This window comes from Mycobacterium sp. NGS35, assembly GCF_059812855.1.
Map to the genome: position 1 here is coordinate 620,938 of NZ_JCALDL010000001.1, position 226,859 is coordinate 847,796.

Genomic DNA, 226,859 nt, shown 5'->3' on the forward strand with positions numbered 1-226,859 from the left:
GACTGCTGGCCGCGGTGGTTGGCGAAGACGAGAGGACGCTGCAGGAGGCGGTGCTGACCGGCCCCCCGCCGCTCGGCCCCGGCGCGGAGCCGGCGCAGCGGTTGGCTGCGTTCATCGACGCGCTCGTGGCGCTTACCGAACGCAACCTCGGCGCGCTGCTGGTGACCGACGCGACCCCGCCCGGGCGGCTGAAGATCGGCGCTTATCAGGGCTGGCGTCTACATCTCGTAGCGCTTTTGCGCCGGGCGCGAGATGACTTCGACGCCAAGGACGCCGGCTGGCACGCCGACGTCCTGCTCGCGACGGTCGATCCGCAGCTGTACGCCTACCAGCGGCGAGAACTTCGGCTGAGCAAGCGGCGTATCGCCGAGAACGCCAAGGCGCTCGCCGCTGCGATCGCGGGCGACTAAGTCCAAAGACTCAACGCTCACGACGCGGCAAACGTGCGCAAAGAAAAAGCCCTGAACCCCAAACGCAGGTTCAGAGCTATTCCTATGTCCTGACACATCACTCGGTGGCAGGTGCAGGATTCGAACCTGCGTAGGCGTAAGCCGACGGATTTACAGTCCGCTCCCATTGGCCGCTCGGGCAACCTGCCGTGGTGCGAATAGCAGGGTACAACGAGCGCCCTCGAGACTGAAAAACCATGCACCTGCCTTGGGCTTCCGGATCGCGTGCGACGAAGATGAACACCACGCACACACCGGCATAACTCCAGGAGGACCGGATCCCATGGCGGATTCATCGTTCGACGTCGTCAGCAAGGTGGACCGGCAAGAAGTCGACAACGCGCTGAACCAAGCCGCGAAGGAGCTGGCCACCCGCTTCGACTTCCGCGGCACCGACACCAAGATCGCGTGGAAGGGCGACGACGTCATCGAAATCACCTCGTCCACCGAGGAGCGTGTCAAGGCCGCCGTCGACGTCTTCAAGGAAAAGCTCGTCCGCCGCGACATTTCGATGAAGGCCTTCGACGTCGGCGAGCCACAAGCCTCGGGCAAGACGTACAAAGTCAGCGGCACCATCAAGCAGGGCATCTCGAGCGAGCACGCCAAAAAGATCACCAAACTGATCCGGGACGAGGGCCCGAGAAACGTCAAGACGCAAATTCAGGGCGACGAAATCCGCGTCAGCAGTAAGAAGAGAGACGACCTGCAGGCGGTCATTTCCCTTCTCAAAGGAGCCGACCTGGACGTCGCCCTGCAGTTCGTCAATTACCGCTGACGCGGAAATAGCTGCTAACGACGTGCCGCCGATTGCTGCGGCGTGTCGTTCTGGTATGTGCCGTACGGCGTTTGACCTGGCACAGCCCAGGAGCCGTGCGCGTTCGCACCCCGCGGGTCAGGCCCGAAGTCCCCTGGTCCCGACGGGCCCGCCATGGCTGGAGCGGCCAGCGCCATGAACAATGCGGACAACGCGGCGCCGGTAAGGGCAGCCATTCTTGTTCGCCTCATTTCGGTCCTCCTGATTGCGTTCATAACACCAGGTTAGAAGCGCTTTGACGCACCGGGAAGAAACTCATGTGAAATACAAAGAATGGCGCCGGATGCTATTTACGTGATTCCGACGGCTGCCTGGGCAGAATCCACCGCGACATTGTCGACCAGCGGAAGCCGCACCCGAAACACGGTTCGGCCGTCCGCCGATTCCGCGGTCACCGAGCCCTCGTGAGCCTCGACGATCGACGCGACGATCGCCAGCCCCAAACCCGTGCTGCCGGAGTGGTGCGACCTCGCCTTGTCGGCCCGCACGAACCGCTCGAACAAGTGCGGCAACAACTCCGGATCGATGTCGGGCCCGTCGTCGGTAACGGTCAGCTCCGCGTAGTCGCCGTCGCGCGCGATCGCCGTCGTGACCGTCACCCCGGCAGGCGTGTGCACCCGCGCGTTGGTCAGCAGATTGCTCACCAACTGATGCAGCCGCGCCCGATCACCACGAACCCACACCGGGTCGTCGGGCAGATCGGTGAGCCAGCGGTGGCCCGGACCCGAGACCGCGGCGTCGTTGACCGCATCGATGGTGAGATCGACCAAATCGACGATGTCGGTCTCCAGGTCATGTCCTTCGTCCAGGCGTGACAGCAGCAGCAACTCCCCGACCAGCGACGCCATCCGCCTGGCTTCGGCCTCGATGCGCGCCAGTGCGTACTCGGTGGTGGGCGGAAGCTCGGCGCTGTCCTGGCGGGTCAGCTCGGCGTAACCCTGGATCGCCGCCAGCGGCGTACGCAGCTCGTGGCTCGCGTCGGCGAGGAACTGCCGCATCCGCCGGTCCGATTCCGCGCGCTGCGCCAGCGCCGAGTCGACGTTGGCGAGCAGCCGGTTCAACGTCTCGCCCACCATGCCGACTTCGTTGTCCGGGTCGGTGTCGCGCTCGCGTACCCGCGCGGTGATGCGGTGATCGTCCAGCGGCGCCTTCGCCGCCTTCGCGGCAGTGGCTGCGACGCGGCGCAGCGGGCGCAACGCATACCGCACGACCAGGAACGTGGCACCCGCCGTGACCAGCAATGCGACGACGATCAGCGCGCCGGTGACCACCATCTTTTGCCTGACCGCATCGTTGGCCTCCTCCAACGACACCCCCGACACGATCACGCTGCCGTCGCCGATACCGCGGCTTTGCATCCGATACGAGCCCAAACCGGCCAACTCGACGGTTCGCGGCGGACCGTCCGACCACGACTGCGCCTTGATCTCGGAAACCACGTCGGACGACGCGGGCACCGGTTCACCGTTGGAAAAGACCGCGGCCTCGACGACGTCGCCGTTGCGCAGGACCGCGATCACGTTGCCTTCGGCATGTCCGACGAACGCCGCCAGTGGTTCCTCGGTGTTGGTGATCTTGATGCGCTCGGCGGTCACTTTGTCGAACGACTCGCACACCGCGGCCAGCGACCGCGACACCTCCGAGTCCACCATGCCGGTCACATAGCTGCGCAGCACGAGCACCGACACCGCTCCGACCGCCAGCAGCACCACCGACACGACCGCGGTCACGCCGATGATCAGCTGTCGCCGCAGCGACCGCGGCCACCACCTGCGGACGGCACTCATCGGGGCGGGCGCAGCATGTACCCCACACCGCGCACGGTGTGGATCATCGGCTCACGGCCGGCGTCGATCTTCTTGCGCAGGTACGAGACGTAGAGGTCGACGATGCTCGCGCGGCCCCCGAAGCCGTAGTTCCACACGCGATCGAGGATCTGAGCACGGCTCAACGCCCGCTTCGGATTGCGCATCAGGTACCGCAGCAATTCGAACTCTGTGGCGGTCAATGCGATCGGCTCGCCCCCGCGGGTGACCTCCCGGCTCGCGCCGTCGAGCACCAGATCACCGACCTTGAGCACCTCGTCCTCGGGAGCCGCCGTGACGTTGGACCGCCGAAGCAGCCCGCGAAGCCGCGCGACGAGCTCTTCGAGGCTGAACGGCTTGGTCATGTAGTCGTCGGCGCCCGCGGTGAGCCCGGTGACCCGGTCCGTCACGGAGTCGCGTGCCGTCAGGAACAGGATCGGCGTGTAGGTCTCCGCCTCGCGGACCCGGTGCAGGATCTGCATGCCGTCCATGTCGGGCAGCATGATGTCGAGAACGAGGATGTCCGGCTCCATCTCGTCGAACTTTCGCACCGCCTCCTGCCCGTCATGTGCGACGTCGACGGTCCAGCCCTCGTAGTGCAACGCCATCTTGACCAGGTTGGTGAGCGCCGGTTCGTCGTCGACAAGAAGCACCCGGATCGGTGAGCCGTCGGCGCGATGCATCTTGGGCAGCTGCCCCAGGATCGCTTGGCGAGGGCGTTGGTTTCGCGCGGGCACAGACAGCGTCGTCATGATTCCATAGTCCAGATCGCATATGTGACTGTCACGTCCTTCATAGAGTTTTCCTATCTGCGCTGCTCACACCTGGACTCATGTACGGTCTTGTGGCGCGGGCCACATGAATCGCTTTCTGCTTCAAAGGGATTCGGATGGTCACGAACATATGACTTTCAAAGATTTGCATCTTCTATGCATTCGGTCTGATCGCTTGATCCGCCTGAACCGCGCAAATACGTTGCGTAGCAAGTCTTTAACGACCCTTCCCTGCTACGAGCGGAGCAAACCATTCACACCGTGAAAGTGACGGAGCCGCAAGCCGCCGTCACCAACAAAGAACCGACGCGACTCGACCGGCTTCGGCCGATCCTGCGCTACGACGTGCCGGCGTCGCTGGTGGTGTTCCTCGTCGCCCTGCCACTTTCGCTCGGCATCGCCGTCGCATCAGATGCCCCGGTGTTGGCCGGGATCATCGCAGCCATCGTCGGCGGCATCGTCGTCGGCGTTCTGGGCGGCTCGCCGCTGCAGGTCAGCGGCCCGGCCGCGGGATTGACCGTCGTCGTCGCGGGCCTGGTCGCCGAATTCGGCTGGGCCGTCACCTGCGCCATCACGGTGGCCGCCGGCGTGTGCCAAGTTCTGCTGGGCCTGAGCCGAGTGGCCCGCGCAGCGCTCGCGATCTCCCCCGTGGTGGTCCACGCGATGTTGGCCGGCATCGGGATCACGATCGCGCTTCAGCAGGTGCATGTGCTGCTGGGCGGCAGCTCGCAGTCGTCGGCCTGGACCAACGTGGTCGAGCTACCGGGCCAGCTGCTCAACGTCAACCCAGCCGAGGTGTTCATCGGTCTGCTGGTGATCGGGACGCTGGTGGCGTGGCGATGGGTGCCGGGGTGGCTGGGCAAGGTGCCGGGGCCGCTGGTGGCGGTCGTGGGCGCGACTGTCATTTCGGTGGTGTTCGCGTTCGACGTCGAGCGGATCAAGCTCGACGGTTCGCTCGTCGATGCGCTGTCGCTGCCGAGTCTGCCGGACGGCCAGTGGGGCGCGTTCGCGGTCGGTGTGCTGACGATGACGCTGATCGCGTCTGTCGAGAGCCTGTTGTGCGCGGTGGCCGTGGACCGCATCGGCGGCACCAGCACAAACTTCAACCGGGAGATGATCGGTCAGGGTGCGGCCAACATCGCCTCCGGCACGCTGGGCGGTTTGCCGGTCACCGGGGTGATCGTGCGCAGCTCGACGAACGTCGCCGCAGGCGCTCGCACCCGGGCCTCGGCGATCCTGCACGGGGTGTGGGTGCTGCTGTTCGCGCTGCCATTCGTGGGCCTGGCCGAGCAGATCCCGCTGTCGGCGCTGGCAGGACTCCTGGTGGTCATCGGCATTCAGCTGGTCAAGTGGGCGCACATTGAAACAGCCTTGCGCACAGGCGATCTCGCTGTCTACGTCGTGACGATCCTCGGTGTCATCTTCCTCAACTTGCTGGAGGGCGTGCTGATCGGGCTCGCGCTGACGATCGTGCTCACGGTGTGGCGGGTGGTGCGGGCGCAGATCCACGCCGAGCAGATCGGCGACAACGAGTGGCGGGTGTCCATCGACGGCTCGTGCAGTTTCCTGTCGCTACCGCGCCTGACCGCAGTGCTGGCCTCGATTCCACGAGGCACTGCGGTCGACGTCGAGCTGTCGGTGGACTTCATCGACCGCGCGGTCTACGAGACGATCGAGGAGTGGCAGAAGCGCCACTGCGAGGCCGGCGGCACCGTGCGCGTGCACGACGTCGGCGCCGTCGACGTCTCCGACGCGGTGGCCGGGCCGCCGGCTCGCGGGTTCACGCCCATCGACAAGAGATCCGGTGTGGCGCCGTGGAGTTCATGGCAGCCGTCCAGTTCCAACGGCAACCGTAACGGTGCTCGTCCGGTGTTGCACGGGCTGGCCGTGTACCACCGCCGCACCGCGCCGTACCTTCGCCCGCACATGCGCGAGCTCGCCCACGCGCAACGGCCCGAGACGTTGTTCATCACGTGCACCGACTCGCGGATCGTGCCGAACGTCATCACCAGCAGCGGCCCAGGTGACTTGTTCACCGTCCGCAACGTCGGCAACCTCGTGCCCGCCGGGCGCCTGGACCCCTCGATCGAAGCGGCGATCGCGTTCGCGGTGGACAAGCTGCACGTGTCGTCGATCGTGGTCTGCGGTCACTCGAGTTGCGGCGCGATGAATGCGCTTCTGCCGCACGATATTTCGGAATCGCACCCGGACGACGAACCACTGCGCGCGTGGCTGCAGCACGGCCAACCCACGCTGGCCGCGTTCGCCGACGGCCGTCATCCCGTCGCACAGTCTGCGGCCGCCGCCGGCTTCGACACCGTCGACCAGCTCAGCATGGTCAACGTCGCGGTACAGGTGCAAACGCTGTCGGAGCATCCGGTGGTCAGCCGCGCGCGAGAAGAGCGCAATGTCAACGTGATCGGGCTGTTCTACGACATCCCCAGTGCCGGTGTGCTGAGGGTGACGCCGACGGGTGTGGAGGCGCTCGCCGACGCGGGCGTCAACGGCCACTGAGCCGCTCGCTGACGTCGACCCCGACCGTCTTGCCGTCGTGTCGGTGGTCGGTCATGTTGCGGCACTCGCCGGACACCTGCACCGAACCGCGCGCGATGTTGCCGGAGGCATGGCAGATGACCGCCATCACCGCCGGGGTGTGGACGGACTCCCCGAACGGGCACTTGCCCGGTGGCGGCCCCTCCGTCCAGCCGTTCTCTACCAGCGCCCGCGCGATCCGGCGGAAGTAGCCGGCAGGGTCGGCTCCCGCTGGTATCGCGAAGCTCATCTCGACATGGCCGCGATACGGTGGGCGGCCCTGGTCGTTGCACGACTCGAACGTGAACGCACCGGTGACGTCAGTCAGGCTGGCCACCCGCACGATCTCGCGGGCGGCGTTGAGCACCTGGGTCATCGCCTGCTCGTCGCTCAGCGGTTCTGTCATGACGCGTCCTCCCTGCCCCGCCCGGCTTCCGGATCGATGTAGGCCGGCACGCCCGGGATGCGAGTGTCGATGTGTGGCAACCGAATCGGGCCGATCCACGGCAGCGTGATCTGACTCGGCGTGCTGATATGCGGCTGGCGTCGTCCTTTCGCCAGCAGATTGTCGCGTGCCAGCGCATCGGGGTGGCCGGTCACGATGTGCACCATGCTGCGCAGCGCCTCGCCGCCCAAGTCGTAATAGTGCGAATGGTTGCGAAAGCTCAGCCCGTCACCGCCGGGCACCTCGGCGTGGAACCGGATCGCACCGAATCCGTCGCCCGCGGGATCGGTACCCAGGCCCGCATATCTGCCGAACGGATAGCCGAGCGCCTCGTTCAACTCGTTGGGGACACCGCCCGCCTCACCGAGCCAGCTGATCGGATCCGATGACGCCGAGCCGACGTATACGCGACCATTGATGTGAAAGTCGCTGGCGCTGTGCGCCAAGTCCGTTCCGGGACAACCGAGCAGGATCACGTCGTCGGCATGAGCACCGCTGCCGGCAAATGCGTCGGCGACAGTCGTCGCCCCGTACGAGTGACCCAGCACAGTCACATGAGCCGGGGCGCCCACGTGGGTAGCAGCCAGTCCGTTGACGTCTTGCGCCAGGCGCGCACCCCCTTGACGAGCCAGCCACGGTGACGCCACGCGGGCGTCGTCGTAGCCGTCGGGGGTGTCGTAACCCATCCAGGCGATCACCGACAGGTCGTCGTCAGGGTGGGCGGCCTTCGACTGGTCGTAGAGGTTGATCGCGTCGTTGTGGCCGCCGTGCAGCCAGCCGCTGGCGACGCTGCTGCCCGCACCCGGCACGATCACCGCGATGTCCTCGGCGCGATCCGGATCGCCGATCGCGATCGCCGCGCGGCCCTGCCCGCCGAACGCCAAGGGCTCGTACGCCCACAGCAGCACCGGGCGCGGATTGCCAGGGTCCGCTCCCCTGTCATGGTCGAGGCCCATGGTGACCTGTTCGGCGTTGCGGTGCCGGGCGTCGTCGTCGGGCCGATTGAGGTCGTCGGCCAGGACCGCGCGGTTGATCTGGTCGCGAACCTGTGCGGGAACGCCGTTGAGATTGCCCAACTCTGGTGGATGCGCAGCGATCAGTTGATCCTGCTGGTCGCGACTCAGCGAGTTCCACCAAGCGGACACCTCGTCGGCGTTGGCGCCGGGCGGCGGCTGGGTCATCGCCGACGCAGCACCATCACGTTATCGGTGAGCACGGCGGGTTCGCCGTCGGGACTGACAGTTTGGCGTTCGACGGCTTCGACCCTGACCCGGTCCCAGTGCTTTTCGTCGAGTTCCAGAGACTCGACCACCTCGTCGGCGGTCGGGAACTGGTGGTCGTGCATCTTCGACGCCCACGGCGGGGCGGCGGCATGATCCACAATGAGCAAGGTGCCGCCGGGCTTGACCGCCTGAGCCGCGCGGCGCAACAACGACACCCGGTCCATCGGAGTCCGAGAATGCAAGAACTGGGCCGACACCAAGTCGAACTCGCCATCCGGGAAACTCTCGGTGAGGTCGCGTCGCTGAAAGTCAATGCGGGTCTTGATATTTCGTGCTTCAGCATCAGCCATGGCCCGATCCAGCGCTGTGGTCGAAATGTCCACCGCCGTTACCTGCCAACCCTGTTCGGCCAACCAAATCGCGTCGGCGCCCTCTCCGCAACCCAGGTCGAGTGCACGTCCGGGCGTCATGACCTCGGCCACCTCGGCCAGCCGGACGTTGACCCGACCGCTCCACACTCGGTCGCGTTCGCCGTAGAGCTCCTCCCACGCGCGCTCTGCTTCACTTATCGCCATACCGACCACCTTGCCACGCTGCGTAGCCCGCTGGCCCGCACAAGTGAGGCCTGCGTCACACTTGTCGGGTGACCGTCAGTGAGTACGCCGACGTGGTGATCGTCGGCGCCGGCATTTCCGGCATCGGCGCCGCCTACCGGATTCAGCAGCGAAACCCCGAGATCCGCTACGTGATCTTGGAGCGGCGCGCGAACATCGGCGGGACCTGGGACCTGTTCCGCTACCCCGGTATCCGCTCTGACAGCAGCATTTTCACGCTCAGCTTCCCGTGGGAGCCGTGGCCGCGGCGCGAGGGCATCGCCGACGGCGACCACATCCGCCAATACCTGATCGACAGCGCCCGAAAGCACGGCATCTACGAGCACATCCGGTTCAACAGCTACGTGCGTAGCGCCGACTGGGACTCCGCGACGCACACGTGGACGGTGTGCCTCGACGACGGGACGACGTACCGGTCGCGGTTCGTGTTCTTCGCCACCGGCTACTACAAGTACGACGAGGGCTACATCCCCGACTTTCCTGGAATGGCGCAGTTCACCGGCGACATCGTGCATCCACAGCACTGGCCACAAAACCTCGACTACACCGACAAGACGCTGGTGGTGATCGGCAGCGGCGCGACCGCCGTGTCGATGATTCCCGCGTTGGCCGAACGTGCCCGTCGGGTCGTGATGCTGCAGCGCACACCGAGCTACATCGGGACGTTTCCGCGGATCGATTCGTTGACCGAGGTTATGCGAAAGATTCTTCCTCCCAAAGCTTTTCACACTGTGGTCCGGTTCCGGATGGCGGTGCAGGAGGCCATCGGCTGGTTCCTGGCGCGCAAGACGCCCGAGTTCATGAAGTTCCTGTTCCGGCGCATGCAGAGCAAGCGGCTGCCCGCCGGCTACGACATCGGCACCCATTTCACGCCGCCGTATCAGCCGTGGGATCAGCGGATCTGCCTCGCCGCCGACGGCGATCTCTTCGAGGCGATCAACGCCGGGCGGGTGGAGGTGGTGACCGACCAGGTCGACCACTTCGACACCAACGGCATCACGCTGAGGTCGGGACGCCACCTCGACGCAGACGTGGTGGTGACGGCGACCGGCATGGATCTGCAGGCGCTGGGCGGGGTGGCGCTGAGCATCGACGGCACCGAGATCAAGCCGCAAGACCGCTTCGTCTACAAGGCGCACATGCTGCAAGACGTCCCGAACCTGTTCTGGTGCATCGGCTATGTGAACGCGTCGTGGACCCTACGGGCGGACATGACCGCACGCGCGACGGCCAAGCTGATCGCGTACATGCGCGACCACGGCTATACGTCGGCCTACCCGCATCTGCAGCGGGAGCCGATGACCGAGAAGCTGACGTGGGACATCGCCGCCGGCTACGTCCTTCGCAACCTGCACGCGCTGCCGAAATCGGGTACCAAGCGGCCGTGGAACGTGCGGCAGAACTACTTCGTCGACGCAATCGACCACCGGTTCGACAGGATCACGGAGTCGATGGTGTTCGACAGCGCCTAGCCCACGGAGTTGACGACGAAATCAGCCTTGTGCCTTGTGTTTTCGATGCGCCGGGCGTTCGCTTCGTCGACCTCTCTCACCCATCTCTCGGCCTGCTCGGGTGACTTGCCGAACGCGATGTGCCGATCGACGAGGCGGCGGTGGCGCTCGTCGTACCGCAGGTCGAGGTACCACACCTCGGTGAGGCGGGCTCGGATCGACGGCCATGGTGGTGCGTCGTCAAGCAGGTAATTGCCTTCGGTGACGACCAGCCGCGCGGAGGGCGGTACCGGGATGCTGGCCGCGACGGGTTGTTCGATCTGGCGGTCGAACGCCGGCGCGTAGACCACGTGCGGCGGCTCGGCTGCGATCCGTTCCAACAGCGCAAGGTAGCCGTGCGCGTCGAAGGTGTCGACGGCTCCCTTGCGCTCGAGGCGTCGCAGGCGGGCCAGCTCGACGTCGGCGAGGTGGAACCCGTCCATGGGCACCTGCACTGCGTCGGCGAAGTGCGCGACGAGTTCGGCGGCCAAGGTCGACTTGCCGGCCCCGGGCGGGCCGGTGATGCCGAGGATCACGCGACGGCCGCGGCCGAGCAACACGTCGACTCGCCCAGCGAGTTCGCGCGACAGCACACGGCAAGTGTGCCGTCCTGAATAAGGTGACATCCATGACACCTGCTCGCCGCGAACCCCGCGTCGTCGTGCTCGGTGGCGGATCGTGGGGCACCACCGTCGCGTCCATCGCCTCCCGTCGGGCCGAGACGCTGCAGTGGGTGCGTTCACCCGAGACCGCCGAGGACATCAACGAACGCCACCGCAATCTGCGCTATCTGGGCGACGAAGTGGAACTGAGCCCAACCCTGAAGGCCACCACTGACTTCGAGAAAGCCGCAGACTCTGCCGACGTCGTGGTGATGGCCGTGCCGTCGCACAGCTTCCGCGACGTGCTGAAAGAGCTGCAGGCGTACCTGCGGCCGTGGGTGCCCATCGTGTCGCTGGTCAAGGGGCTCGAGCAGGGCACCAGTCTGCGGATGTCGCAGATCGTCGCCGAGGTGATGCCCGGGCATCCCGCTGGGATTCTGGCCGGGCCGAACATCGCCCGCGAGGTGGCGCAAGGCTATGCGGCGGCTGCGGTGATGGCGATGCCCGATCAGCAGTTGTCCACGCGGCTGGCCCAGATGTTCCGCACTCAGCGGTTCCGCGTGTACACCACCGACGACGTGCTGGGCGTCGAGATGTGTGGCGCGTTGAAGAACGTGTATGCGATTGCGACGGGCATGGGATATTCGCTGGGCATCGGGGAGAACACCCGCGCGCTGGTGATCGCGCGGGCGCTGCGGGAGATGACCAAGCTGGGTGTCGCGATGGGCGGGCAGCCGGAGACGTTCCCGGGGCTGGCGGGTCTGGGCGATCTGATCGTGACGTGCACGAGCCCGCGTAGCCGCAACCGCCACGTCGGCGAGCAGATCGGGGCGGGCAAGCCGATCGACGAGATCCTGGCGTCGATGGATCAAGTCGCCGAGGGCGTCAAGGCCGCCAGCGTGATCATGGAGCTGGCCGAGCGGTACGGCGTGCACATGCCGATCGCGCGCGAAGTCGACGGCGTGATCAACCACGGCCGCACGGTGGAGGACGCGTATCGCGGGCTGGCCGCGGAGACGCCGGGACACGAGATCCACGGCGCGGGGTTTTGAGGTCTTGGCCCTACCGGGCGAAGCTGCCTGACGGACTCAGCACGAACCCGTGCTGCACGGCGTTGTTCACGCATACCGTGGCACCCGCTGCGTCGATCGCACAGCTGACATCGCGGTAGCTGATCCGGGTCTGCGGGGGCAGCGGCTTGGGCGCGCCCGCCGCCGCAAACAGTGGTGCCGCACTGTTGGCGAACGTGGGTTCTTCTGCGCCGACGCCGCTCACCAAGTTTGCCCCGTTCGGTGCAGCCGGGATCGGTCCGCTGCAGCCGTACGCGTTGCGCGTCTTGTCGAGCACGCACGTCAGACCGTTCGGTGTGCCGAATGCGTACCAGGCGCCGTCCAACACCGAAAACTCCGCCGGAGAAATCGGCGGATAGACGTTGATGTTCGGCAGCGTCCCCTCGTCGGCTCCCGCGACGGCCGTCGTCACCACCACCACTGCTGCGACGGCACCGGCGAGACCGCTCAGCATCTTGCTCAGCACGGAATCACCCCTAAGCGCTCGTGCCGCCCGCCGCGGGCGCACGCACCACGACCGGTACCGCCGGGAAATAGCCGGCCATCTCGGTGCGCGCCTTGCGCAGCGCCGCTGTGCCGTAGCCCTTCTTGCGGTGCTCAGGATGAATCCACACGCGCACGTTCACTTCGTGGTTGGCGAGTTCGCCGAACACCATGCCGACCTTCTCGGTTCCCGCGACCGCCACCAACCACACGGCGTCCTCGCTGTCGATGCGTCCCAGCCCCGAGGTGATCTCGTCGTCAAGAGAGCCGGCCGGGCCGCCGGAGCCATCCCCGGCCACATGCATGTCGTCGGTGCGCGCCGAGAAGATGTCGCGGTCTGCCTCGCCGAGGAACGGCCGCAAGGTCAACCCCTCACCGGTGCTGGCCGGGCGGTCTCCGAGCGTGAACGTCAACTGCTTGTTCAGATCCTCGAGCTCGGCGGCGATGCGCCGGCGCGAATCCTTGGTGAACTTGTCGAACGACATCCCGATGACCGCTTCGGCGCCAAGCCGTGACGTGCCCAGCAGCTTGGCGATGACCTCGACGGCGTCGTCGCGATTCTCGGCGTCCACGATCGCATCGGCCACCTCGTGGCGGCGCTCGAGCGCGTTGACCAGGGCATCGGCGATTTCACGTCGGGCAGCGGCGCGGTCATGGTCAGTCATGCCATGAGCGTAGTTCAGTACATCCCTCGAGCCATGTCCTCCAGCCGCGCAATCCGCTCCGCGATCGGCGGGTGCGTCGAGAACAAGCCCACGAACCGCTCACCGGCCCGGAACGGGCTGGCGATCATCAGGTGTGCCTCGCTGGCGAGCTTCGGCTCCGGCGGCAGCGGCGCCTGCTGCACCCCGGCCGAAATCTTGCGCAACGCCGACGCCAGTGCCAGCGGATCGCCCGTCAGTTCCGCACCCGACTGGTCGGCCTGATACTCCCGCGACCTAGACACCGCCATCTGCACGACCGTCGCCGCAATCGGACCCAGCAGCGAAACCAGAAGCAGCGCAAAGGGATTGGCGTTGCCGTCCCGCCCGCCGAACCAGCTCATCAACACCGCCAGGTTCGCCAGCCCGGTGATCACCGCCGCGAGCGCACCGGCCACACATGAGATCAGGATGTCCCGGTTGTAGACGTGCGACAGTTCGTGGCCGAGCACCGCACGCAGCTCACGTTCGTTGAGGATCGCCAGGATGCCGGTGGTGCAACACACCGCCGCGTTGCGCGGATTGCGGCCTGTGGCAAAGGCATTCGGGTTGGCGGTGTCGCTGATGTACAACCGCGGCATCGGCTGGTGCGCCACCGTCGCCAACTCGCGGACGATCTTGTACATCGTCGGCTCTTGCAGCTCGGTGACCGGCTGCGCATGCATCGCCCGTAGCGCCAGCTTGTCGCTGTTGAAATACACCCACACGTTCATGCCGACCGCGAACAGGACCGCCAACAACATGATCCCGCGGCCGAACAGCGACCCGACGAACACGATCAGCGCCGACATCAGCCCGAGAAGCAGCACCGTCTTGATGCTGTTGCCCCACCGGTGCCCGACCATCACTCACTCCTCCTGGACGCAAACGGATCGTTAGGAGAACGCTGAGCGATGAGGCTGGGTTCCGTCAACCGTGACGCGAGATCGTGTACTCGACGAGGGTCGCCAAGGCATCGCGCCCCGCGCCCGGCGGCAGCCCGGCCAACTCGTCGCGGGCTTGGGCCGCATACCGGGCGACCGTGGCCTTTGCTTTCGCCATGCCCGACGACGCCCGCAGCAACGCCAACGCCTCCGCGACGTGCGCGTCGTCCATGGGTCCCGCCAGCAACTCGCGCAGCCGCTGCGCGTCCGGTCCGCTTTCCTGCAGCGCGTAGAGCACCGGCAGCGTGTGCACGCCCTCCCGCAGGTCGGTGCCGGGCGTCTTCCCGGACTCGTCGGAGTCGCTGGCGATGTCGATGATGTCGTCGGAGATCTGAAACGCGGTGCCGACGATCCCGCCCAGCCGGCTCAGCCGCTGCACATTGTCGTCGGACGCGCCCGAGAACGTCGCACCGAGCTGCCCGGACGCCGCGATCAACGACCCCGTCTTCTCGTGCACCACACGTAGGTAGTGTTCGACGGAATCGACGTGCTGCGCGGCCCCGCGGGTCTCTCGCATTTGGCCCGTGACCAGCTCGGCGAATGTCTCGGCGATCACCCGCACCGCGTCGGGGCCCAGTCGGCTGACCAGCCGCGAGGCGGTCGCGAACAAGTAATCGCCGGCCAGGATCGCGATGTTGTTGCTCCAGCGAGCGTTAGCGCTCGGGGCACCGCGGCGCACCTGCGCCTCGTCCATGACGTCGTCGTGGTACAGCGTCGCCAGATGCACCAACTCGATCACCGAACCGGCGACGGTCACCTGCCACGCGTCCGGGTTGGGGCCCAGTTGCGCGGCGAGCACCGTGAACAGCGGGCGGAAGCGCTTGCCGCCGGCCTCGAAAAGATGCAGCACCGCGTCGCGGATAATTTCGTCGCCCTTGCCGAGTTCCTCGCTGATCAGCGTTTCGATGCGGGCCACACCGTCACGGACACTGGCGGCAAAAGCCGGGTCTCCGAATTCGACGCCCGCCACCACGGTCGCTGGTGTCCTCACCCGTCCAACATACTGGTGAACATGCACGACCGCGGACGCGAGGAGCGCAATGGCGCGAGCGCGGACGTGGTCGTCGTCGGCGCCGGTCCGGCCGGCTCCGCCGCGGCGGCGTGGGCCGCGCGAGCCGGTCGCGATGTACTGGTAATCGACGCCGTCGAGTTCCCCCGCGACAAGCCGTGCGGCGACGGCCTGACACCGCGCGCCGTCGCCGAGTTGCGTCGTTTGGGCCTGGGCGACTGGCTCGACACCCGCATCAAACACCGTGGGCTGCGGCTGGCCGGGTTCGGCGGCGAGGTGGAGATCGACTGGCCAGGTCCGTCGTTTCCGGCGTACGGGTCTGCGGTGCCGCGGACCGAGCTCGACGAGCGGGTGCGCCAGGTGGCCGTCGACGCCGGATGCCGGATGTTGTTGGGCTCCAAAATCGTTGCAGCAGAACGAGATTCGCGAGGCCGCGTGGTGTCGTTGACGACGCGCTCGGGGTCGTCGGTGGCGTGCCGGCAACTGATCGTCGCCGACGGTGCACGGTCGCCGCTGGGGCGGGCGCTGGGTCGTGAGTGGCATCAGCAAACCGTCTACGGGGTGGCGGTGCGGGGATACCTGTCCACACCGCGCGCCGACGACCCCTGGCTCTCCTCGAATCTCGAGCTGCGGTCGCGTTCCGGCGAGCTGCTGCCGGGCTACGGCTGGATCTTCCCGCTGGGCAACGGCGAAGTGAACATCGGCGTCGGCGCGCTGGCGACCGCCAAGCGGCCGGCCGATGTGGCGCTGCGGACGCTGATCGGCCACTACGCCGACCAGCGTCGCGACGACTGGGAGTTCGACGGGCCGCCGCGCGCGGTGTCGTCGGCCCTGCTGCCGATGGGAGGCGCGGTCAGTGGAGTGGCCGGGCCGAATTGGATGCTGATCGGCGATGCCGCCGCCGGGGTCAACCCGCTCAACGGCGAGGGCATCGACTACGGGCTGGAGATGGGCAGATTCGCCGCGGACATGCTCGGCAGCGGCGACTTGTCGCTGGCATGGCCTGCGCTGCTGCAAGCGCACTATGCCAAGGCGTTCTCGATTGCGCGGCGGTTGGCGTGGTTGCTGACGGTGCCGTGGCTGTTACCCAGCGTCGGGCCGTTCGCGATGCGGTCGGTGACGTTCATGCAGATGGTGGTCCGTGTGATGGGCAACCTGGTGACCGACGACGACGTCGACCGAGTCGCACGGTTGTGGCGGCGGCTGGGCAGCGGCTCACGCTGGGTGGACCGCCGCCCGCCGTTCTCGTAAGCCGATGCGCGTACCGCGTTTTCTCCCCGCGAGCGTGCACTGCGGTACAGACCGGACCGGCGTGTCGGGGTACAGACACGCACGCTCGCGCAGAATCAAAAAGTGGGCTTGATCGCCGCGTGCAGGGCCACAATGCCGCCCGTGAGATTGCGCCACCGCACCTGCGACCACCCATTGCGCTCGATGCGGCGGGCCAGCTCGGCCTGGTCGGGCCAAGCCCGGATCGACTCCGCGAGGTAGACGTACGCATCCGGGTTCGACGACACCGCGCGCGCCACCCGGGGCAGCGCCTGCATCAGGTATTCCTTGTAGACCGTGCCGAACAGGCGGTTCGTCGGCGTCGAGAACTCACACACCACCAGCCGTCCGCCGGGCTTGGTCACCCGCGCCATTTCGCGCAGCGCTGCCTCGTGGTCGACGACGTTGCGCAGCCCGAAACTGATGGTCACCGCGTCGAACGCCTGGTCTGCGAACGGCAGCCGCGTCGCGTCGCCGGCCACTTTCGGCACCGGCCGCGCCCGGCCCGCCGACAGCATGCCCACCGAGAAGTCCGCGGCGACGCACCACGCTCCCGAGCGCGCCAGCTCGCAGGTGGACACCGCGGTGCCGGCCGCAAGATCGAGGACGTCGTCACCATTTCCGACACTCAGCGCCTGCCGCGTCGCGCGGCGCCAGAAGCGGTCACGACCCAGCGACAGCACGGTGTTGGTGAGGTCGTAGCGACGCGCGACCGCATCGAACATCGACGCGACCTCGTGCGGATCCTTGTCCAGCGTCGCGCGTCCCACCCGGCCGAAGCTATCAGGCGGCGGCGGCCCGGCCGATCCCTCGGACGGCCTGATAGTGGGCCAGCAACTGGTCGCAAATCACCGGCCAGGTGCGCTGCAGCACGCTGCGCCGGGCCGCCGGTGCGTAGAGCGACCGCGCTTGCACCACATGAGCCACCGCCCCGGGCAGGTGCTGCTCGAACTCCGCGACCTCCAGCAGCAGCCCTGTGCGGCCCGGGCTGACCAGATCTCGCGGACCCCCGGAGTTCGGCGCCACCACCGGCACGCCCGAAGCCAGCGCCTCCTGCACCGCTTGACAAAACGTCTCGTGCTCTCCGGGGTGCACGAACACGTCCATGCTGGCGTACGCGCGCGCGAGCTCGGCACCGTACAGGGCGCCGGTGAAAACTGCTGTGGGAAGCATTTTTTCGAGCCTGGCGCGGTCGACTCCGGCGCCGACGATCACCACCTGCACATCGTCGTTGTGCGCCAGCACGCGCAGACGTTCGACGTGCTTCTCCGGCGCCAGCCTGCCGACGAACCCGACGATCGGCTTGCCGGCCGGCGACCACATGCGCCGTAAGTGCTCGTCGCGCGCGGACGGCGCGAAGCCGGCGATGTCCACTCCCCGTGCCCACAGATGAAGACGCGGAATACGCTGTGCAGCAAGCATTTCCATCGTCGCTGACGACGGCGCCAACGTGCGGTCAGCGTGCCGGTGAAGATGGCGAAACCAGGCCCACGCCGCCCGGTGCGCCACCCCGATGCCGTAGCTCTTCGCGAAACCCGGGACGTCGGTCTGGAAGACCGCGATCGTCGGTACCTTCAGCATGCGCGCGGCCTGCAGGCCGCCGTATCCGAGCAGTGCCGGAGAGGCGAGGTGGACCACGTCGGGCGCGAAGTCGCGCAATATGCCGAGCATTCGTGGCATGGGAACACCTAAGGGAAGCGAGGTGATCCGGGGAAACATGCGCGACGGCATCCGATGGACCGGCACACCGTCGTGCTCTACCGCAGCAGGCTGTTCGCCTAACGGATTGTCCGGCGCGATGACGATCGCGTCATGACCGGTGCGGTTCAGATGCTCCAAGACCCGCAGCACCGAGTTGGAGACGCCGTTGACGTTGGGCAGGAAGGATTCCGCGACAATGGCCACTCTCACGCCGAGAGCGTGTCACCGGCGCCTTTCCCGGCGGTTGCGGACAGGAATACGACACACGAAATTCAGGCGCCCCGACGAATTCTTAACATTTAGTTATCCAGTTGGCCGCAAATTCAGGTACCGTCAGCCGGAATGCTGAAAGCTGACGCGCCCGGGGGGCGGATGGTAAACGGGTGGGATGATCCGGATTGCGCTGCTCGCCTCCGGGGAAAATTGACCAATGCTGTCGCGAGCATGCTCCGGTTGGGCATCAACCACAGTGACGCGGCTCGTATGCAGTGGCAGGGCGTCGCGCAAAAGTATCGGGACCGGTGGGCTCAGGGCGACGTCGACGGAATCATGCCGGTGCTGTCGGATCTGTTGATCTGGGTACGGCAGTCCAATATTGACGTGTCGAGAAATTCTGATGTGGTCGCGCTGTTCAACGATCCGGGATTTCGCAGCCTGCGCACGCGTATTCCGGCGATCAACAAAGATCCGAAGATGCTCGACATGTTCCGCCGGCTCGCCGGCGCGGGAGCTGTCGACTAGCCGAGTTCGGCTTTCAGCAGTTGCCCGAGTTGGACAGCTACGGTCGGATATGCGCTGGCTCAAGCTGGCCGCGGTCGTCGGTGTCCTGCTCGTGACTGCGGGCTGCGCCCGGGCGATCGACGGCTCGCCACTGGCGCCAGCCGGCACGCACCCCGCGGCCACCGTGCTGATCACCGGTGACGGGTACGGCATCCAACTCGGCAGGCCGGTGGCACGGGTGTCGTTGGAGATCTTCCTCGAACCGCAGTGCGCGCTGTGCGCGCGCATGCAGATGTTCCAGGGCGGTGAGATCGCCGACCACATCGACAGCGGCGACCTCTTGGTGACGTACCGGCCGGTGACGATCTTCGACACCACGCCAGCGGGCTATTCGCACCGCGTGAGCAACGCGCTGTTCATCGCTGCGGACGCCGATCTGGCAGCGGCAGCGTTCCAGGGCTTCGTCCAGCAGCTGTATTGGGACGCCGACCCGTCAGGCGACAACCGCTATCTGGCCGGCGTGGCCGAACGGGCACGGTTGCCGCAGAGCACGATCGACCACATCGCCGCGGGCGATCCCGCCGTCGACACTATTGCGATGGACGCCGCGAACCAGAAGCTGCTCAAGGAGATTCGCCACGCCGTGGTGATCCCGACGGTCTATGACTCCAACACTCACAAGGTCGTCGACACCGCCGACAACGACTGGCTGAAGCGGCTGGTGGGCAACCGCTAGCGGTGGGACCTGCCGGCTAGCGAACGTATCGGCGTTCCACGACTGTCGCCGCCACCAACAGCGCAGCCGCCACCAGCCAGCCCACCACCGCGATCGACCCGGCCGGGATGATCGCGAGCGCGGCGTTGCGATGTTGCACGCGAACGAGATTGGGGTTGTTGCGGTCGTATTCGACGTAGATGCGCATGCCGTCCGCGAGCTCCGACGGATACAGCACGCCGAGCTCCGGGCGGTAGGTGACGCGGTCGGGGGTGACGAACTCGATCGTCGAACGGCGCGGCCCAGCGCTGAGCACCTCGGCCTGCGCCACACCCATGTTCCGTTCGATCTGCCGGTCGTTGCGCCATGCGCCGGCCACCAGCAGCACCGATTGCAACGTCACCAGACACGCCGCAACGACGATGCCGATCTTGATGCGGCGCATGACCTTTCGGCCGGTGCTGTCGGGTTCGTCGGGGTCCCTGTCGTTTCGCAAGCGATTACCTACGCTGGCGAACCGTCTCATATCGCCGCCTTGATCGACGCGTGCAACTGCCGCAGCGTCGAGCGATCCGCTTTGACTTCGAGCACTCGCATCCCGGCAGACGAAGTGTTGATCGCCTCGACGAGGTCGTCGACCTCGACCTGCTGTGACTCGATGTGATAGGCGCGGCACAATGCGCCGACGTCGACGTCATGGGGCGTGCCGAAGATGCGCGACGACACATCGGAGAACCGCGGGTCGCCCTGCTCGAGAAGCTCGAAGATGCCGCCGCCGTTGTCGTTGGACACCACGATCGTCAGGTCCGTCGGCACGGGCTCCGTCGGCCCGATCAGCAAGCCGGAGGCGTCGTGCACGAAGGTCAGGTCTCCGATCAACGCGACTGTGCGGCCTCCCGAAAGATGCTCGTGCGCCAGCGCGGCACCGATCGCGGTGGACACCGTGCCGTCGATCCCCGCCACTCCCCGATTCGACCGCACCACAACACCTTTGGTGTGGGTCCCCACCAATGCCGCGTCTCGCACCGGATTCGACGCCCCGAGCACCAACTGGTCGCCGGGCCGCAGCGCGTCGGCGACGGCGGCAGCGACGTGCAGGCCGGTGGTCAGCGGGTGGGCCTTCAGTTGGCGGCGCACCGCGTCGACCGCGCGGCGGTTGACCTCGGCGCAGCGCCGCAGCCAGCCCTCGCTCGGCGTGCCGGTGGTGATCGCGCGGGTGCCGGTGGCCTGGGAATTGCCCGAGACGTCAGGCCAGCGCGGCCCGGTGGTCAGCGCGTACACCGGCACGGCGGGGTCGGCCAGGAGCGACGACACCGTCCGGTGCAGCGTCGGCCGGCCCAGCATGATCACCTGCTGCGGATGCAGCAGCGGCAGAGCGAGCGGGTGCAGAGGGTTCTCGGCGGGTGGCGCGGTGGGCTCGGCGACGGTCGGCAGCGCGGCGAGGTTCGGGTGCACGCCGGCGCCGTGGCCGCTGATCACCACGGTGTCGTGGGACAGGTCGATCTCGAGCGGTTGGTCGAACGTCACGGGCGGTGTGTAAGTCCACGGTCGGCCGCCGGGGCGGCCCGGCGGGACGGCGGCCAGGTCCGGTTCGGGGCCGGGTACCAGCGGCTCGCGCAGCGGGATGTCGAACTGCACCGGCCCGGCGTTGGCGGTCCGCGCGCCCGTCGCCGCGACGAGGACGCGGCACACCGCCGAGCGCCAGCGGGCGTTCTGTTCGGCCATCTTCTCGGTGCCCTCTTCGGCCAGGCCCAGGCTGATGGAGGCGCGCACCTGCGTGTCGAAGTAGCCGAGCTGCTCCATGGTCTGGTTGGCGCCGGTGCCCAGTAACTCGTACGGCCGGTTGGCCGACAGCACGATCAGCGGCACTCGGGCGTAGTTGGCTTCCGCGACGGCCGGGCCGAGGTTGGCGACCGCGGTGCCCGACGTCATGACGATGGGCACCGGCGCCTGTCTGCCGACCGCCAGGCCGATGGCGAGGTAGCCGGCGGTGCGCTCGTCGATGCGGACATGCAGGCGGACCCGGCCGGCGGCGTCGGCGTCACGCAGCGCGAAGGCCAGCGGCGCGTTGCGCGAGCCGGGACACAGCACGACGTCGCGTACGCCGCCGCGAATCAGCTCGTCGACGACCACGCGCGCTTGCGCCGTGGAGGGGTTCACGTCTCCAGGGTGTCACAGGGAGTCGCCGGGCCGGCGACGTCAGGGGCCGGAGCCGCTGGGCGGCGACATCAGGCGCCGGCGAGGAACTTCAGCATCGCGGCGTTGACCACGTCGGGGCGTTCCATGAAGCCGAGGTGCCCGGCGTCGGGGATTTCCAGGTAGCGGCCGTTGGGCAACGCATCGGCGACCTCCTTGCCCAGATACGCCGGCACTGCGAGATCGTCGGCGAACCCGATCACCAGCGTGGGCGTGGTGATCGCGCGGTACGCCGGCAGTCGATTGGTGTCCGGTGCGACTTCGCTTTGCGCCCGCACCCCTGGTGTCGACTTGGCGGGCCACAGCGTGAACATGTCGATCCAGTCCCGCACGGCGTCGTCATTGTTGAGCGTCTTCGGCGAAAAGCTTTCCAGCAGACGGATTTTCGCGCTGTAGGCGGCGGGCAGCTCGATGCCGGCGTCGGCCAGTTCCATTTCGGCACTGCGGAAGAACTTGCGGGTCAGGTCCTCCCGGCCGCGGGTGCACAACAGCACCGCGCGCTTGACCAGTTCCGGCCGGGAGAGCATCAGCTCTTGGGCAATGAAAGAACCCATCGACGCTGCCACGATGTGGGTCGGCGCGAGGTCGAGCTTCTCGATGAGCGCGGCCGTGTCGGCGACCATGGTTTCGGTGGTGAATCCGTCAGCGTCTTTGGTGGCGCCGACTCCCCTGTTGTCGAAGGTCACGACGCGATAGCCGGCACCCAGGAACGCCGGCACCTGAAACGGCGCCCAGGTGCGGCCCACGCCACCATGTCCGGCGATGAACAACACCGGCTGACCGCTGCCGGAATCGTCGTAGGCGAGGTTGACCATGCGGCGAGGTTACCGTGGCGCCGAAATCGGGTTTTCCGACACGCTCTGCACGCGTTTGCATGCGACGGGTCCTATATCGCGGGTTGTCAGATACGCTCGCGGCGCCCGAAACGGGCCCGGCCGCGCCGTGAGCGGGCAGCCTTGATCGCGCGGTCCCACACCAATTGCGAGATCGGCTTGCGCTGGCCCCGGGTGACCAGATCCTTGGACATCAGCGCGGCCGCGGCGGCCTTGGTGCTGACCGACGCTTTGGACATGTGGCCCGAGTCGAAGGGCGGCTGCGGGTCGTATTCCAGGGATAGCTGGATGACCTTGGCGCGGCTCTCGCCGCCGATCCGTGCGGCCAGCCACAGGCCGAGGTCGATGCCTGCCGAGACACCCGCACACGTGACGACGTCGCCTTCGTGCACAATGCGCTCGTCCCCGACAGGCTTGGCGCCCAATGCTTTCAGCGCACTCAAGGCCGCCCAGTGGGAGGCCGCGCGTTTGCCGTCCAGCAGTCCGGCTGCGGCGAGGATGACCGAACCTGAGCACACCGACGTCGTCCACGTCGCCGTCTGGTGAGCCTGGCGCAACCAGTCGAGTACCTTCTCGTCGCGCGCGTGTTCCATCGAGGAGAACCCTCCGGGCACCAAAATGACGTCGGGAGAGGGTGTTTCGGCGAACGAATGTGTTGCCGCGATCACCAGCACGCCGGAGTCCGCGGTGACGGGTCCGGGTTCATGCCAGACGAACCGCACTTCGGCGTCCGGCAGCCAGCGCAGCACTTCGTATGGCCCGATGAAATCGAGTGCGGTGAAGCCGGGATAGAGCACAATGGCGACGCTGACGACCCGTCGCGTGGTGCCGGCGATGGTGCGCAGCCAACTCATCAACCGGGCGTCGGCGCGCGCGTCGTCGACTCCAATGCCGCCAGGCAGCAGCATGCATCCCACACATCAGGACAGCGACGTCGGCGCGCTGGGCGTCGCCTGAGCGTCGCAAAGCCCGTCAGCCCAGCAGCTCGTAGCACTCGATGATGCGCCGGATCCACCAGTCCCGCCGGTCTGCCGGCGCCTTGAGGGCCGCCAGCCGCGCGGGTTCGGGCACGGCTGCGGCCACCGGCAGGTAGCCGTCGACCGGTGCGACGGGCTCGGCGACGTCGTGTTCGAACAGTCGTCCGGTCGCAAGCCCGCAGGCATGCCTCAGCGTCGGCAGTGCCCCGGCGGCCTGCAGTCCCGTGCCGATGCCCACCGCCGAGTCGAGCGCACTGGAGACAACAACCGGAATGCCAAGCAGCTCAGCGGTTTTCAGCAACGCTGACCGGCCACCGAGCGGCGCGACCTTCACCACCGCGACGTCGGCGGCATCCGCGCGGACCACACGCAGCGGGTCCTGCGCCTTACGGATGCTCTCGTCGGCAGCGACCGGGGTGTCGATGCGCCGCCGGACCTCGGCGAGTTCGTCGACGGTCTGACACGGCTGCTCTATGTACTCCAGCGGGCCGAGTGCCGCCGCCGCCGTGACTGCTTCGTCGACCGTCCACCCGCCGTTGGCGTCGACCCGGACGGTGGAAACCAGCCCGCGCACGGCCTCGACCCGCGCTACGTCGTCGCGCAGCGTCTGTCCGGGTTCGGCGACCTTGACCTTGGCTGTGCGGGCGCCCGGGAAGCGGCTCAACACCTGCGCCACCTGGGCCGCCGGCACCGCGGGAACGGTGGCGTTGACCGGAATGCGATCCCGGCGCAGCTCCGGCGGCATCAGGTAGGCCGCCTCGATCGCCGAAGCCAGCCAGTGCGCGGCTTCGGGGGGCTCGTATTCGACGAACGCGCCGAACTCGCCCCAGCCGACGGGTCCCTCGATGAGCGCCACCTCGCGAATGGTGATGCCGCGGAAGCGAATTCGCATCGGCAGCGCGACCACGTGGACGCGTTCCAGCAAGTCGGCGAGGTCGGGTCTCAACTGCTGAAGACCTGCTTGCCCGCCAGATACGTGGACCGCACCTCCAGGTCGGCGACCTCCGCGGCGGGAACAATCCGCGGATCTTGCGACAGGACGACGAAGTCGGCGTACTTGCCCACCTCCAACGAGCCGACGATGTCGTCGGCGAACAGCTGCCACGCCGCGTCGATGGTCTGTGCGCGGATCGCCTGCTCGACGGTCAGCCGCTCCTCAGGGGCCAACACCCGCCCGCTGGGGGCCGTCCGGGTAGCCGCGACGCTGATGTTGCGCAGCGGCTCCTCGGGCGTCACCGGTGGGTCGTTGTGCAACGAAATCCGCATGCCGGTAGCGACCGCCGAACCGCACGGCATCCATCGCGATCCGTGCTCCGGGCCGAACAACCCGTCGACCAGCACGTCGCCCCAGTAATGAATCTGATCGACGAACACGCTACACGTAATCCCAAGTGCCGCAGCGCGTTTGAGTTGCTCGTTGGTGATCGCGCCGACGTGCTCGAGTCGCAGCCGGTGATCCTCGCGGGGCCAGCGGTGCAGCGCTTCTTCGTACACGTCGAGGATCGTGTCGACGCCCGCGTCGCCCTGCACGTGGCAGGCCATCTGCCAACCCTGCGGGAAATACGCGCCGACGATCTCGGCGAGCTGGTCGCGGCTGTAGTTGGCGTGTCCGCACGAGCCGGGTACGACGCCGATGGTGCGGGTGGCATCGGTGTCGAGGTACGGAAACGACAGGTCGACGTTACCGATCCACGGCGAGCCGTCCACCCAGATCTTGATGCCGACCTGTTTGACCATCTCGTCGCCGTTGTCGGGGAGGGCATCGCTGGCCAATCTGGCGGTCGAGATCTCGTAGGTCCGCAGCCGCACCGTGAGGTCGTCGTGCAGCTGCCCGAGCAACGGCCGAAACACCGGGTCGAACGCCATCTCCGAGCAGGTGGTCAACCCGGCGCGGTTCAGGCGAGCGCACTCCGCGCGCAGCATCGCCGGATAGTCGGCGGGCTCGACAACGCCTGCGAGTAGCGAGAAAACCGCAGCGGTTTCCACAGCGGTTCCGTCGAGGTTGCCGCCGCTGTCGCGGCCGTAGCGGGCGCCTTTGGGGTCCGGGGTGTCGCGGGTCAGCCCGGCACGGCGCGCGGCCGCCGAATTGAAGAACGCCTTATGGCCGGAGTTGTGGATGACGACCAGCGGCGTGTCGGGCGCGATGCCGTCGAGCCATGCCAGCGTGGGCTCCGGCAGGCCCGACTGCAGCAGCGGATCCCAGCCGACGAGATAGGCGCCCTCAGTCCCCCGAGCCGCCACTTCCCGCTTCACCGCGTCGACGACGGCGGTGGCGTCGCGGATCGTGACCGGGCGGATGTCGGCCATCCGGTCGGACAACACGATCGCTTCCATCAGCGGATGTCCATGCGCCTCAACGAGTCCCGGTAGCACACAGCCGTCGATGTCGACTACGTCCGTGGCCTCACCGATCCACGGCTCGACGTCGTCACGACTGCCGACCGCCACGATGCGCCCGTCTGTCACGGCCAGCGCCTCTGCGGTGGAATTGGCGTCGTCGACCGTGAGCACGGTGCCCCGAATGACGAGTTCTGCTACTGGCATGGGTCATATCTTGCGCCGCGGGGCGGTGTTTGGGTCGGATGCCCGCGGATGTGCCCGTCGGCGGTTGCGGCTCGAATCACCCACCAACTGCGCGCCTCGCCCTACACTTCACCGAAAAGTCAGGACGGGTGAGGCGACGTGGGGCGAGTGCTGGCCATCGCAGCGGCGACGTCGATGGCGGCCGCCTTGACCGCCGGGTGCGCGAACACCGTGGCCGGTACCCCCAGGCCTCAGATCTTTGCGCTTCCGAACTCCACCGCCGCAGCCGCGCCCGCGGCCGGTGGTGTGCAGGAGAAGGATCTCGAGGGGCTGTTGCTGGGGCTCGATGACGTGCGCACCATCATGGACGCCCCAGATCTCGCCGTACAGCAGAGCTATGCGCAGATGCCGCCCAGCACGGCCGGCTATGTGCCGGAGGACTGCGTTCGGGCCGCCTACAACACGGTCGAGGCCGGCTACCGCGACACCTCGTTCGTCGCGGTGCGCGGCTCGGTGATGCAGGAACCCGACGACAGCCCGCAACTGCTGCACATCGTCGACCAGGGCGTCGTGACGTTCCCGGACGAGGGCGCGGCCCGCACCTACGTGACCCGGACGCTGGAGACGTGGCGCCGCTGCGCCGGGACGCCCTTCACCGCGCTGCGGCCGGAGGCGACTGAGCACTGGACCTTCGGCCAGGTCACCGAGGCCGACGGGATCAGTGCGTTACCGAAGACGGCCGACGGCTCGCAGTGGTCCTGCTCGCACGCGATCACGTCGCGGTCCAACGCCGTCGTCGACGTGTCCGCATGCGGGTTCTGGATCACCGATCAGGCGACCACCATCGCGTCCCGGATCCGCGACAAGTTCCCGGCGTAGGACATTTCTATAACACGTTCTAGTCTTGACCCCATGAGTCAGGAGCAGCTTCGCCATCCCATCCATTCCGGTCACCTCCTCGTGGGCGCGCTCAAGCGCCACAAAGACAAGCCGCTGCTGTATCTCGGCGACACCACGCTGACCGGCGGTCAGCTCGCCGACCGCATTACGCAGTACGTTCAGGCCTTCGAAGCGCTGGGCGCCGGCACCGGCGCCGCGGTCGGCCTGCTGTCGTTGAACCGGCCGGAGGTGCTGATGATCGTCGGCGCCGGGCAGACCCAGGGCTACCGCCGCACCGCACTACACCCTCTCGGCTCGCTGGACGACCACGCCTACGTGCTGACGGATGCGGGCGTCACATCGCTGATCATCGACCCCAATCCGATGTTCACCGAGCGCGCGCTGCGCCTGCTGGAACGGGTCGATTCTCTGAAGCAGATTCTGACGATCGGGCCGGTGCCCGACGCGCTGGCCGACGTTGCGGTGGACCTCAACGCCGAGGCCGACAAGTACCAGCCCCGCCCCCTGACGGCCGCGGAGTTGGCGCCCGACCACATCGTGGGCCTGACGTACACCGGCGGCACCACTGGCAAGCCGAAGGGCGTCATCATGACCTCGCAGACCACCACCACGATGACGTCGATCCAGCTGGCGGAGTGGGAATGGCCGGAGAATCCGCGGTTCCTCATGATCACCCCGCTGTCGCATGCCGGGGCAGCGTTTTTCTTGCCGACGGCGATCAAGGGCGGCGAGATGATCGTGCTGTCGAAGTTCGACCCCGCCGAGGTGCTTCGGGTCATCGAGGAGCAGCGCATCACCGCGACCATGGTGGTGCCGTCGATGCTGTATGCGCTTTTGGATCACCCGGATTCGCGCACCCGCGACCTGTCGTCGCTGGAAACCGTGTACTACGGCGCCTCGGCGATCAACCCGGTGCGGCTCAAGGAGGCGATCGACCGATTCGGACCGATTTTCGCGCAGTACTACGGCCAGTCCGAGGCGCCGATGGTGATCACCTACCTGCCCAAGGCCGACCACGACGAGAAGCGGCTCACCTCGTGTGGACGGCCGACGCTGTTCGCCCGCACTGCGCTCTTGGGCGAGGACGGCAAGCCGGTGCCGCAGGGCGAGGTCGGCGAAATCTGTGTCAGCGGACCGCTTTTGGCGGGCGGCTACTGGCAGCTTCCGGAGGCGACGGCTGAGACGTTCCGCGAGGGCTGGTTGCACACCGGTGATCTGGCGCGGGAGGACGAGGACGGTTTCTGGTACATCGTCGACCGGGTCAAGGACATGATCGTCACAGGCGGGTTCAACGTGTACCCGCGCGAAGTCGAGGACGTCGTTGCCGAGCATGAGGCGGTGGCGCAGGTGTGCGTGATCGGCACGCCTGACGACAAATGGGGCGAGGCCGTCACCGCGGTCGTCGTGCTGCGCGACGACGCGCCGCGCGACCAGGAGTCGATCACCCGGATGACCGCCGAGATCCAGGCTGCAGTCAAGGAGCGCAAGGGATCGGTGCAGTCGCCCAAGCAGGTCGTGGTGGTGGACGCGCTGCCGCTGACCGGGCTCGGCAAGCCGGACAAGAAGACCGTGCGCGCCAAGTTCTGGGAGGGCGCGTCGCGCGCGGTCGGCTGAGCGTCGTGCACCGCGAATGTGGCGTCACGCCAGTCACTTTCGTAACTCGGCCGGGGCAATAGTCGTCGTGCCCGGCTCTTAGCGACAATCCCGGCGGGTAGCCGCCAGGCAAGGCCGATTGTCGCTAAGAGGCGGCCACATCGATCATCGCCCGCCTCAGCGACGGGTTCGACAGCACGACCGGTAGCGTGCCGAATATGACCCAAGAGCGAATTCGGCCGCCGTGGTGGCTGAAGCCGATGAACAAGGTCTTCATCGCCATGTCGAAGCTGGGCTTGAGCTTCGGCGGGGAAAGCCCAGTGGTGTTGACGGTGCCGGGCCGCAAGACCGGTAAGCCCCGATCCACACCCGTGACGCCGATGAACATCGACGGGAAACGCTATGTGGTGGGCGGCTTTCCGGGCGCCGACTGGGTGGAAAACGCGCGCGTGGCGGGCGAGGGCACGCTACAGCGCGGCCGTCGCACCGAGCGGGTTCGGCTGGTGGAGATGTCACCGGAAGAAGCGCGACCACTGCTGCGGGCGTTCCCGACCGAAGTCCCGACCGGAGTGAACTTCATGAAGAACGCCGGCCTGGTGAAAGACGGCCGTCCAGAGGAATTCGAAGCGCTTGCCGGCCGATGCGCGGTGTTCCGCTTCGACCCCGTCGGGTAGGAGCGAATTGCCTTGAGTCAGAATCCCTTTGACGCATCGCTGTGGCGGACGGTGCCGGGTTTCGACGACCTGACCGACATCACCTATCACCGGCACGTCGACGACGGCACGGTTCGGGTGGCGTTCAACAGGCCGGAGGTGCGCAACGCGTTCCGGCCGCACACCGTCGACGAGCTCTACAGGGCGTTGGACCACGCCCGCATGTCGCCGGACGTCGGCGTGGTGCTGCTCACCGGCAACGGGCCCTCCCCCAAGGACGGGGGGTGGGCGTTCTGCTCCGGCGGCGATCAGCGCATCCGCGGCCGCACCGGCTATCAGTACGCCTCCGGTGAGACCGCCGACACCGTCGATCCGGCACGCGCCGGCCGGCTGCACATCCTCGAGGTGCAGCGCCTGATCCGGTTCATGCCGAAGGTGGTGATCTGCCTGGTGAGCGGCTGGGCGGCCGGCGGCGGGCACAGCTTGCACGTGGTGTGCGACCTGACGCTGGCCAGCCGCGAGCACGCCCGGTTCAAGCAGACCGACGCCGACGTGGGCAGCTTCGACGGCGGCTACGGGTCGGCTTATCTGGCCCGGCAGGTCGGGCAAAAGTTCGCCCGCGAGATCTTCTTCTTGGGCCGGCCCTACACCGCCGAGCAAATGCACCGGATGGGTGCGGTCAACGAGGTGGTCGACCATGCGGACCTGGAAACCGTCGGGCTGCAGTGGGCGAAGACGATCAACGCGAAATCGCCTCAGGCGCAACGGATGTTGAAGTTCGCGTTCAATCTGCTCGACGACGGCCTGGTGGGTCAGCAGCTGTTCGCCGGCGAGGCGACGCGGCTGGCGTACATGACCGACGAGGCCGTCGAGGGCCGAGACGCGTTCCTGGAGAAGCGAGACCCCGACTGGAGCCGCTTCCCACGCTACTTCTGACGCGATTTCGGTGCGATTCCAGGCGCTGAGCGCACGTTTGCGCACCGAAATCGCGGGGGCCGTAGGCTGCGGAGCGTGAATCCGATCCGGCGGTTCTCCCGGGCGATGGTGATGGCCGGCATGCGGCCGCCTATCGCCGAACAACTGCTCCTGCACCTGCCATCCGCCGAAACCGTGCATCTGGGCGGCAAACGCGTGCTGATCACCGGTGCGTCCTCCGGTATCGGTGAGGCGGCCGCGGAGTTGTTCGCCCAAGCCGGCGCGAGCCTTGTGGTGGTCGCCCGCCGCGAAGATCTGCTGGCTGCGGTGGCGCAGCGGATCGTCGACGGCGGCGGCCAGGCGATCGCCTTGCCCTGTGACCTGTCCGACCTCGACGCGATCGACGAGCTGGTGTCCGCCGTGCAGGACCGCCTCGGCGGCGTCGACATCCTGGTCAACAACGCCGGACGCTCGATCCGCCGCCCGCTCGCCGAGTCGCTGGACCGCTGGCATGACGTGGAGCGCACCATGACGCTGAATTACTATGCGCCGCTTCGGCTTATCCGTGGGCTGGGACCGGGCATGCTGGCTCGCGGCGACGGCCACATCATCAACGTCGCGACGTGGGGTGTGTTCAGCGAGGCGTCACCGCTGTTCGGGGTGTACAACGCGTCCAAGGCTGCGTTGTCGTCGGTGAGCCGGGTGATCGAGACCGAGTGGTCGGGCCGAGGGGTGGCGTCGACAACGCTGTACTACCCGCTCGTCGCGACCCCGATGATCGCGCCGACCAAGGAGTATCAGGGGCTGCCTGCATTGACGGCTCACGAGGCCGCGCAGTGGATGATCACCGCCGCGCGTCGCCGGCCGGTGCGTATTGCGCCGCGGATGTCGCTGTTCAGCCGGGCACTCGACCTCATGAGCCCCGAGCTGGTCACCGCGATGATGAAGCGGCAGCGTGTTCAGCCGAACCCAGTGGCGTGATAGACACGACAACCATGGAGATTCTGGCCAGCCGGATGCTCATCCGTCCCGCCGACTACCAGCGGTCACTCGAGTTCTACCGCGACGCAATCGGGTTGGCTATTTGGCGTGAATACGGCGCCGGCACAGTGTTTTTCGCCGGTCAATCTCTGATCGAGCTGGCCGGCCACGGCCGCGACGACGGCGCCGGCACGTTTCCGGGTGCGCTTTGGCTGCAAGTTCGCGACGTTTACGCCACCCAGAGTGAACTGCAAGGGCGCGGCGTCCCCATCGCCCGCGAGGCGCGTCAGGAGCCGTGGGGACTGCACGAGATGCATGTCGTCGATCCCGACGGCATCACACTGATCTTCGTGCAGGTGCCGCCCGAGCATCCGCTGCGCCGCGACGTCCGCGGCTGACTATCGCCGCGACTATCGGATGCTCGGGCTTGCTTGCGTCGGCGCGACGATACCGTGGTCGTAGGCGAAGACGATCGCCGCGGCCCGGTCACGCAGTCCCAGTTTGACGAAGATCCGGCCGATGTGAGTCTTGACGGTGACGCCGGAAATGAACAGCTGATCGGCAATCTCGGCGTTCGAACGGCCTCGCGCGATGAGGCGCAACACTTCCAGTTCCCGCGCGGTCAGTTCGGTGATCTCTGCCGACGTGTGCTGCGCGGGGCCGTCGCGGTAGGTGCTCAAGACTCGTCCGGTGACTGCCGGGTCGAGATAGGCGTCGCCGCGGGCCACGGCCCGCACAGCGCGGATCAGCTCTTCGGCGGACGAGTCCTTCAGGACGAATCCCGCTGCGCCGGCATGAAGCACACCCGACAGCAACTCGTCGTCGCTGAAGGTGGTGAGCGCGAGAACCGGCGGGCCGCCACCGGACACCAGTAGGCGGGTCGCCTCGATCCCGTCGACCCGCTTCATCCGCAGGTCCATCACCACAACGTCAGGCTGGTACTGGGCGACCGCGTCCAGGACCTCGTCACCGTCGGAGCATTCGCCGACGACACTGATGCCGTCCTTGCGCCGCAGAATTCGCCGTAGCCCGGATCGCACCAGCTCCTGGTCGTCGACAAGAAGCGCACTGATTTCCACCTGGCCGGTCATCACCCGCATAACCTGCCGTTGTGCTGAATTTCGTTGCCTTCCAGTGGAATTCGCACCAGCACCGACCAGCCGCCGTGAGATGGGCCCGCAGCCAGCGTTCCACCGACAAGATCAGCCCGTTGCCGCATCCCGCGCACACCGCGGCCCTCCGCCGACGAACCTCCTGCGGGCACCGCCGCCGGCAGCTCGTTGAAGACGTTGAGCACTGCGGCGGTGTCGGTGATAGCGAGCGTCATGGTGGAAGCCGAGCGCGGCGCATGCTTGGCGATGTTGGACAGCGACTCCTGCGCGATGCGGTACAACGCCAGCCCGACGGCCGCGGAGACACGATCCAGCTCCCCCGTGACGCGCAGCGTGATCTCGAGTCCTGCGCTGACGAATCCTGCGACCAGAGCAGAGATGTCGGCCACCCCGGGTTCCGGTGCCAGCTTGCTTTCGGCGGTGTCGAGCAGACCCACGGTGCAGCGAATGTCCGACATCGCCTGGCGCCCCAGTCTTTCGGCCTGCTCGAGGGCGTCGACGGCCTCGTCGACGTCGCGGTCTTGCTGCAGCGCGCGGCGCGCCCCGGTGACATGCAACAGGGTGATGCTCAAAGAATGCGCGATCACGTCATGTATTTCTCGTGCGATGCGACGCCGTTCGTCGGCGGCTGCATGGTGTGCCAATTGGTCTTGTGCTTCGCCCTGTGCGATCAGCAGTTGCTGTTGGATGCGCATGAGATAGCCGACCATCCAACCGATCCCGACGAACGCCAGATACAGCGGCCAGCTGTCGAGGCGGTCCAGCGCGGCGGCCGCACACAACAGGCCGGCCGCCGAGGCCGCGGCCAGGAATCCGCCACGCATCGACGTCAGCGAACCGACCACCCCGACAGTCAGACCCAGTAACAGCGGCGCGAAATCTGCCCTGATCGGCGTCGAGGTGGCGAACAGCAAGATCGCCGTTGCGGTCATCCATGCGGCCCACAGCCCGACGGCTTCGTACTTCACGAAACCCAAGAGGAAGAAGAACACGTACGGCGCGCCGGCTACCAGCAGTGCGAGAGTGGCGGCGAGCCAGTCAGAGGCGGGACGCTGCAACACCGCGATCACCGCAAGCACGGCCAACGTAGCGTCCACGGTGCCGACGAACGTCCAGCTGAAGCCGCCGGGAAGAATGTCCCCCCTCCGGCGCACCCTCAGGCGCAGGTTCTGCACCGCAGACATCACCGGGCAATCCTAGGAGCTACCGCGCGCGACGGCATCGTCCCGTGGTACGACATCGCGCTCCGACCCTGGTTGCAGATCAAGGTCGGACCCTCGCACGACGCGCAGCGACCTCCGCGGCCCGTAGCGTCGGAATCATCACACACCGAAACGATGGCATCGACGAAAGCCGTTGTGGGTGTTTCTGATTCATCGCAGCACGAGCGCGTCCAACAACACGAGAGGATCCGCACGCCATGGCCACCATCCACATCCCGTTCTGGCCTGCCGCCGAACCGCTTGGCGACTTCGCCAAGACGACTGCAGTGCCGCTGCGGCGGCCCGACGTTGGCGGTGCCCAAATTCGGCGCCGCTGGCGGCTGCTGACCGCATGGCTATCCAAAGCCACCCGACCGGAGCCACGGGTGAAGCGCAGTTATCCGCCGCCTCGCAGCTCGTTTCTGGAGTCGGCAGCCATGCGCCGGGAGATGTACCGGCTCTGAGGTCCTCACGCACTATGTCCGGTGATCGTCCGGTGATCCGCTCGACCGGTGGACTCGAGCGGCTGGAGTGTATGACCCAGGAAGGACAAGATGGCCTGCGTCGTCTCCTCCTGGGCGTCGAGGAATCCCGAATAGTGTCCACCGCGAAGGCGGGCGAGCCGGCCGCGTGGCGCCTGCCGTGCGGCACGGATTGCCGGCCCGGGCGGGGCGACACCGTCGGCGTCGTAGGCGACGACGAGCAGCGGACATTGAATTCGCTTGGCGTACCGAGCCGGACGGTAGAAGCCGATGCGTACCGCAGACCGAGCCGCGACGGCTTGCTGCCAGTGTGGGTAGCGGTTCGAAGGATTGAGCGCCCTCGAGTAATTGCGCGAGTCGGGTGTGGTGAGCGCCGCGACGGTGCCGCGTTCACCGGCCAGCGGCACCAGCAGCGGATCGCGACCGAACAGTCCCCCGATCGCATCGGCCGCGGCACGAGCGATCAACCGGACGAACGCCAGTAAAGTCATGTGCCGCAGGGCGTTGCGCATGGCGTCGAGTCCGTCGGCGGCCGGTGCGTGCGCGATCGCCGCAGCCAGCCCGGGGTTACGCGCGGCGAGCAGAAACACATGGCCGCCTGACGCCGAGAACCCCCAGATGGCGAGCCGGGCGGGATCTACGCCGGGCAGCGTCGCGGCGAAGTCGATGGCGGCTTGGTAGTCGGCGAGCTGATCGCGGAAGCGCACCAATTGTCTTGGAGTGCCGCCACTTTCACCCAGATAGCGGTAGTCGAAGGCCAGGACGCTGTAGCCCGCGTCGTGGAGCTCCGATGCGAGTGGATCGGTGCCCGCTTCCTTGATCACCGCGAGTCCGGCGGCCATGACCACGCATGCACCGTTGGTTCCAGGGTAGTGCCACGCCGTGCAGTAGCTGTCACCGCTGGGAAACCACACCTTCTCGCGGGTCGTCGACATCGTGGTCTTCTTTCCGCTGGAGTCGGGCGACGCAGCGCCGCGGCAACAGCTATGATTCAGCGACCTACATACAGTATGTAGGAGGATACATACAGTATGTATGAGGAGCAACACGTTGGACGATGTTCGCCGCAGCCAAGCGCAGCGGGCCGCAGAAACCCGCGAAGCGCTGATTTCAGCGGCCCGGCAGCTCTTCGCCGCCCGCGGCTTCGGTGAGGCAGCACTGGAGACCATCGTTCGAGCGGCCGGCCTGACCCGAGGGGCGCTGTATCACCACTTCGCCGACAAGACCGAGCTTTTCGCCGCGGTTTTCGAGCAAGTGGAAGCCGAAGTCGCAACCCGGATGGCCGAGGCCATCGCGCAGGCCGACGAGAGCGATCCGGTGCAGATCATGCGCCTGGGAGCGAACTTCTGGCTGGACGCCTGCTCGGATCCGGAGATTCAGCGCATCGTCCTGGTGGATGCTCCTGCGGTGCTCGGCTGGACCCGATGGACCGAGATCGGTAACCGCTACAACATCGGGCTCGTCAGAGCGCTGTTGACCAATGCGGTCGAGACGGGCCGCATCCCGCCTCAGCCGATCGAGCCGACGGCCCTGACGATGCTGGCCGCCATCCGCGAAGCCACCCTGTACGTCGCACGCGCCGAAGACCACGAGCAAGCACGCCAGGACGCCGGCGCAGTCATCGAACGGCTCATCCGCGCCATCGAGTGAACGCCAAGCATCATCCGAAACAACCGTTCGTGAAAGGAGTTCCGATGGCCATCGGTAAGACGGAGCCGAGCCACCGCGCCGACCGGGATCGGGTGCGGGCCCGCTCCGCGATAGGGCATTACGCCGCACTGTTGCGCCCCGATGCCCTCGCCGCCGCGCGTCTGCCGCTGCACCGCGACATCCGGATGCGGATGAAGCAACTCGGCAGCCGTGCCAAGCCGCGCCGCGAGCGGATGCGCGGACTGATCGCATCGCCGGGCGGACGGCTGCGCTGGCGATCGGTTCCGCGACCCGGTCGGCCTGCACCGTATGGTGCTCTGGTGCGGCCGGTAGCTGTCGCCACCTGTGACGTCGACCGGGCAATGATGTTGGGCCGCACGCCTTTTCCATTGCCGCTGCACCTGGGCCACGAATGCGTGGCAGAGGTGACCGAGGTCGGCGACCAGGTGAACGACGTTCGCGTCGGCGACCGGGTGGTGGTGCCGTTTCAGATCAGTTGCGGACAATGCGCCGCATGCCGGCGCGGGCTCACCGGCAGTTGCCTGGCGGTCCCGCCGGCATCGATGTACGGATTCGGCATCTCGGGTGGCCTGTGGGGCGGCGCACTTGCTGATCTGATGGCGGTTCCGTACGCCGACGCGATGCTGGTGACATTGCCCGACGGTGTCGATCCCGCTGCCGCCGCCGGCGTCGGTGACAACATCTGTGACGCCTACCGTCAGGTCGCACCGCATCTGCCCGCCCTGCTGGCCGCAGATCGCGACACCGAAGTGCTGATCGTCGGGCGACTGGGCAACCGGGAGCCGATGACGTCGAGCGCTATCTTGTGCACCGCGCTGATCTCCCAGGCGCTCGGTGCCCGCCGAATCTATGTGGTCGACGGCCGCGCGTCCGTTCGCGATCGGGCGGAGCGGCTCGGGTTCCGCGCCTTAGAGCCACGACAGCGCCGCGAGTGGCCGACCGCTGCACTCACCGTCGATGCGACCGGCACCCCGACCGGACTTCGTCACGTGCTTCGCCATACCGCACCCGACGGAGTCTGCACCTGCGTGTGGTCGCTTCACCGCAGTGCACGCATTCCGTTGGCGGCCTGTTATGTGCGCAATGTGACCCTTCACATCGGCCGCAGCCATGTCCGCGCCGTCATGCCAGAAGTATTGCAACTCATGGCATCACGACGGCTGCAGCCGGAGTTGGTGACCACACTCACCGCTTCCTTCGACGACGCGCCCGCCGCCCTTCGCGAGCATTGCCACGGCGACGCGATCAAGACGATCCTGACCGCCTGAACGGCCTTGCGTCCTCGCGTTATCGTCCTTTCGGTGTTCGATCGGCCACCTGAGACATGACAACAGCCACTGGTAAGGACTTCAAGCAGCATTTGCACCGTTACCTGCACGATTCCCGGGTCGCAATGCTCTGGAAGCTTGACGGCTTGTCCGAGTACCAACTGCGACGCCCGATGACACCGCACGGCACGAACCTGCTGGGCTTGGTGAAACATCTGGCCGGCTGCGAAATCGGTTACTTCGGTGACGTTTTCGGCCGGCCGTTTCCCGAGCGGCCGCTGTGGCTGGCGGAGCCGACGGAGCCGACGGCGGACATGTGGGCAACCGCTGACGAGACTCGGCACGACATCGTGAATCTGTACCAGCGGGCCTGTGCCCACTCCGACGCCACCATCGAAGACTTCGATCTCGATCACCCGGGCACCGTCCCAAGCTGGCCTCCGGGGCGCCGCACGGTGACGCTGCACCAAATCCTGGTTCACATGCTCGCCGAGACAGCGCGCCACGTCGGACACGCCGACATCATCCGCGAACTGACAGACAACGCAGCCGGGTTAGCACCGGACCGCTCAGGCCTTTTCGACGGTGACGCCGCCTATTGGCACAGCCTGCACCGCCGAATCGAGCTAGCAGCGCGCCAAGCGTCTGAAGCACCGAATGCGTCATTGCCTCCGAAGATCCAGCATGAGTGACACCGCATCCACGACAGCAACGTTCCTCGCTGAGCGCGACGCGATGTCGCGGTCAGCCGGCTGTCGTCGCCAACGGCCAGCCGACCGATGCCAGCCGCGACGCCACCTGATGGATTTCTTCCGGATTCGGTTCCTGCTCAGTGATTCGGCGGATCGCCTCATGAATCTGATCGGTGGTAACAGGCGTGTCGGAATCGCCCTCTCGCAGGATGGACAACGCCGCCTGCACCACTTCGCTTTCGGTGAGCGACCGTTTCAACAAGGCGAGCAACGGAAAATAGTCTTTGGGCGGAACACCATTCGGGTATCCCTGGTGGATCCACTTCAGCGCGCACTCGAAAAAACTGCGGTTCTCAGCCATCGATGTCAGCTCATTTCCTCGGAAGGAACGGGAACAGATCTATCCCGAAGTGATGGATGATGGTTCCTCGGGTGATCCACAGGATTCCGATGACAATCACTGCGGCGACGACTAGGAACAGCACTACCCCGAGGCACTTCAACGCCGTATTAGGTTGCTGCACAACGCTGTTGGCGTCGACGCCGCCGGCCCCGCCCGAATAGGCCACCAACCCCAGAGCGAAGATTGCCGGCAGGCCGGCGCCGAGCAGCAGCCCCACGAGGAGCACACGCAGGATGCTCTCCAGATAGTGCATCAGTCGTTCCTCATCTCAAGACCTCAAGCGATCGGTTCTTTGGGCGTCGCGACGTCGGTCGGCCGAGTCCCGGGAGGTACCACCGAGTTGGTCGTGGTGTCCCACTCGGCGTTGACGTTGGTGTGGTCGACCTTCTGCTGCTGAGCGCGCCGCCAGATGTAGAACGACGCACCTACGAGGATCAGGAAGATGACGATGTCACCCCACAGCGGCGAGCTGAACCCGGTGATCCCGTGCGAAATCCAAAACGTCAGTGCGCCAACCACTCCCGCCGCTGGCAGCGTCAGCAGCCAAGCTACGGCCATCCGTCCGGCGACAGCCCACCGCACCTGAGCTCCCGGCTTTCCGACGCCGCTGCCCAGAATCGAGCCCGTCGCCACATGGGTGGTCGACAAGGCCATTCCGGCGGCGCTGGAACTGAGGATGATCGCCGCTGACGACGCCTCGGCGGCAAGGCCTTGCGGGGACTCGAGTTCCACCAGACCCTTGCCCAAGGTCCGGATCACCCGCCATCCGCCGATGTAGGTGCCCAGTCCGATCGCCACGGCACAGCTCGCGACAATCCAGAACGGCAGTCCGTCCTTCTTGACGTCGCCGGTCAGGTGCCCGGTGGTGATCAACGCCAGGGCAATCACACCCATCGTCTTCTGCGCGTCGTTCGTGCCGTGCGACAGAGCCACCAGCGAGGCCGTCGCGATCTGGCCCCACCGGAACCCTTCTTCGCGTCGGCTCTTCAGGACCTGGCGTGTGATCCGGTACACCAGCCACGTCGCGGCGGCCGCCACAATTCCCGCTATGACGGGCGCGGCGACGGCCGGGATCAAGACCTTCTGCGTGATGCCGCTCCAGTTGACGCCGCCGACGCCGATCGCCGCGAGGCCCGCTCCGATCAGCCCGCCGAACAGTGCGTGCGAGGAACTCGACGGAATGCCGAACAACCACGTGAACAGGTTCCACAGGATTCCGCCGATCAGCCCGGCGAAGATGATGGTCAGCCCCGTCGACGGGTCGATTCCAGCCAGTAGGTGGCCGGTCTTGGCGTCCTGGATCTTCAGCACCTGGGTGGTGACGGTGGCCGCCACCTCGACTGACAAGAATGCGCCCACGAGGTTGAGCACCCCGGCGAGCAGAACTGCCACCTTGGGTTTCAGAGCGCCGGTGGCAATCGACGTCGCCATCGCGTTGCCGGTGTCGTGGAATCCGTTGGTGAAGTCGAACACGAGTGCCGTCGCGACGAGCAACCCCAAGATCAGCAACTCCGCGCTCATGGCGCCCATTCTGCTGGCACGGAGGCTGATTCACACAAACTCCGTGGATAGCGCAACTCGTGTCGAGCAGGGAGTTTGCTCTGACCTGCGAGGAGTTCACCGATTATTCACCTGGCGGATGCGGTGTGTTGGGGCGTGCAGCCGATCCGGGGCTGGTCGCGTTCTCCGCTCTACGATCGAATCAACCAAACCGTGCGGGCGGACGTCGAGGAGAGGTGGCGCAGTGAACCGATTCCTCAGCGCGATCGCGTCGTGGCTGCGCGCGGGATATCCCGAGGGCATGCCCGCCACCGACTACATGCCGGTGCTCGCCCTGCTGTCGCGTCGCCTCACCACCGACGAGGTGAAAGCTGTCGCCGCCGACTTGATGAAGCGCGGTGATTTCGACCACATCGACATCGGCGTGGCCATCACCGGCATCACCGACGAACTGCCGTCGCCCGACGACGTGGAGCGCGTGCGTCAGCGCCTCGCCGTCGGTGGCTGGCCGCTGGACGATCCGAGAGACAGCGAGGACACCGGATAGCCACCCTGCACACGCTCGAGATTCCCGCCGGCGCCGAGGTTTCGCGTGTGCTGCCCGCGGTGGAGCAGATGCTGACCGGCCGCACCCAGGCACTGCTGCCCGTGCCGACCTGGAGCCCACGTGAATCTTCCTTGCTGACAACGTCTTTGCGGGCCGGCGAACCGATCGACGACGACGTGGCGCTGGTGGTTGCGACGTCAGGCACGACGGGTGTCCCGAAGGGCGCGATGCTGACCGCAGCGGCACTGCGCGCCAGCGCGTCTGCTGCACACGCGCGCCTGGGCGGTACCGGTCGTTGGCTATTGGCATTGCCGGCGCACCACATCGCCGGCATGCAGGTTTTGATCCGCAGCGCGCTCGCCGGCACCACGCCGGTGGTGCTCGACGTCTCCGGCGGTTTCGACGTCTCACTGCTGCCCGCCGCGGTGCAGGCGTTGGGTAGCGGTCGACGCTACGCGTCGTTGGTGGCAACCCAATTGGCAAAGGTGCTCGACGACCCGGCGGCGACCGGCGCACTGGCTGAGTTCGACGCGGTGCTGATCGGCGGCGGGCCGCTCCCTCCTGCGCTGGCGGAAAAAGCTCGTGGCGCAGGCATTCACGTGGTGCGCACCTACGGAATGAGCGAGACCGCCGGCGGCTGCGTCTATGACGGGGTGCCGCTGAACGGGGTGCGGATGCGGATCGACGATGCGCGAGTGGTGCTCGGTGGCGCCACGTTGGCCAAGGGGTACCGCAATCCGCCCTCGGGTGCTGACCCGTTCGCCGAACCGGGCTGGTTCCGCACCGACGACGCGGGCAGCATCGACGCCGACGGTGTGCTCACCGTGTACGGCCGGCTCGACGAGGGCATCAGCACGGGCGGGCTGACCGTGCAGCCACAGGTGGTCGAGGCCGTGATGTCAAGCCATCCGGCGGTGGCGCAGTGCGCGGTGTTCGGCGTACCCGACCCTCGCCTGGGCGAGCGGGTGGTCGCCGCGGTGGTGCCTGCGGCAAACCGTCAGCCGCCGACGCTGCAGGAGCTGCGGGAGTTCGTCGGCGCCTCATTGGACAGCACTGCCGCGCCGCGTGAGCTGCATGTCGTCGACGAGCTGCCGCTGCGCGGAATCGGCAAGGTGGACAGGCGGGCGCTGGCCGGACGGTTCTCCCGGTGATCTGCCCATAGGGTGGCGTCGTGAAAGTGCGCAGCGAGGCGGTCGCGGTACCGCTGGCCGTCGCGCTGGTGACAGCCGCGTTCGTCGTGCCGCACCTGCATCTCGGCGTCGTCACGCCGCTGATCCGCTCGTCACCCGAACGAATCCACCAATTCGCCGATACCGCACCGATATTCGGATGGTGGAACACCCACGTGGGATGGGGCACACCGGTCGCGGTGCTGATCGGCGTGCTTGCCGTCGCGTGCGGACCCACTGTCGCCCAACGCCTGCCGTGGCGGGCGCTGCCGGTTGTCGCGTGGGCGACGTCAGCGGCGTGGGCTTTCGCGCTGGCCATGGTCGACGGCTGGAAGCGCGGCTTTGCCGGCCGGTTGACCGCCCAGCACGAATACCTGCGTCAAGTGCCGTCGGTAACCGACATCCCGGCGGCACTGCGCAGTTTCGCCCGTCGCATCCCCGACTTCCAGCCCGACTCCTGGATCACCCACGTCTCCGGCCATCCGCCGGGTGCGCTGCTGACGTTCGTCTGGCTGGACCGCATCGGGCTGGGCGGCGGCGGCTGGGCCGGCACCTTGTGCCTGCTCACCGGATCCAGCGCGGCCGCGGCGATCGTCGTGACGCTGCGGGCCATCGACGGCGAAGCCACCGCCCGGCTCGCCGCGCCGTTCGTGGCGGTCGCACCGACCGCCATCTGGGTTGCCGTGTCAGCCGACGGCTATTTCGCGGGAGTTGCCGCATGGGGCCTTGCGCTGCTGGCGCTGGCCGTCAGCCGAAGCGTCCGGCTGCCCGCCGTGGCCGCCGCCGGTGCCGGTCTGCTGCTGGGCTGGGCGGTCTTCTTGAACTACGGCCTGGCACTGATCGCAGTCCTGGCGGTGGCTGTGCTCTTCACCGCCGATCGACGTCGCGACGCGTTCACAGCGCTGGCCGTCGCGATACCCGCTGCGCTGATGGTCGTCGGTGTCTTCGCGTGGGCAGGCTTTTGGTGGTTCGACGGCTACACCCTTGTGCAGCAACGTTATTGGCAAGGCATTGCGAATGACCGACCGTTTCAGTACTGGAGCTGGGCCAATCTGGCGTCGGTGGTGTGCGCGATCGGTCTGGGCAGTGTCGCGGGAGTCGGCAAGGTCTTCGATCTCGCGGCGATCCGCCGCCGCCGCGGTATTCACCTTCTGGTGTTGGCCTCACTCACCGCGATTGCGTGCGCGGACTTGTCGATGCTGAGCAAGGCTGAAACCGAACGCATCTGGCTGCCGTTCACGATGTGGCTGACAGCGGCGCCGGCACTGCTGCCGCAGCGGTCACATCGCTGGTGGCTGGCCGCCAACGTCGTCGGTGCGTTGGTGCTCAACCACGTCATCTACACGAACTGGTAAGAAATTCGTCTCCGGAAAAACGGTGCCGCTGCCCGCAGACCGGAGTAGACGAGAGACATGGCCGACGACAGTCCGCCGACAGGACGCCGGTGGCGCAGTCCCCTTCGCGGCCCTTGGCTGACCTCGGTCTTGGGCCTGGTGCTGTTGGTCGCCCTGCCGGTCGTCATCCTCACCGGTTTGTTGTCCTACATCGCGTACGGCCCGCAGTACGGACAGGCCATCCCCGCCGACGTGGGATGGCTGAAACTGCCGACGTTCGACTGGCCCACTCAACCGGCATGGCTGTACCGGCTCACCCAGGGAGTGCACGTCGGGCTTGGACTCGTGCTCATCCCCGTGGTGCTGGCCAAACTGTGGTCGGTGATCCCGAAGCTGTTCGTCTGGCCACCGAGTCGGTCGATAGCCCAAATGCTGGAACGGGTTTCGCTGCTCATGCTCGTCGGCGGCGTCTTGTTCGAGCTTGCCACCGGTGTGCTGAACATCCAATACGACTACATCTTCGGCTTCAGCTTCTACACCGCGCACTACTTCGGCGCATGGGTGTTCATCGTCGGCTTCCTGATGCACATCACATTGAAGGTTCCGCGCATGCTCAGCGGTGTGCGTGCCATCCCGGTGCGAGAAGTGTTGCGCACCAAACGCTCTGACACACAGCCAGAGCCGCCCGATCCCGACGGACTGGTGGCCGCCGATCCGGCACCGGCGACGGTGAGCCGCCGCGGTGCGTTGGCACTGGTGGGTGGCGGGGCGCTGGCCATGGCCGCGATCACCGCCGGGCAGACCGTCGGCGGCTGGACCCGCCATTCGGCGTTGCTGCTCCCACGCGGGCGCGACCACGGATCGGGGCCCAACGACTTTCAAGTCAACCGGACCGCATTCGCGGCAGCGATCAGCCCCGAGAGCACCGGCGAGCGGTGGCGACTCAGGCTGACTGGTGGAACCGCTCCGGTGACGCTGGACCGCGATGCACTGGCCGCCATGGCGCAACACACCGCACGGCTGCCGATCGCGTGCGTCGAAGGCTGGTCGACCACCGAAACATGGAGCGGCGTGCGGCTGCGTGACCTGGCCGCGCTCGCCGGCGTGCCGACGCCGCGGCTGGCGCGGGTGACGTCGTTGGAACGCTTCGGCGCATTCAATCGCGCTGTGCTGCAGCGCAATCAGGTGCTCGACCCCGATTCGCTACTGACGCTGCGGGTCAACGGTGCGGAGTTGTCGGCGGACCACGGATATCCGGCGCGGATCATCGTTCCCGCACTGCCCGGCGTCCACAACACCAAGTGGGTGGCGTCTATCGAGTTCGAGCCCGAACCGTGACCACCGCCCGCGGCCTGCTGGCCCGCTACCGCACGTTCTACGGGTCGCATCCGTTGCACCTGCTGACCATGCTGGCCGGGTTCGCCGCGCTGGCTTACGTCATCGCCGTGATGAAACCGCAGACACTGTGGAACCCGCACGTGTGGTGGCAGTCGATCGCGGTGTGGTTCGCAGCCGCCGTCGTCGGACACGACCTGGTGTTGTTTCCGCTGTACTCGTTGGCCGACCGACTCTTGACGTTGCCCGATCGGCGGCTGCCGAAATCTCCTGTGCCCGTGGTGAACCACCTTCGCGTGCCCCTGCTCGGCGCGGCGCTGACCCTGCTGGTGTTCCTGCCCGGAATCATCGAGCAGGGTGCCGCCACGTACCAGGCTGCCACCGGTCAGACGCAGCAGCCGTTTCTGGGCAGGTGGCTGTTGTTGTGTGCGGCAATGTTCGCTAGTAGCGCGGGCTGCTACGCGATCCGGCTGGTGCGGGTCCGACGGCGAGGCTCGCCACCACCCGTCGATCCACCCGATGAATTTCGATGACCGACATCCCGACGAGCTCGGCCAGGCGGGCGGCGCTGTCGACGCCGACGGACGCCCAGCGAAACCACGGCCCGACCGCCCGCGCGGACTCCAGCCGCACCCAGCCGCGGTGCACGCCCGTTGCGGCGCTGTCGAATTCGACCAGGCACCGCCCACCCTCCCGCAGCAGCTGACGGGCCCGCGCAAGGATCCGCCCCGGGTCGCCGTCCAGGCCGATGTTGCCGTCGGCGAGCAGCACGGTGTGCCAGCGGCCGGTGGCCGGCAATGGCGCGAACATGTCGCGGCGTAGTGCCGGCGCGCCTCGGCGCCGCGCTAGCCGCACTGCGGTGGCCGACTGGTCCACACCGAGCGCTGGGATGCCGCGGCGCATCAGCTGGGCCACCAATCGCCCTGGGCCGCAGCCTAAATCGAGGGTAGGGCCGTCACACAGGCCGACTACCGCGCGGTCGAAGGCATCGTCGGCCCCGCGCCCGCCCAGCCAGCTGCGCACCGGAAGCAGGTGCACGCGACCGTCGTCGTGGCGAACCCAGCACCGTTCACCGCTCAGCGCCAGTTCGTAGAGGTTGCCCAGCACGTCACAGCCCTTGGGTGATCTTGGCAAACCGCGATTCGGATGCGCACTGCTCTCGCACCGCGGCCACGTCGTCGATGGTGTCGACGTCGCGCAGTTGGTCCACAAGCACCACGTTGATTCCGGTGTCGCGCAAGGCGCGAAGCGTGATCGCACCCGTGTCGGGTTGCGACATCGGCACCGCGCGCAGCACGTCCGCCTCGATGGGCGAGTGCACCCCGAGCACCCACCAGCCGCCGTCGATCGCCATTCCGAGCACGGCAGGCGCGGCCAGCAGCGCGTCAGCGCAGCGGGAAAGCAACCCGGCCGTGACTTGCGGGGTGTCCATGCCGATCTGCAGCACGGGCCGGGGTCCAGCCGCGGTGGCGGCATCGGCGTGGGCGTTGGCCAGCCGGTCGCCGAAATCCGTACCGCGTTGCGGAACGACGATGAAAGAGCTCAGCGCCGAACGTATCTCGTCGGCCATCACCGCGGTGTCGAGATCACCCGTCAACGCGACCACACGACTGGCCACCGGCGCTGCCGCGACGGCGTCGAGCGTGTCCAGCAACGCGGCCGCAGCGATCTGTGCTGCCGCCTGTGCACCCACCGCCTCGGCCAGTCGGGTCTTGGCCTGCCCGGGTGTGGGCGCCTTCGCGACGACCAGCACCGTCACCGGAAGCGTCATGAGATCGCCCGCCAGAAGTCGACGGCCGCCACGAGGCTGCCACGCGCGGACCCGCTGACTTTCGACTTCCCGCCGGTACGGGGGCCGTAGCCGACGTCGCGCTCCACCACGCGCCAGCCGGCCTGTGCTGCCCGCACCAGTAGCTCCACCGGATATCCCGACCGGCGGTCCTCGACGCCGAGTCGCAGCAGCGCGTCGCGGCGGGCCACTCGCATCGGCGCGATGTCGTGTATCGGCAGCCCATAGCGGGTCCGCAGCCGCCAGCTCACCGCGGCGGTGCCCAGCCTCGCATGCCAGGGCCAGCGCAACCCGCGCACCGGGCGCCGACGTCCGATCACCATGTCGGCGCCCCGCTCGAGTTCGGCGACCATCAGCGGCAGCTCCGCCGGATCCAGCGAGCCGTCGGCGTCCAGCACCGCCACGATCGGCGTCGTCGCCGCGACGACGCCCGCGTGCACTGCCGAGCCGTACCCCGGCCGTGGTTCCGTGACCACCCGAGCGCCGTGGCTGCGCGCCACATCGGCGGTCTCGTCAGTGCTGTTGTTGTCGACCACCAGAGCCTGATAACCCGGCGGAATTCTCGCCAACACGCCCGGCAGGGACGCCGCTTCGTTCAAGCACGGCAGCACCACCGTCACCGAACAGTCGGGCATGTGTGCCGAGGTTAGTCACGCCGGTGTCCGCCGCTGCGCGGGCAGGGGTGACGAATCAATGACATCGCCGCAGGTCGTTCCCGTTTCCGACTAACCTCGGGGCTGTGGCCGCCCGGGTACTGATCGCCGACGACGACACCGTCGTCCGTGACGTAGTGCGGCGCTATCTCGAGCGCGACGGCCTGGACGTCACCGTCGCCGGGGACGGGACCGAGGCGCTGCGGGTGCTGGGCACCCAGCGGATCGACGTCGCGGTGCTCGACGTGATGATGCCCGGCCCAAACGGGATGGCGCTGTGCCGCACCTTGCGCAGCGGCGGGGGCTACCCGATCCCGGTGATTCTGCTGACCGCGCTGGGTGAGGAAGACGACCGCATCGCGGGCCTGGAGGCAGGCGCCGACGATTACGTCACCAAACCGTTCAGCCCTCGAGAACTGGCGCTGCGGGTGCGCTCCGTGCTGCGCCGGGCCCCGGCTCCCGGCTCTGCGGTGCCGATGGAGATCACCGCCGACGGGCTCAAGGTGGTTACTGCCGCGCGGTCGGTGTACGTCGACGGGCGCAAGGTGAACCTGACCAACCGTGAGTTCGACCTGCTGCTGTTCCTGCTGACCCACCCGGACACCGTGTTCACCCGCGAGGAACTGCTCAAGCGGGTGTGGCGCTGGGAGTTCGGCGACCTGTCGACCGTGACCGTGCACGTGAAGAGGCTGCGTACGAAACTTGGTGCGCGACATCGTGTTCAGACCGTGTGGGGGCGCGGGTACATGTGGGGCGAACCGCATGCCGACACATGATCTGGTACAGATCGCCGGCTGGGCGCTGGGCTGCACGGTGCCCGTCGTGGTGGCCGGTTGGCTGGTGATCCGGCTGGCGCGGTCGTGGTCGCTGGCCGTCAGCATGGTGGTGCTGGTGCTCATCCCGACGCTCGCGACGTTGGCAGGCGTATTGGGCGCCTCGGGCTTCATGATCACGCAGACGTTCCGGCAGATAGCCGTGGTGCTGCTGATCGTCGCGGTGGTCACCATCCCGGCGGCGGTGATGCTGGCCCGGTTCCAGGCCCGAAGAACGGTGTGGGAGAGACAGATTCGCGACTCCGAGCGGTCCTCGGAGGAGTCGCGGCGGCAGCTGGTGGCGTTCGTCAGCCACGACCTGCGCACGCCGCTAGCCGGCATCCGCGCGGTCGCCGAGGCGCTGGCTGACGGCGTGGTGCCGCCGCGAGAAATCCGCGAGCACGCCAGACACATTGAGCAAGAGTCGATTCGGCTGTCGGAGATGGTCGACGACCTGTTCGAGATGTCGAAGATCAACGCCGGCGCCGTGCAGCTGACGCAGGAGCGGGTGGCACTCGACGAGGTGGTCGACGACGTGCTGGCCGCGCACAAGATCGCCGCGGAACGGGCCGGCGTGGCGTTGCAGGCGACGCTGCCCGCCGAACCGGTCCGGGTGATCGGCAGCGACCGCGCGTTGGTGCGCGTGCTGTCGAATCTGGTAGCGAACGCAATCGCGCACACGCCGGCGGGCGGCACCGTGAAGCTGGCGCTCGGCGCCGACGAGAACGGTGCGTTCGCCCGCGTCGACGACACCGGCGTGGGCATCGACGAGGCCGACCTTCCGCGGGTGTTCGACGTGGCGTACCGGGGCTCCAACGGACGGGTGCCGCGCAGCGACCCGTCGCTGCCGAGCGGTTCTGGTTTGGGGTTGGCGATCGCGGCCGGGTTGGTGCAGGCGCATCACGGCACGCTCTCGGCGCACAATCTCGGCACGGGCGCACGATTCGAGGTCAGGTTGCCGCTCGCGGCAGATCGCTGAGCCAGCCGGTTGTCAGGCGCGCAGCGGCGCCGTTGCAAAGGCACGAATGCCGTCCGCTGGGCGGACGCGGGCAGTGAACCCGAGCAGGTCGCGCGCCCGGGTGGGGTCGGCGACGATGTGGCGGACGTCCCCGCTGCGGTACTGGCCCGTGACCACGGGCGCCGGCCCGCCGCTTGCACTGCACAGCAGTTCGGCCACCTGCAGAATCGAGATGGGTTGTCCTGAGCAGACATTCGCGGCGGTGAACCACTGCGCGCCCACCCGGCGGACGGCCGCCGCATTGGCTGCTGCGACGTCGTCGACGTGGACGAAGTCGCGCATCTGGGCACCGTCTTCGAAAACCTTTGGAGCATCTCCTTTTTCGAGTGCCGACCGGAAGATCGCCGCGACCCCCGAATACGGCGTGTCTCGTGGCATGCCCGGGCCGTACACATTGTGGTAGCGCAGCGCGATCACCGATCCGCCGGTCGCCTCGCTCCAGGCCAGTGCGTAATGCTCCTGCGCGGTCTTGCTGGCGGCATAAAGACTGCGCGGCCGCAGCGGCGCGTCCTCGTCCACCAGTCGCCACTGCAGATCCTCGCCGCCGAGTGGGCAGCGGTGCTCGAACATGCCGGCGTCCATATCTTCGCGGCGCCGCGGCGGCGGCTCGACCGGCCCGTGGACCGGGCAGTCGTAGCGGCCCTGCCCGTAGACCACCATCGACGAGGCAAGCACCAGCCGCGAACACCCCGCGGCGTACATCTGGGCCAGCAGCACGGTGGTGGCGTAGTCATTGTGGCTGCCGTACGCCGGGGCGTCGGCGGCGTTCACGCCGGCGCCCACCATGGCGGCCTGATGGCACACCACGTCGACACCTACCAGCAAGCTGGCCAGCGCGTCGGCGTCGCGGACGTCCACGCGATGACAGCCGGGCGGCGGCTGACTGCCCGGCGCGTGGGCGGCCGGAAGCATCACGTCCACACCCACGACCTCGTGGCCGTCGGCGCTGAGCGCATCGGCCACCCGCGTCCCGATGAACCCGGCCGCGCCGGTCACGAGCACCTTCATGGCAGCTCGAAGGGCAGCGACACGCCCTCATGCGGCAAGCAATGGGTACAGGTGCGCTCGCTGTGCACCGCACTGATGGCGTCGAGCACCACTTGCTTGAACGGCCCCAGGTTTCGCTGGAACTCGGCGAACACGTCGACCGCGCGCACCCCGGATCCGACGTCGATACCGGCGTCCAGATCGGTGACCAAAGCGATTGCCGCGTAACATATTTCGAGTTCACGGGCCAACACCGCCTCCGGATACCCGGTCATGTTCACCAGCTCGAAGCCCTGGCTCGCGAACCACCGGCTCTCGGCACGGGTGGAAAACCGAGGACCCTGGACCACCACCATCGTCGCGCCGTCGGTGATCCCGGGCGCCAACGCCGCCTGCCGCAGCGTCGGGCAGTACGGGTCGGCGAAGGTGACGTGAATGCCGCCGGAATCGAAGTAGGTGTCGGCGCGGCCGGACGTGCGGTCGACGAGCTGATCGGGCACCACCATCGCACCCGGGCCGAGCTCACGGCTCAGGCTGCCGACCGCGCACGGCCCGAAGACCCGCCGCACACCCAGCGCGCGCAACGCCCACATGTTGGCGCGGTACGGCACCGCATGCGGCGAGAACTCGTGGCGCACGCCGTGGCGCGGCAGAAACGCCACCTCATGGTGAGCGACCTCGCCGATGGTGATCGGCGCGCTGGGCGGCCCGTATGGGGTGTCCATCTCGACGCTGCGGGCGTCGTCGTCGAAGAACGTGTAGAAGCCGCTGCCTCCGATCACGCCGATCATTGGCCCATTCAAACAGCATGCGACTATCGACGCTGTGGCCAGCGTCGCGCAGTGGATCGAGGGAGCGCGTCCCCGTACGTTGCCCAACGCCGTCGCGCCGGTGATCGCCGGGACCGGGGCGGCCGCGTGGCTGCACGCCGCGGTGTGGTGGAAGGCGCTGCTGGCGCTGCTGGTGGCGGTCGCGATGACCGTCGGGGTCAACTTCGCCAACGACTATTCCGACGGCATCCGCGGCACCGACGACGAGCGCGCGGGACCGCTGCGACTGGTCGGATCACGGCTTGCGACACCGAGATCGGTGCGGGCGGCCGCCGCGGTGAGCCTGACCGTCGCCGCAGCCGCAGGTCTGGCACTGGCCCTCACCAGCGCGCCGTGGCTGATCGCGGTCGGCGCGCTGTGCGTCGCGGGTGCCTGGCTGTATACGGGCGGCTCAAAGCCGTACGGATACCGCGGCTTCGGCGAGCTGGCGGTGTTCGTGTTCTTCGGGTTGGTCGCGGTATTGGGCACGCAGTACGTGCAGGCGCTTCGCGTGGACTGGGTGGGCGTGGTGCTGGCGATGGCGACGGGCTCGCTGTCGTCGGCAGTGCTCGTCGCCAACAACCTGCGCGACATCCCCACTGACGCGCGCACCGGAAAGGTCACGCTGGCGGTGCGGCTCGGCGATGCCCGCACCCGGGTGTTCTATCAAGTGCTGCTCGGTGCCGCGGCTGTCGCAACGTTGGGCCTGACGGCCGCAACCCCGTGGGCTGCGGGTGGTTTCATCGCTGCGCCGCTGGCGTGGCGGGCCGCGGCCCCGGTGCGGCGCGGCCGCGGTGGACGCCAATTGATTCCGGTGCTGCGCGACACCGGGCTCACGATGCTGGTGTGGTCGGCGGCCGTCGCACTGGCGCTGACACTGGCGGCGCCGCCGACGTGATCAGGCGGCCGACGTCCCCGTCCAGTATTCGACGAAGCGCCCGTCGGCGATCCGCAAGATGTCGTTGCCGGTGAACGCGACGCTTCCGTCGCCGCCACGACCGACCCATCGCGCAGCCAGCAGCTCACCGTCGACCAGCGGACCCACCTCGATGTCGAACGTCAAGTCCGGCATCATTTCTCGCGTCTCGTCCACGATCGCCTGCAGCTCCGATGGCCCGTGGATGTCACGCCCCGGCCAGTGGCCCACGAAGTCGTCGGACACCAACTCGGCGGCGACCGGCTTCCCCGACCACAATTCCTCGATCCACCTCTGGTACAACGATTGTGCGCTCATACACCCGATCTTAAAGAGCCGCGTCGGTTCGGCGCGTCGGCGTCGTCGGGTCAGGATGGGCCGCGGCGATCAGCCGAATTGCAGCCACCAGTCGTGTAGCGCAGCCATGTCGGGTCCCTGACCACTGCCCAGCATCAGGTCCTCGTTGCGGGTCCAGATGACATCCGAGTCGCCCTTGTATCTGCCGCACGCCACCTGGCCCTCGACCTTGTCCGGCGTGGACGTGTAGTGCCACGTGGTGGGCGAGGGCGTGTCGCTGCCGGGGCACGTCAGCAGCTCTTCGTCTTCTTTCATCGCGCTCTCGAAATGCCGGTCAAGGCTTGCCTGGTCACCGAACAACGAATAGCGGGCGACGGCGGGCCCGCCCGGCTTGGAGTTCTGTTCACAGTCGACCGTGGCCAAGGCATCCGCGACGGGAGTGACCGGCTTGCAGGTTCCCGGGTCGTAGCCCGGCGGCAGAAGCGTCATCAGCTTGGCGATCGGCCCGCCCTGACCGGTGGTCGACGGTGCGGTCCGGCTGGTGGTCCGCGTCTTCGTACTGGTCGTAGTGGTCGGCGACGTCGTAGTGGTCGTCGAGGTGTCGTCGTTGCTCTTGAGCAACTTCGGGATCAGCAGGATGGCCACCACGGCGACGATCACCACGACGACGAGCGCGACGATGCCGAGGATGATCGGTGTCCAGTTGCGTTGGGGCGGCTGGGCCGACGGCATCGGTCCCGACGGCGGCGGCTGCCACGGCGGTCCCCCCGGCGGGCCGCCGGGACCCATGGGACCGGTGGGTCCCCAGCCGCCAGGTCCCCAGCCGCCCGGTCCCGACGGTGGAGGAGGCTGGTACGGCGGCTGAGACGATGCGGCCGCAAACGGCGGCGGCGTCGGCGGCGGAGTCTGCGAGCCCTGCGGCGGCACCGCAGGCGGCGGCGTCGAGAAGCTGGGCGGCGGCGTCGCAAAGCCGGCCGGAGTTGTCGGCGGGACTGCGGCCGGTATGGTGGCCGCCCCGCTTCGCGCCAGGATGGTCTCGGCTTGGTCCTTGTCACGGCTGGCGAGCGCTTCGTGCGCCGCCATCGCGAGGTCGCCCGCGGTGGCATACCGATCTTTCGGGTCTTTCGCCATGCCGCGGGCGATCACGTCGTCGAACGCCGCGGGTATGCCGGGGCGCACCACGCTGGGCCGGGGAATCGGATGCATCAGGTGTGCGGTGATGACCACGCTGACGCTGTCGGCCGGATACGGCTGCGCCCCCGTCAGGCACTCGTGCAACACGCATGCCAGCGCGTAGATGTCGGCGCGGTAGGTCACCTCCGAGTTGGTGAACCGCTCAGGCGCCATGTATGCGTACGTCCCCACCGCGGTGCCCAGTTCGGTGAGCTTCTCGTCGGTCGTGGCGTTGGCGATGCCGAAATCCACCAGATACGCGAAGTCGTCCCGAGTGATCAGAATGTTTTCCGGCTTGACGTCGCGGTGCATGATGCCACTCTCGTGGGCGGCGTCGAGCGCGGACGCGACCTGACGAATGATGGCCACCGCACGCGCCGGCGTCAGGGGCCCGTAGCGGACCAGCATCTTGCGCAGGTCCGTGCCGTCGATGTAGCGCATGTCGACGTAGAGCACCCCGTCGATTTCGCCGTAGTCGTGAATCGGAACCACATGCGGTTCCTGCAACCGGCCCGCCGAATGCGCTTCGCGCTGAAGGCGTTTGCGGAACACCGGGTCGTGAGTCATGGCTGACGGCAGCAACTTCAGCGCCACGGTCCGGTCCTTACGAGTGTCTTCGGCCTCGTACACCTCGCCCATGCCGCCACGCCCGAGCAACCGTCTCAAGTGATAGTGACCGAAGTCGGTTCCCACCCGCGAGTCGGTGTCACTCATTGGTCTTCCTCACCCTCCCGCGGGCCGCATCACGGGGCCGCTCAGGGCAACACGCTAATGCCTGCGGACGCGGCTCACAGGGGAAACCGGGCTACTGAGCGTGCTCGTCAGGGGAACGGATCTCGAATGTGAAGCGGTGATCGCAAATCCGGATCCGGTCACCGTCGTTCAGCGACGTACTGCCCCGCACCCGTTGCCCTTCCACGTAGACCCCGTTGGCCGATCGAAGGTCGGTGATCACGAAGCTGGTGCCGGTGTCGATGATCACGGCGTGGTGGCGGCTGACGCTGGCGTCGTCGAGCACTAGGTCGTTGTCGGCGAGCCGACCGATCCGGGTGGCGGCCGCGAGAAGCGGATGACTGCGCCCTGACTGCTCGCGCAGGCATGCCAGCGCATGCTCGCCGCTGACCGCCGTGCGCTGGTCGATGCTGACCACGGTCTCCGCCGCGGTGGCCCTGGCGGTTCGCTTGATGTCCAGCGGCTCCTGCCGCAGAATCCGCCCGTAGAGCGCCTGCACCGTCGGGCCCGGATCGATCCCGAGGTCTTCTGCGAGCGTGTCTTTGAGCCGCCGGTAGGCGTCCAGCGCATCGGACTGCCGTTCGGCCAGATAGTAGGCGGTGATCAATTGCGCCCACAGCGGCTCGCGGTAAGGGTGCTCGGCCGTCAGGCTTTCGAGCTCACCGATCACCGCATAGCCACGGCCGCAGGCGATTTCGGCTTCGGCCCATGCGGTGTGGACGAGCAGCTTGTCCTCGGTAAGCGCGGCGGCGAACGCGTCGACGAACTGGAAGTCGCGCAGATCGTCGAGCACGGGGCCGCGCCACTGGACGAGCGCAGCCGTCAGATGCCTGCTGGCAGTATCGAATTCACCAGCGGCGGCCGCCTGCACCCCCTTGTTCTTCTCGGCGATGAATCTGCCGATGTCACAGGCTGTTTCGGCGATGTTGAGGCGATAGCCAGGCGGCGCGCTGACCAACGCGGCGCGCGGGTCGACGCCCGCTTTGGCCAGCAGCCGACGCAGATTCGACACGTACGAATGCAGGCTTGCCCGCGCCTCGGCCGGCGGCCACTGCTCCCATGCCGCCGTGACCAACGATCCGATGCTGACGGCACGGTTGCGGTTGATCACCAACATGGCCAGCACGGCCCGTTGCTTCGGCGTGCCCAGCGGCACCGCCGACCCGTCGACCGTCATCTCCAACGGACCCAAGACGCCGAAGCCCAGCCCGGTCTGCGTCATGGGCTCATAGTTTGCGCTACCCCGGCGGGTTTTCGCCACGAAGCCGAGCTCTCAACTGCTCTCGGTCCCGGCGGCGTCGTTCGTCGAAAGCGGCGATACTGGCGGTGGCCCGGCGCCGCAACGGTGTGAACAACCAGATGCCCAATGGCAGCGCGATCACGATCGCGAACGCCAACGCGATATAGAGCGGGAAGTCGTGCACGCCGGCCACGCGGGCGACGCCGTAGATCAGCGCGGTCAGGCCGGCGACCAGAAGAAGCCGGGCCAGCGCGTAAAGCACCACGTCACGTACCAGCCGAGGCCCCGGCCTCCCGTCGGACCCCTCATCGTTGCCTTCTGCTCTTCGCGCAAGCGGCTCATCGCTGCCTTCTGCTCTTCGCGCAAGCGGCTCATCGCTGCCTTCTGCTCTTCGCGCAAGCGGCTCATCGCTGCCTTCTGCTCTTCGCGCAAGCGGCTCATCGTTGTCCACCGCCCGAGCCTATCCACGCGCGTATATTCGACCCAAGGAGGTGTTCACGCTGGTATACCTGCTCATCATCTTGCTGATCCTGGCCAGCCTCATCTACGTCGGTTGGCGGATGGCGCAGGCTGCGCGCGCGCCTCGGCACCGAACCCGCGTCATCGGCCCGGACGACGATCCCGAATTCCTGTGGCGGCTCGGCCGGGGCAACGACGACACGACCAAGCGTTAAGCGAAGCCCTCCGGCCGGCCGCTCGGAAAGCCGTCGGCCACAACCGCGGCCAGTTCGATCAGTGCCCGCTGGGTCGCCGGCTTCAACCGATCCAAACTGATCTCGGCACCCGCTTCGAGATGAGGGTCGAACGGCACCAACCGCACCGCGCGGCACCGCCGCGAGAAATGGTCGATCACCTTCTGCAGATCCACTTTGCCCGAGCGGGGCCGCACCGCGTTGATCACCGCGACCGAGTTGCGCACCATCTCCTGATGTCCATGCGCGTCGAGCCAGTCCAGCGTCGCTGACGCGCTGCGGGCACCGTCGACGGAACCCGAACTGATCACGATCAAAACGTCGGCTTTCGACAGCACTGCCGACATCGCCGAATGCATCAGCCCAGTACCGCAATCGGTGAGCACCAGGCTGTAGAAGCGTTCGAGAATGTCGAGCGTGCGGGCGTAGTCCTCTGAGCTGAACGCCTCCGAGACGGCCGGATCGCTCTCGGAGGCCAACACTTCCAGGCGGCTCGGCCCTTGCGACGTGTAGCGGCGGACGTCGCTGTAGCGCTGAATGCCTTCGGCGTCACGCAGCAGGTGGCGCACGGTCGCGGGCGTCTCCAGCGGCACCTTCTGGCTGAGCGTTCCCCGGTCGGGGTTGGCGTCGACGGCGACGACCCGATCCCCACGAATCGTCGCAAATGTGCCACCTAGCGCCGCGGTGATCGTGGTCTTGCCGACGCCGCCTTTCAACGACAGCAGGGCAATTCGATAGCAGCCCTGCAGCGGCCGATTGACTTGCGCGAGCAGATTGTTGCGGTGCGCGTCCTTCGGGCTCTCGCCCAGGTTCACCGCCTTGAAGGTGGCGAGATACAACCATTTTCGCCAGCCGCTCGACGGCGGCGGCTTCGTCGGGCGCAACAACTCCGTGGTGGTCAGGTCCTCGGAGGTGGGCGGTGGGGGTGGCGGTTGATACGGGGGTGGCGCCGGCTGCGGGAAGCCGGTGGGCGGAGTCGCGGTGGCCCAGTGCGGCGGCGGCTGACTGTGACGGCCGTTGCTGCCCCGCACCGGCCCCGTGGTGGGCTCGTCGAAGCGCTGCTGTGCGCGAAAGCCGCCGGTGTCGAAGCCGTCAGGCACGCCCTGTCCCCCTAGCTCGTCTTTCCTTCGCGCACGACACTAGCGCAGCGATCAGCCGACTCCCGCGTACGAATGCAGGCCGACCGTCACCAAATTGATGAAAAACAGGTTGAACACCATCGCGACGAAGCCGACGACGTTGATCCACGCCGCCTTCTTGTCGCGCCAGCCCGCGGTGGACCGCGCGTGCAGGTACGCCGCATACACCACCCACGCAATGAACGACACCGTCTCCTTGGGGTCCCAGCCCCAGTAGCGACCCCATGCCTCCTCCGCCCAGATCGCTCCGAAGATCACCCCGAAGCCGAACACCGGAAACGCGAAAATCGTTGTGCGGTAAGCGATCCGATCAAGGATTTGAGCATCGGGCAGCTTCTGCACGACACGCGCCAACAGGCCCTCCGTATCGGGCTGGCTGAATCTGCTCATCCGCAACAGGAACAGGATGCTCGCGACGCCGGCGACCAGGAACACCCCCGAACCGAGGCTGACCACCGACACGTGAATCGGCAGCCAATACGACTGCAGCGCAGGCATCACCGGCGCGGCGGTGGCGTAGAGCCAGCGGCCCGAAATCGTCAGCAAGATCAACACCGGCAACAGCACGAACACCCACAGCGGGCGGTACTGCCGACGTCGCAACACAACCGCGGCGGCCACCAACCCGGACAGGCATGTCAGGTTGATGAACTCGTACATGTTGCCCCACGGCGCACGCATGGTGGCGAACCCGCGCAGCGCCACGCAGGCGAACAGCAAGCCGATTCCGACGTACACCAGCGCCAGGCCGGCGCCGCCGACGCGCTCGTCGAATGGTCGCGCCGGATCGTCGGCCACGCCGGGTGCGGAACCGTCGCCGCCGACGCCGGCCGCGACCAACTCCCGCGCCTCGGCCTTGCGGCTGCGGCTGTAGGCCAACTCGAACGCCAACAGCAGCAGCGCCCCGACCAGCACGACGGTGGACGACGTGAAGGCCCAGTCCGAATAGGTCGCCAGCGTCACGTCGACGTGCTCGGTATTCATGCGCGATCCGCCTTCGCTTCTCGCTCGGTATTCATGCGCGATCCGCCTTCGCTTCTCGTTGGCTCGGGCGCCGCCCGGTCCGGCAGCAGGCGCGTGACCAGCCGTTCGAACTCGTCACCCCAGCCGGAGTTGTCGGTGCGGGCCAAGCCGCCCAGCTCGACGTTCACGGTACCGACGATGTCTGACGGAACGATCCGGACCCAGATCCGTCGCCGCCTGACCACCAGCGACACCAACAAACCGGCCATCATCGTCAACGCGAACACGAGCACCCAGATCTGGCCCGGATCATGGGAGACCTGGAGGTTGACGAACGGCACGGCGCCGTCGAATCGCACCACGGTCCCGTCGTCGAGCCGCACCTGCTCGCCGGCCCGCAGATTGACGCGCGCCACTTTGGCGAGCCGGCCCTGATGCATCAGCGCCGGGTCGAGCGAGAACAGCGACTGCGGCTTGCCGGTGTCCAAACCGGCGTCACCGCGGTAGACGTCGACGGCCACGGCCGGGGCGTTGAGCGTCGGGAAGCTCGACGACAGCAGCGTGCCGTCCAGCTGCTCGGTGGGCGCGAACAACCCCTGGATCGCGATCTGGTGCTTGCGACGTTCATTGGGATCGGGATAGGTGCCGCCCGGCGGGTCGAACCGCATCGCGCCCGACGAGAGCAGCGTCCGCGGGTCATCAGGGCGCCACTGCACGGTCTGGGTGCGGGTCTGCCCGTCGCGGAACGTCACCGTGAACGTCGGCGCGTAGCCGTGGCCTTGCAGGTAGATCCGGTCGCCCTCGACGCGCAGCGGGTGGTTGACCTCCAGCCGGTACGGCCGCCACCTGCCGGCGGTCACGTCGTCGCCGGCTTGATAGTCGATGTTCGCGGCGAACGACGTCGCCTGCCCCGATGGCAGATAATGTGCTTGAAAATCGTTGACTCGCAGACAAATCGGGTTCAGCGATGTGCCGTCGACGGTGTTGCCGGCACGAAACGAGTCGAACGCCGCGGGTGATGCGGAGCAGAATCCGGGACCGCCGTCGGCGATCACCACGACATTGCCCTCGTAACCGAAGAGCTTCCCGACCGCCACCGCCACCAGCAAGCCCAGCAGCGAGAAGTGGAACACCAGGTTGCCGAACTCGCGCAGATAACCTTTCTCCGCTGAGATTTCGACGACGTCGTCGCTGCGGCGGATGACACGGCGCCACCCGCCGAGGCGGTCGTCGATCTCGGCGGCAAGCGCTTCCGGTTCCGCCTCGAGCCGGCGCTCGGCATGCTTGGGCAGCCGAGAAAGGTTGCGCGGCGCGGCAACCGGAGTGGCGCGCAAGCTCTTGACGTGGTCGACCATCCGCGGTGCCAGGCACCCGACCAGCGACACGAACAACAGGACGTAGATGGCGGTGAACCAGAAGCTCGAGAACACGTCGAATGCCTGCAGCCGGTCAAGCCACGGTCCGATCGTCGGATGCTCGTCGATGTACTGGATAACCTTGGTCTGATTGAGGTTTCGTTGCGGCAGCAGAGCACCGGGCACGGCGCCCAGAGCAAGCAGGAACAAGAGCACAAGCGCGGTGCCCATCGACGTCAGCGCCCGCCAGGTGTTGCGGGCCCATGCGATAGCGCGCCTCATATCGGCAGCCTCACGTCTGTGACGAACGCGTCGCGCACCCAGGCAATGAAGTCGTTCCAGACTCCGGTGACCAGTGCCAGGCCCACCGCGATCAGCAGTGCTCCGCCGAAGATCTGGATCGCGCGGGTGTGCCGGCGCAGCCAGCCGAGCCCGCGCACAGCCCACGCCGACCCGAATGCCAATACCACGAACGGAATTCCGAGACCCAGACAGTACGCCACCACCAGCAGCACGCCCCGCGTGACGCTGGCCCCGTCGGTGGCCGACGCGACCGCGACCACCCCGGTCAGCGTCGGACCCAGACACGGCGTCCAGCCCAGCGCGAACACCGCACCGAGCAACGGGGCACCCGCCACAGTCGACAGGCGGCGCGGCGTGAACCTGGCTTGGCGCTGCAACGCGGGAATGAACCCGATGAACACCAGCCCCATCACGATCGTCAGGACGCCGCCGATGCGTTGCAGCAGAAGCTGATTGGTGATCAGTGTCGTGGTCATCCCGAGCACCGCGACCGTGCCCAGCACAAACACCGTGGTGAAGCCGGCCACGAACAAGACCGCCGAGCCGGCCACTCGCCAGCGGGCGGTCCTGACGGCGACGTTTCCGTGCGCCTGCTCTTCGCCGACGACCGCGGCGAGATACGACAGATAGCCCGGCACCAGCGGCACCACACACGGCGACGCGAACGACACCAGACCCGCCAGCGCGGCTACCCCGACCGCGACGAGCAGTGGCCCGGCGGCGGCGAGATGAGCGAAACCCGTCACTGCACTCCCGGTTTCGGTTGCTCAGCCGCCAGCCGCTGCACCACCGGCAGCAAGTCCTCGGCAAGCAACTCACGCAGGAACACCGCTGCGACTCGGTGCTGGCGGTCCAGCACCAGGGTGGACGGGATCACGGTGGTGGGGAACTTGCCACCGAACGCGATCATCGTGCGCATCGCCGGGTCGTAGATGGACGGATAGCCGATCTTGCGGTCGACGACGAAATCCTTTGCGGCGTCACGGTTGCTGTCGCGCACGTCGATACCCAGAAACGCCACGCCGTCACGCCGGGTGGCGTCGTAGACCTTCTGCAGTTCCGCAGTTTCGGCGCGGCAGGGGCCGCACCACTGTCCCCAGATGTTGACGACGACCACCTGACCGCCGAAGTCGTTGAGCCCGACCGTCTTTGCGGGGTCCATCAAGCTTGGCCCAGCTAGGTCGCCCGGGCGACGGCGGGTGTCGGGCGGGTCGTAGAAGATATCGGTTTGGCCACCCGGCGCGACGAACTGGAACGTGCCGCCCTGGGCGACGGCGTCGTCACCGGTGGAGCAGGCGGTCGACAGTGCCGCCACAGCCGCCAGCGAAGCAATCAGCCGACGCCCAGTCATTCCGCGGCCGGTTCCCAGTAGTTCGCGCGAATGAAATTCTCGCCGTCGAACACCAATGACGTCAACGACGCCAGATCACACTGGCGCTTGCGCGGGTCATGCCACAGCCGCCTGTTTTCCAGATGCCGCCGCAGCGTCCACACCGGCAGTTGATGGCTGACCACTACGGCCTCGTGCCCGGCTGCTTTCGCGCGCGCCTTCTCGATCGCGGTGCGCATGCGCGCGGCGATCTCCTTGTACGGCTCTCCCCACGACGGCCGGAACGGGTTGACCAGATAACGCCAATTGCGCGGATCCCGCAGCGCGCCGTCGCCAGGTGAAACACGTTGTCCCTCGAACACGTTCACTGACTCGATCAAGTCTGGGTCAGTCACCACGTCCAACCCGTGGCGGGCAGCGATCGGCTCGGCCGTCTCCTGCGCCCGCTGCAGCGGCGAGGCCACTACCAAGACGATGTCGTTGTCGGCCAGCGCGTCGGCCACCGCCTGGGCCTGCGCGCGACCCCGTTCGGAAAGTCTGTAGCCGTCCAGCCGGCCGTACAGGATCTTGTCGGGATTGTGCACTTCGCCATGTCGCATCACGTGCACGGTCGTGGTCTCTGCCATCACGCCTCCGGTCGTGGGGCTCTCGCCGCGGCCCGGGCGGCCGCGGGCAGCGCAGCCTCGATGCGGTAGAACGCCTCTTCGTCGAGAACCGCTGAGACGAACCAGGTTTCGAATGGGCTCGGGGGCGCGTAGACGCCGCCGTCGAGCAGCGCATGAAAGAACGCCGGATATCGCCACGTCTGACTGGCCTTGGCCGAGGCGAAGTCGTTGACCGGACGGTCACCGAAGAACACCGACAGGAAGTTCCCGGCACGCGGAATGGCGTGCGGCACACCGGCTTCCGCGAGGGAATCATGCAGTAGCTCCGCCAGTCGCTCGGCGTTGTAGTCCAGATTGCGGTACACGGATTCGTCGGCGGCGCGCAGCGTCGCCAGCCCGGCTGCCACCGCGACCGGGTTTCCGGACAAGGTGCCGGCTTGGTACACCGGGCCCAGCGGCGCCAACCGCTCCATCACCTCGGCGCGCCCCCCGAACGCCGCGGCCGGCAGCCCACCGCTCATCACCTTGCCGAAGGTGTACAGATCTGCCTGCACCGGCTCCAGCCCGTACCAGCCCGACGGGCTCACCCGGAAGCCGGTCATCACCTCGTCGCTGATCAGCAGCGCCCCGGCCTGTCGGGTGATGCGGCGCAACGCCTCGTTGTAGCCCGGCTCCGGCGCGACCGTGCCCATGTTGCCGGGGCAGGCTTCGGTGATGATGGCCGCGATCTCGGTGCCGAACCGGTCGAAGGCCTGCTCCACCGCGGCCACGTCGTTGTACGGCAGCACGATCGTGTCCGCGGCCGTCGCACCGGTGACCCCTGGCGTCGACGGCAGGCCCAGCGTCGCCACCCCGGAACCGGCGTCGGCAAGAAGCGCGTCGACGTGGCCGTGGTAGCAGCCGGCGAATTTGACGATCTTGGGCCGGCCGGTGAACCCGCGGGCCAGCCGCACCGCGCTCATGGTGGCCTCGGTGCCGGAGTTGACCAGCCGGACCCGCTCGGCCGGTGGCACGCGGCGGCTGATCTCCGCGGCGAGCTCGGTCTCCGCGGGTGTGGGCGCACCGAAGCTCAAGCCGGTGGAGGCGGCGCGCTGCACGGCCTCGACGACGGCTGGGTGGGCGTGGCCGAGGATCATCGGGCCCCACGAGCAGACGAGATCGACGTAGCGGTTGCGGTCGGCGTCGACGAGCCAATAGCCGCGGGCCGACGTGATGAACCGCGGCGTGCCCCCAACCGATTTGAAAGCCCGCACCGGCGAGTTCACGCCGCCCGGGATCACGTCGCAGGCTTGGGCGAACAGACGGGCGGAAACAGCGGTGCGTGCGGCGCCGTCGTCGAAGCGGACCTGCTCAGCGCTGCACATGGAACCAGTGTCCCAGCTGCAGGCCAGGCGCTGACTACAGGGTGTAGGACCTCTAGCCGCTGCCGGACGAAATCTTCGCCACGGCCGTCAGATGGTCGTTGGCGGCGTTCGCGTGCGTGACGAGCGCGTCGATGTCGGGCGAATCGGCCAGACAGGCTTGCGACGCGGCGTTGATCTCACTGACCGCGGCCTGCGCCTCGTCGGTGAGCGCCTGCTTCGGGGCGGGCAGGGTTGCCGCGAACCGGGCGCCGGCGCTGCTCAGCTGGCGGCATGCGGACTGCGTGGCACCGATGTCCGAAGCGTTCAGCGCGTCGCCCAGGCTGCCCAGCGCCTGCTGGATCGCCTGGAACGGTGCGTTGGCCTTGCTACCCCAGTCGGTGCTGTTCTCGGCCGGGCGTGGCTTCTGCGTCTGCCCGATAGCCGAACGAGGCTGGGGTACGGGCTTCGGCCCGAAGATCGGCCGCGGCACCCATGGCGTAGCGGTGGCTGCCGCCGTGGGCGACGAGACCACCGGCGCGCCCTCCGGCGCCACCGCGGCCACGACACTGGCGATCACCCCCGCAGAAACCGCAGCCGCGATTCCCGCCCACTTCGTACGGGTCGACATCGATGTCCCCCTGCGTTCGCGAAATTGCCGAAAACCGACTGTAAGCGACGCAGGCGGTCCCGCTCGTCGAATGCGAGATCTAGTGACTTAGGTCCTCGCCGGAGTGAGCGCGAAGACGGGATGGACAGGCACTTTCTGCGGTTCCTTGGTGCTCCGCTTCGTCACCGTCAGCGTTTCCGTGTTCGCCATGCCGCTGGCCATCGCGAGCCGGTTGAAGATCTTGGCAGTGAACCACGGCGGCTTGAGGTAGGCCATGCCCACGAGTTTGATGGTCACCATGCAACTGCCGCAATGGCTTGCCCGGTTCAATCGCCGCGTCACAAACCCGATTCAGCGGCTGTGGGCGGGCTGGCTGCCGGCGATGGGCATCCTCGAACACGTCGGCCGGCGGTCGGGCAGGGTCTACCGCACGCCGCTGAACGTGTTCAGCACCCACGACGGTGTCGCGATAGTGCTGACCTACGGGCCCGACCGCGACTGGCTGAAGAACTTGACATCTGCCGGCCGGGGCCGAATGCAGCGCCACGGCAAGACGTTCACCGTGACCGATCCTCGGGTGATGCCGAAATCTGTGGCGGCGCCGTCGGTGAAGGGCCTGTGGCGGCCGATCTTCGCCAGGCTGCCGTTCGAGTACGCAGTGCTGCTGAAGAAAGATGACGCATGAGCGATTTCGCGCGCCGGCGGGCCCGGTTCAACCGGCAGGTGGTCAACCGGCTGGTCCGGCCGATCAGCGGCTGGGTGTCGATGTGGTCGATCATCGAGCACGTCGGACGACGCTCGGGCAAGACCTACCGCACGCCGGTGTCCGTTTTCCGCACTCACGACGGCGTCGCCGTGCTGTTGCCGTACGGAACCGACAGCGACTGGGTGCGCAACGTGCAGGCGGCCAACGGCGCTCGAGTGATGTTGAACGGCAAGACGTTTCGGGTGACGAATCCCCGAATTGTGCCGACCGCCGAAGCGGTGGAGTCGGTCAAGCCGCCCTGGCGGCAGATCATGAAGGCGACGGGCATCAAGTCGACGCTGCTGCTGACCCGAGCGTGAACTCCTGGCGAGGCGCCTCGGCGTGTCGCCGCCGTGGACGCACGTTGGTGATCCGCTCCGGCGCCGACCGCTACGCCGGAACGGCGCGCAGCGCGGCGGGCAGACTCGGCAGGAAATGGGCGGCGGCGAATGCTTTGATGTCGTCGGCCGTCTCCAGCGGTGTCGACGACGGCAACAGCAGCGCCATCAGCGCGTAGCGCAGGATGACGTCCGCGAGCTCGCCGACGGCCTGATCGCCGATCCGCTCGGCGAACCCGGCCGGGAAGATGACTCGCAGCGCCTCGGCCATCCGCTCGACCGCCGCGGGCCAGTGCTGGTGGGCCAGCGCCAGCGTGAGCGCAGGCTCGTCAGTGATCATCCGATTCAGCACCCGATGCCGGCGCAGCTGCAGGATCGCCGAGGTGAACGCTTCCACATAGTAATTACTCTGCGGCCCACGGCTTTTCAGCTGCTGAGCGATGTCGGCGAAGAGCGCGGCGTTCTCGCGGTCGATGACCGCGAGAACGAGTTGGTCACGGTTGGTGAAGCGCCGGTAGATCGTCATGCGGCTCACGCCGGCGCGCCGGGCGACGTCGTCGAGCGCCACCCGGCGGAACCCGTGGCGCTCGAATTCCACCATTGCCGCGTCCAGGATCGCGGTGGTGACGGGGTCAGCCAGCTGCTGCTCTGGCATATCCGGACCGCGCAAACTTGTTGTATCGCAACCGCATCGGCAAGCGGTCCCACAGCCAGTTGACCGGCCTCGACCGGCACAGCGCGGCGAACCGCTGATAGCGCCGTTCTTGACGGTCAGTCCACGGCAGACCCAGCAGAACCCGTGCCCGCGGCGGCAGACCGCCCGTCGTCAAGAAGGCCGCCACCGGATTGAACAGCGGCGCCGCTATCCGCCATACCAGCGGCGGAACACCTTTCGGGCACGGAAAACCCTTGGTGACGTAGCCGACGCCGTATTTCGCGGTGGGATGAGCGACCACGACCTTGTCGAGCATTGTGTCCCAATACTGTTCGAATGCAGCGTAATCGGTGGGCATCACTCGGTCGCTGACGCCGTAGCGGCGGTACCAGGTCTTGGACTCCAGATAGATCTGTTCCTTCTCGGCGCGGCTGAGCCGCTTGACGAAGGTGTCGGCGAAGTAGAGCACCTGCTCGACGAAGGTGGCGTGCGCCCAGAAATAGGTTTCCGGGTCCAGCGCGTGATAGCGGCCGCCGTCGGGCATCTCGCCCTTGATCTGGTGGTGGAAGTCGCGGACCTGGTGGCCTGGGTTGTCTGCGTCCGAGCCGTACACGGTGTTGAAGATCGGCGGCAGCGAGCGCTTGACGCGGGCGGCGGTGTCGGAGAAGAACACCGAGTGGTCGAGAACGCCCTGGCCGAGTTCGGCCAGCATGTTCTGCAGCACGGCCGGGCGGGGGCCGATCAGCAACATCCGGTTGTCGCCGAAATACCGCCACACCAGCGACTGCGGGCCCAGCGGCAACGCGTCGTCGGTGCCGGGCGTGGTCTGCGCGAGCTCAGTCATGGAGACGATGTTACAGACACTGCACTCTGTAACAACTGGCGGTGGCGCCGGAGCCGGGCGATGCCGACGACCGCGAGTGCACCGGCGGCGGTGCCGAGCATGAACGCCAGAACCAGCAGCGGCGGGTAGTACGCGACCGAACTGGTGGCGGGCTCGCCGTCGGCAACCGGCGAAACCACGACGGTCGATTGGGCCCCGAGCCAGCTGAGCACACAGCCGGCCGCCAAGGCGGCGGCCAGCACGAGCTCGACGATGGCGCGCTTCACGTGGCGGCGCCGGGGTTCTCGGCGCTGCGCTCCTGCACGAGTTCGATCAGCGCAGCTCGCAGTTCGCGATGCCGGCGCGCCCACGCCTGCACCGTGCGGTCCTCGGTGAGTTTGAGCCCGATGCCGAAGCGGCCGCGAGGCACCCCTGTCAGTTCGCCCAGCGCGCGGGCCGACTGCCATTTCGGCGGATCCGCCTCTTTGTCGGCCTCGGGGAAAACCCGCACGATCGCGCTGACGTCGATGGTCTCGGTGCCCTGGCGCAGGGTCTCGCGGGTGAGCTCGACCGAGGTGTGGATTCGCGCGGCCTTGATCTGGATGGCGAGGAACCCTGACACCATCACGAGGAAGAACGCCGGGATGATCAGCTGCGGACCGATTCCCGCGTTGACCTCGATGGCCAGCATGATCGCCGCCGCCAGCGGCCCGGCCAGCAACCACCACCAGCTGGCGCCCACCTCACGGAACAGCGGCGCCGACGGCGAGCCGTCAGTCACCCTGTGCCTCTGCATCCACGGCGTCGAACCACGTGGTCGCGGAGTCGCGGCTGGCCGCCACCGCCGCGACGAGCAACGCGATCGCCGCCGGCAGCGGCATCACGATGCCGAGCAGCAGCGCACACAACACCAGCAGCAGCACGATGCCGTACGACAGCGCGACGCATGCTCTTCGAAACCGCTTGTCGCCCTTGCGCGTTCGACCGACTAGGAAAGCGAGTAACGCTCCGGCGAGGATGAACAACACACCGAATCCACGGAAGACGAACGCCATCGAGCGGACCTGGTCCTCCGACAGGCTGGCAGTGGGAAAGCTGCCGACGAGCCGACCGTAGTCGGCAGTCACGGCCAGCAGTCCGCTGAGCACCAGCCAAATCGCCGCAACCACCCACGCCCAGATCGCGATCTGGACCGACACGGGGCGCGAACTGGCTGAGGTCATGATCGAACCACTTTATCGACTTTCAGCGCGTGAAATAGGCGTGTGCGTCTTTGCGGTGCAGCAGGTACACGCCGCCGAGGATCAGCACCGACCCGACGATGCCCGTGATCGCATAGACCACCGCGCCCAGCGTGGGGCGCTGCACGGTGAACAGGCTGGTGACGACGTAGATCACCGACGCGACGCCGCCGCCGGTCAGCAGCGTGCGCGCCCACCGGTAGCCCTGCCGCATCAGAAAAAGGAAGGTGACCACCAGCGCAGTCACCACGAACATCGCCAATCCGGTGATCGAGTAGACGACGACATTGTGCGGCACCTCCGGCGACGTCGCGGTGTCCACGGCCTCGCCGATCAGCAGCAGCGGCAGCGCCGACAGCCACAGCCCGAACCCGGTCCCGACGTCCACCGGCCGGGTGGGCGGCTCCTGCTGCTGCTCGGGGGATTCAGCCGAGCCAGTTGGCGACATCCGCGGCCCAGTACGTCAGCACGATGTCGGCGCCCGCGCGCCGAATGCTGGTGAGTGTTTCCAGCGCGGCCGCCCGCCCGTCGATCCAGCCGTTGGCAGCGGCGGCGCTGATCATCGCGTACTCACCCGAGACTTGGTATGCGGCGACCGGCACCGGTGAGACCTCGGCGGCGGCGCGCACCACGTCGAGGTACGCCATCGCGGGTTTGACCATGATGATGTCGGCGCCTTCGTCGATGTCCAGCGCGATTTCCCGGGCGGCTTCCCGCGCGTTGCCGGCGTCCTGCTGATAAGTGCGCCGGTCGCCGGACAGACTGGAGGCCACCGCTTCCCGGAACGGTCCGTAGAACGACGACGCGAACTTCGCCGCGTACGCGAGGATGGCGACGTCGGTGTGGCCTGCTGCGTCCAACCCGTCACGGATCGCCGCGACCTGGCCGTCCATCATGCCGCTGGGCGACACCACGTGTGCACCCGAATCCGCTTGTGCCACAGCCATTTCCACGTACCGCGACAGCGTCTGGTCGTTGTCGACCCGCCCGGAGAAGTCCACCAGTCCGCAGTGACCGTGGTCGGTGAACTCGTCGAGACAGGTGTCGGCCATCAGCACGGTGGCTGAGCCCAGCTCCTTGTTCAGCTCGCGCAGAGCCCGGTTCAACACTCCGTCGGCAGCAACGGCAGCCTCTCCGGTGGGATCCTTGTCCTGCTCGCGGGGAACGCCGAACAGCATGATCCCGCCGACGCCGGCGGCGACCGCGTCGGAAGCCGCCTGGCGCAGGCTGTCGTAGGTGTGTTGCACCACGCCGGGCATCGACGTGATCGGGCGAGGTTGGTCGATCCCGTCGGCGACGAACATCGGCAACACCAGATGCCTTGGCTGCAAGGTTGTTTCCGCGACGAGCCGACGAAGCGCCGGGGTCGAGCGAAGGCGGCGCGGACGCTGGCGGGGGAACCCCACCCCCTACCGCCTGCGGCTCTTCTTACGCGGCGGCGGCAGCGCGCCCTCGGCCCGCAGCCGCGCAGCGTGCTCGGCCAGCGCGTCGACCAGCGGCCCGATCTGCGCCACCTCCGGCTGCACGTCCACCCGCAACCCGAATTCGGCCGCGGTCTCGGCGGTCTTCGGCCCGATGCAGGCCACGATCGTGCGGGCGTGCGGCTTGCCAGCGATCCCGACCAGGTTGCGCACCGTGGAACTCGACGTGAAACAGACCGCGTCGAAGCCGCCGGACTTGATCATCTCCCGGGTCTCGGCCGGCGGCGGTGCCGCGCGGACCGTGCGGTACGCCGTGACGTCCTCGATCTCCCAACCGCGTTCGCGCAATCCCTCGGCCAACGTCTCGGTGGCGATGTCGGCACGCGGCAGCAACACACGGTTGACCGGGTCGAAAACGTCGTCGTAGGGCGGGAATTCGTCGAGCAGCCCCAGCGAACTCTGCTCGCCGGACGGCACCAGTTCGGGGGTGATCCCGAATGCCCGCACCCGGTCGGCGGTGGCCTGTCCCACGCAGGCGATCTTCACACCGGAGAACGCGCGGGCATCGAGGCCGAACTCGCCGAACTTCTCCCACACCGCGCGCACCGCGTTGGTGGACGTGAACACCACCCACTGGTAGCGCCCGTCGACCAGGCCCTTGACGGCCCGCTCCATCTGCGCGGGGCTGCGCGGCGGTTCGACCGCGATCGTCGGCACCTCGATGGGCACCGCGCCATGCCCGATCAGCCGCTCACTCATGTCGCCGGCCTGGTCCTTGGTGCGCGGCACCAGGACCGTCCAGCCGTACAGCGCCCGGCTCTCCCACCAGTTCAGCTTCGCGCGGTGGGCGACGGTGCGGCCGATCGTGACGATCAGCGGGCCCGTCAATGGTCCGGCGGGGTCCGACGCGCCCAGCGCTGCGGTGTCGGTCAGCGTCTGCAGTGTGCTCTCCACCGACCGCTGCTGGGTGGTCGTGCCGTGGGCGGTGACCACGCACTGCGTGGTCTCGTCGAGCCCGTAGTCGATCAGCGTGCGGGCGGCTTCCGCCAGGTGTTCGGCGGTGGCCTGCAGGATCAGCGGGCCCGGCGCCGCCGCCAACGCCGCCCAGTCGACATTGGGGTCGCGCACGTCGGCGACGGTGTGCGACGAACCCAGCGGCAGCCCCGCGTACGTCGGCACCGCGGTGCTCGCGGGCAGACCAGGAACGATTTCGAAATGCAGATGCGTCTTGGCCACGGCCTGCACCTCGGTGATCACCGCGTCCACCGATAGCGGGTCACCCGACACCAGCCGGACCACATCGATGCCGGCGCGCGCCTCGGCGGCCAGGGTCTTGGCCACCTCGGCCGGGTCGCCGAGCGCGGGGCGCACCTCGGGGACAGACGGCAGGTTCGGGTCCACCGTGTCGTCGGTGATGCCCGGATCCGGCGACGACAGCTTCGGCGGCTCAGGCAGAGTCGTCCCGACCAGCGCCAACACCTCGGCCGGCACGTCGGGATCGGTGAACACCAGCTCCGCGCACGCCAGTACCTGGCGTGCCCGCCCCGTCAGAAGGCCCGGGTCGCCGGGCCCCGAACCCACGAACACGACGCGTCCCGGCTTGGCCTTCCGCCCTCGCGTCATCTTTACCTCGCTTTACCCATTACTCGCGCTCACGCGCGGACATCAACTCCCGGGCACCCAGTTCGAACAGCTCGGCGGCAACAGAGCGGCCAAGCTCCGCAGCCTGCCCGGGCGTTCCGATCCCGGACGCACGGATCACGTCGGATCCGTCCAGCGTCGCCACGCAGCCGCGCAGTGACAGCTCGTCGAAGACGCGGCCGTCCTCGTCGATCGACTCGACCACCTCCGCGATCGCGCCGACCGGCGCGGAGCAACCCGCCTCCAGTTCGGCGAGCAGGACTCGTTCCGCGGTGACCGCTGCGCGCGTGTCGGCGTCGTCGAGCTTCGCCAACAGCGCCGCGAGCTTGGTGTCGCCGCTGCGGCACTCGACCGCGAGCGCACCCTGAGCCGGCGCGGGCAACATCTGCACCGGCTCGAGCGTCTCAGTCACATCCGCGAGGCGTCCGATGCGGGCCAAGCCCGCCCGGGCCACCACGACGCCGTCGAGATCACCGCTTACCACCCTGTTCAACCTGGTATCAAGGTTGCCTCTTAGGGGGCGGATTTCCAAACCGAGACCCAATGCTCTAAGCTGTGCGGCCCGCCGCGGGCTCGACGTGCCGATCACCGAGCCCGCAGGCAACTCGCCGAGCACCAAACCGTCCCGGGCCACCAGCGCGTCGCGCGGGTCTTCGCGCCGGGGAAGTGCGGCGATCGTGAACCGCGGGTCCGGGGCGGTCGGCAAGTCCTTGTAGGAGTGCACGGCCATGTCCACGCGGCCGTCGTGAATCGCCTCGCGCAGTGCTGCGGTGAACACGCCCACGCCGATCGTCGCAATCGGCTCAGCCGACCGGTCGCCCTCGGTGCTGATCGTGACCAGTTCCGCCGCGTGGCCCCGCGCGATGAGCGCGTCTCTGATGGCACCGGCCTGGGTGGTGGCCAACAAACTGCCCCGGGTGCCGATCCGTATGGTCAAGCGCTACCTGGGAGCTTCCGGTTCGATCGTCAGCGGCAGTTCGCCGGCCGCGACGGCGTCGACGGCCTGTGGGTCGAGTTCGAAGAGCTCACGCAGCGCCTCGGCGTAGGTGTCGCCGCCCGGCGCGCTGGCGAGCTGCTTGACCCGCACGGTCGGGGCGTGCAGAAGCTTGTCGACGACCCGGCGCACGGTGCGCGCGACCTCCTCGCGGTGGGCGCCGTCCAGACCGGGCAGGCGGTTGTCCAGTCGCAGCAGCTCAGCCTCGACCACCTCGGCGGCGCGCTGACGCAAAGCGGTGACGGTCGGGGTGACCTCCGCCATCCGCTGAGCCGAAAGGTATTGCGCGACTTCAGAAGCCACGATCAGGCGGGCTGCTTCGGCGTCGGCCGCGGCGGCGCGCGCCGACGGCTCGCGCTGGATGCGGTCCATGTCGACGACGTGCACGCCGGGCAGCCCGGCGACGGCCGGGTCGACGTCGCGGGGCATGCCGAGATCGCAGATCACCAGCTGCCGCTCACTGCCGTGTGCCAGTCCGCGGTGCACGTCGGCGAGCGAAACCACCGGACGGACTGCGCCGGTACAGCAGACGACGAGATCGGCTTCGGCGAGCACGCCCGACAGGTGATCGAGCGACCACGCGTCGGCGTCGACGCCGACGTCGCGGAGATTGTGGGCCAGCCTGCGGGCCCGCGGCAGCGACCTGTTGACGACGCGCACGCGGGCCACGCCGGCGCGGGCCAGTTGCTTGGCGGACAGCGCTCCCATCGCACCGGCGCCGACGACGACAGCGGTGCGGCCGGCCAGCCCGTCCAGCCGCGTTTGCGCCATGCCCAGCGCCACCGACACCACCGAGGCGCCGGCAGCGTCGATGCTGGTTTCGCTGTGCACGCGCTTGCCCACCGACAGCGCACGCTGGGCCAGTTCGTGCAGCACCCGCCCGACCGTGCGATTGGCCTCCGCGGCCGCGTAGGCCCGCCGAACCTGCCCGAGCACCTGCTGTTCGCCGACCACGGCGGAATCCAGCCCGCTGGCGACCGCGAAGAGATGCTCGACGGCGGCTTCCGCGTAGCGCACGTAGGCGTATTTGGTCAGATCCTGCAGCGACATGCCCGAATGCTCGGAGAGCACCTGGCCGATCGCCGACAGGCCGCCATGGAACGCGTCGACGACCGCGTACACCTCGACGCGGTTGCACGTGGACAGCACCATGGCCTCGGTGATCAACGACGACTGCAGCAGCCGGTCGGCGATCTTCACCTGATCTGCTTCGTCGGTGCTCAATTGCTCGAGCACCGCTACTGGCGCGCTGCGGTGCGACACCCCGAAAAGCAGCACGCTCACGGCCGAATCACCACGGTATCCACGGTAATCGTTTGATGGTTAGCCGACCAAATTCCTCCGCCTTTTCCCGAAACGGTATTCCGCGCGGCCCGCTCTCGCACTTTCCCGCGGTGGCGTCAGTCTGGGTGAAGGTCAACGCGCCAGGTCCGCACGCAGCCGGAGCTCGTCGACCTCCCAGTAGCTGTGCTCATGCCCGTCGAGCAGCACTACCGGCAGCCGGTCACCGAACTCCGCACGCAGGCTTGGTCGGCCGTCGGCCGCCTCGGCGTCGACGTCGGTGACCGACAACTCGAAGCCCAGCTCGTCGGCAAGCTCGCGAAGCCGCCGCCGGGCCTGCTCGCACATCACGCACCCGTCCCGCGTCAGCAACGTCACCCGCCTGTTCACGTCGCAAGTATCCGCGGTCGGTGTCCTACTGTTGAACGGTGACGGAATCCGCCTCTCAGGATGTCGCCGGCAACGCCAGCGCAGAAGCCGCCGTCGCCGACCTCGCGGCCGATGTGGCCCGCCACGCCGAACTACCCGAACCGGCGCAGTCCGGTCCGCCGCCCCCGCCCGTCGACCTCACGGCCGCAGCGTTTTTCGACGTCGACAACACGTTGGTGCAGGGCTCGTCCCTGGTGCTGTTCGCCCGGGGACTGGCCGCCCGCAAGTACTTCAACTACAGCGACCTGCTTCGGTTCGTCTACGCGCAGGCCAAGTTTCAGTTCACCGGTCGAGAGAACAGCGACGACGTGGCCGAGGGCAGGCGAAAGGCGCTGGCGTTCATCGAAGGCCGCTCGACGGCCGAATTGGTGGCGCTCGGCGAGGAGATCTACGACGAGATCATCGCCGACAAGATCTGGCCGGGCACGCGAGCGCTGACTCAGATGCACCTCGACGCCGGCCAGCAGGTGTGGCTGGTCACCGCGACGCCGTACGAGCTGGCCAACATCATCGCCAAGCGGCTGGGTCTGACCGGCGCGCTGGGCACCGTCGCCGAATCCGTCGACGGCGTGTTCACCGGCCGGCTCGTCGGCGACATCCTGCACGGCAGCGGCAAGGCACACGCCGTGCGCTCGCTGGCCATCCGGGAAGGTCTGAACCTCAAGCGCTGCACGGCCTACTCGGACAGCTACAACGACGTGCCGATGCTGTCGCTGGTCGGGACCGCCGTCGCCATCAACCCGGACCATGCGCTGCGCGCTCTGGCCCGGCAACGCGGCTGGGAGATCCGCGACTTTCGCACCGCACGCAAAGCCGCCCGCATCGGGGTGCCGTCTGCGTTGGCGCTGGGCGCGGCGGGTGGCGCGCTGGCCGCGATCGCGTCGCGCCGCCACGGCGAGCAGTGAAACCGGCATTAGATAGGCTCGCGGCGTTATGGCCATAGCTGAAGAGATCATCGGTACGCACTACCGCTACCCCGACTATTTCTCGGTGGACCGCGAAAAGATCCGCGAGTTCGCGCGCGCCGTGCAAAACGAGCACCCGGCGCACTACTCTGAAGAAGCTGCCGCTGAACTTGGCTACCCGGCCTTGGTGGCGCCGTTGACATTCCTGACGGTGGCGGGCCGCAAGGTTCAGCTGGAGATCTTCAAGAACTTCGACGTGCCGATCAACATGGAGCGGGTGCTGCACCGCGACCAGAAGATCAAGTTCCACCGGCCGATCCTGGCCGGCGACAAGCTGTTCTTCGACTCCTATCTCGACAACGTGATCGAGTCGCACGGCACCGTGGTCACCGAAATTCGCGGCGAGGTCACCGACGCCGACGGCAAGCCCGTGATCACCAGCGTGGTGACCGTGATCGGCGAGGCGCTGCACGAGGGCGAGCCGGACGAGGTGGTCGCCGCGATCGCCGCGCGCCGTGACGCGATGATCGCCAAAGCGCTAGGGAAAGCGCCGGAGTCGGCTGAGCCGCAGGGTTAACCGAAGAACGTGTTGCGCCTGTTGGCCAGCAACCGGTACAGCGTCTGCTGGATGGTTTCGCGCACCTGGTCGGTGAGCTCGAATGTGACCATGGGATCTTCCGGCGCGGAGTCGTCGTAATCGGCGGTGACGATCGGCTCGCCGAATTCGATGTACCACTTGGACGGCAGCGGGATCATGCCGACCGGCCCCGCCAGCGGGAACAGTGGGGTGATCGGAAAGTACGGCAGCCCGAACAGCCTGGCCAGCAGCTTCAGGTCGCCGATCATCGGGTAGATCTCCTCGGAGCCGACGATCGAGCACGGGATGATCGGCGCCTTGGTGCGAAGCGCCGCTGACACGAACCCGCCGCGGCCGAACCGCTGCAGCTTGTAGCGGTCCTTGAACCGCTTGCCCAGACCTTTGTAGCCCTCCGGGAAGACCGCGGTCAGTTCCCCTTTGGCCAACAGCCGGTGCGCGTCGGCGGTGCACGCCATCGTGTGCCCCGCCTTGCGCGCGGCCTGCCCCAGCAGCGGGCTGTCGAAGACCATGTCGGCAGCCAACAGCCGCAAAGACCGGTGCGACGGATGCTTGTCGTGCACAGCCACCGACGCCATCAGCCCGTCGAACGGCAACACCCCGGCATGATTGGCCACGACCAGCGCGGCTCCGGTGTCCGGGAGGTTCTCGACACCGCTCACCTCGACGCGGAACCACGACGTGAACAACGTTCGCAGCAAAGGCAACACGACTGCGTCGTTGAAGTGCGGGTCGAATCCGAATTCGTCGACGCTGTAGTCGCCGGTGAGGCGGCGACGGACGAAATCCGCGACCGCACCGATCCGCCGGGCCAGCTCGTTGGGCTCCTCCGGCTTCTCGGCCGGGCCGCCGGCGGCGCCTCGGTGCGCGTCGATTTCCCGCACGACGGCGGCGAGATCTTCAGCGGCGGCTTGGTGCTGCGGGTCGGACAGCACCGAGGGATGTCGGCGCGAGGCCTCGGCGCGCTGGGCGGCCCGCTGCGCCGCCCCCGGATTCCCATGCAGCGGAATCACTTTCGCCTTCGGCTCACCCGACACGATCGATACCTCTTCCCACCCGTCTGCTCGAGTGTGTGGTTGCGTCTACCCCCATCGTTGCGCGGTCGCCACCGCGCGGCTCTCCAGCGAGCGTACCCACCGAGGGTCGATGATTGGTGTGAGTCCGCGACCGCGAACGTAATCGTCGAACGCCTCGGCCGTAGACCACTTGGGATGGTAGTCCAGTTCCGTCTTCATCCGCGTGGTATCCATGACTCTGCCGAAGCTCAGGTAGTTCAACTGCTCGCGGTTGATCTCCGTGTAATGGTTCAGCCGCCGAAGCGAATCGACCGCCCACAACCCGAACCCGGGCACCGGCAACGGAATGCGGCCCGCCCGGCGGATTGCTTGGGACATCATGATGATTCCGTCGGCGCCGATGTTGAACGTGCCTGCCTTGCCGGCGACCGTGCCTCGCTCCAGCGCGCCCAGCGCGTCCTGCTCGTGCAGCAGCTGCAGCCGGGCGTCGCGTCCGAGCACGGTCGGCACGATCGGGCCGGCCAGGTAGCGTGATAGTGCCGTATCCATGGCCGGGCCGATCAGATTGGCGAGCCGCAGAATCGTCACCGCGATGTCCGGGCGGCGCCTGCCCAGCCCGCGCGCATAACCCTCGATGTCGAGACTGTCTTGGGCGAACCCGCTGCCCAGAGGGCGGCGGCTGGTGCAGTCCTCGGTGAACATCACCGGGTCGCGGGGGCTGGAGCCATACACCTCCGAAGTGGACTTCAGCACCACCCGTCGAACCGAGGGCGCCTTCTGGCAGGCGGCGAACAGCTGCATCGCGCCCATCACGTTGAGTTCCTTGAGCGCGGCCCGCCCACCGGCTTTGGGCGCGTACGACGCGGCGGCAGCATGCACCACCGTGTCCACATCGTTGTTGCGAATTACCTTGGCAATGAACGGGTTTCGGATGTCGGCGCGGACGAACTCCGCACGCCCCATCCGGCGCAGCAGATCCTTACTCGGGGCGATCGCATCGACCGCGATGATCCGGCTGATGCGAGGGTTCTGCGCTAGCCGGGCCGCGAGATAGCCGCCGAGGAAGCGGCACGCGCCGGTAACCAGAACCACGTCGGGGTACGCGGTGTCGGACGTGTTTTCCCCCGCGGAAGCCATCATGACAGCCTAGCGATCTGAGCGGGGCCCGGCAGGTGGAAAACCGGGCCGCAGCGGCCGGTTTACTTGCCGAGTTTTCTGCGCTGAACCCGGGTGCGGCGAAGCAGCTTGCGGTGCTTCTTCTTCGACATGCGCTTGCGCCGTTTCTTGATGACTGAACCCATGAACTCCGCTACCTACTATGTGCCCGTCGGGGCTGCTGCCAGTGCTACGTCTGCGTCCCGTTTACCCAGGGACCCGGACACTTTACCCACCGACGAGCGAGATCGAAAAAGCTGTGGGGTCAGCTGACGTCGAAGTACGACTTCTCCAGCATGTCGTGCACGGCTTTGGCATGCACGCGGAACGAGCGCCCCACTCGGACCGCGGGCAGTTCGCCGTTGTGCACCAACCGGTAGACCGTCATCTTGCTGACCCGCATCAAGCTGGCCACCTCGGCGACAGTGAGAAATTGAGCTCTAGCGGCCGGCTGAACGTCGGCGGCGGCAGAATCCCGCTTACTACTCGCAGAATCGCGCCCCGACGGCCCGTTCGTTGACGTCATCGCAACCCAATCCTTCAGGCGCGCGGGCGCCAGCGGCTTCCCCTCCGCTGGCACGGACGCGTGCATACATCGAGGAGAATAGCGGTACAGGTGGGATTACTGCGACGGGTGTGGGCTAATCCGTGGAAAATTAGGCGAACTACTCTGATGTAATTCCTAGCTGGCCAGCGCGGTTTTTTGCCGCGGCCACGGCTGCGGCGACCGCAGCCCTCATGCCACACCGCTCGAGCTCAGCCAATCCCGCCGCGGTGGTGCCGGCCGGCGACGTGACCATGGCCCGCAGCCGCGCCGGCGTGGTGTCGAGGTCGCCGGGCCGGCCGTTGTCGTCGAGCCGCTCCAGCAACATCGCTGCTGACCCCGCCAACGTTTGCACGACGAGGTCAGTCGCCACTGCCCGGCTCAGCCCCACCGCCACGCCGGCGTCGACGAGCGCCTCGACCATCAGGAAGATGTACGCCGGCCCCGAACCCGAGACGGCGGTGACGGCGTCGAGCTGCGACTCGGGTACCGTCAGCACCCCGCCGACCGAGTCGAACAGCGCGGAGACCTCCTTGAGCTGCTCCTGCGAGGCGAAGCGGCCCTTCGCAATTGCGCTGACGCCCGCGCCGACCACCATCGGCGCGTTGGGCATCACCCGGATGACGGCCGCGCCGGCCGGAAGTTTGCCCTCGAAGAATGCGGTGCTGACACCCGCGACGACGGTGACGAACACGTGCTCGACGCTGCCGGCCTCGTCGCGCCCGACCGCGTCGGCGATCTCGTCGACCACCGCCTCGACGTCGGAGGGCTTGACCGCGACCACGACGAAGTTCGCGTTCTCCACCGCCTCGGCCACACCGGTCACCAGGACGGAGTACGTCTCAGAGAGGTGGCGAACGCGCGCCGGGAGCCGTTCGGCCACCACCATGTCCTTGACCTGCCGCCCTGATCGCAGCAAGCCGGCCAGCAGGGCCTCGCCGATGTTGCCGCCACCGATGATCGCGATTCTGGACACCGCAGCAGCATGCCAGACGCTCTAGTGGTCCGGCACCAATGCCAGCTGGCGGGTCTGCACAATGATGCGGCCCTGACTGTCGACGACGGTGTGGTCCTCGTCGAACCAGTCTCGGCCGATCTGCGTGGTGGTGGCCATGATCCGCAGCCAGCCGTCGGCAGGCAGCCCACGCAGGTATGCGGTGAGCTGCACCGTCGGCGCCCAGCCACGCCGGCCCACCGCGAACGCGACCGGCATCGAGACGTCGCCGCACATCAGCGCGAACAGGATGTCGGGGGCCATGCCCCGGGGACGCGCCCAGATCTGGATCACTGGCGCCTCGCTGCTCGCCGAGCGCCCGTCGGGCACGCTGGACAACAGCGGCCGCACGTCGATGCCCTCCCAGTAGTTGACGGTCCCGAACATCGGATGGCCGGGGCCGATCGGCTCGACGTCGGACGGCGGCTCGGGAGCCATCAACGACAGCACGGGGTTGGCGGACAGTAGCGGCGGCGCCACGTGCTCCGGCTCGCCCAGCGTCACCACGGCGTGCACCGCGACGCGCTCATTGGCGCGGTCGCCGCCGATCAGCTCGACGTCGACGACGCTGATGCGGCGGCCCCGCTTGCGCACGAACGTCTCCAGCCGCATCTCGCCGGGACTCGGCGCGGACAGGAAGTTCGCCGACACCGAGATCGGCTCGATTTCACCACCAAGAGCTTCGCGGGCGGCCGCCGCGCACAGCGACAACATCGCGCCGCCGTGCAGCTTCGGCCCGATGGTCCAGGTCTTGTTCAACTCGCCCGCGTACGCGCCGTCGCCCAGCGGCCGCAGGGCCATCGCGTCGGAGAACAGGCTGGATTCGGTCATGGTTTCCTTCAGCGCAGCAGGTGGGTGCGGGCGAACTCCAGCGACTCGGTCAGCAAGGCTTCCCGCTCGGCCTCGGTGCGCACCCCGGACGTGGTGACCTCAAGAATCACATGGCCGGCGAAATCGCTGGCGGCCAGCATCTGGCACACCTCCGCGGCTGGCTGTGTGCCGCGTCCGGGCACCAGGTGCTCGTCGATGTAGGCGCCGGACCCGTCGGTCAGGTGCAGGTGCGCCAGCCCCGACCCCATCCGGCCGGCCATCTCCAGCGCGTCGGTGCCGGCGGTCGCGGTGTGGGACAGATCGAGCGTGTAGTGCGCGTAGTTGCCCTCGAGCGGGTCATAGGACGGCGAAAACGCCGAGATCGCCGGGCCGGGCCGGCCGCCACGCTTGCGCATCCGCTCGATCGACGCCTGGGTGCCGCCGAAGAACCGGTCGGCGCGGAACGGGAACATGTTCTCCACCGCGACGACGACGTCGCTGGACTCCTCGAGCCGCGCGACCTGTTCGGCGAAGCCCTCCGCATAGCGGCGCTGCCAGCGAAACGGGGGGTGGACGACGACGGTCTGGGCGCCCAGCTTCTCGGCGGCGGCCACGCTGCGGTCCAACTTGGGAATCGGGTTGGCGCCCCAAACCCGCTGCGAAATCAGCAGGCATGGCGCGTGCACGGCCAGCACCGGCACGCCGTAACGCTGCGACAGTTTGGCGATGGCGTCGACGTCCTGACTCACCGACTCGGCCCACACCATCAGTTCGACGCCGTCGTAGCCGAGCCGCGCCGCGTACTCGAAAGCCGCCTCGGTTCTCAGCGGGTAGACAGAGGCGGTCGACAGACCAACCTTGATCGCTGGGCGCACAGGGTTCCCGGCGCGCTAGCCCGACTGCAACAGTGCCAGCGGGCCGAGGGTGACCAGCGCGCCGACCGCCACTGCGATCAGCGTGCTGGTGATGTCCTCGGTCTTGCGAACGATGCGGACCGCGACCACCAAGCCCAAGATCACCAGCACCGACAACACCAGCGCGACGATGTTGTTCCACTTCCACAGCTCGTCGAAGCCGATGAACAGCCCGGCGCCGAATGCGACCGCCAGGATCGACTGCAGCACGATCAGCGCGCTGTGGCCGATCTGCTGCAGCCTCGACGGCGGCGCCTCGTCGTCGTAATCCTCGGCGGTGGTGGTCTCCCCGGGCACGTCGGGCAGCTCGGTCACCGAGTCGGCGACCGCGTCGGGCTCGTCGCCGCGGCGCAGCAGCTCGTCGTCCGAGCGGCCGCCGAACAGCGGCTCGCGCACAGCGTGCAGGTATGTCGGCGGCTCGGCGAGATCGGCCCGATCCTCTTCGACCGCGACCGCGGCGTCGCGGCCCTCAGCGTCCTCCTCCACCTCGATGTCGAGGTCGTCGCGCGCGTCCTCTACGCCTTGCGCGTCTTCGACGTCCTGCACGTCCTCCACGTCGATGGGGTCGGGAACCATTTCTTCGGCGGGCACGTCGGCGGCGACGAGTTCCTCGGCGCCGTCCTCAGTAGTCTCAGCGCCCGGCTCGGCGGTCTCGGCGACAGGTTCGGTGGCGCCGTTCGTGTCGGTGGGCGCTTCGGCGGGTGGTGCCTCGTCGCGGACGATCGGGATCTCGCCGGTCAGTTCGGCCACGGTGACCGCGTCCGCATTGCCCCGGCGCCGGCGCCGACGCCCACCGACCGGCGGGGCGCCGATGGTCCCGTTCCGCGCCAGCAACTCCGCGACCGAAATAGGCCGAGTATCGGAGCTGTCGTGGGGTCCGGTCATGGCTCAGTCGCCCGCCCGTCGTTTCAGGTCCACGTGAGAAGCATCTGCCACCGAGGTCTCCACCGCCCGCTTGTCGGCTCCGCTGACGGCCGCCTTCTTGTCAGCTCCGCTGACAAAAGCCGTTCCATCAGCTTCGCTGTCGAGTTTCCGCAGAATAAGGCCCTCCCGCAACGCCCAAGGGCAGATGTCCAGGGTTTCTATCGACAGGGCTTTCATGCTTGCCTCGGCTACCAACGCTCCAGCCACGATCTGTGGCGCTCGCTCGGCGCTCACTCCTTCCAGTTCGGCGCGGTCGGCCGTGGTCATCCGCGAGATGAATGCGATCAATTGCCGCAGTCCGGTCGCCGTCAATGTTCTTTTTACGCGCGGCCCCGCTCCTGAGGGCGCCGCGCCAGTCAGCCGGGCCAGCGACCGCACAGTCTTGGACGACGCCACGGCCAGGTCCGGCGGACCCGCTTTGAGCAGGGTACGGCTTGGCTCGGCCAGTTCATTATCCAGCCAGTCGCGCAGCATAGCGACCCGCCGGCGCCCGGGCGGATCGTCGGGCAGCCATTCGCGCGTGAGCCGGCCCGCCCCCAGCGGCAGCGACATTGCGACGTCGGGCTCCTCGTCGACGCCGCTGGACAGTTCCAGCGAGCCGCCACCGATGTCGATGTTGATGATCCGCCCAGCGCTCCAGCCGTACCAGCGGCGCACCGCCAGGAACGTCAGCCGCGCCTCGTCGACGCCGCTGAGCACCTGAAGCTCCACGCCGGTCTCGGCCAGCACACGCGCCAGCACGTCCTCGGAATTCTTCGCGTCGCGCACCGCCGACGTGGCGAACGCCATCAACTCGGTACAGCCGGAACTGGCCGCGATCTTCGCGAACTCGTCGACAGTGGAAATCAGCTTGTCGGCGCCCTTGCGCGTGAGTTTCCCGGAGCTGTCGATGGCCTCGGCCAGCCGCAGCGACGCCTTCGTCGAACTCATCGGAGTGGGGTGCCCGCCGCGCCGCGCGTCCACCACGAGCAGGTGGACCGTGTTGCTTCCGACGTCGAGCACGCCCAATCGCACGTTTCCAACTTAATGCGTCTACCTTGGACTTCTGTGACTGGCACACACCCCGGGGAAGTCGAGTTGGACTTCGCCCGGGAATGGGTGGAGTTCTACGACCCGGACAATCCCGAACACCTGATCGCCGCGGACATGACGTGGCTGCTGTCGCATTGGACGTGCGTATTCGGCACGCCTGCCTGCCGAGGCACGGTCGAGGGACGTCCCGACGACGGATGCTGCTCGCACGGGGCGTTTTTGACCGACGACGACGACCGCGCACAGCTCGACGACGCCGTCGCGCAGCTGACCGACGCCGACTGGCAGTTCCGCGAAAAGGGGCTGGGCCGCAAGGGCTATCTGGAGCTCGACGAATACGACGGCGAACCGCAGTGGCGCACCCGGAAATACAAGGGCGCCTGCATCTTCCTGAACCGGCCGGGTTTTCCCGCTGGGATCGGATGCGCATTGCACATCAAGGCGATGCGGCTGGGTGTGGAGCCGCTGACGATGAAGCCGGAGGTGTGCTGGCAGCTGCCGATCCGGCGCAGCCAGGAATGGGTGACGCGGCCGGACGGCACCGAGATTCTGAAGACCACGATCACCGAGTTCGACCGCCGCGGCTGGGGCGAGGGCGGTCACGACTTGCACTGGTACTGCACCGGCGATCCCGCCGTGCACGTGGGGCGCAAACAGGTGTGGGAGTCGATGGCCGCCGAGCTGACCGAGCTTCTGGGCGAAAAGGCTTACGCGGAGCTGGCCGCAATGTGCAAGCGGCGCAGGAAGCTTGGGCTGATGGTGGTGCACCCGGCGACCCGCGCGGCCGGCACCGACCGATGAGCGACAAGCTGTTTCTGTTCCGGCTCTTGCCGCCCCGCGCCGACTTCGCGCAGACGATGACGGCCCAGGAGCAGGACGCCATGGCCCGGCATGCCGCGTACTGGCACGAGTTGCTCAACGCCGGGTGGGTGGTGGTCTACGGTCCCGTCGCCGACCCCGAAGGGGTGTGGGGGCTCGGGGTGGTGCGCGCGGGCAGCCAGGCCGAGGTCGTGGAGCTGGGCGAGAAAGATCCGGTGATCGCGGCCGGGATCGCGACGTTCGACGTCGCCGAGATCCTGGGCGGCATCACCGGTTGAGAGTCCATGCGACTCAGAATCGGTAACAGAGAATTCGCCACTTGCGCGCCAGCACCGGGACATGGCCCGACAGCCGGACGCCGAGCCGTAGAGGTCGCGGAAACAGTTGCACCTCAGGTCTTTTCATCAGACTGATGTCATCCACCAGTCTCAGCCGGGGGTTGCACCGCTGCGGCCATCCCGGGTCAGCGAACCCCGCGTTGGCGAATGCTTTGCCGGTGTTCTGCGGCACGAGCTTCAACGCTGTCCGGCTGACTCTGCCGATGTGGCCGTAGTCGTTGAAGGCGAGCTCACCGGTGCGGAAGTGGTCGGTTATCGAGCGGAAGAAATCGACGAGGACCGGCTGACTCAAGAATCCCGTCAGGCCATCGGCGACCAGGATGGTGGGCCGGTCGGCCGGAATTACGTTGGCCCATCCGGGATCACCGATGCGCGCCGCCACGCGGCGTTCCTGGGCATGCGCAGGCAACACCGCCTCGCGCAGCGCGATCACGGCAGGCAGATCGACGCTGTACCAATCGACCGTCGCGGGAGGGCGGTTGCGCACGATGCCATGGCTCAGCCCGGCACCGAGGTCGACGACGACGGCGTCGGGGTGCTCGGTGGTGAAGTACCGCACCCGTTCGTCGAGTAGCTTCGCGCGCAATGCCACCGGGCATCGGACAGCCGCCCCGACCTTCAACGCGCCGAAGTCGTGATCGAGCGCTCGCACCACTGCGTCGGCGGTCGGGTCAGCCAAAATCGGTCGGCTGCAACGACTGTCGAGCGCTCGCGCATACAGCGTGAGCAGCGCGGTCTTCTCGACAGGAGCCAGGTCGTCGACCGGGATCTTCGCACCCGCGTTCAGTCCGGGGCCCTCCGGGCCGACGTCGAACAACTAGTTGTCGCCGGCGCCACTGTTGCGGGACGCACCGGCGGGGGCATCCTTACGGGGGCTCGTGTTGCTGGGTTTGTGCGGAAGCACTTTCCTCACTACGTCGTTCAGCGAGGGCAGGTTACGAGTTTTCGGCGGCCCGCTCGGCGTGGTCCTGCCGGTGGGATCTGAACCGCTCGCGCTGGTGTTACCGGTGTTCGTAGTAACCGCCGTATCCGGCGTCGAGCCCTTCGGATCCGCTCCCGGGGTAGCGGGTTTCCTCCACTGCGGCAGAATGCGATTCAGGTTCAGCCCCGGGCTGGGATCGCCGCCGGTAGCAGTCTTCTCGCCCTTGCCGATTTGCGACGTCTTCTCGTCATTGCCTTGCAGCTGTGGGGATTTCGCGTTCTCGTCGTTGCCGGGCGAAGCCGCTTCCTGTTGCTGCTGTGGCGTCGCACTCGAAACCTGCAGTGCGCGAAGCTGATTCGTGTTCGGAGTCGATTGCTGGTTCGGCACGGTGTCGGTGTTGAGCGGAGGCGGATTGAAACCGAGATCCGTCCACAACTTGTGGAAGAACGGCGCTAGGTCGCTGGGGTTGTAGCCGGTGCTCAACTCCGGTGGCAGGCTAGGATTGCCGAATGACCAGAAACTCCATTTGTTCAGCTCGACAGCACGGTCGATTTGCTCCTGCGTAGGCACGTTGGCCGTACCGGCCTTATAGGCCTCCACCCATTCGTCGATGACCGGGTTACCCGGCCACAGCTGACCGATGGCCTTCACGATGTCCGGGTAATCCATGCCCGCAGCTTTGACGAAGCCGCAGTTGCCCGGGCAGAGGGCACTTCCCGGGGTGAACGGATCGAAGGCGACCACCATACCTGCGAGGAGCGATTGGAATGCTCGGCCCACTTGCACCAAGTCGGGGAACTGAATCGGGTTGGTCGACGGGTCGGCCATCAAATGGTCGAAGTAATTCTGGAAGGGCTTCGACAGATCGAGCTTGTACGTCGAATCGGCCCACGGCATCACATTTTCATCGGTGACCGGATCGACATGGGTTCCTTCGAACCCGAGCAAGGGATAAACCACGCCACTGGGATCGGCATAGCCGGTGTAGTTCGGCCCAAAGGTGTACCCGGACACCAGCTCTGACGTCGGAACCTTGAACCAGTTGTCGACGAGCGGGAATTTCACGAGCCCGGTCAACAACAGCACATTCCAAATATTCTGGTCGATACCGCTGATGCCGGTAATGGGGCTGATGGGCACATTAGGCGGGCAGGTGTTTGCGGCGCAATACTTGCTCACCGGAAGCTCTGCGGCCAGGTATCCGGTGATTTGCTGACCCAGCCCCGCATCCCACTGGTAGGTCGGGCTTCCCATCCCGGACAGCGCCGGGAACGGCACCAGAGAGTTGATCAACGCCTCGTACTTCGGGGGGTCTCCGGGATCCACTCCCCATATGTTGTTCGCGTGCACGACGAACCATGGCCCGCTGAACAGCAATGCCGCGCCCATGTTGTTCAAAGCCTGGGTCTCGTTGTACGGCACGTTCACCAGGTCAGTCAGCAGGTTCACCGGCACGTTGAAGATCGACGCGGCTGCCAGCCGCACCTCCATGCTGGCGACGCGCCGCTCGGGCACGCTGGCGGCGTGCGATTCGGGTGTCGGCGCAACGGGTGCGAGCGCGATGACGCTGGCCCCGATCACTGCAACCCCGGACATCAAATGCGAACGAACGGCAGCGGGCATGAAAATCTCCAACTCGATGTTTGCTGCGGTAGGCCTGAACCTACCCCGGCAAACGCCCTCATGACACCCGTTCGGAGATATTCGCTCGCTGAAGAAGCACAAATCCGGCCCCAGCGAACGACCGATCATGACGCGTGATCGGTCGATCGAATTCACTACTTTTCGGCCAACTGCAGCAAGCAGCATTCACCGGGATCTTCCTCCAGGCCATTGACCAGCGCACTGCTTGGTCGACGACGGGTCTGCTATCCACGGGCGCGAGCGAATCTTACTTAGCTATCGAGTTTTTGGGCGCTGTCGCGCCGAAATCAAAATTCATCTCGGGCTCGATCAATCGTCGCGATCGACTACTCTGACATACCGGCACCGAGAGGGGACGACATGGCCACCGCGACCAGTGAGCCGGTGCGGCTCCCCCCGCAGCCGCGTATCCCGAAGACCGTGCAGGGCATCGTGCTGCTGACCGCACTGTGCGAGGCGGTTCCCGTCCTGCGCCGTCGCTACGGCAGCACATTCATGATCAATTTGCCGGTGTTCGGCAAGACCGTGGTGATCAGCGACCCGGTCCTCGTCAAAGACATCTTCAGCACCAGCAGCGATCTGATCGAACGCCCGACGAATCTGGGCCACGTATTCGGGCCCGGATCGACGTTCAGCCTCAACGGTGCCGAACATGCGGAGCGCCGCAAGCTGATCCTCCCGGCGTTCCACGGGAAGCGGGTCAGAAGCTACGAGCGCATCGTCGAGGAAGAAGTGCTGCGCGAGACGGCGACCTGGCCGGAGGGCCGCGAATTCGAAACACTGCCCTCCACGAGCCGGTTCACCCTCAACGCCATCCTGCGCGCGGTGTTCGGCGACGAGAAACAGGCGCTCGACGAACTCCGTGACGTGATCCCGGCGATGATCACAGTGGGCTCGCTGCTTCACCTCCTGCCCTCTGTCGTCGGTCGTGACCTCGGTCGGTGGAGCCCGGGCGGGCGGTTGGCGCGGTATCGGCGCCGGATGGACGCCGTCATCGATTCACTCATCGCCGCGGCCCGCGCCGACCCCGCACTGCAATCGCGCACCGACGTGCTCGCACTTCTGCTGCAGGCCCGATACGAAAACGGTGAAGCGATCCCGGACCGCCACATCGCCGACGAACTTCTCACCTTGGTCGCGGCCGGACACGAAACGACAGCGTCGCAATTGGCCTGGGCCATCGAGCGGTTGCGCCGGCATCCGGGCGTATTGGCCCGGCTGGTCGACGAAGTGGACGCCGGTGGGTCCGAACTGCGGCAGGCGACAATCTATGAAGTGCAACGCACACGCGGCACGATCGAAGCTGCGCTACGGCGGGCCACGACGCGAATCCGCCTGGGCGAGTGGGTTCTTCCCGAAGGCGCGAATGTCATGGTGAACTTTCAACTTGCTCACGAGTCCGAGGAGAATTTCCCCGCTGCCGACGTCTTCGATCCGGATAGATTCGTGGGCGTCAACCCGAAAGCGTTCAGGTGGATACCGTATGGCGGCGGTGTAAACCGTTGCCTCGGTGCAGGTTTCGCTCACATGGAAATGGACGTTGCGTTGCGCACCTTGCTGCGCGAATTCCGGTTCAGCCCAACCGACGCGCCGGGAGAACGGCGGCGCTACCGCGGGGTGGCGATCGTGCCGGCCCGCGGTGCACGGGCAGTGGTTCATCGACGAACGGGCGCAGCGTCTCGTCACCAACAACAAGAAGATATGTCGTTGTCCGACAAGGTCGGCTGAGAGGGTCCTGGCATGGCAATCGCTCCCACCGAGAAGATCTCCGACGCCGGAGTCAAGTTGTTCAAGGCATTCATGAACAACTACTGGTATCCCTCGTTGACCCGCCGACTCGACGCGGAAGATCTCACCTGCCTCAATTACGGGTATGAAGAGGATCCGCCGATGCAGCTACCGCTCGACGAATCCGACGAGCGCAACCGGTTCGGCATCCAGCTCTATCATCGGGTCGCGACGCAGGTCGACTTGGGCGGCAAAGAGGTGCTGGAAGTCAGTTGCGGCCACGGCGGCGGAGCTTCGTACCTGGCGCGAACGTTGCATCCGGCCGCATACACGGGACTCGACTTCAATCCGGATGGCATCGCGTTCTGTCGCAGGCGACACCATGTGCCCCAACTGAGTTTCGTGCACGGTGACGCCGAGAAGCTACCCTTCGACGACGAATCCTTCGATGCGGTGATCAACATCGAAGCCTCGCACGCCTATCCCAACCTTTCCCGGTTCCTCGCTGAAGTGGTGAGAGTGCTCCGGCCGAAAGGACACTTCCTCTACGCCGACTTCCGAGGCAGCAGCGAGTTTCCCGGCTGGGACGCGGCGCTGGCCGACACGACGATGCGCCAACTCGACAAGCGGGTCATCAATCGGGAAGTGCTACGCGGACTGGAGCAGAACTCTGCGCGATCGATCGACTTGGTGGGCCGGCTGCTGCCTGCTCCGCTGAGGCCCTTCGGGCGCCGATTCGCCGGCGTGCCGGGCACCGGGCTCTACCGCGACATCGAAACCGGCAAGATCGAGTACCGGATGTACTGCTTCACCAAAGATTGAACCTGATCGTCGTCACGCGATGACGTAGTCCGACAACGGGAACCGGTCCTGTTCCTTGACGGCGCTGCGCACCGATGTGGGCCGGAACAGCGGTGCTTCCCCTGTGCCCGTGTGGTTTCTAAACCAGTACGAACGAGACGTTGCGCAGTTGCCCAGGGCGAAAGCCGAGTCTTGCAGCAACTCTGTCATCCGGTCGAGGAACCGGGCGTTGGCCTGCTCGGTGACCTCGAACGTGCGAGCGCCACGCCGTTGAACCTCACTGAAAAGCCTTGCCATGTGGCGCATCTGGTACTCGACGGTGTTGAACCACGACAACCCGACCCAGGAGTACGGGCTCGCCATGGTCAAGAAGTTCGGGAAGTAGGGAATCGATATCCCCTGGTAAGCTTGGAATTTCGTTTCCCGCCACCACTTTCCGAGGTTTCTTCCTTCCCGGCCGATTACCTCGATCGCGGGCAGATTCGCTTCCCAGACGTCGAATCCGGTAGCAAGCACCAACGTGTCGACGTACCGTTTGGTCCCGTCGCACGCGACGATGCCGTCGGGTTCGATGCGAGCGATCCCACTGGTCTCCAGCGACACGTTCGGCCTGGCGAACGCACGATAGAAGGAGTTGGAGATCGTCGGCCGTTTGCAACCGAAATCGAAATCCGGGTTGAGTTTGCGGGACAGTTCGCGGTTGCGCACCCACATCAGTCGGTAGGCCGCCGAGAGTGCGGCGATCGCCTTGTTGAAGAGCTTGAAGTAGCGATATTTCCACATCGTGACCACCATCGAGAACTCGAGGGTGGTATCGGTGAACCATCGAACGACGCGCTGGGTGAGCGGCGCCCGGGCAAAAAGCCGTTGCACCGCAGGCGGAAAGGGAATGTCGACCTTCGGCAACACCCAGATCGGCGTCCGCTGATACACGGTGAGCTCCGACACCTTCTTGGCCAGCTCTGGAATCACCTGTACGCCAGTGGAACCCGTGCCGATCACAGCTGCACGGCGACCGTCCAGTGGATAGCTGTCGTCCCAGGCGGCGGTGTGAATGATGCGCCCAGCGAAACTGTCGATGCCGGTGATATCGGGTGTTCGCGGCTGACAGAGAAAACCGGTAGCGGCAATGAGGAACTGGGCGGTCAACGTCTCGCCGCCGGCGATCGCCACCCGCCAGACGTGAGCGTCCTCGTCCCACCGCGCGCCTTCGACGGTGGTATTGAAACGCATGAAGCGGCGCACGTTGTACTTGTCAGCAACATGCTCGGCGTAGCGTTTGAGTTCCGCACCGGGCGCGTAAAGGCGTGACCAGAACGGGTTCGGTTCGAACCAGTACGAAAATGTCGGAGACGGCTGGTCGACGGCAAGTCCTGGGTAGTGGTTGACGTGCCACGTTCCGCCCAGATCGTCCTCGCGGTCGACGATCAGGATGTCGTAATAACCCAGCCGATTGAGTTGAATCGCGGCGCCGATACCGCCGAATCCGGCACCCACGATGATTGCGTCGAAGTGCTGCACGCCCATATCGAGACAATAGTGGAGAACAAGCTCGAGCGGACCAACAGCAAAGTATTTCTCGTTGCCGAGGACGCGAGGCGCGCGGCCTGCCATACTTGCCCGCATGACTCGCACAGCCTCATCGGAGACCTTGGACAACATCAGCGTGAAGCTGATTTACCGCATCGGGTCCACTCGCTTGTACAAAAGGATCTTCAAATACTGGTACCCCCTGATGACCCGGCGGCTCAGCCAAGACGAGGACGTCGTGTTTCTCAATTGGGGCTACGAGGAGGACCCGCCCATGGGTCTGCCTCTCGACGAGTCCGACGAGCCGAATCGGTGCAGCATCCAGCTGTATCACCAGACCGCCACGCAGGTCGACATCGGTGGCAAGGACGTGCTGGAAGTCAGTTGCGGCCATGGTGGCGGGGCGTCATACCTGGTCCGCACGCTGCATCCGGCCAGCTACACCGGACTCGATTTCAACTCGGCCGGCATCGCGTTCTGCCGAGAGAGGCACAAGCTGCCGGGCCTGGAGTTCGTACAGGGCGACGCCCAGGATCTGCCCTTCCCAGACCAGTCCTTCGACGCGGTGCTCAATGTCGAAGCCTCGCACATCTATCCGGACTTCGAGCGTTTCCTCAGCGAAGTCGCACGCGTGCTCCGGCCTGGCGGCCATTTCCTTTATGCCGACTTCCGCAACCGCGACGGAATTCCGGAATGGGAGGCCGCACTCGCCGCATTACCGATGCGGCTGGTCTCTATGAGGATCATCAACGAAGAAGTGCTGCGGGGACTGAACAAGAATTCCCAGCGTTCGATGGAAGTGATCAATCGCCATTTGCCGGCCTTTGCGCGCCGCTTCGGGCGCGAATTCGCCGTTGTCGACGGTTCTCTGTTTCATCGGGACCTCGCCCGGGGCGAAATCACGTATCGCATGTATTGTTTCGCGAAGGACTGAGCAAACACGAATCTCGGTCGACCGAATCGCACATTCTGGCGATGTCGCGTTACCGTGCGACCTGCTGCGGGTGGCGATTCAGCGAATCGCCGGCATGAACCTTCCCATGACCGCCGGAACTACCCGCTGATAGGCCGGCCCGGTCAGCCGCAGCAACAGATCGATGACTTTCATGTCCGGCCCGATCAGGACTCGGAGACGGTTCTTGCGGACGCCAGTGAGAATGACTCTGGCGGCTCTGTCCGGGGACGTGGACCACATGCGCTTGTTGAACGCGTCTCTCAAGTCGACGTCGCCCAATTCCTTCGCCACTGTCATATTGCGCACGAACGCGGTATTCACCCCGCCGGGAAAGACTGTCGTCACGTGCACCGGGTGTCCGGCCAGCGCCATCTCTTGTGCCAGGGCCTCCGTGAAACCGCGGACGGCAAACTTCGCGGAGTCGTAGGCGGCGGTGCCCGGCACCGCGAACAACCCGAACGCACTCGAGACGTTGACCACGTGACCGTCGCCGGAAGCGATGAGATACGGCAGAAAGGCCTTGGTGCCGTTCACCACCCCCCAGAAGTTGATGTTCATGACGCGCTCGATCTCCTCGAACTGGCTGATCTCGATGTCTCCGTAGAACGAGATGCCGGCGTTGTTGTAGATCTGGTTGACCCTGCCGAAGTGGTCGTTGACTTCCTCGGCATACGCAATGAACGCCGCCCTGTCGGAGACGTCGAGCTGGTCAGCCTTGACTTCGGCACCGATGCCCCGCAGCTGTTCTTCAGAGCGCGACAACCCTTCTCTGTCGATGTCGCTGATGGCCAGCTTGGCCCCCGACCGCGCCAATTCGAGCGCGAGCGCCTGACCGATGCCTGATCCGGCGCCCGTGATCGCGGCGACTTTCCCAGCGAACCCCTGCATGCGCGCACTCCCGTCAGCTAGCTGTGCCGAGCGTAGTCGGCTCACGGGCTGAGGCGGTCCGAGACGAGGAGACTTCAGGCAGGAGTCCGGTGTCGCCTAGCCGCCGCCGAGTTTCCGGTAGATCCTGCCGGCCACCGGCGCGACGACAGCTCGTGGTGCGTACAGGTTGACTGTCGAGATCACCTTGGAGGGGAGACCGGGGACGACGCGCATCTTGTTGCGCTCCAATCCATCCAGCGACGCCTTGGCGGTGTACTCCGCCGAGGTCCACAGCAGATTGGGCACCAACTTTTCGACCAGTGACGGCTCGACATACTCCGACAGTCCCGTCCGCACTGCACCTGGAGCCGACAGCGTCACGTGCACGCCTGAGCCGAGCAGTTCTCCGCGCAGCGACTCACTGAAGGTGTTGAGGAACGCTTTGGTGGAGGCGTAGGTCGCGTTGTGGGGTATCGGGGCATTGCCGGCGGTCGACCCGACGATCAGGATTCCGCCGGCCTTTCGCTCGAGCATTCCGGGCAGAACGGCCAGTGTGAGGTCATGCACCGCAACGACATTCAGTTGGACCTGGGCCCGCTCGACGGCTGGATCAAGCGTGGCGACGGGACCCACCGTTGCGATGCCGGCGTTGGCACACAGCACCGAAATGTGTCGCGCAGCTAATTCAGTGCACAAGTCGGCCCGTTGAGCAGGGTCGGTGAGATCTCCGGCGCGCGCCTCGACGGTTACCCCATATTGGTCGGCTAGCCGCGCAGCAAGGGCATTCAGCACACTTTCGCGACGCGCAGTGACGATCAGATTGTGGCCTCGGGCCGCCAATTCGACGGCTAGCGCTTCACCGATACCTTGCGAAGCACCGGTGATCACCGCACGCGCATCGGGACCAGGGGCAGGTAGCGGCACGAGTGAATCCTACCGCCCTTCGGTGGGCTCGTCGGCTGTTCGGCAAAGGCGACCCCAGCGCGAGAGTGCATGTAAGCGACCGTCGTTGCGATTGAAGAGCCCGGCGCCGCAAACCTTTCCATGGCGCCGGAGTGCATGGATTCCTGCCCAACAGCGCCTCGCATGTCGTCCGGCCGGTGTGCGCCGATCTCGATTGGCGTTGCCGCACAGTGTTTTTCAGAGCTGTCGAACGAGCTTGAACTTGCAGGCGACCCGATCGCCACCCACGCCAGGTCAAGAAACCCGGGCCGACCTCGCCCGCACGCGGGATGGTAGCAGCGAGCTGACATTCATCGGCCACCAGAACCAGCGGCCGAGCAGGGCTGCGGTGGAGGGCATCAGAAACGAGCGCACGACGAGGGTGTCGAACAGCAGACCCAAGCCGATGGTGGTACCGACCTGTCCGACGGCCCGCATGTCGCTGACCACCAGGGCCGCCATGGTGAAGGCGAATACCAAACCCGCGGCCGTCACGACTTTGCCGGTGCCGCCCATCGCCCGAATGATGCCGGTCTTGAGCCCGGCGCCTATTTCGGCTTTGAAGCGAGCGACGACGAGCAAGTTGTAGTCAGAACCCACGGCCAACAGGATTATCACCGACATCAGCAGCACCATCCAGTGCAATTCGACGCCCAGAATGTACTGCCATACCAAGACGGATAAGCCGAAGGAAGCACCCAACGACAACACCACCGTGCCCACAATCACGATCGCGGCGACAAGACTTCGCGTGATGATCAGCATGATGACGAAGATGATGCAGAGCGAGGCCACGCCGGCGATCAGCAGATCGTACTTCGATCCTTCTTGCAAGTCTTTGAGAACTGCTGCGTTCCCGGAGAGATAGATCTTCGAGTTCGCCAACGGCGTGCCCTTGAGTGCTTCCCGGGCGGCTTTCTTGATTGCGTCGACGCGCGCGATTCCCTCAGGCGTCGCCGGATCGCCGTCATGAGTGATGATGAACCGCGCCGCCTTGCCGTCCGGTGACATGAACAGCTTCATGACACGCTGAAATTCCGGGTTCTGGAAGGCAGAACGGGGCAGGTAGAACGAGTCGTCATTTTGGGCGGCATCGAAATCGCGGCCCATGGCGATCGTGTCGGTACCGACTTCTTCGATCTGCTCGATGATGCCGGACATGGTGCTGACGGTGGTGAGCAGCATCGTCTGGACGCTCTTGACGGTCTCGATCTGCGGGGGCAACTGGGCCATCAATTGCGGTATGACCGCGTCGATGGTGTCGAGATCCGGCGCGAGCGCATCGAGCTTGTCGCTTATTCTGTCCAGGCCGTCCGACGCGTCGTATGCCGACCTGAGCGCCCAGCAGATGGGGATGTCGAAACAGTGCGGTTCCCAGTAGAAATAGTTACGGATCGGCCTGAAGAAATCGTCGAAGTCGGCAAGCCGGTCGCGCATTTCCTTGGTGATGTCGATCATTTGTTTCGTCACACCCACTGAGTGATGGGTGGCGTCGGCAAGCTGCTGCGTCAATGCGTAGGTGCGCTCCAACGTCGCGACGGTTGCCGTCAGGTCATCGGCCTGAGTCCGCATGTCCGCCAGCCGATTTTTGATGAAGGGCATGTTCTCCTGCTGACCGGCGCTCTGCAGGCTCAACAGAAACGGTATGGACGTATGTGTGATCGGCGTTCCCTCGGGCCGGGTCACTCCCTGCACCATCGCAACGCCTTCGACCCCGAGAACGGCTCTGGCCACCTTGTTGAGCACCAGAAAGTCGGCCGAATTGCGCATGTCTTGGTTGGATTCGACCATCAACACTTCCGGCCGCATTCGGGCCTGCGAAAAATGGCGCTCGGCAGCCGACCACCCGATGTTGGCGGGAGTGTTCGACGGCATGTACGGCCGGTCGTTGTAGCTCACTTTGTAGCCGGGCAGCGCCAGAAGCCCGATCACGGCTATCACGAACGAAGCGACGAAGATGGGGCCCGGCCAGCGAACGACCGCTGTGCCCACTCTGCGCCAGCCTCGAACCGAGGTTGCGCGTTTGGGGTCGAGTAGCCGAAACCGACTGGCGACACTAAGGACAGCCGGAATCAGAGTCAGAGCTACCGCAACCGCGACGAGCATGGACACCGCGCAAGCGGCACCCATCGTTTGGAAGATGGGCAGTCTGGTGAAGCTGAGACAGTACGTGGCGCCGGCGATCGTCACGCCGGATGCCAGGATCACGTGAGCGACCCCGCGATAAGCGGTGTAGTAAGCCGTCTCCCTGTCCTCACCGGCCTGGCGCGCCTCGCGATAGCGCCCCAGCAGGAATATCCCGTAGTCGGTACCGGCCGCGATCGCGAGGGCGACGAGGATGCTGATCGCGAAAGTCGAGATGCCGATGAGCCCGGCGTTCGCCAGGAAAGCGACGAAACCGCGCACTGCCGCTAGGCCGACTCCCACTGTGGCCAACAAGATCGCCACTGTCGTGACCGACCGGTAGACGAGCAACAGCATGACGAAGATGACCACGACGGTGGCCACCGTGGTCTTGACGACCGCCCGATCGCCCGCGTCGATCAAATCCGCCGAAAGAGGTGTCGGCCCTGTGACGTACGCCTTCACTCCGGGTGGTGCGGGTGTTCTCTGCACGATGTCACGGACAGCCTGCACGGACTGGTTCGCCAGCGTCTCGCCTTGGTTACCAGCAAGATTCAGTTGAACGTAGGCTGCCTTACCGTCGTCACTCTGCGCGGCCGGCGCCGTGAGCGGGTCACCCCAGAAGTCCTGAATGTGCTGCACGTGAGTCGTGTCGGCACGCAACTGACGAATCAGCTCGTCGTAGTAGTTGTGGGCATCCTCGCCGAGCGGTTGCTGTCCCTCCAAGACGACCATTGCGACGCTGTCGGTATTGGAGTCCTTGAACACCTCGCCGATGCGCGTCATCGCCTGTAACGACGGCGCGTCCTTGGCACTCAGCGATACCGCCCGCTCCTTGGCGACGTGTTCGAGCGAGGGAACGAAGACATTCAAGACGGCGGTGATCGCCAACCACCCGAGGATGATCAGTGGCGCGAGCTTGCGGATCGCAGCCGCTGCGAATGGCCGCTCGTTGCGTTCAGTGGTCGTCCGGCGGCTACTCATGAGCTTCCGACAACGCCGTGATCGAACGCGCCCGAGTTCATCAATGCGTCTCAATCCGCAAAGTGCCGTGGACCTGCCCCGAGACGGGCGGCGCCGCCGGCGTCAAGCACCCGGTGACAGTGCCGCTTTGCGTGCCGCCGCACCTCGGCGGCCTGCATTTGCTCAGACCAGTTCCGCATCGCGAACATCTCTGCCACTCTAGGTGATACGGGGTTATGGCATCTGCCGTAATGCGCGATAAATTCCGCGAATCGTCACGAAGGAGTTCGTCCCCATGGCATTTGCTCAGGCGCTCCGATTCCACGTCAGCCTGATGAAGATCGGGGTGGACGGTCTGACCGGGGTGGCGCGGGACAAAGCCGTCGCTTACGGCTCCACGTTGACCGGCCGGAAAACTGCTCCGCTCACAGACTTCGACCCGCTTTCGGCGCAGACGATGCGCGATCCCTACCCCGGATACCAAGCACTGCTGAGCGGGCCCGACGTGCCGAACGTCTGGTACAACCGCAAGCGCGGAATCTACATCGTCGCCGGATACGACGACGTGCGAGCCGCACTGCGCGACCACGACGCGCTGTCCTCGGCCGAGAGTCAAGCACGCTATCGCGTGCACCTGCAGACCATGAACGCAACGGATCCACCGGATCACACTCGGCTTCGCAAGTTCGTGTCCCGGGCGTTCACCCCGCGGGCGATGACGGCGTGGCAGGCGGCCATCAACGAGGTCGCCGACGAACTGGTCGACGGCATGATCGCCCGCGAAAACACCGACGTGGTCACCGATCTGGCGAAACCGCTGCCGAACCGTCTGATTGCCATGATGTTGGGAATACCGCGCCAAGATCACAGCCGGTTCCTCGCGTGGTCCGATGCGATAGTCGAGGGTTCATTCGTGCCGCTCACCGCACACGGGGTGGCCCTCAGTGCGCGCTCAGCCCGTGCCACGGCGGCGATGCGCCGAGAGCTCGACCGCATGATCAAGCAGCGCCGCCGCCATCCCGGTGACGACCTGATCTCGATGATGACCGGCGCCGAAGGCGACGATGTGTTGACCGACGACGAGGTGTTCTGGAGCGCCTCGATGCTGATCGGCGCAGGCAGCGAGACGACGACGAACCTGCTGTCGGGCCTGTTCCTGACCCTCGCACAGCGGCCGGACGTGTACGCCGCGCTTCGCGCGCATCCCGAACTCATCCCCGCCGCAATCGAGGAGCAACTGCGATTCGTCTCGCCCGTTCAAGGGTTCTACCGAACCGCTACCCGCGACTACACCGTTGGAGCCAACACCATACCGGCCGGCGCACGGGTCTTGCTGCTGTTTGCCGCCGCGAACCGCGATCCGCGCCACTTCACCGACCCCAATACCTTTGATCTGCAACGCAATCCGACCGACCATCTCGCCTTCGGCGGCGGCATCCATTACTGCCTGGGCACGCATCTGACCCGCATGGAAGTCAGCCGGGTCTTGACGCAACTGCTACCACGAGTCGATGCCATCCGGATCGCCGGCGATTACCGCTACCTCGATAACCCGACGATGCGCGGGTTGGCCACCCTGCCGCTGGAGTTGGTGCGCAGCGCACGGGTGCACTCGCCGAACGGGCCGGCACGGCCGGCGTCATAGCCCGCGCGCACTGAGCCAGGTGTGGATGCGTTCGGCGACAGCAACCCAGCCAGGCTCCAGCATCATGTTGTGCCCCATGCCGGGAAAGAACTCGGCGCGTGTCCGGTATGCGCGCGCAGTCGCAAGAACTTCCTTCCTCGTGTGTGCGCCGTCCTCGTCGGCTCCGAGGACCAGAACCGGAGTCGTGACACGCTGCGGACGCGGCAAGCTGAGCACCAGGCAGTCGATCCCGATGCGCGAGCTGTCCTCTTGCAGCCGTGAGGCATAGCGCCGTACGTCTGCCTCTGGGGTGTGCGGCGAGAAGAACCGCTCCCGCGCGAGCTGCGGGGTGCTGATGTACGGCAATGCCTTGCCGGTCAGCGCCATCTTGGTGAAGTGCAAGGGGTGCTTACGAATCCATCGAAGGGCCGACCCGAGATTTCCCTGCGGAGGCATCGAGGTCATCAGCACCGCTGCCGGCGCAGCATGCGATTGCAAGTACTTCTGCACGATCAGTCCGCCCATGGAGTGACCGATCATCACCGGGGCCGTGGGCAGCGTCTCGGCCACCGACTTGACGTCTTCGACGTAGTCGGCAACCGAACAGGCGCGAAGCGGTTTGTCGGTGGCGCTGTTGCCGTGACCGCGGAAGCTGAGCGCCAGAGCTCGGTAGCCTCTGTCGGCGAAAAATCCCAGGAAGTGCTCGTCCCAGCACCACGCAGCATGCCAGGCGCCGTGGACGAATAGCAGCGGGACAGGATGGGATCGGCTGACATCGCCGCGGTCGATCACCTCGAGCATGTGGCACACGGCTTTTCGCGAACTGCGCACGTGGCATGCCTCCCGGTGATAGGTCGCCCTTGCGGGTATCCGCGAACAATTATGCGCGGGAAGGACACCGGCAGAGTCGGTTTTGCCGGCGGCCATCGGGTCACAGCCGTTACGCTGGCCGTGCACGCTGATTCGGACCTGCCGGATTACGACTGCCGTGAGGACCCACGATCCGATGACAGCTCAACCGACCGCTCTGGTGACCGGCGCAACAAGCGGCATCGGAGAGGCGACCGCCTACCGGCTGCACGGGAAAGGCTTCGCCGTCTTCGCCGTCGGCCGCAACCCGGTTGCTCTCGATGCATTGCGCGCACGCGGCCTGCAGGCACGTGCTGTCGACGTGACCGACGAAGCCGCGGTGGTCCGGCTGATCGACGAAATCCACAGCGATCACGCGGCGGTGGATGTCCTCGTCAACAGTGCCGGATTCCCCTTGCCCAGCCCGCTCGAACAGGTACCCCTGAGCGAAGTGCGGCGCCAGTTCGAAACGCATGTCGTTGCGCCTCTTGCGCTTTCACAGGCTGTGTTGCCCGGTATGCGCGCCAAGGGCTCGGGCACGATCGTCAACATCGGCAGCACCGGCGGGCGGTTCACCACCCCGGGTGCGGGCGCCTATCACATCAGTAAGTACGGCGTCGAGGCTCTTTCGCTGGCTCTTCGCGCCGAGGTGGCGCCCTTCGGAGTGCGCGTCGTGCTGATCGATCCGACCGGGGTTCGCACCCGATTCGTCGAAGCTCAGCTGGAAGAGCCACGCTCGTATACCGATGACGACCCGTACGCCGATTTCAAGCGCCGTTACGACAAGGCCACCCGGGCGCTGACCGAGATGCCGGGCGTCATGGTGAGCGCCGATACCGTGGCCCGCGAAGTGATGCGGGTGGTGGCGGCCAAAAACCCCAAGCCGCGCTATATCGTCGGCGCGTCCGGCAAGGGATCGGTGCTGGCCCGATCATTGTTGAGTGACCGGATGTGGGAGCGCGTGGTGATGATGGGAATGCGCGGTTAGCGCATTCGGCCCGAAAACGGCTGTCTTTCAGTCCCTTCCAGCCAAATGCGATTGCCGTACGCATCCAGATGCGTCACCTCCTCTACCGGCTTGCGGGTCGTCGGTCCGTACCTTCCGCGTGGCCAACCGAGCGGCACGATGCAGCAGGGTGTGACGTCGGACGGCAAGTCGAGGATTCTGCGCGCCGACGTTCTGCTCCACAGCGGCAGCGTGATCAGTGATGCTCCCAAGCCCATCGCCCGTGCGGCCAGCAGCAGGTTCTGCACGCTGGGATATATCGATCCCCAGTACGCCGATTCGGCGGCATGGGGCATCCGCACCACTGGCAGCCGCCCTTGCCGGGCACCGAGCCGCAGGCAGGCCACGACCAGAACCGGGATTTCGGGGAAGTGGTCGACTTGCCATTGCACCGCCCGCGCGATCTTGGCCATCGACTCGTCGCGGGCCGCGATCGGGCGAATCAATGCCTGCCATTGGACTTTCCAGCCTTGGCGGTAGCGTTTCGCAAGCTGTTCTTTGACTCGCCGATCCTTCACGACGACGAACTCCCAGTTCTGCCCGTCTGCACCGGTCGGGGCACGCAACGCCAACTCGATGCACTTCAACACCAAGGTGTCATCGACCGGGTCGGGCAACACCCGCCGAACCGCCCGCTGCGTCATCATCGCATCGAGCAACGACATGTCCAGGCCGGCAAGCGCTTGCGCTGTGGGCGGCTCAGTCGATCCGTCGGACGATCCGGGTCCGAGCGCGCCGAACGAACGAGACATGGTGAACCAGAATTCCTGAGCGTCAACGATTCATCGCGCCCGCACCTCACCGAACACGCGATCGGCGAGAGCGGCCGTGAAGCGTCGCGTCTGCTCGAGCTGCTGCGGCTGGACATTGGTGGGCGGGATGCGCACACCCAGGTAACGGTCCCGGTATTCACCCGATCCTAGATAGCTCGTCAGCGACAGCATGGATCGGAGATCGTCTCCGGGATACGTGAAGTGGATCTCGTCGACGTACCGACCGCCCTGCTGCTCAGCGAGTTCGCGCACGGCGGCGAGATTCTTCTGCCAGTACCGCCGACAAACGACGAACACGGCAAACGGCTTGCCTGCGAGAAGGTTCCATGCTTCGTCTGACATCAGGAAGGATCGCATCGGCATGCTCACGGTCTGCCACCAAGTCGGCGATCCGATGCAGATCAAGTCGTACTCGCCGTCGCGCACCGACTCCGGGATACGGATGTCTCCGGTGTCGCCCCGTCGTTGGGCCGGTAACACGCTGAGCATATCCGGCCACACTCGGCGCATCGGAAAGCGTGAGAACCGTTCGGCGTAACGTCGATCCGTGAATTCGATCTTGGCGTGCCGAACCTCGCAACCTCTCTCCCGGAACACTTCTGCCGCGGCCTCGAGCACCCGCAGCGACTGTCCGGTGAACGTGTAGTACAACAGCAAGACACGAGGCCGCCTCTGGCCGCCCTGACTTGTCATCTCGGTCATCAGGCCTCCCTGTCAGATGTGTTGTGCAACCGTGGCCCCCGCGGCGACTTCCCCATTAGGCTCAGCCCGTGACCGGCAAAGTCTCCGTCGACCTCAGCGGCCCCGCCCAGACCATGCTGACCACTCTGTACTGCAAGGCGTTGGACGCTGATTTCGACAGACCCGTCCTGGGCGATCGACTCGCGAAGGAGACGGTCGGCCGGATCGACTACGACTGGAATCAACTCGGCGTCGCCGACCGGTGGACGCCGCTGGTGACCGTCCGCGCGGCCCAATTCGACCTCTGGGTGTCTCAATTCCTGGCGGTGACACCGAACGCCACCGTGGTTCACCTGGGCTGCGGTCTGGACAGCCGCGTGTTTCGTCTTGACCCCGGCCCGCAAGTCCAGTGGTACGACGTCGACTACCCTGCTGTAATCACGTTGCGCGAGAAGATGTTTGCGCAACGGCCGCATTATCACCTGCTGGCCACGTCCGCAACGGATCTGTCCTGGCTCGATCAAATCCCGGCCGACCGCCCGGTGTTGCTGTTGGCGGAGGGCATCAGCATGTACCTGAGGCAGGACGAGGGAGTGATGCTGCTGCAGAAAGTCGTCGACCGATTCCCGTGCGGCGAAGTGCAGATCGACTTCTACAACTGGCTCGCCGTCCGCTCGCAGCGGACACACCGACTGCAGCGGCAATCCGGTTCGACGCTGCACTGGGCCGTCAACGGGCCGTCGGACATAGTGACCAGGGTGCCCCAATTGCGCCTGCTGATTGCGACGACGCTGTTCGATGCCGTCACCTTCGACCGCACGCCGGCCGGTTTCCGACGGACGCGGCGCGTGGTTCGTGCGATTCCGCCGCTGCGGCGAATGTTTCAATACCATCGCTACGCCTTCGGGCCCGTCAGCTGATCGCTGGTCGCGTGCTGGTCGGCGATGGCGGTCAGCAACGCACGTATCGCCCCGATCGATCTGTCCGGATCCGGGCCGTGCGAGTGATATTCCACCGTCAGGCGTCCCGCGAAAATTTGCGTGAAGTAGATCTCGATACCGGCGCTGACGGCGAAGAACAACTCGCCGTGCGTACTGACGACTTCCAGTTCAGGAGGCGTCGGTACCGGCGGCACGAGACCGTTGTCGGAGAGCAAGACCACATCGGGCAAGCCAGGGGCGTTGCCGACGTATTGGGGACTGAAATGAAGGCGGGACTGCTGAATGACACCGTCCGCGAGATCCGACCGGAACGTTTCGGCGATGTCGCGTGCCAGGCTCAGAATGCTTGTGCCGCGGTCGATCTCGGCGAGGTAGGTGGCCAATCCCACGGGGTTGGTGCATCCGGTGGCCGACACCGGCGGGGACAGGAAATACCGTAAATCCACTGTGTAGATCAGCGGGACGGGGATGTGGGGTGTGCCGCGCAGCTGCCACTCAGCCATCAGAACCACCGCCGAGAGCAGCGCGGTCAAGCCCAGCCCGTTCGTCTTGCACAGCGACACGATGCTGTCGGTGTGGTGTTCGCTCAGCTGACACGACACCATCGGAACGCGCACGGGTGAAGCCGGTGCCGCGCCCGTCGGGGCTCGCCGCGACGGCGGAAGATCGTAGGCGAACATCGCCGGCATGAAACGCTCTACGCCCGAGCGCTTTTGCTTGGCAATGCCCCGTTCGGCCAGCACCGTCTCGATCGACGCCGGTGCCGGCTGCGGAGTGACCGGCCGAATGGTGCCGGTGTTCACCATTTCGGTGTAGTACGACAGAAGTTCCTCGATGAGGCCGTACATGTGATGCCCGTCGGCGAGGCTGTGGTGAACGTAGAGCGTCGGCTGCGCTTGTCCGTCGCGGATCGTGACTCGAAGGTGCACCAGCGACTCACTCTGGTCGAAGTGCGGTGAGGGTGGCTCGGCTGTCGGGTCGCGGAGTTCGACAACCTCGATGCCTGCGGGCAACAAGTCGTCGGTGACGATCTGGTGGCGCCCGTCGGCTGCCCGCTCGATCCGCGCGGTGAGCACGGGATGTGCCTCGAGCAGCGCATCGTAGGCCGCCGAGATCGCGTCGATGTCGACCGGTCCCTTCATGTGCGCACCGAGACCCACGAAATTGTGCGTCTCGGCGAGCATCTCCTCGCTGTTCGCCAGCTTGCGAATCACCGACGACGGAAACATTTCCGGACTCCCTCGGGCATCAAGTTTCTCTGCCTAGCTCGACGACAGATCCACGAGCGACATCTGGTCGCTGACCGCATCCGTCTCGTCCTCGGCGATCGCAGCGCGCACCAGTGCCATCAGCTCGGTAGCGAAGTTGCCGGCGATCGCTTGCGCCCGCGCCGAAGGCACCCGGCGCGCATCGTGCCACCAATCCACGTGCAGCACACCACCCGACCGATACGCCCGCAGCTCGACCGCATGGCCCAGCCCCGGAAGGGTTTCGCGCAGTGGGATGTTCACGTCACCACTGAAGCGGACCGGCGTATCGACGGACGCCAAGGACGCTACGTCGGGAAGCGCGCCCATGTACGAGTAGAAGATGTCGGCGGGATGGATTGCGCCGAGGACCCGCGCGGTCGGCGCGTAGAGGTAACGCAGCAGTCCGTAGCCGATTCCGCAGTGCGGCACGGCATTGCGCACTTGCCGCACATCGTCGAACAGTTGCTTTGCGCTGACGCTTTGTTCTTCGCACGCAAGAGCAACCGGATAAAGGGTGTTGAACCAACCGACCGTCCGGCGCACGTCGATGTCGGGCTTCAGTACCGACCGACCGTCTCCGGCGAGGTCCACGGCGATGACGCCGTCACCGAGCGCGCTCGCCACTGCTCGGCTCAGCGCCCCGAGCACCATGTCGTCGATCGACACCCGAAGCCGGCGCCGCGCGTCGTCGATCTCGGCGGTCTCGGAGACGCTCAGCGACGAGCAGATTCGCACCAGGTCTTCCGAGCTCGGCGGCTCGGCCACCTCGGCACCGACACGCAGCTGCGCTGCCGCGGTGGATTGCAGCCAGTAGTCGCGGCTTTCGACGACGGCGGAATGCGTGGACAGTGCAGCGCAGCGCTGCGACCATTCCCGCCAGGGGGCGGTAGGCGGTTGCAACACAATGTCTTCGCCGGCCATGCGCTGACCGAAGGCCGTGAAGATATCGGTCAGTAGCATGTCGCGCGACGTGTTGTCGGCCACGGCGCCGTGCACACTGAGCATGAGGTAACTGGGGCCATCCGGGCGGCCACGGATGTGGGTGGCGGTCAGCGGCGGGCTCGACAAGTCCTGTTCTTGGATGTGCTTTTTGGCCATGTGCAGCAGGACTTCTCGCGCCTGCTCGGTTGCGGCCTCGACGCTCTCGGGCAATGACTGGACATCGACCTCAGCGTCGTCCTGCGGTTCGCCGAGCACCTGCTGCCAGGTTCCCGCATGCTCAACGAGGCGCAGACGCAACGCATCGTGGTGGTTGACCACTGCGGTGAGCACCGACCGGATGTCGTCGGTCTGCACATCCTGGCGCATCTCGAGAATGAGCGGGAAGCGCCACCGTCCGGACTCGCGGATCCCGTGTTCGAGGAAGTGCGCGATGTTCGGCGGGACGGGAGGGTGCGCGACGTCACCCGGCGCCTGGCGTGCCAGACCGTCGGCTGCGTGTCGGGCGACCAGCGCCTTGGAGAGCGCCACCACGGTTGGGTTGTCGTACAGGTCCTGCGGCGTGATGTCCAAGCCTTCGTTGGCAGCGGCCATCGCGACACTGATCGCCACCAGCGAGTCGCCGCCCAGCTCGAAGAAGTTCGCGTTGCGGTCGACCGAGCTGACGCCGAGGCACTGTGCCCAGATGCGCCGCAGGGTCGCTTCCACCGGTGAACTGCCGTTTGCCGCCGGCTGATTGGCAGCGCCGTTCGATCCGGCCGTCGACGGCGCGGTCGACGCGGCCCCCTCCCCCGCGGCCCATCTCGCCGCAGCGTTGTGGTCCACCCAATGCCGTTGACGTTCGAACGGATAGCCGGGAAGCGATACGAGGCGAGGTTTGTGGGGGCCGCGCAGAGGCGTCCAGTCGACGTCGACACCGGCCGACCACAGCTGGCCCAGCGCCAGCAGGAACGCGTCGCGGTCGTCGCGGTTCTGGGCGTGATGGCGCATCAATCGAACGGCGCGGTGACTGCTTGACCACCTCGGGTGCCGCGTCGCCGACGCGGTCAGGGTCCCACCCGGACCGACTTCCACGACGACGCGCTGCGGATCGGCCAGCAGCACGTCGAGCTCGTCGGCGAACCGGACCGTCGCACGCACCTGCCGCGCCCACGTCGCGGGATTGGTCGCCTCACTGGGAGTCAGCCAGGTGCCGGTCACGTTGGACAGCAACGGAATTCGTGGCTCGTGCAGCGACAGTCGGGACAAAAAGCCCTGGAATTCCGGGATCATCGAATCCATCAACCGCGAGTGGAACGCGTGCGAGGTGCGAACCCGCCGCGCCGCGATGCCGGCCGCGGCCAGGCGCTCGGTGAACGCCCGGATGTTCTCTTCGGTGCCGGCGACGACGCAACTGCCGGGGTCGTTGATCGCGGCCACGTCGACGTCGTCCGACAGGTGCTCGGCGATCGCATCGGGGCTTGTCGCGACCGAGACCATGACTCCGCGGGGCGCGGCATGCATCAGGCGCGCACGCATCGAGACGACTTTGAGGGCGGTGGGAAGGTCGAATACGCCGGCGACAGCGCCCGCGGCATACTCGCCGATGCTGTGTCCTGCGAGCGCTGACGGGCGAACGCCGTAGGTTTCGATCAGCTTCGCCAGAGCGTATTCCGTGGCGAACAACGCGGGCTGGGTGCGGTCAGTTCGTTCCAGATTGCGTGCGGAACCCTCGAAGATCTCCGCGCGCAGGTCGATGCCCAGTTCCTCGCGGAAGCCCGCGGCGCATGCGTCGAAATGTTCGGCGAACACCGGCTCAGACTCGTAGAGTCCACGCGCCATGCCGATGTGCTGGGCGCCCTGGCCGGGAAAGAGGAAGACCGTTTGGCGCGATTCCGTTGTCCCGCTGGGGGTCTCGCCGACGAAGACGTTGTCGTGTTCGGGCTCGCCGAGGACGGTGGCCGCGTTGCGCTGGTCGGTGACCACCGCTGCCAGGCGAACGTTTTCCGTGCGACGACCCGCGAGGGTGTGGGCCACATCAGCCAGGTCGACCGGGTCCGCGCCGGACAACTGCGCGGCCAGGGCGCTGCGTGACTGCTGCAGCGCATCGGTGGACCGGGCCGACAACAGCAGCACCTGTGGACCGGAGTGCGGAGTGCGCGCCGGGACGTCCGGGGCTTCCTCCACAACGACGTGCGCGTTGGTGCCGCCCACCCCGAACGAGCTGACCCCGGCCCGCCGGATGCCGTCCCACTCCCACGGACCGTATTCGCCGCGCACGACGAACGGGCCCTGCTCGAGGTGCAGTTCCGGGTTGGGGCTGGTGAAGTGCAACGTCGCGGGAATCGCTCGGTGCTCGAGGCACAGGATCGCCTTGATCAGCCCGGCCATCCCGGCCGCCGACTCCAGGTGACCGATGTTGGACTTGACGGAGCCGACGAAGCACGGCCCTTGCCTGCTTGCGGTCGAAACCGCGAAAGCCTGTCGCAGGCCTTCGATTTCGATCGGGTCGCCCAGCGGTGTCCCGGTTCCGTGCGTCTCGACATAGCTCACGGTCGCAGCGTCGATGTCTGCGACCGCGTGCGCCTCTGCGATGACGTCGGCTTGCCCGGCGGCGTTGGGCGCGGCGAACGTCATCTTCGTCGCTCCGTCGTTGTTCACCGCTGATCCCCGAATGACCGCGTGGATTCGGTCGCCGTGGTCGATCGCGGACTCGAGCGGTTTGAGCACCACAGCGGCGACTCCGCTGCTGAAGATCGTGCCGTCCGACCGCACGTCGAACGGGCGGCAATGGCCGCTCGGCGACACCATGGATCCCGGTTCGTACCAGTAGCCGACGCGGTGCGGAATGCGAAGGGACGCACCACCGGCCAACGCCATGTCGCATTCGCCGTTCAAGATGCTCTGACAGGCCAGGTGAAGTGCTACCAGAGACGACGAGCATGCCGTCTGGACGGACAGGGCGGGCCCGCGCAGGTTGAACTGATGCGCTACCCGCGTCGCCAGATAGTCCTTGTCGTTCTGCAACGACAGGTTGACCATCTCGAAGGTGACTCCCTGGCCGATGATCACGTTCGGGTCCCGGTGTGACATGAGGTTGTGCAGCAGGTATCCACTGGTGGTGCTGGTGCCGTACACGCCGACGGATGCATCGAGGTCCGTGGGGTCATAGCCGGCGTCTTCGAACGCATGCCAGGCGCACTGCAAAAACAGCCGGTGTTGCGGATCCATCGTGCGGGCGGCCTGAGCGGTGAAGCCGAAGAAGTCCGCGTCGAACTCGTCGATGCCGTCCAAGAGCGCCGCGCGCCGCACATACGCGTGGTTGCTCAGGGCCTTCTCGCTCACCCCAGCGACGACCAGGTCGTCCTCGGCGAGCGTGACTATCGATTCGGTGCCGCGCCGCAGGTTGTCCCAGAACTCCGAGACAGAGTTGGCGCCGGGGAAGCGCGCCGCCATGCCTACGACTGCGATCGCATTCGGCGGTAGTTCGCTGTTGGCGGTCACACGCGGTCTCCTACTTTCCGACGCGCTGCGGCCCGTTGCCGCGCTGCGGCGCGCTGCTTGGCTCGATCGCGCACTGAATCCGCGATCTCGGCTTTCTGGTGCCCGTTGATGCCTAGTTGGCCGATGAGGTCGGCGGTGACGTCGGCCAGCGAGGCGCCCCGCAGTAGCAGCGCGACGGCGGGCTCGACGCCGAAGTCGCCGCGCACGGTGTTGCGAATACGCACGGCCATCAGGGAATCCATCCCCAACTCGGTCAGCGGCTGGTCGGCGTCGATTTCGCTGTCCTTGGGGTAACCCATGATCGCGAGAATCCGACCGCCTACCCGCGCGGTGACGACCTTGGTGGCCTCAGCCGGCTCCATGTCGCGCAGCGCATCCAGACCCACCCAGTCGTCGTCGCTTTGCAACTCGAGTTCTTGCGCCAGCGCTGCGAAATATCCCAGCTGTTGAAGCTCCGGGAAGGCCGCCGCGGCACGGTCCAGGCGCAGTCGTGCGACGCCCAGCCGGCCCGTGTTGCCGGCGAGTGCCGCCTCCAGGGCCTCCAGACCCTCAGCTGGAGCGATGGGGTCGAGCGCGGAGAAGCTCAGGGCGCGGGCAACACCGATGTCCGACCATTGACCCCAATTGATCGTGATGCCAGCAAGATTCGCGGCGCGCCGCCAGGCGACCAGGCCGTCGAGCCACGCACTCGCAGCGGCGTACGCGCCTTGCCCGGGAGCGCCCAGCAACGACGACGTCGACGAGAATCCCACCCACCAGTCCAGCTCCCGATCGACCGTGGCGGCGTGAAGGCGCAGGGCGCCTGCGGCTTTGGGCGCCCACACCCGATCGAGGCTCTCGCTGCTGAGTGCCGCGACGATCTGATCGTCGATCACCGCAGCACCGTGAACGACGCCGCGCAACGTCAGGCCGGTCTCTTCGGCAGCAGCGACGAGTCGCTCCGCCACGCCCGGAACGGAGATGTCGCCGGTCACCACGGCGACTTGGGCTCGTTGGGCGAGTTCTTCCAGCACTGACCGCTGCCCGTCGCGAGCATCTGATCGGCTGTTGAGCACCACGCGCCCGGCACCCTTGTCGATCAGCCACCGCGCGACCACCAACCCGATCCCGCCGAGTCCGCCGCTGACGACGTATGCGCCATCGGGCCGGACGACCGGATTCTGTTGTGCTGTCGGGAGTTTCGCACGGGTGAGCCGCTGGGCGTATCTGCGCTCGCCACGCCAGCCGACGATGTCGTCGGTGTCCGACGATCCCAGCTCCGCGATCAGCGCCGAAACGGCGTCGCCGCCGGCGTCCAGATCGACTACGCGAGCGTGCAGGTCAGGGTGTTCGTACGCCAGCACCCGGATCAACCCTGTCAGCGCACAGATCGACGGGTCGCCGCCTTCGTCGTGGTGCACCGCGAGACCGTTGCGAGAGACCACCCACAGCCGCGGGCTCTTCCCGTGCCAGCCGCCGACTATGGCGCGCACCGTCGTCGACAGCGCCCAGACCAGATCGCGGCACCGGGCCGGCGCGGCGTCGGAGTCGGCCCCGCCGAACGGGTGCTGCTCGGCGAGCACCACGACTCCGACCGGAGGACGGTCAGGGTCAGCGGCAGCGTTCGCGAAGGCCTCCATCACCGCGGATTCCTGTCGCAGGTCTGCGGTGATCACCCGTCGCGTGTCTGAACTCAGCCGCGCGATGAAATCCTCTGCGAACCAGCCGGTTTCGGCGCCTTCGGTCAGCACCAACCAGCTGCCGTCGGCGGCCGTACCCGTCGGTGCGGGAGTGTGGATCCAGCTGGTGTCGAAGATCTTCTGCGTCAGTGGCATCGGCACGCTGCGGCGTTGCACCCGTTGCAGATAGATACCGGCGATCTCTGCGATCGCCGTGCCGGCATCGTCGGTCAAGACGACCCGACCGAGCTTGCCGGCACCGTCGTCGAGGCCGGTCAGCTCGGCGCGGCATCGGACATGCCGGCCGACGTCGCCGAACACCCGGATCGATTCCATCGCCACCGGCAGATAGGTGGCCTCGGCGGAATCGGTCAGCGACTCGGCAGGCATTGCGGCCGCCAGTCCCTGCAGCGCCGCATCGAGCAGCACTGGGTGGAGCCGGTAGTGGCGGTGTGCACTGGCCTGTTCGGGAAGGGTGATCTCCGTTTCCGAGACGCCGCCGGGCTTGCGCACGATGCGGGTCAACGCGGCGAATGCCGGGCCGTGGTGTAATCCGGTGCGGCGCAACGCGGTATAGAGGTCTGCCGGTGAGACGACGCTGCCGGTGTGCTCTGGAGTCAGCGTCGGAATCGGCGATGCAGATGGCACCGGCTCGACTTTGGCGACGGCGTGCCGGCGCCAGCTGCCGTTCACGGATCGGGAATGGACTTCGACACGGATGGAGTCGTGGTGGGTGAGATGCGTTGTCACCTGCGTGTGGTCGTCCAGTGGAAGCATTTGTTCGACTTCCAGGCGGTGGACCGCGACAGCTGTCGCAGGCAATCCCAGGGCTTCGCTCGCGGCGGCCAACGCGATTTCGGCGAACCCCGTCGCGGGCATGACCGCTTGGCCGTGCACCTTGTGATCCGCGAGCCAGGGAACGGATTCGGTGCCGACGTCCGCCTGCCACACGTGGCCCTGACCGGACGGTATCTCGACGTGCACGCCCAGCAGTGGATGAGCCGTGGCTGACTGTCGGCTTGCCGATGACGCGGCCCAATACCGGGCATGCAGCCACGGTGTGGGCGGCAGATCGACCAGTCGTGCTGTGCCGCCGGCACTTTCATCCGCCGTGGTTGTCGGCGATGCTGCGGCCGCCAGATAGGTATGAAAGGTCAGCGCTTCGGGCTGGTCCCGGTTCAGCGTGGCCGCCACGTGGGTGTCGCCGCGCGGCCTGGCCGACTGCAAGTTTTCGGTGATGGCGTGGGTGAGGAGGGGGTGGGGGCTGATTTCGACGAAGGTGGCGTGCTGTTGGGCGGCGATGCTGATCGCTTGACCAAACCGCACCGGCTGACGCAGATTGGCCACCCAATACTGGGCGTCGAACACCGGCGCCACACCGTTTTGGGCACCCACCGTACTGATCAACGACACCGTCGGCGACATCGGCGACAACCCCGCCAACCCAGCACGCAACTCTGCCAAAATCGGATCCACCGTCGGATGATGCGACGCCACATCCACCTCGACCCGCCGCGCCAACCGCCCCCCCGCATCGACCACCGCGATCACCGCATCCACCTGATCCGGCGGCCCGGCGATCACCGTCTGCGCCGGCGCGGCATACACCGCCACCGTCACCTGCGGATACTGGGCAATCAACGTCTCAACCGCAGCCGCCTCCAACTCCACCAGCGCCATCGCCCCGCGCCCCGACAACCGCGCCATCAACCGCGACCGCGTCGCAATCACCTTCAGCCCATCAGCAGCCGACAACGCCCCGGCCACCACCGCCGCACTGACCTCGCCCATCGAATGCCCGATCACCGCATCCGGTGTCACCCCATAGGATTGCCACAACCTCGTCAACGCCAACTGCATGCCCACCAACACCGGCTGAATCCGGTCGATGCCCATCACCGGCTCCCCCGACGCCAGCACCTCACGCAACGAAAACCCCACCTGCGCAACAAAAACCGGCTCCAACTCAGCCACCGCCGCACCAAACGCCGGCTCCTCGACCAACAACCGCCGACCCATCCCCGCCCACTGCGAACCCTGACCCGAATACACAAACACCGTCCCCACCCGAGACGTTGCGTCGCGTGGTGGCACGACGCCGGGCGCGGGGCGGCCGTCGGCCAGTGCCCGCAGGCCGGAGACGGCCTCGCGGTGATCGGATGCGACGACGGCGGCGAACTTTCCGTGCCGTCCCCGGCGGTGGTTGAGGGTTCGGGCGACATCGGCCAGCGGCACCGCGGCGCCGTCGCCGTCGATCCAGTCGCCCAGCGCCGACGCCCATGCCGCTATCCGTTGCTCGGTCTTGCCCGACAGCACCAGCGTGCTGACGGCCGGATCAGGCTGCGGCACAACGGACTGCGGATCAGGGCCTTGCTCGATCACCGCGTGCGCGTTTGTGCCACCGAGTCCGAACGACGACACGGCGGCTCGGCGGGGACTGTCGTCAGCCGGCCATGCTTGCAGATCGGTGGGCACGAACATCCGGGTGCGCGACGGGTCGATCGCCGGGTTCCACTCGGAGAAGTGCAGGTTCGGGGGGATCCGGCCCTTGTTCACCGACAAGGCAGCTTTGATGAATCCGGCGATTCCGGCCGCTGCCTCCAAGTGGCCCATGTTCGTCTTCACGGCCCCTAGAGCGCAGCGGGCGTCGCCGCGGCCATAGACGTCAGCCAGCGCCTCGAACTCGATCGGATCACCCAAAGCGGTTCCGGTGCCGTGTGTTTCGATCATGTTCACCGAGTTCGGTGTCACGTCGGCGCTGCGCAACGCCCGGGTGATCACGTCGCGTTGCGCGATGGTGTTCGGGGCGGTCAGGCCGTTGGAGCGGCCGTCCTGGTTGACTGCTGAGCCGCGCACCACGGCAAGCACCCGATCGTTGTCGCGCACCGCGTCGGTGAGCCGCTTGAGCGCCACGACACCGCATCCCTCGCCGCGCACGAATCCGTCGGCCCTGGAGTCGAAGGTGTGGCACCGGCCGCGCGGTGACAGCATGCCCCACTTGGCCATTGCTATCTGCGTTTCGGGTCGCAGGATCAAGCTGACCCCGCCCGCGAGGGCCAGATCGCTTTCCCGCAGCCGCAGACTCTGGCATGCCAGATGTATCGCCACCAGCGACGACGAGCACGCCGAGTCGACCGCTACCGCCGGACCGCGCAGTCCTAACAGATACGCGATCCGGCCGACCGCCACGGCATGGGCGTTGCCGGTGGCGGAGTAGGCGTCGATGGTGTCGGGGTTGGCAGCCGAAATAGTCTGATACTCGGTGTAATACACGCCCATCATCACTGCGGCGCGGACGCCGGAGAGCTCGTCCGGCGCCAGACCGGCATGCTCCAGAGCTTCCCAGGCCACCTCCAGCATCAGCCGCTGCTGGGGATCCATGGCTTCCGCCTCGCGCGGTGAGATGCCGAAGAAGTCGGCATCGAAGCCGGCCACATCGTCGAGGAAACCACCCCACTTCGACGACATCCGGCCGGGTGCGAACTGGTCCGGATCGTAGAATTCGTCGGCGTTCCAGCGGTCCGGGGGGATTTCGCTGATCGCGTCGGTGCCGTTTGCGAGGAATTTCCAGTAACTTTCGGGTCCGGCGACGCCGCCGGGGAAACGGCAGCCGATGCCGATCACCGCTACCGGTTCGGCGACCGCGATCCGGGAGGCCTTCTCGAACTGTTCGGTCAGCGAACCCCGCTGATCGGCCGTCATGGCCGCCACCCTGCCGAAGATCGTTCTCATCAGAAAACACCGCTTTCGCTACCGGCGGAGGCCGACTCGACGCTGTCGAACAGCGCATCCAGCACACTGCCGTCCTCGTCCAACGTTGGCTCGATGTCGTCGCGCTGTGAAGCATGTTGCGCCGCAAGCGTTTCCGCTAGATACGCCGCCAATGACCGGATGGTCGGATGGTTGAACAACGTGTTCGCCGATACGTCGAGGCCCACCAGCTTCTGGGTTTCCTTCAGCACCGTCATCGCCATCATCGAGTCGAGTCCGAGCTCCGGGAACGGCCGCTCGGCGTCGACGGCTGCTGCGGACAGGCGCAGTTCGCGAGCGAGGATGGCTTTGAGCCTGCTTTCGAGCTCGCCCGCCAGGTTCTCCGGCGGGATATCTGCCCAATCCGGAACTGCCGTCACGGCTTGACTGCCGGCGTTACCCGTCGAGCAGTCTCCGGTCGCAGAGCTACCGAGACCGTCGGACAACTCCGTGAAGTACCCCAGCTCAGCGAAAGCCGCGGTGGCGGCAGCCCTGTCCAGGCGCAGCCGGCCGACACCCGTGCGCGTCAGCGGGCTTCCCACCAGCGACTCCAGCGCCTCGATCCCTTCGTCGGGTGTGATCGGATCCAGCACGCTGTAGGTGAGGGCCCGGCTCATCCCGACGTCGGACCACTGGCCCCAGTTGATCGCGTTGGCGGGCAGACCGGACGCGCGCCGCCACGCGACCAGCGCGTCGAGCCAGGCGTTGGCCGTCGTATAGGCCAGCTGACCGGGCAAGCCCAAAAGCGTTGCCATCGAGGAGAAGCCGACCCACCAGTCGAGCTCTCGGGTGGCTGTGGCCGTGTGCAGTCGCAGTGCACCGGTCACCTTCGGCGCCCACACGCGCTCAAGTCCGTCCTCGGTGAGCGCGGTCACCAGGCCGTCGCCGCTCACCCCGGCCGCATGCACGACACCGCGTAGCCCATACCCGGTTTCTTCAGCGGCGGCCACCAGCCGTTCGGCGACTCCCGGCGTCGCGATGTCGCCTGGGACAAACGCGATTTCCGTGTCATCTGCCCACGCCGAGAGTGTCCGACGCTGGTCCTCTGAGGGTTCGGTCCGGCCGTTGAGGATCAGCCGGCCGGCGCCCCGCTTCAGCAGCCATCGCGTCACCACGCCGCCGAGGCCACCCAGTCCGCCGGTGACGATGTACGAGCCGTTCGTGCGGACAACCGCATGACCCGCCCCCGGCTCGAGCGTTGCGCGGGAGAGCCGTTCGACATATCGACGGCCGCCTCGCCAGGCGATCACGTCGTCATGGTCGGTTGCCCCGAATTCCGACATCAATGCCGTGAGGACGTCGCTGCGATGGTCGACATCGACCAGGGTGGCTCCCACGTCGGGTTCACCGGCGAGGACGCGAGCCGCTTCTCCCGGGAAGCGCCAGTTACGGACCAGCCCTTTGAGCGCGCCGATCGCCGGATCGCCCGTCTCACCGTCATCCACGGCCAGCCCATCGCGGGTGACCAGCCACAGCCGTGGCGGCTTGCCTCGGTTCGAGTCGACGACGCTGCGCACGGTGGCGTCGAGCGTCAAGATCAGCTTTCGGGCGCGCCGAAGGGTCTGGTCCGCATCACTGCCGTCGAACGAGCGCGTTGCGACGAACACGACCACACCGGCCGGTGAAATTTGTTCTCGGATCGACGCTTCCGCGAACAGCGACACGATGCTCACGCGCCTGGTCTGCGCGCTCAGCTGGGTCGCGACTTTCGCCGCGAGCTCCGTGGTTTCGGCGTCGTCATCGGTGAGCAGAAGCCAATTCCCGTCGGCAGCGGACGGCTTCTCGTGTGCGGGTGACGCCTCGGAAGGCGCCCAGCTGGTATCGAACACCATCTGTTCGAGCGGTAGCGAAATGTCGCGAGGGTCCACCGGCCGCATGCGAATTCCGGTGAGTTCCGCGAGCGGCGTTCCCGCGGCGTCGGTCAACAGGATCCGGCCGACACAGCCCGCGCCGTCCTGGCCGTCACCGGACAGCTCGACGCGGCACCACGCCCGCTGCCCTACCCGCCCGAACAGGCGAATCGTTGCGAAAGACACTGCGTCCAAACGCGTTTCGGGTGACCCGGCCGCACTGTTGATGGCATCGGCCAGGCACTGCAACCCCGTGTCGAGCAGCAGGGGCGCTATCCCGAAATCGGGATGGTCGACGACCTCGTCGGACAACCTGATCTCGGTTGCACCTTCGACGTCGACCGGGCAGGTCGACGGACCGTCGTCGACAGTACGGATACCGGCGACCGCACACCGATGCCACGTTCCGCCTACCGAACTGGCGTGTATCTCGACGCGAATTCCGTCCTGCGCCCGGACAAGCTGTGTCGTGAAACGCATGTGACCATGCGCGGTGAGCGTCCGCTCGATCTCGAGATCGCACACCTGCACGGCCGCGAGTGCAACGTCGAGGGCTTGGCTTGCGGCGCTCACGGCCATTTCGGCGAAGATTGCCGCCGGTACGACCGCCTGGCCGCTCACCTGGCGACCGGCCAGCCAATGCGGGATGTCGGCTCCGGTGTCGGTCTGCCACACATGGTCACGGCCGGAAGGCAACTCGACGTGTATTCCCAGCAGCGGATGTGTGGCTGAAATCTGCTGCGCAGCAGTCTTTTTCTCGAGCCAGTACCGTTCGTGCAGCCACGGCGACGGCGGAACGTCGATGAATCTGCCGGTGCGGTCGGCCGCGCTGACCCCGAGTGTGGCGAGCTGAGTATGGACGGACAGGGTCTCGTCTTCGCCACGCCTCATCGCCGACGTTACGACGGTGCGGTCGTTCGGCGACGTCGACGCGAGGGTTTCGGTGATGGCGTGGGTGAGGAGGGGGTGGGGGCTGATTTCGACGAAGGTGGCGTGCTGTTGGGCGGCGATGCTGATCGCTTGACCAAACCGCACCGGCTGACGCAGATTGGCCACCCAATACTGGGCGTCGAACACCGGCGCCACACCGTTTTGGGCACCCACCGTACTGATCAACGACACCGTCGGCGACATCGGCGACAACCCCGCCAACCCAGCACGCAACTCTGCCAAAATCGGATCCACCGTCGGATGATGCGACGCCACATCCACCTCGACCCGCCGCGCCAACCGCCCCCCCGCATCGACCACCGCGATCACCGCATCCACCTGATCCGGCGGCCCGGCGATCACCGTCTGCGCCGGCGCGGCATACACCGCCACCGTCACCTGCGGATACTGGGCAATCAACGTCTCAACCGCAGCCGCCTCCAACTCCACCAGCGCCATCGCCCCGCGCCCCGACAACCGCGCCATCAACCGCGACCGCGTCGCAATCACCTTCAGCCCATCAGCAGCCGACAACGCCCCGGCCACCACCGCCGCACTGACCTCGCCCATCGAATGCCCGATCACCGCATCCGGTGTCACCCCATAGGACTGCCACAACCTCGTCAACGCCAACTGCATGCCCACCAACACCGGCTGAATCCGGTCGATGCCCACCACCGGCTCCCCCGACGCCAGCACCTCACGCAACGAAAACCCCACCTGCGCAACAAACACCGGCTCCAACTCAGCCACCGCCGCACCAAACGCCGGCTCCTCGACCAACAACCGCCGACCCATCCCCGCCCACTGCGAACCCTGACCCGAATACACAAACACCGTCCCCACCCGAGACGGCAGTTCGGAAGGCTCCACGACACCCGGCGCCGATTCGCCGGCTGCCAATGCCCGCAGGCCAGATACCGCCTGGCTTCGATCGCGCGCGCTGACAGCAGCGAAGTGCTTGTGCCGCGTCCGATGCCGAGCCACGGTGTGCGCCACGTCGGCCAAGCGAACACCGGCACCCTCCCCGGCCAGCCAGTCGGCCAGCATCGCGGCCGTCGATGCGATGCGCGCCGGTGTCTTGCCCGACACCACCAGCGTGCTGACGGCCGGATCAGGCTGCGGCACAGCAGGTTCCGGATCAGGCGCCTGTTCCACGACCACATGTGCGTTGGTGCCGCTGACCCCGAACGACGACACCCCGGCCCTGCGGCGCCGCCCGGATGACGGCCATGGCATGCCTTCGGCAGCGATCGTGAACCGCGACGCCCCCGGCCCGGCGTGCGGAGTCAACCGCGCAAAGTTCAGGTGCTTGGGCACATAGCCGTGCTGGATGCTGAGCACCGTCTTGATGAATCCGGCAACTCCCGCAGCTGACTCCAGGTGACCGAAGTTCGTCTTGACCGAACCGAGCACCAACGGTGCGGCCCCGTCGCGCTCGCCGAACACCTGGCTGAGCGCGTCGAGTTCGATCGGGTCACCTAGCGCCGTGCCTGTGCCGTGCGCCTCGACATAGTCGATGTCGCTGGGCGCTAGCCGCGACGCCGCCAACGCCGAACGCATCAGCGCCTGCTGCGCCGGTCCGCTGGGCACCGTCTGCCCGCTGCTCGGACCGTCCTGATTGACCGCGGACCCGCGCACGAGCGCCAGCACCCTGTCGTTGTCGCGCACTGCGTCGCTGAGCCTCTTGAGCACCACCACACCGCAACCCTCGCTGCGCACATACCCGTTGGCGTCGGCGTCGAAGGTCTTGCAGCGGCCGTCGGGTGCGAGCATTCCCCACCGAGAGCACGCGATGCTGTTTTGGGGGCTCAGGATCAAGTTGACGCCGGCCGCCAGCGCCTGATCACTTTCCCGTCGCCGAAGGCTCTGACACGCCAGGTGGATCGCGACCAGCGACGACGAGCACGCCGTGTCGATGAACACCGCCGGGCCGTGCACGCCGAGTAGATACGCCAGCCGCCCCGCGGCGAAGTTCGCCGCATTCCCGAACGAGACGTACGGGTCGACGTCTTGTGGACGGGCTCCGGCCGAGTGCAGGTAGTAGTAGTCGCTGGTGGTGGCGCCGACGAACACTGCGGTCTGGGTGCCCCGGATCGCGGTTGCGGTGATACCGGCGTTTTCCAGTGCCTCCCAAGTTACTTCGAGCAGCAGCCGGTGCTGCGGGTCCATGCCGGCCGCCTCGCGCGGCGACATGCCGAAGAAGTCGGCGTCGAACTGGTCGGGCTGCCACGACGTGAGAAAGCCGCCCTCACGATTGCAGATGGTGCCCGGCACGGTGTGGTCTTCGCTGAAGAACGCGTCGGCGTCCCAGCGATCCGGCGGGACCCGCACGATGCCGCTCCTGCCGGAGTGCAGCAGCCGCCAGTACTCCGCCGGATTGTTCACCCCGCCCGGGAACCGGCAACCCATGCCCACCACGGCGATGGGCTCGGTGTCGCCTTTCTCGGCGATCTCCAGGCGTGCGGTCAGATCGTCGATCTTGCGAAGCGCTTCGGCGACGATGGACCGACGATCCGGCGGTGCGGCGGCCATCGCGCTCATCCGAGCCTTTCCGAGAGTTGTTGCAGCAGTTCGTCGTCGGTCAGATCGTCGTAGTCGTCGGCGCTGTCCTGTTCGGACACCTCGATCAGCTCGGGCAGGACCGTGGCCAGATAGCCGGCCAGTGCATCGACGGTCGGGTAGTCGAATACCACCGAAGCGGGCAACGCGACGCCGAGGCTCTCGGCGAGGGAACGCTTGAGCGTCACGCTCATCAACGAATCCATCCCCGATTGGAAGAAGCCCTCGAACGGATCCAATGACGCGGGTGAGTCCAGTCCCATCGCGGCCGCCACGTGGGCGGTCACGTGCTCCACCAGAAGCTCCCGACGCCGCGCCGGTTCGCAGTCGCGCAGCGCGGTGCGGAATTCGGTGGCTTGGGTAACCGAACTGTCGCCGTCGACATCGGTGCCGGCGCCCAGCAGATCGTCCACGATGTGCAGCGCTGCCCGGGTGCGGTAAGCGGCGGCCAGTCGGCCCCAGTCCGCGGCGACGATAGTGGCGCGGGCGCGGGCATCGCTGCCGATGACCCACGGCAAAGCCCGGATAGCGATTTCGTCGGGCATGGGTTCCAAACCCGAGTCGAGGGTGACCTGACGCTCTTCGTCACTTTGCCTGTCCGTCAACGACTTCCAGAGCCCCCAGTTGACGGCGGTTGCCGGAAGCCCTGCCGCCCGGCGTGCGAACGCGAACGTGTCCAAGAACGTCGTGGTGGCGGCGTAGTGAGCCAGCCACCGCGAACCGGTGATTCCGGAGATCGACGAGAACATCACGAACTGGCGTACCTGGTGCCTCAGCGACAGCTTGTGCAGCAGCGCCGCCACGTTCAGCTTCGGCCGGAACATCACCGCGACGTCGTCATCGGTCATGTCGCGCAGCGTCACCGGCCCCCCGGCGAAGGCGGCGAGATAGATGCCGGCCAGCGGCGGAAGATCCCTGCCGAAGCGGTCGAACAGCGCGGTCATCGCTGCTTCGTCAGCTGCGTCGGCGGCCACGGTGGTCAATGTTGTTCCGCTGGCCGACAGGCTGGCCGCCAAGGCATCGATGCTGGGGCCCGGATTGCGGGACACGGCAACGATATTCGTGGCACCCATGTCAGCGAGCTGCTCGATCAGGTACGGCCCGACATTGCCGGTGGCGCCGACGACCAAGTGGCAGCGGTCACTTTCGAGCTCGACCGGTGCGGTCGAGGACGGGTAGCCGTGACGCAGCCGGGGGACGCGCCGCACACCGGCCCGATAGACGACTTGGTCCTCGCCGTCGCGGCCGTGCGCCTCGTCCACCAGATACCGTGCAGCCAACTCGGCAGGCACCGACGCGTCGACGTCGACGATTCCGCCCCACAGTTCGGGATGTTCCAGCGCCAAGGTGCGGCCCACGCCCCATAACGTGGCGTGGCCTGGGTCGGCACGATCGCCGTCGTCGACGGGCTGGCCATTACGCGTCAGCACAAAGAGCCGCGGCGGCAACGCCATTGCGGCCATCGCCGCGGTCAGCCGTCGCACCGCGTCGAAAAGCAGGTAGGCCGGTGCGGGGTCGAAACATTCAGACACTGGCTCGGGCGCGTACAGCACATTGGTGACTCCGGCCAGACCGTTGACCAGTTCTGCCGCGTCGCGGTCGTCGCTCAGCACTGAGGTCGGCAGCACCGACACCGCAGAATGGTCGTCGAGCACGCGGCCGATTTCCTGGGCCAGTGCAGGTTCTCCGATGACCAGCCACCAACTGTCGGCGTCGGCCCGCGCAGTCTCCAATGGCGTTTCGGGCCAGACTAAATCGCAATACCACTGCGCGGGGACCACACCACCGATCGGCGCATTCGAATCGCCTTGCCGAAGGCGGGGTCGAGCGCCGTTCGACGGCGTGGCGGTGATCCAGTGCCGAGTGTGGTGCCAGGGTGTAGAAGGCAGCACCGGATGCGGTTCCGGCGGATGCGGGGTCTGAGGCGGTTGGCTCACGTGAACGCTGTTGAGGTTCGTGTGGAAGCTGATCGTGTCGTCACCGTCGCGCCAGAGCGTGCCCACGCTGTGGTGGTGTGCCGCCGACTCGAGTGTGTCGCTGACGGCGTGGGTGAGGATGGGATGAGCGCTGATCTCGACGAACGTGCCGTGGTCTCGGGCGGCCGCCGAGACTGCCTGCATGAACCGCGCCGGCTGGCGCACATTGGCGATCCAGTACTCGGCATCGAGCAGTGGGCTCGTGGTGCCTTCGGTGACAGTGGAAAAGAACGGAATCGTGACGGCTCCGGGGCGCAGATCGGCCAGTGCCGCGCGCAGTTGCGGCAGGATCGGTTCCATCAACGCGGTATGCGAGGCGACTTCCATGTTGACTCGCCGGGCGAACTTGTTGTCCGCGCTGAGCTTGGCGATCACCTCGTCGACCGGTGCCACCGGTCCGGCGATCACCGTCTGCGCGGGCGCGATGTAGCCGGCGACGCTCACCCCGGGCTGCTCTGCGATCACCGCTTCGGCGCGGTCGGCGTCGACCGTCAGTAACGCCACGGCGCCCTGCCCGGCCAGCGCCGACATCGCGCGGGATCGATTGGCGATCACCCGAAATCCCTCGGGCACGGTGAGCGCTCCGGCCACCACGGCAGCGGTCACCTCTCCCATCGAGTGGCCGATCACCGCGTCCGGATAGATCCCGTATGACCGCCAGAGGTCGGTCAGCGCGAGTTGTAGTCCCATCAGCACCGGCTGGACTCGCGCATCACCGCTGACCGGTTCGCCGTCCGCGATCACTTGTTGCAGCGAGAATCCGACGTGCTCGACGAACACCGGCTCCAATGCGGCGATCGCCGCGGCGAACGTCGGCTCGTCGTCAAGCAACTGCCGGCCCATGCCCGCCCATTGCGAGCCCTGACCCGAATAGACGAACACCGTGCCGGGGCGGCACTTCCCCTCGTGGGGACCCACCACACCGTCGACCGATTGACCGGCCGCCAACGCTTGCAAGGCTTTCACCGCGTCGGCACGATCGCGCGCACACACGGTCGCGAACCGGCCATGACGCTCCCTGTGGTGATTGAGCGTGTGCGCCACATCCGACAGCCGCACGTCCCCGCCGGCGCCAACCATCCACTCCGCCAATGCCGCAGCCGTCGACGCGATGCGTTCCGTCGACTTGCCCGAGACGACCAGCGTGGATACCGGCGGCTCCAGCGTCCGCTCAGCGGGAATGGGGTCGGGGGCCTGTTCGATCACGACATGCGCATTGGTGCCGCCGAAGCCGAAGGATGACACGCCGGCCCGGCGTGGCCGCTGCATATCCGGCCACTTCTGTTGCTGCGCAGCCACTTTCAGTCGCAGCTGGTCGAACGGTATGTGCGGGTTGGGGGTTGTGAAATGGAGGTTGCCGGGGATATCCGCGCGATGCACCGCCAGTACGGCCTTGATGAAGCCGGCGATACCGGCCGCAGCTTCGAGATGGCCGAGATTCGACTTGATCGCACCGATCAACAACGGCGACTGTGCCGCACGCCCACGGCCCAGCACCGTGCCGAGGGCGCGTGCCTCGATCGGGTCGCCGAGCAGCGTTCCGGTGCCGTGTGTTTCGACGTAGTCCACTTCATGGGGCGCCACGCCGGCGTTCGTGTACGCCGCGCGCAGCACCGCCATCTGCGCCGACGGGTTGGGAGCCATCAGCCCGTTCGATCGCCCATCCTGGTTGACGGCTGAGCCGCGGACGACCGCCAGGATCCTGTCGCCGTCACGCAGCGCATCCGAAAGACGTTTAAGCACCGCGACACCGCAGCCCTCGCCGCGCACGAACCCGTCCGCGCTGGCGTCGAAGGCATGGCATGCCCCGGTCGACGACAACGCGCCCGCCTGGTCGAACCCGCGGAAGACAGCAGGCAGCAACAGCAGGTTCACCCCGGCCGCGAGCGCGAGATTCGCGTCGCCGGTGCGCAGACTCTGACAAGCCAGATGCACTGCCACCAGCGACGACGAGCACGCCGTATCCAACGCCAGCGACGGGCCGCGCAGATCCAGGTGGTAGGAAAGCCGGTTCGCGATGATGCTCAACGCCCCACCGGTGTTGCTCCACGCGTCCACACTTGGCAGATCGCTGGACGCCAGGTACCCGTACTCGCTTAGGCAGGCGCCGACGAACACGCCGGTTTGCGTATGCCTCAAGGAACTCGGCCGAATTCCCGCATGCTCCAGAGCCTCCCAAGCGACCTCCAGCAGAAGGCGCTGCTGCGGATCCATCTTCGCCGCTTCGCGCGGCATGATGTCGAAGAACTCCGCGTCGAAGCGGTCGATGTCGCTCAGAAATGCGCCCCACCGGGTGGTGCCGGATAGTACCGCGGCGATCTCCGGTGTGGTGTCGTCGAACGAGGCCCACCGATCCGGGGGCACTTCCGACACCGCGGATCGACCGTCGGAAAGGAACTGCCACAACGACTCCGGGCCGCTGATCTGGCCCGGAAAACGGCAACCGACACCGACGACGGCGATCGGCTCGTCGGCCGACCCGCGTTCGACGCTCACGGCCTCGACCGGTGACTCCGGTTCGGCGCCGGTCAAGAACCGCGACAGCTCGTTGATCGTCGGGTGCTGCCAGAACTCGAGCGGCGAGACGGGTTGACCGATCAGCTCGGACAATTCGCCGGAGAGCACCACAGAATCCCGCGATCCCACGCCGAGATCGTTGAACGAGGCATCGAGATCGATGTCGTCGGGAGAGCACCCGATGTTGGTGATCAGGTAGTCGACCAGCCAGTCCCGAAGCCTGGCCTCGTCGGGAAGTACGCCCATCTAGAAGCCACTCTCTCTGCCGGCCGGAGCGGATTCGACGATGTCGAACAACTCCTCCAAGACGTTGCTGGCGGAATCGGTCAAGGCATCGAAATCCTCCGGCGAATCCTGCTGTGGCAGAAGCTTTGTCGCCAGATATGCCGCCAATGACGTGACCGTGGGGTGATTCCACAGCATCGTCACCGACAGTTCGAGGCCGACGAGTTGCTCCGCTTGCCGTCGAATGGACATCGCCAACACCGAGTTCAGCCCCATCTCCGCGAACGGACGGTCTGCGTCCAGTTCGGCTTCGGGCAGTTGCAGCTCGCGTCGCAGAATGGTCCGCAGTCCCTCGTCGAGCTTGCTGAGGACTTCGTCGGCAGACATCTGTGCCCAATCCGGCCGCACGGCCGACTCAGCCTGCGCTGCGGCAGAACTCGCTGGCGCGTCGGACGGCAGCGGAGCCATCACCACTTGCGCGATGTCGTAACGGTTCGCATGGTCCCACGCCGCGAACGCTTCGGCGGGATCGAGCGGACGTGAACCCATCCGTTCGAGTTCCTGGATCACCACCGCAGCGTCGGCGGCGAATCCGAGACCCCGCCATGCCACCCAATCCAGGCTCACGGTGCGGCACCCCTGCCGGCGACGTGCGCGGGCCAGACCGTCGAGGTAGGCGTTCGCCGACGCGTACGCCCCTTGCCCGGGAACCCCAAACACGGTGCCCGCCGAGGCCGTGAGGAAAAGGAAGTCCAAGCTGCCGGGTGGGAACTGCTCGTGCAGAACCTGTGCTCCGGCGATCTTCGGCCACAAGGTGCGACGCAGGCGGTCGCGCGAGATCTCGGTCAGCAGTTGGCCTTCCGTCACACCGGCCGCATGGATGACGCCACGAATCGGTGCTGCGCCGTCGTTGTCACGCCGGGCGAGCAGAGCCGCCAGCGCGTCGCGCGAGCCGATATCGAGCGCCACGGCCTCCACTGAGACGCCACGCGCCTCCAGCGCTCGGATCGCGGCGATCTTGTGACGCGTCTGATCGCTGTTGCGTTCGTCGTCCCAATCCCGTCGCGGCGGCAACGGTGTCCGGCCGGCGAGTATCAGACGACGCGCGCCATGGTCAGCGAGCCAACCCGCCATCAGCAAGCCAAGAGCGCCCATGCCGCCGGTGATCAGGTACGCACCATCGGACCGGCAGTGCAACGGTTCTCGAGCCGAAGGGCCGGACAGCGGCGCCAGAGCGGGCACGAGGAGGTCATCGCCGCGCACGGCGAGGATCGACCGGGCCGGCCTGGGCAGCAGGTCAGCCAGCGTTGTCGCGAGCTTTTGCTCGTCCTGTTCGGAGTCGGTATCGAGGTCGATCAGGCCACCCCAGAGCTGGGGCTGCTCGGCGTTTATCACGCCTGCGATCCCCCACAGACCGCTCTGGCGTACCGCTGCGCCGCAACTGCCCTCGCGCACACCGCGAGTGACGATCCACAGTGTCGCCGGGTTGTCGTCGTCGCGCTCGATCAGTATCCGCACCAGATCGGCCACTTCCGAAGACAACCGGACTGCGCACTCGGCGTCGGTCTCGGTGTCCCGTTCGCTGTCGGGAACGTAGACCACATACCGTGCACCAGCGATGTCGGCCGGCTGGTATCCCGCGGTGGCGAGTCGATCGCTGAAGCAGCGCACCGCTCCGGCTTCTCCGATGACAGCAACCGTGTGGGCACCGGCGGAGTGTGGTTGAGCGAGAAGGCTTTCGCGCGCCGACCGCCACTCGACCGCATGAGCCAGCGTGCGCGGGTCGCCGGCCACGGGGGCTGCTATCGCATCGACATCGACGGCGGCGTACCGCAGCGACCGGATGTCGATGCATGTGGTGCCGTCCGGCGCCTGCACCGAGATGTCGACGACGAGTTCTTGCTCGTCGGCGCCACCACGCCGATACGCTTCGACGCAACCCCGCCCCTCGGCCAATTCAGCATCGACCCGGATACTCTCGGCGGCCACGGGAAACATCAGCGCCGAGTTGGTGCCCTCGACGAGCCGTCCGACATGAAAGGCGGCGTCCAGCAGTGCAGCACTCGACGCTTCGGTCGGTTCGACGTCGGCGCGCACACCACCCGGCGCCGAGCGCACGGACTCGATCGACCATGTGAACGGTCGCCCGTCGATCTCCGGCTGCTGGTGCACGGCAGGCCCCGATTCGACAGCGACACCGTTCGCACCGCGCTCTCGGTGATCAGCTCCGTCGCGCACACGCTGCGATCCGGTCCGCGGGCGCGACAGTCGGGCGCAGACATGCTGTGTCCACGCATACCCGCTTGCCTCCGCGACGGGCCGCGACGACACCGAGAGCGATCCACCCTCGGCGAGCACCTGGACCAGGCGGGGCTGGTCGACGACGATCGGGTTCTCGAATCGGACGTCAGCAACAGCAGACGCGCCGAGCTCAGCTGCCACAGCCGAAAGTGTCTGCGCCAGAACCGATGCCGGCACCACTTCCGCGCCACGAATACGGTGCCGACCGGGATACGGCCTGGCTTCGGGCGCCAGTCGCGCCTGCCACAGATGAGCTGAACTGCCGGCCACGGCGATGTGCTGGCCCAGCACGGTTCCCGGCTTGGGCGGGGATTCCATTGTCGCCGTGGCGTCGTCGATGGATATCCAGTGACGGGTGTGGTGCCACGGGGTGGCAGGCAACACGGGATGCGGTTCCGGTGGGTGCGGCGTCTTCGGCGGCTGTGATGTGTGCAACGTGTTCAGGCTGGTGCGGAAGTTCACGGTGTCGTCACCGTCTCGCCACAACGTGCCGATGCTGCGGTGCGGAACGGAACCGAGCGTCTCCGCTATGGCGTGCGTCAGGATCGGATGAGCGCTGATCTCGACGAACGTCGAGTAATTACGGGCGGCCGCGACGACGGCCGCGTGCAACCGCGCAGGCTGTCGCACGTTGTCCACCCAGTAGTCGGCGTTGAGCACCGGCGCGGTGACACCTTCGATGACTGTCGAGAAGAGCGGAACAGCGGGCGATCGAGGGGTCAGATCCCCAAGGGCGGCACGCAGATCCGGTAGCACCGGGTCCATCTGTGCGGTGTGGGAGGCCACGTCCATGTTGACCCGGCGCGCGAAGCGGCCCCGTGCCGTCACTGCGGCGATCACCGCGTCGACAGGCGCTACGGGCCCGGCGATGACGGTTTGGCGCGGCGACACATAGCCGGCCACGCTGACCTGCGGGAAGTCAGCGATCACCGCGGCGCTGGCGTCTTCGTCCAGCTCCAGCAGCGCGACAGCTCCCTGCCCGGACAGCCGGGACATCAGGCGTGACCGGGTGGCGATGACACGCAGGCCCTCGGCCGGAGTCAACGCTCCCGCGACCACCGCCGCGGTGACTTCGCCCATCGAATGACCGATGACCGCATCGGGCGCCACGCCGTAGAAGCGCCACAACGCCGTCAGCGCCAACTGCAGTCCCATCACCACGGGCTGAACGCGGGCGTCACCGCTGATCTGCTCGCCCCCGGCGATTACGCGACGCAGCGAGAATCCCACGCGCTCAACGAAATCCGGTTCCAGTTCGTCTATTGCTGCGGCGAAGGCAGGTTCGTCGTCGAGTAATCGTTGGCCCATACCGGCCCAGTGGGCGCCTTGACCGGAGAACACGAAGACTGTGCCGACGCCCTGAGATCCCGTGTGCGGCGGCACCACACCGGGTGCGTTCTCGCCTGCAGCCAGGGCCCGCAAACCAGTTATCGCCTGGGCGCGGTCACGCGCGCACACTGTCGCGAAGACCTTGTGGCGGGTGCGGTGATGGTTGACGGTATGGGCGACGTCGGCCAACGGCACGTCGATACCGTCACCGGCCATCCATTCGGCCAGCGTCGCTGCCGTCGACGCGATCCGGGCGGGCGACTTTCCGGAGATCACCAAGGTGCTGACAACCGGATCGGCTTGTAACACAACGCCATTGGGGTCAGGCGCCTGCTCGACCACCACGTGGGCGTTGGTACCGCTGACCCCGAACGACGACACCCCGGCGCGGCGGCGGCGCCGCACCGACGGCCAGGCCATGGGCTGGGCCGCAACCGCCAGCCGCGATGCGCCCTCACTGGCGTGGGGGGTCAGCGAGTCGAAGTTGAGGTGCCGCGGAATGTGCCCGTGGCGCACGCTGAGCACGGCCTTGATGAAGCCCGCAATCCCGGCGGCCGACTCGAGGTGGCCGAGATTGGTTTTCACCGAACCGACCACCAACGGCACCGAATCGTCGCGCTGGGCGAAAACCTGGCTCAGAGCGTCGAGTTCGATCGGATCACCGAGCGCTGTTCCGGTCCCGTGCGCCTCGATGTAGTCGATCTCGCTCGGCTGTAACCGCGATGCAGCCAGCGCCTGGCGCAGCACCGCCTGCTGTGCGGGGCCGTTGGGCACGGTCTGGCCGCTGCTCGGGCCATCCTGATTGACCGCCGATCCGCGCACCACCGCCCACACCCGATCGCCCTGTCGCAGGGCATCGCTGAGCCGCTTGAGCACCACGACGCCGGCGCCTTCGCTGCGCACGTATCCGTCCGCCGCAGCGTCGAAGGTCTTGCAGCGGCCGTCAGGCGCGAGCATTCCCCACCGCGAGCACGCGATGCTGTTCTGCGGTGTGAGGATCAGATTGACTCCGGCGGCGAACGCCTGATCGCTCTCGCGCCGACGCAGGCTCTGGCAGGCCAAGTGGACCGCGACCAGAGACGACGAGCAAGCAGTGTCGACCACCACAGCCGGACCGTGCACGCCGAGGAAATACGACAGCCGCCCAGCTGCGAAATTCGACGCATTGCCGAACGGGATGTGTGGGTCGAGTTCCTCTGGACGCAACCTGCCGGCGATCAGCGAGTAGTCGTAGGTGGTCAATCCGACGAAGACAGATGTCTGCGAGCCGCGGATGGCGTGCGCGGGAATGCCGGCGTTTTCCAAAGCTTCCCAGGCGACTTCGAGCAGCAACCGCTGCTGAGGATCCATGCCTGCCGCCTCACGCGGTGACATGCCGAAGAACTCTGCGTCGAATTCGTCGGGCTGCCAACCAGTGAGGAAACCGCCTTCGCGACTGCAGATCGTGCCTGCGACGGTGTGGTCTGGCGAGTAGAACGCATCGGCGTCCCAGCGGTCGGCGGGCACCCGCACGATGCCGCTGTCGCCGTTGCGCAGTAACTGCCAGTATTGGGCCGGATCGTTGACTCCGCCGGGCAACCGGCAACCCATTCCCACGACCGCGATCGGCTCGGTCTCGCCCTTTTCGGCGATCTCCAGACGCGCGTTCAGTTCGTCGATCTTGCGTAACGCCTCGGCCATGATCGCCCGGCGATCCGCCGGTGCCGTGCTCATCGTGTCAACCTTCGCGTTCGTGAGATTCGATGTGCGGCTGCGCAATCGCGTAAGCCGTCGGAGCGCTTGTCCGCCGCCACAGGTGCATTCAGTTGGCCGGCCGTCATACGACCGCGTCGAGTCGCTGGAACTGATCGAGTCGATAACGCTCGACGCATGCCGAGCGCCGGATCTTGCCACTCGTGGTGATGGGGATCGAGCCGGGAGACACGAGCACCACATCGGCGGCCCGAACGCTGTGCACTCGCGAGATCGCCGCTGTGACATCACGTTTGAGCGTGCGAAGCCTTTGCTGCTCGTCTTGTTCTGGCGCGCGCGGCTTCCTGACCTCGACGATGACGACCAGCTGCTCTGTCCGATCACCGGGAACGGACACCGCCGCGACGCGGCCGCCGCTGATTTCTTGGACGGTCGCCTCGATGTCGTCGGGGTAGTGGTTACGCCCGTCGACGATCAGCAAGTCTTTGATGCGGCCGACGATGAAGAGCTCTCCCTCGGAGATCACGCCCAGATCGCCGGTACGCAGCCACGGACCCTCGGGCCGTCCCGGAGAATGGTCGAGAAGACGTCCGCCGAATGTCCGCTCCGACAACTCCGGATTGCGCCAATATCCGCTCGCCACGTTGGGGCCATGCACCCAGATCTCACCGACGTCGCCTGCCGCCTTCTCGTGGCCCGTTTCGGGATCGACGATCGCGAACGTCACGGCACGCGACCCGCCGTGGCTTACGAGTTCGGTGCCGGTTTCACTGTCGCAACGCTTTGCATGGCCGGCCGACAACTTCTCGTAGTCGAAGCGGACAGCGCTCGGCGGACGCTGCGGCGCCGAGGAGGCGACATACAGGGTGGCCTCGGCGAGGCCGTACGACGGTCGAACGACGGTGTCACTGAGCCCCAGAGGACAGAACCGGCCGTTGAACCGCCTGATGGTGGCAGCGTGATTCCGTTCGCTGCCGGCGATGATGCAGTACACGTTTCCCAGGTCGAGCCCCGCTAGGTCGTCGTCGGATGTGCGGCGCGCCGCCAGCTCGAACGCGAAATTCGGTGCGGCAGAGAAGGAATGGGGGTGACTTGCCAGCATCTGCATCCACCGGGCCGGCTTCTGCAGAAATGCCATGGGACTGGTGAGCACCGTGGAAACGCCCGACCAGACCGGTGCGGTGATTCCCAGCAGCAGTCCCATGTCGTGGTAGAAGGGCAGCCACGACACCAGTGTGGTGTCGGCGAAAGCTTCGCCCCTGCGGTCTTCGAAGTAGTCGGCGAAGACCTGCTGCAGGTTCTTGACAATGTTGTCGTGAGTCACCACAACACCTGCCGGCCGCCGCGTCGAGCCGGAGGTGTATTGCAACAGTGCCGTCGTGCGCCCGGAGATCTGGCGTGGCGCGCTTGGCTGTGGTGCATCGAGGTCCAGGGCGTCGATCTCGACAATCGCCAGCATTCGGCCGGGAACGGCCTGCGCGCACGAGACGACATCGTTGACGACCGTGGACGTCGTCAGCACCGCGACGGGTGCACTGTCCCGCAGGGCGGCGGTGATGCGTTCGTCATGAGTGCCGCCCAACGGCACTGACAGCGGCACCGCGACGAAGCCGCCATGGATGGCGCCGAGGAAGCCGACGATGTACTCCAAGCCCTGCGGTGCAACGACCGCGATGCGATCGCCGGGCGACCCGTACGCCCCGAGTTCGGCGGCGATCGCCTGCACCCGCTGGTACGCCTGAGACCACGTCAGGCTGTCGCTGAATCCGGCGGAGTCAATGTCGTAATCGATGAATCTGAACGCCGTCGCATCGGGCTGCAGTTCGGCTTGTTTCTGCAGCGCAGCAGGGACAAAAGAAGCGATTGACGGCATCGCATCACCCTTACGTAGTTAGCCAGCAGACGATCAGGGAAGACCCTACGAGCGAACGCTAACACGCTTTTCCGACCAATGCTTAGGAACGGCAATCTGGAAATTCTCAGGCCACGCGGAGCCCAATTCGACATATTTACCCCGGTCAGAGGCTTGCGCAGCAGTTAATGATGCTTTTCCGGATTTGACGGCCGGTGGCCGCCGGCCGTCGGTTCGCAAACAAATTGGATGCGGTGTGGGACGGTATTTCAGCAGCCTAGATTGTTTGCTGAATGTTGCGGGGTTCCGGTAAGGGTCGGCTAGGTCGCCGGCGTTGGCGGCGTGTCGCCAAGTCCGCGCGGCCGCGCAAAAACAACAGCGGATGCACCACTTCCCGCGCCGAAAAGCTTCAAAGAGCAAACATTCGTCAGACGGCGCCAAAAAAGTGGACACAGGCGAACGCGAGCCGCTCCCCGTTCTCCGGCGCAGACGTCGCGGACACCGCATGCGCGCGCCGCGAACCGGCGCGGCCATCGGGCGAGTGCTGTCGCAGCGCGCCGCTGGTTACCAGCGAGTACGAAAATTGCGGAGGTCGTGGCGCAGTCCACCCCCGGCGGTCAGTGCAACCGTCTCGGAGGCTTCTCGGAGGCCGTCCACCGGCTCGCACCAGGGTGACCGATCGGCGCGCCAGCATGCGGTCGCAGACGCCGACTCTACGAGCAGGTTTCAGGCGACGGCCGCGTGCCAGAAGCTACCGGCTGACGTACGACGTGATCTTGCCCTCGATGTCGTCGACGAGCTCGGGCAAATTGTCGTTCAGGTAGAAGTGGTGACCGGGGAAGGCGCGCACAGTGAACTCGCCCGCCGTGCGCTCGGCCCAGCCAGCTACCTTTTCGTAGGGGGCCACGTCGTCGCTGTCGCCGAGAAAAGCGAAGATGGGGCACGACACAATGGCGTCCGGCGGGCAGTTGTAATTGCTGATCGCTTTCAGGCCGCGCAGGGTCGGAAGTATCTTCGCCGCGAATTCCTCGTCTTCGATGAACTCTGGATCGGCGCCGGTCATCTGGCTGACGGCAGCAAGTAGCCCTTCGTCGGATTCAGGGATGTCCTCGAACCCCACTCGTCCGGGTGCGGCAGAGGCAGAGACGAACAGGGCTTCGATGGGATTGCCTGCCGCTTCGAACCGCAGCGCGACCTCGAATGACACCAGTGCGCCCATACTGTGCCCGAAGAATGCGACACCTCGTCCGGGCGTATCCCGCGGGGAAAGCATTCCACATACTTGATCCGCGAGATCCTGGACGCTTTTGAACGACGACAGGTCGTGAGTCCCGCGCCGTCCCGGATATTGCACTGCCAGGCGCTTGATATCCGATTTGAAAGCCTTTGCAAATGGCGCGTAATACTGCGCTGATCCACCGGCATGCGGAAAGATGTACAACGTCGGCGTGTGCGAGGCCACGAGATCACATTACCTCTGGGCTCGCCGACGGATCGGTTCTCCGGCGATCAGCAAAGCGACCCGACGCCGTGCAGCCGGCTCCCAGCTTCGCAGCGGCACTGGCCGTGTGGCCACCGAAGCGCTGCGCGGGATCGCGGCAGCAATCTCCGATGCCCGCCGCCCGGGGCCTGCCCACACGCCGGTCGGCCCGCCGTCGGAGATGTTTGAGAAAGCAAACAGGCATTAACTCGGTTGCGGGACAGCCAAATCCGCTGCGCCGAAGCGGCCGCGCCGGGTTGATCGGGACTAGCCCTCCAACTTGTAACCCAGGCCGCGCACCGTGATCAGATGCACTGGGTTTGCTGGATCTGCTTCGATCTTGGAGCGCAGCCGCTTCACGTGAACGTCGAGAGTCTTCGTGTCGCCGACGTAGTCGGCTCCCCACACCCGATCGATCAGTTGCCCGCGGGTGAGCACTCGGCCGCTGTTACGCATCAAGTACTCCAAGAGGTCGAACTCCTTGAGCGGCAGAGTGATCGGCTCACCGTTCACCGACACCACGTGGCGTTCGACGTCCATGCGGACCGGACCCGCTTCCAGCACACCGTCTGCCGCGCCCAGGTCGTCGGTGTCGGCGCCGCGGCGCAGCACCGCCCTGATCCGGGCGATCAGCTCGCGCGCCGAATACGGTTTGGTGACGTAATCGTCGGCACCGAGTTCCAGCCCCACCACTTTGTCGATCTCGCTGTCGCGAGCCGTCACCATGATGACCGGCACACTGGACTTGGCTCGCAGCTGCTTGCACACGTCGGTGCCGCTCATGCCGGGAAGCATGAGATCCAGCAGCACGATGTCGGCGCCGGCGCGGTCGAACTCGGCCAGCGCAGTGGGCCCGTCGGCAACCACGGTCGCCTCGAAGCCCTCCTTGCGCAACAGGAACGCCAGCGGGTCGGCGAGGGACTCCTCGTCCTCCACGATCAGCACACTGGTCACGACGTGGTGTTTCCTCTCATCCAGCCGACGGGTCGTCGGCGTCTTCATGGCCGGCTGCGCCGTCGGTGTCCTCATAGGCCGGAATCGACAGCGTGAACGTCGACCCCGTGCCCGGTTGGCTCCACAGCCGGATCGTCCCGTTGTGGTTGGCCGCAATGTGTTTGACGATCGCCAGCCCCAGCCCGGTACCGCCCGTCGCGCGGGAGCGGGCCTTGTCCACCCGGAAGAACCGCTCGAACACCCGCTCCTGGTGTTCCTTGGCAATCCCGATGCCCCGGTCGGTGACGGCGATTTCGACGTTGCCGCCGCGGCGGCGCCTGCTGATCGACACCGGCGAGCCCGGCGGTGAATACGAGATCGCATTACTGACCAGGTTGGCCAGTGCAGTGACCAGCAGACCTTGGTCGCCCAGCACCTTGAACCCGCTGGGCTCGTCGGTGGCGATCGTGATGTCGGCGTTGTCGGCAGCCACCTTGGAGCGCGAAAGCGCCTCAGCGACAACGGTATCCACGTCGACCGCTTCGAGCTCGGGCAACCGTTCAGCTCCCTGCAGCCGCGACAGCTCGATCAGCTCGCTGACCATATTGGCCAGCCGCTGAGACTCGAAGTGCAACTTCTCGCCGAAGCGGCGCACTGTGTCCGGGTCGTCGGCCGATTCCAGCAACGCCTCGGCCAGCAGTCCCATCGCCCCCACCGGTGTCTTGAGTTCGTGGCTGACGTTGGCGACGAAATCACGACGAGTCGCTTCCATGCGCGCCACTTCGGAGTCGTCGAACACGTAGATCACCGCGAACCGGCGGTCTTCCTCGGCGAGCAGGCGCACCCGGCCGCGCACGGACAACCCGGACCGGCCGGACGGGGACGCCCCCGGCGACAAGTCGATGTCGACATCGTTCCCGCGGGCGAGCACGCGGCGCGCGGCCGTCCACGCCCGGTCGTCGAGCAGCCGGTCGCGCACCAGGCCGAGTTCTTGGGCCCGGGCGTTCAAGAACACGACATCGCGATGGTTGTCAACGACAGCGACGCCGATCGGCGACAGCGCCACGATGCGGTGCAGCATCTGCGACACCGTCAGCCCGGCCTCTTGGGCGGCCACACGCCGGTTGCGTTCGGCGAGCCGCGGCATCACCGCGCCGCCGACGACGACGCCGATCACCAGCGCCACAGAGGCTGCCACCGCGGCCACGAGGACCGCAGACGCCACAGTCACGTCCGAATCGTACGCAGACGGTGAACGTCACCCCAGCAGCGTGAGGCCATTTCGGGACATCTCACACCCGTCGGCGAAGGAGTTCCACTGCAGTTCACCGACTGTTCGCCGAGGCGCGGCTGGTCAGCTCTTCGCGCCCGCGCCCTGGCTGGCCACTGCGGCGGCCCCGGCGGCGGCGGCCTCCGGATCGAGGTACTGCCCGCCCGGTGTCAGCGGCCGCAGGTTGGAATCGAGGTCGTAGCGCAGCGGAATCCCGGTCGGGATGTTGAGGCCGACCACCTCGTCGTCGGACATGCCGTCGAGGTACTTCACCAGCGCGCGCAGCGAGTTTCCGTGCGCGGCGATCAGCACGGTCTTGCCCAGCCGCAGGTCCGGCACGATGACGTCGGTGTAGTACGGCAGGAACCGCGCCACCACGTCGGCCAGGCATTCGGTGAGCGGGCCACCGCCGATGTCGACGTAGCGCGGGTCGGTGTCCTGGCTGTACTCGCTGCCCGGCTCGATCGGCGGCGGCGGGATGTCGTAGCTGCGCCGCCACGCCATGAACTGCTCTTCGCCGTACTTGGCTTTGGTTTCGGCTTTGTTGAGGCCCTGCAGGGCGCCGTAGTGACGCTCGTTGAGCCGCCAGCTGCGCTTGACTGGAATCCACAGCCGGTCGGCCGCATCCAGCGCCAGATGCGCAGTGGTGATGGCGCGGCGCAGCAGCGACGTATGCAACACGTCGGGCAGCAGCCCGTGCTCGGCGATCAACTCGCCACCCCGGATCGCCTCGGCGCGACCCTTCTCAGTCAGGTCGACGTCCACCCAACCGGTGAACAGGTTCTTGGCGTTCCATTCGCTTTCGCCGTGGCGAAGAAGCACGAGCGTGCCGACGTCTGCCATGCCGGAAAGTCTCTCACGGGGCCGAATCTGGGCGCTCGATCAGATGGGCGAACGCCTCGAGGTTCTTCAGCGACTCACCGCGCGACACCCGCCATGCCCACTCGCGGCGGATCGACGTCGAGAAACCCAATTCCAGCAGCGTGTTGAAGTCTTCGTCGACGGCCTCGAGCACCTGTCCCAGCACCCGGTCCAGCTCCTCGGCGGTCACCGCCGACAGCGCCATCCGGCCGACCAGATAGATGTCGCCGACGTTGTCGAGGGTGTAGGCGACTCCGTAGAGCTTGCGATTGCGCTTGAGCAGAAATCGGTAGACCGCTTCGTGGTTTTCGTCGGGGTTGCGGCAGACGAACGCCTCCACCCGCACCGAGTGTTCGCCGACGGTCAGGATCGTGTTGGTCTTGAGCCGTCGCTCCCCCGGCAGCTCGACCACGATTCCGGGTGGTCCCCCGTGGGCGCCCTCGTGGTGAAAATAAGGCAGCCCGCTCTCGTCGAGCGCGTCTTCGATGCGCTGTTGGACGTCGTCGGTCATGCGCGTAACCCCCGCCTCATGCTCCACCGACGACCCAACCGGCGCGACGCCAGCGTGACAACCGCACCGCGTTGCCGTCCGGCGCGGTAGTCCTCGGTCGCCCGGCCGTAGGCGTCCAGCAGCGCGTCGACGGTGCGCGCCCACGAAAAGTTCGCGGCGTGCGCGACCGCGGCGCGGCTCATCGCCGGAGCTCTGGTCAGCAGCGCGTCGATGCTCTTGGCCCAGTCGTCGATGTCGTGGCTGGACACCAGCGCGCCGCTGACTCCGTCGCGGACCGCGACGGGTAATCCGCCCACGGCCGCCGCGACGACGGGCGTTCCGCAGGCCTGCGCCTCGATGGCCACCAGGCCGAACGACTCCGAGTAGCTGGGCACCGCAACGAGATCCGCAGCCCGGTACACGGTTACCAGCCCGGTGCGCGGCTGCGGCGGAAGGAACGTGACACGTGCGCTGATTCCCAGCTCGGCGGCTAGCCGCGCGAGCGTCTCGGGTGCCTGCAGCCCGGAGCCGGACGGCCCGCCGGCCACCACCACCCGCAGCCGCGGATGGGTATCGGTCAGTTTCGCGGCCGCACGCAGCAGGATGTCGGGGGCCTTCAGCGGCTGGATGCGCCCGACGAACGCCACCACCTGCTCGTCGCCGGCCAGTCCCAGCGCCACCCGCGCGGCGGCTTTGTCACCCGGCGTGAACGTCTGCAGGTCGACGCCGGGGTGCACCACGTCGATACGCGCAGGGTCCGCGTGGTGAATCGACATGAGTTGGCGCGCTTCGTCTTCGGTATTGACGATCAAGCGGTCGGCCTCGTCGACCACCTGCTGTTCACCGACCACGCGCATCAGCGGCTCGGGAGCGTCCCCGTCGGCCAGTGCCGCGTTCTTCACCGCGGCCAGCGTGTGAGCGGTGTGAACCAGCGGCACTGCCCAGCGGTCGCGAGCCAGCCAGCCGACTTGGCCGGACAGCCAGTAGTGCGAGTGCACGATGTCGTAGTAGCCGGGTTCGTGGGTGGCCTCGGCACGCAGCACCCCGGCGGTGAACGCGCACAGCTGCGTCGGCAGGTCGTGCTTGTCCAACCCCTCGAAGGGACCGGCGACGACGTTGCGCACCAGCACACCGGGTGCCACCGGTACGGTCGGCGGATCCTGCGACGACGTCGCGCGGGTGAAGATCTCCACCTCGACGCCGCGGCGGGCCATCTCGAGCGCCGACTGCAGGATGTAGACGTTCATGCCGCCCGCATCGCCGGTACCGGGCTGCGCAAGCGGCGAGGTGTGCACCGACAGCACCGCGACGCGGCGGAGCTCCTGAGCGTCGGTCACATGCCATGTCTACCCGAAAGGGCTGCGGACCTATTCCCGCGGCACCCCGCTCGGCCGCGTCAGGCCGAGACGCCTTCACCGGCCGGCGCACCGCCGATGCGCCGGAACGCGCGCCTCATCGCCCCGATCGGGTCGGCGTAGAGGGCACTCAATGACGTCACGCCGGCGCCGGCCTCCTGCACCCGGTTGCCGAACGCGGTGACCCTGATGTCGCGCGGCGGCAGCGTGGAGTGCCGAACATAGGAGGCCTCGACCTCGGTGATGCCTTCGGGGTATTCGGTGAACGCCTGGCCGCCGACCACGAGGTCGTCGGGATTGAGCATGTCGCGCAACAGTGCCACCGCGCCACCGAGCACTCGGGCACGCTCGGCGAGCAGTTCGCGAGCCTGCCGGTTGCCGCCGCGCGCAACACGCAGCAGCGTGCTCATCGTGGCGCCGGCGGGGATCACGCCCAACCGGCGCCCGGCGGCCAGCACAGCCTCGTCGCTCACCGTGGACTCCAGCCGGCCCGAGCCGCCCAGCAGCTCGGACTGGGTGGGCAGCGCGGAAATGTTGCCCGGGCCGCTGGCCGGGCTGTGCACCCGGCCGCCGATCACCAAGGCATAGCCGACGGTCTCGCGGGCGTAGACGTACAGGCTGGTCGACGACCGCACGGCGAACCGTCGCATGCCCAGCAGCAGTTCCGCCCCGGCCATCGCGTCCACGTGCACGGCCACCGACACGGGCAGGTCCAGCGTGTCGGCGAACATCGGCCCGACCGGGGCGTCGGTCCAGCCGAGCCGCGGGTGGTCGACGGTTCCGGTGGCGCCGTCCACGACGCCGCCGATCGCCACGCCCACCCACAGGGCCCGGCGCCGATGCCAGCGCCTCAGGTACCGCTGGGCGCTGGCGGCCAGCGCCGTGAGCGCCGCGGCCTGGCCGGTCTGCGGGGTAGGGGTCTCGACGACGTCGAGCGTGCGGCCCAGCAGATCGGTGGCGACGATGCTGGTGGTCCGCGCGCCGATGTGCAGGCCCAGCGTCAGGTACGGCTCGTGGTTGATTTCGACGGGCACCCGGGGCCGGCCGATCGCACCTGACGCCGCCAGGTCGGGGCGTTCCCGCAGCAGCCCGGCGTCCAGCAGCGCGGTCACTTGGCGGTTGACCGTGGCGATCGACAGGGATGTGACTTGGGCGATCGCATCACGCGCGATCGGGCCGCGGGTCCGTGCGGCGCCGAACACCGCGGCGGCTGCCGCCTCGGGCAGACCCAGCGACGGCGCGACGATGTGGTGGCGGGTCAGAAGAATCGTGGATCGCATGGGGGTTGTCCTTCGTCAGTCGGTTGGCTGGACCCTGGCCGCACCGACTCAGCGGTCAGGCGCGGCGATGACCGGGGCGACAACACCTACAGGCGAAGAACACGTCGTGGAACTTAGCACGGCTTTGCGAGTGGCACAGGACAGGGCGTCGGCGCTCTCTAGAGTGAGGGCATGACCCCGCAGCCGCAGAGAGTCGCCGTCGTCACCGGCGCCAGCTCGGGTATCGGCGCTGCAACCGCGAAAGCCCTTGCGCGACAAGGACTTCACGTAGTGGCCGTGGCTCGGCGTGCGGACCGCATCGAGGCGCTGGCCGCCGAGATCGGCGGCACCGCGATAGTGGCGGACGTCACGGACCAAACAGCCGTGGACGAGCTGTCACGGCGGCTGGATCGCGTCGATGTGCTGGTGAACAACGCCGGCGGCGCCAAGGGCTTGGCGCCGGTGGCCGACGCCGACCTCGAGCACTGGCGCTGGATGTGGGAAACCAACGTGCTCGGCACGCTGCGGGTGACCCGGGCGTTGCTACCCAAGCTGATCGCATCGCAGGACGGGCTGATCGTCACGGTCACGTCGGTGGCGGCGTTGGAAACCTACGACGGCGGCGCCGGATACACCGCCGCCAAGCACGCCCAAGGGGCGTTGCACCGCACGCTGCGTGGCGAGCTGCTCGGAAAACCGGTGCGGCTCACCGAGATTGCGCCCGGTGCGGTGCAAACCGAGTTCTCGCTGGTGCGTTTCGACGGCGACCGCACGCGTGCCGACGCGGTGTATCGGGGCATCACCCCGCTGGTGGCCGAGGACGTCGCCGACGTGATCGGCTTCGTGGCGTCGCGGCCGTCGCACGTGAACTTAGACCTCGTCGTGATGCGGCCGCGCGATCAGGCGACCGCGTCGCGGTTCTACCGCCGAGACGACGGCGCTAACGGCCCGGGCGACCGTTGACCGGTTGCGGCGCGCCCGACGGGGTGGCCGGCGCGCTGCTGGGGATATTGGACGGCGGCTGCTGCGACGAGAGAGCCGACATCGAGCGCCACGTGTCCCAATCCACAGCCCAGTCCCAGATGTCGCCGTCGGAGTAGGACAGCTGAATCGACGTCCCGGTGACCTCGACCGGGTCGCCGTACATCGCGCTGTTGAAGTATTGGATGGCGTTTTCCAGGTTCAGATTGATGCACCCGTTGGTGACGTTTGTGTTGCCTTGCGCGCCAATGCTTTCCGGGTTGCAGTGAATGAATTCGCCGTTGTTGGAGATGCGCACGGCGTAGCGCTCGTGGACATTGCTGTAGCCGGCCGCTGGGTTGCTCATCCAGAAGTCGGCGTACTTCTCCGTGACCACATGGGTGCCGCTGCGAGTGACGTTGCGCGGCTGGTCTCCTTCGCCGTAGCTGCACGGGAAGTCCATGATCACGCCCGCGTCGGTCACCACCTGCATGCGATGCGACGGCGCGTGCGCCTTGACGATCTGGCGTCGGCCGATGGTGAAGTTCAGCGAGACGTCCTCCTCGCCGTAGGCGTCGTCGCCGAAGTTGACGCCGTAGAGCTTGGCGTCCACCTTCACGGTGGTGCCCGGCTGGTAGTACTCCTTGGTGCGCCAGTGCACACGCGAGCCTTGGGCCTCGTCGGGCAGCCAGGCCCAGCTGCCCTCGGTGGCGGGTTCGGTGGTCACCGTGAGCGCGCGTTCGACGGCGGCCTTGTCGCTGATCGGCGCGTTGAATTGCAGGATGATCGGCGCGGCGATGCCGACGGTCTGCCCGTCTGCCAGCTGGAACTGGCCGCTGACCGTCTTGGTGGGTTTGACGGTGGTGAAGCTGCCGCTGACCGGGACCGTGGTGCCGTCGTGGCCGACCACTGACCCCGACCAGGTGTACTTCGAGCCGTAGCCGAGGGGTTCGGTCACGGTGTAGGACGTGCGGTCGCGGCCGAGCGCGCCGGCCACCACTTTGCCCTCGGAGTTGGTCAGCGTGACCCGCTGAAACCAGCCGTCACTGACCTCGGCACCGATCTGCGCGGTCGGCAGCACGTCTTCGGCGCCGTCGTTCGGCCGTAACGTCACGGTCGGCTTCGGCGGCGGGCCTGCCGTCTCACCCGGTTTGCCGGATCTGCTGATACACGACGCCAGCGCGCCAGGCGCAACCACCCCGACCGCGAGCGCAGTCAGGGCCCGGCGGCGAGTCAGCCGCGGCGCGTCGTTGGCTGGTGTCACGTCGACCCAGGGTACGGGTGGCCCGGTGTCCGTGCTAAATCGTCACGCCGACCAGCACGGGTTCCGGGACCAACGTGATCCCGAACGCGTCGCGCACGCCGTCGCGGATTCTGCGGGCCAGCGCCACGATGTCGGCCGTGGTGGCCGACCCTCGGTTGGTCAGCGCCAGTGAATGTTTGGTCGACAACCGGGCGGGCGCGCCCGCGCCGGGGTATCCCTTGTGAAACCCCGCCTGCTCCACCAGCCATGCGGCTGCCAGTTTGACCCCGTCCGGCGCCGGGAAGTGCGGCACCGGCCCGGCGCTGCGGTAGGCGAGACGGTCATAATCCTGTTGTGACACAACGGGATTAGTGAAGAACGAGCCGGCGCTCCAGGTGTCGTGATCCCCGTCGTCGAGCACCATGCCCTTCCGGCGCCGCAAGGCCAGCACCGCGTTGCGCACGCGGCCCGGTTCGATGCGGTCGCCTTCCTGCGCGCCGAGCGCGGCGACCAGCTCCCGATAGCGCAGCGGGGCACTGCGACCCGTCGCGTCGAGCGCGAACTCGACCTCCAGCACCACGAACTCGTCGGCGCCCTTCAGCATGCTGTGGCGGTAGCCGAACCCCAACTCTTCCGGGGCGACCCACCGCACGTCGCCGCTGGCACGGTCCAGCAAACGCACCCGGGTGATGCAGTCGGCCACCTCCACGCCGTACGCGCCGACGTTCTGCACCGGTGTGGCGCCCGTCGACCCCGGGATGCCGGACAGGCACTCCAATCCGCCCAGCCCGTGCCGCAGCGAGGCAACCACGACGTCGTCCCAGACGGCTCCGGCTTCGGCCCGCAGGATCGGCCCGTCGATGGTCACGCCGCCGGTGGCCAGCCGCACCACGGTCAGATCGGTCAGGTCGTCGGCGATCACCAAGTTCGACCCGCCGGCCATCACCAACACCCGACCCGCTTGCGCGTCGACCGCGCGCATCGCCGCTACCACCTGATCCGTTGTGGCGCAGGTGATCACACGCCGAGCGACGGGTCCGACCCGCAGCGTGGTCAGCGGCGCGAGCGGAACGTCGTCCGCCACGCGAGCGCCGGCGTATTCAGCGGTGGCCACGGCCGGTAACGGTAACCTGACCTGCTATGCCGCGTTCATTCGACTTGTCGGCCGATTACCACGGCACTGTCGAGCAAGTGCGCGCGGCATTCTCCGACGAGCAGTACTGGCTGGCCCGGCTGGTCGACTCGGGCGCCGACGTCGCGACGCTGGATTCCTTGACGGTCGCCGACGACGGCTCCGTGACGGTGGCCACCACCCAGACGCTGCGCGCCGACCGGCTGCCGGCGGTGGTGACGCAATTCCATCCGCGCAATCTGCAGATCATCCGCAACGAGACGTGGACGCCGGTGCGCGACGGGGTGGCCCGCGCCGAGGTGTCCGGGGCGGTGCCGGGCGCTCCCGTGTCGCTGACAGGAACGGCGCTGCTCAGGCCTACAGAGACGGGCTCGCGGCTGCAGTTCAGCGCCACCGTCGAGGTGAACATTCCGCTGGTCGGCGGGAAGCTCGAGACGTTCATCGGCGGCAAGCTCGCCGAGCTCGTCGCCGCCGAGCAGCGCTTCACCACGGTGTGGATCACCGAGAACGCTTGAGCGCCAGCTAATCTGAGCTGATGAGCCGACGACTCGACTACACGGTCACCTATGACGCGTCGGCCGCGGACGTCTACCGCAGCTTCACCAGCCTCATGTACTGGCAATCTCTGCTGCAGGAGTACCGCAGCGTGACTCCGGATTCCGAGCTCACGTCCTTTTCCACCGACCACACCGGAACGCGAGTCGTGTTGACCCACAGCCTGCCGCGCGCATACCTGCCGCCGATCGGACGCGCCGTGGCGCCGGACGATGTGGTGGTGAGGCGTGAGCAGCAGTTCAAGCCGTACGACCCCCACCGGAATCAAGGCACCGGAACTTATCGGGCGTCGATCCCGCGGGTCGTCGGCCACTTCCAGGGCTCGCAGCTGCTCACCCAGACCCGCAACGGCTGTCAGTTGCGGCTGTCGAGCGTGTGCAAGCTGGCGATCCCGCTGGTCGGCCGACGACTCGAAGAGCTGGTGACCCGCCACGTCACCGCGCTGTTCGACGCTGAACGGCGGTTCACCACCGAGTGGGTGTGCCGACACTAGGCTCGCCTTCATGCGCATCGCGCTGGCGCAGATCCGCGCCGGAACCGACCCGTCAGCCAACCTGACGCTGGTCGCCGAGAACGTCCGCCAGGCCGCCGACGCCGGAGCGGCGCTGGTGGTGTTCCCGGAGGCGACGATGTGCCGCTTCGGTGTGCCGCTGGGCCCGGTGGCCGAACCGCTCGACGGGCCGTGGGCGTGCGCGGTGCGCTCGATCGCCGCCGACGCCGGCGTCGTCGTGGTGGCGGGCATGTTCGTGCCGACGCACGACGGACGGGTCACCAACACGCTGATCGCCACGGGGCCGGGGGTCGACGCCCACTACGACAAGATCCACCTCTACGACGCGTTCGGGTTCGCCGAGTCGCGGACCGTCGCACCGGGGCGCGAGCCCGTCGTGGTCGACGTGGCGGGCGTCGGAGTGGGCCTTTCCACGTGCTACGACGTGCGGTTCCCGGCGCTGTACACCGAGCTGGCCGACCGCGGCGCGCAGGTGATCACGGTATGTGCGTCGTGGGGGGCGGGCCCCGGCAAGCTCGACCAGTGGCGGTTGCTGGTGCGTGCCCGTGCGCTGGACTGCACCAGCTTCGTCGCCGCGACCGGCCAGGCCTATCCCGGCGACGACCTGGCAGCCAAAGGCGCGCCGACGGGCGTGGGCGGAAGCCTGGTTGCGTCGCCGTTCGGTGAGGTGGTTGCCGAAGCCGGTGCCGATCCGCAATTGGTGCTGGCCGACCTGGACCTCGACACCGTGGCCACGGCCCGCGACACGCTCGCCGTGCTTCGCAACCGCTCATCGTTCACTCAGGCGGATAGGGCAGAATCGCGCGGGTGACGAACCCGCAGGGCCCGCAGCACGGTGACCCGCAGGCCTGGAGCCGTCCCGGCAGCCAGCCTCCCCCGCCACCCCGCCAGCCGGGACCGCCGCCGGAGCAGCCCACCCACCAGATTCCCAGGGCCGGCAGCCCGATGGATGGGCCGACGACGCACATCCCCCGAGCGGGCCAGACCGAACCGCCCACCCAGCACATCCCCAAGGCGGCCCCACAAGCCGAAAAGCCGGCCGCCGCCCCTGCGGGCGGCAAGCGCAACTTCTGGCGCGACCCGCTGTCGATCGTGCTGGTCGTCGTCATCGTGCTGGCGGTGGTGGCCGCCGGGTTGATCGCCGGCGAGTTGTACGCGCGCCACCGCGCCGACAGCGTGGTGGCCGACGCGACCGAGTGCGTGACCCAAGACGGCGCCAGCGTCTCGTTCGGCGCGATGCCACCGTTCCTGTGGCAGCACATGACCGGTCACTACGACAACATCCTGATCAAGACCGACGGCAACCAGATCCGCAGCGCCAAGGGCATGAAGGCCGAAGTGTCGATCGACGACGTCGAGTTGGAAGGCGGCGCCAACAACAGGGGCATGATCGGTGCGCTCGACGCGACGATCACGTGGACCGCCGACGGCATCAAACAGACTGTGCAGAACGCGATTCCGATCTTCGGCAACTTCGTCACCGGAGTCGCGACCAATCCGTCGGACGGCACGATCGAATTGCAGGGCACCTTCGGTAGCATCACCGCCAAGCCGCAGGTGGTCGACGGCAACATCGCGTTGCAGGTGGTCAATGTCACGGGGCTGGGATTCGTCTTGCCCCGCGAATCGGTGCAGCCGGCGTTGGACGGGTTCACCAAGCAGCTGGCCGACAACTATCCGCTCGGCATCAAAGCCGACTCGCTGCAGGTCACGGATTCCGCTGTGGTAGGCCACTTTTCGACGCGCAACGCGTCGCTGCCGGCCGACCAGCAGGATCCCTGCTTCGCGCAGCTATAGCCCTTCGAGCACGCCGCGGGTCCCCGACAGACCCAAGCGCGTGGCGCCCGCGTCGATCATCGCAAGCGCGTCGGCGGCAGTGCGGATTCCGCCGCTGGCCTTCACGCCCAGGCGTCCGTTGACGGTGCGTGCCATCAACTCGACCGCCCGGATCGACGCGCCGCCGCTGGGGTGAAATCCGGTGGAGGTCTTCACGAAATCGGCTCCGGCGCCACCGGCGACGCGGCACACGTCGACCAGTGCCGGCTCACCGCCAAACTCGAGCAGCGCAGCCGATTCCACGATCACCTTCAACACCGCCCCCGGCACCGCGCGGCGCACACCTTCGATGTCGGCGCGTACAGCGTCGAAGTCACCGGCCAGCGCTGCCCCGATGTCGATGACCATGTCGATCTCGGCCGCACCGGCGCCCACCGCGAGCGCTGCCTCGCGGGCCTTGACCTCGGTGAGGTGCTTGCCCGACGGGAACCCGGCGACCGCCGCGACGACAGGCCCGCCGGGCGGCCGGGCCGCAACGGCCGCCGGCACCATCGACGGGGACACGCATACCGCAAAAGCGCTCAGCTGCACGGCTTCTGCGACCGCCGCCGCCACATCGGCTGCTGTCGCCTCGGGTTTGAGCAGGGTGTGGTCGACGAGCCCGGCCAGTTCGGCTGCCGACACCACTAGAACGGTTCTTCGACGTTGCCGGGATTGCAACCGGCGTCGACCATCTGGGCCGGCGTGACCACCGGGCGCCACGGCTCCAAGTTCCAGCTGACCTTGCCGGGTTGCGCGAATTCGGCTAGCTGCCAATGACACACGAATTGATCACGCATGCCGGGCAAGTCGGCATCGGGGGCGTGCCTGAGCACCTCCGACCATGCCTCGTCGGGGCTGACGAGCTCGATGCTGGCTTCCCGGCCCGCTGCAGTCGGATACACCCGCAGGCTGGACAGGTCGGCCCAGTGCACCCATTCGGTGTGGTCGACGTAGGGCGGCGGCGGCGCGTCGGCATGCGCCGGCGCAGCGACCATGACAGCCACTGGCAGCGCAGCGCACGCCGCGAGCAGGACGGCACGCATCCGCTAGCGCGACTTCCCTTGGATCTCAAGCAGTTTCGGCCGCACATCGACCAGATACACACCGGCGGCGCAGGCGGCAATCACCAGACCCATGACGCCCAACGGATACAGCAGCACACCGGCCGCACCGAGGATGAGAAGCCAGATCGGCTTGGTCAGCTTGCCCGTGGCGGTGTAGGCGTCGCTGCGCTGCAACGCAGCATGGACGAACGCATAGACAGTCATCACCAGTACGGCGATCTGCACGACGAAAAGGACGGTACCCGCGAGGCCAAGCATCACTGCTCAAGCCTAGGCGGATACCGTCCCGATCGTCGACTTGCCTACTTCTGCGTGACCTTCTTGGCCGCGCCCTTCTTGGCCGGCGCCTTCTTGGCAGCGGTCTTCTTGGCGGGCTCAGCCTTCTTGGCGGCGGCCTTCTTGGCGGGTGCCTTCTCCGCCTTCTGCGCCTTCGGAGCCGGCTCGCGGCCGATCAGCTTGGCGGCCCGCTCGCCGACCGCGCGGGTCTGGCTTGCGACGTTGCCGAGCGCCTCTTGGGTCAGCTCGACGGTCTCGCTCAGCGCCTGCTCGGCGCGCGCGCGGCGTTCCTCGAACCCGGGCTGGTTGCGCAGCCGTTCCAGGGCGGCTTCACCGCGGGTGACGAGGTCGCGGTACAGCTCGGTGGCCTGCTCGCGGTAGCCCTCGGCGGCCTTGCGCAGCTCGTCGCCGCTCAGCCGGCCCCGAATCTCCTCGGCGCGTTGCGGGAGATCCTCGCGAGCCTTGGTGAGCCGGCCGCGTGTCTCCTCGACCCGGGTGCTCGCGTCCGTGCGGGCCTCTTCGGCACGCTCACGAAGCGCGGTGACGATCTCGTTGACCCGCTCCAGGGCGAGGTCAGCGGCACCGACCGCGGCAAGCAGCGGAGCCTTCAGATCCTCGGCAGTGGGGTTGGTCCTCTCGGCCATGTGTGTAATTCCTTTCGAATTCAGAAACGTATGGGGACGGATTGCACAATTTCCTGACAGTTATGCAGTTGACGACTCCTCACCGGCAGCTTCATCGGGTTGATGCGCCCTTTGTTGACGAAAGGAGGAGTAGATGTCAAGCAATACCTGCTTCTGCCGCTCAGTGATCGACGTGTCGTAAATGATCGCGTCGCGGACCGCACTGGGCTCGGTGGGCTCGAGAATTCCGGCCCGGATGTAGAGCACTTCCGCGGACACCCGCAACGCCTTGGCGATCTGGCTGAGCACTTCGGCGGACGGTTTGCGCAATCCGCGCTCGATCTGGCTGAGGTACGGATTGCTGACACCGGCCTTTTCGGCCAACTGCCGCACCGAAACCTGGGCCGCTTCTCGCTGGGCCCTGATGAAGCTACCGATATCTTGAGCGGCGTTCGTCACCACGGCGGCAATGTCGGAAGAAGCAAGGTCGCGCTCATGCTCTTCGCGCAAGCCCACTTCGACCTCTTGTGTCGGCATTGATCACCACCTCGACAAACGGGTATCAGTACGGACATTCGACACCCTACGGCGAAGTGCTAGCTTTAGCAAGCAGCCAGTTAGCGGTCTTTTAGAAAAGAAGCTGGCCGACGGTGTAAATCACCAGCCCCGCCAGCGAGCCGACCACCGTGCCGTTGATGCGGATGAATTGCAGGTCACGGCCCACGTGCAATTCAATGCGGCGACTGGCTTCGTCGGCGTCCCACCGCTCGATGGTCTCGGTAATGATCGCGGTGATCTCAACGCCGTATTCGGCCACCAGGTGCTTGACGCCGCGAATGATCCAGTCGTCGACTTTGTCGCGCAGGTCGGCGTCATCGCGCAGCGACTCCCCGATGTGCACGACGGAGTCGGCGATGCGGGTGCGCAGCGCGCTGGACGGGTCGTCGACAGACTCCACCAGGTTGCGCTTGAGCGCCGACCAGGCCGTCTCCGCCGCGCGGGTCACCTCGTCGCGGGCCATCACTTGCTCCTTGACCGTCTCCGCCCGCGCGATGGTGTCTTCGTCGTTCTGCAGGTCGTCGGCGAAGTCGAACAGGAACCGGGTGGCCGAGCGGCGCAGTTCGTGGTCCGGGTTGCGGCGCACCTTGTCGGTGAAGTCCATCAGCTCCCGGTGGATGCGGTCACCGACAAGGTGGTCGACCCAGCGGGGCGACCACGTCGGCGAATCCCGTTCCACCACGCGCTGGATGACTTCACCGGCGTTCAGCGACCAGTGGAACGCGCGGTCGGCCAGCAGCTGCAGCAGCGCCTCCTGCCGGTTCTCCCGCAGCAGAGTGCCCAGCACCCGGCCCACCGGCGGACCCCACTTAGGTTCGGCGAGCCGTTTGACGATCATGCGGTCGAAGACGTGCTGAACGTCCTCGTCCCGCAACATCTCGACCAATACCCGCAGCACGTTGGACGCCTCGGAGGCCACGCGGGTCGCGTGGTCGTGATCGGACAGCCACTTTCCCAACCGGCTGGCCACCTGCGCCTCCCGCAGCTTGGCCTCGACGTTCTCGGGCGACATGAAGTTCTCCCGCACGAAGGTGCCCAGCCCTTCGCCGAGCTGGTCCTTCTTGCGCTTGATGATCGCGGTATGCGGGATCGGTATGCCCAGCGGGTGCTTGAACAGCGCGGTGACCGCGAACCAGTCCGCGAGCGCGCCGACCATCCCCGCCTCGGCGGCCGCACCCACGTAGCCCACCCATGCGGGTGCATGGTTGGCCTGACCCCATCGGCAGAGAAGGAAGACCACGGTAGCGCCGAGCAAGAAGGCGAGCGCGACCACCTTCATCCGGCGCAGCTGGGTGCGGCGCTGCGCGTCCGCGCTCACGTCGACCGCGAACATGCCCTCGAGGTCTGCCGTCGGGCGCTCGTAGTTGCTCAGGCGGTGTGCCATCCCACCATCATCCAGGCAAATCGGGGTGCTCGGCGGAATGCGTCGCATGTCGGCGCCGGGCCGTAATATCGAAGTGGGCTAACGAACGGACATTCGCGACAGTGGTAGATCGACTCCCGGCGACAACCGCGAAGGTTGATGGTCGCAAACGGCGATGGCATCAGCACAAGGTGGACCGTCGCAACGAACTGGTGGACGGCACGTTGGAGGCCATCCGCCGCCGGGGCCGCTACGTCAGCATGGACGAGATCGCCGCGGACATCGGGGTGTCCAAGACCGTGTTGTACCGCTATTTCGTCGACAAGAACGACCTCACCACCGCGGTGATGATGCGGTTCGCGCAGACCACGCTGATCCCGAACATGGCCAAGGCGTTGTCGTCGAATCTCGACGGATACGAACTCACCCGCGAGATCATCCGGGTGTACGTCGACACCGTCGCCGCCGAACCCGAGCCGTACCGGTTCGTGATGGCCAACAGTTCGGCAAGCAAAAGCAAGGTGATTGCGGATTCGGAGCGGATCATTGCCCGCATGCTCGCGGTGATGCTGCGCCGCCGCATGCAGGCAGCCGGCATGGACACCCGCGGGGCTGAGCCGTGGGCGTACATGATCGTCGGCGGAGTGCAACTGGCCACCCACTCGTGGATGTCGGATCCGCGGATGACCGCCGACGAGCTGATCGACTACCTGACCATGCTGTCGTGGAATGCATTGTGCGGCATCGTCGAAGTGGGCGGCTCGCTGGAGAAGTTCCGCGCCCAGGCCCACCCTGCGCCCGCATTGCCGCCGTCATGACGGACTGCTGGAACCGGGATGCCCGCAAGGTCTTGAGGTTTCGCGCCGGCGACAAGGTCGCCGACATCGACACCCGTGCTACTCCGGGCTTCTCCGGCAAGAAGAAGCATGCGCCGGCCATCCAGAACGAGCGCAACAAACGCTTCGCCGAATTGCAGGAGATGTTGTACGCCAACAGCAGAAGCGACGAAGGCGACCGTCACGCCGTCGTACTGGTACTACAGGGCATGGACACTGCCGGCAAAGGCGGCATCGTGAAACATGTTGTCGGAGCAGGCAACCCGCAGGGACTGCGGTACACGGCGTTCGGTGTGCCGACCGAAGAAGAACGCAAGCACCATTACCTGTGGCGAATTCGCAAGGCGCTACCGGAATTCGGCGCGATCGGGGTATTCGATCGGTCACACTACGAGGACGTCTTGGTGGTACGCGTGCACAACATCGTGCCGCCCGAGGTGTGGGGCGGTCGCTACGACGAGATCAACGCATTCGAACGCGACTTGGTGGACGAGGGCTTCAAGTTGGTGAAGGTCGCGATGTTCGTGTCGCTGGACGAGCAGAAAAAGCGGCTGGCCAAACGGCTTTCGCGACCTGACAAGTACTGGAAGTACAACCCGGGCGACGTCGACGAACGCAAGCTGTGGCCCGACTACCAGGAGGCGTACCAGGCGATGCTGGACCGCACGTCGACGGAGTATGCACCATGGTATGTGGTGCCGTCGGATCGCAAGTGGTACAGCCGGCTCGCGGTGACCGAGCTGCTGATCGCTGCGCTCGAAGACTTCGAGCTCTCCTGGCCCGCACCGGATTTCGATGTCGAGGCGGAGAAGCGGCGGCTCGCACAGGCCTAGCCCAGGCCTCACCCAGGCCTAGCGGGCTTGCGCCGCCCAGCTTGCGGCGCCCAGGTCCGGCGCCGAGCTCCGGCGCCCAGCTCCGGCGCCGAGCTCCGGCGCCGAGAACACACTTGTTGGCATGATTTCGGTGAATTGGCGTAAACAAGTGTGTTATCGGTGCACGAGAATGTGCTCATGGGGGGATTACTTGGCTTAGTAGTCGCGTCAGAGGCCCTGGAAACCGGCCAGGTGACCCGATGGCAGCTGCAACAGCACTACACCAAACTGTTCCGCAACGTGTATGTCCTCAACCGCGTAGAACTGGACGCTTTCCTACGTGCGCGCGCCGCGTGGTTGTGGTCAGGCCGCAAGGCGGTGCTCGTCGGCAACTCGGCGGCCGCAGTCCTAGGCTCGCGGTGGATACCCGCAGATAGTCCGGCGGAACTCGCGCGGGTACGGAATCGAGCTCCGGCAGGTATCGTCGCGCACGCTGGTCAACTTGCGCCCGACGAAGTGCGTCGTGTCGGCGACATGCTGTGTACCACCGCCGCCCGGACTGCCTACGACTTCGGTCGTCGACTTCCCTTCGACATCAACATCATTCGCATCGATGCGCTGCTGAATGCGACCGGCTGCACCGTTGCAGACGTGAACCGGATCGCCGCCCGGTACGACGGGGCGCGCGGCATATGCCAACTGCGGAAGGTGCTGGAGTTGGTCGACGCGGGAGCGGAATCACCCAAGGAGACCGAACTGAGGCTGCTGCTGGTGCGGGCGCGGTTACCAAGACCCGTGACCCAGATCCGTGTCGTGGACCCACGTCGTCGCAAGGTGCGCCGCATCGACATGGGATACCCCGAGTGGAAGGTCGGCGTGGAATACGACGGCGAGCACCACTGGACAAATCCGCGGCAGCATGCAGACGACATCGAACGGCTGGAATTCTTTGCCACACAAGGGTGGACGATCATCCGGGTCAGCGCACGGCAGCTACGGTATGAGCGCGACGAGATTGTGCGGCGTGTGCGTTGTGCGCTACTGCAGGCGGGCGCTGCAGTCTAGTAGGAGTAGAAACCCTGCCCGGACTTCTTGCCGAGCTGGCCGGCCTCGACCATCCGCAACAGCAGCGGCGGCGGACCGTAATGCGGCTCCTTGAACTCCTCGAACATCTTGTCCGCGATCAGTTTCAGCGTGTCCAACCCCACCAGGTCGGACAGCCGTAGCGGACCCATCGGATGCGAGAGCCCGGCCACCACCGCTTTGTCGACGTCTTCGACCGTCGCAAAGCCTGCCTCCACCATGCGGATCGCCGAGAGCAGGTACGGCACTAGCAGCGCATTGACCACGAAACCAGAACGGTCCGAACACCGCACCACCTGCTTGCCCAGCACCTCGCCCGCGAATCGCTCGGTCCGCTCCAGCGCGGCGTCGGACGTCGTCAATGCACTGACCAACTCGACCAGCGGCAGCACCGGCACCGGGTTGAAGAAGTGCAATCCCAGCACCCGGCTCGGATCTTGCGTTGCCGCAGCCAGTTTCATGATCGGGATGCTCGACGTATTCGACGCCAACACCGCATCCGGGTCGGTGATCACCCGATCCAGTTCGGCGAAGATCTGCTTCTTGACGGCCTCGTCTTCGATCACCGCTTCGATGACGAGCTGCCGGTCGGCCAGGTCGGCCAGGCTGGTCGTGAACTTCAGCCGAGCCACCGCGGCGTCGCGCTCGCGTTCGGTGATCTTTCCGGCGCTCACGCCGCGTTCGAGCGACTTCAAGATGCGGGCACGGCCCGCTGTCGTCAGCGCCTCGGTGGTCTCGAAGACCAGCACGTCCACGCCGGCGCGGGCCGACACCTCCGCGATGCCGGCGCCCATCTGACCGGCTCCCACCACACCTACTCGTTCAATGCTCACGGTGTCTCCTTCACAGCATCGGGCCCCGCCCAACATCATGGACGGGGCCCGATGCCGTCAATTCAGCGGCTCAGTGAATCAGTGGGTCAGTGGCTCAGACATCGTCAGTGGAACTGGCCCTCTTCGGTCGACCCCTTCAGCGCGACCGTCGACGAGTTCGGGTCCACCGTCGTGGCGATCCGGTCGAAGTAGCCGGCGCCGACCTCGCGCTGATGCTTGGTGGCGGTGTAACCGCGCTCTTCGGCGGCGAACTCGCGCTCCTGCAGCTCCACGTACGCGGTCATCTGGTTGCGGGCGTAGCCGTAGGCCAGATCGAACATCGAGTAGTTCAGGGCGTGGAAGCCGGCCAGGGTGATGAACTGGAACTTGAAGCCCATCGCGGCGAGCTCCTTCTGGAACTTCGCGATCGTCGAGTCGTCGAGGTGCTTGCGCCAGTTGAACGACGGCGAGCAGTTGTACGCCAGCATCTGGTCCGGGAACTCCGCCTTGACTGCCTCGGCGAACTGCCTGGCCACCTCGAGGTCCGGCGTGCCGGTCTCCATCCAGATCAGGTCGGCGTAGGGGGCGTAGGCCTTGGCCCGCGCAATGCACGGCTCGATGCCGTTGCGGGTGCGGTAGAAGCCTTCCTTGGTGCGCTCGCCGGTGATGAACGGGCGGTCGTACTCGTCGACGTCGGATGTGATCAGCGTCGCGGCCTCGGCGTCGGTGCGCGCGATCACCACGGTGGGCACGTCGGCAACGTCAGCGGCCAGCCGCGCCGAGGTCAGCGTGCGGATGTGCTGCTGGGTGGGAATCAGCACCTTGCCACCCAGGTGACCGCACTTCTTCTCGGAGGCCAGCTGGTCCTCCCAGTGAGTCCCGGCAGCGCCTGCGGCGATCATTGCCTTCTGCAACTCGTAGACGTTCAGCGCACCACCGAAGCCGGCTTCGCCGTCGGCGACGATCGGCACCAGCCAGTTGTCCACCGAGGTGTCGCCCTCGACCTTGGCGATCTGGTCGGCGCGCATCAGCGCGTTGTTGATCCGGCGCACCACCTGCGGCACCGAGTTGGCCGGGTACAGGCTCTGGTCCGGGTAGGTGTGGCCGGCCAGGTTCGCGTCACCGGCAACCTGCCACCCCGACAGATAGATGGCCTTCAGGCCGGCGCGCACCTGCTGCACCGCCTGATTGCCGGTCAGCGCACCGAGCGCGTTCACCCACTCCAGATCGTGCAGCTGCGACCACAGGATCTCGGCGCCTCGGCGGGCCAGGGTGTGCTCCTCGACCACAGTGCCCTGCAGCGCAACAACGTCCTGTGCGGTGTAGTTGCGGGTCACGCCCTTCCAGCGCGGATTGGTCTCCCAGTCGTGCTGAATCTGCTCTGCCGTTCTGGGCTTTCCAACGGTGGACATGCGACTCCTTCAGACGTTGCTCGACGGCCTCGACAGGACTGCTGACTCCATTGCCTGCTAACCCATCGGGCGGCTTTACTCACCAGTAACTTAACCATGCCACGGCACATATGCGCAGGTCCAGCGGTTCCAGTTGCGAATTTCAGCTATACCGGACGCTTGTCTTGCGAATTCTGCGAAGCCAACGTGTAGCTGTACCGTTTCAGTTGCTACTCGTTGGTAACGTCATTGCCGCAGGTCAGGCCGTCAAAATTACGGCCGGATGATCTTTACAGTGAGAAGATCGACGCGACGGCTTTGGCCTCGTCGCCGACCAAATATGTGAGCGTTGTAACAGTCTTGTTCGCAAGCTCTTCGCCGAACCGGTCCGTGGAGCCGGGCGGATGCACATGCGCCGCAATCTCCAGCTTGTCGCCGAGACTCACCGGCGCCTCGTGCTCGATGGTCACCCGCGTCGGACTCCGCAGCAGCTCAGGCGTGGCCGAAAGGTAGTCCTCGACGACGCTCCAGTACACCGAGTTGTTCATGTGGTCGAAGAGGTCGATGTCGGTGAACCGCACCGGAAACTCGCGGATCTGGTCGGCGGTTTCGCGCGGCAGCGGCTTCAGGTAGGCCTTCCAACGCAGCCGGTCGACGCTCGTCGTGCGCTGCAGGCCTTCGATGAAGTCGTCGGCAATGCGCGCCGGGCCCTGCGTTTCGCGGTTGATGTTGATCCAGAACGCCTCGGACTCGATCAGCCCGCCCCTACGGCCGTCGACGCGGACCCGCATCTCACACCAGCGATTCGAGGTGCCCGAGCACCACCGGCGCAGCCGCAAGATGTCCTGGAATTCGATCGGCCGGATCAAGTCGACCATGGTGCGCCGCACGATCCACAGCGGATGAGTCTCCTGGAAACCCAACTCGCGCAGCTGATCTTGACCGATGTCCTGGATGTGCCGGGCGGCGGCGTCCAGGCGCAACCGGCCGGTCGCGTCGATGTCGGCGACCCGCACCGGCCATTCGCGGTCGAAGACGTCGGGATGCGGGTCGGGGACCGGCATCATTACTTTGGCTAGGCCGTTCTGCGCGCTCATGTGGCGCCGATCATGCCAAACGGCGCAGCGGCGGCCAAATGCCAAGACTGCGAAGCGCCACTTCACACGCGCGTACGCTGATCGGCATGCCTAAGACGTTCGTCGGGTCGCGGGTTCGCCAGCTGCGCCATGAACGGGGCTACAGCCAGGCCGCGCTGGCTCAGATGCTCGAGATCTCGCCGAGTTACCTCAACCAGATCGAGCACGACGTGCGTCCGCTGACCGTGGCGGTGCTGCTGCGGATCACCGAGGTGTTCGGCGTAGACGCAACGTTCTTCGCACCGCAAGACGACACCAGGCTGGTCGCCGAACTTCGCGAGGTGGTCATGGACCGCGACCTCGGCATCGACATGGATGCGGCCGAGGTCGCCGAGGTCGTCACCGCCCACCCTGCCCTGGCCCGGGCGATGGTGAACCTGCACCGGCGCTACCGGATCACCACCGCCCAGCTGGCCGCCGCCACCGAAGACCGCTTCAGCGACGGCAGCAGCGGCAGCGGCGCGATCACGATGCCGCACGAGGAGGTCCGCGACTACTTCTACGAACGGCAGAACTACCTGCACGATCTCGACACCGCCGCTGAGGAGATGACCATTCGCATGAGAATGCACCGCGGCGACCTGGCTGGCGAGATCGCGCGCCGGCTCGCCGAAGTGCACGGAGTGCGCATTGTCAGGCGCATCGACCTCGGCGACACAGTGCTGCACCGGTTCGACCCGCAGACGAAGACGCTAGAGATCAGCAACCACTTGTCGACGGGCCAGCAGGTGTTCAAGATGGCCGCCGAGCTGGCCTACCTGGAATTCGGGGACCTGATCGACCGGCTGGTCGACGAGGGCAAGTTCACCAGCGAGGAATCGCGCACCCTGTTGCGGCTGGGCCTGGCCAACTACTTCGCGGCGGCCGCCGTGCTGCCGTATCGCCAATTCCATGACGTCACCGAGAATTTCCGCTACGACATCGAACGGCTCTCGGCGTTCTACTCGGTGAGCTACGAGACCATCTGCCACCGGCTTTCCACGCTGCAGCGGCCGTCGATGCGCGGCGTGCCGTTCTCGTTCGTCCGCGTCGACAAGGCTGGCAACATGTCAAAACGCCAGTCCGCCACCGGGTTTCACTTCTCGTCGAGCGGCGGCACCTGCCCACTGTGGAACGTCTACGAGACGTTTTCCAATCCGGGCAAGATTCTGGTGCAGATTGCGCAGATGCCCGACGGACGCAACTACATGTGGGTGGCACGCACCGTGGAGCGCCGGGCGTCGCGCTATGGTCAGCCGGGAAAGACATTCGCAATCGGCCTGGGCTGCGAACTGCGCCATGCGAATCGGCTGGTGTACTCGGAGGGACTGGACTTGTCGGGCAACGTTGCCACCCCCATCGGCGCGGGCTGCCGGGTCTGCGAACGGGACAACTGCCCCCAGCGCGCCTTCCCGGCGCTGGGCCGGGCTCTCGATCTCGACGAGCACCGCAGCACCGTCTCGCCGTATCTGGTGAAACCGGCATGACCGCACCGCGAATCGAGCCGGGCGGCGTGCGTGAACTCGGCCTTGCGGGCTGGCTGATGTGCAAGGTGCTGGCGCGTGCGTCCGGCGTTCCGCAGGCTCATCTGTTCACCACGCTCGGACAGCACAAGCGGCTCTTTTGGACCTGGCTTCCGTTTTCCGGAATGCTGCTCGGTCCCGGGCGTCTCCCCCGCGCCGATGCCGAGCTGGTGATTCTGCGCGTCGCCCACACGCGCGGCTGCGAATACGAACTGCAGCACCATCGTCGGATGGCGAAGCGCCGCGGGGTAGACGCGGACAAGCAGCAACGCATCTTCGAGGGCCCAGACGCCGACGGGCTCAACGACCGCGAGCGGGCTCTGCTGACCGCTGTCGACGAACTCCTCGAAACCCGCAACGTGTCCACGCAGACCTGGCAGTGGCTCTCGCGCCACCTCGACCGTCGTCAACTCATCGAATTCGTCACGCTCACAGGGCAATACGACGCACTGGCCGCCACGCTCAACACGCTGAAGGTGCCGCTGGACTTCGCGGACTGATCGCGCTCACCGGGCCGGCACCGCGACGCTGACGGTCTCCACCTTTGCGCTGCGTGCCGCACGTGACTCGTCAGGCTGGATTGTCGACGCCGTGCAACAGAATAGGGTTCGGCCGTCGTCGCCTCCCAGGGCACACGCGATCGCGTGGCGGCCGGGTGTTTCGACGACGTCGGTCACCTCGCCGCCTTCCCGTACGCGCGCGAATCGGTCTGACGTCGGGCTCGCGAACCAGATCGCATCCTCGGCGTCGATGCAAATGCCATCGGGCACATCGCTTTTCGGCAGGTCCGCCCACACACGCTGGTTGGACAGCGCACCGGCGGGCGTCAGGGAGAACGCCACGAGGCGCTGCCCTGCGGTTTCGGCGACGATCAGAGTCTGGCGGTCCGCGGTGACAACCATGCCGTTGGCGAAGCGCAGACCCTCGGCGGCCCGGTGCACGCCACCATCGGGGTCGACGCGCAGCAGCGGTGCGGGTTTGATCGGTTCACCGGCGAACATGTCGCAGCCGAATTGGGACACGAAGGCATGCCCGGAGTCGTCGACGAGCATGTCGTTGATCGGATGCGGGGCAAGACGACTCAGATCGGCGTGCTCGGTCAGCGCGCTGTCGTCACCGCGACGACGCAGCAGCTTGCGGTCGTCCATCGACACGATCAGCATGCTGCCGTCGGGCAACCAACCGAGCCCCGACGGCGCGGTGTCGAGCCGTGCGATCACCTCGACGCTGCCGTCGGTCGAGATCCGCAGCACCTCGTGTGCGTGCATGTCGGAGACGAAGAGCGCACCTTCGTGCCAGCGCGGACCTTCGAGGAACACGCGGCCGTCGACAAGCGTGTCCGGCATGTCGTCAGAAGTTGATCATGTGGCCGACGAGCCCGTGGAAACACTCCTGCAGCGCCTCCGACAGCGTCGGGTGCGTGTGCACGTTGCGGGCGAGCTCGTTGGCCGTCAGGTCCCACTTCTGGGCCAGCGTCAACTCGGGCAGCAGCTCAGAGACGTCGTGCCCGATCAGGTGGCCGCCCAGCAGCTCGCCGTACTTCCCGTCGGCGATCAGCTTGACGAAGCCGGCCGTCTCCCCCAGACCGTGCGCCTTGCCGTTCGCGGTGAACGGAAACTTGGCGACCTTGACGTCATAGCCCTCGTCGCGGGCCTGCTCCTCGGTGAGCCCGAAGCTGGCCACCTGAGGCTGGCAGAACGTGGCGCGCGGCATCATCCGGTAGTCACCGAGCTCCAAAGTCTCTGCGCCCGCGATAGTTTCGGCCGCGACCACGCCCTGTGCCTCGGCGACGTGCGCGAGTTGCAGCAACCCGGTGACGTCACCGATCGCGTAGATGTGGTCGACGTTGGTGCGCATCCGCTCGTCGATCGCAATGGCCTTACGGTCCGACAGCTTCACCCCGGCGGCATCGAGGCCGTAGCCCTCGACGTTGGGCGCAAAGCCGATGGCCTGCAGCACGCGGTCGGCCTTGAGTTCCTCGGAGTTGCCGTCCTTGCTGACCTTCACCGTGACCGTCGACCCGTCGTCCTTGATCGACTCGACCTTGGTTCCGGTCATGATCTTGACGCCGAGCTTCTTGAACTGCTTCTCGATCTCCTTCGACACCTCGGCGTCCTCGTTGGGCAGTGCCCGCGGCAGGAACTCGACGATCGTCACGTCGACGCCGTAGTTGGCCAGAACGTAGCCGAACTCCATGCCGATCGCGCCGGCCCCGGCGATGACGATCGAGCCCGGCAGGTCGCGCGACAGGATCTGCTTCTCGTAGGTGACGACGTTCTCGGACAATTCGGTGCCGGGAACCAGCTTGGTGCTGGCACCGGTGGCGATGATCGCGTTGTCGAACGTCACAGTCTCGGTACCGCCGTCGTTGAGGTCGACCTCCAACGTGTTGGCGTCCTTGAACGTGCCGCGACCGTGGATTTCGGTGATCTTGTTCTTCTTCATCAAGAAGTGCACGCCCGCGACACGACCGTCGGCGACCTTGCGGCTGCGGTCGAACGCCACACCGTAGTCGAACGTCGCCTCGCCGTTGATGCCGAACGTCTTGGCCTGCTTGGTGAAGATGTGGGCCAGTTCGGCGTTGCGCAGCAACGACTTCGACGGGATGCACCCGACATTCAGGCAGACCCCGCCCCAGTACTTTTGCTCGACGATGGCGGTCTTGAGTCCCAGCTGGGCGGCACGGATGGCGGCGACGTATCCGCCGGGGCCTGCGCCGAGGACGACGACGTCGTAGTGAGAAGTCACCAAGCCACCCTAATAAGGGATCACCCCGGCTAGGCAAGGCCGGGCAACCCGATCGCAGTAGTAGATGCCGTGCAGCACGGCCGCCGCGGCCACCGCGGCCAGCGGAGCCGACATGATCGCGATCCCCGCCGCTGCTACCAGCGGCTTGCCGTCGACCATCGCGGCGAGCATCGCCGCGACGCTGCACACGACCACGAAGATCAGCACCGCGAACACCGGCCAGGTCTTGTCCAGCGAGTGAAACCACCAGTAGTACAAGCCAAGCCCGGCCGCAGCGGCAGGAATCCACACCGCGACGAGCGTCAGCACGAACGTCCACCGCTTGAGGTAGTGGTATTGGCCGGGCACCACGTGCGGTCGCGCGGAGATGGGCAGAAACTCGGGGACCGCCGGTTCGGCGGGTTCGTCGGCGGACCCGTCGGCCGGCCGTTCACGGTCGCCGATCAACGGCTCGCGGTGGGCGGTCAACGGCTCCCACGGATCCGGGCGGGCTTCTGGGCTGGGCTGGGTCTGCGGGCCGGTGTCGGCTGGATCAGGCACCGGACACCGCCTCGATCGCAGCGAGCACGCCGAACCAGCCCGGGCCGACCGCCAGCAGGAACGCCCCGAGCGCCGTCACCCACCGGACTCTCGACGACACGAGCAACACCAGCCCGAGGGTGGCCGGGACGCCGACGACGAGCGCGATCACCACGTCGGGCCGAATGGTGACGTCGACCGTCAGCGTCGCCGCGATCGCCGCCAGAACCCCCACCGCAGTACCGATCAGCATTGCACCGGCGAGCAGCCAAGGGCGGGGAAGCGGAATCACGCTCCCGAGGTTAGCGACCCCTTGACAGGCCTTGGGTTCGCCCCGCTCGCGGGCCGTCGGCCGTTTGCGTAGTCGGCACCGGTCAACGGCGGTTCCGCTTGCAGTTGTCGGAGTTCGTCGGCGGAGAACGTCCGGCCCCGGGACAGGAACCGCATGCCTTCGGGCGCCTCCATCGAAAAGCCGCCGCCGCGGCCGGGCACCGCGTCGATGATCAGCTGCGTGTGTTTCCACGCGTCGAACTGCGGGCCGGAGATCCACACCGGCGTGTCCTCGACGATGCCGAGCAGCACATCGCGGTCGCCGACGATGAACTCGCCGTCGGGATAGCACATCGGCGACGACCCGTCGCAGCAGCCGCCGGACTGATGAAACATCAACGGGCCGTGACGTTTTCGCAGCTTGTGCAGCAGGCCGGCGGCGGTCTCGGTGATCAGCACCCGCGGCGGCGCGTCGCTGCGATTTGGGTGCGTTAACCGGCGCTCAGCGCCTGTTTTCGCACCGAAATCACCCATCAGAAGAAGCCCTGCGCCTTGTTGCTGTAGCTCACCAGCAGGTTCTTGGTCTGCTGGTAGTGGTCGAGCATCATCTTGTGGTTCTCGCGGCCGATCCCGGACTGCTTGTAGCCGCCGAACGCCGCGTGGGCCGGATAGGCGTGGTAGCAGTTCGTCCACACCCGGCCGGCCTTGATGTCACGGCCGGCGCGGTAGGCGGTGTTGCCGTCGCGGCTCCACACCCCCGCACCCAGGCCGTAGAGCGTGTCGTTGGCGATCGCGATCGCGTCGTCGTAGTCACGGAAAGACGTGACCGCGACGACGGGCCCGAAGATCTCCTCTTGGAAGATCCGCATCTTGTTGTGGCCCTCGAAGATCGTCGGCTGCACGTAGTAGCCGCCGGACAGGTCGCCGCCGAGTTCGGCGCGCTCTCCGCCGGTGACGACGCGGGCGCCCTCGTCCTTGCCGATCTCGATGTAGGACAAGATCTTCTCCAGCTGGTCGTTGGAGGCCTGCGCGCCGACCATGGTCTCGGTGTCCAGCGGATTGCCTTGGCGTACCGCCTTGGTCCGGATCGCGGCGAGCTCCAGGAACTCGTCGTAGATGTCGGCCTGGATCAGGCTGCGCGACGGGCACGTGCACACTTCGCCCTGGTTCAGCGCGAACATCGTAAACCCTTCCAGAGCCTTGTCCTGGAAGTCGTCGTGGGCGGCCATGACGTCGTTGAAGAAGACGTTCGGGCTCTTGCCGCCGAGCTCCAGCGTGACCGGGATCAGATTCTGGGAGGCGTACTGCATGATGAGCCGCCCGGTGGTGGTCTCCCCGGTGAACGCTATCTTGGCGATCCGGTTGCTCGACGCCAGCGGCTTGCCCGCCTCGAAACCGAAGCCGTTGACCACGTTGACCACGCCGGGCGGGAGCAGGTCGCCGACCAACCCGAGCAGATACAGGATCGACGCCGGGGTCTGCTCGGCCGGTTTGAGCACGACGGCGTTGCCGGCGGCCAGCGCCGGCGCCAGCTTCCACGTCGCCATCAGAATCGGGAAGTTCCAAGGGATGATCTGCCCGACGACCCCGAGCGGTTCGTGGAAGTGGTAGGCGACGGTGTCCTCGTCGATCTGGCTCAGCGACCCCTCTTGCGCGCGGATGGCGCCGGCGAAGTAGCGGAAGTGGTCGACGGCCAGCGGAATGTCGGCGTTGAGCGTCTCGCGGATCGGTTTGCCGTTGTCCCACGTTTCGGCGACGGCCAGCGACTCGAGGTTTTCTTCGATGCGGTCGGCGATCCTGTTCAGGATCAGCGCCCGCTCGGCCGGAGCCGTTTTGCCCCACGCCGGGGCAGCTGCGTGCGCGGCGTCGAGCGCCTTGTCGACGTCGGCTTCGGTGGAGCGGGGGATCTCGCAGAACGCCTCACCGGTGATCGGCGACGGGTTCTCGAAGTATTCGCCGCTGACAGGCGGAACCCACTCGCCGCCAATGAAATTGGCGTACCGGGACTCGTACGACATCAGCGAACCCTCGGCGCCGGGGCGGGCAAACACAGTCATGGTCGACTCCTTCGTCGTGCATGTGTTGTATGGCTCACACTACTCGCGGCACGGGCCGTGACCGCCCTGAGAGAATGCCGGAGTGGACGACCCCTACCTCTGGCTCGAGGACATCACCGGCGAAGAGGCCCTGGACTGGGTGCGCCGGCACAACGAGCCGACGTTGGCCGAGCTGTGCGACGAACGCTTCGAGCAGTTCCGTCAAGAGGCGCTGGAGGTGCTCGACACCGACGCGCGCATCCCGTACGTGGTGCGCCGGGGCGAGTATCTGTACAACTTCTGGCGCGACGCGGAGCACCCGCGGGGGCTGTGGCGTCGCACCACGCTTGAGCAGTACCGGACCGACGCGCCCGAATGGGATGTGTTGATAGACGTCGACGCACTGGCAGCCGACGAAGACGAGAACTGGGTGTGGGCCGGCGCGAACGTGATCGAGCCGGAATTCACCCGAGCATTGGCCTCGCTGTCGCGCGGGGGCGCTGACGCCGCCGTCGTACGCGAATTCGACATGGCGACAAGGCGATTCGTCGCCGCCGGATTCGTGGTCGCAGAAGCCAAGACCAGCATCGACTGGGAGGACGCCGACACAGTGCTGATGGGCACTGACTTCGGTGAGGGCTCACTGACCGATTCCGGTTACCCCAGACTGGTCAAGCGGTGGCGCCGCGGGCAGCCGCTGTCGTCGGCCGAGTTGTTGTTCTCCGGCACGCATGTGGACGTCAGCGTCGGAGCGTCGGTCGACCGCACCCCAGGGTTCGAACGCACGCTGGTGAGCCGGTCGATCGACTTCTTCAACAGCGAGGTCTACGAACTTCGGCACGGCGAATTCGTCCGCATCGACGCACCCACCGACGCGTCGCTGTCGGTGCACCGTCAATGGCTGCTCATCGAGCTGCGCACCGACTGGTACACCGCATCCGGCGATTACCGCGCCGGTTCGCTGCTGGCCGCTGATTACGAGGACTTCCTCAGCGGTACAGCGCAACTGGCGGTGATATTCGAGCCCGACGAACATACATGCCTTCACCACTACGCGTGGACGCGCGACCGTCTGGTGGTGGTCACGCTGGCCGACGTGGCGAGCCGCGTGCAGATCGCGACGCCGGGCGAGTGGTCGCTCCAACCAGTGGTCGGGCTGCCGGAGAACGCCAACACGGTGATCGTGGCGGCTGACCATGCTGGCGACGAATTCTTCCTCGATTCAAGCGGATTCGATCGACCGTCGCGCCTGCTGCGCGGCGTAGCCGGCGGGGAGCTGGAGCACATCAAGTCTGCACCCCAGTTCTTCGACGCCGACGACCTCACCGTCACCCAGTATTTCGCGACATCTGAGGACGGCACGGCGGTGCCGTATTTTGTTGTCGCGCATAAGGATGCCGACGGTCCCGGGCCGACGCTGCTCGGTGGATATGGCGGGTTCGAGGTGGCGCGCACACCCGGATACGACGGCGTGCTGGGCCGGCTGTGGCTGGCCCGCGGCGGGACGTACGCACTGGCCAACATTCGTGGAGGTGGCGAATACGGACCAGCCTGGCACACCCAGGCGATGCGCGAGGGCCGACACAAGGTTGCGGAGGATTTCGTCGCTGTCGCAAGGGATTTGGTGGACCGCGGCATCACCACGGTGCCGCAGCTCGGCGCCGCGGGCGGCAGCAATGGCGGGCTGCTGATGGGGATCATGCTGACGCAGTATCCGGAGTTGTTCGGTGCGCTGGTGTGCAGCGTCCCGCTGCTGGATATGCGCCGCTTCCATCGGTTGTTGGCCGGCGCTTCGTGGGTGGCGGAATACGGCAACCCCGACGACCCGGCGGACTGGGAGTTCATCTCCGAGTATTCGCCGTACCACCATATTTCGGCGGACCGTCGCTATCCCCCGCTGCTGATGACGACGTCGACCCGCGACGACCGCGTGCATCCTGGGCATGCCCGCAAGATGACCGCCGCGCTCGAGGCGGCCGGGCATCACGTGCGCTACTACGAGAACATCGAGGGCGGTCACGCCGGGGCAGCCGACAACAAGCAGGCCGCTTTCAAGGCGGCGCTGATGTACGAATTCTTGTGGCGGACCATCGGCGCGGCACGGCCATAATGGAGTCATGCTGGTCAACGTCGAGGGACTCTGTGTCGGGGCGACCACGTCGCACAAGGCGGCAGAGCGGGCGTCGGATGGCGCCAACAGGCTCGCTGTAGTGGGTTTAGCACCAACCGCTTTCGGCGATTTCGACGCCGCGTCGTCTTTTTACGCACGCGTCTTGTGCGCACAAAGGCATCACGCAGCGCTGATGGAAAGTCATCACCGCGCGCTGAGCACAATCGGCGAGAAGGCGCACGCGGTGGCCGTAGCCTTCACCGAGACCGAGGATCGCAATGCCGCAATGCTCGACGGGGTAGGGGCCGAGTCTTAGCGCTGGCTCACTCCGATTTCCGCCAGAAACGTGGATGTGCCGTGTACTCCATCGACCGCTTGAACCTCCACGGCCACCGCTTCCCGGCGGCGTAGGCGGCCAGATAGAGAACCGCGAAGACGCCTGCCGTGACGATGCCAACGAGCACGAACTGTAGGTACTGCCCGCGAGCAACCCGATATCCCCAACTTGCGTCACCATGGCCGAACACGAGGGCAACGAGTATTAGGCACACTGCAGTCACTAGCGGGAGCCAAGGACTTCCTCCGTGTACAAAGTAGAAGAAGACGTTCCCGGAACAGAGTCCCATCGCGAATACAATGTTCCACCAACTCTTTTGAGCGGTGGCCAAGCCGCCGTATGAGTCAGGCGCCGGATCGTAGTTCGGGTCGTCGCTACCCGGCGGAGGCGAACCGTCGGCGGCCGGATCCGGCAGACTGTCGCTGACACTGAACGCGTAGATCTTGCCGCGGATCTTGATGTAGGGCGTGGAAAAGTAGGCATTTCCGGTCATCATGAACAGGACGAATCCAGCGAATGTCGCGCCGGTACCCCAGCGGGGGTAGAAAGTAATCAACGCGAACAGCGCCGCGCCCAGCGTCGATGACCAGTAGACCCGTCGTTGCCACGACCGACTCTTCTTCTCTGGCATCACCGCGGGAGCGAGCAGACAAACGGCGGCCGCGATCAAAAAGAACACATTGAGTGGGCGGTGCTGAAGTGCCGATTGAGACGCGATTGGCTCGAGAATTCCCGCGGACCCTTGCATCAATAGCTCAGCCCTTCATCGATTCGAGGGCCATTTCGCCACCTCGCTCACCCGCCAGTGCGCCGGCCGTGCCGCCGACGAGCGCACCGATAAATGCCCCAGGTGGTCCCCCCACGAATGCGCCGAATTCGCCTCCCAACAAACCTCCCAACCATGCGCCGGCCAGGCTGCCTCCCTCTCCTGCGACAAGCTCGTCGAGCGGTTTCCCTTCGTAGAGCTCATACGCGGAGGTGGCAAGGTCGAGGACACTTCCCGCCCACCCGAAGCGTTTGGCGACATTCTTCAGCGCTTCGATGTCCTGGGGGGAATAGGCCACGCCCGGTTCCCAGTGGCGTCCGGTGGGCACCAACTCGCTGTAGCGCTCAATGCCCTTCTTTCCGGCATCGAAGACGCTGCCGGCCGCAGAAGCGGCTTCGACATACTCGGGTGGTACGACGCCGCGGCCCATTCCCGTCGCGACGGAAGCGGCTCCCTGCGGCGACATGCCGGCGCGCTGAAGCTCCTCCTGCAGCGTCGTCAACGCGTTCACGCGATCCGTGACCTCCATCCTGTCCATCAGCATGGTCGCCTCATCAGGTGTCATCGGTTGCGAGCTGGAGGCTAGTTCACCGTTCTGCAAGTCACGCTGCAACTTCAACCTGGCTAGCGCGCGGTCGCGGGCATCACCGCCGAGCACGGGGTCGCGTGGCAGCGGCCCAACCAGCTGTGCGGTGTTGAAATCATCCAACCGCTCACCGGCCAGCCGGGCTGCCAGCTCTTGGTCGTGAGGGCTCCCGCGATGAGCCACCCCATGGGTCGGATCGGTAACCGACAGATAGTCTTCGAGCCGCTGAGCCGCGTCCTGCTCTTCTCGGCTCCAGTGGGGCTCAGGCTCACCGGTGGCTTCGGCTTGATCGACAAGGGACTGATCTCTCGCCCGCTGTCCCGACTCGTCGTAGCGCCGAGCAGCCTCTTGAGGTGAATCACCGGGCGATCCGTCGACACCGTCGAGCGCGTCGGGCACATATCCCGACGCCATCATCGCCGTTTCGAGGTCATGCAACTGCGCGACATAGCCGCCGCGGATGTTATCGATGTGGTCGAGTGCCGTTTTGACAGCGTCGCGCGCCTGACCGAACAACTGCAGCACCAGACACGGTGGGGCCGTGCGCATCTGCGTCGAAATCTGCTCGTCGATGCCGCGCAATTGGTCATTCAGGCGATCGATCTCGGCAGCACTGTCACGTTGCGCCGTCGCCAGGGCCGCCGCAGCCTGCTCCAAATCCGCTGCAATGCGGGTCAGTTCCTCCGGATGCCCGGCCAGCTCAGCGCTGACCCGAGCGACCTCTGCCGAGTCATTGATCGGATGTTTGATGCCGTCGCCATGGTATGAACCGAGGAAGTTCTGCTTTGCAGAGTTGAATTCGTCGTCGGCATCCTTGACGTAGACGCCGGACTGATGAAAGGCAGCGGCGAGTTCGTCGATCGCCGCCGCATCTCCGGCTTGCAACTCCTCGTCACGCTTCCACGGATCGCCGCCGACGACGGCCGACAGCTCAGCCGCCGTGAAGTTGACGAATTGCGAACTCACACATCAATCATCGGTCCTCTGCCGCGTCCGCTTTGCACCAACTTTGCGGTGCGCTGAGAGCGAAGAAGGGTACCGAGCATCGCTACGGCAACCCCGAAGACCACCAGCATGGCGCCCGCCGCGAGTGTGACGTTCAGCCAGTGATGAAGACTCGCTTCGGCGTGGTCGACCATCACGTCGGCGATCGTGCGAATGTTCCCCGACGTCTCGTTGAGCGCATTCTCCAGGCGGCGGCGCCCGATCTCCGCGCCAGCATATCCACCGCCGCCGACCAACAGCGCCGAAACCCCTAGCGCCGCAATAGCTTTCCCGCGCGCCTTCGCCACAGCAACCGTCAGTAGAGCCGCGATCCCGGACACTACGGCAGCAGCGAGAATCACCCACGGCCCCCACGTCGCCAATGGTCGCAGCTGCCCGGGATGCAGAGTCTCCACCGACTCGGACGTCACCGGGACCTCGACGCTTGACGGCACCGACAGTCCCCGGCTGCTCAAAGCCTGAATGATGGACAGGTTCCACAGCATCGGCCCGACGTCGACGGTCCAGCGGTCACCGCTCTGCTGCACCATGTCGGTGAACAGCCACCGGTGCGCGAGGCGGTTGACATCGGTGAACTGGCCGGGGAACGACGAGCTCGCAGTGTAGGCGCTCACTGCACCGCGGACCGCATCATCGCTGGGCTCGTAGCCACGCTTGCGCGCGATCACCAGCGTCTGAGTGGCGAGTTCGGCGGCCACCGCATTCTGCAGCGCTGGATCCCCTGCGGCCGACGATGCCAGGCGCGCGTAGCCGTCGGCGTCGATCAAGTTGCGCTGCACCCAGCCGCCCCCGATGGCGACCGCCAACGCGACCGTGGCGACGAGCCAGCACAGCACCGCCACCACCAACCGCACGGACCGACCTTAGCGGTCGCGCGCCACGCGTTTCGGCCGGCGCAGCGCCATCCACATCATCTGCTTGGACATGCGGGCCGCGGCTTTCGGCGACGAGGAGTAGTAGTTGGCGCCCGAGCCGATCTTGATACGCGGCTCGACGATCGTCTCCATCCGGCAGTACTTGCGCATACCCTCGGCACCGCCGAACCGCGCGCCGATGCCGGACTCCTTCCAGCCCCCCATCGGCGCAGTGGTACACATCAGGTTGGCCACCACGTCGTTGATGTTGACAGCACCGCAATCCAATTGCAGCGCAACCTCTTTGGCGCGCTCGATGTTGCGGGAGAAAACCGACGCCGACAGCCCGTACGGGCTGTCGTTGGCCAACCGCACCGCTTCGGCGACGCTACCGACCTTCATGATCGGCAGCGTGGGCCCGAAGGTCTCCTCGGTCATGCACTGCATGGAATGGTCGACATTCACCAGCACGGTCGGCTGATAGAAGCTGCCCGGTCCCGGCACCCGCTCACCGCCGGTGAGCACCTGCGCCCCTTTGGCTTTCGCATCCGCGACGTGCCGCTCCACTACAGCCAGCTGCTGATCGTCGATCATCGACCCGAAGTGCGGGCCGTCGCCTGCGCCCACCTGCAGCGCCTTCACGTCGCGCACCACCGCGTCGACGAATTTGTCGTACACCGAATCCAGCACATAGATCCGCTCTACTGACACGCACATCTGCCCGGCGTTGAACAGGCCACCCCACACCGCGGCGTGCGCGGCCAGCTCGACGTCGGCGTCGTCGAGCACGATCATCGGGTCTTTGCCGCCGAGTTCCAGGCTCACCGGCGTCAGCCGCCGCGCCGCACGTTCCATCACCTTGCGGCCAGTCGCCGACGAGCCGGTGAAGTGGATGAAGTCGCTGTTGTCGATCACGGCCTCGGCGGCCTCGCGGGCGCCCTGCACCAAGGCGAACACGTCCGGAGCACCGGATTCGCGCCAGCCGCGCACCAGCACCTCGGCCGTCAGCGGGGTCCGCTCGGACGGCTTGAGCATCACCGCGCAGCCGGCGGCCAGCGCACCGAGCGCGTCCATCATCGCGTTGGCCACCGGAAAGTTCCACGGCGCGATGATTCCGACCACCGGACGGGGCCGGAAGTGCACCGTGATCTTCTTGACCGCCAGCGCCGGCAGCGGCGCGGGCCGCGTCTCCGGAGCCAGCGCCTTCTCCATGGTCTTGATCAGGTAGGAGGCGATCATCACCAGCATCGGCACTTCCTGCACCGCGTCGGTGCGCGACTTGCCGGTCTCGTTGATCAGCAGCTCTTCGATCTCGTCGCGGTGATCGCCGAGCCACACCGCGAACCGGGCCAGCACCTTGGCGCGGCCCTTCGCTCCGCGCTTCTCCCACTCGCGCTGCGCCTGCGCGAGGCGAGCGGCGATGCGCGGCACGTCGGCGGGATCAGTCCAGTGCACCTCACCGGCGACACCGCCGGTGGCGGGGTTGAGGATTGTGCCCGTGGAGCCAGGCTGAATCGATGGCTTGAGATCCGGTGTGGCGGTCATCACATCATGCTAGTCCGGGGCTATGCCGGCCAGGTATGCCGCCTGCCCGAGGTGCTGGGCACAATCATCGATGATGCTGACCAGCCGCATGCTGGCGGTGACCGGCGGATCCCAGTTGCGGTCGATCACCCGGGCGAGACCGGCGGTGGTGAGGGTGGCGACGAACTCGAGCGTCATGTCGTGCACGGCGCGGTAGTAGCCGGCCAGCAGTTCTGCCGACGCCCGCACCTTCGCGACGTCGTCGGGGCTGTGCCCGTAGCCGGTGTCGTCGCGAGGCAGGTCGAGGCCGAAGCGGTCTACAAAGCCGTCGCCAGTCCAGACTTGTTCGCGCCCGGCGATGTCGCAGACCTGCGCGTCCTGCACGCGGGCGCTGTGCCAGATCAGCCACGCGATGCTGTTGGCCTGAGGTGTCGGGCGGTAGAGCGCCACGCGATCGTCAAGGCCGTCAGTCAGCGCGTCGACGTGTTCGATCAGGCGGGTGAAGGCATCACGCAGCAGTTCCTGCGCGGCGGCGGCATCAGGGTCGGCGGTGTCGGCGGTGTCGGCGGTGTCGGGCATACCGCCGAAGCTACTCGGACGCCGCCCCGTGGAACACGGCCTCGACGTTGTTGCCGTCGGGGTCGCGCACGAACGCACCGAAATAGCCGGGGTGGTACTCCGGCCACAGCCGCGGTGCGTGCAGAGATTCGGCACCGAGCGCGATCGCGGCGTCGTAGAACGCCTTGACGGCGTCTTCGTCGGCGGCCGAGAACGCGACATGGATTTCGCGGTTCGGACCGAGGTCGGCATCGGCGATCCAGAAGCTGGGCTTGCCGTCTTTGCCGTAGCCGATCGCCCTGCCGAAGTCCATTTGCCGCGTGAAGCCCAGGACACCGAGCACCCGGTCGTAGAACTGCTTGGCCTTCTCGAAATCGCTGCAGTTGATGCCGAAGTGATCTATCACGGCGCCCATCCTGACACTTACAGTCGGTTGATGAGCTACGACCTTGTCATCCGCGGCGGCACGATCGTCGACGGCCTCGGCGGCGATCCGTTCGTCGGCGACGTCGCCGTCAAAGACGGGGTGATCGTGGGTCTCGGCGCCGTCGACGGAGCCGGGACACGGGAGATCGATGCGACGGGCTTGCTTGTCAGCCCGGGCTTCGTCGACCTGCACACCCACTACGACGGGCAGGCCATCTGGTCGGACCGGTTGACGCCGTCGTCGCGGCACGGCGTCACCACCGCGGTGATGGGCAATTGCGGGGTGGGCTTCGCGCCGTGCCGCGCCGAAGACCACGACGTGCTCGTCGACGTGATGGCCGGCGTCGAAGACATTCCGGGTGTGGTGATGGCCGACGGACTGCCATGGGACTGGGAGACCTTTCCGCAGTACCTCGACGCGTTGGAGGCGCGGCAACGGGATATCGATGTCGCCGCCTACCTGCCGCATTCGCCGCTGCGGGTGTACGTGATGGGTGAGCGGGGAGTGAACCGCGAACCCGCGACCGACGAGGACTTGGCCGGCATGCGGGCGCTGGCCCGGGAGGCGGTCGAAGTGGGCGCCATGGGCTTCGCCTCGTCGCGGTTCGTGTTGCACAAAACCGCTGGGGGACAACAGATTCCGACCTACGGCGCGGCACGCGACGAGATCATGGCTATCGCTCAAGGGATCGCCGAGGGCGGCGGCGGGCTGATCCAATTCGTTCCCGATATTCCCGCGGGGGGCTACGAATCGGTGCTCGGAGCGGTCTTCGAGGTGGCTCAGGATGTCGGACTGCCGGTGACGTTCAGCATGGCCACCGGCAACAGCGGCGACCCGATGTGGCCAGACGCGTTCACGTTGATCGAGAAGTTCACGTCGGCGGGCGTCGACATCACTGCGCAGATGTTCCCGCGGCCGATCGGACTGGTGATCGGACTCGAACTCAGCGGCAACCCGTTCGTGCTGTGTCCAAGCTACCGGGAGATTTCCCACTTGCCGCTGGCGGAGCGTGTCGCTGAGATGCGTAAACCCGAAGTGCGCCAACGGATCCTGAATGACAAGCCGACGGAGCAGGGCAATCCACTGCTGCACCTGGCGCAGATGTGGGAGTGGATGTATCCGCTGGGCGATCCGCCGGACTACGAGCCGCCGGCGTCGTCGAGCATCTTGGCGCGGGCTGTCGCGCGCGGAGTGGATCCCAAAGAGGAAGCCTACGACCGGCTGCTCGACGACGACGGGCACGCCATGCTCTTGGTGGCGATGGGCAACTATCAGGACAACTCACTCGACACCCTGGGCCGGTTGTTGCGCCGCGATGACGTGGTGCTGGGGCTGGGCGACGGCGGCGCGCATTACGGAATGATCTGCGACGCAAGCTTTCCCACGTTTCTGCTGGCGCACTGGGCGCGCGACCGAGCGTCGGGGCGGCTGAGCGTGGCAGAGGCTGTTCGCGAACTGACATCGGTGCCGGCGCGAGTGGCCGGTTTGCATGATCGCGGTCGAATTGCCCTGGGATACAAGGCAGATCTCAACGTGATCGATCACGCCGGGTTGCGACTGCACCGGCCGGTGATCACCCACGATCTGCCGGCCGGCGGCAAGCGGCTGGACCAGACCGCCGACGGGTATGTCGCGACAGTCGTCAGCGGAGAGGTGATCGCCGCCAACGGCGAGCCGACGTCGGCGCGGCCGGGGCGGTTGGTGCGGGGACGGCAACCGGCACCAGCGGCATGACGCGCGTCGCACCGCTGGCTCCGCCGTGGAGCGAGGAGGACGCCGCGGCGATCAACAGCTGGGGCCATCCCGATCGCACGTATGAGCCGCTGCTGTTGGTGCGCTGCCTTCAGCGGCACCCGGTGTTGGCCGCCCGGCTGCGCAAGCTGGGCGAGTCGCTGTACGTCGATGCGCGCCTGCCACCACGGCTGCGCACGATCGCGATTCTGCGCACCTGCGCGCTGTTGAGATGCGAGTACGAGTGGGGCGGGCAGGCCGCGTTCTGGGGACCGATCGTCGGCGTCAGCGGTGACGAGTGCGACGCGCTGGTGACCAGCGGGGCCGACGACCCGCGCTGGATCGCGTCGGAACGTGAAGTGCTCTGTGCTGTCGACGAACTCGAACACACCGGGTCGTGGTCCGATCGGACGTGGACGGCTCTGGGCCGCGATCTCGACGACGAGCAGCGGATGGAGCTGCTGATCGTCATCGGCTGGTATCGGACCATCTGCACGTTGTGCAACGGCCTGGCGTTGCCGACCGAGGGCTGGATGCGGCGCTGGCCTGCGTCAGCGCGCTGAGCGGTCGCGCCGCAGTGCCGGATGCTGACGGGCCAGCAGCGGCAGCAGCACTCGCCGCGGCATGAACTGCAGCAGCCGAGTGCTGATCTGGCTGGGCAGCCCGGCGATCACCAGTCCCCGATCGTTGGCGACGGCGTCGACACCCGCTTTTGCTACCTCGCGCGACGGCATCCACAGCACCTTCGGGAATGCGTCGGCGAATGTGCGTTCGTCCATGCCCGCGGTCTTGAGGAACTCCGTGCGCACTGGGCCCGGGCACAGCGTAGCGACGGTGACACCGGTGCCGGCCAGTTCACCTCGCAGCCCTTCGCTGTAGGTGTTGACGAACGCTTTGGTGGCCGCATAGCAGGACTGACCAGGGAACGGATGAAACCCGGCGGTGGATCCGACGTTCAAGATGGCCCCGCGACCGCGTGGCACCATCTGCTGCAGTGCGCGGGTGGTCAGGTCTACCACCGCTTCGACGTTCACTCGAACCTGCGCGAGCTCGTCGGCAACCGGCGACTTGACCACCGAGCCCATGGTTCCGATCCCGGCGTTGTTCACCAGGATGTCGACGGTCAGGCCGCGCTCGGCGACCGCGTCGAGAAGCCCCGCCCGCGCATCGGCATCGGCGACGTCGCACGCGATCACCTCCACGCGCACCGTCGAACCAAGCTCGGCGGCCAACTCGCGAAGGCGGTCCTCGCGCCGCGCGGCGAGTGTGACGCCGTGGCCGCGCGCCGCCAATTCGCGGGCGATGTCTGCGCCGATACCGGACGAAGCTCCGGTGACGACGGCGGTGGTGGTCGGCGAAGGCGGCGGCAGCGGCATCGCTCGACGGTACTCGGCCGCCTCCTCCGCGCCGAGTGTGCGGTGTCGTAGACGACACGCCGCGGCAGGCATTCAAAACCGCACAGTCACCACGTCTTCGGGCAGCCGCGCGCAATCAGGGCCGCACCGACGCGGTCGAAGAAGGCCTGCGGTCGGTTGAGGAGCATGCCGCTTGTCACCCGGATGTCGTTCCAGCCCAGCGCGGGTAGGACGTTGTACCGCTCGGCGTCCTTCGAACGTTGCCCCGGATCGGTCCAGTGATGCGCGCCCTCGAAGTCGACGCCGACGAGGTACTTTCGCCATCCCATGTCGATGCGAGCCACCACGAAGCCGAACTCGTCGACGACGATGATCTGGGTGTCCGGTCGCGGAAAGCCGGCCTCTATGAGCAGCAGCCGAGTAAGCGATTCGTAGGGCGACTCTGCCCCACCGTCGACGAGATTCAACGTCTGGCGCAGCTGACATAGGCCGCGACTACCCGGGTGCGCTGCGATGATGGTTTGAATGTCGACGACCTTCACGTCGGTGGCATTCATCAGAGCATCGATGCGCTGCACGCCTTCCTTGAGGGGCAACCGCCGACCGAGGTCGAACGCGGTGCGCGCCGGTGTTGTCACAGACATCCCGGCGATGCGCACACATTCACCGGGTGCGAGCGCGTCGCTGTGCACTACGAGTGACGGCGGTGGCCGCCTGTTGTTGTGAATGAGCTCCGCCGGAGTATCCGGCTCGACCCATCGCGCACCCAGCATTGCGGAGGCCGACAACCCGGCGAGGACTCCGCGGCCCCGAGACCACAACCATGCCGCCCGCGAGCGCTGCGCGGTCGAAAGCTCGACTGCGCGTGGCACATAGACGCCGGGGTAGACGGGCGTATAGAACCGCCGCAACTCGTGGATCGTCAACTCACCGGCTTCGACTGCGTCCCAACCCCTGAACGGCCACTTGACTTCTGACATAACAGCAGGGTCGTCGGGGTGCCCGACAGGAATCACCCGCTGCGCCGACTTATCCACAGCCCGCAACTGTGCGAATTTGTAGTGCCTCGGCGGCGTGTCGCATAGGACACCGCACAGTCGGCGTGAAGACGCCGGTGGGCGGCCGCGCACCGACCGGCCGCGCACCGACCGAAAAAGCCCGGCTCCCTTGGGAGCCGGGCTTTCTCGTAGGCAGACTCAGAAGTCCATGCCGCCCATGCCGCCGGTCGGGTCGCCCGCAGGTGCGGCCGCCTTCTCCGGCTTGTCAGCGACAACCGCCTCGGTGGTGAGGAATAGGCCGGCGATCGACGCGGCGTTCTGCAGCGCCGAGCGCGTCACCTTCACCGGGTCGGCCACACCAGCGCCCAGCAGGTCCTCGTACTCGCCGGTGTCGGCGTTGAGGCCATGCCCCGACGGCAGGTTGCGCACCTTCTCGGCGACCACACCGGGCTCGAGGCCGGCGTTGAACGCGATCTGCTTCAGCGGAGCCTCCAGTGCCACCTTGACGATGTTGGCACCGGTGGCCTGGTCGCCCTCGAGCTTGAGCTCGTCGAGCGCCGGCGCGGCCTGCAGCAGGGCCACACCGCCACCGGCGACGATGCCCTCCTCGACGGCCGCCTTCGCGTTGCGCACGGCGTCCTCGATGCGGTGCTTGCGCTCCTTGAGCTCCACCTCGGTGGCAGCCCCGGCCTTGATCACCGCAACGCCGCCGGCCAGCTTGGCCAGCCGCTCCTGCAGCTTCTCGCGGTCGTAGTCGGAGTCGCTGTTCTCGATCTCCTGACGGATCTGCGCGACGCGGCCCGCGATGGCGTCGGGATCGCCGGCGCCTTCGACGATCGTGGTCTCGTCACGGGTGACGACGACCTTGCGGGCACGGCCGAGCAGCGACACGTCGGCGTTCTCCAGCGTCAGGCCGACCTCTTCGGAGATCACCTGGCCGCCGGTGAGGATCGCCATGTCCTGCAGCATCGCCTTGCGGCGGTCGCCGAAGCCCGGAGCCTTGACGGCGACGGACTTGAACGTGCCGCGAATCTTGTTGACCACCAACGTCGACAGGGCCTCGCCCTCGACGTCCTCGGCGATGATCAGCAGCGGCTTGCCGGCCTGGATGACCTTCTCCAGCAGCGGCAACAGATCCTTGACGGTGCTGACCTTCGACGACACCAACAGGATGTAGGGATCCTCGAGCACGGCTTCCTGACGCTCGGGGTCGGTCACGAAGTAGCCCGAGATGTAGCCCTTGTCGAAGCGCATGCCCTCGGTGAGCTCGAGCTGCAGGCCGAAGGTGTTGGACTCCTCGACCGTGATGACGCCCTCGTTGCCCACCTTGTCCATCGCCTCGGCGATCAGCTCGCCGATGGCCGGGTCAGCCGCGGAGATGCCTGCGGTTGCGGCGATCTGCTCCTTGGTCTCGACCTCCTTGGCCGACTTGAGCAGCGTCTCGGTCACCTTCTCGACGGCCTTCTCGATGCCGCGCTTGAGCGCCATCGGGTTCGCACCGGCCGCGACGTTGCGCAGACCCTCGCGCACGAGCGCCTGGGCCAGCACCGTCGCAGTGGTGGTGCCGTCACCGGCGACATCGTCGGTCTTCTTGGCGACTTCCTTGACCAGCTCGGCGCCGATCTTCTCGTACGGGTCCTCGAGCTCGATCTCCTTGGCGATCGACACGCCGTCGTTGGTGATCGTGGGGGCGCCCCACTTCTTCTCGAGGACGACGTTGCGGCCCTTGGGACCCAACGTCACCTTTACCGCGTCGGCGAGGCTGTTCAAGCCCCGCTCGAGACCGCGCCGGGCCTCTTCGTCGTACGCAATGATCTTGGACATTTGCGAAGTAAATCCTCCGGTTGGGGGGTGACGTTCCGGGCCGGGTCAGTGCCCGCGACGGACGACCGAACTTCGGTCTCACCGTCCCGACCTAGCACTCGCCGGTCGGGAGTGCCAACGTCATTCTTAGCACTCGCCCATGCCGAGTGCAAGGTGCGGGCACGTGGCAGGCTTGGGGCGATGTCGCTCGTCGTGCCGCCCTATCCGCCACCCCGGTACACCGCCCGAGAACCCGAGGTCAGCGCCAGCCTGCGACGCGGCGACCAGCCTGCCGACTACGTGGCGGGCGGGATGGTCGAATACCACTATCTGGCCAACCAGCAGAAGACCGACGGCGACTACGGGCTGTATCGCGTCGAGCTGGCCCCGAAGGCCGGCGGACCGGGCCCGCATTTTCATCGAGCGATGTCCGAGGCGTTTTTCGTGCTGTCCGGCAGCGTCAGGCTCTACGACGGGCGTGAGTGGGTGGACGGCTCGCGCAACGACTTCCTCTATGTCCCACCGGGCGGCGTGCATGGTCTCCGCAACGAAGCCGACGGACCCGCGTCGATCTTGATGCTGTTTGCTCCAGGCGCTCCGCGCGAGCAGTATTTCGAGGGACTTCCGCAGCTCGGCGACATGACCGACGACGAGCGCCGCGAGTGGTTCATTCGCCACGACAATTTCTGGGTCCCGTAACGGCGTGTGGCCGTAATCCCTTGGGCTACACTGTCCTTCGATCAGTGAGGAGTCTTGGGTGCGGGCTGGTGCTGCGCCCGACACCCAGGCTTTGCGGGGCTGGCAGCGTCGGGCATTGGTGCGGTATCTTGCCGCGCAGCCGCGCGATTTTCTTGCCGTGGCCACCCCCGGTTCCGGCAAGACCAGGTTTGCCCTACGCGTGGCCGGCGAGCTGCTTGCCGACGGCACCGTGGAGCGGATCACCGTGGTGGTGCCCACCGAGCACCTCAAGACGCAGTGGGCGGCAGCGGCTGCATCCGCCGGTATGGCGCTCGATCCCAAGTTCAGCAACGCCTCGGGGCACACGTCGTCGGAGTACCACGGCGTCGTCGTCACCTACGCGCAAGTGGCCAGCCATCCGGTCCGGCACCGGATCCGCACCGAGCACTACCGCACGCTCGTGGTGTTCGACGAGATCCACCACGGCGGCGACGCGAAGAGCTGGGGCGACGCCATCCGCGAGGCGTTCGACGACGCCACGCGCCGGCTGGCGCTGACCGGCACGCCATTCCGCAGCGACGACGCGCCGATTCCGTTCGTCACATACGAGCCCGACGGCGAGGGCGTGCTGCGCTCGCGCGCCGACCACACCTACGGCTACGCCGAGGCACTGGCCGACGGTGTGGTGCGGCCAGTCGTGTTCCTGGCGTACTCCGGCGAGGCGCGGTGGCGCAGCAGCGCCGGGGAGGAGCACGCGGCCCGGCTCGGCGAGCCGCTGACCGCCGAGCAGACCGCACGGGCCTGGCGCACCGCGTTGGATCCGTCCGGGGAATGGATCCCCGCTGTGCTGCAGGCCGCCGACACCCGGCTGCGCCAGCTGCGGGTCGGCGGCATGCCGGACGCCGGAGCGATGGTGATCGCCTCCGACCAGACTGCGGCCCGCGCATATGCCGAGGTGCTGACCCGCCTCACCGGCGAGCAGCCGACGGTCGTACTCTCCGACGATCCGGGCTCGTCGAAACGCATCGCCGAGTACTCAGCAGGCACCAGTCCGTGGCTGGTCGCAGTGCGCATGGTGTCCGAGGGTGTCGACGTGCCGCGGCTGGCGGTCGGTGTGTACGCCACGAGCGCATCCACGCCGCTGTTCTTCGCGCAGGCGATCGGGCGTTTCGTGCGCTCGCGACGGCCCGGCGAAACCGCGAGCATCTTCCTCCCGTCGGTGCCGTCGCTGCTGGATTTGGCCAGCCAGTTGGAGGCACAACGCGACCATGTGCTGGGCCGTCCGCATCGCGAATCGCTCGGCGACCCGCTTGAGGGCGAGCTGGCCGAACGGCGCCGCAGCGAGCCGACCGACGACAAGGGGTTCGAGTCGCTGGGTGCCAGCGCTGAGCTCGATCAGGTGATCTTCGACGGCGCGTCGTTCGGTACCGCCACGCCCGCGGGCAGCGAGGAAGAAGCCGACTACCTCGGCATCCCCGGGCTGCTGGACGCCTCGCAGATGCGAGACCTCTTGCACCGCAGGCAAGAAGAACAGCTGACCCGGCGTACCGCTGCAGGCGAGAACCCGGCACCGCGCACCACGCATGGTCAGCTGCGCGAACTGCGTCGCGAGCTCAACACGCTGGTGTCCATCGCGCATCACCGAACCGGCAAGTCACACGGCTGGATTCACAACGAGCTGCGGCGGATCTGCGGCGGACCGCCGGTGGCGGCGGCGACCACCGATCAGCTCAGAGCACGCATCGAGGCTGTCCGCACTCTGAAGGCTTAGTGGCCTTGCGCCAGCCGGGCGAGGTTGGTCAGCGAATTCTCGAGGTGCGACGGGTCGAACGGCGGGAAACCGATGTGATCACGCAGCTGCTGTGGCACTGCCGACCAGTCGTAGGTCAGCGTCACTTCGGTGTGCTCCGGGCCGGCGGGCTCGAGGTCGTAGCGCCAGATCCAGCCGCCGAATTCGACGTCGCCGTTCTCGTTCTCCTGGCCGGGCTGCCAGGCGATCACGCGCGGGCGGTCGAAGACCTCGACGCGGTTGGCCATCTGATAGTGCTTGTCGGGGTGGTTGTCGTGGTACATCGCCATCCGAAACAGCTGGCCCTGCTCCGTCAGGTGCGTCTCGTCCAGCGATTCGCGCACCCAGCCGGTGCCGTCGATCGCTTGGTGCGTAACGGGGTCGGCCAGCACGTCGAACACGGCGTCGACGGGCGCGTGGATGGTCAGTGTGGAGTGGATGCTGTCAGTCACACCGGTACAGACCTGAGCCGGGCGATGAAGTCATCGCGACAGCCCCAGCAGCTCCGGCAGATCGGCCACCGAATCGATGACGTGGTTGGGCTGCATCGCGAATTCGTCTGCGGCCCAACGATCTAATGTGTCTTGACGGAACTTTCCGGTACGCACCAGCACCCCCGTCATGCCGACCACCTGGGCGGCCAGCACGTCGTTGTTGAGATCGTCGCCGACCATGTACATCTGTTCCGGGTCGACGCCGAGCCGAGCGGCCGCGGCGAGGAACCCGGCCGGCGCGGGCTTGCCGACGGCGGTGGCCTTGCGTCCGGAGGTCTGCTCCATCCCGATCAGGTACATGCCGGTGTCGATCCGCAATCCCTCGGTGGTTTTCCAGGCCGTGCTGCGGTGCATTGCGACGACGGGCACGCCCTGGGCCATCCAGTCGTAGACGCGGCTGAGCGTGAGGTGGTCGTACTCGGGGCCGGCCCCGCCCATGAGGATGACGTCCGGCGGTCCGTCGTCGGCGTATTCCGTGGAGGCGACGACGTCGACACCGGGCATGTCTTCGGTGATGTCGCCGCTGTTGACCAAGAAACATCGCGCGTGCGGATAGTTCTGGCGCACGTACTCGGCGGTGAGCGCCGCCGCGGTGATCACCTCGTCGGGCCGCACGGTGATGCCGGCGTCGGCCAAGGCCTCGGCGATCTGCTGGCGGGTACGCGTGGTGGTGTTGGTCAGATACGAGCAGGCGATCTGGTGGTCGGTGAGGATGCGCACCGTCTCGGCGGCACCCTCGATCGGCTTCCAGGACGTGACAAGCACGCCGTCGATGTCGAACAGCACCCCGCCGACGCCCATGGTCCCGACGATAAACGGGGTGCGCGGGTGCGCAAGTCGTAACGGGCAGCGGGCGGCCAGTGGGCGGCCAGCGGGCGGTCACCGGGCGCCAGCGTGCGCTCTGGTACGCCTGGCGTCGGCGTGCCGGTGCACAGACACGCACCCTCGCGGAAACTAGCGGCGGGTCCAGATGCTGTCGGCCACCCACGGCGACGCCTCGGCGGCCACCGACCACGCCAACTCCGCGGGCACGTCGATCAGCTGGTAGTGCTTGCGTCCGGCCGCGGTAGCTGCGATCAACGTGGCGACGCCGGCGCGCCGCTGCAACAGCGTCTGACGCACGGTCCAGCCGATGATGCCCGCGCATGCGATGCAGTCGCGCCGGCGTTCCAGGCTGCCGGTGCGTGCGACAAGCCAGCCGTCGGCCACTCGATGCCCCAGGGACCGGACGCGGTCCACCGCCAGCAGTGCGCACACCACCGCCGCGGCCGCCCAGCCTGCCCACACCCAAACTGGAAGCGGCGCAACGCAAATCACCGCAGCAGCCACGGCCGGGACAGCCATGGCCCGGGTCCAGCGCCGGCGCGCCGCCGCCCGGCCATGCCCGCGCAGCGGCCCGTCGACGGCCGCCTCGTCGTCGACCAGCTCGACGAGGACCGCCTTCGCGGTCGCCGCCGGGCACGGCGGCAGCAGCACTGACGACTCCCCTTCGCCGTGCACGCCCGTCATGACCGCGTCCAGCCGCGCGCCCCGCAACAACCGGACCAACAGGGGTTCACGAAGTGTGCCGCCGCGCAGCCGCCGCATGTCGAAGGTGTGCTCGCGCACCCGCAGCACCCCGTGGCGCAGATGCAGAACGCCGGCATCGCGGCGAAGCACCAGATTTCCGTACGTCGCCCACGACCACAGCACCGCCGCCGACAACGACACCAGCAGTACAACGACCACCCCGACGGCGGCGACGACCGCGATGCCGGCTCGGTGCGCCGCCTCGGTGCCGGCCTTCGCCACCCGTTCGGACAACGTCACGCCGGCGCCCGCCTGGTACGCCAGGCCGATCACGGCGCCGATCATCACCAGGCCCGAGAAGTTCAGCGGCGCATACCGCAACCACGACGGTTGCCAACGCGCCAGCACCTGTCCTGCAGCCTGTTCGGGCAACGGCACCGACTCGGCCAACAGCGCCGCCCGCAGCTGCGGCACTTGCGCGGCCGCCACCGCGTCCAACGCGAATGCATTGTCGCGGTGTGCCTCCTGACCGGTGCCCACCCGCAGCACGGTCAGGCCGAGCATCCGGTGCAGCAACCGCGAGTCGGTCTGCACTGACCGAATCCTGTTGCGGGGCACAGACATCGACCGCCGACGCAGCACACCGGTGCGCAGTTCCAGATACTCGTCAGTGATGCGGTAGGTGGTGAAAACCCAACGCAGCAGCCCGATTCCGACCACCACGCCCAGCGCTGCCAGCGGCCAACCGTTGTTGCCTGTCGAGGATCCCAGAACCAACGACCCGACCAGCACTGGCAACTGACGCAGCACCTCGTGGACGGGATGCACCAAGAGCATGCGCGGGCTCAGCCGTTGCCAGGGGGTCACGTGGCGTCCTCGGCGCCCAGCGCCGCGATGTCGGTCAGTTGCGCGACAACGCGATCGGCCACGTCGGCGTCCAAAGCGACGATGTGCACCGCACCGGCCGAGGAGGCCGTCGTCACAGTCACGTTGGCCAACCCGAAAAGCCGGTCCAGCGGGCCGCGGTACGTGTCCACGGTCTGCACCCGCGAGATCGGCGCAATGCGCCGCTGCTGCACCAGCCACCCGGTGCGCGTGAACACCGCCTGCGAGCTGATCTCCCAGCGGTGCACCCGATAGCGCCACGCCGGAATGACGCCGACGTGCAATGCCATCAGCACGATCGTCGCGACCGCGACAGCCAGATGCCACCGGAGGTGCGCCGGCTGCACCACCCACCACACCACCTGGGCGACCGCCGGCACCATCCACGCGGACAGCGCAGACACCGCCCACATCAACGGTGCACGACGGCTAGGGGGATTCGCAGGCTCGGCGAACGTAAGCAACGACAGATTCCTGTTGGATTAGCTTTGACCGGTATGACGATACGTGCGGCCCGAAGGAGAGACGATGAGCAGCAAGTGGACCACCGCTGACATTCCCGACCAGTCGGGCCGGATCGCGATCATCACCGGGGCCAACACCGGCTTGGGGTTCTGGACCGCCAAGGCGCTCGCCGACAAGGGCGCCCACGTGGTGCTCGCGGTGCGCAACCTGGACAAGGGCAAGCAGGCCGCGGCGCAGATCAGCGCCGACAACCCGAACGCCGTGGTCGCATTGCAGCACCTGGATTTGACCTCGCTGCAGCAGATCCGTGAGGCGGCCGAGGAGCTGAAGGGCAACCACCAGCGGATCGACCTGCTGATCAACAACGCCGGCGTGATGTACACCGACAAGAGCACCACCAAGGACGGCTTCGAGTTGCAATTCGGCACCAACCACCTCGGCCATTTCGCGCTCACCGGTTTGCTGTTGGAGCGCCTGCTTCCGGTCGACGGCTCACGGGTGGTGACGGTCAGCAGCATTGGCCACCGGATCATGGCCAAGATCCACTTCGACGACTTGAACTTGGACCACGGATACAACCGGGTGGCCGCCTACGGGCAGTCCAAGCTCGCCAACCTGCTGTTCACCTATGAGCTGCAGCGCCGGCTGAAGCTCAAGGGAGCGCCAACGGCCGCGCTGGCGGCGCATCCCGGCGGCTCGAACACCGAACTGCTGCGCAACATGCCGGACTGGATTCGAGGAGTTTCCCAGACCGTGTGGAACGTGTTCTCGCAGAGCGCCGAGATGGGCGCGCTGCCGACGCTGCGCGCGGCCACCGACCCCTCAGCGCGGGGCGGCCAGTACTACGGCCCGGACGGTCTAGGCGAGCAGCGCGGCCACCCCAAAGTGGTGAAGTCCAGCAAGCAGTCCCATGACCCGCAGCTTCAGCGCCGGCTGTGGCAGGTGTCGGAGGAACTGACCGGCGTCACGTATCCCGTGTGATGCGCTCGGTCGAGGAGCACGCCCGGGTAGTCGCCGGGCTGATCCAGCCGCGGTCGGCGATGCGGGTTCGGTTGACCGAGGCGGCGGGACTGGCCCTCGCCGACGACGTGGTGGCGCCGCTGTCGTTGCCCGGTTTCGACAACTCCGCGATGGACGGCTACGCGGTGGTGGCCGACGACGTCGCCGCCGCCAGCCCGGACAATCCGGTGTTGCTGCCCGTGGTCGAAGACATTTTCGCCGGCCGCACCGACACGCTGACGCTGAAACCCGGCACCGCGCACCGGATCATGACCGGCGCGCCGATGCCCGCGGGTGCGACGGCCGTGGTGCCGGTCGAGGCCACCGACGGCGGAACGGACACGGTCGCGGTGCGCGCCGCACCGAGGCTCGGCCAGCACATCCGCCGGGCCGGCGAGGACGTCACCGCCGGGATGACCGCACTGCGGGCCGGACAGATCGTCACGCCGGCCGCGCTGGGACTGGCCGCCGCACTCGGGCTCACCGAGGTGGCCGTGGTCCCGCGGCAGCGCGTGCTGGTGGTGTCGACGGGCGAGGAGCTGGTGCCGCCGGGGCAGCCACTGCGGCCGGGACAGATCTACGAATCCAACGCGGTGATGCTGGCCGCCGCCGTGCGCGACGCCGGCGGTGAGGTGGTGGCCGCCCCGATGACCGGCGACGACGTCGGCGAATTCCGTCATGCGCTCGAGACCTATGCCGGCCTGGCCGACCTCGTAATCACCACGGGCGGGGTCAGCGCAGGCGCCTACGAGGTGGTCAAAGACTCGCTGCGAGACGACGGGATCGAGTTCGTCAAGGTCGCGATGCAACCCGGCATGCCGCAGGGTGCCGGCCAGTTGAACGACACTGCGGTCGTCACGCTGCCGGGCAACCCCGTCAGCGCGCTGGTGTCGTTCGAGGTGTTCGTCCGGCCCGCCCTGCGCACCGCGATGGGCTTGCCGTCGCCGCACCGGCCCAGGCGGGCAGCAGTGCTGGCCGACGCGTTGACGTCGCCGCGCGGTAAGCGGCAGTTTCGCCGCGGCGTGCTGGACGGGGAACACGTGACGACGTACGGGCCGCCCGCATCGCATCACCTGCGGTGGCTGGCGTCGGCGAACTGTCTGCTCGAAATCCCCGAGGACGTCACCGAAATGGCGGCCGGAGCGCAGGTGCAAGTGTGGGACTTAAGATAGCGGCCAATGGCTAGACGCCCACATCTCCCGGCTGACGACTCGGAGTCGGAAGCCTCCCGGCTCATCGAGCTGGTCCGTTCGACCGTTCCGCCGATGCACCCCGCGGGGTTGCCGTTCGTCTCGGCGGGTCTCGCGGTCGCGGCGGCCGGCGTCAGAAACCGGTGGCTGCGCACGACGGGCCTGTCGGCGGCCGGCGCGTTCGCGCTGTTCTTCCGCCACCCGGCCCGGGTGCCACCGGACCGTCCCGGTGTCGTGGTGGCCCCTGCCGACGGGCAGATCACGCTCGTCGACACCGCGATGCCGCCGGCCGAACTCGGGCTGCCGGAGCAGCCGATGCCGCGGGTCAGCATCTTTTTGTCACTGTTCGACGTACACGTGCAACGGGTTCCAGTCGCCGGTGAGGTGGTCGCGGTGCGGCATCGGCCCGGCGCGCACGGGTCCGCCGACCGGCCTCGTTCCAGCGCCGAGAACGAGCGCAACAGCATGTGGATCCGCACACCGGATGGCCATGACGTGGTGGTCGTGCAGATCGCCGGGGTGTTGGCACGCCGCATCGTGTGCGATGCGCGCGCCGGGGACAAGCTCAGCATCGGCGACACCTACGGCCTGATCCGCTTCGGCTCCCGGCTGGACACCTACTTCCCCGAAGGGTCGACCGTGCCGGTCAAGCCGGGCCAGCGCGCGGTCGGGGCCGAGACCGTCATCGCCGAACTGCCATGACCACGCGGGTGAGCAAGCGGCAGAAGAGCTTGTATCTACTGCCCAGTGCCATGACCGTGGCAGCGATCTGTCTGGCGATGACGTCGGTGGTGTGGGCGCACGACGGCGACCTCAAACCGGCTCTGGCGCTGCTGGCCGTCGCCGCAATCCTCGACGCGCTCGACGGTCGGATCGCCCGGGTTCTCAAGGCCACCTCACGCATGGGCGAGGAGATCGACTCGCTGGCCGACGCGGTGAACTTCGGCGTCGCGCCGGCGTTCATCGTCTACTGGACCCTGCTGTCGGGATCGCAGGTCGGCTTGATCGTGGTGCTGCTGTACACGTCGTGCATCGTGCTGCGGCTGGCGCGCTACAACGCGGCGCTCGACGAAGAGCAGCCCGCGTACATGAAGGACTACTTCGTCGGCATGCCGGCACCGGCCGGGGCGATCGGCGCGATCGGACCGCTGGCCGTGCAGCTGCAGTTCGGCCACGGCTGGTGGACGTCGGAATGGGCGGTATCGCTGTGGATGATCGGCGTGTCGCTGCTCGTGGTCAGCACCATCCCGATGCGCAAAGTGCACACCTTCTCGGTGCCGTCGAACATGGTGGTGCCGCTGCTGGCGTTGCTGGCGCTGGGCATCGCCGCGTCGATCAAATTCGGGCCAGTCGTGTTGATGGTGATCATCGTCAGCTACGTCATCCACATCCCGTTCGCCTGGCGCAGCAACCGCTGGGCCGCAAACCATCCCGAAACATGGGATGACAAACCGCGGCAGCGCCGGGTACAACGCCGCGCCAGCCGCCGGGCTCAGCAGCCGCATCGCCGATCGGTGGCGCGGCTGGGCCTGCGCCGGCCGCAGCGATGACATGGCGCCGACCCTGACGCTGACCGCGCGGCTGAACACCTCCGCGGTGGATTCACGGCGCGGTGTCGTCCGTCTGCACGCGGAAGCCCTTGCGGCGCTTGGCATCAGGGAATGGGATGCGGTGTCGCTGACCGGCTCGCGCACCACCGCGGCCGTGGCGGGCCTGGCCGGTGCCGACGTGCCGGCCGGCACGATCCTGCTCGACGACGTCACGCTCTCCAACGCCGGGCTGCGCGAGGACACCCCGGTGATCGTGGCGCCGGTGACGGTGTACGGCGCGAAGTCGGTGACGCTGGCCGGCTCCAACCTTGCGCGGCAATCGATTTCACCGGCGACGCTGCGGATGGCATTGCTGGGCAAGGTGATGACGGTCGGCGACACGGTTTCGCTGCTGCCCCGCGACCTCGGTCCCGGCACGTCGACGTCGGCGGCCAGCGCAGCGCTGGCGTCGTCGGTCGGCATCACCTGGACCTCGGAGCTCTTGACGGTCACCGGCACCGACCCGGCCGGACCGGTCAGCGTGCAACCGAACTCGTCGGTCACCTGGGGCGAAGGCGTGCCGACGGTCGCGCCGCGCGCCGTCTCCACCTACCAGCCGGCCACACCGCCGGTCGACGTCGCCGACCTCAAAGGCGCCGAAGCCCAGGCTGCGCGGCTGGCCGAATGGTTGCGGCTTGCGCTCGACGAACCCGAGCTACTCCGAAAGCTCGGAGCCACAGCCAATCTCGGCGTCTTGGTGTCCGGCCCGGCGGGTGTCGGCAAGGCGACGATGGTGCGCGCCGTCTGCGCCGACCGCCGACTCGTCGAACTCGACGGCCCCGACGTCGGCGCGCTGGCGGCCCAAGAACGGCTCAAGGCCGTCGCCGACGCGGTGGCCAAGGTGCGCGACGGCGGCGGAGTGCTGCTGATCACCGACGTCGACGCGCTGCTGCCGTCACCGGCCGAACCGGTGAGCACGCTGATCCTGGCCGAGCTGCGCACCGCAGTGGCCACCGACGGAGTGGCGTTCGTCGCGACCTCGCAAGCGCCTGACGCGCTGGACCCACGGCTGCGCTCACCCGAATTGTGTGACCGCGAACTCGGCTTGAGCCTGCCCGACGGCGCCACCCGCAAGGCGCTGCTGGAGGTGCTCCTTCGCGGCGTGCCCGCCGGGCATTTGGATCTCGACGAGATCGCTTCCAAGACACCAGGATTCGTGCGAGCGGATCTTGCCGCGCTGGTGCGCGAGGCGGCACTGCGGGCGGCGGCTCGCGCCAGCGAAGCCGACACACCGCCGGCGCTGACCCAAGACGACTTCACCGGCGCGCTGACGGTGATCCGCCCGCTGTCCCGGTCGGCGACCGAGGAGATAGCTGTCGGCGGGGTCACGCTCGAAGACGTCGGCGACATGGCCGACACCAAGCAGGCGCTCACGGAAGCGGTGCTGTGGCCGCTGCAGCATCCGGAGACGTTCGCGCGCTTGGGAATTCAGCCGCCACGCGGCGTGCTGCTCTACGGCCCACCCGGATGCGGCAAGACGTTCGTGGTGCGCGCGCTGGCCAGCTCGGGCCGGCTGTCGGTGCACGCGGTCAAGGGTGCCGAGCTGATGGACAAATGGGTGGGGGCTTCGGAGAAAGCGGTGCGCGAGTTGTTCCGTCGCGCCCGCGACTCAGCACCGTCGCTGGTGTTCCTCGACGAGATCGACGCGCTGGCGCCGCGGCGCGGCCAGAGCTTCGACTCCGGCGTGACCGACCGGGTGGTGGCGGCGCTGCTGACCGAGCTGGACGGCATCGAGCCACTGCGCGACGTCGTCGTGCTCGGTGCCACCAACCGCCCGGACCTGATCGACCCGGCGCTGCTGCGGCCGGGCCGGCTGGAGCGGCTGGTGTTCGTCGAACCTCCGGATGCAGACGCCCGCCGCGAGATCCTGCGCACCGCGGGCAAGTCCGTGCCGCTGGCGGCGGACGTCGACCTGGATGCAGTCGCCGCCGAGCTGGACGGCTACAGCGGCGCCGACTGCGTCGCACTGCTGCGAGAAGCGGCGCTGACCGCGATGCGGCGCTCGATCGACGCGGCCGACGTCACCGCCGCCGACATCGCCGCAGCGCGCGACAAGGTGCGACCGTCGCTGGATCCGATGCAGGTCGACTCACTGCGGGCGTTCGCGGCCGGCCGCTGAGCCCGCTGGACCGGCGCCCCAGTCGTCCAAGAGGCGAAAAGGAAAGCCCAAGCGGCGTCCGTAGACTGAGCTCACCCCATGCTCGCCATCCTGCTCGCCCACACTGTTGCTGCCGTGGTGGCGCCAGTTCTGGTGTATCGGTGGGGCCGCAAGGCGTTCTACCCGCTGGCAGTCGTTCCGGCCGCGTCGCTGATCTGGGTGGTGCTGCACTGGCCGAAGCCGACCAACGTCTACACCGAGCACATTCGGTGGGTGCCCGAACTGTCGATCAGCCTGGACCTGCGCCTTGATCCGCTGTCGGCGGTCATGGCGGTGCTGGTTCTGGGCATCGGCGCGCTGGTGCTGTTCTACTGCGCTGACTACTTCCACCATCACGACGGGCGTACAGAGCACCGCCTGCCCAGTTTCGCCGCCGAACTCGTCGCATTCGCCGGCGCGATGTTCGGTGTGGTGGTCAGCGACAACATGCTGCTGCTCTACGTGTTCTGGGAGCTGACCACGGTGCTGTCGTTTCTGCTGGTGGCGCACTACGCCGAGCGGGCCACCAGCCGCCGCGCCGCGATGCAGGCGCTGCTGGTCACCACCGCCGGTGGCCTGGCCATGCTCGTCGGCATCATCGTGCTCGGCCACACCGCCGGCACCTACCGGCTGTCGGAGCTGGTCGCCGACCCGCCGTCCGGCGCGGTCACAAGCGTGGGCCTGACGCTGCTGCTGGTCGGCGCGGTCAGCAAGAGCGCGCTGGTGCCGCTGCACTTCTGGCTGCCGGGCGCGATGGCGGCGCCCACACCGGTCAGCGCCTACCTGCATGCCGCCGCGATGGTGAAGGCCGGCGTGTACCTGGTTGCGCGGCTCACCCCCGGCTTCGCCGACGCGCCGCCGTGGCGCCCGACTGTGGTGATCCTGGGGCTGGCCACGATGCTGCTTGCCGGCTGGCGCGCGGTTCGCGAGTACGACCTCAAGCTGATCCTGGCATTCGGCACCGTCAGCCAACTCGGCTTCATCACGCTGCTCGTCGGCGCCGGCGGAGGCGACCTGATGCTCGCCGGGCTGGCTCTGTTGGTGGCGCACGCATTGTTCAAGGCGACGCTGTTCATGGTCGTCGGGATCATCGACCACGCCACCGGCACCCGCGACATCCGCCGGCTCGCGTGGCTGGGCAACCGCAACAAAGCGTTGTTCGTCATCGCCGCGTTCGCCACCGCCAGCATGGCCGCCGTACCGCCGTTTCTGGGCTTCGTCGCCAAAGAGGCCGACTTCGAGACGCTGGCACACAGTGCGTCGCTTGGCTCCGCCGCTCCGGTGGTGCTGGCCGCAGTGGTGCTGGGCTCGATCTTCACCACCATCTACAGCTTCCGGTTCCTGTGGGGGGCGTTCGCCCGCAAAGGCCGCAGCGGGCCCAGCTCCCTTGTGGACCACATGCACCAGCCGTCACCGAGTTTCCTTGTGCCACCGGCGATTCTGGCTGCAGTCAGTTTGCTGCTCGGCCTGGTGCCCGGCTGGCTGGACGACGTACTCGACGACTACGCCGACGTTCTGCCCGGCGAACACACCTACACGCTGTCACTGTGGCACGGCGTTGGCTTGGCCCTGGCGCTGTCGGCGGTCGTGCTGGTTGTCGGCGCCGGAGCGTTCCTGCTTCGAGATCGGTTGCGGCGCATGCGGATTGGCTGGCTTCCTCTGGGCAACGCCGATCGCGGCTACGACGCGGTGGTGCGCGCAGCAGACCGCCTTTCGCTCAAGGTCACCGCTGTGACGCAGCGCGGCTCGATCCCTGCGACGCAGGCGGTGATCCTCTCCACGCTGGTACTGCTGCCGATTGGTGCGCTGCTGTTCGGCGCCCGCGACCGCCCGCAGTTCCGGCTCTGGGATTCCGCACTGCAGCCGCTGGTGGGCCTGTTGATCGTCGCAGCGGCGGTGGGCACCACGATCATGCGTAACCGGCTGGCCGGCGTACTGCTGGTCGGAACCACCGGCTACGGCTGCGGCGTGATCTTCGCGCTGCACGGTGCACCGGACCTGGCGCTGACCCAATTCCTCGTCGAGACACTGACTCTCGTGGTGTTCGTACTCGTGCTGCGTGCACTGCCCGCCGAAGCGCCGGCCACCAACATCAGGCAGCACCGGTGGAAACGCATCACGCTGGCGCTGGCGGTCGGTGCCAGCGTCACCACACTCGCCGTGTTCGCGATGGCGGCGCGCACCGGCGCCTCGATCGCGTCGGTGCTGCCCACGGCCGCCCACCAGCGCGGCCACGGCTCCAACACCGTCAACGTGCTGCTCGTGGACATCCGCGCGTGGGACACGCTCGGCGAGATCATGGTGCTGCTGGTCGCGGCCACTGGTGTCGCGTCAATGGTGTTCCGGCACAGGCGCTTCGGCGCCGCACCCAGAGTGTCCGACGCTCCGCATCCGGCACCGGTCAGCAGCGACGTGACGTGGCTTCGCGGCAGCGAGCTGCGCGACCCGCGTCATCGCTCCCTGGTGCTGGAGGTCGCCACCCGGGTGATCTTCCCGTTGATCATGGTGCTGTCGGTCTACTTCTTCTTCGCTGGGCACAACACTCCCGGCGGCGGATTCGCGGGCGGGCTGACCGCCGGGCTGGCGTTGGTGCTGCGGTATCTGGCCGGGGGCCGCTACGAACTCGGCGAGACGCTGCCGATCGACGTCGGCAAGGTGCTGGGCGTCGGGCTGGCGCTGTCGGTGGGCACCGCGGTGGGCTCATTGCTGTTGGGTGCGCCGGTGCTGTCGTCGGCGCTGATCGAGGTGGACGTCCCGGTGCTGGGCCACGTCAAGTTCGTCACCGCACTGTTCTTCGACCTCGGCGTCTATCTGATCGTCGTGGGGCTGGTGCTCGACGTGCTGCGCAGCCTGGGCGCCCGGCTGGACGACGAACTCGCCCCTGCCGCAGCCGAATCCAGAAAGGCGGCATTTCGATGACCACCTCGTTGGTTCCTCTCGTGCTGATCGGCGTGCTCACCAGCTGCGGTGTCTACCTGCTCCTCGAGCGCAGCCTCACCCGAATGTTGTTGGGCCTCTTGCTGATCGGCAACGCGGTGAACCTGCTGATCCTGTCGGTGGGCGGGGCGTCGGGCAACCCGCCGATCTTCGGGCGCACCAGCGCCGGCCGCACCACCACCGCCGACCCGTTGGTGCAGGGCATGATCCTCACCGCGATCGTGATCACGATGGGCGTCGCGGCGTTCGTGCTCGCGCTGGCGTACCGCTCGTACCGGCTCACCACCGCGGAGGAAGTGGGTGACGATCCCGAGGACACCCGCGTCTCCCAGCAGACAACCGACGAGTCCGACGACGACGTCATTCACCCCGAGCCGGACCGCGACGCCGACGAACCCGCCGAACTCGACGCGCTGCCCGCCTACTCGCAGAAGGCGCAAGAGACCTCGTGAGCGTCGCAGCCACCCTCACTCCGCTTCCGGTGCTGATCCCCGCCGGCGGGGCGGCGCTCACCATGTTCGTCGGTCGCCATCCCCGGTTGCAGCGCACGATCAGCCTGGTCGCGCTCGCCGCCGTCGTCGCCGTCTGCGTCACGCTGATTTATCTGACGGACCGCGACGGCACCGTCGCCGTCCACGTCGGCGGATGGGGGCAGACAGTGCCGGGCCTCGGGCCGCTCGGCATCACGCTCGTCGTGGACCGGCTCTCGGCGCTGATGATGGTGGTCTCGTCGATCGTGCTGCTCGCCGTGGTGCTCTACGCGATCGGCCAGGGTATCCGCGACGGTGACCAGCGCCAGCCGGTGTCGATCTTTCTGCCCACCTACCTCGTGCTGTCAGCCGGTGTGTGCGGTGCGTTCTTGGCCGGTGACCTGTTCAACCTGTTCGTCGGCTTCGAGGTGCTGCTGACCGCGAGTTTCGTGCTGCTGACCGTCGGGGCCAGCGCAGACCGGGTACGCGCAGGCATCGCGTACGTGATGGTGTCGATGGTCTCGTCGCTGATCTTCTTGCTCGCGATCGCGCTGATCTACGCGGCGACCGGCACGCTGAACATGGCCGAGCTCGCGGTGCGGCTCGACAGCGTCGCGCCGGGTGTGCGCAGCGCGCTGTTCGCGGTGCTGCTCGTCGCGTTCGGCATCAAGGCCGCGGTGTTCCCGTTGTCCACCTGGCTGCCCGACTCCTACCCCACCGCGCCCGCGCCCGTGACCGCCGTCTTCGCCGGACTTCTCACCAAGGTCGGTGTGTACGCGATCATCCGGGCTCATTCGCTGCTGTTCCCCGCCGGCGGGTTGGACACGGTGCTGTTGGTCGCGGCGCTGGTGACCATGCTGGTCGGGGTGCTCGGCGCGATCGCGCAGAACGACATCAAACGGTTGCTGTCGTTCACGCTCGTCAGCCACATCGGTTACATGGTGTTCGGCATCGCGCTGGCCACCCGGCCCGGCATGTCCGGAGCGATCTACTACGTCGCCCACCACATCGTCGTGCAGACGACACTGTTCTTGGTCGCCGGGCTGATCGAGCGACAGGCCGGGGCGTCGACACTGCGCCGGCTCGGTGGTCTGGCCAGTGCGAGCCCGCTGCTGGCCCTGCTGTACCTGATACCGGCGCTGAATCTCGGTGGTATTCCACCGTTTTCGGGGTTCCTCGGTAAGGTCGCGCTGCTGCAGGCAGGGGCCCGCGACGGGTCGGCGCTGTCGTGGGTATTGGTGGGTGGTGCGGTCACCACCAGCCTGCTGACGCTGTACGCGGTGTCGCGGGTGTACAGCAAGGCGTTCTGGCGTCCGCGCGCAGACGCGCCCGAGGGCGCGCTGTCCAGCGCCGGTCCGACCGTGCTTCTCGACGACGCCGACGAAGACGTCTCGTTCATCGACCGCGACGACGTCGGGCGGATGCCGTTCGGAATGCTGGCGCCGACGATGGCGCTGATCGCGGTGGGACTGGCGCTGACATTCTTGGCCGGGCCGTTCTTCTCTTACGCCGACCGTGCGGCCGCCGAAGTGCTCGACCGCGATCGCTACATCACCGCGGTGGTGTCCCGATGAGCCGGCGGTGGGCGTTGCGGGTGTGGTCGATCTGCTGGCTGGTCGCCGTGTGGATTCTGTTGTGGGGCACGTTTTCTGCCGCCAACGTGCTCAGCGGGCTGGCGGTGGCCTTACTGATCATCGTGCTGCTGCCGCTGCCTGTGGTGCCGGTGGAGGGCCGTTTGCATCCGCTGTCGCTGGCGCGGCTGAACCTGGTGATCGGCCGCAATCTGGTGGTGTCGAGCCTGCAGGTGGCATGGCTGTCCATCAAGCCGGGACCGCCGCCGATGAGCGCGGTGCTGCGGGCCAGACTGTCGCTGAAGTCGGACCTGGTGCTTGCACTTGCAGTGCATGCGATCAACGTCACGCCGGGCACGATGGTGCTGGAGATCGACCGGGACCGGCGCCTGGTGTACGTCCATGTGCTCGACGTCGGCTCTCGGCGTGCCGTCGACCGGTTCTACCGCGAGGTCGCAGAGCTGGAGCGGCTGCTGATCGCGGCGTTCGAGCGCGACGAAGACTGGAAACCCGCCGTCGAGGAGAACGCATGACCACCGTCTGGATGATCGCGGCCGTCATGCTGACTGCCGCAGCCGCGCTCACCACATATCGAGTCTTGGCCGGCCCCAGCACATTAGACCGGTTGGTGGGCGTCGACACTCTGGTTGCCGTGGCGATGTGCGGCTTGGGCACGTGGGCGGCGTTCAGCCTGGATTCCACGGTCGTGTACGGAATCACCGCGCTGTCGTTGATCAGTTTCGTCGGCTCGGTCAGTGTCGCGCGGTTCCGGGTGCCCGACGTGGCGCCGGAGGACCGGGGCCGATGAGCGCTCGCGCCAAGAGCAACGGACGATGACCATGCTGGACGCGGTGACCGCGGTGGTGGTGCTGACCGGCTCCGCGCTGGCGTTGACCGCCTCGATCGGTGTGGTCCGCTTTCCGGACACGCTGTCGCGCATGCACGCCGCCACCAAGCCTCAGACCTTCGGGATGCTCTTGGTGTTGCTGGGCGCGGCGATTCAGCTGCGCGGCAACGTCGACGTCGGAATGCTGATCCTCACCGGCATGTTCACGTTGATCACCGCTCCGGTGGTCGCCAACCGCGTCGGGCAGCTGGCATACCGCGAACAGAACATCCGCGACGACCTGCTCACCGTCGACGAACTGGACGAGGACAGCTGACGGGGCTCAGTCCGGCAACTGGAAGTCGATCAACGCGGCCATAGTCTCGACCGCTTCGGAGATTGCCTGCAGCCGCGCGTGGGGCGACGGCGCCGACAGCACCGCGTAGCGGTCCGCCTGGCCCATCGGCACCGTGGACGCCAGTGCGTAGAGCTTTTCCCCCGGCGTGTCGGCGAGTGTGACGCCCGCGAAAAGCATGTCCCGCGGCGGCATTTCGGCTCCCCTCGCCGCTGCGAGCCGTTCGAACAACGACATCACGCGGTCGGCCAGGCCTTGGATCGCTTCGTCGCTGACGGGCTCACCGGGTTCGTCGGGCCAGCTGTGCACCACCGCACGCGGATACGGGTCGTCGGGCAGCCAGCGCTGCACCCGGATGCGTTCGGACATCCGGCAGCGCAACGTGTACTTGCCCGCCCCGAGCGCGCGATGCTCGACGATGCGTGCCAGCGCGCCCACGTCGTAGCGGTCGTCGCCGCCGCCGACCTCCCGGCCAGCCGCGATCAGCACGACCCCGAAAACCGGGTCGTCGGCTGCCAAACAGTCGGCGACCAGTTGCGAATAGCGCGGTTCGAAGATGCGCAGCGGCAGGTCGTCGTCGGGCAGCAGCGCCACCTCGAGCGGGAACATCGGCAGCTCGCGCTCCATCAGATGTCCAGCTCGCCGACCAACGCGTCGACCACCGCCCGCAGGTCGCCGTCGTTGTCCTCCGCGATGCGTCGCTGCCTCTGGTACGACGCGCCGACCTTGGGAATCTCTGCGACAGAAGCGAGTTCGTCGGCGCAGCCCAATGACCGGGCGACCGGCTCGAGCCGGGTCAGCAGGTCGTCGAGGTCCTCGGTGACCAACCGTTCGTTGCTGTCGGCGTCGAGGATGATCACCGCATCCAGCCCGTAACGCGCTGCGCGCCACTTGTTTTCCTGGACATGCCACGGCGGCATCACGGGCAGCGACTCCCCGGCGTCCAGACGCCGGTCGAGGTCCACCACCAGACAGTGCGTCAACGCCACCAGCGCGGCCAGCTCGCGCAGGTTGGACACGCCATCGAAGATCCGTACCTCGACGGTGCCCAGGTGCGGAGAAGGCCTTACGTCCCAACGGATTTCGTCGATGTGGTCGATGATGCCGGTCTTCTTCTGGTCGTGGACGAATCCTTCGAACTGACTCCAGGTGCGGAACTGGAACGGCAGACCGGCCGTCGGCAGTTGCTGGAACATCATGGCCCGGTTGCTGGCATAGCCGGTGTCCTCGCCGGCCCAGAACGGCGACGACGCCGAGAGCGCCAACAAATGTGGGTACTGGTTGAGCAACGACGAGATGATCGCCATCACCTTGTGCGCCGAGGAGATACCGACGTGCACGTGCACTCCCCAGATCAGCATCTGCCGTCCCCACCACTGCGTACGCTTGATCAGTTCCGCGTAGCGCGGAGCGTCGGTGAGCTTCTGCGCCGACCACTTGGCGAACGGATGGGTGCCGGCACAGAACAGTTCCATGCCGTGACCGCGCACGATCTCGCGCGCGGTTACCAGCGTGGAGCGCAGATCCTCTATCGCCTGCGGGGTGGTGTCGCAGACACCGGTGACGAACTCCACGGTGTTGCGCAGCAATTCCTTGTGCACCTTGGGGTTCTCGCCGATTTCGGCGATCACCGTGGCCGCTTCGTTGGACAGGTCGCGGGTCTCGGCGTCGACGAGCGCGAACTCCCATTCCACGCCGACGGTGGGACGGGGCGACGCAGCGAAGTCGATCCGGCGTCGGGTCTTGCTACCCGGTGATGACACCGCAGGCCAACCGCTTACCCGCGTCACCGGTAGCGAGCGTCTCAGCGTCGGGGCCTGCCTCGCTGTAGCGGGTGGGGATATTGGAGAAGTTGTCGGCCTTCTCGTGGATGATGATCGCGGTGCCCTGCCCTGCGAGCAGCTGTTCGGCGGTGAAGCCGTCGGTGGTGGTCACCAGCTTCGCGGCTCCGTTGGAGCGCACTTGAAGCGAGGTGAGGTCGCCGCTGGCGGGATGGCTGTCGTGGCCGGGAACTTGGAAGTGGCCGCCGGCGGACAGGAAGTCTCCTGGAGGGCCGCCGGTGGGTGCCACCGAATTGGCCTCGCATTTGCCTACCTGGTGGATGTGCATGCCGTGGAAGCCGGGCGACAGCACGCCGTCGCCGACCGTTTCGACGGTGACCGTGGCGTAGCCGTCCGAGAACTCGATCGTGGCGGTGGCGACGGGCTTGCCGGCCGGGTTCGCCAGCTGCGCGGTGAGCTTCTTGCCCTGGCCCGCCGGCGCCGGGGCACCGGGTGACTGCGCCCCCGGCGAGTGGGTGGGCGACGCCGACGGCGACGAGGCGCCCGTCCAGACCGGCGGTGTGGTGCCGGGGCTGGTGCTCGGCTTCTGGTTCGGGCTGCAGGCGCTCAATGCCAGAGCGGGGACGGTCAACAGGATGGCAGCGACGGTGGCGGGTTTGACCATGGCAGGAAGCCTATCCGGTGACGGTCACGATGACCCCGGGCGGCAGGTTCGCGAGTTCCGGGCGCCGGGCCTCCACCGGTGCGTTGTTCAGCAGCTTGGCCACTTCCTCCGCCGACTCCTTCTCGCCGGGAGTGTCGGTGAACCACACCGTGGTGGCGGTGACGTCGGGCAACTCGAGGGTGTTGGGCTCGACGGTGACGGACCAGCCGGCTTGCGTCAGCTGGTCCCCGGTGCGCGCGGCGGCGCCCTCCACTTGGGAGATGTTGTAGACGAGCACGCCGGCCTTGGCCGGGGCGGTCGTGGTCGTGGCGGTCGTGGTGGTGGCCGCTGACGTCGCCTGATCGCTGGAGTCGTCGCCGGATACCGCTGCCTGGATTCCCAGCAGCAGAAACAGCACGGCGAGGAACAGCAGCACCATCACCATGGCCCGCAGAGGCAGGCCGCGGGAGTCGGGTACGCGCTGATTCATCGTGCCCACTGTAGCCAGGGCATCGGATCGGCCGGAGAGCTCAGGTGAGGTCGAAGCCCAGCCGGCGTGCCGCTCTGGCCTTCTGCCGGCTGGCTCGCAGCCGGCGCAACCGCTTCACCAGCATGGGGTCGGCGGCCAGCGCCTCGGGCCGGTCCACCAACGCGTTGAGCACCTGGTAGTAGCGAGTGGCCGACATGGAGAACAACTCCTTGATGGCTTCTTCTTTCGAGCCGGCGAACTTCCACCACTGTCGCTCGAACGCGAGGATGTCGTGTTCTCGGCGAGTCAGCCCGTCGACGGGTTCAGCGTCATCATCCGACTGCTTTGCCCGCGCCATGGCGCCGTCCATATCGCTCCTCGGACCCCTCTGCAGAACTTCGATGACATCCCGTGGGTTTCGGCATGCATTCAATCACGGTTGACTGCACGCACACGTCAGCCGAGCCCGCGAGTCGGCTGACTAAGCTGTTGGTCCGTGACCGTGCTGCCGATCCGGATCGTCGGAGATCCCGTCTTGCACAACCCGACCAATCCCGTGGAGGTCGGGCCGGACGGGTCGATCCCCGAGGACGTGCGCAAGCTGATCGCAGACATGTACGAAACCATGGAGGCGGCGAACGGAGTCGGCTTGGCGGCCAACCAGGTTGGCGTGCCGCTGCGGATTTTCGTTTACGACTGCGCCGAAGCGCGCGGTAAGACGGTGCGCCGCAAGGGCGTGGTGATCAACCCGGTGCTCGAGACATCCGAAATCCCGGAAACCATGCCAGATCCCGAGAACGACGACGAGGGCTGCCTGTCGGTGCCCGGCGAGTCGTTTCCGACGGGCCGTGCGAAATGGGCGCGTGTGACCGGTCTCGACGCCGACGGGTCGCCAGTGACGTTGGAGGGCGAGGATCTGTTCGCGCGGATGCTGCAGCACGAGACCGGGCATCTGGACGGTCAGCTGTATCTCGACCGGCTGCTCGGCCGGCATGCGCGAAGCGCGAAGCGCATGCTGAAGTCGCACGGCTGGGGAGTTCCGGGATTGTCGTGGACGCCGGGTGAAGTGCCCGATCCGTTCGGCCACTGAAACGTACGCTTGAGCCGTGCGGCTGGCCACCTGGAACGTCAACTCGATTCGCGCCAGGCTGCCGCGTGTGTTGGATTGGTTGCAGCGCGCCGACATCGACGTGCTGGCGATGCAAGAAACCAAGTGCTCCGACGAGCAGTTCCCGACGCTGCCGTTCTTCGAGCTGGGCTACGAGGTAGTGCATTGCGGGTTCAATCAGTGGAACGGGGTGGCGATCGCCTCGCGCGTGGGTGTCGACGACGTGCAGGTGGGTTTCGAAGGCCAGCCGTCGTGGAGTGACTCGCCTGAGGTCGAAGGCAAGGCCGAAGCCCGCGCGCTCGGTGCGACATGTGCGGGCGTTCGCGTCTGGAGCCTCTATGTGCCCAACGGTCGTGTGCCGGATTCGCCGCATTACTACTACAAGTTGGAATGGCTTGCGGCGCTGAGAGATGCAGCCCGCGGCTGGCTGACGGACGACCCGCAGGCAAAGATCGCGCTGGTCGGTGACTGGAACATCGCACCGACCGATGACGACGTGTGGAGTGTGGAGTTCTACAAGAACAGCACACACGTGACCGAACCGGAGCGACGCGCGTTCCGCGAGATCGTCGACGCTCGATTCAGCGATGTGGTGCGGCCTTTCACGCCTGGGCCTGGCGTGTACACCTATTGGGACTACACGCAGTTGCGGTTCCCGAAGAACCGCGGCATGCGGATCGACTTCATCCTCGGCTCACCGGCGCTGGCCGCACGCGTGACGCATGCGGAGATCGTTCGCGATGAACGAAAAGGCAAGGGACCCAGCGATCACGCGCCAGTGCTGGTCGAGTTGAGCGAGGCCTAGAAGGGCGGTCAAGGCGACGGACATCAGGCTCCGTCTTCGCCGGGAACACGCTTGTTGACAGAATTTCGGCGAATTGGCGCAAACAAGTGTGTTTTCGGTGCTCCTCAGACAGCAGGTATCTCGAGGTCGAGAGCGCCGACACACGCAGAGCCGAAGCCGACGTCAGCCGTAAAGCGCGTCCGGCTGCGGCTGATTCGCATCCGCACTCGCACGCCGCGGCGCCGTCCACGACGGGACTATGACACCGGCGCGCGCAAAGAACGTCGCATAGAACGCACAACCGAAAACGGCCAGGGCGCCAAGCATCAACGGTCCGAACAGCTGCGGATAACGCGCCATCGGCTCGGCGAGATAGCGACAGCTCAGCAGCAGCACCGCCAGGAACGACGCACCGCCGGCGACCAAGCCGATCCGTGACCAGCTTCCGCCTCGCACCGGCTCACGCAGTGCCGATTCCACTGAAAGGCACAGCACCGTCCCGGCAATCAGGTCGACGCCGTAGTGGTAGCCAAATCCCAGCGTCGCCGCGACGGTGCACATCAACCAGAAGGTGCCACCCCACCTCAGCAGCCGCGGCGCCTCGCGCGAATGAATGAAAAGCGCCATCGCCCAAGCGGTATGCATCGACGGCATGCAGTTGCGCGGAACCAAATCGTCGAATGCGATAGGCGACGGGACGATGTTGACCGGCGGCAAGATGTGCGGCCAGTAATCGCCTACTTGGAGACCATCACCGGCAGCGCTGAAGGCAAAGAGGGGACCCACCAACGGAAACACGACATAGAGGATCGGCCCCACCAATCCGAGCACCAGAAACGAGCGGACCAGAAAGTGGCGCGGCCAACCGGCACTTGTCACATTGCGCAATTGGTAGATTGCGACTACCAGTGCGGCGGCCGGCAATTCGATGTACACCCAATGCAGCACCCCCGACACCGCCGGTCCTGCCATGTCCACCAACCGGCCCATGAGCCACGACGGTTGCGCTAGTGCATGATCGGCCAACAGCGCGTACTGATCCCACACCCTCGGCCGAATCATCGCGGTGACGCGCAGCCACGTGTCACCGACCTTGGTGGCCAGAATCAGCAAGAACCCGAACGCAATTGCGCGCAATGCGGTGCTGCGCTGGTCGCCGGTCCAGCGCCACCACACCACCACCGCCAACCCGGTGAGAACGATCAACGGCCCGTTGCCGACGGTGAATTCTCCACCTCGCGCCAGCCGCTCGGCACAGAACAGCACATCGAGCCCGGCTGCCAACGCCAGCGCCGCAACTCGCCACCGGACGCCGACACCGACCATCGCGACGCCCAGCCCTACCCACGGCACCGTGGCCGACTTCGGCGTGGCCACATAGTCGCCGAGCAGGCTGTGCAGCGGACCCTGAAATCCCGCACTGCTGGCGATGGCCTGCAGCACGACCAAAAGCAGGGCGATCGCTACGACGAAAAGAGTTACCCAGGTGCGTGTCGACGCCATGCGCCACTGCACGGGACGCACGTCGTCGATGAACATCTGTCGAATCTTAGGTGCCCGACCGACGTCGACGGAATGAATTCAAGATCACGGCCCCGCTACGGCGCCGCGAGAACTCAGAGTTCGTCGGCGTAGCGGCCCGGATTGAACAGCGACGCCAGTGCGCCGATCAGCATCAACACCGCGGCGGCGACGAACACTACCGTCAGCCCGGAGTGGAACGGCCCGGAGATCAGCTCGGGAAAGAACGACTTACCAGTGAGCACATCGGCGTTGACGCCCGGCTGCTGCAGCGCATGCGACGGACCCAGCAACTCGCCGATCGGGTTGTAGCCGAGAAACGCCGCGAACAGGCTGCCGACGGGCGGCAGGCTGGCGACCTCGTGCGCCACCGTCGGCGAAACCCCTTGCTGCTGCAGCCCTGTGTTCAACGCGTCGGGCAGCGTGTTGGCCAAGCCGACGATCATCAGCGAGAAGAAGATCCCGATGGACAGCGACGAGCCGGCGTTAAAGAACGTCGACCGCACACCTGAGGCCGCGCCGCGCTCCTCGGCCGGCACGCTGGACATGATCGCAGCGGTGTTGGGCGCGGTGAAGATTCCGCCGCCCAGGCCGTTGAGGAACACGAGCACCGCGAAAAGCCAGTAGTTGAAGTTCACCGGAATCAGCACCAGCGCCACGAATGTGGCTGCCATCAACAGCATTCCGCTGACCGTGAACGGGCGCGCCCCGAACCGGTCGGCCAGCGAGCCCGCCACCGGCCCCGCGATGAGGAAGCCGAACGTCATCGGAAGCATGTAGATCCCCGCCCACAGCGGCGTGGACTCGAAGCTGTACCCGTGCAACGGCAGCCAGATGCCCTGCAGCCAGATGATCAACATGAACTGCAGCCCGCCGCGGCCGACCGACGACATCAACCCGGCCAAGTTGCCCATTCCGAACGACGTCGACCGGAACAGCCGGATGTTCACCATCGGTTGCGGTGCCCTCAGTTCGACGAAGCAGAACGCGACCAACAGCAGGACGCCGAAGATGATCGACCCCAGCACCCACGGATTGGTCCACCCCGTCGGATGACCTCCGTAGGGCTGAATACCGTACGTGATGCCGGTCAGCACGACGGTCAAACCCACGCCGAACGTCACCGTGCCGGGCCAGTCCAGGCGGCCCCGTCGTCGCACCCCGATCTCGTGCAGCGAGCGCACGCTCCAGACCGTGCCGAACACGCCGATGGGCACACCCACCCAGAAGATCGCGCGCCAGTCCCACTCCGAGAGCACGCCGCCGATCAGCAGCCCGAGAAACGAACCCGCGACGGCGGCGACCATGTTCACCCCGAGCGCCATGCCCCGCTGGTTGGCCGGAAACGCATCCGTGAGGATCGCTGCCGACGACGCCATCAGCATCGCGCCGCCGACGCCTTGCACCACGCGCCAGGCGATCAGCCACAGCGCGCCCCCGCCGAGATGGAGAGGGTCGAACGACAATGCGATCGCCGCGACCGTGAACACCGCGAACCCGGCGTTGTAGATCCGCACCCGCCCGTACATGTCGCCGAGCCGGCCGAAGAGCACCACCAGCACCGCGGTGACGACCAGGTAGCCCATCAGCATCCACAGCAGGTAGCTGACGTTGGCCGGGGCGAGCGGGTTCAGCCCGATGCCGCGGAAGATCGCCGGTAGCGAGATCAGCACGATCGACGCGTTGATCGTCGCCAGCAGCATGCCGAGCGTGGTGTTGGACAGCGCGATCCACTTGTAGCGCGGGTGGTCGCGATCCCACCGCCGTCGCCGGCGGTCCGTCTCCGCGACGGCAATCGCCGGGTTGGTGATGATGGGAGTGTCAGCCATCTCTACGTCAGTCGTCATCGTCAGTCATCGTCGTCGTCAGTCATCGTCGCGTGCACAGAAAACACATATGTTAGCTATACAAATGAACTGAGGCCAATCGGTATTCCGCCGCCACCGCCGCTGCGCTAGCGTGGGACCGGTCAACCGACCACGCGGGAGCGCACGCGAAGTGTGCTGAGAGGGCGGCTATCGCGCCGTCGACCGTACGAACCTGACCGGGTAATGCCGGCGTAGGGAGATGTGCAATGACCGATTCCGCTGTCGCCGTCGACACCGCCACCGTCACCACCGGACCCATCGAGGGCAGCACCAAGATCTACCGCCGCCTCGACAACGGCGCCCGGGTGCCGTTCCGGCGGGTGCACCTGTCCAACGGCGAGCACCTCGACCTGTACGACACCTCGGGTCCTTACACCGACCCTGACGCCCGCATCGACCTGTCGGCGGGCCTGCCGCCCCGGGCCGGCATTGTCCGCGACCGCGGCACCCAGCTGCAGCGTGCACGCGCCGGCGAGATCACCGCTGAGATGGCGTTCATCGCCGAGCGCGAGGGTGTGCCGGCTGAGCTGGTGCGCGACGAAGTGGCCCGCGGCCGCGCGGTGATCCCCGCCAACCACAACCATCCCGAGTCCGAGCCGATGATCATCGGCAAGGCGTTTCTGGTGAAAGTCAATGCCAACATCGGCAATTCGGCCGTCACGTCGTCGATCGCCGAAGAGGTGGACAAGATGGTGTGGGCCACCCGCTGGGGCGCCGACACGATCATGGACCTGTCCACCGGCCGCGACATCCACCAGACCCGCGAATGGATTCTGCGCAACTCCCCGGTGCCCGTGGGCACCGTGCCGATCTACCAGGCGCTCGAGAAGGTCAACGGCGATCCGGCCGCGCTGACGTGGGAGATCTACCGCGACACCGTGATCGAGCAGTGCGAACAGGGCGTCGACTACATGACCGTGCATGCGGGCGTGCTGCTGCGCTACATCCCGCTGACGGTCGACAGGGTCACCGGCATCGTGTCCCGAGGCGGCTCGATCATGGCGGCCTGGATGCTGGCGCATCACCAGGAGTCGTTCCTGTACACCAACTTCCACGAACTGTGTGAGATCCTGGCGCGCTACGACGTGACGTTCTCGCTTGGCGACGGGCTGCGGCCGGGTTCGATCGCCGACGCCAACGACGCCGCACAGTTCGCCGAGCTGTGCACGCTGGGCGAGTTGACCAAGATCGCGAAATCCCATGGCGTGCAAGTGATGATCGAAGGCCCCGGCCATGTGCCGATGCACAAGATCGCCGAGAACGTGCGGCTGGAAGAAGAGTGGTGCGACGAAGCGCCGTTCTACACGCTCGGCCCGCTGGCCACCGACATCGCGCCCGCCTACGACCACATTACGTCGGCGATCGGGGCCGCGATGATCGCGCAAGCCGGCACCGCGATGCTGTGCTATGTCACGCCGAAGGAACATCTGGGCCTGCCCGACCGCAAGGACGTCAAGGACGGCGTGATCGCTTACAAGATCGCAGCCCACGCCGCAGATTTGGCGAAGGGGCACCCCCACGCCCAGCGCCGCGACAACGCGCTGTCGCAGGCACGCTTCGAATTCCGCTGGCGCGATCAGTTCGCGCTGTCGCTGGATCCCGACACCGCGCGCGCATACCACGACGAGACGCTGCCCGCCGAGCCCGCCAAGAGTGCGCACTTCTGCTCGATGTGCGGGCCGAAGTTCTGCTCCATGCGGATCAGCCAGGATGTGCGCGACGCGATGGCGGACAAGTCGCGGGAGTTCGTCGAACAGGGCGGACGGGTGTACCTGCCGTTCACCTCATGACCGCCGCGCCGACTGTGCGGTTTCGCACTCGACACGCCGCTGCGGTCGTATGAAACCGCACGCTCGCGAGTGCCGCGCATGAGTTTCCTCCCCCTACCCAAGCCCGGCCAGACGCCGCGGCGGGTGTTGACCATCGCGGGCTCGGACTCCGGTGGCGGCGCCGGCATCCAAGCCGATCTGCGGACATGCGCAATGCTCGGCGTACACGCCCTGGTCGCGGTGACCGCAGTGACGGTGCAGAACTCGTTGGGCGTCAAGGGTTTTCATGAAATCCCGACGGACGTGGTCGCAGGACAGATCGCGGCGGTCGCCTCTGACATCGGCGTGCAAGCCGCCAAGACGGGCATGCTGGCATCGTCGGCGATCATCGAGACGGTCGCCCAGACGTGGAAAGAGCAGCTCGCCGGCACCCCGCTTGTCGTCGACCCGGTGTGCGCGTCGATGCACGGCGATCCGCTGCTGCACCCCTCGGCGCTCGGTTCGCTCAAACGCCACCTGTTTCCGCTCGCCACACTGGTGACACCAAACCTCGACGAGGTTCGGCTGCTGGTGGACATCGACGTCACCGACCGGAGCTCGCAAGAGCAAGCGGCCCGCGCGCTGCATGCGCTCGGGCCGCGATGGGTGCTGGTCAAGGGCGGGCACCTGCGCAGCTCGAAACGCAGCCCCGATCTGCTGTTCGACGGCAAGCAGTTCCACGAGTTCGACGCTGTCCGGGTGGACACCGGCAACGACCACGGCGCCGGCGACACCCTGGCCGCGGCGACGGCCTGCGCGCTGGCACACGGCTACCCGGTGCCTGACGCTGTCGCGTTCGCCAAACGCTGGGTCACCGAATGCATCCGAGCCGCATACCCATTGGGCCACGGGCACGGCCCGGTGTCGGCGCTGTTTCGCCTGTCGTCGTGAATCTCGACGAGATCGCCGGGGTCGCGCACGAGCCGAACGGCAAGCCGCGAGGCGTGGTGGTGCACACACATGGTGCCGGCGGCAGCCGGGAATCGCCGCTGCTGCACCGGCTCTGCGACGAATGGGCGCGCCGAGGCTGGCTGGCCGTGCGCTACAACCTTCCGTACCGGCGCCGCCGTCCGAAGGGGCCACCGTCCGGATCGGCGGCCGCGGATCGCGCGGGCATCCTCGAGGCGGTGACTTTCGCGAGGACCTTGGCCGACGGTCCGGTGATCGCAGGCGGGCACTCCTACGGCGGCCGCCAGACCTCGATGGCCGTCGCCGACGACGGACTTGCGCTCGACGTGCTGACGGTGTTCTCGTATCCGGTGCATCCACCCGGCAAGCCGGAGAGGACTCGTACCGAACACCTTCCGCGCATCGTCGTGCCGACGGTGTTCACTCACGGCACCAGCGATCCGTTCGGCACCATCGACGAACTGCGCGCGGCCGCGGCGCTGATCACGGCGCCCGTCGAGATCGTCGAGGTTGCCGGCGCTCGCCACGACCTGGGCGTCAAGGGCGCCGACGTACCGGCACTGGCGGTCGACGCGGCGCTGCGTCTGCTGAAAATCCGCAAGTGACCTGCGCCGCAGACTCCCGCGAGCCATTTCTTTGCAACTCGATACCTCAGGTACCGTTTTATCTATGACCGACCAGCAGTTCGACGTGATCATCGTCGGCGCGGGCTTCGGCGGAATCGGGGCCGCGATCCAGCTCAAGCGGCTGGGCTACGAGAACTTCATCATCGTCGACCGAGAAGACGACCTCGGCGGCACCTGGCACGTCAACCGCTATCCCGGGCTGGCGGTCGACGTGCCGACCACCAGCTACTCCTATCGGTTCGAGCCGAACCCCAATTGGTCGCGGCTGTTCTCGACCGGGCCGGAAATCAAGCAGTACGCCAACGACGTCGCCGACAAGTACGACGTGCGCCGGCACATGCGGTTCAACACCACTGTGGAGGGCGCACGCTGGGACGACGAGGCCAAGGTGTGGCGGGTCGCCCTTGCTGGTGGCGACACGCTCACCGGGCGGTTCCTGATCACTGCCACCGGTTTCCTCTCCCAGCCGCACACGCCCGACATCCCCGGCATCCACAGCTTCGGCGGCAAGATCATCCACAGCGCTGCCTGGGACGACACCTACGACCTCACGGACCGCAAAGTCGCGATCATCGGTACCGGGGCGACCGCGGTTCAGCTGATCCCAGAGCTGGCCAAGAGCGCCCGTGAATTGACGGTGTACCAACGCACGGCGATCTACGTGGTGCCGAAATTCGACCTTCGCATCCCTGAGCTAGCGAAGCGACTGTTCGCCAGAATCCCGGTCACCCAGCGCGCGGTCCGCTGGCTCACCGACGTGTTGTACGAGTTCTTCACCCACGTCACGATCTACTACCGGAGACTCTTTCCGCGGCGCATGATCGTCGCCGCCTCCGACCTGGCCAAGATGCATCGCTTCGCCTCGGTGCGCGACAAAGAGCTGCGCGCCAAGCTCACCCCGACGTACAGCTTCGGCTGCAAGCGGCCCACGTTCTCCAACGAGTACTACCGCGTCTTCACCAAACCGCACGTGCAGCTGCAGACCAGCGGGATCGACCGCATCGAGCCCGACGGCATCGTCAACAACGACGGCACCAAGACAACCATCGACACTCTCGTGCTGGCCACCGGTTTCAATATGTGGGAATCCAACTTCCCCGCCATCGAGATCATCGGCCGCCAAGGACGCAACCTCGGAAAGTGGTGGCGCGAGAACAGGTTCCAGGCTTACCAGGGCGTGTCGATCCCGTACTTCCCCAACATGCTGTGCTTGGCCGCACCCTACGGCTTCTTGGGTCTGAACTTTTTCAATACCGTTGACTACCAAATGCGGCACATGGACCGGCTGCTCGGCGAGGTGAAGCGCCGCGGCGCAACCACTTTCGAGGTCACCGAGGACGCCAACGCGCGGTACTTGCAGCGAATGACCGAACTCAATAGCAACACGGTATTCACACTGGTGGACTGCACGAACTCGAACTCGTACTACTTCAACCCGCACGGCGAACCGACCCTGCTACGGCCGCTGCCTACGCGTGTCGCGGTCCGGGAAGCATCGGAATTCCCGTTGAGCGACTACGCGATTGCCTGAGCGAACGTACTCAAGAGCCGAGCAGCGTGATCTCCATCAGCCGTCGCACGCACGCCTGAGAGTGTGCGGACCCGTCGTAGTGGACCAGCCGGCCGACGTCGACGACGAGCGCCATCGCCGCATGCACCAGGAAGCGGGCCTGGCTGGGCGTCAGTTCCGGCCGGGCCGAGATGGCCAGTCGCACCCAGGAGTCGACGGTCGACCGCTGCACATTGCGTAGCAGCGTCTGGTCGGCGTCCGCCAGGTTGACCCGTTCGGCGTAGTAGACGATGGCCAACTCCGGGTTCGCGAAAGATGTTGCGACATAAGCACTTATGAGCTGCGTCAGCACCTGTCGCGGCTCGGCGTCCTCGGGCGGGAGCACCGACAACTCCCCCGAAATCCGGTCCGCGGCCCGGCGCATCACGGTCGCGAGGATGTCGGCCTTGCCGGAGAAGTACCGATAGATCGCGGAGGTGGGTATGCCCACCGCCGCGGCGATTTGCTCCATGGTGGTGTCGCGGTAACCGTGCTTGTCGAACAGCACCAGCGACGCATGCAACAACGATTCGTAGACACCGGCATCCGAAAAGATCGCTCGCCCTTGGGGATTGGGCTGGGCTTCGTCGGGATGCGGCAGCTGCGCCGACAGCACGGCCAGCCCGGCGTCGGTGAACACGGCGCGGATCTGGTCGGCCGGCATCCGGACGCGATGGTCGACAATGCTGCCGATGACGCTCAGCAGCGCCGCCGACAGCATCCACCGCTGCGACGACGACAGCCCGGGGCGCAGTGCCACCAGCGGTTTCTGGATTCGTCGATTGACCATACGCAGCTGGTCGGCGAGCAGCGCCTGATCCTGCGGACGTAAGTACCGGGTCTGCCAGCGGTACAGTCCGCCGGACGCGCGGTTGGCCAGCGTGACGTCGATCAGCGCGTCGACAACCCGCTGCAAATCCGTGTCGGCGTCGACGAACGCGGTGCAGTCCACGAGCTGGCGGCCGAGGTTGAGCACAGCGGCCCGGAACATCTCGTACTTGCTGGGATAGTGGCGATACAACGCGGGCCCGGAGATCCCGACCTTCGCCGCGACCTCCTCCATCCGGACCGCGTGGTAGCCGGCGGCGCTGAACGCCTCGGCCGCTGCCCGTTCGACTTGGGCCTTGCGGTCCTTGGGGCGCCGACGGGACGCAGCCGGCTCGACGGGCAGGGTAGCCATCGCGTCACGGTAACCCGATTGGCGAATCGATGTACACATCCACGGCGAATATGCGAGCAACCTGCAAATTCTGCTCGCTCCGGCACGGAATGGTGATTAACATATGACGCGTGATCGAGAAGGTGCGCCGTCTGTTCGGCTACCGGCTCTCCATCGCTGAGCTGATCGGGATCGGCTTCCTGGTCGGTTTTCCCTATCTGCTCGTCGGGCTGCTGTGGTCGATCAACCACACCGATCATCTGCACCAGATGCATGGCTTGGACATGATCTTCTCGTTTCTCGGAGCAATCCTGTTGTGGCCCGTGCTGATCGTGTCCGACGTGTGCATGGTCTGACCTCAGGAGGCTCTGTGACGAACCGTGGTTGGCTGATTCTCACGCTGGGCGTGACGCTGCTGGGCGTCGGCCTGCTGGCGCTGAACTTCCCGGTGTTCCTCGACTCCTACGACCAGTGGGGTTGGCAGATCAAGTGCGGCACCGGATACAACACCAATCTGATGCAGGCCCAGATCGCCAACCAAACGTCGCCACAGGCCGACTTCGTGGGCCAGTGCCAAAACGCGCTCGCGTTGCGCAGAGCATGGACGATCTCGCTCGCAGTGATCGGCTGGGTGCTGTTGTCCGGTCTGGCGGTGGCGCTGTGGCGGCATGCCGGAGAGCACCACCACGCGACAGCCGAGCCGCAGAACGCCAACGCCTAGCGGCCGACGCGGCGGTGTACGCGCTGCGCCGACGTCTGACGCGGCTTATTGAGCCGTCACCACGTGTCGGACCCGGTCGTCGCGAACCGGCACGCCGTTGCGCCCACCGATGTCCTGGGCATACAGCGCCACCGAATACGCCACCCCGCCGCCCTGAATGCCCAGCGCCGTGCGGTCGATGTGCGCCACGGTGTCGGTGGGCTTGTGGTAGTTCGGATCGAACGGCTGGTCGGCCTCGCCGCCCCACAACCGCGCCTGCTCGGAGCTCTTCTTCTCTTCCGCGCCGGCGAACAGACCGCCCGACGGGATGCCGGCTTGCGTGAAGCCGTCGTAGTCGGAACGCCCGTCGAACGATGTGTCCTCCGCGGTCTTGCCGGCCAGGGTCAGATACGTGACCAAGGTCCGTTCGATGCCGGCCGAACCCTCCGGCACCCGCGGCTGGTTCTCGCCGGGACCCGACGGCGTCGACTGGTTGCCGTCATAGGTGAAGTAGCCGGGGTTCGGCGAGGCCAGCATGTCGAAGTTCAGATACAGGGCAATGTCCTTGAGCGCTTCGACGTCCAGCGATTCGAGGTATTTCATGGAGCCGACCAGCCCGGCCTCCTCGGCGCCCCAGAACGCGAACCGGACCGCGTTTTGAACCGGCGGCGAACTGCCCATCTGCAGCGCGGTTTCCAGCACCGCCGCCACGCCGGAGCCGTTGTCGTTGATGCCCGGCCCCTCCGGCACGCTGTCCAGATGCGCGCCCGCGACCACCACGTTCTGCGTGGAGCCCGTCTTGGTTTGCGCAATCACGTTGCGGGCCTTGATTTGTTGGACCCTGGCGTCGACCTTCATGGTGACCGGACCCGGCTGGGCGCGCAGCCTCGCGCCGTCGGCCTTGGTGACACCGATCGCCGGGATCTTGACGTCGGTGCGGGCGCCCAGCGTGGCACTCATCTTCTCTTCGTCGACGTTGTCGGCGACGATCATGCCGACCGCGCCGCGCTGTACGGCCGCGCCCTCTTTGACGGAGAACGGGCAGTAGCCGCGGTCGACTAGCACCACCGCGCCGGAGACCGGCAGTCCGTCGTAGTCCGATGCCGAACAGCCCGGGGTGTCGTCACCGGGCGCACCGGGGGCAACGACCAGCGGACCGCTCACCCCATCGGGTCCGGTGCCGATCGAGTATTCGAGCACCTGCGCAGGGACCGTCGCGCCGTTCACCTTCAGCGTCACCTGGCCGGGCTCGAACTTGCGGAAGTCGAACTCCGGGGTTTGCACATTGAAACCCTTGTCGCGCAAGGTATTTGCGACATAGTCAACGCTGGCGTCGTAACCCGGCGTGGCCACCGCTCGGGTGTTGTGGTTGGCATCGGCGATCTGCTGGAGGCGCTGCAGGTGCGCGAACATCGCGTCGGTGCTGACCTTCTCGCGGATCGACTGCGCGTAGTCCGACGCCGCGGGTGCGGTGCGGCGTAGCTCGGAGTCGTGACGCGAGCAGCTCGCCAGCGCCGCGAGCACCGTCACCACGGTCAGCAGAGCGACTGCGGTTCTGCCTGTTCGCCACACTGCGCCCACGTTAGCCTTCGCCGTCAGGGATCGCGCCGATTGATCGCGAACACCGCGGCCGCGAACACCGCGACCACCACGCCGGTGAAGTACAGCAGCGATGCGACCGGACCCCATTGCGGCGCAAACCCGCCCAGCCACGGCACGTTCGTGAACGCGTACGCATTCGCGAACGGCAGCAGCGGACCGACATGCTCGCCGACGCGCGGTGCCGAGCTGAGCAGCGGCTCGATGACGAACGGCATGAGCAGCAGCACCGCGATCACCGCGGCCGCATGCCGCAGCAGCACGGCGAGCCCGACGGCGAGCACCGCCGCCAGCGCCGCGTACAACCCGACCGCCCCCACGGGCCGCCACGCCGGAGCTTGCGTCAGCGACAGCCGCGCGCCCACCTGACCGTCGGCCAGCACGTGCGTCACCACCAGGGACGCGATCACCATCGCCGCGGCGAACACGCCGGCCACGCCGGCCGCAATCAGCGCCTTGGCGACCAGTACCCGGGTGCGGTTGGGGGTCGCCATGAACGTCGTACGGATCATCCCGGTGCGGTATTCGCCAGTGACGGTCATCGCCGCGAGGATCATCAGCACCGGCACTGCGAACGTGGCGACGCCGACGGCCGCGCGTTCCGGCGGCAACGGCGCGCCGGAGAAGCTGGCCGCGGGCTGGATCGCGGCGATGCCCAGCGACAGCACCGCCGCGACCGCGGCCGCCCACACCGGTGAGCGCGTGGTCGTGAGCTTGATGCGTTCGGCGGCGAGCGTCACGTCGGCACCTCGGTGGCCCGGAAGTCGACGCTGCCGTCGGTCAGCTTCATGTAGGCCTCCTCCAGCGACGCGCGCTCAGCGCTGAGTTCGTGCAGCGTGACGCCGCGGTCAGCGGCCAGCTCGCCCACCTGCTCCATGGTGCCGCCGCTCACCAGCAGCGCGTTCCCGCCGTCGCGCACCTGCAGGCCCGCGCCCGTCAGCGCCTCACGCAAAGCGGCCGGCTGGGGGCTGCGCACACGCACGGTGTCGGCGCCGGAGCGGCTGACGAAATCGGCCATCGTGGTGGCGGCGATCAGCCGGCCGCGGCCGATGACGACGAGCCGGTCGGCGGTGTTGGCCATCTCGGCGAGCAGGTGGCTGGACACGAACACGGTGCGACCCTCGTCGGCCAGCGTGCGCATCAGCATGCGGGCCCACCGAATGCCTTCGGGGTCAAGGCCGTTCACGGGTTCGTCGAAGATCAGCACCGGCGGGTCGCCCAGCAGCGCCGCCGCGATGCCCAGCCGCTGCGACATGCCCAGCGAGAACGTTCCCGCTTTCTTGTCGGCCACCTCTGTCAGCCCGACCATGGCCAGCACGTCGTCGACGCGCCGGGCCGGCAGCCGGTTGCTCGCAGCGATCCACCGCAGGTGGTTGCGCGCGCTGCGGTTCGGATGCAGCTGCCTCGCGTCGAGCAGCGCACCGACGGTGCGCAGTGGGTGGCGAAGTTCGCGGTACTCGCGGCCGTCGATGGTGGCGGTTCCGGCGGTGGGGCGATCCAGCCCGACGATCATCCGCATCGTGGTGGACTTACCGGCGCCGTTGGGGCCCAAGAAGCCGGTGACGACGCCGGGTTCGACAGTGCAGGTGAGGTTGTCGACGGCGCGGGTCCGACCGAACACTTTGGTCAGCCCGCGCAGCTCGATCACGGCGCCCATGATGGCAGGCCACCGGACACCTGTGCCGTGACCAGCGCGGCGACGGCCCGCATGCCGGTGGCGTTGGGGTGCATCGGCGCGGGTCGGCCCGGCAGCGGCAGCCGGAACCCGACGGTCCACGGCTGGTCCGACCAGGCGTGGTGCTCGCGGCTGGCCTCTGCTGCCCGCACGATCTCGCAGCCGGTCTGCTCGGCGGCTTCGGCGGTCATGGTTTCCAGTGCGCCGGCGATGTGGCGGCCGAGGTCGGCGTCGGCCTCAGACAGCGGCGGAGCCTTCTCACCGGGGGGCGGCAGCAGCGTGAGGTAGTCGACGAACAGCACTCTGGCCTGCGGGGCGCGGCGCCGGATCGCCTCGCCCACCTCGTGCAGCGCCAAGACGACTTCGCCGAGAGCTCGGTCGCGGGCGTCGCGGTTGCGCAGCTCGCGCAGCCGGGACCCGAGCACAGGCAGCCATTGGGCCGGCCGGGGCAGGCACGCCAGCGTCAGCAGCGGCACGTAGCCGACGTCGTTGCCGCCGATCGTGACCGTCACCAGCGCCTCGGAGCCGTCGAGTGCCTCGATCTGTGGCGGCGCACCAAATTGCTTGTCGCGCAGCACATGTGCGGTAGTGGCACCAGAGTAGGTGACGTCCACCAGGTCGAGGCCCAGCTCCTTGGCAACCAGGTGCGGGTAGTTGCGCGCCGAGCGGCCCGACGGCCACGGTGCGCCGTCGGCGCGCGGCGGGATACCGGGACCGGCCGCCATCGAACTGCCGATCGCGACGTAGCGAGGCCTCATGGGCGCCATTGTGCCTACCTCGGCACGACCGTCACCGGGCAGTCGATGCCCGGCGTCAATGAGATGAGGCGCATGCAGGCGATCGGCTACGGTCAGTTGCCGCGCCTGCCCGCGATTCAAGGGCGCCGAAACCGCGGCCGCCGCGTCGAGGACCATCATCGCGCCGGGCGCTCGTGCTCCAATGCCTCGCGGCCAGGCGCGTCAGCCGGTCGACCACCTCGTCGGGGACGTTGCGCAGGGACCGCGTCGTCACGACCAGGTGTTGCTCGCACATTGCTTGCCCGCTGATAGCGTTCAGCCACCCTGCCCGTCGGCCCACGGCAGCTCGGGGCTGGACGCCTGCGCCCAGAACCGCTTCGGAATGCGCCCGGCATGGCGCGCCAGGTGCCCGGCCGTGACGGCGGCGGCCATCGCCGCGGCCATCGCGGGCGGGTCGGCGGCCCTTGTCACCGCACTGGCCAACAGCACCGCGTCGCAACCGAGTTCCATCGCGAGCGCGGCGTCGCTGGCCGTGCCGATCCCCGCGTCGAGCACGACGGGCACGCCTGCGGCTTCGACGATCATCTCGATGTTGTGCGGGTTGGCGATGCCCAGGCCCGTGCCGATCGGCGAGCCCAGCGGCATCACCGCGGCGCAGCCGATGTCCTCCAGCCGCCGCGCCAGCACCGGATCGTCGTTGGTGTACGGCAGCACCACGAACCCGTCGTCGACCAATTGTTCTGCCGCCCTTACCAATTCGACGGCGTCGGGCAGCAGCGTGCGTTCGTCGGCGATCACTTCGAGCTTCACCCAGTCGGTCTGCAGCGCCTCGCGGGCCAACTGCGCGGTGAGCACGGCCTCTGCGGCGCTGCGACAGCCGGCCGTGTTGGGCAGCGGGGTGATGGACAGCCGGGCGAGCAGATCCAGCACGCCGGTGCCGCCGGCGGCGTCGACGCGGCGCATCGCCACGGTGGTGAGCTCTGTGCCGGATGCCACCAGCGCCTCCTCGAGCACCGCGAGGTTGGCGGCCCCGCCGGTCCCCATGATCAGCCGAGACGAGAAGCTGCGCCCCGCGATGGTCAGCTTGCCTGGATCAGCCACCTTGCACCGCCGTCACTACCTCCAGTCGATCACCGTCGGAAAGCCTTGTGTCCCAATCGGATCGGGGTAGCACCGACCAGTCCAGGGCGACCGCCACACCGCGGTCCGGAAAGCCGAGCCGGGCGAGCAGCGCGGCGACCGTGGTGTCGTCGTCCACCTGCACGCGTTCGTCGTTGACGGTGACAATCACCTGGCAATCACCTAGCCCCCACAAGTGCGTCGCATGCGGCGAGAATTTTCTCCGCCGTCCATGGTGCCAACAGGAAGCCCGACCGGCCATGGCCGACGGCCGCCAGCACCCTCTCATCCAACCGGCCGACTATCGGCAGATTGTCCGGCGTCATCGGCCGCAGCCCGGCCGCACATTCGGCCAGTTCGTACTCGCCCAACGCCGGCACCACCGCGCAGGCGTCGTCGAGCAGCTCGCGCACCCCGGCCACCGCCGGCGCGGTGTCACGGCCGTGCTCGTACTGGGTCGCGCCCACCACCACACCGTCTGCGCGCGGCACCAGATACACCTGACGGCCATGCACGCGGGCGCGAATCACCCTCTGCGGCACGGGCATACAACCACGGCGCCACCGTAGGCGCAGCACCTCTCCCTTGACCGGCCGCACCGCAAGCCCCGGCCACAGCGCAGGCGCGTCGATGCCGTTGGCCAGCACCACCGCGTCGACGTCGGTCACGTCGCCGAGGTCGTCGACGGGCGGCGCCCAGGCCACATCGAGGCGTTCACACTCCGCGGCCAGCGCCTGCACCACCGCGCGGTTGTCCACCGCCAACTCGGTGGTGGCGCGAAAGCCGTGCCGAATGCCTTGCGCCAGAAGCGGTTCCACATCGCGGGCCGCGGTGGTCAGGGTCACGGGCTGGCCCTGGGCGGCCAGCCACTCGCCGACGGTTCGAAGATCGGCTGCATCGGCGCGGTCGACGGCCACGACCAGTGACTCGCGCGCCGTGATCACCGTTTCCGGCAGCCCGTCGGTGAACGAGGAGTGCCACAGAGCCAGCGACTCCAGCCCGATCTGCAGGAGCCGCTCCTCCCCCGGCCAGCCCTCGCTGTGCGGGGCGAGCATGCCGCCGGCCACCCAGGAGGCGCCCGGGTCGTGAGGCTTGCGGTGCACGCGCACCGTTCGGCCGGACTGCGCGAGACGGCGGGCCACCGAAAGGCCGATGACGCCCCCGCCGATGACCGCGATGGACCGGATAGACATGTCGGTTTCTAGGCTAGTCCTCGTGCTGAGGACCCGGCTGGCGCAAGCGCGGCTGTACCTGTGCACCGACGCCCGCAGGGAGCGCGGCGATCTTGCCGAGTTCGCGGACGCGGCGCTGGCCGGCGGGGTCGACGTCATCCAGCTGCGCGACAAGGGCTCGCCGGGCGAGCGACAGTTCGGGCCGTTGGAGGCCCGCGCCGAGCTCGAAGCGCTGGCGGTGCTCGCGGACGCCGCCCGCCGGCACGGGGCGCTGCTGGCGGTCAACGACCGCGCCGACGTCGCCAAGGCCGCTGGCGCCGACGTCCTGCACCTCGGCCAGGACGACCTGCCGCTGGCCGTTGCCCGCGAGATCGTCGGGGCCGCCACGCTGATCGGCCGCTCCACTCACGACATCGACCAGGTGCGCACCGCGGTGACCGAGGACGTCGACTACTTCTGTGTGGGACCGTGCTGGCCCACGCCGACGAAGCCGGGCCGCCCGGCTCCCGGGCTCGATCTGGTGCGGGCGGTGGCGTCGTCGAATCCGGTCAAGCCGTGGTTCGCGATCGGCGGTATCGACCAGCAGCGGCTGCCAGAAGTGCTGGAGGCCGGCGCGCGGCGCGTGGTCGTGGTGCGGGCGATCACCGCAGCCGAGGATCCGGCGCGCGCCGCGCGTGACCTCAGCGCGGCACTTGCAGCAGCGGCGTGACGCGGCTCAACTCGAGCAGTTGGCCCCAGCTGGCCGCGAATCCGGGATGCAGCGGTAGCTCGGCGACCTGGTCTTCTTCGACCCAGCGCAGTTCGACGCTCTCGTAGTTGGGCATGGTCTGCAGCGGATGCGGCGCATCGGCGACCACGGTCGTGTAGGTCCAGTGGCTGCCGCTGGCCCTGGCCGTGACCACGGCCGCGCGCACCACTACGAGCTCGGCGGGCAGCCCGGCTTCCTCCGCGGCTTCGCGGACCGCGGTCTCTTCAGGAGTCTCGTGGCTGTCGCGCGCGCCGCCCGGCAGCGCCCAGGTGCCGCCCTGATGGCTCCACACCGCCCGGTGCTGGAGAAGCACCACGCGGCCCCCGTCAGGGTGCGGTGCCCGCAGTAGCAGGCCCGCCGCGCCGTGGCGGCCCCAGTACCTGGCGCCGGTGTTCGAGATCACCCACCCGTCGCCGTCGCCACGCACGAGTTCAGGATAGGGAACGGCCCGATGAGCGCTTGCGCGAAGAGCAAACGGCCCGATGAGCGCTTGCGCGAAGAGCAAATGGTCCGATGAGCGCTTGCGCGAAGAGCAACGACCTGCCACCGAGAAGCCGCACGCGTCTTGCCGGGTTCTCTTAGACTTCGCTTATAGATTGGGCGCGATCAAAGGCATGAAGGGCGCACATCGGTGACCGTGGAGCTGGCGCATCCGTCAACGGAGCCGGCCCCGTCGCAGGCAACCATCGACCCCACCCACCCGCGATGGTGGTTTTGGACCACCACCCCGGGCCGCATCCTGATCAGCGGCGCGGTGCTGATTGCGTTGGTGGCGCTGACGGCCTTCGCCACCTCTACGACGATCGACCGCCGCCAGCAGGCGCTGACCACGGTGCTCAACCACACAGAGCCGCTGGCGTTCGCGGCCGGGCAGCTGTACACGACGCTGTCGGTGGCCGACGCCGCGGCGGCCACCGCATTCATTGCGGGCGCGGAGCCGCGGGAGGTGCGGCAGCGCTACGAGCAAGCCGTCACCGACGCGGCGGTCGACCTGACGCAGGCCTCCAGCGGTCTGACCGACCAGCAGATGCTCGAGGTGCTGGGCCGCATCAACGCACGGCTGGCCGTCTACACGGGGCTCATCGAGACCGCGCGCACCAACAACCGGGCCGGCAATCCTGTCGGTTCGTCGTACCTGTCCGAGGCGTCGGCGCTGATGCAGCAGCAAATCCTGCCGGACGCCAAACGGCTCTACGACGAGACGTCCGCGCAGGTGGACGTCGAGACGACCGCTTCGACGAACATCCCGACACTGCTGATCGTGTTGGTGGCCGCGACGCTGCTGTTCGGGGCCTATTCCAATCGCTGGCTGGCACGCAAGACCCAGCGCCGGCTGAACTTCGGTTTCGTGGCCGGCGGGCTGGCGGTGCTGATTATCGTGATATGGGTGGGCTCGGTGCTGGCTATCTCCACCACCGACAGCCGCAGCGCCAAGGGCACTGCCGCTGACTCACTGAAGACCATCACCAACCTGGCGATCATGGCCCAGCAGGCGCGTGCCGACGAGACCCTGGCGCTGATCCGGCGCGGTGACGAAGACGTCCGCAAGCAGTCGTATTACCAGCGGATCGACCAGATGCACCAGATGCTTGCGCAGTACACCGACCGCGAAGACGTGATCGACAAATCGGATCTGCAGAACGCCGACCAACTGCTGGACCGCTGGCGCAGGGCCGACGAGCGGATCAACTCCTACATCGCCGTGGGCAACTATCAAGCCGCCACACAGGTGGCGCTGGGCACCGGTGAGCAAGATTCGACTCCGGCGTTCGACCGGCTGGAGGAGGCGCTGAGCAACGGCATCGAGGAGAGCCGGCGCCAGCTGCGCAACGATATCGTCGACGCGCGCTCGGTGCTGTCGGGTGCGACGGTCGGCGCGGTGGTGCTGTCGGTGGTGGCGGCGCTGGCGGTGACGGTCGGGTTGTGGCCGCGAATGAGCGAGTACCGCTGATGAGCGCTTGCGCGAAGAAGAAACAAACCCCGATGAGCGCTTGCGCGAAGAAGAGACCAACCCTGATGAGCGCTTGCGCGAAGAAGAAACAAACCCTGATGAGCGCTTGCGCGAAGAAAAAACCAACCCTGATGAGAACGCGATTGCCCGCTGTCTTGGCCGCGACGATCTTGCTCGTGGCCGGATGCGGGCAGTCCGATTCACTGACCCCGCAGCCGTCGCTGACCCTTTCTCCGCCGACACCCGCAGGCATGCAGGAGTTGCCGCCGCAGCAGAACCCGGCCCCGCTGCCCGACGGAAACTGCGACCGCACCGCGAGCCTTCGGCCGTTCACCGACAAGAAGGACGCCGACGCGGCGGTCGCCGGCATCAGGCAGCGCGGGCGGCTGCTGGTCGGCCTGGACATCGGCAGCAACCTGTTTTCGTTTCGCGACCCGATCACCGGCGAGATCACCGGCTTCGACGTCGACATCGCCGGTGAAGTGGCCCGCGACATCTTCGGCACGCCGTCGCAAGTCGAATACCGCATCATGTCGTCGGCCGAGCGGATCCGGGCGCTGAAGAACAACGACGTCGACATCGTCGTCAAGACCATGACGATCACCTGCGAGCGGCGCAAGGACGTCGCATTCTCGACGGTGTATCTGCTTGCGAATCAACGAATTCTGGCGCCGCGGGACTCGGCGATCCGGCAGGCGGCGGACTTGTCGGGCAAGCGGGTGTGCGCAGCGCGGGGCACCACCTCGATCAACCGCTTGCAGCGGATCAGCCCGGCGCCGATCATCGTGTCGGTGGTGACATGGGCGGATTGCCTTGTGGCGCTGCAGCAGCGGCAGGTCGACGCCGTCAGCACCGACGATTCGATTCTCGCCGGCCTGGTGTCGCAGGATCCATACCTGCACATCGTCGGCTCGAATCTAGAAGAGGAGCCCTACGGAATCGGCATGAATCTGAACAACACCGGCTTGGTGCGGTTCGTCAACGGCACGCTGGAGCGCATTCGCCGCGACGGGACATGGTATGCGCTGTACCGCAAGTGGTTGACCGTTCTGGGCCCCACGCCGGCAGCCCCTACGCCGAGGTACTCGGACTGATGGATGCCGAGGAGCGCTCGCGCGTCGAGTCGACGGATCACGAGACGGTAGGCACGCAGCCCGCGGCCTTCGGGATCGACTACGGCGAGGACTCGTCGTCGATGCTGCGACCGATGGCCACGCAGGCGATCTTCCGTCCCGAGCTCGACGACGAGTCGCACGACGCCCAGACCGACCCGGCCACCGACGACCACACCAGCTCGATGACCCGCCAGTTGGCGCCGAGCCGCCGGCTGGGCGGCGGCCTGGTTGAGATTCCGCGGGTGCCGGAGAAGGACCCGCTGTCGGCGTTGATGCGCAATCCCGTTGTGGCCGAGTCGAAGCGGTTCTGCTGGAACTGTGGCCGGCCGGTCGGACGCTCAGGACCCGAGGGTCAGGCCAAGAGCGAAGGCTGGTGCCCGCACTGCGGCAGCCCGTATTCGTTCCTGCCGCAGCTGGGGCCCGGCGACAAGGTCGCCGGGCAGTACGAGATCAAAGGCTGCATCGCGCACGGCGGCCTGGGCTGGGTGTATCTGGCCGTCGACCACAACGTCAACGAGCGCCCGGTGGTGCTCAAGGGTCTGGTGCACGCCGGCGACGCCGAGGCGCAAGCGATCGCGATGGCCGAGCGGCAGTTCCTGGCCGAGGTCACCCACCCCTCGATCGTCAAGATCTTCAACTTCGTGCAGCATCCGGACAAGCACGGCGAGCCCGTCGGCTACATCGTGATGGAGTACGTCGGCGGCACGTCGCTCAAGCAAGCCAGGGGCCAGAGGTTGCCGGTGGCGCAAGCGATCGCCTACATGCTCGAGATTCTGCCCGCGCTGGGCTATCTGCATTCAATTGGCTTGGCGTACAACGACTTGAAGCCCGAGAACATCATGATCACCGAGGAGCAGCTGAAGCTGATCGACCTCGGCGCGGTGTCGCGCATCAACTCTTACGGCTACCTGTACGGCACGCCCGGATACCAGGCGCCCGAAATAGTCCGCACCGGCCCGACCGTGGCCACCGACATCTACACCGTGGGCCGCACGCTGGCCGCCCTGACGCTGGACATGCCGACGAAGCGGGGCCGCTACGTCGACGGCCTGCCCGAGGATGACCCGGTGTTGGCCACTTACGACTCGTATGCCCGGCTGCTGCGCCGAGCGATCGATCCGGACCCGCAGCGCCGGTTCGCCAGCGCCGAGGAGATGTCCGGGCAGCTGCTCGGCGTGCTGCGCGAGGTGGTCGCGCACGACAGCGGCACGCCGCGGCCGGGCCTGTCCACGGTGTTCAGCCCGACCCGCTCGACGTTCGGGGTGGAGCTTCTGGTCGCGCACACCGACGTCTACGTCGACGGCCTGGTGCACGCCGAGAAGCTGACCGCTTCTGAGATCGTCACTGCGTTGCCGGTGCCGCTGGTGGACCCGTCCGATGTCGGCGCCCCGGTGCTGTCGGCGAGCGTGCTCAGCCAGCCCGTCCAGACGCTGGACCAACTGCGCGCCGCACGGCACGGCGCGCTGGACAGCGAGGGCATCGACCTCACCGAGTCGGTGGAGTTGCCGCTGATGGAGGTGCGCGCCCTGCTCGATCTCGGCGACGTCGCGAAGGCCACCCGCAAGCTCGACGTGCTGGCCGAGCGGGTGGGCTGGCAGTGGCGGCTTGTCTGGTTCCGCGCGGTGGCCGAGTTGCTGATGGGCGACTATGACGCGGCGACAAAGCATTTCACCGAGGTGCTGGACCGGCTGCCCGGCGAGCTGGCACCCAAGCTGGCACTGGCAGCGACCGCCGAGCTGGCCGGGAACCCTGACGGGCTGAAGTTCTACGAGACCGTCTGGAGCACCGACAACGGCGTGATCTCCGCCGGCTTCGGGCTGGCGCGGGCCAAGTCGGCGCAGGGCGATCGGGAAGGCGCGGTGCGCACGCTGGACGCGGTGCCGGTCACCTCGCGGCACTTCACCACCGCGCGGCTGACCAGCGCGCTGACACTGCTGTCGGGGCGGTCGATGAGCGAGCTGACCGAGCAGCAGATCCGCGAGGCGGCCCGCCGCGTCGAGGCGCTGCCGGACTCCGAGCCGCGGGTGCTGCAGATCCGGGCGCTGGTGCTGGGCACCGCGCTCGATTGGATCAGTGAGAACACGGCCAGCACCAACCACATCCTCGGGTTCCCCTTCACTCCGCACGGGCTGAGGCTGGGGGTGGAGGCGTCGTTGCGTGGGCTGGCGCGGGTGGCGCCGACGCGCGCACACCGGTACGCGCTGGTCGACATGGCCAACGCGGTGCGCCCGGCGTCGACGTTCTAGGTCGGCCGGCGTCTCAGGCGTTCGCTGTGATCCGGTGGTGGGCGGTCAGCAGCAGGTTGTCGTAGACCGACCGGGCCGGCAGCGCTTCGTCGTGGGCGACGGCGGAGAAGTCGGCGGCGATCTGCTCGGCCAGGGGCCGCAACTTGACGTTGGTTTCCTGTGAGCGCCACTTGAGCAGGTCGAACGCGGCGTCGGCGTCGATGCCGTAAATCGCCATCAGCATGCCCTTGGCCTGCTCGATGACCGCCCTGCTCTGCGTGATCTTGGTGACCTCGGCGGTCAGGTGGTCCTGGCGCGCCTGTTCGGCGGGCGTGATGTCGATGTAGAAGCCGTGCGTGCCGATCACCGAGCCGTCGGCGTCGCGCATCTGGTCGCCGACGACCACGACGTGGTGCACCACTCCCTCGGTGTCGCGGATGCGGTGACGACTGCTGAAGGCCTGCCGTGTCTGGCGGATAAGCGCCAGGGTGTCGGCGATCTGCCGGTAGTCGTCGGGATGCTTGTGCGAGAGCACCAACTGGGTGGTGGGGACGACGGTTCCGGGTTGGTATCCGTGCATCTTCGCCACTTGAGGCGACCATTCCCAGCGTTCGTCGTCGAAGAAATAACGAAACCACCCCACACGTTCGGGAGCGCCCCACGCCAGGGATTCCCCGCCGTCGTGCCCATTTGCCATTTGGCTCCGCCCCAGCAGTCCGCTTCTCGTTCCTGTGCCGCGCGCCAGAGGCTCGATCGAACGCGTCTCCCTGGGGAGACGCACCATTCGTACGTTCGCCCAGGGTCCTCGAGGCAGTAATTAACTACTACGTCGGGTCGCGCTGCGCAACCTTTCGGCATCGGCCTGCTACCAGTGTGCCAACACCTTCGCTCAGATGACCGTCATGCAGGCCCGGGCGATCGCCAGCTCCTCGTTGGTCGGGATCACCAGCACAGTCGTCGGCGACCGGTCGCTCGAAACCCGGCGCGGCCCGCGGGCAGGGTCGGCGTTGCGATCCTCGTCGAGCTCGATGCCCAGGCGGCTCATTCCGCACAGTGCATCCCGGCGCACCGCGGCGTCGTGTTCGCCTACCCCTGCGGTGAACGTGATCACGTCGGTGTGGCCGAGCAGGGCCAGGTAGCCGCCGATGTAGCGGCGCAGCCGGTGGATGTAGACCTCGTAGGCGGTTTTCGCTGCGGTGTCGCCGGATTCGATGAGGTGGTGCACGCGGCGGAAGTCGATCTCGCCGCACATCCCCAGCATCCCGGAGCGACGGTTCAGCATGGTCTCGATCTCCTCGATGCCCATGCCGGCCGTGCGCCACAGATAGAAGACGATCCCCGGGTCGATGTCTCCGGCGCGGGTGCCCATGACCAGACCTTCCATCGGGGTCAGCCCCATGGTGGTGTCGACGGGCCGGCCGCCGACGATCGCGGTTGCCGACGCGCCGTTGCCCAGGTGCAGCACGATCTGACTCAGCGACTCGAGCGGCTGACCGAGGAACGTGGCGGCCTGCTCGCTGACGTACTGGTGGGAGGTGCCGTGGAAGCCGTAGCGGCGCACGTTCCAGCGTTCGCTGAGCTCTCGGTCGATCGCATACAGCGCCGCGGCCGTCGGCAACCGGTGGAAGAACGCGGTGTCGAACACCGCCACGTGGGGCAGGTCCGGCAACGCTTGGCGGGCCACCTCGATGCCCAGCACACCCGGTGGGTTGTGCAGCGGGGCCAGCGGTGACAACTCCTGCAGTTTCTCCACCACCGCGTCGGTGATCACGGTCGGCTCGTAGAACGTCTTGCCGCCGTGGACAATTCGATGGCCGACCGCCACCAGCCCCTGCGGCTCGTCGAGCTCGTCGAACACCATGCGCAGCGCCTCGCGGTGGTCGGCCACGCCACCTTCGGCGCCATGGTCACCGATCCGCTCGACGATGCCGTCCGCCACCGATGTGCCCGAACCCGGTTGCACAACCGCATATTTCAGCGTCGACGAGCCCGAATTCAGCACCAGCACGGTGTCTGTCACGCGCGCTCCTGCGCCTGGATCGCGGTGATCGCCACGGTGTTGACGATGTCTTCGACCAGCGCGCCGCGCGACAGGTCGTTGACCGGCTTGCGCAGGCCCTGCAGCACGGGGCCGATCGCGATCGCTCCGGCGCTGCGCTGCACCGCCTTGTAAGTGTTGTTGCCGGTGTTGAGGTCGGGGAAGATCAGCACGGTCGCACGGCCGGCGACAGGTGAGTCCGGCGCCTTGCTGGCCGCCACCGACGGCTCCACCGCCGCGTCGTACTGGATCGGGCCGTCGACCAACAGCTCGGGTGCTCGTTGTCGCACCAATTCGGTTGCCCTGCGGACCTTTTCGACTTCCGCACCCGCACCGGAGGTGCCGGTGGAGTACGACAGCATCGCGACGCGGGGCTCGATGCCGAACTGGGCGGCAGTGTGTGCCGACGAGATCGCGATGTCGGCCAGTTGTTCGGAGGTCGGCTCGGGAACGATCGCGCAATCGCCGTATGCCAGCACGCGATCGGCTAGGCACATCAGGAAAATGCTCGACACCGTCGACACACCGGGTTTGGTCCTGATGATCTCGAACGCGGGGCGCACGGTGTGAGCGGTGGTGTGCGCCGCACCCGACACCATGCCGTCGACGATGCCGTTGTACACGAGCATGGTGCCGAAGTAGGACACGTCGGCCATGGTTTCGCGGGCCTTTTCGATCGTGGCGCCCTTGTGCTTGCGTAGGTCGACGTACTGCTCGGCGAACTTCTCCGCGAGCTCGCTGGTCAGCGGGTCGAGCAGCGTCGCCGATGACAGGTCGACGTTGAGTTCCGCTGCACGCGAACGTATCTGAGCCTCCGGTCCGAGGATTGTCAGGTCGGCCACCCCGCGCTGCAGCAGCCGGCCCGCGGCCTGCAGAATCCTGTCGTCCTCGCCTTCGGGCAGCACGATGCGTTTGCGGTCGGCGCGGGCCCACTGGATCAGCTGGTAGGTGAACATCTGCGGAGTCGTCACGGTCGGGATCGGAACGTCCAGCAGCCCGAGAAGTTCTGGCATGTCGACGCAGCTCTCCATCAGCGACAGCGCGATGTCGATCTTGCGCTGCGAGGTGGCCGTCAGGCGTCCGCGTGTCGACGCGACTGCGCTGGCGGTCTCGAAGGTGCCCAGCGTCGTCGCGACCATCGGCAGCCGCAAACCCAGCCCGTTCACCAGCGCCGCGATCGACGGATGCAGCGGCAGGCCGCCGTTGAGGATGACCGCCGACAACGATGGAAACCCTTCGGCCGCATGCGCGCTGGCCACCGCAAGCACCACGTCCGAACGGTCGCCGGGGGTGATCACCGCTGCTCCGTCCGCCAACCGCTCGAGTACATGTTCGGCGGTCATGCCGGCCACCAACACCGACATGACCTCGCGGCTCATCAGCGCGGCGCTGCCGCTGACCAGTTCTCCGTTCACCGAGCGCTGAAGGTCGGCAACGGTCGGGGCCACCAGCAGCGGCTCCTCCGGCAACACGTAGATCTTCGGCTCGAATCGCTGCAACGCCTCGGCCACCGCGTCCATCTGCGGCGGGTCGCACCGGTTCGCCACGACGGCGACGGTGTAGGCGTGCTGGTGGGCCAGCTCGCCGAGGCACAGCTCCACCACCTGCGCCACCTGCTCCGGGCTGCGACCCTTGGCTCGCACCGAAAGCAGCACGGGCGCACCGAGATTGACCGCGATGCGGCCGTTCACGCTCAACTCGGTGGGGGTGGCCACGTCGGTATAGTCGCTGCCGACGATCACCACCGCGTCGCACTGGTCGGCGACAGCGTGATAGCGGTCGACGATCGCGGCGATCGCGGCATCGGTGTCCTCGTGCAGCTGCTGGTAAGTCACGCCCACGCACTGCTCGTAGGGCAGACCGGCGGTCGCGTGCGCCAGCAGCATTTCCAGTATGTAGTCGCGGTCCTCGCCGCGGCGCGTAATAGGCCGGAACACACCGACTTTCGCGACGGTGGCCGCCAGCCCATGCAGCACCCCGAGCGCGATCGTCGACTTGCCGGTGTCGCCTTCCGGGGACGTGATGTAGATGGACGGCTTGGCGGCCACGTCAGCCCAGCCGGCGCAGCCGCGGAGCGAGATCCTTCTCGAACAGTTCCAGGAACCGCCGCTGGTCGTGGCCGGGCGCGTGGAACACCAGGTGGTTGAGTCCCCAGTCGACGTACTGCTTCACCTTATCGACGGCCTCATCGGGGTCCGACGCGACGATCCACCGCTTGGCCACCTGTTCGATCGGCAACTCGTCGGCCGCCTTCTCCATTTCGATCGGATCGTCGATGCTGTGCTTCTGCTCGGCGGAGAGCGACAGTGGCGCCCAGAATCGCGTGTTCTCCAGCGCCAGTTCCGGATCGGTGTCGTAGGAGATCTTGATCTCGATCATCTTGTCGATGGCGTCGGGATCCTTACCGGCGGCCGCCGCCCCGTCCAGCACCGCGGGAATCAGCTTGTCCTTGTACAGCTCTTCGCCCTTGCCGGAGGTGCAGATGAACCCGTCGCCGGCGCGGCCCGCGTATTTCGCCACGACCGGACCGCCCGCCGCGATGTACACCGGCACGCCGCCGTCGGGCACGTCGTAGATCGCCGCGCCTTTGGTGCGGTAGTACTCACCGTCGAATGTCACCCGGTCGCCGTTCCAGAGTTCGCGCATGAGCCGAACCGCCTCGCGCAGCCGCGCGAACCGCTCCTTGAAATCCGGCCAGTCGCCTTCGTATCCCGTCGCGATCTCGTTGAGCGCTTCCCCCGTGCCGACACCGAGGAACACCCGCCCGGGATACAGGCAGCCCATGGTCGCGAACGCTTGCGCGATCACCGCCGGGTTGTAGCGGAACGTCGGCGTCAGCACCGAGGTGCCGAGAACCAGGCGCTCGGTGCGTTCGCCGACCGCGGCCATCCACGCCAGCGAGAACGGCGCGTGGCCGCCCTCGAACCGCCACGGCTGGAAATGGTCGCTGACGGTGGCGCTGTCCATGCCGTGCTGCTCGGCCAGCACGGCCAGTTCGACGAGTTCGCGGGGGTCGAACTGTTCGGCCGACGCCTTGTATCCCAATTTCAGTTCAGGCACGTGTCAGTTCTACTCCTCACTAGACTCGACGGTCATGGCGTGGGGGATCACTTCTGTCAGCGACAACGTTCATTTCGTGCAGGGCGACCTGGTGAACTGGGCGGTGGCGACGTCCGATGACGGTGTGACACTTTTCGACGCGGGGCTACCCGGCGATCGCGACGACGTGGTGGCGTCGCTGGCCGAGTTGGGTGCGACACCCGGCGACGTGCGCGCGATCGTGTTGACCCATGCTCATGTCGACCACCTGGGATCGGCCATCTGGTTCGCCAAAACCCATGGCACACAAGTGTTTTGCCATCCTGACGAGGTCGGCCATGCCAAGCGCGAATACCTGGAGCAGGTTTCGCCGCTGGACGTCGCGATGAACATCTGGCGGCCCCGGTGGGCGCCGTGGGCGGTGCGGCTACTGCGCAAGGGCGGCACGGTGCGGGACGGCATTCCCACGGCGCAGGCGCTGACCGCCGACATCGCCGCAACACTGCCCGGCCAGCCGATGGCCATTCCGACACCCGGCCACACCGGCGGACACTGCAGCTTCGTCGTCGACGGCGTGCTCGTCACCGGCGACGCGCTGGTCACCGCGCACGCGGTCAGCCGCCGGCGCGGCCCACAGCTACTACCGTCGGTGTTCAACCACGACGACGACGGCTGCCGGCGCAGCCTGGGTGCGCTCGAGCTGCTGGACACCGACGTGCTGCTGCCGGGGCACGGGCCGCTGTGGCGGGGGCCGATCCGCGAGGCCGTCAAGCAGGCACTGGCGTGACGGACCCGCTCAAGGAGGCACTGCGTGACATGTGGTCCTCGGCAGCACCCGCGTGGGCTCAGCACGCCGAGGCGGTAGACGAGTGCGGGAGGCCAGTCACCGAAGCCATGCTCGCGATGGCAGGTGTGCGACCTGGGATGCGAGTACTCGACCTGGCCTGTGGTGCCGGCGGTGTAGGTTTGGCGGCCGCACAAATAGTAGGACCCGGTGGTGAAGTGGTGCTGTCCGACGTCACACCGCAGATGACGGCGGTTGCCGCCGAGCGTGCCGACGCCCGGGCGCTGTCCAATGTGAAGGCCGCACAACTCGACATGCAAGACATCGTCTTTCCAGATGCTTCGTTCGACGTGGTGCTCTGCCGCGACGGGTTGACTATGGTGTTGGATCCTCTTGCCGCACTTCGAGAGTCGTTTCGAGTGCTGGTGCCGGGCGGTCGCGCAGCGTTCTCGGTGTGGGGCCCCACTGAGCGAAACCCGTGGGTGGCGCTGCTCTTCGACGTCATCACCTCACACACGGGCGTACCGTCACCGCCGCCAGGCATGCCGGACGCATTCGGCTTGGCCGGTTACGGTCACTTGGAACGGCTGATGGCCGCGGCGAGGTTCGCCGACATCGCCGTTCGAGAGGTCTCGATGCGCTGGATGGTGCGGTCGTTCGACGAATGGTGGTCGGTGCTCACCGCACTAGCGGGCCCGGTTCGGCCGTTGCTTTCGATGCAGCCTGCGGAAACGATCGCCGCGATGAAAACGCAAGCCAAGGTCGCGGTCGAGCAATTCCAGACGGAGACAGGACAAATCGAGCTACCCGGCCTCAGCTTCGTGGGGTGCGGCGTCCATTGACTCTCAGCGACCGCGCCAGTCGGGTTTGCGTTTGTCCCGCCAGGCACTGACACCTTCGGCCGCGTCTCGTGTTGCGGCAGCGACTTTGCGCATGGTCTCGCCGAAGCGCACCGCTTCGATCCAGCCCATGTCGGCGCTTCGCCATGCGACCTCCTTGGTCGCCCGTTGCGCCAGCGGGGCGGCTTCGGTGAGCGTGCGGGCCCACGCTCGAGCCTCTGTCTGAAGCTCGTCTGGCTCGACCAACTTCCAGACCAGACCGATCTCGTAGGCCCGCTCGGCGCTCATGGGCTTCCCGGTCAGCAGCAATTCCATCGCATGCGCCCACCGCACCCGCTGCGGCAACCGGATCGCGCCGACGATCGTCGGAACGCCAAGCGCCACTTCAGGAAACGAAAACGTTGACTCAGTGCTGGCAATGACGAAGTCGCAGAACAGGATTCCGGTCACGCCGTAGCCGATGCACGGGCCATGCACCGCGGCGATGGTCGGCTTGAACAGCTCCATCCCAGACTCGAACGAATTGATGGTCGGCTTCTCCCAGAAGGTGCCGGCGAAGGTGCCGACGGAGCCTTCGCCGTCCTTCAAGTCACCGCCTGCGCAGAACACGTCGCCGTTTGCCGTCAGGATGGCGACCCAGGCGTCCTCCTCGTCGCGAAACCTGTTCCACGCCGCGTTGAGATCCTGGCGCAGTGCGCCGTTGATCGCGTTGCGCGCCTCGGGGCGGTTGAGGGTGATCGTGGCGATGTGGTCGTGCAGCTCATACGTGACCAGACTCATGACTGCACCCTAGGTTCGCGCCAGCACCTTCAGGAAGGCGACCGGATAGACCTCGCGTTCGCCGGGCAACGGCTCGGGCAGCCGGGTATACCCGCGCGACAGGTACAACGCCTCGGCTTCGGGCTGGCGGTCACCGGTGGTCAGGTACACCCGGCGGTAGCCGCGCTGGGCGATCAGCGACTCCAATTCGGCCAGCAGTGCGCGGGCGTGGCCGCGGCGCCGGTACGTACGGTCGGTCCAAATGCGTTTCAGCTCAGCGGTTTGCGCGTCGAACCGGCGGAATGCGCCGCCCGTCACCGGCTTTCCGTCGAACAGCCCGAGCAGCATTGCGCCGTGCGGCGCGGCGAATTCGTCGGCCGGGTAGCCGTGCAGCCAGTTCAAGATGCGGCCGTGGTCGCCGCCGTAGCGCTCGGCGTACTCGGCGGCCAGCTCGGTCAACAACGGCGCAGCGAGCGGGTCGTCCTGTGACACCGCGACGAATCGCAGCAGAGCCGGCCCGGTCATGCCTCCCATCCTGCCGCGGCCGCGGCCGAGCGCGAACTTGACAGGCGTAAAGTTCGGCGCCATGGACAACATCAGCGGTAAGACCATCGCGATCACCGGC

General features: G+C 66.9%; 218 protein-coding genes, 1 tRNA gene, 1 pseudogene and 1 riboswitch (2 of these 221 only partly in view). Of the genes and pseudogenes, 81 read left to right on the forward strand and 139 right to left on the reverse strand.

Annotated elements, in window-relative coordinates; all coding sequences use genetic code 11:
* Positions 1–410, forward strand: partial view of a TetR/AcrR family transcriptional regulator gene (locus AC5Y4C_RS03100; RefSeq protein WP_499963375.1) — the 3' portion only. The gene continues 175 nt to the left of window position 1, outside the view; only the last 410 of its 585 coding nucleotides appear in the window; the start codon falls outside the window, past its left edge; its stop codon occupies positions 408–410.
* A gap of 105 nt (positions 411–515) precedes the next feature.
* Here the strand turns inward: AC5Y4C_RS03100 and AC5Y4C_RS03105 are convergent.
* Positions 516–598 (reverse strand) — tRNA-Tyr (locus AC5Y4C_RS03105).
* A gap of 134 nt (positions 599–732) precedes the next feature.
* Here AC5Y4C_RS03105 and AC5Y4C_RS03110 point away from each other — a divergent pair.
* The gene (locus tag AC5Y4C_RS03110) at positions 733–1,224 is read left to right on the forward strand and encodes a YajQ family cyclic di-GMP-binding protein (protein WP_499963377.1); all 492 of its coding nucleotides are present in this window, start codon (positions 733–735) and stop codon (positions 1,222–1,224) included.
* A 329-nt stretch (positions 1,225–1,553) separates the two neighbouring features.
* Here AC5Y4C_RS03110 and AC5Y4C_RS03115 read toward each other — a convergent pair whose 3' ends face one another.
* Both AC5Y4C_RS03115 and AC5Y4C_RS03120 read right to left on the reverse strand, forming a co-directional pair.
* Positions 1,554–3,050, reverse strand: coding sequence for a sensor histidine kinase (locus AC5Y4C_RS03115; protein WP_499905951.1), 1,497 nt, complete (start codon positions 3,048–3,050; stop codon positions 1,554–1,556).
* Positions 3,047–3,820: a response regulator transcription factor gene (locus AC5Y4C_RS03120; RefSeq protein ID WP_499905948.1), complete on the reverse strand. Its 774-nt coding sequence runs from the start codon at positions 3,818–3,820 to the stop codon at positions 3,047–3,049. The genes AC5Y4C_RS03115 and AC5Y4C_RS03120 overlap by 4 nt, the downstream gene beginning before the upstream one ends.
* 282 nt (positions 3,821–4,102) lie before the next feature.
* On the opposite strand from AC5Y4C_RS03120, the gene AC5Y4C_RS03125 reads away from it, so the two are divergent.
* Positions 4,103–6,355: a SulP family inorganic anion transporter gene (locus AC5Y4C_RS03125; protein ID WP_499963379.1), complete on the forward strand. Its 2,253-nt coding sequence runs from the start codon at positions 4,103–4,105 to the stop codon at positions 6,353–6,355.
* On the opposite strand, the gene AC5Y4C_RS03130 is transcribed toward AC5Y4C_RS03125, so the two are convergent.
* Genes AC5Y4C_RS03130 through AC5Y4C_RS03140 form a run of 3 tightly spaced genes read right to left on the reverse strand, consistent with a single transcriptional unit; the run spans position 6,342 to position 8,616 of the window.
* Positions 6,342–6,779, reverse strand: coding sequence for a lipoprotein LppJ family protein (locus tag AC5Y4C_RS03130; protein ID WP_499963381.1), 438 nt, complete (start codon positions 6,777–6,779; stop codon positions 6,342–6,344). The genes AC5Y4C_RS03125 and AC5Y4C_RS03130 overlap by 14 nt on opposite strands.
* Positions 6,776–7,999 carry an alpha/beta hydrolase gene (locus AC5Y4C_RS03135; protein WP_500007979.1) on the reverse strand — a complete coding sequence of 408 codons (1,224 nt, stop codon included), beginning with the start codon at positions 7,997–7,999 and terminating at the stop codon, positions 6,776–6,778. The genes AC5Y4C_RS03130 and AC5Y4C_RS03135 overlap by 4 nt, the downstream gene beginning before the upstream one ends.
* A complete protein-coding gene (locus AC5Y4C_RS03140) occupies positions 7,996–8,616 on the reverse strand; it encodes a class I SAM-dependent methyltransferase (RefSeq protein ID WP_499905938.1) in 621 nt (206 codons plus the stop codon). The genes AC5Y4C_RS03135 and AC5Y4C_RS03140 overlap by 4 nt, the downstream gene beginning before the upstream one ends.
* Before the next feature lie 68 nt (positions 8,617–8,684).
* Here AC5Y4C_RS03140 and AC5Y4C_RS03145 point away from each other — a divergent pair, with 68 nt between their 5' ends.
* On the forward strand, positions 8,685–10,127 hold the full coding sequence (locus AC5Y4C_RS03145) for a flavin-containing monooxygenase (RefSeq protein WP_499963383.1): 1,443 nt from the start codon (positions 8,685–8,687) through the stop codon (positions 10,125–10,127).
* On the opposite strand, the gene AC5Y4C_RS03150 is transcribed toward AC5Y4C_RS03145, so the two are convergent.
* Positions 10,124–10,738 carry a nucleoside/nucleotide kinase family protein gene (locus tag AC5Y4C_RS03150; RefSeq protein WP_499963385.1) on the reverse strand — a complete coding sequence of 205 codons (615 nt, stop codon included), beginning with the start codon at positions 10,736–10,738 and terminating at the stop codon, positions 10,124–10,126. The genes AC5Y4C_RS03145 and AC5Y4C_RS03150 overlap by 4 nt on opposite strands.
* A gap of 35 nt (positions 10,739–10,773) precedes the next feature.
* On the opposite strand from AC5Y4C_RS03150, the gene AC5Y4C_RS03155 reads away from it, so the two are divergent.
* The gene (locus tag AC5Y4C_RS03155) at positions 10,774–11,799 is read left to right on the forward strand and encodes an NAD(P)H-dependent glycerol-3-phosphate dehydrogenase (protein ID WP_499905929.1); all 1,026 of its coding nucleotides are present in this window, start codon (positions 10,774–10,776) and stop codon (positions 11,797–11,799) included.
* 10 nt (positions 11,800–11,809) lie between these two features.
* Here the strand turns inward: AC5Y4C_RS03155 and AC5Y4C_RS03160 are convergent, their stop codons facing one another.
* The 4 genes from AC5Y4C_RS03160 to grcC1 form a co-directional block, all read right to left on the reverse strand.
* Positions 11,810–12,283: a hypothetical protein gene (locus AC5Y4C_RS03160; RefSeq protein ID WP_499963387.1), complete on the reverse strand. Its 474-nt coding sequence runs from the start codon at positions 12,281–12,283 to the stop codon at positions 11,810–11,812.
* A 10-nt stretch (positions 12,284–12,293) separates the two neighbouring features.
* Complete coding sequence (locus tag AC5Y4C_RS03165) at positions 12,294–12,965, reverse strand: GNAT family N-acetyltransferase (protein WP_499905922.1); 672 nt, start codon at positions 12,963–12,965, stop codon at positions 12,294–12,296.
* 14 nt (positions 12,966–12,979) lie between these two features.
* Positions 12,980–13,846 carry a zinc metalloprotease HtpX gene (gene htpX / locus AC5Y4C_RS03170; protein WP_499905920.1) on the reverse strand — a complete coding sequence of 289 codons (867 nt, stop codon included), beginning with the start codon at positions 13,844–13,846 and terminating at the stop codon, positions 12,980–12,982.
* Between the two features lie 64 nt (positions 13,847–13,910).
* The gene (gene grcC1, locus AC5Y4C_RS03175; protein WP_499905917.1) at positions 13,911–14,915 is read right to left on the reverse strand and encodes a nonaprenyl/(2E,6E)-farnesyl/geranylgeranyl diphosphat synthase; all 1,005 of its coding nucleotides are present in this window, start codon (positions 14,913–14,915) and stop codon (positions 13,911–13,913) included.
* 21 nt (positions 14,916–14,936) lie between these two features.
* On the opposite strand from grcC1, the gene menJ reads away from it, so the two are divergent.
* Positions 14,937–16,184, forward strand: coding sequence for a menaquinone reductase MenJ (gene menJ, locus AC5Y4C_RS03180; RefSeq protein ID WP_499963389.1), 1,248 nt, complete (start codon positions 14,937–14,939; stop codon positions 16,182–16,184).
* 95 nt (positions 16,185–16,279) lie between these two features.
* On the opposite strand, the gene AC5Y4C_RS03185 is transcribed toward menJ, so the two are convergent.
* Together AC5Y4C_RS03185 and AC5Y4C_RS03190 are read right to left on the reverse strand one after the other, a co-directional pair.
* Positions 16,280–16,972, reverse strand: a complete 693-nt coding sequence (locus AC5Y4C_RS03185) for a demethylmenaquinone methyltransferase (RefSeq protein WP_499963391.1) — start codon at positions 16,970–16,972, stop codon at positions 16,280–16,282.
* Positions 16,973–16,985: 13 nt separating this feature from the next.
* Positions 16,986–18,113 carry a glycosyltransferase family 4 protein gene (locus AC5Y4C_RS03190; RefSeq protein ID WP_499963393.1) on the reverse strand — a complete coding sequence of 376 codons (1,128 nt, stop codon included), beginning with the start codon at positions 18,111–18,113 and terminating at the stop codon, positions 16,986–16,988.
* A 132-nt stretch (positions 18,114–18,245) separates the two neighbouring features.
* Between AC5Y4C_RS03190 and AC5Y4C_RS03195 the strand changes: the two genes are divergently transcribed.
* Together AC5Y4C_RS03195 and AC5Y4C_RS03200 are read left to right on the forward strand one after the other, a co-directional pair.
* Positions 18,246–18,644: a hypothetical protein gene (locus tag AC5Y4C_RS03195; protein ID WP_499905908.1), complete on the forward strand. Its 399-nt coding sequence runs from the start codon at positions 18,246–18,248 to the stop codon at positions 18,642–18,644.
* A 49-nt stretch (positions 18,645–18,693) separates the two neighbouring features.
* Positions 18,694–19,359: a thioredoxin domain-containing protein gene (locus AC5Y4C_RS03200; protein WP_499963395.1), complete on the forward strand. Its 666-nt coding sequence runs from the start codon at positions 18,694–18,696 to the stop codon at positions 19,357–19,359.
* A gap of 16 nt (positions 19,360–19,375) precedes the next feature.
* Here AC5Y4C_RS03200 and AC5Y4C_RS03205 read toward each other — a convergent pair whose 3' ends face one another.
* From AC5Y4C_RS03205 to AC5Y4C_RS03230, 6 genes are all read right to left on the reverse strand, one after another.
* Positions 19,376–19,783, reverse strand: coding sequence for a DUF3592 domain-containing protein (locus tag AC5Y4C_RS03205; RefSeq protein WP_499963492.1), 408 nt, complete (start codon positions 19,781–19,783; stop codon positions 19,376–19,378).
* A 77-nt stretch (positions 19,784–19,860) separates the two neighbouring features.
* A complete protein-coding gene (gene menD, locus AC5Y4C_RS03210; protein ID WP_499963397.1) occupies positions 19,861–21,498 on the reverse strand; it encodes a 2-succinyl-5-enolpyruvyl-6-hydroxy-3-cyclohexene-1-carboxylic-acid synthase in 1,638 nt (545 codons plus the stop codon).
* A gap of 68 nt (positions 21,499–21,566) precedes the next feature.
* Positions 21,567–22,349, reverse strand: coding sequence for an alpha/beta fold hydrolase (locus AC5Y4C_RS03215; RefSeq protein WP_499963399.1), 783 nt, complete (start codon positions 22,347–22,349; stop codon positions 21,567–21,569).
* An 86-nt stretch (positions 22,350–22,435) separates the two neighbouring features.
* Complete coding sequence (locus AC5Y4C_RS03220) at positions 22,436–23,221, reverse strand: DJ-1/PfpI family protein (RefSeq protein ID WP_499963494.1); 786 nt, start codon at positions 23,219–23,221, stop codon at positions 22,436–22,438.
* A gap of 118 nt (positions 23,222–23,339) precedes the next feature.
* Positions 23,340–24,290, reverse strand: a complete 951-nt coding sequence (locus AC5Y4C_RS03225; protein WP_499963401.1) for an o-succinylbenzoate synthase — start codon at positions 24,288–24,290, stop codon at positions 23,340–23,342.
* Positions 24,287–25,888, reverse strand: a complete 1,602-nt coding sequence (locus tag AC5Y4C_RS03230; RefSeq protein WP_499963403.1) for an amidohydrolase — start codon at positions 25,886–25,888, stop codon at positions 24,287–24,289. The genes AC5Y4C_RS03225 and AC5Y4C_RS03230 overlap by 4 nt, the downstream gene beginning before the upstream one ends.
* Positions 25,889–26,035: 147 nt before the next feature.
* On the opposite strand from AC5Y4C_RS03230, the gene AC5Y4C_RS03235 reads away from it, so the two are divergent.
* The 6 genes from AC5Y4C_RS03235 (at position 26,036) to AC5Y4C_RS03260 (ending at position 31,307) form a co-directional block, all read left to right on the forward strand.
* Positions 26,036–26,746: a sensor domain-containing protein gene (locus AC5Y4C_RS03235; RefSeq protein ID WP_499963405.1), complete on the forward strand. Its 711-nt coding sequence runs from the start codon at positions 26,036–26,038 to the stop codon at positions 26,744–26,746.
* A 33-nt stretch (positions 26,747–26,779) separates the two neighbouring features.
* Positions 26,780–28,381: a fatty-acid--CoA ligase FadD8 gene (fadD8, locus tag AC5Y4C_RS03240; RefSeq protein WP_499963407.1), complete on the forward strand. Its 1,602-nt coding sequence runs from the start codon at positions 26,780–26,782 to the stop codon at positions 28,379–28,381.
* Positions 28,382–28,578: 197 nt separating this feature from the next.
* On the forward strand, positions 28,579–29,034 hold the full coding sequence (locus tag AC5Y4C_RS03245) for a nitroreductase family deazaflavin-dependent oxidoreductase (protein ID WP_499963409.1): 456 nt from the start codon (positions 28,579–28,581) through the stop codon (positions 29,032–29,034).
* Between the two features lie 12 nt (positions 29,035–29,046).
* Positions 29,047–29,949: a 1,4-dihydroxy-2-naphthoyl-CoA synthase gene (locus tag AC5Y4C_RS03250; RefSeq protein WP_499963411.1), complete on the forward strand. Its 903-nt coding sequence runs from the start codon at positions 29,047–29,049 to the stop codon at positions 29,947–29,949.
* A gap of 105 nt (positions 29,950–30,054) precedes the next feature.
* Positions 30,055–30,909 (forward strand): SDR family oxidoreductase, encoded by an 855-nt coding sequence (locus AC5Y4C_RS03255; protein WP_499963496.1) that lies wholly within the window; start codon positions 30,055–30,057, stop codon positions 30,907–30,909.
* Between the two features lie 14 nt (positions 30,910–30,923).
* On the forward strand, positions 30,924–31,307 hold the full coding sequence (locus tag AC5Y4C_RS03260; protein WP_499963413.1) for a VOC family protein: 384 nt from the start codon (positions 30,924–30,926) through the stop codon (positions 31,305–31,307).
* A 12-nt stretch (positions 31,308–31,319) separates the two neighbouring features.
* On the opposite strand, the gene AC5Y4C_RS03265 is transcribed toward AC5Y4C_RS03260, so the two are convergent.
* Together AC5Y4C_RS03265 and AC5Y4C_RS03270 are read right to left on the reverse strand one after the other, a co-directional pair.
* Positions 31,320–32,000, reverse strand: coding sequence for a response regulator transcription factor (locus tag AC5Y4C_RS03265; RefSeq protein ID WP_499963415.1), 681 nt, complete (start codon positions 31,998–32,000; stop codon positions 31,320–31,322).
* Entirely contained in the window at positions 32,000–33,205 is a 1,206-nt protein-coding gene (locus tag AC5Y4C_RS03270; RefSeq protein WP_499963417.1) for a sensor histidine kinase, read from the reverse strand. Before AC5Y4C_RS03270 ends, AC5Y4C_RS03265 begins: the two co-directional genes overlap by 1 nt.
* A 236-nt stretch (positions 33,206–33,441) precedes the next feature.
* On the opposite strand from AC5Y4C_RS03270, the gene AC5Y4C_RS03275 reads away from it, so the two are divergent.
* Complete coding sequence (locus tag AC5Y4C_RS03275) at positions 33,442–33,687, forward strand: hypothetical protein (RefSeq protein WP_499963419.1); 246 nt, start codon at positions 33,442–33,444, stop codon at positions 33,685–33,687.
* Between the two features lie 5 nt (positions 33,688–33,692).
* On the opposite strand, the gene AC5Y4C_RS03280 is transcribed toward AC5Y4C_RS03275, so the two are convergent.
* The gene (locus AC5Y4C_RS03280; RefSeq protein WP_499963421.1) at positions 33,693–34,640 is read right to left on the reverse strand and encodes an alpha/beta hydrolase; all 948 of its coding nucleotides are present in this window, start codon (positions 34,638–34,640) and stop codon (positions 33,693–33,695) included.
* 100 nt (positions 34,641–34,740) lie between these two features.
* On the opposite strand from AC5Y4C_RS03280, the gene AC5Y4C_RS03285 reads away from it, so the two are divergent.
* Genes AC5Y4C_RS03285 through AC5Y4C_RS03295 form a run of 3 tightly spaced genes read left to right on the forward strand, consistent with a single transcriptional unit; the run spans position 34,741 to position 37,336 of the window.
* Positions 34,741–35,355 (forward strand): TetR/AcrR family transcriptional regulator, encoded by a 615-nt coding sequence (locus AC5Y4C_RS03285; RefSeq protein ID WP_499963423.1) that lies wholly within the window; start codon positions 34,741–34,743, stop codon positions 35,353–35,355.
* 44 nt (positions 35,356–35,399) lie between these two features.
* Positions 35,400–36,644, forward strand: coding sequence for a zinc-dependent alcohol dehydrogenase (locus AC5Y4C_RS03290; protein ID WP_499963425.1), 1,245 nt, complete (start codon positions 35,400–35,402; stop codon positions 36,642–36,644).
* A gap of 56 nt (positions 36,645–36,700) precedes the next feature.
* Complete coding sequence (locus AC5Y4C_RS03295; protein ID WP_499963427.1) at positions 36,701–37,336, forward strand: DinB family protein; 636 nt, start codon at positions 36,701–36,703, stop codon at positions 37,334–37,336.
* A gap of 52 nt (positions 37,337–37,388) precedes the next feature.
* Here the strand turns inward: AC5Y4C_RS03295 and AC5Y4C_RS03300 are convergent, their stop codons facing one another.
* The 3 genes from AC5Y4C_RS03300 to AC5Y4C_RS03310 are packed head-to-tail and all read right to left on the reverse strand — an operon-like array spanning position 37,389 to position 39,260.
* Positions 37,389–37,697 (reverse strand): DUF3349 domain-containing protein, encoded by a 309-nt coding sequence (locus tag AC5Y4C_RS03300; RefSeq protein WP_499963429.1) that lies wholly within the window; start codon positions 37,695–37,697, stop codon positions 37,389–37,391.
* Positions 37,698–37,707: 10 nt separating this feature from the next.
* The gene (locus tag AC5Y4C_RS03305) at positions 37,708–37,992 is read right to left on the reverse strand and encodes a hypothetical protein (RefSeq protein ID WP_499963431.1); all 285 of its coding nucleotides are present in this window, start codon (positions 37,990–37,992) and stop codon (positions 37,708–37,710) included.
* Positions 37,993–38,015: 23 nt separating this feature from the next.
* A complete protein-coding gene (locus AC5Y4C_RS03310) occupies positions 38,016–39,260 on the reverse strand; it encodes an inorganic phosphate transporter (protein WP_499963433.1) in 1,245 nt (414 codons plus the stop codon).
* 223 nt (positions 39,261–39,483) lie between these two features.
* Here AC5Y4C_RS03310 and AC5Y4C_RS03315 point away from each other — a divergent pair, with 223 nt between their 5' ends.
* The 5 genes from AC5Y4C_RS03315 to AC5Y4C_RS03335 all read left to right on the forward strand — a co-directional run bounded on the left by AC5Y4C_RS03315 (position 39,484) and on the right by AC5Y4C_RS03335 (position 44,157).
* The gene (locus AC5Y4C_RS03315; RefSeq protein ID WP_499905873.1) at positions 39,484–39,786 is read left to right on the forward strand and encodes a DUF3349 domain-containing protein; all 303 of its coding nucleotides are present in this window, start codon (positions 39,484–39,486) and stop codon (positions 39,784–39,786) included.
* Between the two features lie 47 nt (positions 39,787–39,833).
* Positions 39,834–40,937, forward strand: a complete 1,104-nt coding sequence (gene menE, locus AC5Y4C_RS03320) for an o-succinylbenzoate--CoA ligase (RefSeq protein WP_499963435.1) — start codon at positions 39,834–39,836, stop codon at positions 40,935–40,937.
* A 20-nt stretch (positions 40,938–40,957) separates the two neighbouring features.
* Positions 40,958–42,310 (forward strand): hypothetical protein, encoded by a 1,353-nt coding sequence (locus AC5Y4C_RS03325; RefSeq protein ID WP_499963437.1) that lies wholly within the window; start codon positions 40,958–40,960, stop codon positions 42,308–42,310.
* A gap of 57 nt (positions 42,311–42,367) precedes the next feature.
* A complete protein-coding gene (locus AC5Y4C_RS03330) occupies positions 42,368–43,627 on the forward strand; it encodes a molybdopterin-dependent oxidoreductase (RefSeq protein WP_499963439.1) in 1,260 nt (419 codons plus the stop codon).
* 68 nt (positions 43,628–43,695) lie between these two features.
* The gene (locus AC5Y4C_RS03335) at positions 43,696–44,157 is read left to right on the forward strand and encodes a hypothetical protein (protein ID WP_499963498.1); all 462 of its coding nucleotides are present in this window, start codon (positions 43,696–43,698) and stop codon (positions 44,155–44,157) included.
* Here AC5Y4C_RS03335 and AC5Y4C_RS03340 read toward each other — a convergent pair.
* Genes AC5Y4C_RS03340 through AC5Y4C_RS03350 form a run of 3 tightly spaced genes read right to left on the reverse strand, consistent with a single transcriptional unit; the run spans position 44,066 to position 46,048 of the window.
* Positions 44,066–44,731: a methyltransferase domain-containing protein gene (locus tag AC5Y4C_RS03340; protein WP_499905860.1), complete on the reverse strand. Its 666-nt coding sequence runs from the start codon at positions 44,729–44,731 to the stop codon at positions 44,066–44,068. The genes AC5Y4C_RS03335 and AC5Y4C_RS03340 overlap by 92 nt on opposite strands.
* A 1-nt stretch (position 44,732) precedes the next feature.
* Positions 44,733–45,395, reverse strand: a complete 663-nt coding sequence (locus AC5Y4C_RS03345) for a TIGR04282 family arsenosugar biosynthesis glycosyltransferase (protein ID WP_499963441.1) — start codon at positions 45,393–45,395, stop codon at positions 44,733–44,735.
* The gene (locus tag AC5Y4C_RS03350) at positions 45,392–46,048 is read right to left on the reverse strand and encodes a glycosyltransferase family 2 protein (RefSeq protein ID WP_499905856.1); all 657 of its coding nucleotides are present in this window, start codon (positions 46,046–46,048) and stop codon (positions 45,392–45,394) included. The genes AC5Y4C_RS03345 and AC5Y4C_RS03350 overlap by 4 nt, the downstream gene beginning before the upstream one ends.
* A gap of 104 nt (positions 46,049–46,152) precedes the next feature.
* Here AC5Y4C_RS03350 and AC5Y4C_RS03355 point away from each other — a divergent pair, with 104 nt between their 5' ends.
* On the forward strand, positions 46,153–46,842 hold the full coding sequence (locus AC5Y4C_RS03355; protein ID WP_499905854.1) for a response regulator transcription factor: 690 nt from the start codon (positions 46,153–46,155) through the stop codon (positions 46,840–46,842).
* Entirely contained in the window at positions 46,829–47,857 is a 1,029-nt protein-coding gene (locus tag AC5Y4C_RS03360) for a sensor histidine kinase (protein WP_499905852.1), read from the forward strand. The genes AC5Y4C_RS03355 and AC5Y4C_RS03360 overlap by 14 nt, the downstream gene beginning before the upstream one ends.
* Before the next feature lie 12 nt (positions 47,858–47,869).
* On the opposite strand, the gene AC5Y4C_RS03365 is transcribed toward AC5Y4C_RS03360, so the two are convergent.
* Both AC5Y4C_RS03365 and AC5Y4C_RS03370 read right to left on the reverse strand, forming a co-directional pair.
* Entirely contained in the window at positions 47,870–48,904 is a 1,035-nt protein-coding gene (locus AC5Y4C_RS03365; protein WP_499963443.1) for an NAD-dependent epimerase/dehydratase family protein, read from the reverse strand.
* Entirely contained in the window at positions 48,901–49,674 is a 774-nt protein-coding gene (locus AC5Y4C_RS03370; RefSeq protein ID WP_499963445.1) for an S-methyl-5'-thioadenosine phosphorylase, read from the reverse strand. The genes AC5Y4C_RS03365 and AC5Y4C_RS03370 overlap by 4 nt, the downstream gene beginning before the upstream one ends.
* A 34-nt stretch (positions 49,675–49,708) precedes the next feature.
* On the opposite strand from AC5Y4C_RS03370, the gene AC5Y4C_RS03375 reads away from it, so the two are divergent.
* Complete coding sequence (locus AC5Y4C_RS03375; RefSeq protein WP_499963447.1) at positions 49,709–50,590, forward strand: 1,4-dihydroxy-2-naphthoate polyprenyltransferase; 882 nt, start codon at positions 49,709–49,711, stop codon at positions 50,588–50,590.
* Here AC5Y4C_RS03375 and AC5Y4C_RS03380 read toward each other — a convergent pair whose 3' ends face one another.
* The 5 genes from AC5Y4C_RS03380 to AC5Y4C_RS03400 form a co-directional block, all read right to left on the reverse strand.
* Positions 50,591–50,926, reverse strand: a complete 336-nt coding sequence (locus AC5Y4C_RS03380; protein ID WP_499905842.1) for an ester cyclase — start codon at positions 50,924–50,926, stop codon at positions 50,591–50,593.
* A gap of 69 nt (positions 50,927–50,995) precedes the next feature.
* Positions 50,996–52,792: a serine/threonine-protein kinase gene (locus AC5Y4C_RS03385; protein WP_499905840.1), complete on the reverse strand. Its 1,797-nt coding sequence runs from the start codon at positions 52,790–52,792 to the stop codon at positions 50,996–50,998.
* 91 nt (positions 52,793–52,883) lie between these two features.
* On the reverse strand, positions 52,884–54,032 hold the full coding sequence (locus AC5Y4C_RS03390) for a BTAD domain-containing putative transcriptional regulator (protein ID WP_499963449.1): 1,149 nt from the start codon (positions 54,030–54,032) through the stop codon (positions 52,884–52,886).
* Positions 54,033–54,048: 16 nt separating this feature from the next.
* A complete protein-coding gene (locus tag AC5Y4C_RS03395) occupies positions 54,049–54,327 on the reverse strand; it encodes a DUF4229 domain-containing protein (protein WP_499963500.1) in 279 nt (92 codons plus the stop codon).
* On the reverse strand, positions 54,270–54,491 hold the full coding sequence (locus AC5Y4C_RS03400) for a hypothetical protein (RefSeq protein ID WP_499963502.1): 222 nt from the start codon (positions 54,489–54,491) through the stop codon (positions 54,270–54,272). Before AC5Y4C_RS03400 ends, AC5Y4C_RS03395 begins: the two co-directional genes overlap by 58 nt.
* Before the next feature lie 59 nt (positions 54,492–54,550).
* Here AC5Y4C_RS03400 and AC5Y4C_RS03405 point away from each other — a divergent pair, with 59 nt between their 5' ends.
* Positions 54,551–54,724, forward strand: coding sequence for a hypothetical protein (locus AC5Y4C_RS03405; protein ID WP_499906345.1), 174 nt, complete (start codon positions 54,551–54,553; stop codon positions 54,722–54,724).
* On the opposite strand, the gene AC5Y4C_RS03410 is transcribed toward AC5Y4C_RS03405, so the two are convergent.
* The 9 genes and pseudogenes from AC5Y4C_RS03410 to AC5Y4C_RS03450 form a co-directional block, all read right to left on the reverse strand.
* Positions 54,721–55,842 (reverse strand): MinD/ParA family ATP-binding protein, encoded by a 1,122-nt coding sequence (locus tag AC5Y4C_RS03410; RefSeq protein ID WP_499963451.1) that lies wholly within the window; start codon positions 55,840–55,842, stop codon positions 54,721–54,723. The two genes, AC5Y4C_RS03405 and AC5Y4C_RS03410, sit on opposite strands and share 4 nt — an antisense overlap.
* 51 nt (positions 55,843–55,893) lie before the next feature.
* On the reverse strand, positions 55,894–56,865 hold the full coding sequence (ccsB, locus tag AC5Y4C_RS03415) for a c-type cytochrome biogenesis protein CcsB (protein WP_499963453.1): 972 nt from the start codon (positions 56,863–56,865) through the stop codon (positions 55,894–55,896).
* Positions 56,862–58,481 carry a cytochrome c biogenesis protein ResB gene (resB, locus tag AC5Y4C_RS03420; RefSeq protein WP_499963455.1) on the reverse strand — a complete coding sequence of 540 codons (1,620 nt, stop codon included), beginning with the start codon at positions 58,479–58,481 and terminating at the stop codon, positions 56,862–56,864. The genes ccsB and resB overlap by 4 nt, the downstream gene beginning before the upstream one ends.
* Entirely contained in the window at positions 58,478–59,248 is a 771-nt protein-coding gene (locus AC5Y4C_RS03425) for a cytochrome c biogenesis CcdA family protein (protein ID WP_499905825.1), read from the reverse strand. Before AC5Y4C_RS03425 ends, resB begins: the two co-directional genes overlap by 4 nt.
* A complete protein-coding gene (locus tag AC5Y4C_RS03430) occupies positions 59,245–59,853 on the reverse strand; it encodes a TlpA disulfide reductase family protein (RefSeq protein ID WP_499905823.1) in 609 nt (202 codons plus the stop codon). Before AC5Y4C_RS03430 ends, AC5Y4C_RS03425 begins: the two co-directional genes overlap by 4 nt.
* Positions 59,850–60,458 carry a histidine phosphatase family protein gene (locus tag AC5Y4C_RS03435; protein ID WP_499963457.1) on the reverse strand — a complete coding sequence of 203 codons (609 nt, stop codon included), beginning with the start codon at positions 60,456–60,458 and terminating at the stop codon, positions 59,850–59,852. Before AC5Y4C_RS03435 ends, AC5Y4C_RS03430 begins: the two co-directional genes overlap by 4 nt.
* Complete coding sequence (gene hemL / locus AC5Y4C_RS03440) at positions 60,458–61,801, reverse strand: glutamate-1-semialdehyde 2,1-aminomutase (RefSeq protein WP_499963458.1); 1,344 nt, start codon at positions 61,799–61,801, stop codon at positions 60,458–60,460. The genes AC5Y4C_RS03435 and hemL overlap by 1 nt, the downstream gene beginning before the upstream one ends.
* A 52-nt stretch (positions 61,802–61,853) precedes the next feature.
* On the reverse strand, positions 61,854–62,408 hold the full coding sequence (locus AC5Y4C_RS03445) for a hypothetical protein (RefSeq protein WP_499963459.1): 555 nt from the start codon (positions 62,406–62,408) through the stop codon (positions 61,854–61,856).
* Positions 62,409–62,522: 114 nt separating this feature from the next.
* Positions 62,523–62,663 (reverse strand): annotated as a pseudogene (locus AC5Y4C_RS03450) (nitroreductase family deazaflavin-dependent oxidoreductase); the annotation flags it as partial.
* 22 nt (positions 62,664–62,685) lie between these two features.
* On the opposite strand from AC5Y4C_RS03450, the gene AC5Y4C_RS03455 reads away from it, so the two are divergent.
* Positions 62,686–63,072, forward strand: a complete 387-nt coding sequence (locus AC5Y4C_RS03455; RefSeq protein ID WP_499906343.1) for a nitroreductase family deazaflavin-dependent oxidoreductase — start codon at positions 62,686–62,688, stop codon at positions 63,070–63,072.
* Positions 63,069–63,452 carry a nitroreductase family deazaflavin-dependent oxidoreductase gene (locus AC5Y4C_RS03460; RefSeq protein ID WP_499963461.1) on the forward strand — a complete coding sequence of 128 codons (384 nt, stop codon included), beginning with the start codon at positions 63,069–63,071 and terminating at the stop codon, positions 63,450–63,452. The genes AC5Y4C_RS03455 and AC5Y4C_RS03460 overlap by 4 nt, the downstream gene beginning before the upstream one ends.
* A 70-nt stretch (positions 63,453–63,522) precedes the next feature.
* Here the strand turns inward: AC5Y4C_RS03460 and AC5Y4C_RS03465 are convergent, their stop codons facing one another.
* The 11 genes from AC5Y4C_RS03465 to AC5Y4C_RS03515 all read right to left on the reverse strand — a co-directional run bounded on the left by AC5Y4C_RS03465 (position 63,523) and on the right by AC5Y4C_RS03515 (position 71,916).
* Positions 63,523–64,125 carry a TetR/AcrR family transcriptional regulator gene (locus tag AC5Y4C_RS03465; RefSeq protein WP_499963463.1) on the reverse strand — a complete coding sequence of 201 codons (603 nt, stop codon included), beginning with the start codon at positions 64,123–64,125 and terminating at the stop codon, positions 63,523–63,525.
* The gene (locus AC5Y4C_RS03470; RefSeq protein ID WP_499963465.1) at positions 64,103–64,969 is read right to left on the reverse strand and encodes an oxygenase MpaB family protein; all 867 of its coding nucleotides are present in this window, start codon (positions 64,967–64,969) and stop codon (positions 64,103–64,105) included. The genes AC5Y4C_RS03465 and AC5Y4C_RS03470 overlap by 23 nt, the downstream gene beginning before the upstream one ends.
* A complete protein-coding gene (locus AC5Y4C_RS03475; protein ID WP_499963467.1) occupies positions 64,966–65,235 on the reverse strand; it encodes a hypothetical protein in 270 nt (89 codons plus the stop codon). The genes AC5Y4C_RS03470 and AC5Y4C_RS03475 overlap by 4 nt, the downstream gene beginning before the upstream one ends.
* Positions 65,232–65,729 carry a transport-regulating membrane protein Mce1N gene (mce1N, locus tag AC5Y4C_RS03480; protein ID WP_499905797.1) on the reverse strand — a complete coding sequence of 166 codons (498 nt, stop codon included), beginning with the start codon at positions 65,727–65,729 and terminating at the stop codon, positions 65,232–65,234. Before mce1N ends, AC5Y4C_RS03475 begins: the two co-directional genes overlap by 4 nt.
* On the reverse strand, positions 65,722–66,171 hold the full coding sequence (locus tag AC5Y4C_RS03485) for a hypothetical protein (RefSeq protein ID WP_499963468.1): 450 nt from the start codon (positions 66,169–66,171) through the stop codon (positions 65,722–65,724). The genes mce1N and AC5Y4C_RS03485 overlap by 8 nt, the downstream gene beginning before the upstream one ends.
* A gap of 22 nt (positions 66,172–66,193) precedes the next feature.
* Positions 66,194–66,637 carry a hypothetical protein gene (locus AC5Y4C_RS03490; protein ID WP_499914427.1) on the reverse strand — a complete coding sequence of 148 codons (444 nt, stop codon included), beginning with the start codon at positions 66,635–66,637 and terminating at the stop codon, positions 66,194–66,196.
* Positions 66,615–67,595, reverse strand: a complete 981-nt coding sequence (gene hemB, locus AC5Y4C_RS03495) for a porphobilinogen synthase (protein WP_499914426.1) — start codon at positions 67,593–67,595, stop codon at positions 66,615–66,617. The genes AC5Y4C_RS03490 and hemB overlap by 23 nt, the downstream gene beginning before the upstream one ends.
* A 3-nt stretch (positions 67,596–67,598) precedes the next feature.
* The gene (locus AC5Y4C_RS03500) at positions 67,599–69,233 is read right to left on the reverse strand and encodes a bifunctional uroporphyrinogen-III C-methyltransferase/uroporphyrinogen-III synthase (protein WP_499905788.1); all 1,635 of its coding nucleotides are present in this window, start codon (positions 69,231–69,233) and stop codon (positions 67,599–67,601) included.
* Between the two features lie 19 nt (positions 69,234–69,252).
* Positions 69,253–70,182: a hydroxymethylbilane synthase gene (hemC, locus tag AC5Y4C_RS03505; protein WP_499914471.1), complete on the reverse strand. Its 930-nt coding sequence runs from the start codon at positions 70,180–70,182 to the stop codon at positions 69,253–69,255.
* Positions 70,183–70,191: 9 nt separating this feature from the next.
* The gene (locus AC5Y4C_RS03510; protein ID WP_499905786.1) at positions 70,192–71,529 is read right to left on the reverse strand and encodes a glutamyl-tRNA reductase; all 1,338 of its coding nucleotides are present in this window, start codon (positions 71,527–71,529) and stop codon (positions 70,192–70,194) included.
* 132 nt (positions 71,530–71,661) lie between these two features.
* Positions 71,662–71,916, reverse strand: a complete 255-nt coding sequence (locus tag AC5Y4C_RS03515; RefSeq protein ID WP_499963472.1) for a glutaredoxin family protein — start codon at positions 71,914–71,916, stop codon at positions 71,662–71,664.
* Positions 71,917–71,954: 38 nt separating this feature from the next.
* Here AC5Y4C_RS03515 and AC5Y4C_RS03520 point away from each other — a divergent pair, with 38 nt between their 5' ends.
* Positions 71,955–72,860, forward strand: a complete 906-nt coding sequence (locus AC5Y4C_RS03520) for an HAD family hydrolase (protein WP_499963474.1) — start codon at positions 71,955–71,957, stop codon at positions 72,858–72,860.
* A gap of 28 nt (positions 72,861–72,888) precedes the next feature.
* On the forward strand, positions 72,889–73,437 hold the full coding sequence (locus tag AC5Y4C_RS03525; protein WP_499914422.1) for an FAS1-like dehydratase domain-containing protein: 549 nt from the start codon (positions 72,889–72,891) through the stop codon (positions 73,435–73,437).
* On the opposite strand, the gene AC5Y4C_RS03530 is transcribed toward AC5Y4C_RS03525, so the two are convergent.
* From AC5Y4C_RS03530 to AC5Y4C_RS03570, 9 genes are all read right to left on the reverse strand, one after another.
* Positions 73,434–74,492 (reverse strand): lysophospholipid acyltransferase family protein, encoded by a 1,059-nt coding sequence (locus AC5Y4C_RS03530; protein ID WP_499905776.1) that lies wholly within the window; start codon positions 74,490–74,492, stop codon positions 73,434–73,436. The two genes, AC5Y4C_RS03525 and AC5Y4C_RS03530, sit on opposite strands and share 4 nt — an antisense overlap.
* A 45-nt stretch (positions 74,493–74,537) precedes the next feature.
* Positions 74,538–75,611, reverse strand: a complete 1,074-nt coding sequence (locus AC5Y4C_RS03535) for an SDR family oxidoreductase (protein ID WP_499963476.1) — start codon at positions 75,609–75,611, stop codon at positions 74,538–74,540.
* A 59-nt stretch (positions 75,612–75,670) separates the two neighbouring features.
* Positions 75,671–75,772, reverse strand: a complete 102-nt coding sequence (locus AC5Y4C_RS03540; protein WP_003402602.1) for a 30S ribosomal protein bS22 — start codon at positions 75,770–75,772, stop codon at positions 75,671–75,673.
* A 119-nt stretch (positions 75,773–75,891) separates the two neighbouring features.
* On the reverse strand, positions 75,892–76,152 hold the full coding sequence (locus AC5Y4C_RS03545; RefSeq protein ID WP_499905770.1) for a helix-turn-helix domain-containing protein: 261 nt from the start codon (positions 76,150–76,152) through the stop codon (positions 75,892–75,894).
* Positions 76,153–76,291: 139 nt separating this feature from the next.
* Positions 76,292–77,146 (reverse strand): pyrroline-5-carboxylate reductase, encoded by an 855-nt coding sequence (gene proC / locus AC5Y4C_RS03550; protein ID WP_499905767.1) that lies wholly within the window; start codon positions 77,144–77,146, stop codon positions 76,292–76,294.
* Between the two features lie 21 nt (positions 77,147–77,167).
* Positions 77,168–77,995 carry a thioesterase family protein gene (locus tag AC5Y4C_RS03555; protein WP_499905765.1) on the reverse strand — a complete coding sequence of 276 codons (828 nt, stop codon included), beginning with the start codon at positions 77,993–77,995 and terminating at the stop codon, positions 77,168–77,170.
* Between the two features lie 8 nt (positions 77,996–78,003).
* Positions 78,004–78,849, reverse strand: coding sequence for a sugar phosphate isomerase/epimerase family protein (locus tag AC5Y4C_RS03560; RefSeq protein WP_499914418.1), 846 nt, complete (start codon positions 78,847–78,849; stop codon positions 78,004–78,006).
* Between the two features lie 15 nt (positions 78,850–78,864).
* Positions 78,865–79,773 carry an Rv0497 family membrane protein gene (locus AC5Y4C_RS03565; RefSeq protein WP_499905763.1) on the reverse strand — a complete coding sequence of 303 codons (909 nt, stop codon included), beginning with the start codon at positions 79,771–79,773 and terminating at the stop codon, positions 78,865–78,867.
* A gap of 3 nt (positions 79,774–79,776) precedes the next feature.
* Positions 79,777–80,826, reverse strand: coding sequence for a Ppx/GppA family phosphatase (locus tag AC5Y4C_RS03570; RefSeq protein WP_499905760.1), 1,050 nt, complete (start codon positions 80,824–80,826; stop codon positions 79,777–79,779).
* A 12-nt stretch (positions 80,827–80,838) separates the two neighbouring features.
* Between AC5Y4C_RS03570 and AC5Y4C_RS03575 the strand changes: the two genes are divergently transcribed.
* Positions 80,839–81,645, forward strand: coding sequence for a DUF3109 family protein (locus tag AC5Y4C_RS03575; protein WP_499905756.1), 807 nt, complete (start codon positions 80,839–80,841; stop codon positions 81,643–81,645).
* Positions 81,642–81,941, forward strand: a complete 300-nt coding sequence (locus AC5Y4C_RS03580) for a YciI family protein (RefSeq protein ID WP_499905753.1) — start codon at positions 81,642–81,644, stop codon at positions 81,939–81,941. The genes AC5Y4C_RS03575 and AC5Y4C_RS03580 overlap by 4 nt, the downstream gene beginning before the upstream one ends.
* Before the next feature lie 13 nt (positions 81,942–81,954).
* Here the strand turns inward: AC5Y4C_RS03580 and AC5Y4C_RS03585 are convergent, their stop codons facing one another.
* Together AC5Y4C_RS03585 and AC5Y4C_RS03590 are read right to left on the reverse strand one after the other, a co-directional pair.
* Positions 81,955–82,818 carry a class I SAM-dependent methyltransferase gene (locus AC5Y4C_RS03585; protein WP_499905750.1) on the reverse strand — a complete coding sequence of 288 codons (864 nt, stop codon included), beginning with the start codon at positions 82,816–82,818 and terminating at the stop codon, positions 81,955–81,957.
* Positions 82,819–84,558, reverse strand: a complete 1,740-nt coding sequence (locus AC5Y4C_RS03590) for a hypothetical protein (protein WP_499963478.1) — start codon at positions 84,556–84,558, stop codon at positions 82,819–82,821.
* A 369-nt stretch (positions 84,559–84,927) separates the two neighbouring features.
* On the opposite strand from AC5Y4C_RS03590, the gene AC5Y4C_RS03595 reads away from it, so the two are divergent.
* Together AC5Y4C_RS03595 and AC5Y4C_RS03600 are read left to right on the forward strand one after the other, a co-directional pair.
* Entirely contained in the window at positions 84,928–86,295 is a 1,368-nt protein-coding gene (locus tag AC5Y4C_RS03595; protein ID WP_499963480.1) for a cytochrome P450, read from the forward strand.
* Positions 86,296–86,307: 12 nt separating this feature from the next.
* A complete protein-coding gene (locus AC5Y4C_RS03600; RefSeq protein WP_499905743.1) occupies positions 86,308–87,117 on the forward strand; it encodes a phthiotriol/phenolphthiotriol dimycocerosates methyltransferase in 810 nt (269 codons plus the stop codon).
* Positions 87,118–87,129: 12 nt separating this feature from the next.
* On the opposite strand, the gene AC5Y4C_RS03605 is transcribed toward AC5Y4C_RS03600, so the two are convergent.
* The gene (locus tag AC5Y4C_RS03605) at positions 87,130–88,623 is read right to left on the reverse strand and encodes a flavin-containing monooxygenase (protein WP_499905741.1); all 1,494 of its coding nucleotides are present in this window, start codon (positions 88,621–88,623) and stop codon (positions 87,130–87,132) included.
* A gap of 97 nt (positions 88,624–88,720) precedes the next feature.
* Between AC5Y4C_RS03605 and AC5Y4C_RS03610 the strand changes: the two genes are divergently transcribed.
* Positions 88,721–89,560: a phthiotriol/phenolphthiotriol dimycocerosates methyltransferase gene (locus tag AC5Y4C_RS03610; protein WP_499905739.1), complete on the forward strand. Its 840-nt coding sequence runs from the start codon at positions 88,721–88,723 to the stop codon at positions 89,558–89,560.
* A 78-nt stretch (positions 89,561–89,638) separates the two neighbouring features.
* Here the strand turns inward: AC5Y4C_RS03610 and AC5Y4C_RS03615 are convergent, their stop codons facing one another.
* From AC5Y4C_RS03615 to AC5Y4C_RS03625, 3 genes are all read right to left on the reverse strand, one after another.
* Positions 89,639–90,469, reverse strand: coding sequence for an SDR family NAD(P)-dependent oxidoreductase (locus tag AC5Y4C_RS03615; protein WP_499905737.1), 831 nt, complete (start codon positions 90,467–90,469; stop codon positions 89,639–89,641).
* Positions 90,470–90,565: 96 nt separating this feature from the next.
* Positions 90,566–91,372 (reverse strand): mycolate reductase, encoded by an 807-nt coding sequence (cmrA, locus tag AC5Y4C_RS03620; RefSeq protein WP_499905734.1) that lies wholly within the window; start codon positions 91,370–91,372, stop codon positions 90,566–90,568.
* Between the two features lie 273 nt (positions 91,373–91,645).
* On the reverse strand, positions 91,646–94,498 hold the full coding sequence (locus AC5Y4C_RS03625) for an MMPL/RND family transporter (RefSeq protein ID WP_499905732.1): 2,853 nt from the start codon (positions 94,496–94,498) through the stop codon (positions 91,646–91,648).
* Between the two features lie 274 nt (positions 94,499–94,772).
* Between AC5Y4C_RS03625 and AC5Y4C_RS03630 the strand changes: the two genes are divergently transcribed.
* Complete coding sequence (locus tag AC5Y4C_RS03630; protein WP_499905730.1) at positions 94,773–96,122, forward strand: cytochrome P450; 1,350 nt, start codon at positions 94,773–94,775, stop codon at positions 96,120–96,122.
* Here AC5Y4C_RS03630 and AC5Y4C_RS03635 read toward each other — a convergent pair.
* Positions 96,117–96,902, reverse strand: coding sequence for an alpha/beta hydrolase (locus tag AC5Y4C_RS03635; protein WP_499906338.1), 786 nt, complete (start codon positions 96,900–96,902; stop codon positions 96,117–96,119). The genes AC5Y4C_RS03630 and AC5Y4C_RS03635 overlap by 6 nt on opposite strands.
* A 112-nt stretch (positions 96,903–97,014) precedes the next feature.
* Between AC5Y4C_RS03635 and AC5Y4C_RS03640 the strand changes: the two genes are divergently transcribed.
* Positions 97,015–97,938 carry an SDR family NAD(P)-dependent oxidoreductase gene (locus AC5Y4C_RS03640; protein ID WP_499905727.1) on the forward strand — a complete coding sequence of 308 codons (924 nt, stop codon included), beginning with the start codon at positions 97,015–97,017 and terminating at the stop codon, positions 97,936–97,938.
* On the opposite strand, the gene AC5Y4C_RS03645 is transcribed toward AC5Y4C_RS03640, so the two are convergent.
* Positions 97,935–98,708 carry a nitroreductase family protein gene (locus AC5Y4C_RS03645; RefSeq protein ID WP_499905723.1) on the reverse strand — a complete coding sequence of 258 codons (774 nt, stop codon included), beginning with the start codon at positions 98,706–98,708 and terminating at the stop codon, positions 97,935–97,937. The genes AC5Y4C_RS03640 and AC5Y4C_RS03645 overlap by 4 nt on opposite strands.
* Before the next feature lie 30 nt (positions 98,709–98,738).
* On the reverse strand, positions 98,739–99,422 hold the full coding sequence (locus AC5Y4C_RS03650; protein ID WP_499906336.1) for a flavodoxin family protein: 684 nt from the start codon (positions 99,420–99,422) through the stop codon (positions 98,739–98,741).
* A gap of 77 nt (positions 99,423–99,499) precedes the next feature.
* On the opposite strand from AC5Y4C_RS03650, the gene AC5Y4C_RS03655 reads away from it, so the two are divergent.
* Positions 99,500–100,330, forward strand: coding sequence for a class I SAM-dependent methyltransferase (locus AC5Y4C_RS03655; protein ID WP_499905719.1), 831 nt, complete (start codon positions 99,500–99,502; stop codon positions 100,328–100,330).
* Here AC5Y4C_RS03655 and AC5Y4C_RS03660 read toward each other — a convergent pair.
* From AC5Y4C_RS03660 to AC5Y4C_RS03725, 14 genes are all read right to left on the reverse strand, one after another.
* Complete coding sequence (locus AC5Y4C_RS03660) at positions 100,306–101,580, reverse strand: phthiocerol/phthiodiolone dimycocerosyl transferase family protein (RefSeq protein ID WP_499905715.1); 1,275 nt, start codon at positions 101,578–101,580, stop codon at positions 100,306–100,308. The genes AC5Y4C_RS03655 and AC5Y4C_RS03660 overlap by 25 nt on opposite strands.
* A gap of 33 nt (positions 101,581–101,613) precedes the next feature.
* The gene (locus tag AC5Y4C_RS03665) at positions 101,614–105,975 is read right to left on the reverse strand and encodes a type I polyketide synthase (protein WP_499906334.1); all 4,362 of its coding nucleotides are present in this window, start codon (positions 105,973–105,975) and stop codon (positions 101,614–101,616) included.
* A gap of 44 nt (positions 105,976–106,019) precedes the next feature.
* Positions 106,020–111,413: a type I polyketide synthase gene (locus tag AC5Y4C_RS03670; RefSeq protein ID WP_499905712.1), complete on the reverse strand. Its 5,394-nt coding sequence runs from the start codon at positions 111,411–111,413 to the stop codon at positions 106,020–106,022.
* Positions 111,413–116,746, reverse strand: a complete 5,334-nt coding sequence (locus tag AC5Y4C_RS03675; protein ID WP_499906331.1) for an SDR family NAD(P)-dependent oxidoreductase — start codon at positions 116,744–116,746, stop codon at positions 111,413–111,415. The genes AC5Y4C_RS03670 and AC5Y4C_RS03675 overlap by 1 nt, the downstream gene beginning before the upstream one ends.
* 5 nt (positions 116,747–116,751) lie before the next feature.
* Positions 116,752–121,512, reverse strand: a complete 4,761-nt coding sequence (locus AC5Y4C_RS03680) for an SDR family NAD(P)-dependent oxidoreductase (RefSeq protein WP_499905710.1) — start codon at positions 121,510–121,512, stop codon at positions 116,752–116,754.
* Complete coding sequence (locus AC5Y4C_RS03685; protein ID WP_499965042.1) at positions 121,513–126,834, reverse strand: type I polyketide synthase; 5,322 nt, start codon at positions 126,832–126,834, stop codon at positions 121,513–121,515.
* Between the two features lie 103 nt (positions 126,835–126,937).
* Complete coding sequence (locus AC5Y4C_RS03690; protein ID WP_499965044.1) at positions 126,938–128,686, reverse strand: AMP-binding protein; 1,749 nt, start codon at positions 128,684–128,686, stop codon at positions 126,938–126,940.
* A gap of 730 nt (positions 128,687–129,416) precedes the next feature.
* Positions 129,417–130,127, reverse strand: a complete 711-nt coding sequence (locus tag AC5Y4C_RS03695; protein ID WP_499965046.1) for a thioesterase II family protein — start codon at positions 130,125–130,127, stop codon at positions 129,417–129,419.
* Between the two features lie 285 nt (positions 130,128–130,412).
* Positions 130,413–131,099 carry a two-component sensory transduction protein RegX gene (gene regX / locus AC5Y4C_RS03700; protein WP_499906329.1) on the reverse strand — a complete coding sequence of 229 codons (687 nt, stop codon included), beginning with the start codon at positions 131,097–131,099 and terminating at the stop codon, positions 130,413–130,415.
* A 16-nt stretch (positions 131,100–131,115) separates the two neighbouring features.
* Complete coding sequence (locus AC5Y4C_RS03705) at positions 131,116–132,309, reverse strand: sensor histidine kinase (RefSeq protein WP_499965047.1); 1,194 nt, start codon at positions 132,307–132,309, stop codon at positions 131,116–131,118.
* Between the two features lie 123 nt (positions 132,310–132,432).
* Complete coding sequence (locus tag AC5Y4C_RS03710) at positions 132,433–133,191, reverse strand: phosphoglyceromutase (RefSeq protein ID WP_499965049.1); 759 nt, start codon at positions 133,189–133,191, stop codon at positions 132,433–132,435.
* Between the two features lie 13 nt (positions 133,192–133,204).
* Complete coding sequence (locus AC5Y4C_RS03715; RefSeq protein ID WP_499905695.1) at positions 133,205–133,720, reverse strand: type III secretion system chaperone family protein; 516 nt, start codon at positions 133,718–133,720, stop codon at positions 133,205–133,207.
* Positions 133,717–135,036 (reverse strand): D-inositol-3-phosphate glycosyltransferase, encoded by a 1,320-nt coding sequence (gene mshA, locus AC5Y4C_RS03720; protein WP_499965051.1) that lies wholly within the window; start codon positions 135,034–135,036, stop codon positions 133,717–133,719. Before mshA ends, AC5Y4C_RS03715 begins: the two co-directional genes overlap by 4 nt.
* A 59-nt stretch (positions 135,037–135,095) precedes the next feature.
* Positions 135,096–136,334, reverse strand: a complete 1,239-nt coding sequence (locus AC5Y4C_RS03725; RefSeq protein ID WP_499965053.1) for an ROK family protein — start codon at positions 136,332–136,334, stop codon at positions 135,096–135,098.
* A 171-nt stretch (positions 136,335–136,505) separates the two neighbouring features.
* Here AC5Y4C_RS03725 and AC5Y4C_RS03730 point away from each other — a divergent pair, with 171 nt between their 5' ends.
* Positions 136,506–137,276 (forward strand): SDR family NAD(P)-dependent oxidoreductase, encoded by a 771-nt coding sequence (locus AC5Y4C_RS03730; RefSeq protein WP_499965055.1) that lies wholly within the window; start codon positions 136,506–136,508, stop codon positions 137,274–137,276.
* Here the strand turns inward: AC5Y4C_RS03730 and AC5Y4C_RS03735 are convergent.
* Both AC5Y4C_RS03735 and AC5Y4C_RS03740 read right to left on the reverse strand, forming a co-directional pair.
* A complete protein-coding gene (locus tag AC5Y4C_RS03735; protein ID WP_499905683.1) occupies positions 137,254–138,537 on the reverse strand; it encodes a L,D-transpeptidase in 1,284 nt (427 codons plus the stop codon). The genes AC5Y4C_RS03730 and AC5Y4C_RS03735 overlap by 23 nt on opposite strands.
* Positions 138,538–138,571: 34 nt before the next feature.
* Entirely contained in the window at positions 138,572–139,630 is a 1,059-nt protein-coding gene (locus AC5Y4C_RS03740; protein WP_499949913.1) for a UDP-N-acetylmuramate dehydrogenase, read from the reverse strand.
* 26 nt (positions 139,631–139,656) lie between these two features.
* On the opposite strand from AC5Y4C_RS03740, the gene AC5Y4C_RS03745 reads away from it, so the two are divergent.
* The 4 genes from AC5Y4C_RS03745 to AC5Y4C_RS03760 are packed head-to-tail and all read left to right on the forward strand — an operon-like array spanning position 139,657 to position 142,511.
* Positions 139,657–140,163, forward strand: a complete 507-nt coding sequence (locus tag AC5Y4C_RS03745) for a DUF2505 domain-containing protein (protein WP_499905676.1) — start codon at positions 139,657–139,659, stop codon at positions 140,161–140,163.
* A gap of 20 nt (positions 140,164–140,183) precedes the next feature.
* Complete coding sequence (locus AC5Y4C_RS03750; protein ID WP_499949916.1) at positions 140,184–140,696, forward strand: DUF2505 domain-containing protein; 513 nt, start codon at positions 140,184–140,186, stop codon at positions 140,694–140,696.
* Positions 140,697–140,706: 10 nt separating this feature from the next.
* A complete protein-coding gene (locus AC5Y4C_RS03755) occupies positions 140,707–141,525 on the forward strand; it encodes a carbon-nitrogen hydrolase family protein (RefSeq protein ID WP_499905670.1) in 819 nt (272 codons plus the stop codon).
* Positions 141,522–142,511, forward strand: a complete 990-nt coding sequence (locus AC5Y4C_RS03760) for an LmeA family phospholipid-binding protein (protein ID WP_499905666.1) — start codon at positions 141,522–141,524, stop codon at positions 142,509–142,511. Before AC5Y4C_RS03755 ends, AC5Y4C_RS03760 begins: the two co-directional genes overlap by 4 nt.
* On the opposite strand, the gene deoC is transcribed toward AC5Y4C_RS03760, so the two are convergent.
* The 6 genes from deoC to AC5Y4C_RS03790 all read right to left on the reverse strand — a co-directional run bounded on the left by deoC (position 142,506) and on the right by AC5Y4C_RS03790 (position 146,386).
* Positions 142,506–143,177, reverse strand: a complete 672-nt coding sequence (gene deoC / locus AC5Y4C_RS03765) for a deoxyribose-phosphate aldolase (RefSeq protein ID WP_499965058.1) — start codon at positions 143,175–143,177, stop codon at positions 142,506–142,508. The genes AC5Y4C_RS03760 and deoC overlap by 6 nt on opposite strands.
* Complete coding sequence (locus tag AC5Y4C_RS03770) at positions 143,177–143,575, reverse strand: DUF2599 domain-containing protein (protein ID WP_499905659.1); 399 nt, start codon at positions 143,573–143,575, stop codon at positions 143,177–143,179. Before AC5Y4C_RS03770 ends, deoC begins: the two co-directional genes overlap by 1 nt.
* Positions 143,576–143,578: 3 nt before the next feature.
* Positions 143,579–143,854 (reverse strand): DUF2516 family protein, encoded by a 276-nt coding sequence (locus AC5Y4C_RS03775; RefSeq protein WP_499906327.1) that lies wholly within the window; start codon positions 143,852–143,854, stop codon positions 143,579–143,581.
* 44 nt (positions 143,855–143,898) lie between these two features.
* Positions 143,899–144,516: an ATP synthase subunit B family protein gene (locus tag AC5Y4C_RS03780; protein ID WP_499905654.1), complete on the reverse strand. Its 618-nt coding sequence runs from the start codon at positions 144,514–144,516 to the stop codon at positions 143,899–143,901.
* A gap of 60 nt (positions 144,517–144,576) precedes the next feature.
* Positions 144,577–145,011, reverse strand: a complete 435-nt coding sequence (locus tag AC5Y4C_RS03785) for a helix-turn-helix domain-containing protein (RefSeq protein ID WP_499905649.1) — start codon at positions 145,009–145,011, stop codon at positions 144,577–144,579.
* A gap of 112 nt (positions 145,012–145,123) precedes the next feature.
* Positions 145,124–146,386 (reverse strand): DUF445 domain-containing protein, encoded by a 1,263-nt coding sequence (locus tag AC5Y4C_RS03790; RefSeq protein ID WP_499906325.1) that lies wholly within the window; start codon positions 146,384–146,386, stop codon positions 145,124–145,126.
* A gap of 152 nt (positions 146,387–146,538) precedes the next feature.
* On the opposite strand from AC5Y4C_RS03790, the gene AC5Y4C_RS03795 reads away from it, so the two are divergent.
* From AC5Y4C_RS03795 to AC5Y4C_RS03805, 3 genes are all read left to right on the forward strand, one after another.
* A complete protein-coding gene (locus AC5Y4C_RS03795; protein ID WP_499905646.1) occupies positions 146,539–147,234 on the forward strand; it encodes a TetR/AcrR family transcriptional regulator in 696 nt (231 codons plus the stop codon).
* The gene (locus AC5Y4C_RS03800; protein WP_499949924.1) at positions 147,231–148,085 is read left to right on the forward strand and encodes a polyphosphate kinase 2 family protein; all 855 of its coding nucleotides are present in this window, start codon (positions 147,231–147,233) and stop codon (positions 148,083–148,085) included. The genes AC5Y4C_RS03795 and AC5Y4C_RS03800 overlap by 4 nt, the downstream gene beginning before the upstream one ends.
* A 177-nt stretch (positions 148,086–148,262) precedes the next feature.
* On the forward strand, positions 148,263–149,129 hold the full coding sequence (locus tag AC5Y4C_RS03805; RefSeq protein WP_499905641.1) for an endonuclease domain-containing protein: 867 nt from the start codon (positions 148,263–148,265) through the stop codon (positions 149,127–149,129).
* On the opposite strand, the gene AC5Y4C_RS03810 is transcribed toward AC5Y4C_RS03805, so the two are convergent.
* The 3 genes from AC5Y4C_RS03810 to AC5Y4C_RS03820 all read right to left on the reverse strand — a co-directional run bounded on the left by AC5Y4C_RS03810 (position 149,126) and on the right by AC5Y4C_RS03820 (position 152,447).
* Positions 149,126–149,980, reverse strand: a complete 855-nt coding sequence (locus tag AC5Y4C_RS03810; protein WP_499913593.1) for a 3-hydroxybutyryl-CoA dehydrogenase — start codon at positions 149,978–149,980, stop codon at positions 149,126–149,128. The genes AC5Y4C_RS03805 and AC5Y4C_RS03810 overlap by 4 nt on opposite strands.
* Positions 149,981–150,084: 104 nt before the next feature.
* On the reverse strand, positions 150,085–151,371 hold the full coding sequence (aceA, locus tag AC5Y4C_RS03815; RefSeq protein WP_499905636.1) for an isocitrate lyase: 1,287 nt from the start codon (positions 151,369–151,371) through the stop codon (positions 150,085–150,087).
* A gap of 269 nt (positions 151,372–151,640) precedes the next feature.
* Positions 151,641–152,447, reverse strand: coding sequence for an acyl-ACP thioesterase domain-containing protein (locus tag AC5Y4C_RS03820; RefSeq protein ID WP_499905631.1), 807 nt, complete (start codon positions 152,445–152,447; stop codon positions 151,641–151,643).
* Between the two features lie 86 nt (positions 152,448–152,533).
* On the opposite strand from AC5Y4C_RS03820, the gene ramB reads away from it, so the two are divergent.
* Both ramB and AC5Y4C_RS03830 read left to right on the forward strand, forming a co-directional pair.
* The gene (ramB, locus tag AC5Y4C_RS03825; RefSeq protein WP_499965059.1) at positions 152,534–153,952 is read left to right on the forward strand and encodes an acetate metabolism transcriptional regulator RamB; all 1,419 of its coding nucleotides are present in this window, start codon (positions 152,534–152,536) and stop codon (positions 153,950–153,952) included.
* Positions 153,949–154,488, forward strand: a complete 540-nt coding sequence (locus AC5Y4C_RS03830; RefSeq protein WP_499965060.1) for a carboxymuconolactone decarboxylase family protein — start codon at positions 153,949–153,951, stop codon at positions 154,486–154,488. Before ramB ends, AC5Y4C_RS03830 begins: the two co-directional genes overlap by 4 nt.
* A 6-nt stretch (positions 154,489–154,494) precedes the next feature.
* On the opposite strand, the gene AC5Y4C_RS03835 is transcribed toward AC5Y4C_RS03830, so the two are convergent.
* The 6 genes from AC5Y4C_RS03835 to adh are packed head-to-tail and all read right to left on the reverse strand — an operon-like array spanning position 154,495 to position 159,582.
* Positions 154,495–155,334: an SMP-30/gluconolactonase/LRE family protein gene (locus tag AC5Y4C_RS03835; RefSeq protein WP_499965062.1), complete on the reverse strand. Its 840-nt coding sequence runs from the start codon at positions 155,332–155,334 to the stop codon at positions 154,495–154,497.
* Positions 155,335–155,338: 4 nt separating this feature from the next.
* A complete protein-coding gene (gene lpdA / locus AC5Y4C_RS03840; RefSeq protein WP_499905619.1) occupies positions 155,339–156,736 on the reverse strand; it encodes a dihydrolipoyl dehydrogenase in 1,398 nt (465 codons plus the stop codon).
* A 9-nt stretch (positions 156,737–156,745) separates the two neighbouring features.
* On the reverse strand, positions 156,746–157,276 hold the full coding sequence (locus AC5Y4C_RS03845; RefSeq protein WP_499913583.1) for a hypothetical protein: 531 nt from the start codon (positions 157,274–157,276) through the stop codon (positions 156,746–156,748).
* The gene (locus AC5Y4C_RS03850) at positions 157,269–157,547 is read right to left on the reverse strand and encodes a putative holin (protein WP_499905612.1); all 279 of its coding nucleotides are present in this window, start codon (positions 157,545–157,547) and stop codon (positions 157,269–157,271) included. Before AC5Y4C_RS03850 ends, AC5Y4C_RS03845 begins: the two co-directional genes overlap by 8 nt.
* Positions 157,544–158,059, reverse strand: a complete 516-nt coding sequence (locus tag AC5Y4C_RS03855; RefSeq protein WP_499965064.1) for a DUF779 domain-containing protein — start codon at positions 158,057–158,059, stop codon at positions 157,544–157,546. The genes AC5Y4C_RS03850 and AC5Y4C_RS03855 overlap by 4 nt, the downstream gene beginning before the upstream one ends.
* Positions 158,059–159,582, reverse strand: a complete 1,524-nt coding sequence (gene adh, locus AC5Y4C_RS03860; protein WP_499965066.1) for an aldehyde dehydrogenase — start codon at positions 159,580–159,582, stop codon at positions 158,059–158,061. The genes AC5Y4C_RS03855 and adh overlap by 1 nt, the downstream gene beginning before the upstream one ends.
* Before the next feature lie 82 nt (positions 159,583–159,664).
* Here adh and AC5Y4C_RS03865 point away from each other — a divergent pair, with 82 nt between their 5' ends.
* Positions 159,665–161,671, forward strand: a complete 2,007-nt coding sequence (locus tag AC5Y4C_RS03865; protein ID WP_499965068.1) for a prolyl oligopeptidase family serine peptidase — start codon at positions 159,665–159,667, stop codon at positions 161,669–161,671.
* 7 nt (positions 161,672–161,678) lie between these two features.
* Positions 161,679–161,987, forward strand: coding sequence for a DUF2563 family protein (locus AC5Y4C_RS03870; RefSeq protein ID WP_499965070.1), 309 nt, complete (start codon positions 161,679–161,681; stop codon positions 161,985–161,987).
* 7 nt (positions 161,988–161,994) lie between these two features.
* Here AC5Y4C_RS03870 and AC5Y4C_RS03875 read toward each other — a convergent pair whose 3' ends face one another.
* The 6 genes from AC5Y4C_RS03875 to AC5Y4C_RS03900 all read right to left on the reverse strand — a co-directional run bounded on the left by AC5Y4C_RS03875 (position 161,995) and on the right by AC5Y4C_RS03900 (position 167,707).
* Positions 161,995–162,687 carry a hypothetical protein gene (locus AC5Y4C_RS03875; protein ID WP_499965072.1) on the reverse strand — a complete coding sequence of 231 codons (693 nt, stop codon included), beginning with the start codon at positions 162,685–162,687 and terminating at the stop codon, positions 161,995–161,997.
* Positions 162,688–162,763: 76 nt separating this feature from the next.
* Positions 162,764–164,326 carry a putative alpha/beta hydrolase gene (locus tag AC5Y4C_RS03880; protein WP_499965074.1) on the reverse strand — a complete coding sequence of 521 codons (1,563 nt, stop codon included), beginning with the start codon at positions 164,324–164,326 and terminating at the stop codon, positions 162,764–162,766.
* Entirely contained in the window at positions 164,323–165,219 is an 897-nt protein-coding gene (locus AC5Y4C_RS03885; protein WP_499905596.1) for a hypothetical protein, read from the reverse strand. The genes AC5Y4C_RS03880 and AC5Y4C_RS03885 overlap by 4 nt, the downstream gene beginning before the upstream one ends.
* Positions 165,220–165,228: 9 nt before the next feature.
* Positions 165,229–166,764, reverse strand: a complete 1,536-nt coding sequence (locus AC5Y4C_RS03890) for an aldehyde dehydrogenase family protein (protein WP_499905593.1) — start codon at positions 166,762–166,764, stop codon at positions 165,229–165,231.
* A gap of 9 nt (positions 166,765–166,773) precedes the next feature.
* On the reverse strand, positions 166,774–167,322 hold the full coding sequence (locus AC5Y4C_RS03895) for a mycothiol transferase (RefSeq protein WP_499965076.1): 549 nt from the start codon (positions 167,320–167,322) through the stop codon (positions 166,774–166,776).
* A 10-nt stretch (positions 167,323–167,332) separates the two neighbouring features.
* Positions 167,333–167,707: a VOC family protein gene (locus AC5Y4C_RS03900; protein ID WP_499906323.1), complete on the reverse strand. Its 375-nt coding sequence runs from the start codon at positions 167,705–167,707 to the stop codon at positions 167,333–167,335.
* 30 nt (positions 167,708–167,737) lie between these two features.
* Between AC5Y4C_RS03900 and AC5Y4C_RS03905 the strand changes: the two genes are divergently transcribed.
* Together AC5Y4C_RS03905 and AC5Y4C_RS03910 are read left to right on the forward strand one after the other, a co-directional pair.
* The gene (locus tag AC5Y4C_RS03905) at positions 167,738–169,462 is read left to right on the forward strand and encodes an N-acyl-D-amino-acid deacylase family protein (RefSeq protein ID WP_499905589.1); all 1,725 of its coding nucleotides are present in this window, start codon (positions 167,738–167,740) and stop codon (positions 169,460–169,462) included.
* Positions 169,459–170,022, forward strand: coding sequence for a carboxymuconolactone decarboxylase family protein (locus AC5Y4C_RS03910; protein ID WP_499913569.1), 564 nt, complete (start codon positions 169,459–169,461; stop codon positions 170,020–170,022). Before AC5Y4C_RS03905 ends, AC5Y4C_RS03910 begins: the two co-directional genes overlap by 4 nt.
* Here AC5Y4C_RS03910 and AC5Y4C_RS03915 read toward each other — a convergent pair.
* The 3 genes from AC5Y4C_RS03915 to groL form a co-directional block, all read right to left on the reverse strand.
* Positions 170,011–170,835, reverse strand: coding sequence for an SDR family NAD(P)-dependent oxidoreductase (locus AC5Y4C_RS03915; protein WP_499965078.1), 825 nt, complete (start codon positions 170,833–170,835; stop codon positions 170,011–170,013). The two genes, AC5Y4C_RS03910 and AC5Y4C_RS03915, sit on opposite strands and share 12 nt — an antisense overlap.
* Before the next feature lie 86 nt (positions 170,836–170,921).
* Entirely contained in the window at positions 170,922–171,794 is an 873-nt protein-coding gene (locus AC5Y4C_RS03920) for a putative endonuclease domain-containing protein (protein WP_499965080.1), read from the reverse strand.
* A 216-nt stretch (positions 171,795–172,010) separates the two neighbouring features.
* Positions 172,011–173,636: a chaperonin GroEL gene (gene groL, locus AC5Y4C_RS03925; RefSeq protein WP_499905579.1), complete on the reverse strand. Its 1,626-nt coding sequence runs from the start codon at positions 173,634–173,636 to the stop codon at positions 172,011–172,013.
* Positions 173,637–173,816: 180 nt separating this feature from the next.
* On the opposite strand from groL, the gene AC5Y4C_RS03930 reads away from it, so the two are divergent.
* Both AC5Y4C_RS03930 and AC5Y4C_RS03935 read left to right on the forward strand, forming a co-directional pair.
* Positions 173,817–174,314, forward strand: a complete 498-nt coding sequence (locus AC5Y4C_RS03930; protein ID WP_499962043.1) for a cupin domain-containing protein — start codon at positions 173,817–173,819, stop codon at positions 174,312–174,314.
* A gap of 58 nt (positions 174,315–174,372) precedes the next feature.
* A complete protein-coding gene (locus AC5Y4C_RS03935; protein ID WP_499962042.1) occupies positions 174,373–176,064 on the forward strand; it encodes a DEAD/DEAH box helicase in 1,692 nt (563 codons plus the stop codon).
* Here the strand turns inward: AC5Y4C_RS03935 and AC5Y4C_RS03940 are convergent.
* The 4 genes from AC5Y4C_RS03940 to AC5Y4C_RS03955 all read right to left on the reverse strand — a co-directional run bounded on the left by AC5Y4C_RS03940 (position 176,061) and on the right by AC5Y4C_RS03955 (position 179,383).
* Positions 176,061–176,534 carry an SRPBCC family protein gene (locus AC5Y4C_RS03940; protein ID WP_499962040.1) on the reverse strand — a complete coding sequence of 158 codons (474 nt, stop codon included), beginning with the start codon at positions 176,532–176,534 and terminating at the stop codon, positions 176,061–176,063. The genes AC5Y4C_RS03935 and AC5Y4C_RS03940 overlap by 4 nt on opposite strands.
* A gap of 30 nt (positions 176,535–176,564) precedes the next feature.
* On the reverse strand, positions 176,565–177,377 hold the full coding sequence (locus tag AC5Y4C_RS03945) for an HAD-IIA family hydrolase (RefSeq protein WP_499906321.1): 813 nt from the start codon (positions 177,375–177,377) through the stop codon (positions 176,565–176,567).
* Positions 177,378–177,530: 153 nt separating this feature from the next.
* Entirely contained in the window at positions 177,531–178,922 is a 1,392-nt protein-coding gene (locus AC5Y4C_RS03950) for a PH domain-containing protein (protein WP_499962070.1), read from the reverse strand.
* A gap of 26 nt (positions 178,923–178,948) precedes the next feature.
* On the reverse strand, positions 178,949–179,383 hold the full coding sequence (locus AC5Y4C_RS03955; RefSeq protein WP_499905566.1) for a PH domain-containing protein: 435 nt from the start codon (positions 179,381–179,383) through the stop codon (positions 178,949–178,951).
* A 115-nt stretch (positions 179,384–179,498) separates the two neighbouring features.
* Here AC5Y4C_RS03955 and AC5Y4C_RS03960 point away from each other — a divergent pair, with 115 nt between their 5' ends.
* The 11 genes from AC5Y4C_RS03960 to mnhG all read left to right on the forward strand — a co-directional run bounded on the left by AC5Y4C_RS03960 (position 179,499) and on the right by mnhG (position 191,491).
* Positions 179,499–180,416, forward strand: a complete 918-nt coding sequence (locus AC5Y4C_RS03960) for an SDR family NAD(P)-dependent oxidoreductase (protein WP_499962038.1) — start codon at positions 179,499–179,501, stop codon at positions 180,414–180,416.
* Complete coding sequence (gene moeA, locus AC5Y4C_RS03965) at positions 180,416–181,606, forward strand: molybdopterin molybdotransferase MoeA (RefSeq protein WP_499962037.1); 1,191 nt, start codon at positions 180,416–180,418, stop codon at positions 181,604–181,606. Before AC5Y4C_RS03960 ends, moeA begins: the two co-directional genes overlap by 1 nt.
* Before the next feature lie 6 nt (positions 181,607–181,612).
* Positions 181,613–182,326: a phosphatidylserine decarboxylase gene (locus AC5Y4C_RS03970; protein WP_499962035.1), complete on the forward strand. Its 714-nt coding sequence runs from the start codon at positions 181,613–181,615 to the stop codon at positions 182,324–182,326.
* On the forward strand, positions 182,323–183,174 hold the full coding sequence (locus tag AC5Y4C_RS03975; RefSeq protein WP_499913552.1) for a CDP-alcohol phosphatidyltransferase family protein: 852 nt from the start codon (positions 182,323–182,325) through the stop codon (positions 183,172–183,174). The genes AC5Y4C_RS03970 and AC5Y4C_RS03975 overlap by 4 nt, the downstream gene beginning before the upstream one ends.
* 1 nt (position 183,175) lies before the next feature.
* Positions 183,176–185,332, forward strand: coding sequence for an AAA family ATPase (locus AC5Y4C_RS03980; RefSeq protein ID WP_499962033.1), 2,157 nt, complete (start codon positions 183,176–183,178; stop codon positions 185,330–185,332).
* Positions 185,333–185,410: 78 nt separating this feature from the next.
* Positions 185,411–188,269, forward strand: coding sequence for a Na+/H+ antiporter subunit A (locus tag AC5Y4C_RS03985; RefSeq protein WP_499962031.1), 2,859 nt, complete (start codon positions 185,411–185,413; stop codon positions 188,267–188,269).
* A complete protein-coding gene (locus AC5Y4C_RS03990) occupies positions 188,266–188,739 on the forward strand; it encodes a Na(+)/H(+) antiporter subunit C (protein ID WP_499905545.1) in 474 nt (157 codons plus the stop codon). The genes AC5Y4C_RS03985 and AC5Y4C_RS03990 overlap by 4 nt, the downstream gene beginning before the upstream one ends.
* Positions 188,736–190,331 carry a Na+/H+ antiporter subunit D gene (locus AC5Y4C_RS03995; protein ID WP_499949934.1) on the forward strand — a complete coding sequence of 532 codons (1,596 nt, stop codon included), beginning with the start codon at positions 188,736–188,738 and terminating at the stop codon, positions 190,329–190,331. Before AC5Y4C_RS03990 ends, AC5Y4C_RS03995 begins: the two co-directional genes overlap by 4 nt.
* Positions 190,328–190,861, forward strand: coding sequence for a Na+/H+ antiporter subunit E (locus tag AC5Y4C_RS04000; RefSeq protein WP_499949936.1), 534 nt, complete (start codon positions 190,328–190,330; stop codon positions 190,859–190,861). The genes AC5Y4C_RS03995 and AC5Y4C_RS04000 overlap by 4 nt, the downstream gene beginning before the upstream one ends.
* On the forward strand, positions 190,858–191,136 hold the full coding sequence (locus tag AC5Y4C_RS04005; protein ID WP_499905539.1) for a monovalent cation/H+ antiporter complex subunit F: 279 nt from the start codon (positions 190,858–190,860) through the stop codon (positions 191,134–191,136). Before AC5Y4C_RS04000 ends, AC5Y4C_RS04005 begins: the two co-directional genes overlap by 4 nt.
* A 25-nt stretch (positions 191,137–191,161) precedes the next feature.
* Positions 191,162–191,491: a monovalent cation/H(+) antiporter subunit G gene (gene mnhG / locus AC5Y4C_RS04010; RefSeq protein WP_499905537.1), complete on the forward strand. Its 330-nt coding sequence runs from the start codon at positions 191,162–191,164 to the stop codon at positions 191,489–191,491.
* Positions 191,492–191,497: 6 nt separating this feature from the next.
* On the opposite strand, the gene AC5Y4C_RS04015 is transcribed toward mnhG, so the two are convergent.
* Genes AC5Y4C_RS04015 through napA form a run of 5 tightly spaced genes read right to left on the reverse strand, consistent with a single transcriptional unit; the run spans position 191,498 to position 194,772 of the window.
* Positions 191,498–192,136: an LON peptidase substrate-binding domain-containing protein gene (locus AC5Y4C_RS04015; RefSeq protein ID WP_499905535.1), complete on the reverse strand. Its 639-nt coding sequence runs from the start codon at positions 192,134–192,136 to the stop codon at positions 191,498–191,500.
* Positions 192,136–193,272, reverse strand: coding sequence for a glutamate--cysteine ligase (locus tag AC5Y4C_RS04020; RefSeq protein ID WP_499905533.1), 1,137 nt, complete (start codon positions 193,270–193,272; stop codon positions 192,136–192,138). Before AC5Y4C_RS04020 ends, AC5Y4C_RS04015 begins: the two co-directional genes overlap by 1 nt.
* Positions 193,256–193,954, reverse strand: coding sequence for a superoxide dismutase[Cu-Zn] (sodC, locus tag AC5Y4C_RS04025; RefSeq protein WP_499913548.1), 699 nt, complete (start codon positions 193,952–193,954; stop codon positions 193,256–193,258). The genes AC5Y4C_RS04020 and sodC overlap by 17 nt, the downstream gene beginning before the upstream one ends.
* Before the next feature lie 10 nt (positions 193,955–193,964).
* Positions 193,965–194,423 (reverse strand): LytR C-terminal domain-containing protein, encoded by a 459-nt coding sequence (locus tag AC5Y4C_RS04030; RefSeq protein WP_499905527.1) that lies wholly within the window; start codon positions 194,421–194,423, stop codon positions 193,965–193,967.
* Between the two features lie 40 nt (positions 194,424–194,463).
* A complete protein-coding gene (gene napA, locus AC5Y4C_RS04035; protein WP_499905523.1) occupies positions 194,464–194,772 on the reverse strand; it encodes a nucleoid-associated protein NapA in 309 nt (102 codons plus the stop codon).
* 126 nt (positions 194,773–194,898) lie between these two features.
* Between napA and AC5Y4C_RS04040 the strand changes: the two genes are divergently transcribed.
* On the forward strand, positions 194,899–195,492 hold the full coding sequence (locus tag AC5Y4C_RS04040; RefSeq protein ID WP_499905519.1) for a peptide deformylase: 594 nt from the start codon (positions 194,899–194,901) through the stop codon (positions 195,490–195,492).
* A 16-nt stretch (positions 195,493–195,508) separates the two neighbouring features.
* Positions 195,509–196,315, forward strand: a complete 807-nt coding sequence (locus tag AC5Y4C_RS04045) for an exodeoxyribonuclease III (protein ID WP_499962029.1) — start codon at positions 195,509–195,511, stop codon at positions 196,313–196,315.
* Positions 196,316–196,477: 162 nt separating this feature from the next.
* Here AC5Y4C_RS04045 and AC5Y4C_RS04050 read toward each other — a convergent pair whose 3' ends face one another.
* On the reverse strand, positions 196,478–197,833 hold the full coding sequence (locus tag AC5Y4C_RS04050) for a DUF5933 domain-containing protein (protein WP_499962027.1): 1,356 nt from the start codon (positions 197,831–197,833) through the stop codon (positions 196,478–196,480).
* A gap of 77 nt (positions 197,834–197,910) precedes the next feature.
* Positions 197,911–199,662: an MFS transporter gene (locus tag AC5Y4C_RS04055; protein WP_499962025.1), complete on the reverse strand. Its 1,752-nt coding sequence runs from the start codon at positions 199,660–199,662 to the stop codon at positions 197,911–197,913.
* Between the two features lie 124 nt (positions 199,663–199,786).
* Positions 199,787–199,898: riboswitch (TPP riboswitch) on the forward strand.
* On the opposite strand from AC5Y4C_RS04055, the gene thiC reads away from it, so the two are divergent.
* From thiC to AC5Y4C_RS04075, 4 genes are all read left to right on the forward strand, one after another.
* Positions 199,890–201,473: a phosphomethylpyrimidine synthase ThiC gene (thiC, locus tag AC5Y4C_RS04060; protein ID WP_499962023.1), complete on the forward strand. Its 1,584-nt coding sequence runs from the start codon at positions 199,890–199,892 to the stop codon at positions 201,471–201,473. Its footprint overlaps the riboswitch before it by 9 nt.
* 78 nt (positions 201,474–201,551) lie before the next feature.
* Positions 201,552–202,382 (forward strand): bifunctional hydroxymethylpyrimidine kinase/phosphomethylpyrimidine kinase, encoded by an 831-nt coding sequence (gene thiD, locus AC5Y4C_RS04065; protein WP_499962021.1) that lies wholly within the window; start codon positions 201,552–201,554, stop codon positions 202,380–202,382.
* A complete protein-coding gene (locus AC5Y4C_RS04070; RefSeq protein ID WP_499962019.1) occupies positions 202,379–203,005 on the forward strand; it encodes an alpha/beta hydrolase family protein in 627 nt (208 codons plus the stop codon). The genes thiD and AC5Y4C_RS04070 overlap by 4 nt, the downstream gene beginning before the upstream one ends.
* A 64-nt stretch (positions 203,006–203,069) precedes the next feature.
* On the forward strand, positions 203,070–204,557 hold the full coding sequence (locus AC5Y4C_RS04075; RefSeq protein WP_499962017.1) for a flavin-containing monooxygenase: 1,488 nt from the start codon (positions 203,070–203,072) through the stop codon (positions 204,555–204,557).
* Positions 204,558–204,567: 10 nt separating this feature from the next.
* Here AC5Y4C_RS04075 and AC5Y4C_RS04080 read toward each other — a convergent pair whose 3' ends face one another.
* Entirely contained in the window at positions 204,568–205,755 is a 1,188-nt protein-coding gene (locus AC5Y4C_RS04080; protein WP_499962015.1) for a TetR/AcrR family transcriptional regulator, read from the reverse strand.
* Positions 205,756–205,865: 110 nt separating this feature from the next.
* On the opposite strand from AC5Y4C_RS04080, the gene AC5Y4C_RS04085 reads away from it, so the two are divergent.
* Together AC5Y4C_RS04085 and AC5Y4C_RS04090 are read left to right on the forward strand one after the other, a co-directional pair.
* Complete coding sequence (locus tag AC5Y4C_RS04085; RefSeq protein WP_499905496.1) at positions 205,866–206,090, forward strand: hypothetical protein; 225 nt, start codon at positions 205,866–205,868, stop codon at positions 206,088–206,090.
* A 14-nt stretch (positions 206,091–206,104) separates the two neighbouring features.
* A complete protein-coding gene (locus AC5Y4C_RS04090) occupies positions 206,105–206,455 on the forward strand; it encodes a hypothetical protein (protein ID WP_499905494.1) in 351 nt (116 codons plus the stop codon).
* Positions 206,456–206,500: 45 nt separating this feature from the next.
* On the opposite strand, the gene AC5Y4C_RS04095 is transcribed toward AC5Y4C_RS04090, so the two are convergent.
* From AC5Y4C_RS04095 to thiO, 7 genes are all read right to left on the reverse strand, one after another.
* Positions 206,501–208,006 carry a M28 family metallopeptidase gene (locus AC5Y4C_RS04095; protein WP_499962013.1) on the reverse strand — a complete coding sequence of 502 codons (1,506 nt, stop codon included), beginning with the start codon at positions 208,004–208,006 and terminating at the stop codon, positions 206,501–206,503.
* A 23-nt stretch (positions 208,007–208,029) separates the two neighbouring features.
* Positions 208,030–208,773 carry an ABC transporter permease gene (locus AC5Y4C_RS04100; RefSeq protein ID WP_500008006.1) on the reverse strand — a complete coding sequence of 248 codons (744 nt, stop codon included), beginning with the start codon at positions 208,771–208,773 and terminating at the stop codon, positions 208,030–208,032.
* The gene (locus tag AC5Y4C_RS04105) at positions 208,770–209,681 is read right to left on the reverse strand and encodes an ABC transporter ATP-binding protein (protein WP_499906313.1); all 912 of its coding nucleotides are present in this window, start codon (positions 209,679–209,681) and stop codon (positions 208,770–208,772) included. Before AC5Y4C_RS04105 ends, AC5Y4C_RS04100 begins: the two co-directional genes overlap by 4 nt.
* The gene (locus AC5Y4C_RS04110; protein WP_499962009.1) at positions 209,678–210,466 is read right to left on the reverse strand and encodes an SGNH/GDSL hydrolase family protein; all 789 of its coding nucleotides are present in this window, start codon (positions 210,464–210,466) and stop codon (positions 209,678–209,680) included. Before AC5Y4C_RS04110 ends, AC5Y4C_RS04105 begins: the two co-directional genes overlap by 4 nt.
* Positions 210,467–210,760: 294 nt before the next feature.
* Entirely contained in the window at positions 210,761–211,546 is a 786-nt protein-coding gene (locus AC5Y4C_RS04115) for a thiazole synthase (RefSeq protein ID WP_499962007.1), read from the reverse strand.
* Positions 211,539–211,736, reverse strand: a complete 198-nt coding sequence (gene thiS, locus AC5Y4C_RS04120) for a sulfur carrier protein ThiS (protein ID WP_499905485.1) — start codon at positions 211,734–211,736, stop codon at positions 211,539–211,541. The genes AC5Y4C_RS04115 and thiS overlap by 8 nt, the downstream gene beginning before the upstream one ends.
* A 7-nt stretch (positions 211,737–211,743) precedes the next feature.
* Positions 211,744–212,757 (reverse strand): glycine oxidase ThiO, encoded by a 1,014-nt coding sequence (thiO, locus tag AC5Y4C_RS04125; RefSeq protein ID WP_499962005.1) that lies wholly within the window; start codon positions 212,755–212,757, stop codon positions 211,744–211,746.
* Between thiO and thiE the strand changes: the two genes are divergently transcribed.
* Complete coding sequence (gene thiE, locus AC5Y4C_RS04130) at positions 212,756–213,445, forward strand: thiamine phosphate synthase (protein WP_499905479.1); 690 nt, start codon at positions 212,756–212,758, stop codon at positions 213,443–213,445. The two genes, thiO and thiE, sit on opposite strands and share 2 nt — an antisense overlap.
* Here thiE and AC5Y4C_RS04135 read toward each other — a convergent pair.
* Positions 213,417–213,911 (reverse strand): NUDIX hydrolase, encoded by a 495-nt coding sequence (locus tag AC5Y4C_RS04135; protein WP_499962004.1) that lies wholly within the window; start codon positions 213,909–213,911, stop codon positions 213,417–213,419. The two genes, thiE and AC5Y4C_RS04135, sit on opposite strands and share 29 nt — an antisense overlap.
* A 204-nt stretch (positions 213,912–214,115) precedes the next feature.
* Here AC5Y4C_RS04135 and glnX point away from each other — a divergent pair, with 204 nt between their 5' ends.
* The 3 genes from glnX to AC5Y4C_RS04150 all read left to right on the forward strand — a co-directional run bounded on the left by glnX (position 214,116) and on the right by AC5Y4C_RS04150 (position 218,796).
* Positions 214,116–215,435 (forward strand): protein kinase G-activating protein GlnX, encoded by a 1,320-nt coding sequence (gene glnX / locus AC5Y4C_RS04140; RefSeq protein WP_499962002.1) that lies wholly within the window; start codon positions 214,116–214,118, stop codon positions 215,433–215,435.
* A gap of 98 nt (positions 215,436–215,533) precedes the next feature.
* Positions 215,534–216,529, forward strand: a complete 996-nt coding sequence (locus tag AC5Y4C_RS04145; protein WP_499962000.1) for a glutamate ABC transporter substrate-binding protein — start codon at positions 215,534–215,536, stop codon at positions 216,527–216,529.
* Positions 216,529–218,796, forward strand: a complete 2,268-nt coding sequence (locus AC5Y4C_RS04150; RefSeq protein WP_499962068.1) for a serine/threonine-protein kinase PknG — start codon at positions 216,529–216,531, stop codon at positions 218,794–218,796. Before AC5Y4C_RS04145 ends, AC5Y4C_RS04150 begins: the two co-directional genes overlap by 1 nt.
* A 13-nt stretch (positions 218,797–218,809) precedes the next feature.
* Here AC5Y4C_RS04150 and AC5Y4C_RS04155 read toward each other — a convergent pair whose 3' ends face one another.
* The 4 genes from AC5Y4C_RS04155 to fgd form a co-directional block, all read right to left on the reverse strand.
* Positions 218,810–219,472 (reverse strand): PAS and ANTAR domain-containing protein, encoded by a 663-nt coding sequence (locus AC5Y4C_RS04155; protein ID WP_499905470.1) that lies wholly within the window; start codon positions 219,470–219,472, stop codon positions 218,810–218,812.
* 192 nt (positions 219,473–219,664) lie between these two features.
* Positions 219,665–220,795 (reverse strand): acetate kinase, encoded by a 1,131-nt coding sequence (locus AC5Y4C_RS04160; protein ID WP_499961999.1) that lies wholly within the window; start codon positions 220,793–220,795, stop codon positions 219,665–219,667.
* Positions 220,792–222,861 (reverse strand): phosphate acetyltransferase, encoded by a 2,070-nt coding sequence (pta, locus tag AC5Y4C_RS04165; protein WP_499961997.1) that lies wholly within the window; start codon positions 222,859–222,861, stop codon positions 220,792–220,794. The genes AC5Y4C_RS04160 and pta overlap by 4 nt, the downstream gene beginning before the upstream one ends.
* 1 nt (position 222,862) lies before the next feature.
* A complete protein-coding gene (gene fgd / locus AC5Y4C_RS04170; RefSeq protein ID WP_499961995.1) occupies positions 222,863–223,873 on the reverse strand; it encodes a glucose-6-phosphate dehydrogenase (coenzyme-F420) in 1,011 nt (336 codons plus the stop codon).
* 34 nt (positions 223,874–223,907) lie between these two features.
* On the opposite strand from fgd, the gene AC5Y4C_RS04175 reads away from it, so the two are divergent.
* Together AC5Y4C_RS04175 and AC5Y4C_RS04180 are read left to right on the forward strand one after the other, a co-directional pair.
* Complete coding sequence (locus AC5Y4C_RS04175) at positions 223,908–224,639, forward strand: MBL fold metallo-hydrolase (RefSeq protein WP_499913522.1); 732 nt, start codon at positions 223,908–223,910, stop codon at positions 224,637–224,639.
* Positions 224,636–225,478, forward strand: coding sequence for a class I SAM-dependent methyltransferase (locus AC5Y4C_RS04180; protein WP_499961993.1), 843 nt, complete (start codon positions 224,636–224,638; stop codon positions 225,476–225,478). The genes AC5Y4C_RS04175 and AC5Y4C_RS04180 overlap by 4 nt, the downstream gene beginning before the upstream one ends.
* Positions 225,479–225,481: 3 nt before the next feature.
* On the opposite strand, the gene AC5Y4C_RS04185 is transcribed toward AC5Y4C_RS04180, so the two are convergent.
* Both AC5Y4C_RS04185 and AC5Y4C_RS04190 read right to left on the reverse strand, forming a co-directional pair.
* A complete protein-coding gene (locus AC5Y4C_RS04185) occupies positions 225,482–226,255 on the reverse strand; it encodes an enoyl-CoA hydratase/isomerase family protein (protein WP_499949952.1) in 774 nt (257 codons plus the stop codon).
* A 9-nt stretch (positions 226,256–226,264) separates the two neighbouring features.
* Positions 226,265–226,759, reverse strand: a complete 495-nt coding sequence (locus tag AC5Y4C_RS04190) for a GNAT family N-acetyltransferase (protein WP_499949956.1) — start codon at positions 226,757–226,759, stop codon at positions 226,265–226,267.
* Positions 226,760–226,820: 61 nt separating this feature from the next.
* Between AC5Y4C_RS04190 and AC5Y4C_RS04195 the strand changes: the two genes are divergently transcribed.
* On the forward strand, positions 226,821–226,859 hold the beginning of the coding sequence (locus tag AC5Y4C_RS04195) for an SDR family oxidoreductase (RefSeq protein WP_499961991.1). It continues 813 nt past the right edge of the window; only the first 39 of its 852 coding nucleotides appear in the window; its start codon is at positions 226,821–226,823; the stop codon falls past the right edge of the window.

Bases quoted from the DNA above. Each gene is read 5' to 3' on its own strand.
- AC5Y4C_RS03110 (WP_499963377.1), top strand. From the start codon at position 733: ATGGCGGATTCATCGTTCGACGTCGTCAGCAAGGTGGACCGGCAAGAA.
- AC5Y4C_RS03115 (WP_499905951.1), bottom strand. From the start codon at position 3,050: ATGAGTGCCGTCCGCAGGTGGTGGCCGCGGTCGCTGCGGCGACAGCTG.
- AC5Y4C_RS03120 (WP_499905948.1), bottom strand. From the start codon at position 3,820: ATGACGACGCTGTCTGTGCCCGCGCGAAACCAACGCCCTCGCCAAGCG.
- AC5Y4C_RS03130 (WP_499963381.1), bottom strand. From the start codon at position 6,779: ATGACAGAACCGCTGAGCGACGAGCAGGCGATGACCCAGGTGCTCAAC.
- AC5Y4C_RS03135 (WP_500007979.1), bottom strand. From the start codon at position 7,999: ATGACCCAGCCGCCGCCCGGCGCCAACGCCGACGAGGTGTCCGCTTGG.
- AC5Y4C_RS03140 (WP_499905938.1), bottom strand. From the start codon at position 8,616: ATGGCGATAAGTGAAGCAGAGCGCGCGTGGGAGGAGCTCTACGGCGAA.
- AC5Y4C_RS03155 (WP_499905929.1), top strand. From the start codon at position 10,774: ATGACACCTGCTCGCCGCGAACCCCGCGTCGTCGTGCTCGGTGGCGGA.
- AC5Y4C_RS03165 (WP_499905922.1), bottom strand. From the start codon at position 12,965: ATGACTGACCATGACCGCGCCGCTGCCCGACGTGAAATCGCCGATGCC.
- htpX (WP_499905920.1), bottom strand. From the start codon at position 13,846: ATGGTCGGGCACCGGTGGGGCAACAGCATCAAGACGGTGCTGCTTCTC.
- menJ (WP_499963389.1), top strand. From the start codon at position 14,937: ATGCACGACCGCGGACGCGAGGAGCGCAATGGCGCGAGCGCGGACGTG.
- AC5Y4C_RS03195 (WP_499905908.1), top strand. From the start codon at position 18,246: ATGCTGAAAGCTGACGCGCCCGGGGGGCGGATGGTAAACGGGTGGGAT.
- AC5Y4C_RS03200 (WP_499963395.1), top strand. From the start codon at position 18,694: ATGCGCTGGCTCAAGCTGGCCGCGGTCGTCGGTGTCCTGCTCGTGACT.
- AC5Y4C_RS03205 (WP_499963492.1), bottom strand. From the start codon at position 19,783: ATGCGCCGCATCAAGATCGGCATCGTCGTTGCGGCGTGTCTGGTGACG.
- AC5Y4C_RS03215 (WP_499963399.1), bottom strand. From the start codon at position 22,349: ATGGTCAACCTCGCCTACGACGATTCCGGCAGCGGTCAGCCGGTGTTG.
- AC5Y4C_RS03220 (WP_499963494.1), bottom strand. From the start codon at position 23,221: ATGAGTTGGCTGCGCACCATCGCCGGCACCACGCGACGGGTCGTCAGC.
- AC5Y4C_RS03230 (WP_499963403.1), bottom strand. From the start codon at position 25,888: ATGCCAGTAGCAGAACTCGTCATTCGGGGCACCGTGCTCACGGTCGAC.
- fadD8 (WP_499963407.1), top strand. From the start codon at position 26,780: ATGAGTCAGGAGCAGCTTCGCCATCCCATCCATTCCGGTCACCTCCTC.
- AC5Y4C_RS03245 (WP_499963409.1), top strand. From the start codon at position 28,579: ATGACCCAAGAGCGAATTCGGCCGCCGTGGTGGCTGAAGCCGATGAAC.
- AC5Y4C_RS03255 (WP_499963496.1), top strand. From the start codon at position 30,055: ATGGTGATGGCCGGCATGCGGCCGCCTATCGCCGAACAACTGCTCCTG.
- AC5Y4C_RS03260 (WP_499963413.1), top strand. From the start codon at position 30,924: ATGGAGATTCTGGCCAGCCGGATGCTCATCCGTCCCGCCGACTACCAG.
- AC5Y4C_RS03265 (WP_499963415.1), bottom strand. From the start codon at position 32,000: ATGACCGGCCAGGTGGAAATCAGTGCGCTTCTTGTCGACGACCAGGAG.
- AC5Y4C_RS03270 (WP_499963417.1), bottom strand. From the start codon at position 33,205: ATGTCTGCGGTGCAGAACCTGCGCCTGAGGGTGCGCCGGAGGGGGGAC.
- AC5Y4C_RS03275 (WP_499963419.1), top strand. From the start codon at position 33,442: ATGGCCACCATCCACATCCCGTTCTGGCCTGCCGCCGAACCGCTTGGC.
- AC5Y4C_RS03280 (WP_499963421.1), bottom strand. From the start codon at position 34,640: ATGTCGACGACCCGCGAGAAGGTGTGGTTTCCCAGCGGTGACAGCTAC.
- AC5Y4C_RS03285 (WP_499963423.1), top strand. From the start codon at position 34,741: ATGAGGAGCAACACGTTGGACGATGTTCGCCGCAGCCAAGCGCAGCGG.
- AC5Y4C_RS03290 (WP_499963425.1), top strand. From the start codon at position 35,400: ATGGCCATCGGTAAGACGGAGCCGAGCCACCGCGCCGACCGGGATCGG.
- AC5Y4C_RS03295 (WP_499963427.1), top strand. From the start codon at position 36,701: ATGACAACAGCCACTGGTAAGGACTTCAAGCAGCATTTGCACCGTTAC.
- AC5Y4C_RS03300 (WP_499963429.1), bottom strand. From the start codon at position 37,697: ATGGCTGAGAACCGCAGTTTTTTCGAGTGCGCGCTGAAGTGGATCCAC.
- AC5Y4C_RS03305 (WP_499963431.1), bottom strand. From the start codon at position 37,992: ATGCACTATCTGGAGAGCATCCTGCGTGTGCTCCTCGTGGGGCTGCTG.
- AC5Y4C_RS03310 (WP_499963433.1), bottom strand. From the start codon at position 39,260: ATGAGCGCGGAGTTGCTGATCTTGGGGTTGCTCGTCGCGACGGCACTC.
- AC5Y4C_RS03330 (WP_499963439.1), top strand. From the start codon at position 42,368: ATGGCCGACGACAGTCCGCCGACAGGACGCCGGTGGCGCAGTCCCCTT.
- AC5Y4C_RS03335 (WP_499963498.1), top strand. From the start codon at position 43,696: ATGCTGGCCGGGTTCGCCGCGCTGGCTTACGTCATCGCCGTGATGAAA.
- AC5Y4C_RS03345 (WP_499963441.1), bottom strand. From the start codon at position 45,395: ATGACGCTTCCGGTGACGGTGCTGGTCGTCGCGAAGGCGCCCACACCC.
- AC5Y4C_RS03350 (WP_499905856.1), bottom strand. From the start codon at position 46,048: ATGCCCGACTGTTCGGTGACGGTGGTGCTGCCGTGCTTGAACGAAGCG.
- AC5Y4C_RS03360 (WP_499905852.1), top strand. From the start codon at position 46,829: ATGCCGACACATGATCTGGTACAGATCGCCGGCTGGGCGCTGGGCTGC.
- AC5Y4C_RS03365 (WP_499963443.1), bottom strand. From the start codon at position 48,904: ATGAAGGTGCTCGTGACCGGCGCGGCCGGGTTCATCGGGACGCGGGTG.
- AC5Y4C_RS03370 (WP_499963445.1), bottom strand. From the start codon at position 49,674: ATGATCGGCGTGATCGGAGGCAGCGGCTTCTACACGTTCTTCGACGAC.
- AC5Y4C_RS03380 (WP_499905842.1), bottom strand. From the start codon at position 50,926: ATGAGCGCACAATCGTTGTACCAGAGGTGGATCGAGGAATTGTGGTCG.
- AC5Y4C_RS03385 (WP_499905840.1), bottom strand. From the start codon at position 52,792: ATGAGTGACACCGACTCGCGGGTGGGAACCGACTTCGGTCACTATCAC.
- AC5Y4C_RS03390 (WP_499963449.1), bottom strand. From the start codon at position 54,032: ATGACGCAGACCGGGCTGGGCTTCGGCGTCTTGGGTCCGTTGGAGATG.
- AC5Y4C_RS03400 (WP_499963502.1), bottom strand. From the start codon at position 54,491: ATGAGCCGCTTGCGCGAAGAGCAGAAGGCAGCGATGAGCCGCTTGCGC.
- ccsB (WP_499963453.1), bottom strand. From the start codon at position 56,865: ATGAATACCGAGCACGTCGACGTGACGCTGGCGACCTATTCGGACTGG.
- resB (WP_499963455.1), bottom strand. From the start codon at position 58,481: ATGAGGCGCGCTATCGCATGGGCCCGCAACACCTGGCGGGCGCTGACG.
- AC5Y4C_RS03430 (WP_499905823.1), bottom strand. From the start codon at position 59,853: ATGACTGGGCGTCGGCTGATTGCTTCGCTGGCGGCTGTGGCGGCACTG.
- AC5Y4C_RS03435 (WP_499963457.1), bottom strand. From the start codon at position 60,458: ATGGCAGAGACCACGACCGTGCACGTGATGCGACATGGCGAAGTGCAC.
- hemL (WP_499963458.1), bottom strand. From the start codon at position 61,801: ATGTGCAGCGCTGAGCAGGTCCGCTTCGACGACGGCGCCGCACGCACC.
- AC5Y4C_RS03445 (WP_499963459.1), bottom strand. From the start codon at position 62,408: ATGTCGACCCGTACGAAGTGGGCGGGAATCGCGGCTGCGGTTTCTGCG.
- AC5Y4C_RS03455 (WP_499906343.1), top strand. From the start codon at position 62,686: ATGCAACTGCCGCAATGGCTTGCCCGGTTCAATCGCCGCGTCACAAAC.
- AC5Y4C_RS03460 (WP_499963461.1), top strand. From the start codon at position 63,069: ATGAGCGATTTCGCGCGCCGGCGGGCCCGGTTCAACCGGCAGGTGGTC.
- AC5Y4C_RS03465 (WP_499963463.1), bottom strand. From the start codon at position 64,125: ATGCCAGAGCAGCAGCTGGCTGACCCCGTCACCACCGCGATCCTGGAC.
- AC5Y4C_RS03470 (WP_499963465.1), bottom strand. From the start codon at position 64,969: ATGACTGAGCTCGCGCAGACCACGCCCGGCACCGACGACGCGTTGCCG.
- AC5Y4C_RS03485 (WP_499963468.1), bottom strand. From the start codon at position 66,171: ATGACCTCAGCCAGTTCGCGCCCCGTGTCGGTCCAGATCGCGATCTGG.
- AC5Y4C_RS03490 (WP_499914427.1), bottom strand. From the start codon at position 66,637: ATGTCGCCAACTGGCTCGGCTGAATCCCCCGAGCAGCAGCAGGAGCCG.
- AC5Y4C_RS03500 (WP_499905788.1), bottom strand. From the start codon at position 69,233: ATGACGCGAGGGCGGAAGGCCAAGCCGGGACGCGTCGTGTTCGTGGGT.
- AC5Y4C_RS03525 (WP_499914422.1), top strand. From the start codon at position 72,889: ATGGCCATAGCTGAAGAGATCATCGGTACGCACTACCGCTACCCCGAC.
- AC5Y4C_RS03535 (WP_499963476.1), bottom strand. From the start codon at position 75,611: ATGATGGCTTCCGCGGGGGAAAACACGTCCGACACCGCGTACCCCGAC.
- AC5Y4C_RS03540 (WP_003402602.1), bottom strand. From the start codon at position 75,772: ATGGGTTCAGTCATCAAGAAACGGCGCAAGCGCATGTCGAAGAAGAAG.
- AC5Y4C_RS03545 (WP_499905770.1), bottom strand. From the start codon at position 76,152: ATGACGTCAACGAACGGGCCGTCGGGGCGCGATTCTGCGAGTAGTAAG.
- AC5Y4C_RS03555 (WP_499905765.1), bottom strand. From the start codon at position 77,995: ATGACCGAATCCAGCCTGTTCTCCGACGCGATGGCCCTGCGGCCGCTG.
- AC5Y4C_RS03565 (WP_499905763.1), bottom strand. From the start codon at position 79,773: ATGACCGGACCCCACGACAGCTCCGATACTCGGCCTATTTCGGTCGCG.
- AC5Y4C_RS03575 (WP_499905756.1), top strand. From the start codon at position 80,839: ATGCGTCTACCTTGGACTTCTGTGACTGGCACACACCCCGGGGAAGTC.
- AC5Y4C_RS03580 (WP_499905753.1), top strand. From the start codon at position 81,642: ATGAGCGACAAGCTGTTTCTGTTCCGGCTCTTGCCGCCCCGCGCCGAC.
- AC5Y4C_RS03595 (WP_499963480.1), top strand. From the start codon at position 84,928: ATGGCCACCGCGACCAGTGAGCCGGTGCGGCTCCCCCCGCAGCCGCGT.
- AC5Y4C_RS03600 (WP_499905743.1), top strand. From the start codon at position 86,308: ATGGCAATCGCTCCCACCGAGAAGATCTCCGACGCCGGAGTCAAGTTG.
- AC5Y4C_RS03605 (WP_499905741.1), bottom strand. From the start codon at position 88,623: ATGGGCGTGCAGCACTTCGACGCAATCATCGTGGGTGCCGGATTCGGC.
- AC5Y4C_RS03610 (WP_499905739.1), top strand. From the start codon at position 88,721: ATGACTCGCACAGCCTCATCGGAGACCTTGGACAACATCAGCGTGAAG.
- AC5Y4C_RS03615 (WP_499905737.1), bottom strand. From the start codon at position 90,469: ATGCAGGGGTTCGCTGGGAAAGTCGCCGCGATCACGGGCGCCGGATCA.
- AC5Y4C_RS03625 (WP_499905732.1), bottom strand. From the start codon at position 94,498: ATGAGTAGCCGCCGGACGACCACTGAACGCAACGAGCGGCCATTCGCA.
- AC5Y4C_RS03630 (WP_499905730.1), top strand. From the start codon at position 94,773: ATGGCATTTGCTCAGGCGCTCCGATTCCACGTCAGCCTGATGAAGATC.
- AC5Y4C_RS03635 (WP_499906338.1), bottom strand. From the start codon at position 96,902: ATGCTCGAGGTGATCGACCGCGGCGATGTCAGCCGATCCCATCCTGTC.
- AC5Y4C_RS03645 (WP_499905723.1), bottom strand. From the start codon at position 98,708: ATGTCTCGTTCGTTCGGCGCGCTCGGACCCGGATCGTCCGACGGATCG.
- AC5Y4C_RS03650 (WP_499906336.1), bottom strand. From the start codon at position 99,422: ATGACAAGTCAGGGCGGCCAGAGGCGGCCTCGTGTCTTGCTGTTGTAC.
- AC5Y4C_RS03660 (WP_499905715.1), bottom strand. From the start codon at position 101,580: ATGTTTCCGTCGTCGGTGATTCGCAAGCTGGCGAACAGCGAGGAGATG.
- AC5Y4C_RS03665 (WP_499906334.1), bottom strand. From the start codon at position 105,975: ATGGCGGCGCGCTTCCCCGGCGCCAACTCTGTCTCGGAGTTCTGGGAC.
- AC5Y4C_RS03670 (WP_499905712.1), bottom strand. From the start codon at position 111,413: ATGAGAACGATCTTCGGCAGGGTGGCGGCCATGACGGCCGATCAGCGG.
- AC5Y4C_RS03675 (WP_499906331.1), bottom strand. From the start codon at position 116,746: ATGGCCGCCGCACCGCCGGATCGTCGGTCCATCGTCGCCGAAGCGCTT.
- AC5Y4C_RS03680 (WP_499905710.1), bottom strand. From the start codon at position 121,512: ATGGGCGTACTTCCCGACGAGGCCAGGCTTCGGGACTGGCTGGTCGAC.
- AC5Y4C_RS03685 (WP_499965042.1), bottom strand. From the start codon at position 126,834: ATGAGCACGGCACCGGCGGATCGCCGGGCGATCATGGCCGAGGCGTTA.
- AC5Y4C_RS03690 (WP_499965044.1), bottom strand. From the start codon at position 128,686: ATGCCGTCAATCGCTTCTTTTGTCCCTGCTGCGCTGCAGAAACAAGCC.
- AC5Y4C_RS03710 (WP_499965049.1), bottom strand. From the start codon at position 133,191: ATGGCAGACGTCGGCACGCTCGTGCTTCTTCGCCACGGCGAAAGCGAA.
- AC5Y4C_RS03715 (WP_499905695.1), bottom strand. From the start codon at position 133,720: ATGACCGACGACGTCCAACAGCGCATCGAAGACGCGCTCGACGAGAGC.
- AC5Y4C_RS03725 (WP_499965053.1), bottom strand. From the start codon at position 136,334: ATGCGATCCACGATTCTTCTGACCCGCCACCACATCGTCGCGCCGTCG.
- AC5Y4C_RS03730 (WP_499965055.1), top strand. From the start codon at position 136,506: ATGACCCCGCAGCCGCAGAGAGTCGCCGTCGTCACCGGCGCCAGCTCG.
- AC5Y4C_RS03745 (WP_499905676.1), top strand. From the start codon at position 139,657: ATGCCGCGTTCATTCGACTTGTCGGCCGATTACCACGGCACTGTCGAG.
- AC5Y4C_RS03750 (WP_499949916.1), top strand. From the start codon at position 140,184: ATGAGCCGACGACTCGACTACACGGTCACCTATGACGCGTCGGCCGCG.
- AC5Y4C_RS03755 (WP_499905670.1), top strand. From the start codon at position 140,707: ATGCGCATCGCGCTGGCGCAGATCCGCGCCGGAACCGACCCGTCAGCC.
- AC5Y4C_RS03770 (WP_499905659.1), bottom strand. From the start codon at position 143,575: ATGCGTGCCGTCCTGCTCGCGGCGTGCGCTGCGCTGCCAGTGGCTGTC.
- AC5Y4C_RS03775 (WP_499906327.1), bottom strand. From the start codon at position 143,854: ATGCTTGGCCTCGCGGGTACCGTCCTTTTCGTCGTGCAGATCGCCGTA.
- AC5Y4C_RS03780 (WP_499905654.1), bottom strand. From the start codon at position 144,516: ATGGCCGAGAGGACCAACCCCACTGCCGAGGATCTGAAGGCTCCGCTG.
- AC5Y4C_RS03790 (WP_499906325.1), bottom strand. From the start codon at position 146,386: ATGTTCGCGGTCGACGTGAGCGCGGACGCGCAGCGCCGCACCCAGCTG.
- AC5Y4C_RS03800 (WP_499949924.1), top strand. From the start codon at position 147,231: ATGACGGACTGCTGGAACCGGGATGCCCGCAAGGTCTTGAGGTTTCGC.
- AC5Y4C_RS03805 (WP_499905641.1), top strand. From the start codon at position 148,263: ATGGGGGGATTACTTGGCTTAGTAGTCGCGTCAGAGGCCCTGGAAACC.
- aceA (WP_499905636.1), bottom strand. From the start codon at position 151,371: ATGTCCACCGTTGGAAAGCCCAGAACGGCAGAGCAGATTCAGCACGAC.
- AC5Y4C_RS03820 (WP_499905631.1), bottom strand. From the start codon at position 152,447: ATGAGCGCGCAGAACGGCCTAGCCAAAGTAATGATGCCGGTCCCCGAC.
- ramB (WP_499965059.1), top strand. From the start codon at position 152,534: ATGCCTAAGACGTTCGTCGGGTCGCGGGTTCGCCAGCTGCGCCATGAA.
- AC5Y4C_RS03830 (WP_499965060.1), top strand. From the start codon at position 153,949: ATGACCGCACCGCGAATCGAGCCGGGCGGCGTGCGTGAACTCGGCCTT.
- AC5Y4C_RS03835 (WP_499965062.1), bottom strand. From the start codon at position 155,334: ATGCCGGACACGCTTGTCGACGGCCGCGTGTTCCTCGAAGGTCCGCGC.
- AC5Y4C_RS03855 (WP_499965064.1), bottom strand. From the start codon at position 158,059: ATGGGTGATTTCGGTGCGAAAACAGGCGCTGAGCGCCGGTTAACGCAC.
- adh (WP_499965066.1), bottom strand. From the start codon at position 159,582: ATGACTGTGTTTGCCCGCCCCGGCGCCGAGGGTTCGCTGATGTCGTAC.
- AC5Y4C_RS03870 (WP_499965070.1), top strand. From the start codon at position 161,679: ATGCTGGTCAACGTCGAGGGACTCTGTGTCGGGGCGACCACGTCGCAC.
- AC5Y4C_RS03890 (WP_499905593.1), bottom strand. From the start codon at position 166,764: ATGACCGCCACACCGGATCTCAAGCCATCGATTCAGCCTGGCTCCACG.
- AC5Y4C_RS03895 (WP_499965076.1), bottom strand. From the start codon at position 167,322: ATGCCCGACACCGCCGACACCGCCGACACCGCCGACCCTGATGCCGCC.
- AC5Y4C_RS03905 (WP_499905589.1), top strand. From the start codon at position 167,738: ATGAGCTACGACCTTGTCATCCGCGGCGGCACGATCGTCGACGGCCTC.
- AC5Y4C_RS03910 (WP_499913569.1), top strand. From the start codon at position 169,459: ATGACGCGCGTCGCACCGCTGGCTCCGCCGTGGAGCGAGGAGGACGCC.
- AC5Y4C_RS03915 (WP_499965078.1), bottom strand. From the start codon at position 170,835: ATGCCGCTGCCGCCGCCTTCGCCGACCACCACCGCCGTCGTCACCGGA.
- AC5Y4C_RS03920 (WP_499965080.1), bottom strand. From the start codon at position 171,794: ATGTCAGAAGTCAAGTGGCCGTTCAGGGGTTGGGACGCAGTCGAAGCC.
- groL (WP_499905579.1), bottom strand. From the start codon at position 173,636: ATGTCCAAGATCATTGCGTACGACGAAGAGGCCCGGCGCGGTCTCGAG.
- AC5Y4C_RS03930 (WP_499962043.1), top strand. From the start codon at position 173,817: ATGTCGCTCGTCGTGCCGCCCTATCCGCCACCCCGGTACACCGCCCGA.
- AC5Y4C_RS03945 (WP_499906321.1), bottom strand. From the start codon at position 177,377: ATGGGCGTCGGCGGGGTGCTGTTCGACATCGACGGCGTGCTTGTCACG.
- AC5Y4C_RS03950 (WP_499962070.1), bottom strand. From the start codon at position 178,922: ATGCTCTTGGTGCATCCCGTCCACGAGGTGCTGCGTCAGTTGCCAGTG.
- AC5Y4C_RS03955 (WP_499905566.1), bottom strand. From the start codon at position 179,383: ATGTGGGCGGTGTCTGCGCTGTCCGCGTGGATGGTGCCGGCGGTCGCC.
- AC5Y4C_RS03960 (WP_499962038.1), top strand. From the start codon at position 179,499: ATGAGCAGCAAGTGGACCACCGCTGACATTCCCGACCAGTCGGGCCGG.
- moeA (WP_499962037.1), top strand. From the start codon at position 180,416: ATGCGCTCGGTCGAGGAGCACGCCCGGGTAGTCGCCGGGCTGATCCAG.
- AC5Y4C_RS03970 (WP_499962035.1), top strand. From the start codon at position 181,613: ATGGCTAGACGCCCACATCTCCCGGCTGACGACTCGGAGTCGGAAGCC.
- AC5Y4C_RS03975 (WP_499913552.1), top strand. From the start codon at position 182,323: ATGACCACGCGGGTGAGCAAGCGGCAGAAGAGCTTGTATCTACTGCCC.
- AC5Y4C_RS03980 (WP_499962033.1), top strand. From the start codon at position 183,176: ATGGCGCCGACCCTGACGCTGACCGCGCGGCTGAACACCTCCGCGGTG.
- AC5Y4C_RS03985 (WP_499962031.1), top strand. From the start codon at position 185,411: ATGCTCGCCATCCTGCTCGCCCACACTGTTGCTGCCGTGGTGGCGCCA.
- AC5Y4C_RS03990 (WP_499905545.1), top strand. From the start codon at position 188,266: ATGACCACCTCGTTGGTTCCTCTCGTGCTGATCGGCGTGCTCACCAGC.
- AC5Y4C_RS04000 (WP_499949936.1), top strand. From the start codon at position 190,328: ATGAGCCGGCGGTGGGCGTTGCGGGTGTGGTCGATCTGCTGGCTGGTC.
- AC5Y4C_RS04005 (WP_499905539.1), top strand. From the start codon at position 190,858: ATGACCACCGTCTGGATGATCGCGGCCGTCATGCTGACTGCCGCAGCC.
- mnhG (WP_499905537.1), top strand. From the start codon at position 191,162: ATGACCATGCTGGACGCGGTGACCGCGGTGGTGGTGCTGACCGGCTCC.
- AC5Y4C_RS04015 (WP_499905535.1), bottom strand. From the start codon at position 192,136: ATGGAGCGCGAGCTGCCGATGTTCCCGCTCGAGGTGGCGCTGCTGCCC.
- sodC (WP_499913548.1), bottom strand. From the start codon at position 193,954: ATGGTCAAACCCGCCACCGTCGCTGCCATCCTGTTGACCGTCCCCGCT.
- AC5Y4C_RS04030 (WP_499905527.1), bottom strand. From the start codon at position 194,423: ATGAATCAGCGCGTACCCGACTCCCGCGGCCTGCCTCTGCGGGCCATG.
- napA (WP_499905523.1), bottom strand. From the start codon at position 194,772: ATGGACGGCGCCATGGCGCGGGCAAAGCAGTCGGATGATGACGCTGAA.
- AC5Y4C_RS04050 (WP_499962027.1), bottom strand. From the start codon at position 197,833: ATGTTCATCGACGACGTGCGTCCCGTGCAGTGGCGCATGGCGTCGACA.
- AC5Y4C_RS04055 (WP_499962025.1), bottom strand. From the start codon at position 199,662: ATGACGACTGACGTAGAGATGGCTGACACTCCCATCATCACCAACCCG.
- thiC (WP_499962023.1), top strand. From the start codon at position 199,890: ATGACCGATTCCGCTGTCGCCGTCGACACCGCCACCGTCACCACCGGA.
- thiD (WP_499962021.1), top strand. From the start codon at position 201,552: ATGAGTTTCCTCCCCCTACCCAAGCCCGGCCAGACGCCGCGGCGGGTG.
- AC5Y4C_RS04075 (WP_499962017.1), top strand. From the start codon at position 203,070: ATGACCGACCAGCAGTTCGACGTGATCATCGTCGGCGCGGGCTTCGGC.
- AC5Y4C_RS04080 (WP_499962015.1), bottom strand. From the start codon at position 205,755: ATGGCTACCCTGCCCGTCGAGCCGGCTGCGTCCCGTCGGCGCCCCAAG.
- AC5Y4C_RS04110 (WP_499962009.1), bottom strand. From the start codon at position 210,466: ATGAGGCCTCGCTACGTCGCGATCGGCAGTTCGATGGCGGCCGGTCCC.
- thiE (WP_499905479.1), top strand. From the start codon at position 212,756: ATGTCGGTTTCTAGGCTAGTCCTCGTGCTGAGGACCCGGCTGGCGCAA.
- thiO (WP_499962005.1), bottom strand. From the start codon at position 212,757: ATGTCTATCCGGTCCATCGCGGTCATCGGCGGGGGCGTCATCGGCCTT.
- AC5Y4C_RS04145 (WP_499962000.1), top strand. From the start codon at position 215,534: ATGAGCGCTTGCGCGAAGAAAAAACCAACCCTGATGAGAACGCGATTG.
- AC5Y4C_RS04150 (WP_499962068.1), top strand. From the start codon at position 216,529: ATGGATGCCGAGGAGCGCTCGCGCGTCGAGTCGACGGATCACGAGACG.
- AC5Y4C_RS04155 (WP_499905470.1), bottom strand. From the start codon at position 219,472: ATGGCAAATGGGCACGACGGCGGGGAATCCCTGGCGTGGGGCGCTCCC.
- AC5Y4C_RS04175 (WP_499913522.1), top strand. From the start codon at position 223,908: ATGGCGTGGGGGATCACTTCTGTCAGCGACAACGTTCATTTCGTGCAG.
- AC5Y4C_RS04185 (WP_499949952.1), bottom strand. From the start codon at position 226,255: ATGAGTCTGGTCACGTATGAGCTGCACGACCACATCGCCACGATCACC.
- AC5Y4C_RS04190 (WP_499949956.1), bottom strand. From the start codon at position 226,759: ATGACCGGGCCGGCTCTGCTGCGATTCGTCGCGGTGTCACAGGACGAC.